Origin of the sequence: Paenibacillus sp. PK1-4R, from assembly GCF_030369595.1 — a bacterium.
Taxonomy (GTDB): domain Bacteria; phylum Bacillota; class Bacilli; order Paenibacillales; family Paenibacillaceae; genus Paenibacillus.
The window spans coordinates 6,514,316-6,745,001 of record NZ_CP126535.1 but is presented as its reverse complement, the minus strand read 5'-3'; the positions used below and the strand labels follow the sequence as shown (position 1 = coordinate 6,745,001).

Below are 230,686 nucleotides of genomic sequence, written 5' to 3'. Positions count from 1 at the left end.
ACGGCAACACGTGCCTGTATAGGTTCAATCTTTTTCTTTTGGAGAGACAGGGTTACTTTATGTTTGAGGAGATCGATCTTGGTCAGGTTTAGCGGCGCATGATTCGTGTTCGGTGCAGCAACAGGTGCCAGGGCTTCTAGAGAGGCGGCTGCAACTTCAGCTCGTGCCGTGTTAAGAACCTGTTCGGCTTCTGAAGTATCGTTACTCTCGATCTCAACACCAAATGATTCTGCCAGCGGCTGCAATCCACCAAAGAAACCTCGTCCAATCGCACGCACTTTGAATCCGTCACGATACTTGTAGATTTCAATGAAAATAAGCGCTGTTTCCGCAGTGACCTGCGTGATCTCATAGGTAATCTGCTGGGAACCAGCTCGTACAATCGCCTGACATGCCTGAACATTGGCGAATGTGCCTTCCGCATCCAGAGTAGCCGTAAACACACATTTTTCTACAGGAGCTTGCCTTAATTGATTCGTATCCAGTACAAAAGAGGATTGCAGTTCATCTGCCTGTTGCAGAAGTACACTGTGGTGCGGATCAGCCTTCTGATTATAAAATACAAAATAGTCGTCAGATGGGACTTTTCCCTCTTCGTTCACCATAAAGCAGCTAACATCCAAGGGAGAAGGAGATGATGTACACTGAATGGTTACCTGAAGTTGGGTGGATTCGTTGATACTGATATTCTGGCCTGTGTTTAAGTGGATGAACGAATCTGTCATAATCGAATGCGCCTCTCTTCTCCAATATAATGGTTGAGAATGAACAGTAACAAGATCGATTCTGAGACAAATGTTTCCATAAGTCAATCATATATCCGGTATTCCTACGCCTGTTCTGACTCGTACTTTTCCCGATGCTCCTTCTTCATCTTCACATAGTCTGGATCCGTCTTCGCAATCTCCCATTGTGCTTTAAATATAGCCGCGGCTTCTGCCTTCACCTTGTCATTCTGATAGGGCAAGATCGAGCCATCCTCCTTCGAGTATTTGCGTCCTCCTTTGTGATTTGTATACCGTCTGGCCCGTGTATAACCCATCTGGAGAAATTTACGATCCATATCCATACCAACGAAATCTCCCTTTTTCTTATACTCCAAAAATAGCTCATAGATCTTCTCCGATGACTCTGTCGCAATCTCGGGTGTTTTGAATCGCCAGTGTGGTAGAATCTCGCCTTTGTACGGCTCTACCATCAGAACACCCTGCTCGCCCCGGCCTACGGTGTACAGCTCAGGATGTTTGCGCAGATCCAACTCATCATAATTGAGACTGTAATCAAATTTTTTCATGTATACACCCTCCTTGATAGGGATTACCCCGATTCTGAACCAACAAGCACGGTTAATGGGGAACAATAGAAGGAATTACACAGGAGGGATAGCGGTATGGGAATGTCCGGCAGATATCTTGTGGTAACGAAGGAGTTAGTTGAATCCATCAAGTCAGGTGAGATTAGTGTGCATGATTGTGCAGTGGATCTGGATATTGATAAAACGTGGCAGATGCTTCAATTCACGCTGAACGGTAACTTGTTAGAAGGGGAGCCGCCCCTGGGCTATGTGGTGCCTCTCGCAGGTGAGCAATACGTGGGAAACTATTCGGACATGGATCTATTTTTGCTTAGTAACGAGCAGGTGCTGGAAGCCTACATGGCATTGGAGCAGCTCACACCGGAGGAATTGAAGCAACGGTATAGTCTGGACCAGATGATCGCTGAAGGCGTTTACCCTGTTATGGAAGATTGGGATGCGGAAGAGACATTTCAGGAGATCGTTCAGACTGTGGATGATATCCAGGCCTTGTTTCAGGCCACGGCTGCAAGTGGGAACGGGATCATCTTTTATGTTTTCTAAGTGAGCATTGAAATTATGATGGGAATTCTATGGCCGACGTTGAGACAGGTTTGAACTGCTCCTATTCGGGTTATTGATAGACACAAGGCTCAGGTCTTGATGACATGACAATCCGGTAGAAGAGAGGGAATGCGATATGACACAGGATCAGAACGAAGAGAACAAAGCAATTCAAGAGGACGAGCCGGATCAATTCGAGACTCCCGCAACTGCGGAAGATGAAGAAACGGATGAGAAACTCGCTGAAGATCAGGAGCAAGAATAACTCCCAGCATTGCATAATGAAGCAGGATGTTTTATCGAAACATACGATATGCTGAAATATAGATAGACCAGAGGTCGGACATGTTCCGGCCTTTTGGTTTATTTTTTTGCGTATCCGTTTACAAGAATTACCTATACCTTCATAATGGAAATGAACCATATTTTTCTAAGGAGGAGTTCATATTACGAATCGGAAGTTAGTCCAATGGATGGCAGTGCCACTAGTACTTTTAATGGTTGTTCTTACAGGATGTCAGGCTGTGGGTGGAGTAGACGTTGGCAAAGCAATGGCCAATGGCGCGAGTATCAAGTCCGGTGAATCCAGACAATCCATGAATATAAACATAGAACCGGCTAAGGAATTTGCTACAGAAAAAGACCTTGAAATGATCGAACTCATTAATTCCATATCCCTGGATATTGATCAAGCCAAAATGAAAGATGCGAAGACAGCATCGATCAAAGGTACACTGAGCATGGAGGGAACGAAATTACCTTTCCACCTGTCCATGAATGAGTCCCAATTGGTCATTGATCTGGACGGAGCCCAGAAACCGCTGTACATATCTCTGGATACGCTCCAAGATGCACAGGCTCTTCCAATGGTAGATACGAAGGCTCTGGAGAAACAACTCGAGGAAATTTCCCCGAAACTGTTCTCTTTTGTCCTGAAGCATCTGTCCAATCCGAAGAACATCTCCGTAACACCGGTACAGGAATCCGTGAATGGCGAAGCGCTTAGCCTCTCCAAGCTGCATCTGGAAGTTAGTGGTGAAGAGATGCTTGCTATGGTTAAACCGTTCCTGACGAGTATCTCGAAGGATGAGCAAGGACTGAAAGAGCTGATTGGCGATCTGTACGATGTGTTCTACCCTGTACTGGAAGCTGTGAATGAGGTTGAAGGCGGGGGAGATGAAACGCTGAATTCGATCGTTCCTGAATCGAAAGATGAAGCCGTTGCGTCACTATATGCCATCATCAAAGTAGGACTGGACAGTATGCTGGTCAATTATGATCAGGAGCTGAACAACCTGTTGAATGAGACCCCTGAATTCAAAACGGTATTTGGCACAGAAACCAAACTGAAATTGGATTTTTATCTCGACAGCAAGCTGGATATTCGCAAGCAAAACTTTGAACTGAAAGTAGCGCTGCCGGCTTCCGAAGATCTTCCGGTGAACTCCGTAACCGTAAGTGGAGACAGTGAACAGTGGAATATCGGTGGCACAGTTGCAGTTGATGAAGTGGATGTATCAGGCGGCGTTATGGATCTGATGAAGGATGATATTACGCCTGGACAGATGCTGCGCAATTTTGATTCCAATTCATTGGCATACCAATTGCTGAAAGATGAAGCTGGGATCACGAGTAAAAGTGTAGTGCTCTTCCCGGATGATGAATACGCTGGGGCGATCACGGTTAAGAATACAACATTTGTTCCGCTTCGCTACGTGTCTGAAGAATTGGATGCTGAAGTGAAATGGACCAAAGGCTCGAACCAGATCGTTGTCATTGACGACATCACTGGTGATGAGATTGTCCTAACCGTAGGTTCCAAGAAGGCAACCGTTGCTGGTAAAGAAGTAACTATGGTGGAATCCGCTTATGTAGGCAAGGACGGCAAGACGTATGTGCCGTTGCGCTTTGTGGCTGAATCCCTTGGAGCTACTGTAGATAAAGAACAAGAAACAGGCTGGATTTACATTGACCGTCCTTAAGTGAGACGTTGAAGTAGTCCTTAGCATGAGAGGGGATTTCAGAGTATGCCAGATTTCTCGTAATGATCGTGAAAAGAACACCGCAAAAATTCCGTTAGACCATGAACGGGATACGTGTGTCCTTTTGACCCATTACGAGGAGCTTCGGCGTTTCTGAAATGATGAAACGGATCGGGGAGTGCCTCTATTGGAGGTGCTCCTCTTTGTTGTGTCATCCTAAATAAATCCCCAGAGGTGTTGTATATGAAAAGTCAATTGTTCATCCATTCCAACTCCGTTACGTTGCGTCCATTTACGCTTGAAGATCAGGCTGCCGTGTATGCATTAACCCAACAACCTGAAATCACAGATGTCCTGCCAGATTGGAAGATGACCGAGGAGCAGTTGCGCGAATTTTTACAATTTGTCGTTGGCAGTTACGAACAGTTCAACCCGGAAGATGTACGCATCCTGCTTGCCGTTGTACACAATAAAGATCAGCGTATCATTGGTTGGTGTGGTGTGTTTCCGAATGACATGCTGGTTCGGGCTGACCGTGAAGTGGCTTACGCCATCTCACGGGATTACCGGAATAAAGGATACATCACAGAGGCTGTGCAGGCGCTAACAGCATATGTATTTGAGCATACCTTGCTGGATCGAATCGTGGGCATTGTGAAGCCGCACAACCAGCCGTCACGCAAAGTTCTGGAGCATACGGGTTTTTGTTATATCTCTCGCAAAAAGCTAGTGGACCAGGAGAACTACGATTATTTTGAACTGCTCAAAGTAAAGTCCGAACCAGTGCAACCGAAGCAGGTACATTCTGAAATTCGCTTACGACGAGCGCAGCAAGAAGATGCTGTTGTACTTACAGAGATTTGTACTCGTGCTTTTGATCATGTCATAAAAGTCTGGGCGGATAATGAGAAGGATATCGATAACAATTTATGTCCACCTGATTATTCGTCAGTTCGAATGCATCGTTACGTGATCCGTGAATGGGATTATTATGTTGTAGAATCAGATGGATGTGTTATTGGCGGGGTGAGTGTTAACGTGCTCGGACGAAAACATGCCAGGATTGATAAGATCTATATTGATCCCGTATGCCAGGGACGTGGCGTGGGAACTCAAGTCATGAGGCTTATTGAGACTGAATTTCCGCAGATTGAAATCTGGAAGCTGGAGACCTCAGGTCGGCAGCAGGATAATCATCATTTTTACGAAAAAATGGGATATGTTTGTATCTATGCATCTGAGGATGAGTTTGGATATGAGAAGAACATGTCAATTGATCCTTTTGATCCAACATGTGACGTGGCATTATCCATGGACTCGGGTGAGTCAGTGGTTGAATATGTTCAAGCTAATCTGGACTCAGTCCGTTACAGCACCAGTAATCTGACCAATAGTCGGATTACTGACTGCAATCTGAGTGGAAGCAAATTTACCAATCTAAATATGACCAATATATTGCTAGCTGATTTACGCCTAACCGACAGCAAGGTTGAATTCTGTGCTTTGGATGGCGTTCAATTCCAGGATACACATCTTGGATCTGACCGTGTACCCATGCATTGGGCGCATTGTGATCTTGGGGGAAGTCGCTTTATCGATTGCGATCTATCTGGAGTGCAGTTGGAACAGTGTCAAGTGAACGGGATGAAGATCAATGGAGTAGAAGTAAAGAAATTACTTGCAGCCTATGAGGCTATGAAGTCCTGAGGACGAATGGCAGGGCGAATACGGAAGCATACTAATCCGGTTGAGATGCTGGTTGTAACAGATCCCCGTTAGATTAGAGCAAATGAAGAAATGGGTATTTACTTACGTATGGAGGATGTCAAAAACAGCAAAGGGAGGTCTATGGATTATGACTGAACGATTTGCGGGTAAAGTGGTCCTGATTACAGGCGGTGGCTCCGGTCTTGGACGATCAGCTGCTGTGGAAGTTGCACGTGAAGGCGCAAAACTTGCCTTGGTGGATGTAAACATGAAGGCGCTGGAAGAGACCAAACGTGTAATCTCCGATGAGGTGAAGCATGCCGAGTTTCTGTTAATCGAAGGTGACGTATCGGACGAAGAAGCTGTGAAGAAGTATGTTAGCGATACGGTCAATGAGTTTGGACGTATCGATGCATTTTTCAACAATGCAGGCATTGAAGGCAAGCAAAACCTGATCGAAAACTACGAGACGGAGATGTTCAATAAAGTTATCGATATCAACCTGAAGGGTGTATTTTTCGGGTTGAAGCACGTTCTACCTGTGATGAAAAAACAGGGAGAAGGCTACATCGTGAACGCGTCCTCTGTTGGTGGGATTCGCGCCGTGCCAAACCTGGTTGCCTACGGAGCGAGCAAACATGCCGTAGCCGGCATGACCAAAGATGCAGCGATTGAATACGCCGAGCACGGGATCAGCATTAATGCAATTGCACCCGGGGCCATTTTGACAGATATGGTCATCGGTTCGTTTAAACAGATCAATCCGAATGACTGGGAGTCAGCATCCAAAGAGTTCGTTAAGGACAACCCGGCGAAACGCTTGGGTGAACCGAAGGAAGTAGGGCGTCTCGTTGCCTTCTTGCTGTCCGGCGAAGCACCATTTATCAATGGAGCTATTATTCCAATCGATGGTGCACAGTCAGCTAAATATTGATCCCATAATCAAACCGCGTATCCATGCGACATAGACATATACTGAAGAACGCCCTTTTTCGCCAATGTGCGGATGGGGCGTTCTTTTTGGTGTGATATTCAGGATTCGGTGTAACTTATTCGCAGATTAAGTGTGCTGTAAAATCTGCGGCTTTTTGCTAAACCCGGTACTCCCGGCTGTAAAGCCCATCTGGCGATAGAATTCATGTGCGGCTTCACGTTCTGGGCGATTGCCACTGTTCAGAGACAAGGAATCCACGTTATGCGTGGCTGCCCATTGCTCAGCTTCAAGAATGAGCTGACGACCGATGCCTGAGCCCCTGAACTGGTCGTGTACAACCAATGCCAAGATACGGCAGTGTCTTCCGTTCTTTTCATATAGATAAGACGTCTGTAATCCGATCAGTCCAACTACGCGGCCTCGTGCTTCAGCAACCAGTGTAGTAAAGTTTGCGTCCGCAGAGATATGGGTATAGCGCTCTTCCATCTCGGCGTACGTGGTGGGATAACCAAGTTGGTCCATCAGAATGACCATATCTTGCAGATCGGTAGGGGAGCTATGTCTAATCGTTACATCCAGGCTCATAATGTTGTATCCTCCTTGGGTCTTTCCTTCAATGAAAGTTCAATAATGGTATCCAGCAGCTCTGCAAAAGTAATGCCTGCAGCAGCTGCACTTTTGGGCAGCAGACTGTTACGGGTAAGACCCGGCAGCGTGTTCACTTCAAGCACATACGGCATGCCTTCCCGAATCATCATATCCACGCGAGCGTAGACGCTGCATTTGAGCACCTGATAGCAGGCCAACGCCGCGGCTTCAACGCGATTGTGAAGGTCCAAAGGCAATTGCACAACCTGCTCATCGGCCCCGTGGTCATCGTATTTGGAAGCATAGTCGAAAAACTCAGCGTTCGAACGAATGGAGATCACCGGCAGCATCTTACCATCCAGAATGGCACAGGTAATCTCCTCACCTTCGATATACTGTTCAATCATGACCGTATCATCCCAGGCGAGGGCAGCCTCTACAGCAGCGGGCAGGGCGGAAGCTTCCTTCACCACTTGGGTACCGATACTGGAACCGCCTGAATTCGGTTTGACCACCACGGGGTACGTTAATTGTTGAACAGCAATAGAGGACAGTTCCTCCATATGGCTCACCCGTAGCCATTCTCCGGTAAGCACACCTGCATGCTGCATGAGTTGTTTGGACATGTCTTTATCCATGCATACACTGCTTGCAAGCACACCACAGCCTGTGTAGGGAATACCCAGAGATTCTAATGTACCCTGGACCGTACCGTCTTCGCCGTATTTGCCATGCAGGGCAAGCAGTGCCACATCGATCCCCGCTGACTTGTCGATTAGATCGCGCTTGGTGTTCAGCTCAATGGGCACAACCTCGTATTTGTCTCTATTGAGATTCGCAATCATCTCCTGTCCGGTGAGCAGTGAAATATCCCGCTCTGAAGATGTACCGCCCATAATCACGCCAACTTTCATGTGAAATCCTCCTTATCTCATTTGAGCTGCTGTCTCGCCAATGATGCGAATGCCCTTGCGTATATTCTCATCGCTGACTCTGGAGAAACCCAGACGCATCGTGTTTACGCCCTGACCATGTTCCAGATAAAAGGTATCCCCTGGTGTGAACGTTACACCTTTCACTTTACAGGCCGCCAGCAGTTCACGGGTTTTGTATTCGGACGGGAACTGCACGAACAGATGCAGACCACCCGCACCGGAAATCCGGCACATTGGCAGATGCTGCTTCAGGCAACGCACAACCAATTCATATTTTCGCTTATACTCTGTACGAGCTCGCTTCAAATATTTCTCGAAATTACCGTTGCTCAGATATTGATACAATAACGATTGGTCCAGCGTGGAGGTATGGATGCTGCGTGCCCGTTTCATACTCTCCAGATAATCAATCAGCGCCGCATCCGCAATAATCCAACCTACACGCAGACCTGGGAACAGTACTTTGGAGAAGCTGCCCAGATACACCAGTCCATTGCCTTTCCCCATGCTGGCGATCAGGGGAGATACGTGGGAACCGGAATAGCGTAATTCTTCATTGAATCCGTCCTCAATGATGGGTACCTCATACTTGTTCATCAACCGGATGATCTCTACCCGTTTTGCAGGGGACGTCACAATCCCGGTTGGATTGTGATAGGAGGGCACGAGATATGCCAGATCATATGGACTTGCCTCAAGTTCATGTTCCAGTTGTTTCAAGTCCAAGCCATCCGGCTCCATGTTCACACCGGTCAGGTGGAACTGGTGCAACTTTAGATTTTTAATCGCCGTGTGGTGCGTTGGATTCTCGCAGAGCGCTTTTCCGCTTTTTTTGCGCAACGCTCCAAGCACCAGATCGAAACCTTCCGTGAATCCGTTGGTGATCAGGATGTCCTTGCCACGGAGGTCAACACCTTTGTTCTCCATATAACGTAGTAAATAGTTCATCAGCGGTCTGTATCCCTGCGCATATCCGTAATTCAGCAGTACTTCGCCTTCAAGTGACATGCGATCCAGAAAAGCCCGTTTCACGTTGTGCAGATCAAACAGCTTTTCATCCGGTGCTATGCTGGTAAACGATATCTCGCCGCGCTCCGCTCCGGAGCCATGTTTCATCAGATCGTACTGCTCTGCCTGAATGGCATACTCGCTTACCTCTGTCGTCCAGTCCAGTTTCCAGCTTGCTGCTGCCTCAGGTGTTTCGATGGAGGCACTGACGTAATTGCCCTTGCCTTTGACTGCATAGATCAGCCCTTCATCTTCAAGCTCGGCATAAGCGAGCAGGACCGTGCTGCGACTAACCTTCATGAGTGTACTGAGTTCACGGGTCGAGGGTAGCTTTTGTTTGGCTTGCAGGCCGCCTTTGAGCATCAATCGCTTCATATAATCTTTAACTTGTATATATACAGGGCGGTCCTCCGTCAATTTCAGATCGGAATACATCCCATCACTCCCTCTACTGGTATCTTGCCATATTATAAACCCAGCAGAAAGAACCACGATACCTCTGTTTCCCTGAGCGTGTGGTTGGTTGTTCGCACAAACGCAAAAAAGCCCTGGCAGTATGCCGGGGCCTGGTGGTGAAACTTGATCCATTTTCTATAGTACTGCTGCTATAATTTCTACAGTTGTATTGCATGACTAGTCTCTCTAGGATCGATAGCTATCTGACCTTCTACGTGTGTCTATTAACTTCAGTACGACTATAATTGCAGGCTTTCTAGGTGATACTTAAAATCTACAGTGAATCATGAATCTAGGTCTTTCTAGGTTTGCTTGCTGCAAGGGTCGATTAGATGATGAATCCACAATCTATAAGCTAGGGTTCTTGCTAACTGTACTCTTGTCGTGATCACATAACAGAATTCAGCATGAAAAAGATATTCAATCATAGGGTACAATAGACGGAGGTAGATATAAAGACGTATGTCTCAGTGCCCAATTTCTTCCTCATACCCCTATAGTACCACTTTGAATCAGGGAAGTTAACCTTTTTTTTGAAATATTTGTCGTAATAGCGAAAATTGCGTGAATTGTACTTCATATAGATTGAAATGGTGTCCCTTTATAATATGTGATAGGATGTAAACCTATAGATAATGAGGAAGTGAGCCTATTGATTAATATTACTGTGCCAACACCGGATGTAACCATCACAAAGCAGGTTGATCCACAGCTTAGCCACATTTATGGATTTACTGATTTTCACCTGATTACCCGGGAACTAGGCGGGATTTTCATGTTTTACAATGCCGATGGAGAATTGTTATTTGTCGGGAAAGCACGTAAATTAAGACCACGTATCAAAAAGCATTTTGAAGACACGGTATCACCAATTAAGAATCACCGCGAAGAAGTAACGAAGATTGAAGTATGCCTGGTTGAAGATCCGGTAGATCGTGAAATTTACGAGACGTATATCATCAACACGATGCGTGCGAAATACAATGTAGATAAAGTCTTGTACAAATAAGACGCTTAAAAATCACATGAATATGCAATGTCTGGGACATATGTCCTAAGTGTTGCGCCTGGGGGTAAGGATGTAATCGAAGGATTACATCCGATCCCTTCTGGTGCCATCCCGATCTTTTCGAGGGAGTAGCTTGTAGAATTGAAACGTAGTAAGCCCAAGCTTAGTATCACAGATATACCAAATACATATGAAGAGGTGATTGTGTTGATCGGTCGTAGCGGTAACCCTACACTTAAAGACAGCACGTTTGAAAACAGAGGATATGGAGAAGATCGGTATCAGAATTACATGACGATCAACGGCACGGTGAACAAAGCGTTTATTACGCTGGTGATTCTGCTGGGCAGTGCGTTTGCAACATGGATGATGTTCTTTAACGGACAACAAGTGATGCCGCTCGCTTATGGCGGATTAATGGTTGGTTTCATTCTGGCACTTGTCATTTCATTCAAACCAGTAGCGGCACCGTATCTAGTACCCGTCTATGCCGTGGCAGAAGGGCTATTCCTAGGCGCACTCTCAGCAACCTATGAGTCACTGTATAACGGAATTACCTTGCAGGCGGCCCTATTGACCATGGCTGTATTCATCGCCCTGCTGATGGCATACAAAACTAGATTGATCAAAGCTACGGAGAACTTCAAGCTTGGGGTCGTGGCTGCAACTGGTGGTATCATGATCATGTATCTGCTGAGCTTTGTACTGAGTTTCTTCGGAATTTCGATTCCTTATCTGCATGATAACAGCTTGATCGGCATTGGTATTTCGGTCGTTATCGTGATTGTGGCTGCCCTCAATCTGGTCCTTGATTTCGACTTCATCGAGGGTGGTGCTGAACGTGGTGCGCCCAAGTACATGGAGTGGTACGGTGCATTTGGATTGATGGTAACACTGGTATGGCTGTACATTGAGATCATCCGTCTGCTTGGCAAATTGCGGAGCCGGGATTAGTTCTATTCGATACGTCAGAGACGTAAACGGAGTGTGGATTTAAAGTTAAAAAGCTAACGCGTGTTACTCACGTCGTTAGCTTTTTTGGTATATGAGGACGAGACTGCGGGGCGGTCAGTAAGACGGGTAGCTGTTGTTGACCACGATTGCTTCTGACATCTCCGTACTGGAGATCTTCCTGCCACTGACGACTGGGGCCAGAGTGTATATCACGCAAAAGACCAAAGAGAAAGAAATCATTATCATTGGTGCAGGAATGATCGGTGCAATCAAAGAATAGGTCCTGTTATCTGAATAAACACCAAAAATCCCTGACGTTTTCGCCAGGGATTTTTGGTGTTTATCTCGACATGATTGCTGGTTGGTATATCTACAATAAAAATCTAAAAGCTTATAATTGCTATGTTCATCCATGTATTGCTTTGGTTTTAAGCTGCTCGAGCAATAATCTGGTTACTTTCCAGAACTGCTTGAGCTTCAGCGTTTGAAGGACGGTAGCCTTTTTCGAGCAACTCTTTAATGTAGATTTTGTTGTAAACGAAAGAGAATACGATCCCACTAATCCAAGCTCCGAATCCTACAGTGAAAATACCAACGGCTACGGAGATCAAGAACATGATGGCAGCCCATTTCAAATCACCACGGAACAACGCAGGGAAAAATCCGAAAAATAATGTAGTCCAGCTGAAACCTACTTTCACGTTCTTGGTTACACCTGCACTGTTTTGCAAAAAGATATGCATCTGTCCACTTCCTTCTAAAATAATGAATCGGAGAGAGAATTGAGTATTAACAAGTATGTAGTATAATTCTAGTTATAAATACCTGATTATTATTACCTATTCTTCTTCCTTTTGGTCCTATAGTGCCATTAACTGGACAGGATGTTAATCTTTTTTTGAAAATTATGGTTTCCTATGAGATATATGCTCTTTTTGATTTTTGATCAATAGTAAAATAAAGGAGGGTCATTGACCTCTCCTTCATCATAATGCCAGATGTAACGAATCTCATAACTCTTAATAGAGGATTTTTAGTGATTAGTGAAACCTAACGAACCTTAGACATCTTATTTGTACAGAGTTCAGCAATAACAACGTGAAATAGAGCATATAGAGGGGATTAGCGTGTGTAGGATTCCTTAGAATACCAAAGTCGTGTATTTCTAGTTATTAAGGTGTCTCAGATTCGTTACAGCTCGATCTTAACTTAAACTCCAAGATATCCCCCAATTAGGCCCAACTAGCCGCACACTAAACCAAATCCGTGTAAAATTTTTTCAAGGTTAAAATTTCGGGCTGGCTCGGCAGCTCTCCACCAGCCGAACATGCCGCAAGCATATGTCCATCATCCAGTCGCTGACTGAGAAAGAGATATGTCCCCGCCTGTTCACAATGCCAATCTTCCCGCTCATCAGGTAGGATGGCGAAGGAGTCCAGTGGTATGGACAACCCCATACCGACAGCTTTGATATAACTTTCCTTCAGCGTCCATAGACGGTAGAAGGTTTCCAGCCGACGATTGTCAGGCTCGGCAGCCAAGAACTGGCTCTCCTTAGGAGAGAAGAAACGCTCTGCAATCTGCATGTCAATTGGAGCTATTTTTTCCACATCCACGCCCAGTTCATCTGTACTGCCAGAGATCAGAGCAATCCAATCACCTGAATGGGAGACGTTGAATTGTACATCCGAATAGTGACTGAGTGAAGGTTTGCCGTAGGAATTACGGGTAAAAGAAAGCTCAGCAGGTCTCAGTCCAGTTAACTTGCTCAAAGTCACACGAGTCAATATCTCTCCCAGCACGGAGCGATACGCGTCAGCCTGACGCACAAAACGCGAAGCCTGAGCACGTCGCTCCGCAGAGACTTGCGATAGCAATTGGTTCCAGTTCGCCTCGGGCAATACTTCTGGAACTTGGAGTACACGAATAGTTATCATCATTAATCACCTGAGTACGTATTCGGCGTGGATCAATAACTTTCCTTTATATGGAACGGACTCTCATGCTTCTTGCGCTTGTTTCCATTCCGTATGTGCAGACTGCACTCGCTGCCACATATCCTGGCATTCCAGTTCGCTGTAATTCACCAAGGGTTCATGGAATATTTCAGTTAATACGTTACGCCACTCAGTATAATTCCGGATCTCTATTTTCTGGATTCCTTCCAAATCATGTGTTCGAAGCATACATCCACGTAGTTCATGACTACGGATCTCATCCCGCTGACGAAGCAAAAATGCGTTATGCCAAGGTGATTCGACCGTTTGACTGTAGAATTCATGTTTGGGAATGAACTCCCCCAGATCGTGGACTACCTCGGGAGCATAGTCGACTCCTGCACTTGGCCCATTTGGCTCGTACTCAAGTCGCCATCCCCCACTAGCAACAGATGAAGGGATCAATTGGTATGTGAACGGAGCTGAACCATAGGTTCCATAACGAAGTGGCAGAGGTTCAAAGGGCATTCCGCCCAGACCTACATCTACAATCCAGCGTTCAACTGTCGGGTCAGCATCCGGTAGAAGCACAGATAGACCGAGATGGAATGAGTTCACACGGGGTTGTTCCCCATGAGGCTGTACTCCCCCGCGATGCCAATCAACCGTATAACCCAGCGAGCGGAGAAGAACACTAAATGCACCATTTAGATGAAAGCAGTAGCCGCTGCGTCCCTGTAATATAAGCTGAATGGAATCTTGAAGACCGATTCCCGCAGGACGACCTGCAAAAATATCGACCGTTTGCCAGGTTAAATATTGGACATGTGCTCGCTGGAGTTCAAATAAGAATTCCAGTGTAGGTTCCTTTATATCATCTATGCCGATCCGCTTCAGATAGGCCTGTATTTCAGTTGTATTCAATAGTTCAATCATTCAGATCACCTCACGTCATATAGTGGACTGCAGGCGATGGTTATAAAACTTCTGCTGCCCTGAGTTCATTGTAAAATTCAACGGGTGAAAACAACATGATCAGTTGAACCAATTGTAACGGTACAATTCACAGGAAACCTTGAAAATCATCTCAAGAGATGGACATGGTTTTGATCTCATTGAAATACAATATATGGATGAGCTATTTCTTTTTCTGGGGTATGCTAACCCTTTGGAGTGGATATAGGTTAGAATATAGATAGATAGCAGGATTAGGAGATGGAAAAATGGCTAATGATGAAGTGATTTTGACACAGGAAGGCTTGGAAAAGCTGGAGGACGAACTGAGGGATCTGAAGACGGTGAAGCGTAAGGAACTGGCTGAGCGTCTGAAACTCGCGATCAGTTACGGTGACCTGAAGGAAAATAGTGAGTATCATTCAGCCAAAGATGATCAGGCCTTTATGGAGACACGGATTTTGATTCTGGAGAAGATGTTGACAAAAGCAAGAGTCATCTCTTCAGACAATATAGACTCCAACAAAGTGAGCATTGGATCGACGGTGTTGCTTAATGACATTGAGTTCGCCGAGAAGATTGAATATAAAGTGGTTGGCCCTGCCGAGGCCGATGTTGCGGATAATAAAATTTCGTACGAGAGCCCGCTGGGCAAGGAATTGATGGGCAAAGAAGTGGGCAGCGTCATTCATGTCAATGCTCCGATGGGCGTTATCAAGTACGAGTTACTTCAAATCAAAGTGTAATTCAAAAAGAGAGGTGCTCCGCAGTCATCCAAGTGGCTGAGGGGACACCTTTTTTTGATTCTATTGGGCTTTGAACGGTTGGGAATAGGGATTTGTTGAAACTTCATACGGTTGGACTAACGGACTTTATCACATACTGTGTTTAAGGAACTTATGAGATGAAGATTTCCGTGTGTTTTATATGTAAAAAAATAACATTTCGACAAATTTCGAATTTCGAATGACCTGACAAGGTGAGTAGTATATAATTACGGGAAAACTTTAAAGTGATGGAGTAGATACGATGAATTTTAGTAAGCCTAATCTAGATCAAGACAACGCTGGCAAAGGAGAACGTTTCTCCCAAGCTGGATTTATCCTGGCGGCCATTGGTAGTTCGGTTGGTCTGGGCAACATGTGGAAATTCCCGTACATTACGGGTGAGAACGGAGGGGCTGCGTTTTTCCTGCTCTTCATCGTCTGTTTGCTGCTCATCGGTCTGCCAGTGCTCTTGGCTGAACTTGCGATTGGTCGCAGTGGCAGAGGTAGTGCAGCTACTGCTTTTATCAAAGCAGGTGGACATAAGGGCTGGCTCGCAGCCGGATTGCTGCAAGTACTGACGCCGTTTATCATCCTGTCTTTTTATGTCATTATTGCAGGCTGGACCTTGCAATATGCAATTACATCATTCAGTGGAACATTGTTCAACAATCCGGATTATGCCGGACAGTTCAATTCCTTCATAGGCGGTTATATGCCGATTGTATGGCAACTGGTTTCAGTTCTGATCACAGGCTGGATTGTTGCCAAAGGGGTATCTAACGGAATCGAGAAGTTTAACAAGGTACTGATTCCAGCGATGTTGGTACTGCTCATTATCCTGATGATTCGTGCAGTTACATTGCCGGGTGCAGGAGCTGGGGTTTCCTTCTTCCTGAATCCGGACTTCTCACAACTTACAACGGAATCCGCACTGGTGGCGCTTGGACATGCCTTCTTCTCCCTGTCACTGGGGATGGGTATTCTTGTAACCTACGGTTCGTATGTGGATAAAAATCAATCCCTCGGTGCGGCAACCGTCGCCGTTGGTGCAGGTGACCTGATCTATGCATTCATTGCGGGTCTGATCATCTTCCCAACAACATTCTCGTTTGGTATTGCACCGGACCAAGGACCGTCATTGATCTTCGTGGCACTTCCGGCGGCCTTCTCGGCAATGCCACTTGGCTTCTTGTTTGGCGGACTGTTCTTCATCCTGCTGGCTATTGCGGCATTAACGTCAGCGGTATCCTTGCTGGAAGTTCCGGTGAAATATTTCATGGAACGTTTGTCCTGGAGCCGCAGTCGTGCGGTATGGGTGATATCGCTAGCGGTCTTCATCGTGGGACTTCCTTCGGTATTGTCGCTCGGCTTGCAGCCTGAATGGACGATTGGATCGAAGAGTGTGTTCGACTGGATGGACTTTGTAGCATCCAACATCCTGCTGCCTGTAGGTGGATTGCTTGTGACGATTTTTGCCGGATACTTCTGGAAAACGGCTGCGGAAGCTTCCGGCCTGCGTTCCGGATGGTTCCGGGTGTGGCTGTTCATGCTGCGTTACGTAGCTCCGATCCTGGTTCTGCTGGTTCTACTGCACACATCCGGTATCATTCACTTCTAATGGTGAAGGCCCGATAGGGTGAAATATGGTCTGTTGTGCAGATTTACCATGGATAAAACCTCTTGGAAGAAATGCAAAAGCCCTTGTTTTCCCTCGTCAATTTTGGGACAATACGGAGTAGAGGTTTTTTGGGTAGGACCGATAAGCCATATGCTTTTTTGCGAAAAGAGGATTATACAATGAACAAATCATCCATATATGGATTAACATTAGAGCAATTACGTTCCTGGCTGCCGGAGCATGGGCAGAAGAAATCCCGTGCATCCCGGATCTGGGAATGGTTATATCAGGAGCGTGTACACGATTTTCCGGCCATGTCCGATGTCCGTCAAGAATGTCTGGATGTACTTTCCGAACATTTCACCATGAACTCTCTTAGCGAACATGTGAAGCAGGAATCGGCAGATGGTACCGTGAAGTTTTTGCTTCGGATGCAGGACGGCAACCTGATTGAGACAGTATTGATGCGGCAAAAATACGGGCTTACCGTCTGTGTGACCACACAAGTGGGCTGTAACATTGGCTGTAGCTTCTGTGCGAGCGGTCTGATCAAGAAGAGCCGAGACCTGACCGCTGGCGAGATTGTGGAACAGATTATGCATGTGCAGCGACATTTGGATGCAGCCGGTCAAGACGAGCGGGTGACCAACGTGGTGGTGATGGGGATTGGCGAACCATTCGACAACTTCCAGCACATGAGTGATTTCATCGAAGTCATCAAGGATCGTAAAGGACTGGCACTTGCCGCCAAACGGATTACTGTATCCACGAGTGGCCTTCCGGACAAAATCAAGGAATTTGCAGACAGCAGTCTGCAAGTTAACCTGGCAATCTCTCTGCATGCACCTAATAATGAACTGCGTACACACATCATGAAGATCAACCGGGCTTTCCCGATTGAGCAATTGATGGATGCAGTGGATTATTATCTGGCTACAACGAACAAACGCATCATGTTTGAGTACATTCTGTTACGTGATGTTAACGATCAACGTGAGCATGCCGCGGAGCTCGCTGAACTGTTGTCCAGTCGCAGAAGTATGGTCAGTGTGAATCTGATCCCATACAACCCGGTGGATGAGCACAGTCAGTATCAACGGAGTACAGAAGAATCGATTCTGGGTTTCTATGATACGCTCAAAAAGAACAACATCAACTCCACTGTACGTATGGAACATGGTACGGATATCGATGCTGCTTGCGGACAGCTGCGCAGTAAACAAATGAAGAACAACGCTGCCGAATCTGAGCCAGACCGTCTGGCATTGGGATAAGACACAACGCGGAGCTGGCAAGTAAAGTTAGGATACTTGGTTGCTCTAGTAGGTGCCTCTACGTGCCATTTACCGTTGTTGGGTTGCGAATGCGTTGCCTGGTCTTAATGCAAAACGCCTCTGTATATCACTGAGAAGTGATAACGGAGGCGTTTTTTGGAGTTTCATTATTTCAGTTTTTTGGTCATCAGCAGATGGGGGATGCCGTCTTCCATAAATACTTCCGAAGCGGGTGCATATCCGAGACGTTCGTAGAACCCGGAAGCTTGTACCTGTGCATGCAGCTTCGCTTTCTCAAGTCCTTCGGCAACAGCCATCTGCTCCAGCTTGTCGATCAGCACACGGCCCAGGCCGTGTTTGCGGTAATCGAGCATGACGCAGATCCGTTCCAATTTGGCGACCTGTTCCACAATGCGCAGTCTGGAGGAAGCAGCAGGTACACCGTCTACGTAGAGCAGAATGTGGCGTGCCTCCGCGTCTAATGTATCATAAGCATCGAATTCATCCGCTGCGGGTACGCCTTGTTCTTCGACAAAAATAGCAGTTCGAATGGCGAAGCAGGCATCGAGCAATTCCTGATTATTAACTTCAACAATCGTTGTATTCATGAATGTTTCTCCTTTGGACGATAGTAATCATATCCGGGCATGATAAACTGGTATATAGCATAATCATTGCAGCCGTTCCATGTGAGTATCTTGGTTAAAATTTAATCCAAGTTAACTGTAGTTATATCACTATTTATGTTGTGAATGCAACAATTTTATAAAAGGGCGTGAGCGCATTGACTGATAAAAAAGAAGTGTTGCGTGAAATTGGCATGATTGCCCGCTGTCTGGATTCGATCAGCAATGTCGAATTTCAACATCTGAACTTGTCCCGAGGCCAATATCTGTATCTTTATCGCATATGTGAGAATCCGGGCATTATTCCCAACCAGCTGGCTGAACTAATCAAAGTAGATCGAACGACAGCGGCCAGAGCGATTAGCAAACTCGAATCCGATGGATTTATTGTCAAACAGTCGGCAATAGACAATAAGAAGAACAAGTTGTTATATCCGACAGAAGCTGGCCTGAAAGCATGGGAATTCATTCGTAAAGAGGGCGAGCATTCCGACCAGGTGACGCTGGACGGCTTTACGGATGAAGATATAGAGACCGCGGTTAAGCTTCTCCGCCGAATGCGCCACAACATCGAGGTAGACTGGAAATTTGTCAAAAAGGGCGGACGGCGGTCCTACATGGATATCTTAGAATGAACAATACCTCTATCCTTGACCCCTACATCCCAGACCCTAGCCGAACCGATCTCAAGGAGCAGAGTCATTATCTCACAATAGCAAAAATACAGGAGGGAATCATGAAGAGAATGAACCGGAAAACAGTAACGTGGTTGGTCATATTGGTGGTCAGTATTGCAGCAGCGTTCATTATTTTCATGAAGGAGCGGTTCGTGATGAATGAATTATCCCCTACAGTATCCTTTGTCCAAGATCATATGACCAATCCCAATGGTTTACTTGCGTCCTATTTGCAGGATGCCACATCCGAAAAAGCGGATATCGTAGCAGGCAGAGAGGTTTTATCTGAATCACTTGGTCTTTGGATGCAATATGCTGTAGCCAAGAACGATCAGGCGTTATTTGAGCAAAGCTATGAGCTGCTGACGACCTATTTCCTCATGCCGCAAAAATATATTGCCTGGAAGCTGGATGCTGAGGGAAAATCTCACGTGACCACTAACGCGCTCGGTGATGATTTCCGAATTGTAGGTGCCTTATTAAAGGCAGCAGATCAATGGCAACAGGGAAGAGAAGCCAAACTGGCAACGGCCTCGGATATTTCCCGTACACTGACGCAGTCGGTTCAGAATAAAGGATATTATGTTGATTTTCACGATTTTGGCAACGGTTACTCCGCGGATATGTTAAGCCTGGTTTATGTGGATCTACCGTCTCTCCAATTAATGGAGAAGCATGAAATGCTGGAGCCGGGCACATATGCCAAATACGAATCCATGTTGAAGAGTATGCCGGATGACGGGATATTTTATCCGAAAACATTCAATGTGGGGACGAAAGAGTATACATATGATGACACAGTGAATCTGATTGATCAGCTGATCGTAGCGAACCATCTAACTGCGACCAGCCGCAAACCGGACAAGCTCATTGCTTTTTTGAAAAAAGAATTCAATACCCGTCATCAGCTGCCGGGACAATATAAGCGTAGTACTCGCACACCTGCGGTATCTTACCAATCTCCATCCGTATATGGACTCGCGATGCTGCTTGCGGTTCAGTCAGGTGATCCAAAATGGGCGAAACAGCTGTATAAGCATATGATCAGCATGCGTAGTCTGGACGCCAGTTATCCAGGCGGATATGTATTTAGTGGAAACACACATATGTTTGATAACCTGTTTCCTTTGCTTGGGGAGACTGAATTACAAAAGTTACTTAAAAAGTAATAAAAATGTCGTTTAATATATTCAACTATGTGTTAACATAATGTTTGTCTATTCATGTCATATATTGTTTACTCGAAATATCACTAACCAATCTACTGGAGAGAAGAAACCTATGAGGAATAAAGCACCCATCCTTCGTATTGCATGGGGATATGCGAGTTTGATTGGATTAGCCGTAATCCAGCAGCTCGTTGTCTATCTTAAGATTTATATGAATCAGAGTTATACTACACTGGATGTGGTGTTTAGCATTGTGTCGCTTGGAGCGCTGATCCTGGGTTTTGTGATACCTGTCGGGGTATCTGTCGTCGCCGGATTTATCTATCTGGTCTCTTATTTTGTATGGCTTGTTACCTACGCGGATGTAAGTGTACTTACGTTCTCTTGGTGGCTGCTCATTCCAGCCAATGTGGCTGTGGCTGCTTTTATCAAGGCAAGTCTTGTGCGCAATGCGCGTGTCATGGAGCGTCTGCAGGAGCTTCAGGAGCGTAATCCGGAGATTGATCTGGATACCTCCCTGGGCAATAAGGATGCACTTGCGGATACGCTTGTTAAGCAAAGTAATCTAGCCAGACGTTATTCGGAGCAATATGGATTCAGCATGGCGATGTTCAAGATCGAGTTTTTGCCGTTGGTACTGGAATCACTCGGTTCCGTACGTTATGCACAGTTCCTTCTTGAACTATCCACTACCATACAGAAGCAGATTCGGTTTGAGGATTATAAATTTTTTGTGGGTCGAGGACGTTTTGTGATTATCTGTCCAATGACCAATGTGGAGTACTTGCCCATCCTGACACAACGGATCAAAAAAGCCATGATGGATCTGCAAATCATCGATAAAAAGGGAAATGAGTTGCAGACGGTTATTCGATCGGGTGCACTGGTATTCCAGAAGGAACAATTCAGTAAGTATGAGGATATCGATGCTGTTATTGCGGCACTGGAACGGAACACAGAGACAGATCTCATTGGTGAATACATCTAGATGCTATGGGGGAGGAGTATTTCTGTGAATTATTTAACATGGTTTGTTCCATTATGTATTGTAGTTAGCAGTTTCTTTGCCATTACGATTCTTATATTAACCTTTGCGACTCTTCGTTTTCGAGGGAAAATTAACAGGAAATATGATCGGAGGAAATTGAATGGCTGATTTCCTGCTGTTGATGTCCATCCTCAGTATTTGGATATCCGTCACCGAGTCGATTGTCATTATGGCTGGAGCTATTCGTTTCATTAACAAACAAGAAAAAAAGGGAATTCAAATTCCTGAAAGTATGGATGATTACCCCACTGTGACTGTCATGGTGCCTGCGCATAATGAAGGGGTAGTTATCGTGTCTACCGTTGAGCATATATTGCGTCTGAACTACCCTGAGCATAAAGTTCAAGTTATTGTTATTGCAGATAATTGTACAGATAATACAGCAGAGCGCCTGAAGGAACTCAAGGCCAAGACGAGTTATGCAGATCGTGACTTTACCATTCTGGAGCGTACCGGTACAGGTGGGAAGTCGGGAGCTTTGAATGATGGCCTTGAACTGGCGTGGGGAGAATGGATATGTATCTATGACGCAGATGCGGCGCCTGAGCGGAATGCATTGATGTTTTTGACACAAAAAGCATTGGAAAACCCGGAGAAGTATGGTGCTGTATTTGGTCGAAACAAAGCTCGTAATCGGGGTCAGAATTTTCTCTCCCGTTGCATTAATCTGGAACTTGTAACGGTCCAACGTGTTCACCATACGGGGCTATGGGAGTTATTCAAACTGGGCACGATTCCTGGTACGAACTATATTATCAAGGCAGCACTGATCCGTGAGATTGGTGGATGGGACCCTGATGCGATCACGGAAGATACGGCCGTGTCGTTTGATATTCTTACTCGGGGTCAGCTTATTGCATTAGCGCCACAAGCAGAGGCTTACCAGCAGGAACCTGAGCAATTATCGGTATATATGAAACAGCGCCAGCGCTGGTCCAAGGGAAATTACCAGGTTGTTATCGACAATGTGAAGCATTTATTTGACCGTACTAGCTGGAGAATTAAACTGCATGTTCTGTACTATGCTGCAAGTTATTTCTGGTTTATGATCGCTATTATTGTATCGGATATTATTTTTGTCTCGAATCTAGTGTATCAGGTTATTGCATTATTTAATCCGAATGTCATTTCTCCCTTCCAGTTCTCAGGGGATGTTTACGTGTATCTCGTAATAGCATGGGCATTAATGTACTACATTTATGTACTACAAATTAATCTCGCACTCTCAGCAGATATTGGGCAAAGCAATACGCAGAATTTTATTGTGGCCTGCCTCTCCTATTTCACATATGCCCAGTTATTTCTGGTCATATCCGTCAAAGCATTTATCTCGCTTATTGGAGATAAGCTATTCCGGAGAGAAACCAAATGGTACAAAACGCAGCGTTTTGGCTGAGAAACATCAACTTATAAATGAAGGGCTGTTTTCTGGATTCGTTCAGAAGGCAGTCTTTTTTTTTTACTATGGAAAGATTGGTTGGCATTATGTATACTCTTTCAGGCTGTACATATTGAACGTTGCATAAAGGAAACGGAGGCGTGTGGAATGGGCTACAGGGGACCTGAGTTTTACGATAATGAGGAAAACTTTGAGAAGTACATGGAACGTCGCAAGTGGCAGGAGAACGCCAATGATACATTGGAGAAGCCGGTGATGCTGGAGTTGATTGGTGATGTTGCCGGCAAGAACATACTGGACCTTGGTTGTGGAGATGCAAGGTTCGCCGCAGAATTGCTGAGTGGGGAGCGCGAGGGTACAACTTACACGGGAGTTGAAGGTTCACTGAATATGGTGCGGGCAGCTAACGAATCGGTTAAAGGCACGAATGCACAGATTGAACAGGCATTCATGGAAGACTGGACCTATCCGGCAGGTACATACGATCTGGTTATATCCCGACTGTCTGTTCACTACATCGAGGATGTGGAGAGCCTATTCCACAAGATATATAACACGTTAAATGAAAATGGCACATTCATATTTTCGGTAGAACATCCTGTGATCACGTCCACACTGCAACCTTCCGGGACGCGAACGGATTGGGTGGTTGATCAGTATTTTGTAGAAGGATATCGTGAGCAGCAGTGGCTGGGCGGTTCTGTGAAAAAGATGCATCGTTCCATTGAATCGTACTTTATGGCATTGCAGCGGGCAGGGTTCCATGTAGAACATTTACGTGAGTCAGCACCACAACGTGCTTATTTTGTAAACGAGGAAACCTATCTGCGCAGGCAGCGTATTCCATTGTTTCTGTTTTTAAGTGCCCGGAAGTAGATAGTGATAAAGCGTATAGATAAATAGAAGGACATAACTAAGTTATACTCATAAATTAGAAAGTTCTACACAGAAAACGGTGGATAACACTAGATATAGCAGTGAAAAGCCCAAAATCTATCCACATGTGGATAAGATATTGGGCTATTACTGTTATGTTTCTACACCTATGTTACGTTTGCTGTGTATAACCCCGCAATTATGAATCCGCCGCAGCTCTGACATAGACACGATCCCCGTGCCGATCAACTTCCACAGGTGCCTCGAAGAAGTTACTCAGCACTTCGGTGTTCATCAGATTGTTAGTTAATCCGCTATGGACTATTTCACCCCGGCGAAGCAGGAGGCTGTGACTAAAGACAGGCAATATTTCCTCGGTATGATGGGTGACGTAGATGAGTGAAGGGGTGTCTGGACGCTGTGATAATTCACGAATGCTGTCCAGCAATCGCTCTCTTGAGAACAGATCCAGTCCATTGCAAGGCTCGTCCAGAATAAGTACGCGCGGATTGGCCATGAGTGCTCGGGCAATAAGAAGTTTCTGTTTCTCGCCTTGAGAACAGGTACGATATTCCCGATCCCACAGGTGCTGACAGCCCAGCGTTTGCATCAATTGTTTTGCCTGTTCCAGATCATCATCTGACAGCTTGTCATACAGGCCAATGGTGGCGTGTTTGCCACTGATCACGACATACTGTGTGCGATCCGTACCGTACAATTTCTCTTGCAGAGACGAACTGACCCAGCCGATGGATTTGCGGAGCTGCCTCAGATCCACATCACCATATTCATGGCCTAACACGGATATCTTGCCTTCGGTCGGCCAGAGATACCCGGTGATCATGTTCAGGAGTGTTGTTTTGCCGGAGCCATTCAGGCCAAGCAACGCCCAGTGTTCACCATCATTAACCTGCCAGCTCACATCGTTCAGCAGGGTAAGGGGTCCCCTTTTCCAAGTGACATGTTGTACATCAATAATCATGCGTTATTCCTTCCTTCTGTTATCCTCGATTGTCTTAGGTGTATTGTAGTCACAAAATCAGTGAGGTTTCAACGGTTATCACGCTGTTCTTGGTTGGTCCTTGCGCAGAAATACAGCACACACACCAAGCAGTGGCAAAAACGAACATAACTTGATAACAAACGCAATGCTGGTCACGTCAATTAAGGACCCCAGCACAACCGAGCCAAGTCCAGCCATGCCGAACGATAGGCCAAAAAACAATCCGGATACCGTTCCAATATGACGAGGAAGCAATTCCTGCGCATAAACAATGATGACGCTGAAGCCGGACATCAGGATGAGTCCAATCATTCCGCATAATACCATGGACAAGACGGGTCCCGCATAAGGTAGCAACAGGGAAAACGGTGCAGTGCCTGCAATGGAGAACCAGATCATCGGTTTGCGTCCGTAGCGGTCAGCGAGTGGGCCGCCGAGCAAGGTTCCGACCATACCTGCAAATTGCAAAATAAACAGACAGATCTGTGCCTGGGAGAGAGGCAAGTTATATGCATCGGCGTAATAGAAGGCGTAGTACCCGGTCATGCCTGCAATATATACGAATTTGGAGAACAGCAGCAGGATGAGGATACCCATGGTAAAAGCGATGAATCCTCTGCTCACAGGCCGAGTTACTGGCTCTGCGCCGCTTGATTTTAGAGGCTGTTGCTGACGAATGCGAGTCTCGGCAAGCTTGTCTCTGTACCAACGACTGACAAAAGACTGAATGAAGATGCCGATCAGGGCAAAGCCCATCAGCCATAGAAAACTACGCTGTCCATGTGGCAGCAGGATGAAGGCGACCAGTAATGGAGCAATAGCCTGTCCTGTGTTGCCTCCCACCTGGAAGATCGACTGCGCCATTCCACGTCCACGGCCGGCTGCCATATGAGCCACGCGTGAGGATTCGGGGTGGAGGATGGATGAGCCTATGCCAATCAATGCTGCCGCAACAAGCAGCATCCATAACTCGGAAGACAAGGCTAAGCCGAGAACACCGATCAGGGAGAATAACATACCTCCGGGAAGCAGGATCGGCATTGGCTTGCGGTCTGACATATAACCGACCAGTGGCTGAAGGACGGATGCGGTAATATTCAGGGTGAAGGCAATCCAGCCCATCTGGGCGAAACTGAGCTGCATGGTCTGCTGGAATAGCGGGAATGCAGACGGAACGACTGTCTGCATCGCATCATTTAGCAGATGGGCGAAGCTGACTCCGGCGAGTGCCCAATTGGCGGAGGAGTTGATTTGCATTTTGCTTAAAGTGGCCTGAGCCATGGGAGATCACCTCGAATTATTTTTTTCAATGATAAAAGATGGGGGCAGATCGTGTCTTTGTGAAAAGTGCTTGGAAAGTGAGCACAATTTGCTATAATGTCAGCAGGTGAGCAAACGATGGAATTAAACATGACACTAAATGGGTTGGAATTATGGAAAGCTACCGGAGGGTTTGCGAATGAGCCGCATGTACATGACGACTGGTATCAGCTAACGCTGCCGGTCAGAGGCCAATGTCATCTGGTACAGGAACGGCAGGCATACCCGCTAAAAGCAGGCATAGGGATTATTGCTCATCCCCAGACTGAGCATTATTTTGAGATAGGGTCGGATTCGGCTGTCATTGTGATCAAGTTCCGTAAACCGCCATTAGGCAGTTTCGGAGGTGCGGAGTTAAGTGGGGAACGAGCTGAGTTTAGACCTACCCAGACATTTGATCCTGCTGAGATCAGCAGTCTGTTTCGAGGCTGGAATTCCATTTTGTTAGATGATGTGCCCGAAATGCTGCAAGTGCAGGAAACAGAACTGGCGATCGAAACGTATCTAAGACGTATGTTGACGGGGCAGGAAAATGAAAAAAGGACTGTAAATCCCGGTACATTCATTGACCCTCATCTCCAACGAGTGCTGGATTACATTCACAGTGCCTATACAGGCCCAATGGATATTGATTCGATGGCGATGGTCGCGCATCAGAGCCGGTATCATTTTATGCGTTCTTTTAAGGCTCTTACGGGAACAACACCGTATCAATATTTGCTGAATTTGCGCGTAGAAGAAGCGTCCAAGAGGCTTCGCCATACAACGGATTCAGTAACCACAATCAGTTATGAACTGGGATTTTCCAGCGTCAGTCAGTTTTACAGAGCCTTTCAGCGAGTGTATGTTATGACACCGATGGAATATCGGAATCACGTGTAGATTTTAACGGGCAGTCTCGCATATGCGAGACTGTATTTTGAATGTTATAACATGACACTGATTTTTGTTGTTGCCAAACGATGGAGACTTTGCTAAGATGGGAAAAAGTTTATGTAAGCGTATACATTTAAGTTAAAATTACAACGTTGTAATTATGGTTTTGAAAATTATTACAAAGACAGAACTATGGTGTGAGGAGGACTATTTCAAGTAATTATCTCGTTAGTACGCAGAATGATATAGGTTGTTACAAAATGTGAATGAGATGAATAACAAATACGTCAGTGAAATGACAGTTCTTTTTTATTTAAAAATTCAAACGTTGTAATTATGTAGCGAAGGGGAGTGTTTCACGTTGAAAAAACGCATGTCCACGCTGTTCAGCCTGATCAGACGGGATAAGTATTTGCTACTGATGTTTTCGCCTATCTTTCTGTATTACCTCATCTTCATGTACCTTCCGATGCCTGGCGTGCTGTTGGCATTTCGCAATTTCTTGCCGGGGCAGGGCATGCTCAGCGGGGAGTGGGTGGGACTGCGCTGGTTCGAACAGTTTGTGAATTCCATTTACTTCTGGCGACTGCTGCGTAACACATTTCTGCTCGCCTTCCTGCCACTCCTGTTTGGTTTCTCCATTCCGATTTTATTCGCTGTCTGCATCGTAGAGATCAAGAACCGGACATTCAAGCGATTTGCCCAGACCGTTACGTACCTTCCTCACTTCATCTCCACTGTTGTTGTAGCCGGCATGATTATTAACTTCCTGTCACCAACAGACGGTATTGTGAACACCCTCATCGCGAGTCTTGGCATGGAAAAAGTGAACTTCATGATGGATGCCAGCTGGTTCCGCACCATCTTCACCAGTTCCGACATCTGGCAGAGCTTTGGCTTCAGCTCCATCATCTACATTGCAGCCATTATGGGGATCGACCCCGAGATGTATGATTCCGGCAAAATCGACGGCGTCAACAAATTCCAGGAGCTATGGCACCTGACCCTTCCCAGTATCAAACCAACCATTGTCATTCTTCTGCTTCTGTCGCTTGGCGGCATTATGAGTGTAGGTTTCGAGAAAGTATATCTGCTCTACAACGGAGCCACCTACGAAACGGCTGATGTCCTGTCCACCTATGTATACCGGATGGGGATTGAGGGCCAGAATTACGGCTTCGCCACAGCGGTCGGCTTGTTCAACTCCGTTATCACCTTTGTCCTTGTGTTTGCTGCCAATTCCATGACCCGCCGCCTGACCAAGATGTCACTCTGGTAAGACTATAACCCGGACCAAAGGAGATCTGTATGCAAAAATCGAGAAGTGACCGTTTGTTCTACGGATGTGTCTACCTGCTGACCATACTGGCGGTTGTTGTCACGTTGTATCCCTTTCTGTACGTCATTAGCATTTCATTCAGCTCGGTGGATGCCATCGACAAACAAAAAGTGGTATTGTGGCCCGTTGGATTTACCCTGTCAGGTTATCAAATGGTACTGCAATACAAGGAGTTATGGGTTTCGTTCTACAACACTCTCTGGTACACCGTGGTAGGCACACTGTTAAACATTGTGGCAACTTGTCTTGCCGCGTTTCCATTATCCAGACAGCAGTTTTTCTTACGTCGCAAGCTGAATTTTTTCATCGCCTTCACCATGTATTTCTCGGGTGGACTCATTCCGGTCTACATGCTGATTACATCGCTTGGGCTGTACAACACCCGCTGGGTTATGGTGCTGCCTGTGCTGGTGATTACGTTTAACGTCATGATCTGCCGCTCAGCGTTCGAAGGTATTCCGAATGAAATATTCGAAAGTGCCAGTATAGACGGGGCCAACGAGATGACGATGCTGTATCGTCTGGCGGTTCCGATCATCAAGCCAACACTGGCTGTGCTCACGCTGTACTATGCGGTATTCCACTGGAACAACTTTTTCACGGCCCTATTATATCTGGGCAAACAGGATATGCAGCCCTTACAGATGTTCCTGCGAAGAGTGCTGATCATGGCTTCGCCGGAAGTGATGCAAAAGATGGGCGGTACGATGACATCCGGTGCACTTGCGGTATCAACGCTTCAGGTCCGTTATGTATCCATTGTGGTCAGCATTCTGCCTATTGTTACGATCTACCCGTTTATCCAACGGTACTTCGTTAAGGGGATTACCCTCGGAGCCGTGAAAGGATAGCTTTTAATACTTAAGTGTCATGTCATTCAAGGGAGTTCAAAATGGTTCATACCAAGGAGGAATGATGGATGAGATTTAAAGGGGCAGGAAGAAAAAGTGTAATCGCAGCGATACTGGCAATCAGCCTGGCGGGATGTAGCGGTGGAACAGGGTCGGGAACTGATGCGGGGAGCACCCCATCCAGTTCAGAGCCAGCCTTCAATTATACCGGAGCAGGGCCGGTGACGGATCAACCGGATGCCAAGTTGTCTATTCTGGGCACCAACGCTTGGACGACTAATGTGGACTTGTCCACCGCAGCGATCGTTAAGAAAATCGAGGGCAACGCAGGTGTTACGGTGGATTGGGATCTAATTCCGCCGCAGAACTATGCGGATGCCGTAAATCCGAGGCTGGCTGCCGGTACCGGTTTGCCCGATATCGTGTACCTGCCGGATCAGGATCAATTGATGAAGTACATCAATAGTGGCCTGTTTATCCCGATTGACGAGCTGGTAGAGAAGTACGGCGTGAATCTCAAAAAAATATATGAAAAGTCCCCTTCGGTTAAAGCCAGTTTAACGACGCCAGATGGTAAAATGTATTATATTCCGCAGCAAACGCTAACCCGCAACTACATGCCGGTATTTATGGTCAATGTGCGCTGGCTTGATAAGCTGGGATTAAGCGAGCCGACCACGCTGGATGAATTTACGGCGATGCTGCGCAAGTTCAAGACAGATGACCCGAACGGCAACGGAAAAGCTGATGAGATTCCGCTGTCCATGGAAGCCAAATTTGTGTCCATGGCCTTTGGCCCGGCATTTGGACTTGATCTGTCCAATCAGTTTTATGCAGACGATCAGGGCAAGGTACATTTCAGCTACTATGAGCCGGCGTACAAGGAGTACCTGACCTATCTGAACGGACTGTACAAGGAAGGTCTGCTTGGGGTGGATTATGCGAGTACCACGAGTGATCAGGTCACATCGCGCATCTCTCAGGATGTGACGGGAGCAACGTTTAATTTTAGCTGGTACATGTCGATGGTCTACAGCCCGCTGTTCAAGGATTACAATCCGGAAGAGCCAATCATCAAAGGCATTCTGCCACTGAAAGGACCGCATGGCGATCAGTTCTACATCGGTCGTACCCCGGTTAGCGGCATCTTCGGCATCACGCGGGACAGTAAAAATCCTGAGCTGGCTTTCCGCTTCCTGGATTATGCGGTAAGTGAGGAAGCACAGACGTATTATACGTGGGGCATCAAGGATGACACGTATACGGAAGAGAACGGCGTGAAGACATTTACGGACAAAGGCAAAGACAATGAATACATTCAGAAGCTCGGCATTGGTCCGGTGAATCTGCCGAACATCCAATCGACCGATTCTGCCGATTCCGTCGTAGCCCCTTGGCATGCAAAGATGGATAAAGAACTGGAGCCGTATGTGCGCGAACCGTTCCCATTTGTCTATGCGCTGCCAGATGAAGCGAGTGTGGAAAGCATGGCGATGCCTGACATCACCACATATGTGGAAGAGATGAACTTCAAGTTTATTAGTGGTGATGCCAGTCTGGACCAGTTTGACAGTTATATTGAGACGTTGAAGAAGATGAATATAGAGCAGGTTATTGCAGGCAGACAGGCACAATATGATCGTTATAAGGCTGCACAGAAATAGAAAATTAGGGTTTCAGGCGTATGAGAGGTGTTGATTGATTTTGATAACCATTAAAGACATTGCCAAACTGGCGGGGGTGAGCTATAGCACGGTATCAAAGGCGCTGAATGATGATCCCCGAATCAAACCAGCAACAAAGCAGAAGGTGCTGGCGGTCGCGGAGAAACACCAGTATCGAAAAAATATGTTGGCGCGGCAGCTCTCCACCGGCAGGAGCAACATCATCGGTTTTGTGCTGGATGAGCTGAGCAATCCGTTATTCTCGAACATCTCCGGCCGTCTGCACACCGAGCTGAAGAAGCGGGGATATCAGATGATCCTGGTTGTGGCGGATGATGGTGTGGATGTCTTCAGCCAGCTGCGCGTGGACGGATGTATTCTGTGGGACTATGCACTGGACAATCGGGAGATGTTCTGGAAAAAGTTCGCCACACTCAACATGCCATGTTTTGTGCTGGGTACAGATGAAGCGCCGAACTCTCCTTACATCAAGATTGATCGCAAAGAAGGGCTGTTCAAAGCAGTGGAGCATCTAAAATCGCTGGGCCACAGCCGAATCGGATTCATCGGCAACTCCCAGCACGTCAAGCTGGAGGGATACCGGGAAGCGTTGCAGCGTACGGGTCTGGATTTTAACGAAGATCATGTGCTGCCTGCGTATTCCTCTTGGGAGGACGGGTATTTTGCCATACGTAATCATGTGTTTGGGCCGGAGTCGCCAACAGCTTTTATTGGACTGAACAATCTGGTCACCCGAGGGGCGCTCCGGGCTTTGCTTGAGGCAGGTTACAGTGTTCCACGCGATATCTCGTTAATCGGGTATGATGATCTGCCGGATATGCAGTATGCCGAAGTAGCCTTGACAACGATTGGCCCGTCTCTGGATGAACTGGCCGTGCAGGCAGCAGAGCTGATTGTATCGTTAATCCGTGATGAACAGGTCGACGTTCCGGTAGTTATTCAGCCCAAGCTGAACCTTCGCAATTCAACAGCAGTTAGTCATACATGTATTAGGTGAGTACAACATTCAAGGAGGAATTGCTTATGCAGGTACAGACGCAGTTATCCTGGTCTGAGCGAATTGCAGCAACAATTATCCAGCAATGTGACGGGGACGGTTATCATGCGTTCCCTTCGGGACGATGGGCATACGTGGAAGGCATGACCTTGATGGCGATGGCACGAACCGGGCAGTATTATGGCAAGCAAGAGTATGTTGATTTTATGAAAAAACATATGGACCTGTATATCCAGCCGGACGGCTCTATTGTCACCTATACTTTGGAAGAATATAATCTGGATCAGATTAATCAGGGGAAAAACCTGTTTGCATTACTGGATGGTGCTGAAGATCAGCGTTACGCAGAAGCGGCGCATCTCTTGGCAGCACAGCTCGCGGGGCAACCCCGCACGTCGGAAGGCGGCTTCTGGCACAAAAAAATCTATCCATTCCAGATGTGGCTGGACGGCCTGTATATGTCCTCTCCCTTTTTGTCCGAGTATGCGAAGACATTTCATCAACCCGAGTTATGGGATGAAGTAGCACATCAGATTTTGCTGATCGAACGCCAGACCCGTGATCCTCGGACCGGACTGCTCTATCATGGCTGGGATGAATCGAAGGAACAGGTCTGGGCAGATTCATCGACAGGGTGCTCGCCACACTTCTGGAGCCGGGCGATGGGCTGGTATGCCATGGCGATTGTGGACAGTGTGGAGCATTTCCCCGTGAATCATCCAAAGCGCGGCACCATCATCGGTATCTTCGAACGGATGTGCCATGCTTTGGTAGGCGTGCAGGAGCAGGAGAGCGGGTTATGGTTTCAGGTGCTGGATCAGGGCTTCCGCAAAGGCAACTATCTAGAAGCATCCGGGTCAAGCATGTTTGTATATGCACTTGCGAAGGGTGTGCGACTAAGGTATCTAGAGCCGCATTTCAGAGCTGCGGCGGAGAAGGGATGGCAGGGACTTTCCTCCAGATTGGTGGAGGAGACTGCTGACGGCGTTCGGTTAAACGGGATCTGTCATGGCGCAGGACTAAGCCTGGATCGGGATGGCTCGTACAACTACTATGTAAGTGAAGCGGTTGTAAGCGATTCCTTTATGGGGGTGGCCCCACTTCTGCTGGCAGCGCTGGAAATGGAGCGATTGCCATGACGCAGCAGAGATTGCCAAATACAGCATTGAAATCATCGGCTCCCTGTCTGACTGTTGCTTCAGACGGGTCAGGGGATTATGTGACGATCCAGGCTGCTGTTGATGCGCTGCCGGAGAATGGCATCGGAACCGTTCCAATTCGAGTGAAGGCTGGACTGTATCATGAGAAGCTGCATATGGAGAAGCCGGGCATCCACCTGATTGGTGAGGGGGCGGAGCAGACGATCATTACGTATGATGATCATGCACTCAAGAAGTTCCCGGACGGGTCGCCATATCATACGTTTCATTCCTATACGGCTTTCATCGGTGCTGATGATTTCACGGCAGAGGGAATTTCCTTCGTAAATGCTGCCGGGCCAGGCAAGCAAGTTGGTCAGGCGTTGGCCGTTTATGTGGATGGAGACCGTGCGGCCTTTCGCCGCTGTCGTTTGATCGGTCACCAGGATACGATCTTCACCGGCCCGCTGCCGGAGCAGCCCATGGATCGCAGTTACTTTGGCGGGCCACGCGATGGTGCTGAGCGGCGCAAACTGCGGCAGTATTTCGAGGACTGTTACATCGAAGGTGATATCGATTTTATTTTTGGCTCGGCTACGGTGGTGTTTAAAGGCTGCGAGATCTTTACGAAGAATCGCCTGACTGAAGCGGAGGCTGCAGATGGACAAGTGAACGGTTGGATTACCGCAGCCTCTACGCCGGAGGATGTGCGTTACGGCTATGTGTTTCTGGACTGTGATCTGACCAGCAATGCACCGCCGCAGTCGGTGTATCTGGGCAGACCGTGGCGTCATCATGCCAAAGTCTGTTTTCTGAACTGCTGGATCGGCGCTCATGTGAAGCGGGAGGGATGGCACAACTGGAACAAGACAGATGCAGAGCAGACCGTTCGGTATGCGGAATACAACAGCGCAGGGCCTGGTGCCGGATGTGCTGCTGATCGTGTGCCTTGGGCCAAAATACTGACCGAACAGGAAGCGGCCGAGTACACTGTACCTCTGATTCTGTCCGGCGTGGATGGATGGCAGCCTTTGGAAGGGAGAGGGGAGCAGCGGCAGTAAGATACGCCCTCTTCTCTGCGCAATATCTAACACAGGTTTTCTTTCAAGTCTCCTAAGGAGTTGAAAGAAAACCTTTTTTGTGCGCTATATTACATTTTTCGCCCCCAATAGAACTATTTTATCCCTTATCTCTTTTGCATTTTACTGATTAAATACAGGGTGAGGATCTGTAAATTCCCTGTAAAATTTGGATGGTGCCTGCAAAAAGAGAACACGAGAGGGAAGGTCCATTTTGGTAAGGGAAGGGAGTGAAGTGACACGCAGCATCAGATGGCTGAATGAGGTTGGCTCTAATCGATCACAGATCAGATGCAGGTGGACTATTAAAGCTTTTGTTTGCAAGGTGAACGTATCCTTAGTACAGGAGGGATTTTGCTTGAATCAAGCTGTTCGATTCCGCCCGGTCATTACATTTGCTTTGGCATTTCTTCTACTTATTTCGTGGTTTGCACCGAGAGCCGATGCCGCCGCCCAGTGGCAGGCAGGCACCGCATACAAGAAAGGAGACCTCGTAACATATCAAAATAAAGATTATAAGTGTATTCAGGCCCACACGGCGTTGACCGGATGGGAGCCCTCTGTTGTGCCCGCGTTGTGGAAATACGTCGGGGAAGGTTCGGGAGGGGAAACGCCAACGCCAGATACGGCACCACCTTCTGTTCCTGCGGGTCTGACTTCATCCTCCATCACGGACACCTCCGTGAGTCTTTCCTGGAATGCATCCACGGATAATGTGGGCGTAGCGGGGTATGAGGTGTACCGGAACGGCGTTCTTGTGACAAGTACTTCAACTACAACAGCTGTAGTCACTGGACTGACAGCCAGCACGACTTATGCTTTTACGGTAAAAGCCAAAGATGCCGCAGGCAATATATCCGCTGCGAGCACCTCCCTCAGTGTGACAACTTCCAATGGATCTTCCAATCCGGGGCCAACCGGCAGCAAATGGCTGATTGGCTACTGGCACAACTTCGATAATGGTTCAACGAATATCAGACTTCGTAACGTATCAACAGCCTATGACGTCATTAATGTCTCCTTTGCCGAACCGATCTCACACGGCAGCGGAACACTTGCTTTTACTCCATACAATGCAACGGTAGCCGAATTCAAATCCGATATTGCCTATCTTCAAAGTCAGGGGAAAAAAGTACTGCTTTCCATGGGGGGAGCCAACGGTACCATTGAGCTCACCGACACGACCAAGAGACAGCAATTCGAAGACTCGTTAAAATCGATCATTTCCACGTATGGTTTCAATGGTCTTGATATCGATCTGGAAGGAAGCTCCCTGTCTCTGAATGCAGGGGATACCGATTTCCGTAGTCCAACTACACCGAAAATTATTAACCTCATCCAAGGCGTGAAAGCGGTTAAGTCATACTTCGGTTCCAATTTTATCCTGACGGCTGCGCCGGAGACGGCCTATGTACAGGGTGGATATCTGAGCTACGGCGGCCCTTGGGGAGCATACTTGCCAGTCATCCATGCCTTGCGTAATGACCTGACCCTGCTTCATGTGCAGCATTATAATACGGGCTCCATGGTGGGGCTGGATGGGCGCTCTTACGCTCAAGGAACAGCTGATTTCCATGTGGCCATGGCGGAGATGCTGCTTCAAGGCTTTCATGTAGGCGGCAGCACAGGCCCATTCTTTAGTCCCTTGCGACCGGATCAGATTGCCATCGGTGTGCCGGCTTCCCAACAGGCTGCCGGAGGTGGTTATACAACGTCAGCCGATCTGCAAAAGGCACTGAATTATTTGATCAAAGGTGTGTCATACGGCGGTTCCTATACCTTGCTCCAGCCTGCGGGCTATGGGGGGATAAAAGGGATTATGACCTGGTCAATCAACTGGGACGCATATACGAATAACCAGTTTTCGAGCGCACATCGTCCGTTCCTGAACGGGCTGAGTACGCAAACGACAAAGGAGGTTGTGTATTAGATGATACATTTAAATAAACACACTGCTTTCAAGAAAACCGCAAAGTTTCTCCTGGGTCTATCCCTGCTCTTATCCGTCATTGTTCCTTCTTTTGTGCTCCAACCCGCTACGGCAGCAGCTGCAGATTCTTATAAAATTGTTGGTTACTACCCGTCCTGGGCTGCGTACGGGAGAAACTATAATGTAACGGATATCGACCCGACCAAAGTCACGCATATCAACTATGCTTTTGCCGATATTTGCTGGAACGGTATTCATGGAAATCCGGACCCTTCGGGCCCTAACCCGGTGACTTGGACATGTCAGAATGAGAAGAGCCAGACAATCAATGTACCGAATGGAACGATCGTGCTTGGCGATCCATGGATTGATACCGGCAAGACATTTGCAGGGGATACGTGGGATCAGCCCATTGCAGGCAATATCAATCAGCTTAACAAGCTGAAACAGATCAATCCCAGCCTGAAGACAATCATCTCCGTGGGAGGATGGACATGGTCCAACCGCTTTTCTGATGTAGCTGCGACTGCTGCAACGCGAGAGGTATTTGCAAATTCTGCCGTCGACTTCCTGCGGAAATACAATTTTGACGGGGTAGATCTGGACTGGGAGTATCCGGTATCAGGCGGACTTGATGGTAACAGCAAACGTCCTGAGGATAAGCAGAATTACACACTGCTTCTGAGCAAAATTCGTGAGAAGCTGGATGCTGCCGGAGCTGTGGACGGCAAGAAGTATCTGCTTACGATTGCAAGCGGTGCATCGACGACCTATGCTGCGAATACAGAGCTTGCCAATATAGCTGCCATCGTCGACTGGATTAACATTATGACATATGATTTTAACGGGGCTTGGCAAAAAGTCAGCGCGCATAACGCGCCGTTGAACTATGACCCTGCGGCTTCAGCTGCTGGGGTGCCGGATGCCAATACATTTAACGTAGCTGCCGGAGCGCAAGGGCATCTGAATGCTGGGGTACCGGCCGCCAAACTTGTGCTTGGTGTTCCATTCTACGGCCGCGGCTGGGATGGATGCGCACAGGCGGGCAATGGCCAGTATCAGACCTGCGCGGGAGGTTCTTCCGTTGGAACTTGGGAAGCAGGCTCCTTTGATTTCTATGATCTGGAGACCAATTACATTAACAAAAACGGGTACACGCGTTACTGGAATGACACGGCCAAGGTGCCATATCTCTATAATGCGACCAACAAGCGATTTATTAGCTATGACGATGCGGAGTCTATTGGATATAAAACCGCTTATATCAAAAGCAAAGGACTCGGCGGAGCGATGTTCTGGGAACTTAGCGGTGACCGGAACAAAACACTTCAAAATAAACTGAAAGCCGATCTGCCTACCGGAGGTACAGTGCCTCCAGCAGATACGACGGCGCCAAGCGTACCCGGTAATGCCCGTTCGACAGGTGTGACGGCTACCTCGGTAACGCTGGCTTGGAATGCTTCAACAGATAATGTGGGTGTTACCGGTTATAACGTCTACAATGGTGCCAATCTTGTGACCTCCGTCAACGGGACGACCGCAACAATCAGCGGACTGTCAGCGGGTACATCCTATAGCTTTACGGTAAAAGCAAAGGATGCGGCAGGCAATCTGTCTGCAGCCAGTAATGCTGTAATCGTAAGCACTGCCACTTCGCCGGGAGGTGATACGCAGGCGCCAACTGCGCCAACGAACCTCGCATCAACCGCGCAAACAACATCCAGTATAACGCTGAGCTGGGCGGCATCCACGGATAACGTGGGTGTAACGGGTTATGATGTGTACAATGGAACGACACTTGCGACATCCGTGACCGGAACAACAGCAACGATCAGTGGACTTGTAGCGGATACCTCGTATACATTTACGGTAAAAGCAAAGGATGCGGCGGGGAATGTATCTGCTGCGAGCAATGCGGTGACCGTGAAAACAACAGCAGGAACGACGAATCCGGGCGTTTCCGCCTGGCAGGCGAATACAGCCTATACTGTAGGACAGCTGGTCACGTATAGCGGCAAGACGTATAAATGTTTGCAGGCCCACACTTCCTTGCCTGGGTGGGAACCATCCAATGTCCCTGCATTGTGGCAGATTCAATAGTTAAAAAATGGATTACCACATTTTGAATTGAAACGCGCAGTGTTAGCGGCTCTTGGCTAAAGTGAAGAGAATATAACAAAAAACCACCGGCTCCTGGTCCGGTGGTTTTTCGCTATGCTATGTCAATGTCAAACAATGCAGCATACAAAAAAGGCTATCTATTAGAAATCGAAGTTGTCCGGATCAGGTCCAACGCGAACATCTTCGTTCAGGGCACTGATCTGATCCATCTCTTCATTTGAAAGTTCAAAGTCGAAGATGGAGGAGTTCTCGATAATCCGCTGTTCCTTAGTGGACTTTGGAATAGTAATGACTCCATTTTGCAGATCCCAACGCAGGATGACTTGTGCAACCGATTTGCCTTTGGCTGAAGCAATCGCCGTGAGCACCGGATTGTCCAAAAGCTGACCCTGCATCAGAGGTGACCAAGCTTCAAGCTGGATATCATGCTTCTCACAGAATGCCTTAAGCTCAACCTGAGTCAGGCGAGGGTGGTATTCTACCTGATTGACCATCGGTTTCACTTTGGCATCCTGCATCAGGTCTTCGAGATGATGAATCTGGAAGTTACTTACGCCAATGGCCTTAATGCGGCCGGCTGCGTACAGTTCCTCGATCGCTTTCCAGGCTGCTTTGTATTTGCCTGCCTTAGGCCAGTGAATCAGATACAGGTCCAGGTATTCCAGTCCCAGTTTGTTCAAGGTTGTATCAAAAGCCGCAAGAGTCTCTTCATATCCGAGGTCTGCATTCCATACTTTAGATGTAACAAACAGTTCTTCACGTTTCAGGTTGTTTTCTTGCAAAGCTTCGGCAATCGCTTGGCCAACACCGGCTTCATTGCCGTATATTGCAGCAGTATCAATGCTGCGGTAGCCATGTTTAATCGCATTTTTCACGGCTTCAATCAGTTCAGATCCTTCTTCTACCTTAAATACACCAAGTCCGAACCAAGGCATAGAAACACCGTTATGCAGAGTTACTGTGGATTGTAAATGTTGTGCGGTTTGAGCTGTTGTCATGAGATTTCCTCCTTAAATTGTGTGAAAATCAATCGTTTCAAGCTGAATTATCGTTGTTTTATCATACAAAATTAAATCATAGTAGATCAAATTGGGTTCAACGTATTATAGTATAATAAAATACAATGTGAAACCGGTTCCCCTCGAAGGCTGGAATTGATATATATAAGAGTGAGACCCATGGTCGGAATGGAAATTAGAACGAAGCTTTCTCCATTTCGACTGATGCATGTTGATCCTTGCTTTCCAGCATTTTAGCCCATGCGGTCAGGATTACAGCTACGAGAACCATCAGGGCTCCGACCCATGTCGTGTGAATCAAACCAATGGAGTCATTGATCACTCCACCCAAATAGGCACCTATAGCGATCCCTGCATTAAATGCGGCGATGTTAAAGGCTGAGGCTACATCCTTGGCCTGTGGTGCATATCGTTCAGCCAAGGTTACAACGTACATCTGAAGACCAGGCACATTCATGAAGGCGAGCAGACCCATACCCATAATGGTGAGCAGTGCTGCCAACTTAAACGGGACGGTGAAGTACATCACGCCGAGAATGATGGTCTGAATGATGAACATGTAGAAGAGCGCCTTGAGCGGGTTGCGATTGGCTGCTCTGCCGCCGATGATGTTGCCAACAGCGATGGCTATTCCGTACAACAACAGAATGAACGCTACTGTTTTCTCAGAATATCCACTGATATCATGCAACAACGGGGACAAATACGTAAAGACAACAAATGTTCCTCCGTACCCAACGGCAGTAATGGCAAAAGCAAGCAGCAAGCGTCCACCTGTAACAAGCTTCAACTGATCCCGAAATGCCGTCCGTGTTCCTCGCTTCAACGTGGATGGCACGAGTATCAGGTTTCCGATCATTGCAATAATGCCAACCACAACAATCAGGATAAAGGCAGCGCGCCAGCCCCAATGTTGACCAATGAGTGTACCGAGAGGTACACCGGTTACTGTGGCAATGGTAAGACCGGAGAACATGATCGCAATGGCACTTGCCCTACGGTTGGCAGGCACCAGATCGGCTGCAATCGTGGAGCCAATGGACATGAACACCCCGTGTGCCAGAGCGGATACTACTCGTGCAATGAGTAACATGGTGATGCCCGTCGATAGTGCAGCCATCGTGTTACCCGCAATGAAGACAATCATGATGGCAAGCAATAGCGTTTTGCGTGATATGGTAGACGTCAGTGAGGTCAGAACAGGAGCCCCAAAGGTAACGCCTAATGCATATAAAGTAACGGTCAGTCCCGCTGAAGTTACGGAAATGCCCAGGTCATCTGCAATGAGGGGCAGTAGCCCAACGCTGATAAATTCTGTGGTACCGATCGCGAAGGCACTAATGGCCAGTGCTAGCAGTGCCCACGTGCTGCGCTTTGAATCTTGTAACATTTCTTGCTCAACTCCCCCGAATGTAGATTTACGTACCGGCAAATGCTATTATGAGTTATTCGGTATAGATTGAATAGTACGTACTTTTTAGTACCCTACGTACTTTTTGGTGCCTATACAGCATGCGACGGATGTAATTCAATTCATCAGGGAGGAAGCAAGTTATGGTTAGAAAAAAATATAACATCTCGGTTGAAGCTACCTTAGAGGTGATCGGTGGCAAGTGGAAATGCGTCATTCTCTGTCATCTGACACATGGGAAAAGACGAACCAGTGATCTTAAGCGTATTATGCCCGCAATCACACAAAAAATGTTAACACAGCAACTGAGAGAGCTTGAAAACGACGGGATCGTGAATCGAATCGTATATAATCAGGTCCCTCCCAAAGTAGAATACGAATTGAGTGATTACGGGAGAAGTCTTGAACCGATTCTCAATGCGCTATGTAATTGGGGGGATCAACATATTGTGAAGGAATACGGAGACAAATCAGCAGTTCTGGAAGATAATGGACTCAATGATTTTAACTCTGACAATAGGGAGCTGGTGCAACCGTGAACTATGAGATTTTATATGATGGTGCTTTTGCGATGCTCAAGGTACATTTGCAGCGGGGAGAGCGGTTCAAGGCCGAGAGTGGTGCGATGGTATCCATGACTCCTACGGTCGAACTAAAGGGTTCAGCAGAAGGTGGGATGTTTGCCGGGTTCGGTCGGATGCTGAGCGGGGAGAAGTTTTTCTTTCAGGAACTGACGGCTGCGGGCGGGTCGGCAGAGATTCTGCTCTCACCTTCAAGCATGGGCGATGTAGAAGCTGTTGAATTGGACGGTTCCTATTCACTCTATGTGCAGAAAGACGGATTTCTGGCAGGAACCGAGGGCATTCAGGTGAATACCAAAATGCAAAATCTGAAAAAAGGTCTCTTTTCGGGAGAAGGTTTCTTCATTATTGAGATCAGTGGACGTGGAACTGTATTTCTGTCTTCCTATGGTGCCATCCATGCGATTAATCTGGCAGCAGGTGAAGAAATGATCGTGGATAACGCCCATTTGGTGGCATGGCCTCATTATGTAGATTACCGTATTGAGAAAGCTTCACAGGGCTGGTTATCCAGTGTTACAAGTGGAGAAGGACTGGTATGTCGGTTCCGGGGAGAAGGAACCATTCTTATACAGAGCCGCAATCCTCAAGGATTCGGACAATGGGTGAAGCAGTTTATCCCTGCGCGCTAATTATTTTTTTGAGAAAGAACACACAGAGTTGCAACGGATATGTTTCCAACATCGTTATATGAATAATGGATTTACTTCATTGACTGACGGGTACATATTCTGTTGCATAAGGTCGCACATCATGGAGGTATGAGATGACAAGCTCACGGTATAAAAACGCACAAGAAAGCCCGGGATATCTGTTATGGCAGGTTACAGCCATGTGGCAAAAGGAAGTACGCAGGGTGCTGGAGCCCCTCGAACTGACACAACCTCAATTTGTATTGTTGCACGCCTGTTTGTGGCTCAATGAACACGATGAGGAAGGCAAAGGAGTTACTCAGGTTCAAATTGCTCAGTTTGCCAAGGTGGATGTTAACGTGACTTCTCAGGTTCTACGTGCGCTTGAAAAAAGGGGATTAATTACCCGCGCTCGTCATCAGACAGATACGCGTGCCAATATTATCACAACAACGGAAGAAGGAACCCGATTGGCTGTGGAGGGAATTCATCTGGTCGAGGAATCGGACAAGGCATTTTTCGAAACTTTGGATGATCGTAAGGAAGAGTATATGGAGATTATGCAAGAGTTTCTTCGCCAAAAAACAGAGAGTTGATCCGTAATATATCTTTTTTTAATGTATTAAACTACAGAATGTAGTGGAATTGGAAATTTTTCTGATTGTTAATAATTATAGCACCTCTGCAAAATCCAAATAGACCCCCTGACTTCATCTTGTCGGGAGGTCTATTTGGGTTGCTCAATCGATTCGGTAGGACGCAAACGGCTCGCGGCGACGGAAAGAGTCACTGATCTGGTCCAGATCGGCCAACAGCTCATCGGGCAGTGACATGTCCAGACTAGCCAAATTATGTTCCAGCTGTTCGGTGCGTGTAGCGCCCACAATCACTGTGGATACAGCTGGACGTGTCAGTAGCCATGCGAGCGACAGCACACTCGGGGAGCATCCATATGAGGCAGCTTTAGCACTCACTTGTTCACTCAGTTGGATATTATGCTCCAGCAGGAAACGGTTGAAGGACGGATCGGTGTCTGCTCTGGAACCAGAAGGCACACTGGTCTGTCCGTTATATTTACCGGTCAGAATACCACCTGCCAGCGGGAAATACGGAATAATGCCTACACCCTGATCCAGACACATCGGTACCAGTTCCAACTCAGGCGTACGGTCTGCCAGGGAGTAGCTGGTTTGGGTGGAGATGTAGCGCACATAACCTTTCTGTTCACTGATACCTAAAGCTTTCATCAGCTCCCAAGCTGCATAGTTGGAGGCACCGATGTAACGGACTTTGCCGGAAGTGACCATATCGTCTAGCGTGCGGAGTGTCTCATCCAGCGGTGTATGCGGATCAAAAGTATGGATCTGGTACAGATCCACATAATCCGTTTGTAGGCGCCGCAGGCTATGTTCCAGCTCTTGTTGCAGGTGGTAGCGGGAGGAACCCCGCCCATGAGGACCATCATGCCGGGGTAATCCGGCCTTGGTAGCAAGCACCGCGTTTTCCCGTCGACCTGTGAGAGCCTGTCCGATGATGCGTTCCGATTCCGTGCCTGCGTAGATATTGGCGGTATCGATAAAGTTGATGCCCTGATCCATCGCTGCATGAATAATGCGGGTAGAAGCTGCTTCATCCGCGCGTTTGCCAAACGCATTGGTGCCGAGCCCCAGTGCCGACACACGCAAACCACTATTGCCCAAACGTCGATATTCCATCATTCATTGCTCCTTCTCTGTTTATTTATGTAATGCAGATTATAACGTAATCTATTGAAAACGTGTTATTAATATAGTTAAATGATTCTAAGAACCCGTTATTAAAGGAGATATGATGGAAAACAGTGCCGCACATTTAACAAGACGGAAGCCGAAGAAACCGAAGAAGAAATGGAAGAAGCCATTGATCATCACCCTAAGTGTGCTGCTTGTGTTGGGAGGACTCGGATTTATTTATCAAAAGCAACTCGTCGTGTTTGCCTTTAACATGTTCGCTTCAGCTACGGTGAAGGATGCCTTGGATGACTCCTTTGTACCAGCTGGCGATAAGGATGCCCCTGTTGTGGAACATACGGACCCATTCTCATTGTTACTGCTAGGGATAGACCAACGGGATAACGAACCAAGCCGTTCGGATACCATCATCTATTCCGTCGTGCGTCCAGAAGACAATAAAGTGCTGCTGCTGTCCATTCCACGTGATTCCTATACCGAGATTGTCGGCCGGGATGTGAAGTCAAAGATCAACTCAGCGTATGCCCATGGTGAAGCCAAGATGGCGATGGATACGGTGGAGAATCTGCTGGGGAACAAAGTAGATTTCTATGCCGCGATTAATTTTAACGGGCTCAAGGATATTGTTGATGCGGTGGGCGGTGTTGAACTGCCGATCAAAAAGAATATTGAGAACAAGCTCAAAATTCATGAGAAGCTGTTTGTTGAAGCGAATAAACCGATCTATAGCGGCGAAGAAGCGCTTGGTTATGTGCGTTACCGAGAGGATTCCGATTTCAATCGGACGATGCGTCACCGGATTTTCCTAAGTGCTTTCATGAATCGTGCACTCGAAGTCAAAAATCTGACCAAGATCCCGGACGTAATCCAGATTGCCGGATCGAATTTTACAACCAACATGACCTCGGACTTTATCGTGAAATTTGCCGAGTCCTTATATATGAAAGACAGTGTACCCACGATCAGCAATTACATGCTGAAGGGTGAGGGTGCAACGCGCAGTGGCACATGGTACTACGATCTGTCGGAGGACGATCTGCAATATGTGCGTGGCATGATCGCCAGCTGGCTGGACCCGGATGCTACCGAGATTATTGAACCGGAGTCAGCGGACCAGGCAGATACACCAGATGCAGCATAAGCATCGATTCTTGTGCAAAGCTCATATGAATATAAGTCGGGAGAAGCGGTTGCTTCCCGGCTTTTTTGCGTTTGAAATCCTACGGATGGAATATTGTACAGATATATCTAATGTTTAAACCTCTTTTTATGGCATACATATAGTAAAATATAGGGAAAAGATTAAACATCAACCAACGGAGGAAGCTCATGAAGGAGTTTAAGGAACGGCTTGGGCAGGTTCAGGAGCAGCAGAAACAGCTGGCGAAGGAGTATCACGCCTTGCTCCAGGAATACCAGTCCGATGATCTGATCGTTCAGAATGAACAGTTGCAGGAACAGTATGAAGCCCATAAGCTCAAGCTGCGCGAGCTTGAACTTCGCTCGCGCAAGATGGAAGAAGAGAATGCACGTCTTCGCATGGCGTTATCTGAACAGATGCTGGATGAGAAGCTGAATCTGATTCGGGTATCCCGAGAGAAGATGGAGACCTATTTTCAAGGGAAAACAGCGGTACATAATGATCGAATTGCATTCCATGAACATCGAACCAAATCCAATCTGAACGCGCTGTACAACCGGGCAGCAGAGGAGTTGCAAGAGGACTCCCACGAGGTGAAGGAGAGGATTGCTTACCTTGCTGCAGAGGTGAATGAGCGCATTGAATCGCACAAGCGGGCCGTACGGGAGCGAGAAGAGGCTCTGCGTGGGCACATGGAGCGTGGATATGAGCAGATGGCGGAGGAGGGCTTGAGCGAAGAGACCATTCAGCGTCGGATCAAGCAGAATCGTATGGAGATGAAGATTGGACTTAGCTGGATCAACAAAGTAGCCATTCTGCTGCTTATTCTAGGCGTTGGAGCAGCGTTCCAATACTCGTACTCGACCTGGTTTAATGACGAGATGAAGAGTGGAGCCTTTTTCCTGCTTGGTGCTCTGATGCTCGCTGGAGGAGAGTTGCTGTTTCGTCGCAAAAAGCAGACGTTTGCAATGGGGCTGCTCGGCGGCGGGATCTCCGTGTTGTTCGGGTCCATCTTCTATAGTTATTTTTTACTGCATATTATCGGGTTATATACGGGACTTGCCCTGTCTGTATTGGTATCGGCAATCTCCGTGTTGTTGTCCCTAAGGTATCAGTCGAAGACCATCTGTTCATTGGGTCTGGTAGGCGGATATCTTCCGCTATTCTCGTATATGTTCTCGTTCGGGCTTGAGGGCACTGCTGTCTATGTAGCCATGATCTATCTGCTGCTCTTAAACGGCATTATTGTGTTCATTTCGTTTGGCAAACGGTGGCCGGTGGTGCACTATATCAGTTTCCTGTTCAACACACCATCCATGCTCATCCTCTTATGGCTGTCACCAAGTGAGAAGATTGGCATGTTGTATTCCATTGTGACGTTTGCATTATATCTGGGCATTACACTGGCGTATCCGTTCAAACACCGGATGAAGTTAACCTGGTGGGATTTCGCTCTGCTCGCTATGAATACAAGCATCAGCTGTCTGATGTTATACATGTTATTTGATGTGGCAGGTTGGAATGATGCTCAGGGCTTGCTGGCGTTAATCTTCTGCGCGGTGTATCTGGGCCTCGCACGATTCGTTCAGCGCCATATGGCTCAGGAGAAACAGACGATTCTGCTCTTCTATGTCACTTCCCTGACCTTTGCCATTCTGATTATCCCGTTCCAGTTCGGGGCCAAGTGGTTATCCATGGGTTGGTTAATTGAAGGCGTTCTGCTGGTCACACTCGGACATCTGAAACGGTTCAAATCGGTGGAACGTGCCGGATGGGGCATCGTGCTTCTATGTCTATTCACTTTTGTGTACTATGACCTGCTGGCGCTATTCTTCATCGGGGAACGTTCTTACTTTATGTTAAAATACACCAGCATTACGCTGGGGACCCTGCTGATTACACTGTATTATGCCTGGGCAGTTCACAGCAACTCATCTTCCAGAGAGAGATTCAATTACAGCGCACTGGAACTGGGTTTCCTGAACGGATTCAAGTATGTGACACTTGCGAATCTGTGGTTATACGTGCTGTATGAGTCAAATGAATTGTATACCAGAGCAGTCGATGGGACGTTCCTGTTATACATGTTCTACAAGTTACTCATGTTCGCAGCGCTCACGATTGCATTGGCCTATGGACTGAGCAAGGTGAAGCTGCTGTATGATCGATACGTACAGGTGTATACCACCTTCCTGCATGCTATTGGCTGCTGTATTGCACTGGCCGTAACCTTAACCATGCCAGCGCTTCAGCCAGCGCTTCAGCCGGAGGTTCAGCAGCATACAGCGGCAGAGATTGTTGGTTTGCTGGTGCTGATTATCTTTAATGTAGGGGTATTCTTTGCAGGAAGGGATCTGCTGATTGCCGGCATCCGCGGGCAGTTCAAGAGCATTGAATGGTACCCGGTTATCGCAGGGGTATATCTGCTAGGGGTCATCACCGTATTCCTGACGATCCAGTTCCATTGGGGTGATGTGGGGCTGATGTTCAGCCTGATCTATCTGCTGCTGGCGATTCTCTATATTGCCTATGGATTCCGTAGAAAATATGTCATGATTCGGCGTCTGGGCCTGGGTCTAACGTTGTTCGCCACGGGTAAGATGGTGTTCTATGATGTAGGGATGCTTACCTCGGGCAGCAAAATCTTTGCTTATTTCAGCTTTGGCGTACTATTGCTTGGGATCTCTTACCTGTATCAGAAGGTGTCGAGCCGGATGGAGGAAATACAGTCCAGAGAGACAGCGAAGATTGGCGACGAACCGACTGTGCCGGAGGAAGAAGACTGACTTTGATTCTGAACGGCCGAAGTTGCATTTGCGGTTATATGGGGAGGGATTCTTGAAATGGGATTCGATATGAAAATCATGCTTTGGCAACTGTTATGGCTTGCTGGCCCTGTAGCTCTTATCGTGTATGCGTGGAGGAAATTCGGTGTGAGAAAGAAACGGCGTTAAGGTGAGTGTGGATGGTGGGGATGTCCATTGTCCACTTCGTTTCGCTTTGGGAAATAAGTCGTTATCTCTGTTGATCAAACGGATAGATGATCTTTTGTGTAATATAGATTTTTGGTATTAAAATGAGGCTCCGGGCTGCTGTGAACAGCAATCTGGGGCCTTATTGATTGGAGTCTATGTCTTAGCCTAAGATGACATTCGTGAAACGTTTTGCGTGGAAATCACGTTATAATAGAGTAGACTAGGGCTGGATCTTCATTTGTAACCATGAGGTTTCGGAAGCCGATGTGCCTTTCAGTGATTCTCCGCCATCATCATTCATACGGGAGAGCACGGTTAATGTCATGGACAGGGCAAAGGCGAGTAGCACGTATATGAAAATGTTTTTTTTGTTCATTAGAAGGTACCTCTCTTGTTGAATGAGCTGAAGTAGACATCCGACCGTCATGAGAAAAAAAGCACAACGTCTGGTATAGTAGAGTGAGTAGAACCAAACATAGATCGTTCCTGTATACCACTATATTGAACTATAGCGGTGCAAACAATGGAACAAATCTGATGAATTTATCATTATTGTTATGAAATGTTTATAGAGATCGAGTGATCGTTGAAGGTGGGAGAATAACATGCGGGAGACGGCAAAAATCGTCATTCGTACGCCAGGACAGGAGAGTGACGGCTCATTCGCTTATGTAAGCCAGGGTCGCTCCATTACGGTGGGACGTTATACAGGCGGTAGTGAATTGGACTTGTCTGTCTATAATCAGATGATATCGAAGCGGCATTGCCGCATTCATTATGATGTACAGCAACAGTTATGGATTGAGGATCTGGATAGCAAAAATGGAACCGAACTGAATGGGCAGCGCCTCGTTCCACATGAGAAATATCCGTTTGGTGAAGGAGACAGCCTGACGTTGGTCAACGGCCTGATCCAGCTTCGCGCTGAAGGTGATCTTGGAGAGACGAGGGAATATCGGTTGTCGGATCTGCTGGGTGAGGGTGTACGTTTACAGGATCACCTGCAAACCGTGCAGATTGGAGAAGTGGAGATTCCGCTGTCCAAGAAGGAGTATCAGCTGTTCAAGCTGCTGTATAGTCAACTGGACCATTTTGTGACCCGAGAGCAGATTGTGGCTCAGGTGTGGCCGGAGCGGAGCATGCTGGAGAGTGAAGCGGTAGGGATTGACGAGATTAACTCCTTAATCTATCGGACGAATCGTAAGTTGGGTGTACACTTTACCATTAAGTCCGTTTATAAAAAGGGTGTATATATGAAGTCTCATGTGCCTGAATGAATGAGTGATAACAAAGGGATGAGTTCATGTTTATCATTTACCTGATTCCATGGCTGATTGCCGTGGTGACATTGATCGGTGTCATATCCATCGTACTTGTCAGTTGGAAAAACGGGATTTCCCCGATGCCCACATCCGGCCGCGTCAGGCAGGTGGTCATTCAAGAGGTAAACCGCATTCCAGGGTACGGCGATGTGCTCGAAGCCGGCTCCGGATGGGGCACACTGGGAATGGATGTTGTAAGGCATTGCCCTGGTAAAAGGCTGACCGGAATTGAGAATTCTATCATTCCCTTATGGTCTTCCCAAATAATTGCCTATCTCAGTGTTCGCTTACGCCGAGCGAAGGGAAACAACCACTCTCTCAAGGGCAGACTGCGCTTCATGCGCGGGGATATCTACACCAGTTCCTATGAACATGCGGATTGTGTGATCTGTTATCTGTTTCCGGGAGCGATGACCCGACTTCTGGACAAGTTCAGTCGGGAGCTTCCGCCGGGTGCCAAGGTGATTAGTATCTGTTTTGCCCTGCCGGGCAAGGAACCGCTACGCACAATAACATGTCGAGATGCCCTACGTACCAAAGTGTATGTGTATGCTTTTTGATGAAGAAGCTTATGATTGGAGACAGGAGAAACCGGAGGAATGAGACCCTCATGTTTCTGCTTTTTTTCAATGCATGTTATAACTCACGTGGGGTGTATATAGCTATGAATAAACAAGAACAAGTGACTGATCATTTCAGAGAATTATTTAATAAACTGGTCTGGATTAACAAGTCGAAGATGGAAGCCAGTCTTCGTGGTTATAAGTCTTCCGAAGTTCATTGCATTGAATATATTGGAAAGAATATCGATCCCAATGTGACAAAGCTTGCAGAGTCGCTGTATATGACAAAGGGTGCCATAAGTAAATTGACGAAGAAACTTATCGAAAAAAAATTGATCGAAGTCTACCAGAAGCCGGAGAACAAGAAAGAAGTCTATTTCAGACTGACCGAGAAAGGGACCGTTGTATTCGGTATTCACGAGGAACTTCACCAAGAATTTCAAAAGCGGGATCAGGCTGTGTTTGAGCAGGTAACCGAAGCGCAATTGGAGGGCATGCTCAGGTTTATGGAGCAATACAGCAAACATTTGGACGCAGAGATAAAGAAACAGGGTTTGGACATTTAGATAAATGTGTGTAATGAAGGGTAACACAAAAAAGCAACTTACTCTAATCGAGGGTAGGTTGCTTTTTTATTTGAATAATTATTGTTGACAAGGAAACTAAAAAGAGTTACATTTTTTGTTGAATAGGAAACAATAATACAAAGAGGAGACACATATGACTAAAGAAAACGTCAAAACCACTGAATTACCCAAAGAGGTGCTCATTGCAGCCTGGGCTATAGCTCTTGGAGCCATTGCACCTTTGCTTGACTCTACCATGGTGAATATTGCCATAGATCAATTAACACATGATTTCAATACAACCTTGACTATTATTCAATGGGCCATTACAGGATATGTTCTCGCTCTTGCCATGGCAGTTCCCATCTCCGGTTGGCTTATGAACAAGTTTAATAGCAAGAAGATTTTCATTGGTGCTGTTATCCTATTTGGAGTGATTTCTATTTTAGTAGGTGTTAGCTGGAACATTTCGAGTTTTATCTTCTTTCGTTTACTTCAAGGGTTCAGCGCAGGGGTGATTACGACCCTCATGTTTACCCTCTTGGTGAAAACGGCAGGGAAAGATCACTTGGGAAAAGTGATGGCCATCGTAAGTACGCCTATGATCTTCGGCCCTATTCTGGGTCCAGTCCTTGGAGGATTCATCGTTCAGGTGGCATCCTGGCAATGGATTTTCTTCATTAACGTGTTCATCGTGTTGATTGCTGCGCCTGTAATGATGAAAACAATTCCTGACTTTGAACCTTTCAACAAAGAGAATAAGCTTGATCTGTTTGGCATTATTAATTTGTCTTCCATGAGCGGGGCTTTAATCTACGGGATAACGAGAGCTGCGGAACATGCTACGTTTAACAATAATGAAACGATCTTATGGGTGGGTATTGGTGTGGGTTTGGCTGTCATATATATGGCTTATAATCTCATTCGCAAGAATCAAACGGTCCTGCCCATGAGTTTGTTTACTTATAAAAGTTTTGCTGCTTCAAGCGCCGGCTTGTTTATGGCAAATATTGCTCTTATGGGTCCGATGTTAATCCTCCCGCTATTCTTTCAAAACTTTCGCCATTTTACGGCGATTGAAACAGCAGTTGCTCTTATCCCCCAAGGGGTTGGGATGCTTGTTACTCGGCCTTTACTTGGAAAAATGATTGATAAAATTGGACCCAAATATGTAGTGATCGTCAGTTTATTTCTTTCTCTCATTGGTTCAATTCCGCTTATTTTCATCTCTGATAAAACAAGTATGATCTGGATCTCCGTTATATTGTTAATTCGTGGTGCGAGTATTGGAGGGATTAGCCTGCCGTTAACAAGTGAAGCATACACTGGGCTTGATAGCACACAGCTCCCTGAAGCGAGTGTGGGCATTAATATGATTGAGAATCTTGGTTCAAGCTTTGGCTCAGCTATTATCGCGACGGTTGTTGCAACGGTTATACAAGGGTTGCAACCAACGGTCATAAATGAGTTGAAGGGGTACCATGCTGGATTTCTATTATCCAGCGTTATTCTTGTAATTATTCTAATCCCTAGTTTGTATCTTACAAATAAAAGGAACGCATGAACAGTTACTCATGTTCTTCCTGAAAAAATGAAAGCACTAGGCCCCGAATTCACTGTTATCGTGATTTCGGGACCTAGTGCTTCTTATTATACACTTAACTAAAATTATGATTATTTTGCAGAATCGGTAGTGCCTGTGCTGTCCGATGTTGTACCGGATTGCGAACGATTCCGTCCACCTCCGAATCCGCCTTGTCCACCTCCACCAGGACCGCCCATACCTGTATTGGCTGTAGTTACACCAGATTCATTCACCCAAGTCACATTACTGGTCGATTGGAATGCAACCACCTGGGTTCCGCCACTGTAGGTACCGTCTGTGTAGAGTCCATCCACCGCTTTACCTGTAGACGTACCACCGGAGTAGATCACGTAGGAGCCATCTTTTTTCAGATCCGGTGAGCTGACAACCACGGTTTGATAATCTTTTGCTGGAGCGAACGTCAGAATGTTGTTGCCTTCGCTGTCTTGTACATGTACAAGTGTTCCAGCTTTTTGCGTTGCAGGGAATGTCATCACAATGGTATTTTGCGTAGACGCATCGGATGTTCCTTGTGCCATACCAGAGCTTCCGGCAGCCACGAGGTATCCACCGCTGATTTCAAATGTACCGTCATAATCCAATGCTCCGTTACCGTTATCCGTCGGTCCGTTCACAATAACCGTTCCGCCAGTCATATTAATGGAACCATTGGAATCCAGTCCGTCACCACCTGCGTTCACAGTGAGGGAGCCGCCGTTAATGTGGAACTCGTTATTGCTTGCTGCTGCACCACCCATACCGCCCGGTCCACGTCCTTGCTGATTAGCAGTTGTACCTTGGGATGCCTGATCGGTAGTTGATGTTGTACCTGTCGTTTCGGTTACAGAGATGTTCGATGTCGTTGTTGCATCGGTTGCTGTAGTAGCGCTACCTGTACTTGCCGTTGTATTCGCAGCTGTTTCCGTCTCGCCACCTGCAGCATTTACGCCATCATCGGATGCCGTTACATCTACATCCCCATCGTTCAGGGTGATGATTGCTCCTTCAAGTCCTTCATAACTCTTCGCAATCGTGATCGTTCCGCCGTTAATCGTCAGGGCCTGATCGGCATGAATGCCGTCATCACCAGATTCAATGTTGAATGTTCCGTCGTTAACTGTCACGTTATTGTTGCTGTGCAGGGAATCATCCATGGAATCTATGGTATACTTACCGCCATTAACCGTAAGATCTGTACCTGCTTTGAGTGCTTTGGCACTTGTGGACTCGGTTGCTGTTGTTGCTGTGTCAGCATCGGCATTAGAATCCGTTGTTGCTGTTGCATTGGCAGAGCTGGATGCTGCTGCGCCGTTTGTATTAGCACCTGCATTGGTACCGCCGTTATTAGGCATCTCCGGCATATCCGCAGGAGGTTCGCCATCTGGTGGTGTACCCATATCGGTTGGTGGTGTGCCGCCTCCCCATCCACCGCCACCAAATGGACCTTCTTCTACTTTGGCTGGTGCATTGGCGCTACCGCCGCCCGTTACAATGTTGTATGTGCCGCCATCCGTAACGAGTGCGGTTTCGGCTTGAATACCGTCGTTACCGCTTTGGATATCGAAGGTACCTCCTGCGATAGCAACGTAACCTTTGGTGGTATCTGTGTCATTGGTTGATTTAATACCGTCGCCTTTGGCTTCAATGGTAATGGTGCCCGCTTGAATTGCGACCATATCTTTACCTTTGATGCCGTCATCGGCTGCTTTGACGCTGATGCTACCACTAATGATTTTCAGATCATCCTTGCTCGTAATACCTTCATTATAGTTACCTGTGACGGTCAATTGACCTGCACCATTGAATGTAAGATCCGCTTTGCTGAAGATTGCAGCATCGGGCTCGTCTGTCGTAGCATCGGCGTACACATATGTTTTACCATCGGAAACGGTATTCTTGGTTCCTTTTTCGAGCGTAATCACCGCTTTACCAGCCTTCTGAATGTAGATCGCGGCGCTGTCGTTATCATGAATGGTTGCTCCGTTTAATACGAGATGCACAGTACCCTTATCGGCAACGTTAACCACAATCTGGCCATCCGTTAGCTCACCGCTAAGTACATAAGTGCCTGCTTCGGAGATGGTTACCGAACCATTCGCTGCTTTGGCGCCCGAACCGGTCACCGTTGCAGTTGTTCCGTTCAGCTTAATCGCTGTGGAATCTGCCTCACTCCAGCTAATATTGGTATCGTCAGCATCCAGAGAGACCAGATCCGCGTATTTTACAGAAGTTTGCTCGCTGACGGATACCGTTTTGGTTGTTCCTGTCGTTGATGTTGCGGCATTGGCCGTTGTGCTTGTGGTTGCTGGTGAACTGCATGCTGCGAGTAGGCTGGTAATCATGGCGATGGACCAAAGTTTGCTGCCTGTTATCATGTTTTTCTTCATATTAGATCGTTCCCTTCGAATTAAAAATTAATATTCCGTTGTTGGACTCATGGTTAACGAGATATCCAGGTTGCCGTTCCGTGTGCGGATCGCATCGAGGAATTCCTTTTGGCTAACACTTTCGTGAATGGTTACACTGTAGACCAGCTCATACAGACTGCCGAGTTCGGTCGTTCTGATTTTTTTCAAATCAAAAGGTACATTGAATGTATGGAACACTTCATTAAGTGCTTCTTCATAGCTCAAGTTTTCAGGGATGGTGACTTTCAGCGTTTTCATCTGACTTTTCTTGCCGCCGAAGTTGAAGCGACTCAGGACAAACATCAGTACACACAGGATAATGGTGAACAGAACCGCGTATCCAAAAGCGCCTACACCACAGGCAAGACCGGAAGCCATCGTGAACAATACATAAGCAATGTCCTTTGGATCACCAGGGGCACTTCGGAATCGGATGATCGAGAAGGCACCTGCCAAGCTGAATGCTCGAGCGATGTTGCTGCCGATAAGCAGGATGATGATGGCGACAATGACGGGCAGGACAACCATCGTTAAGGTAAAGCTTTGCGAGTATGTGCTTTGGTTAGTCTTCATGTAGGTGAGGCTGATGACCAATCCCAGAATGATGGCAAGACCAATGGTAATGACTGCGTTGTTAAACGTCAGGTTGGTATCGGTTAGGGCTGAACTGAACAGTGAATCAAGCATATAGGACACGCTCTCTTTCTATAATCGTTTTATCTTGTTCTATGGATGGGTTGAAATCGGTACCTGGTACAAGGGTGCGTTCCGTCTGGTAATTCAGGTTGGTTGTTCTCGCCAGATGTCTGAACTCGTTGCCGTATTTCGAAAATCCGGTGCGATATAGACCATGCTCACAGAGCAGTTGCGACAGCCATAGCGGAACGGTTTTCTCTGCTTTCACTTCCATCAGCCATCGACCGTCCTTCACCAGCGGTTCACCGTAATCGCCTTGTTCGAGCTTCAGATCATATCTGCGGCTACGAATGTTGGTGTCAAAGGTAATGCGGAGATCGCGGCTGTTCTTGTCGAAGAGCGCTTTGCGTTCATATGCCAGATACACTTTCGGTTCCAGATCGTATACCCGAAGGAAATATTTGATCTCTTCGACAACTTGTTTGTTCATGTAATCCGCGAGCTCCGGCGCCTGTCCCGAACGGACGAATTCATAAGCTTCATCCAGCTTCAAAGCTGTTCTGCGTTTGTTCACCAGGCCAAAGACTTTCTTTTTGATCTCCAGATATACTTTTGCGTTCTCTTCAGGTATTCCATAAGCCCGTAGTCTCAGCTTCTCCTTGTATTTTGGTTTGGAGAGACTGGCGCGAATCAGCGAATCCTGTGGAGTGTCGAAGTACAGGTTGCTGATGGAGTAATACTCATGTTTCTTGTTGTAGGCATCCAGCTCCATGTATTTCAGCAGGTCGTTGTAGAAATGTGCGTACTGCTCATCCGTCAGAAGATACTTGCTCTCATATCGGTTGAATACTTCAATCGCCATGTGGGATTCATTCCTTTCGTCTGTGGGTTGTATGTTTTTTTTCATCGTGTATTGCTTCCATGTCTGTATCTTAGAGCCCCAACCTTGAATGAATCTTAAATGGTTTTACATTGCGTTAACATTTTTTTACCTTCCTATAATAGTGCGCATACACAAAATGAATTAAGATTGATTCAAGGTTTGATTGATAGAATAAGAACATATAAAACAAGTCCATTGAGAGAAATAATTCAAGCAGAGGAATGAATAGATGATGAGAATATTAATTGCGGAAGATGAGGTTCATTTGGCAGAGGCTGTATCGCAGATTTTGAAAAAAAACAACTACTCCGTGGATATGGTCCACGACGGCAGATCAGGACTCGATTATGCGCAGAGCGGTATCTACGACCTGTTACTACTCGACATCATGATGCCGGAGATGGACGGGATCACCGTCCTGAAGAAACTCCGCAGTGAAGGGAATCATACGCCTGTCATTCTGCTTACTGCCAAGGGTGAACTATCGGACAAAGTCACAGGCCTTGATTATGGTGCCGATGATTATATCGCCAAGCCTTTTGCCACAGAGGAACTGCTGGCCCGGATTCGTGCAGCTTTACGGCGGAAGGGCGAAGTGGTTCCCGAGGATGGGCTGAAGTTTGGCGACATTGAGCTGAATACAACTCAGTTGAAGCTGAGTGTTCAGGGTAAGGAGATCAAGCTGAATCTGAAGGAGAATGAACTGCTAGAGCTGTTGATTGCTCGCAAACAGGCGATTACCTCCAAAGAGCAGATTATTGAGAAGTTATGGGGATTTGATTCGGAAGTGGAGTATAACAATGTGGAGGTGTACATCTCGTTTTTGCGCAAAAAATTAACCTTCCTGAACTCGGCTGTCCGCATTAACACGATTCGGGGTGTGGGGTATGTACTTGAGGTGACGTCCTGATGTTCAAGAAACTCCGAAATCGATTCCTGATCGTGAATCTGGTGTCCATATCTATTATGATGCTGGTGGCATTTGCAACGATCTATACAATTACTTATCAGAATGTGCAGCGTGAGACAAATATGGAGCTCTACAAGGTTTCTGATTTCTATCACAGTCCTTATAATTCATCCAAGATGCCGCGCGGGGAAGGGCAGGGTTCCGGTACAGGTGGTAGTACAGGCTCAGGTTCCGGTTCAGATTCGTTGCCCTCCGATGCCATGGGTGGTGATAATGGAGGACCGGGAGGGGATCCCAACTCACCACCGGCACGTTCCGTTTCGTTTATGATTAAGACGGATGATCAGTGGAAGATTACGGATACACATTCCCGATTTGATATGGAAGATACGTTCTACACCGAGGCGCTGCAAAAGGTTGACCAGAATAAAGTTGGTGATTCGGAACGGCAGACAGGACAATTTGCGCTGGATGGAACGGATTGGGCCTATGTGGTTGATCCGAGCGGTGACGGGCATATGATCGTATTTATTGATGTGACGGCACAACAGGGCATTCTGACGAACCTGATCTATACATTTGCTGTTGTTGGATTAATTATGTTGATTGTGATCTACTTCCTGAGCCGTTATTTTGCCAATCGTTCCATTGCACCAGTCAGAGAAGCGTTTGAGAAGCAAAAACAATTCATCGGTGATGCTTCACATGAGCTGAAGACACCTCTGGCGATCATCAATACCAATGCTGACGTACTGCTTGCGAATCAGGAGGATACTATAGCAAACCAGGCGAAGTGGCTGCACTATATCAAGTCGGAAACTGAGCGCATGACCGGACTTACGAATGATCTGCTCTATCTGACTCAGATGGATGACTCGCGCTCCACGATGATTCATGCGAAGTTTAATATGAGTGATGCGGTAGAAAGTATTATTTTGCCAATGGAGGCCGTTATTTTTGAGAAAAACATCTCCCTCGATTACAACATTGAGCCGAATCTTACGGTCCATGGGAGTAGTGAGCAGATTAAACAGGTCATTCTGATCCTGCTTGATAATGCTGTGAAATATTCCGGTCCAAAAGGCGCCGTAAACGTCACCCTCCAGAAACAGAATAATGATGTCATGCTGGCCGTATCCAACACAGGTGAAGGCATTGCACCGGAACATCTGGATCGGATCTTCGATCGATTCTATCGTACGGATTCGTCAAGAGCACGCAAACATGGTGGGCATGGTCTGGGGCTGGCGATTGCTCGTTCCATTGTGGATCAGCACAAAGGAGAGTTGTACGCTCGAAGCGTGGTCGGAGAGGGGGCTACATTTTACGTGCGGTTGTCGTAGGGGCAGAGTGATGAGCGGGCTCTACACTAATCCTTCGCTCCCGCTCTATAATTGTTCTTCAGGCATAAGTTCTGCCTGTAGTGGGTTAACCTATGCTACAATGGCAACAGTATGTATGAATCAAGGAGATGAACTGAACGTGGCAGAAGCAAACGCAATTAATGAACAAGAAATGATGCAATATATTGCAGATAAAACAAAGGCAAGCCAAGCGAACATCGCTCTTGTGTTGAAGCATGAGCAAGCGTACATCAACAAGGCGCACGAAAATGCCAAAGGTAACGATGTGGATATTGACGGCGATGATCTGGCGGACTACATCCTTAGTCGCAAAGATGTGAAGCTGGATGAGTTGACCGTGGAAAGCATCCTGGATGCTGAGATGGACTACTTGATGGACAAGGGTCACGCGGGATACATCGATTAAGTTAAGCGTAGGTAAAATCTAACGAACCTGACACGACTTATTCGGGTATTTCTCGCTCGATTGGGAATGTAACGAATCTGAGACGTGTTATTCTCTGGATTTTAGGACTTTTCGATGCAATTGCAGCATTTCCGCGGAATTAGCGTGTTTGAGATTCGTTAGTTCGGGAAATAAGCGCTTTTTGCCGAAATAAGGTGCCTTAGGTTCGTTAGAGTAATCACAAGGTGCAACGAGGTGTTAAATGGCTGTTTCAAAAGTACATTTTCACAGATACAGCCTTATGCATGGCAAGTGTAGTACTATAAAAAAGACCTCAACTCCACAATACTGTGGTGTTGAGGCCTTTTTTAGATTGTAGCGACCAGGCATCCCTTCGGGAACACCTGTCGGTATAACTTTTTTAAGGATGGACTTGAAGTTCTATCGGACCGGATCTATATCGGATCATTTGTCGAGTCTCGCTATGAGTACAGCTGGATGAGTGTTGACCTATCGGACAGCCTCATTGAGCTGTACTCATCTGTTTGCATCCGTTTTGCCCTACAGTCATCCTTATTGGACATCACTGTAAGGTGAGATTTTTAGGGAATCCCTATCAATCCTACCGTTTACAGCTTCTTATTGACCCATCATACCGCCATCTACAGTGTAGAGGGAAGCTGTTACATAGGATGCTTCTTCAGACAACAGGAAGTTCATCACCGCAGCAACTTCTTCCGGTTCACCGTAACGGCCCATTGGAATGGCAGATACCGTAGCAGATTGGTAATCTTCCACGTTGCCGGAGTTAGCTTCGATCTGACGCATCATACGGGTATTGATTGTGCCTGGCAATACAGCGTTAACCCGGATATTATAAGGTGCCAGTTCATTGGCAGCGGTACGCGTGAGGCCAACTACTGCATGTTTGGACATAATATATGGAGATACGGCAGGTGCACCCATCAGACCCGCGAGGGAAGAGGTATTTAGAATCGCACCGGATTTTTGTTTTTTCATAACCGGAATGACATTTTGCAGACCCAGGAATACCCCGCGAATGTTGACGTTATATACCGTATCCAGTGCTTCAACACTCAGGTCTTCGATCAGCCCTGTTGGACCTTCAATTCCGGCGTTGTTAGCAAAATAATCGATTCGGCCAAACGCATCCAATGCTTTTTGCACATAGTTTTTCACGTCTGCTTCTTGAGATACGTTCGCTTTTACTGCGATGACGTGCTCTTTGTCGAGGTTCAGATCAGTAATCGTCTGCTGGATGGCTTCTTCATTCAGGTCGACCAGAACTAGATTGATTTTGCGCTCTGCAAGGCGGCGTGCCAATTCTTTACCAATGCCTCCGGCTGCTCCTGTAATTACGGCTGTATGTGTATACGTTGTACTCATGATATATTCGCTCCTTATTCATTATTGGCAGGTATTTCTCAAAAAAAGTTTCAACCTGTCGTCTATCTTTCCTGTCTCAATGTTAAGATATACATAGCAATGTGACAATAATCATTGACAGCGCATATGTCAGCTATCGGACAGAGGTGTAAGCGGTGTTTATTTATATTACAATAATGAACAAAGGAGGCGAGAATGTTGATCATTGAACATCCTCAGGATCGGAGAGCACGAAGAACACAGGATGCGATCATCGCTGCGGCGGTTTCTTTGATATTGGAGAAGGGAGCAGACGCTTTAACCATTCGGGATATTACGGAGCGGGCGGATTACAACCGTGGAACCTTTTATTTACATTTTCCCGGCAAACCGGAGTTGTTGCAGTTTATACTTGATGATTTCATGCAGGGAGTGGGGCGAGCTTATGCAGAACCATACGCACAGCTCAAGGAAGTGGACATGACTGTGTTGCTGCCATCCACGATGCCTGTATTCGAATATATTGAAGCCCATCAGGATATCTTTCGTGCATTAATAACAATGCATTCGGATATGGGTTCCCGGCTGTGCAATATGTTTAGAATGTATCTAACCGAAGATTTTGTATTGGTGACCGAGGATAGTGAGTGGACGATTAATTACGACATTATGTTAAGTTATCTGGTATCTGCGACGGTAGGTGTAATCATGCATTGGGCGGAGATTGGATTCAAGTATTCTGCGCATTATATGGGAGAGCAGCTTACGGCGCTGATTAACATCAAACCGACCCGTCTGCTGATTGAACCAGGGCAGAAGGGCCGGACTATTCACGAGCGTATGCTGTTGGATTGAGTCAGATTATCCGGTCATGGAGGCATTAGCGGCCTGTTGCATCTGAAGCAACTGTTCGCGGATCAGGACCGACTCGCCGATCATGATTAATGCGGGGTTATTCACTTGATGTGACAGGGCGAGGGAATGGAGTTCGGCAAGTGTGCCGGTAATAATCCGTTCCTCCGAAGTGGTTCCTCGTTCGATTAAAGCCGCAGGGGTGTGTCCGCTTTTGCCATGGTGAAGCAATTCATGTTGGATCTGGGGCAGTTGGCTAATACCCATGTAAATGACCAACGTATCTACACTATGAGCGAGTAGATCCCAGCGAACCGATGATACACTTCCGTCACTGCCGGTTCCCGTGACACATGCGAAGGATGAAGCAATCCCGCGATGGGTTAACGGAATAAGGGAGGAAGCGGATGAACCTACAGCTGAAGTGATTCCAGGAATAATCTCAAATGCAATCCCTGCTTCCGCCAGCACAAGCGCTTCTTCACCACCACGACCAAAGATAAACGGATCACCACCCTTGAGTCGTACAACTTGTTTGCCTTCCGCTGCATGGGCAGCAAGCATCCTTCCAATCATCTCCTGACTCATGGAGTGAAGGCCTGGCGCCTTGCCGCAGTAGATGCGGAGTGCTCCTTCACGAGCCTCAGCGAGCAATTGATCATTCACAAGCCGATCATACATAATGACATCTGCGGACTGAATACGTTTCAGGGCTTTTACCGTAATCAGATCCGGATCTCCAGGACCAGCGCCAACAATACTAACCAGGCCCCGGCTCATGATCGTGTTCCCAATTTCGGTGCAACATCGGAACTTGCCAATCCTGAACGACCACCCTGAATGGTTGCCAGTTTCGTCGATAGTTTCACCGGATTCCCCCAGTGGTGTGCAGCATATAGACCGAGGCCTGTAAATACAGCTCCGCCAATGAGGTTACCCAACAACACCGGGATCTGATTCCACAGCCACCAGTCAGCGAGACTGACCTGTGCACCAAGCATCATGCCTGCCGGAATGACGAACATATTTACCACAGCATGCTCAAATCCCTGAGCGAAAAATATGGTAATGGGCAGCCACATCGCTACGATTTTTCCCAGTGTGGAAGTGGACGTCATTGCCATCACTGCCCCGAGTGTGACCATCCAGTTACATAGAATGGCTTTGATGATGACCAGTACAATGCCAGCCCCGCCCAAGTGCTGATACCCCAATGTTTTGGTTTCACTGGTCTGGATCAGCGTTTGAATTAGAGGGTTGCTCATATCCGTACCCATCTTGGTAATGGTCAGGCCGTATAAGAGAGCATAGAATGCACATCCGATTAGATGTCCTGTGATCACCCAGAAATAATTTCGGAGCATATCCATCCATGTAATTCTGCGTTTCAACACTGCGAGTGGAAGCATCGCAAAGTTTCCTGTCACCAATTCGAGACCCAGCAGAATAATGATGACAAATCCTGCCGGGAATATCAGTGCACCTGCCAAACCAACGGAAGTTTGAGATACAGCGGTATATGCCAGTGTGGTTGCAAAGGCAAGGATAGCCCCCGCCAGAAAACCGCGGATCAGCATCTGTACCCGATTCATTCTGGCTTTGCTCTCACCAGCTTCGATCATCGATTGCAACACTTCTGCAGGTTTCACAAAATCCATAGCGCACGCCTCCTTGATGTCAGGGTATTCTCTAGCCTTTAACCCGCAATTGTGATGAAGATTTCTCCGCTGTTGCCGTCTACTTCTGTTTTGTAGGTATTCAAGCAGCCTTCATCCGGCTCGTGTACCTTACCGTTACGCAGATCAATCTTCCAATCATGCAAAGGACAATGAACTGCTGTCCCGCACACCATGCCTTCCGACAGCTTGCCGCCCTTGTGAGGGCAGCGATTCTCGACGGCGTGCAGACTTCCGTCGCTCAGTTTGAAGACTGCAATTTCGGTATCCTGTATCAGGAAGGTCCGTGCTCCCTTTTCATCAATATCCGCAAGGTGTCCAATCCGGAATTTGTTCATCGCTGTTCCTCCTCTTCTAGTGGGTTACCGGCTCGGCACCGGACAGTGGGGTGAAGTTTTTACGTAATTTCTCGTCTTGAATGATTTCTTTCCAAGGATCAACCGTGTGACCCAGTGTAACTTCCAGACGTTCGACCAGAGCGAGACGTACATCCCGATCCGCCAATGCCTCCTTCACATGATCCAGACCTACCCGTTCAATCCATGCCGCTGTTCTCTCATTCCATTTTGCATTCTCTCTATAATATTGCAGGTAAGAGTAAGTCCACTCTTCCACTTCCGCATCGGTCTTCACCGTACAGAGCAACTCGGCTGCACGAACCTTGACTCCCGCGTTACCGCCAACATGAATTTCCCAAGCGCCATCAATGGCGACAACACCCAGATCCTTGATGGTCGCTTCAGCACAGTTCCGCGGACATCCGGAGACAGCGAGTTTCACTTTGGCCGGAGCCACCATCTTATCGAGTTTTTTCTCCAGACGAATACCCATCTCAATGGAATCCTGTGTGCCGAATCGGCAGAATGTATTACCAACACAAGTTTTCACCGTACGAAGCGCCTTGCCATAACCAAAACCGGAAGGCATATCGAGCTCTTCCCAGATCTTCGGCAGATTCTCTTTCTGTACACCGAGCAGATCGAGTCGTTGTCCACCCGTGAATTTCACCAACGGCACATCATATTTCTCCGCGACAGTCGCAATCTTGATCAATTCCGCTGGGGAAGTGACACCACCATAGATCCGTGGAATAACGGAGTAGGTACCGTCCTTCTGGATGTTGGCGTGATAACGTTCATTGGTGAATTTGGATACACGCTCATCTGTGTATTCAGCCGGCCAGATCATACCGAGATAATAGTTGAGTGAAGGACGACACTTGGAACAACCTTCCGGCTCATCCCAACCGAGAACGTTCATAACTTCCTTCACGCTTTTGAGTCCCATTTCCTTGATCTGGGCAACAATCTCATCCCGATCATAGGAGGTGCAGCCACAGATGCCTTCTTTGGTCTGTTCGCCTACATTATCACCTGCGTAATACGTGAGCAGGTTTTCGATAATAGGCTTGCACCCACCGCAAGAAGCGGAGGCTTTGGTGCAGGATTTGATTGCACCGAGGGTGTTGCAGCCTTTGTTCAGAACGGCGTCCCCGATGGAAGATTTGGTAACACCATTACAACCACACACGATCTCGTCATCCGGCATACTCGCCATGCGTTCTGCGACAGATGGACCCGAGCCTGAACCACCAGAGGGTACACCGAGCAAAATTTCTTTCTCCCGACCACTGATGTTCTCACCACTCTTAATGAGGGAAAACAGCGATGCGCCATCCGTGGTATCCCCGAACAATACAGCTCCAATGAGCTGCCCATCCTTGATCACCATCTTTTTGTATACACCATCGACATCATCCTGAATACGAATGCTGCGAGTGTTCGCAGCGTCTTTGAATTGTCCGGCAGAGAATACGTCAACACCGGATACTTTCAGCTTGGTAGAAGTGACCGAACCTTCGTATCCTTCAGTTGTCGCGCCTGCAAGACGTTTAGCGAGTACCATACCTTGTTCATATAATGGAGCAACCAGTCCATAGGCAATACCGCGGTGTTCTGCACATTCGCCGACGGCAGAGATGCCAGGAATGCTGGTATGCATATAATCATCTACAATGACTCCACGATTCACATCGAGGCCGGTATTACGAGCCAGTTCAATCTGAGGGCGAATCCCGACAGCCATGACAACCAGATCTGCTTCAAGTACCGTTTGATCAGTGAAACGAATGGCTTTTACTCGATGTTTGCCTGTGATTTCTTCGGTATGTTTGTTCAAAAGGAACTTCATGCCTTGTTCTTCAAGCTCACGCTGGAGCATCAGGCCTGCCGGCAAATCCAGGTTCCGGTCCATCAGATGGCCGTTAATATGGATGACCGTGACGTCCATGCCCAGATTGAGCAGCCCCCGCGCTGCTTCCAGTCCTAGCAATCCGCCTCCAATGACGGCAGCTTTGCGATACTTTTGCGATGCTGCCATCATGGTCTCGCAGTCTTTAATATCGCGGAAACCGATCACGCCTTCCTTGTTAGCGCCGGGAAGAGGGAGAATGAACGCTTGTGAACCAGTTGCCATAATCAGCTCATCATAGGCTGCGCGTACACCATTTTGAGATACAACTTCCTTGCGCTTGGGATCGATCTGAACGACCGGATCACCCGGGTACACCCGAATGCCGTTATCTTCGTACCAGCTCCACTCATTGATTACGATATCTTCGATGGATGTTCCGCCAGCCAGTACAGTAGATAACATGATCCGGTTGTAGTTGGGATGCGGCTCTGCGCCGAAGACTGTAATTTCATAAGCGTGTGGAGCAAGCTTAAGGATATGTTCGATTGTGCGGATTCCCGCCATGCCATTGCCGACCAGCACCAGTTTTTTCGTTGTACTCATTATGATTAGCCCCCTTAGGTCCATTCTGCAAACTGCCTCAAAACCTTGTCTCTAAAATCGAAAAAGCCTGTTATGCCTCGGAGGACTGCGCATATACATACGCATCCCTTGCTCCGAGATTGCAAAACAGGCTTCATTGCCGTTTCAACCAGCTACGCCGTTGTAACTGTGATCGATTCAAATATGGAGTTGTTGTGGCTTAACTATAAAAGATCGATCTACCCATGTCAATATAGTTAACATAAAAAAGTATTTGAAATTTAAAGTTAATTATGTTTACATGAGTTTATTGGAATATCGAATGGACGACGACGTTTTACGCACATATCTTCATAAATTGAAGGATTTAACTGAATTTAGCATGCCTTATACAATAAATACTGTAGAAAAGGTGCCATGTGTATGGTGTCCCCCTTTTTTATACAGCATGATGAGGCATGAAAAGATCATTCTAATGTTGAAATCAAGACGTATAATCATCACTACTTGGTTTTTTGTTAGGTAATATAACACGTTTATCGCTTTGATGTATTAACGTCTTAAATGTTGTGGACTCTGACTATACGCCATAGGGAGGGATTGATCCATCATGCGATCTTTATTGGTCATCCGTGTTCAACCAACGATAGCTGCCTCATCCGATGCAATCCCTCTGACACCGGAGAGGCTGCTGGGAGCAAACGGGTACCATGTACAGGTGGCGGGCAGTGAAACGGAAGCGTTGAAGCTGGCTCGGGCAGCGGAAGCGTCCATCTTGCATCTGTCGCTGGCTGATGTGGAGTACTGGGTGAACTGCCTGGGAAAGGGGAAGTCGGATTCCCCGTTGCTCTGGTGGTGCGCGCCAGATACGGCTTCTTCCTCCGCAGAATCCTGCGAGGTCGAAACTTCATTTGATGGAATACTTACACCATCCATGACCGGGCCTGAGATCCACTGGACTCTTCACTTTGCAGCTCGGCGTTACATGGAACGCAAACAGTGGGAGCAGGAACGGAAGCAGCTGCAATCCAGGCTGGAGGATCGGAAGTGGATTGATATGGCGAAGGCCATCCTTAGTGATCTGAAGCAGATCTCCGAGGCCGAAGCTTATGACCTGTTACGCAAGAAAGCGATGGATGAACGCAAACGGATGGTCGATGTAGCCACAGCGATTGTGAAGGCCCATCAACTGCTCCAGTCTTAATTGGAAGGAGGATTCTCCATGGATATGTCTCAGATACTCCGAGAGGTCGGACGTGGGAAACGAGGCTCACGTGATCTGAATTATACAGAGGCACTGACCGTAGCAGAGAAAATCCTGAAACAGGAGGTTTCCCCTGCCCAGACGGCCGCATTTCTAATGGCTGAACGAATGAAAATGGAAAACGTTGAGGAACTGGAAGCTTTTGTTCATGCATGTCGTAACAGTGCGGAACGTTTCTCCATATTTCAGGATGGATTGGACTGCGCGGGTCCTTATGATGGACGGACGAAGTCGTTCATGGCCACGTTTTCGGTTGCATTTGTACTCGCGGCGGCCGGGTTGCCGGTGACTTTGCACGGGAGTGATCCTTTACCACCCAAGTGGGGCGTCACGTTGTCGGTTCTGTTAAAGGAAGCAGGAATAGATACGGGTAAGATGGATCGGGAAGATGCCAGAGGTGCTGCGTTGCGTTCAGGTGTCATGTACGTATCCTCCGAGGAGTGGTGTGGGCCTCTTCGCAAGCTTCGTCCGTTACGGGAAGAGCTGGGATTCCGCACAGTGCTGAACACAGCAGAGAAACTCATTGATTATAACCATTCACCGTATTTGGTGTTTGGTGTGTTTCATAATACCTTTCTGGATCGGATTGCGAAGTTGCTCACCCGGTTTAACTATCGCCGTGCTTATGTGGTACAGGGAATGGAAGGTTCTGAGGATCTGTATATTGATCGGCCAACCCGCGTATACGCCGTGGAAGACGGCGATATGAAGCTGGAATTGGTTGATCCTGCAGCCTATGAACTGGATATGCCCGTGCCGGAACTGGTCTGGACGGCTGCGAAGCAGCTTGAAGTGGCGGAAAGTGTGTTAAGCGGTGAGGGTCATATTGCTTTTGTGAATCAGGTCTTGTTAAATGGAGGTTTCCGCTTGTACGCGGCGGGGCGTGTCAATTCCATCGAAGAGGGCATATACACTTGTCAGGGGTTGCTGGAGAGTGGTGCAGCGTATCGCATCTATCAACAGTGGTGTGTCTCCATGGGTGGCGAACTGCCGGATAACAGAGCGGTGTCCATCTATCCGGCATCGTCCAGATAATGTAATGCTGGTGTTCAATCTTGTTATCGTTTAGCGTGTTTTTATTCCCAAGGATAAGTAACGGTCAGGAAGTCGGCGAATTTCTTGCTCTCTTCCCGCCGTTGTTTCCGCATGGCCGCCCGATCCGGAGCGGTCTCGTATAATTTCTTCTCTTCTTCCGTCTCCGGGATAATGCGGGGTACGATCAGTTTGCGATTATTTTCGTCCAGGGCCACAAAGGTCAGAAATGCCGTCGCCGCAATTTTCTTCTCTCCGGTCTTCAGATCCTCTCGAATCACCTTCACAAAAATCTCCATGGAACTTCGTCCTGTCCAGGACGCGAACGATTCAAGTGTAACGGAGTCTGTTGGGTTGATCGGGTACAGGAAATCGACAGAGTCGGTTGAAGCTGTTACAGTATTGACCCGACATAGCTTGGAAGCGGCGATGGATGCAATATCATCGATGTAGGACATAAGCTTGCCGCCGAATAGCGTATTATGATTGTTGACATCGGTTGGGAACACCCGTGCCGTCTTGAAACAACGTGTTTCGCGTACATATTTTTTCTCCACCTGATCCATCTCCGTTGGTTTCGGTATCTCTCTCATGTTTTTTCCTCCTGACAGTATGGCTGCTGTGACATTTCATTTCAGGTGTTGCAGGGTCTATTTCTGATCTATTATCCCTAGTATAGGTGTCGGTCAGATACATATTCAAATGAAGTTGGACTGCAAAAAAACCGCCAGGCGCGGACCGGCGCGCTGGCGGTTTACTGCTGTATATTAAGCCTTGGGTTTGAAAATGCCGGACGGTTTGCCGATCGGCAAGAACGCATAACCGAAGTGAGCATTCAGTACCGAAGCACCTGTACCATACAGGGACACAATTCCGATAGCCATTTCAGCGTATGCTGCAATAGTGTGGAAAATGTGAGGAGCTACGCCGAAAGCGTCAAAGGTCAAGCCAAGGAACAGGAAGTCAATCAGAATGAAGATGATAAGCAATACTTTATTCGCTTCAATCGCACCGATTGTCATGAACAGGGTGAATACAAGGTATCCGGCAAAAGCAAATCCGAGCTGCTTGCCATCGGCCTGTTCAGCGAGAGTGGAGCCAAATACGCCCATTTTGATCATCCAGTTGGCAGCCATGGCAAACCAGAAGAATGCGTACGCGCCAAAAGCTGTTGTGCCAAAGGTATTGTTGCGTTTGGAATCTTGAATACATGCGAATAGCTGGGCAAATGCACCCAGGAAGATCGCCCAAGGAATAGCATAGCTAAGTCCATCCGTAATGCCAAGCTTTTGGGAAGAAGCGACCAGGGTTACGATAGCCAACCCAAATAATCCCATTGCGCTGGGATCGGCGTTAACAATTTTGACTTTAGTCTGTGAATCGGTCTGCATGGTGATGATAAGCCTCCAATAATATCAAATCAGGATCCATGGCCGTCGTTGGCCGTCCTCTAAATTACATCATTTGTATCCGCCGGGTCCGGACACACACATCGCCCTATTGTACCTGAATGACCCCATTATGGAAAGGGATTTTATTACCTTTTGAACCAATAGACTTTTTGTTTTTTCAATATACACATTTACGACACAATCCGTTCTGGCCGTGAATGATGAGGCCAGACGCTAGAATCCAACTCTCGATAATACCACTAAAATTGCGTCATATCAGCCATTTTCGGATAAGCTCTTGTGTGATAAAATAATCTTTATCAAAAAATGGAGAAGAATACAAAACATCCTTGTCTCCTATGCCATATGTTAATCCAACTATAGATTGACAGGAAAAACTAAAATGGTTCACAGAATAAGGAGGTATCAGGGGTCATGGTTATGAGTTTGGATTTGAAAAATAAAATAGAGAAGGCCAGACATAACCTTCATATGCTGGTAGAGCATAACAAGGGTGGTCTTGGGCATCCCGATGTGATTCGGCAGTCTATGGCATTGGACGAATTGATTAATGAGTATAACCGAATTAGCCGAAACCATTCACGGGCCTGAACCCAAAGCGATTTTAATTTTATCCACGGAACAAATCACATAGATTGTAACGCTTGATCGTACAGACGGGCATGAATATAGCCGGTGTGGACAGCCTCAGTTGAAGAGGCGGTATCCTACCGGCGTAATATTCATGCCCGTTTGTTTTTGCATCGTATCCATCATGCATCTGTTTAATGCAGCAATCGTTTGGCTTCCAAATATAACACCTGTACGAATTTTTTCGTATTAATGCGTGTCTGGGACAAGGAAGGCTCCACATTGTTTTGCAGCTCCAGCATTTTCTTGCGAATTTCGGTGAAATCGAAAAATTTGGATGCATAATTCTCGAACTTGGGATGTGTATAATCTGTTAATCCCAGAGAAACCACATGGCTCAGCGTCTGGAAGATGGCCCTGCGAACACGTTGTTCCGATGCCTTGATCTCCTTGTTCACCTCTGCGAGAGAGGCGTCTTCTCCCAGTTTACGTATCGCTACATTCTGGAAGATGTCTTTGAGGGATGGGAACGTATAGGGGGACAGCTTATGCTCATCTGTCTCTACCTGCTCCAGATATTCCAGCATGTCCAGCAGATCCCTGCTGCCTGCTTCGCCGATCATGCCCATCTCGGATAGCAGGAAATGTCCTGCTGTCGTGATTGTTTTGTCCGGAACCGGAGCTGCGGTACGTTCGATAGAATTCAAACCGGACAATCCCTGCAATGTCCGCTGAATATCTGCGATGGATTGCTGCATCCGAAGCCTTTCGCTCACCAGCCGCAGAACAGATAGAATCTCCAACCGGTTAATCGGCTTCGTAATATAATATTCAATGCCTAGTGAATAGGCTTCTCCGATCATATTTTTCGACTCGATCTGGGAGATCATGACGATCTTACCCTCGAACCTTCCTTCAAGCGCCCGCACGGTCTGAATCCCGTCTCGTTGTGGCATCAGCAGATCAATCAGCAGGACATCCACCTTATGCAATTCCAACAGTTCCGCGTGAATATGTGCTCCGTCCTCAGCTTCCCCGGCAATATCGCCAAGGCCTTCATCCTCAATAATATCCATCAACATGGAACGAACGCCAGGATCATCATCCACGATAAAATAACGCATGTCAGTCATTCCCTTTCTCTGCGAATGGTGTGATTGATAAATCTATGGTAAAGGCGGCTAACTCCGCCATGAACTCTCGTTCCAGTGTAATCGTTCCTTTCCTTCTTGCATAGAACCTGACATGTCAGGTTCTATGACAATGTTTGGGCAATCAAAGCCCATTTTTAAAATAAATGTAGAAATTGCATGTAGGTATTTGTCGATTTTCGTAGATGCCCTTGTAGTATAAGTAACATCCCGAAGTCTGGGGCTAGTGTTGTGCAGAATGGTACAAACTTTTCACGTGACCCATCTCTGTGCTTGAAATACACCATAAAAAGGGGCATACCGATGGAGCAAACAATACAAGATATTGTCGTCATTTTCAATGATTTTCTATGGTCCAAAGTGTTAATTATACTATTGGTAGTATGTGGGATATACTTCACCACCAAGACCCGATTCATGCAATTCCGCATGATTGGAGATATGGTGAAGGTGCTTCTAGAGCCAAAAAGCAAGGAACCAGGCAAAATTTCACCTTTTCAGGCGTTCTGTATTAGTATGGCGGCCCGTGTAGGCACAGGCAATATTACCGGTATTGCACTGGCCATCGCACTGGGGGGACCCGGGGCTGTATTCTGGATGTGGGTTATTGCGATTATTGGTTCTGCCTCCAGTTTTGTGGAGAGCACGCTGGCTCAGATCTATAAAGTGAAGGATAAGGGCGGATTCCGCGGGGGTCCGGCGTATTATATGGAGCGTGGGCTAGGAAAGCGCTGGATGGGGATTTTATTTGCCATTCTCATCACACTTTCATTCGGTTTGGTCTTTAATGCAGTGCAGTCTAACACGATTACAGTTGCATTTGAGAACTCATTTGGCACGGATCGGTTAACCGTGGGTATCATTATGGCTGTGATATTTGCAGGAATTATCATGGGCGGTGTCAAACGGATTGCAAAAGCATCGGAATACATCGTTGTTGTACTGGCCGTATTGTACATTGGGGTAGCGGCTTTTGTGGTGCTGGCGAACATTACCCAGCTTCCGGCCATGATTGCATTGATCGTCAAAAATGCCTTCGGCATTGAACAGGTGGCTGGCGGAACGTTGGGCGCTGCACTGATGAACGGTGTGAAACGCGGATTGTTCTCCAATGAGGCGGGGATGGGTAGCGCCCCGAATGCTGCTGCAACGGCGGATACAACACATCCGGTGAAACAGGGACTTATTCAGGCGTTTGGCGTGCTGACAGATACGTTGGTGATATGTACAAGCACTGCCATGATTATTTTGCTATCCGGGGTATACAAGGGTTCCAATCTGGGTGGCATTGAATTAACTCAGGCTGCATTAAGTGTACATATTGGTTCATGGGCATCGGGATTCCTGGCGGTTATGGTGTTCCTGTTTGCTTTCAGTACACTAATTGGAAATTATTACTATGGAGAAACTAACATTGAGTTTATCAAATCCAACAAAGTCTGGCTGTGGGTATACCGTATTTGCGTTATCGCGATGGTGGTGTTTGGTGCGGTAGCCAAAGTGCAGCTGGTATGGGATTTGGCTGACCTGTTCATGGGGCTCATGGTGGTGGTGAACCTGATTGCAATTCTGATGCTGTCCAAGGTGACTTTCGAAGCGTTGAAGGACTACAAGAAACAAAAGGCTGAAGGACGTGATCCCGTCTTTACCCGGGACCGAATTCATATTCCGGGTGAAGTGGAATGCTGGCAGTCGGAAGAAGAAGTTATTGGAGATAAATCAATACATGTAGCCAATTAAGATTTTATCTGAATGTAGTTGGTTATATAAAATGGACACAACAAACAACAGGACTTGGATTATCCATCATGGGCAACCCAAGTCCTGTTTGTTGCATATAAAATGTATCTTTGCACTAACAAATTTCATCAAAGATATATTTTGATTAATTTTTAACGGAATAACTGATCAGTTGTTCGGACAGAGCTTTCATTCGCTCGCCTGTTTCATTAAGCTGCTCAATCACATCCGTAAAGGAGGATACAAGCGTTGCTTGTTCCTGTGAAGAGGCTGCAATCTGGGAGACTTCAACTTCCATCTGTTTGATGACCTGTTGTACATCTCTCAGACTGGTATCGATATCACTTGTAGCTTGTTTGGCATCCACAGAGAGTTTGCGTACTTCGGAAGCAACCACTCCGAAGCCGGCACCGGCTTCACCAACGCGAGCGGCTTCAATAGCGGCATTCAGGCCAAGCAAGTTGGTTTGCTCAGAGATTTCACGAATGAACCCGGCTACTTTGTTGATTTGGGAAGAGTTCTGAACAGCAAGTCTTGTGTTCTGCAAGATCTGTTCACTGGTTGCTTGCAATTCTTCGGCATGAGCGGCGACATGTTGCACCATATCAACGAGGTTACCATTGATGGTTTGATTTTCTTGTATAATGTCTTCAAGTTGGTTCTGGTTAGACTGGTCGTAAGATACACAGAAAACAGCAACAACTTTTTGGTGATCATCAAAGATCGGAATGTTCAGAATATCCAGTTCGATACCATAAACTTCCTTGGAGAGAGTAGCGAGAGTAGCTTCTCTTCCGTTTTTTAAGATGGCAAAGTTTTGATACGATTCCAAGAGTGGCATTCCTTTTTCAAAACCAAGGTCAAACTTGTCGGTGGTAACAACCTCCAATACCTTTTCGTGATCATATACAGTTAAACTAGCTGGTTCTCTAAGGATCATGCTGATATAAGGCATTACTTTAAGCAGGGCATCTACAACGTTCATGGAAGAGGACCATCCTTTCAATATTTGAATGTATTATTTTTAACGATCTATGGAATGCTCTATCTTTCATCGGATAGAAATGGATTTTCGTGAACGGCATTTTGCATGAAAGAATGAACATTTTATGATTAAATTTTAAAATATTTCCCAGTTGAACTGTTTTACTGGATATAAGTGTTAGTTGTAACTATTTTTATATCAAGATATTTGTACGGATGTATATTAATTATGGGACATATGTCCTTTTGCATACGTTATATACGACAACGGAGGGGAAGTCGGAATGAAAGAAATCATGGACTTTGGACTTGTGCGGCAACTCGCTCGTGAGAATGGGTTGGATCAGGTGCTGGACGAGCCTGCAATCGCTGAGTTGCGACTACTTGAGGCTGCGAAGGGCGAGATGATATGTGCCAAAGGTGAACGACCCGAGCGATTGTATTTTCTCGTGCAGGGCAAGCTCAAGATCTATACCACCTTGCCTAACGGGAAGTCTCTGTTGCTTCGTTTCAGTACACCACTTGCGCTTGTGGGAGATTTGGAACTGGTGAATGGCAAGGAGGCTATGAATACGGTAGAGTCTGTGAGCAAAAGCCTGCTGCTGGGTATCAGCTACCGCGCTCTCCAGAATACGTATGCAGAGAACCCTAAGTTTCTCCACTTTATGCTCGGTCAAGTTACACACAAATTGTATACCTTTTCCAACCTGTCGAGTCTGAATATGTTATATCCGGTCGAGAGCCGATTTGCCAGCTATCTGTTGTCCACAATGGGCCAGGACGAGTCTTCTTCCGAAGAGATCCAGACCTCGAAGCTCACCGAACTAGCGGATATGCTGGGCACCAGCTATAGACATCTTAATAGAGTTGTTCAAGATCTGTGTAATCGAGATATTATTCGTAAAGTGCAGCGAAAGCTAGTGATCTGTGATCTGGAACAGTTGCGTGTCATCGCAGGAGGCAATATATATGAGTGATGGCATTTTAAAATAAAGACTAAGCCTGCATATCTATGTGACATGACGCGACACAATAAAATACAATATGGCACAACAAAGAGCACCCTCCCGAATATACCAAGGGGTGCCCTTTTTACTCTGCATTTAAGTGAATTAGATATCTCCGCGTTGCTCGAACAATTGAGCGATCTCTACAATGACACGGGTGGCCTTCACCATATTGTCTACCGATACATATTCGAATTTGCCGTGGTAGTTCTCACCACCAGTAAAGATATTTGGTGTTGGCATGCCCATATAGGATAGCTGGGAACCATCTGTTCCTCCCCGGATGGGACGAATAACAGGTTCGATGTCCAGTCGGGTCATGGCTTCATGGGCAATGTCGACGATCTGGCGTACGGGTTCAATTTTCTCGCGCATGTTATAGTACTGGTCATTCAATTCAATCGTGATGCTTTTCTCTCCATACTTGGTCTTCAGTTCGTTCGCGATATTCAATAGATTTGTTTTGCGCTCTTCAAACTTCGCCCGGTCGAAATCACGGATGATGTAACTCATCTTTGTCAGCTCAACATCACCCTCCAGAGACAACAGATGATAGAATCCATCATAACCGTCCGTGAATTCAGGAGCTTCCTCCACAGGCAGGCGTCGATTCAATTCCATCGCAATTTTCAGGGAGTTCACCATCTTATCCTTCGCAGTTCCAGGATGTACATTGGTGCCTCGTACGGTAATTTTAGCGGCAGCTGCGTTAAAGCTCTCGTATTCCAGCTCACCAAGTGGTCCACCGTCGACTGTGTAAGCATATTTGGCTCCAAAAGCAGCTACATCGAACTTGTGCGGTCCACGGCCAATCTCTTCATCCGGGGTAAAAGCAACCCGAATCTTACCGTGTTTCACTTCCGGGTGTTCAATCAGATAGGCCATCGCCGTCATGATCTCGGCAATGCCTGCCTTATTATCTGCACCAAGCAACGTTGTACCATCGGTTGTGATCAGGGTGTGGCCTTTATACTCGTGCAGCTCCGGGAAATCCTTGTTGGACAGTACTACATCCAGCTCCGAGTTCAGCACAATGTCAGCACCATCATAGTTATCGATAACCTGTGGTTTGACATTTTTGCCAGTAAAGTCGGTCGCTGTATCGAGGTGAGCCAGGAAACCAATTACAGGAACATCCTTGTCGGTATTGGATGGCAGTGTAGCCATGACATAACCATTCTCATCCATCGTCACATCTTGCAGACCAATGGAGGTACATTCTTCAACGAGCAGTTTGCCCAAGGCCAGTTGGCCGGGTGTGGAAGGGCAGGTCTCACTATTTTCATCGGATTGGGTATCCATTTGAACATAAGTACTCAGTCTTTGAATTAATACATCTTTCATCTATAATCGCTCCCTAGCTTGAGTAGTATATAAGTTGAGCTACTTGTTTTACACTGATCCACTACAGGCCAGAATAACCCTCTGATCGCTGTTATCCCCAGATTTTTTGATTCACTTTACAAAGGTGAAAATCTGAGGATAGCGTATGCTTTCGATGCAGCTTTCTTTCAGAAAGCTTTTAGGCGAAGTGTATGCTTTCGAAGTAGCTTTCTTGCAGAAAGCTTTTAGCTCCGCTTCTACAGGTTATTTCTGCCCTCTCCGTTATCGTGTAACCTTTAGTCACAACTTATGTAAATTGGGTATAGTAATTAATGTGGTTCTCTACGGTTATCATATCATGTTTTGCAGTCATTTCCAGAATGGGGCTGAACCGAAATATGAGGTTTCCTAGGTATCAAAAAGGGTACTAGGTCACAAAAATGTACGTACTTGTATTTCTACAACTGAGGTTCATAATAAATGATGAAGAAAGGATGAGTCCTAGACATGCCATTTATCACTGTTAAGGTATTGGAAGGCAAGTCGGTTGAGCAGAAACGTCAGTTGATTGAACGTATGACTCAGGTGGCTTGTGAGACACTGGATGTTGATCCGAGCAAAGTCTTTATCTTCATTGAGGATTTGGAGAAGGACAATTACGGCAAGAACGGAAAACTGTTTTCGGACTTAGACAAATAAGTAAGGCTTCATATATATCATGATCATGGAACAGGAGATGTAGAATTAATGACTGAACAATTATTTTCCCCTTATCAATTCAAGAGTCTGCAATTAAATAACCGTGTCGTCATGGCACCGATGTGCCAATATTCCGTGACAGCGAAGGATGGCATTCCGAACGATTGGCATCAGGTTCACTATGTGAGCCGTGCGGTTGGAGGAACAGGACTGATTGTAATCGAGATGACCGATGTAGATCCGGATGGACGTATTACCGATAATGACTTGGGTATATGGTCAGATGAGCATGTGCCTGCCTTCACCAAACTTGTAGACGGAATTCATGCCTACGGCTCCAAAGTAGCTATTCAGATCGCACACGCCGGACGAAAAGCAGAGGATGCTCCGCAGCCGGTTGCCCCATCGGTAGTTACATTCCCGGGAGAAAAGTACAAGGAACCACGCGCGTTAAGTACCGAAGAGGTAGAAGCTATGGTGCAGAAGTTCGCAGACGGTGTTCGCCGCGCAGTACAGGCTGGAGTAGATACCATTGAACTGCACGGTGCACATGGATACCTGATCCACCAGTTCCATTCTCCGCTGATGAACCATCGTGAGGATGTATATGGGCAGGATCTGTCCCGTTTTGGCGTTGAAGTCATTCGGGCAGTGAAAAAAGAAATGCCAGCAGATATGCCGCTGATTTTGCGGATTTCGGCTGTAGAATACGCTGATGGTGGATACGACATCGACCACACGATTAATATTGCCCGTGCTTACCAAGATGCAGGTGTGGACATGTTCCATATCAGTTCAGGTGGCGAAGGTCCTTCTGGACAGCGGAAACCGGGGAACTATCCGGGGTATCAGGTACCATTTGCCCGTCGCTTCCGTGAAGAACTGAACGTTCCTGTAATCGCAGTGGGTATGCTGGAGGATGCAGCCTTGGCTCAGGCGGTGATTGGAAACGGTGATGCGGATCTGGTTGCCGTTGGCAGAGGTATGCTGCGTGATCCGTACTGGGCGAACCATGCCGCTCTGGAACTGGGTGTCAGCAAGGATCAAGCTGCCATTGCAGAGCAATATTCTCGTGGATACTAATTTGCTCTAAATTGTATGTACACTTGCCACTCCGATGACAGAATAACTTTCCGATCTGAGGATAAAGGCGAAGTGTATGCTTTCGATGTAGCTTTCTTGCAGAAAGCTTGTAGCTTCGCTTCTTCAGGCTATTTCTGTCCTCTGCGTTCTCGTGTAAATGTTTATTGCAAATCTTATGTAGTAAAAAAGGCCACAGCATGGGTTAAACCTCATGCTGTGGCCTGATTTTGGATATTGAGAAGCATATGCATCCAATTATCGATGACTACGTTCTTCGAGTTGCTTCGTATACGAATTTTTGATTGGACTGTGTAGGTGGCTGATTCGGGTTAAAGTCGGCGTATACTTTAATATCAGAGAAACCAATGTGTTCGAGAATTAGGCGTAACTCTTCGATGCCGTACCAACGCAGGGTAAGTTGTTGCAGCTCCGTAGCAACAAGAGCACCCTGATGCCATTGTTCGTAGCGAATTAGACTCACTTTGTACTGTTGAAGAAGGTTCACTTCAATGGTTGTCACTTCTACCGTGATCGTATCACCATCGGGTAATGAAACGGTTGATGTTTCTACAGAAGAGGGTTGTGTCACATCGGGTAGAAAAAGATCAAACACGAGCCTGCCGCCAGGTTCTAAATGCTGAAATAGATTACGTAATGCGTTAATCGACGCCTGTCTGTCTTGGATGAGGAGCAGAGAACCACCGGGAATGATAATTGCCTCGTATCGATATGGAAGGTCAAGCTTCTCCAGATCGGCAACAAACAGCTCAGGCATGGGCAATGCCCGCTCGGTGCAACGAGAACGGCAAGAGTCAATCATATCCATTGAATAATCAATTCCATCCACCTTCAAGCCTGCTTCAAGCAAAGGAATGAGCACTCGGCCTGATCCCGACATGGCTTCAAGGATACGTCCTTTGCAGCGCTGAAGATAATGGCGATAAAATTCAATGTCTCCTCCCAAGGAATGTCCCACAGGTTTCGTTAGATCATAAACGGCGGTGCATAATGGACCGTAATAACTGAATGACATAGTATAGGTGTCCCCCACATTTTGATATAATGAATTGCAAACGTGGAAGGGAACTCACTAAGATTATCCCTTCCGGCAACGGTTGGAATTGGAATTTTCAGAGCAGACTATCATAGGAATCACGCACCTTTTATGTAATATGTTCCAATTATAGGGTGGGGATAAAGCGGAGGTCAACTTCTATTCGGGTAGTTATACGAAATGAAATGTATAAGGAGGTGATTCGAATGGATTCATCATCAAGTTCATCAAGTGCACTGCCAGATATCCGGCAGGAACTTGTGCTCCATGCACCTGTAGAGAAGGTGTGGGAGATGGTCTCGACCGAGCAGGGACTGAAAACCTGGTTCATGCCGGGCAATCTGGAACCGGTGGAAGGTCATGAGTTTATATTGGAAGCAGGCCCCTTCGGCCAATCACCATGTCAGGTGACGGAAGTTCTTCCGCTGCACAAGCTGTCATTTCGCTGGGGTAAGGACTGGACGTTGACGTTCCAACTGAATGAAAAGCCGGAAGGTACGGATTTCACACTGATTCACAGCGGTTGGGATGCGGATAAACTGACCGAGTTTGGACAGGCCCATGCTATCGTACGCGAACGTATGGAACAGGGATGGGCCGGAATCGTTCAGAAGCTTGCCCAAGTTGTTAAATAAATCTTCATTCAATCAACCCCAGGCCATTTCGCCCGTTCATTCCGGTGAAATTCGGCCTGGGGTTTCTTGGTGTACCAGGAGCTGGCGATAACAGATAGAGATCCTTAAAATTATAAGGAAGTTGACCGATTATGAGACGGAAACTATTTCCGTGAGCACCAGAAACGTGTAACATGAATTATAGTTATAAATCGACAGAATTAGACGTCTCTCGCCATTGTGGATGGAAGGAATACATAGATGAGAAAACACTGGATTATGCTGACCATAAGTTTCATATGCATTGTCATTGTTCCGCTGGGCTGGATCGCCCAGACGTTAATTAGCGAGCGGAGTAACCCCCAGGCTACGGATGGAAAAATTGACCTGACCCAATGGGACTTTGATCGCAAGGGTGCAGCGTCTCTAAAGGGTGTCTGGGATTTCTACCCTGGGCAGTTGCTGAGTCCGGCAGATATTGAAGCAAGTGTATCCGGTCGCAAGCCTTTGCCGGCTTCGTCGGGCACTCAAGTTCCTGCCCGATGGAACAAATCTTTGGGTCAGGCCCATGGGTATGGAACCTATCATTTGCAAGTCCAGCTTACACCCCGAACGATGAAAAACGATTATGGTATACGCACGCAGAATATACGCATGGCCCACCGGGTATTTATTGATGGTAAAGAGATTGGTGGCAAAGGCCTGCCAGGAAAGACCAAGGCGACAGATATACAATTAAATCTGCCCTTTACAGGATTCACGTCCATTGAGGGCAACACGGCTGATATTATCATTCAGGTATCAAATTATAGTTACTCGTCTGGGGGCATTGTAGCGCCCATTTTGTTTGGAGACGAGCATAGTATTCTGAAAAGCCAGCAACAAGGTTGGCTCAAGGATCTGATGGCCTTATTCGGTTTTATCATGCCAGCCGCCTTTTTTCTACTTCTGTTCAGATTACGACGTACGGAGAAGGAACTTCGTTTTCTCGGATTATTCAGCCTTTCTGGTGCGGTGTACGCTCTGACACATGGGGAGAAGTTACTGGGTACGTTTGTACCGTTCCTGACCAATAATGAGATACTTCGTATTCAGCTCCTTAGTTCAGCCTTTGCCTATTACTTTTTGCTTCGGTATATGGATGCCCGTGTGCCAGGAGCAGTTCATCAGTGGTTTGTTCGTCTGGCTGTAGTGCTGATCATTACCCAGACCATTGTGGGTATTACGCTCCCTCCGACGCTTTTCTCGTCTCTTGAGCTTCCCATGTTGCTGATCTCACTTGTTGTCATGTTTTATACGCTGCGAGCCATGTTCTATTGGTTGAAAGGACGGCCGAATGACAGCCACTTTGCACTGGTGAGCATGATGAGCATACTCATGGTTGTTGTGTTGTATACGCTTGGTGCGTTCACTACCCTAGACACAGCGTTCTTTGCGCTGATTGAACTTTTATTATTTGTATTTGCCCAGATGATAGTGACCGCAATCCGCTTCGCACAATCATTCCGAGACGTGGAAGCACTATCGGAGCGTTTGCTGGCCATCGACAGTCTGAAGGACGAGTTCATGGCGAATACGTCTCATGAGTTGCGAACTCCCCTGCATGGCATCATTAATATTGCGCAATCCATGCTGGAAGGGGCGGCCGGAGCAGTCACGCCCAAGCAAGCCAAAAATCTGTCCATGATTACTTCAACCGGCAAGCGCCTTTCACTGCTGGTTAACGATATTTTGGATTTTTCCAAATTAAAAAATAGTGAGATCGAGTTGAAACGGGTACCTGTTGATCTCGAATCCGTTGCTCGTACTGTGGTTGAAGTCTCGGGTTTCACGTTTGAGGACAAGCCGGTTATATTGATTCAACAATGGCCCCAGTCGTTGCCACTTGTGGAGGCAGACGAAGATCGCCTAAGGCAAGTTCTGTACAACTTGCTGGGTAACGCCTATAAGTACACTGAGCAGGGTGAGATTCGATTGTACGCCAGTGTTGAAGGGGAGTGGGTGAAGGTATCGGTCGCTGATACAGGGGTAGGCATTGCCTTGGACAAACAGGAGGATATCTTCCAGGCGTATGAGCAGAATAACGGCACGATCGAGCGATTGAATAATGGAACCGGACTGGGTCTGAGTATTACACGGAAACTCGTTGAGCTTGGCGGTGGTGAGATCTGGGTTGAATCGGAGCCGGGGCAAGGTTCGACCTTTCATTTCACCCTGCCTGTTATGAAGTTGCCGCTGCTGAAATCTCATTCGAAACCAGCTGCCGCCCGATATGTTGCTGCACAGGGGGCAGGGGCGAAGGAGCTTGTGACAAGAGAGTCAGATGAGCAGGATGATCTTACGGAAGCGGAGCATACGATTCTGATTATAGACGATGATCCCGTCAATCGACAGGTATTGCTGAATCTGTTATCGACGGAACGATATCGCGTGCTCGCAGCGGACAGCGGGTCCACTGCATTGAAACTCCGTGAGGAGTTCCCGTCCATTGATCTTGTTATTACGGACTGGATGATGCCTAAGATGTCCGGGCTTGAGTTATGTCGCAAACTGCGCGAGCACAGTTCCTTGTCGGAGTTACCGATTCTGATGCTGACCGCCCGCGGGTTGCCCGAGGATATCAAACACGGATTCCAGGCGGGAGCCAATGACTTCCTGAGCAAACCGGTGGATGCTGGTGAATTGCGCGCCAGAGTTCGGACATTAATTGAGATGCGGAGTTCTGTGCAGGAAGCTATTCGTACCGAAATGGCCTTTTTGCAGGCCCAGATTAAGCCGCACTTTCTATATAATGCACTCAATGTCATTATTGCGACCTGTGCAGTGAATCCGGACAAAGCAACCGATCTGCTGATTGAATTGAGTCATTACCTGCGCGGAAGTTTTGACTTCCAGAACAGGGAGCAGCTTGTTCCTTTGACCAAAGAGCTGGAATTGGTGGAGTCATATGTGCATCTGGAACAGGCCAGATTTGAGGAAAGACTGGTGGTTGAGTATGAGGTGGAATCGGACGTGTATCTGTATCTGCCACCTCTCAGTATTCAGCCGCTTGTGGAGAATGCCATTCGCCACGGCGTGATGGAGCGGGCAGCCGGCGGGACAGTTCACCTTAGGGTTTTCAAAGAGAGCGAGCATGTAGTCGTACAGGTTCAAGATGATGGAGTAGGTATCCCTCCTGAGCGTATGGCTCAGGTCAAGTCTGGGCGCACCGAAGGTCCGGGGGGTGTCGGGCTGCAAAATATAAACCGTCGCCTGATGTCTCTCTATGGTCAGGGACTGGAGATTCATAGCCATGTGGGTAAAGGCACGCAGATCCGATTCCGTATCCCTGTGCAAAAGGTGGATTATTCCAATTAGTGTGCCGAGTTAAGCAATTATGGTTAACAGACTAATAAGCGGATGCCGATAAAATCGGTATTCCTATTGAATCTTTCATAGCAGGAGGCTAAAAGAACGGTGAGAGCCATTGTGATCGATGATGAGAAGCCAGCGCAGCTTCATCTGGAGCGACTACTACGAACGGACGGAAGAATTACACCCGTGCAATGTTTTTCAACAGCTCGTGATGGTCTGCATTTTCTGGCAAAGGAACGTGTAGATGTTGTATTTTTGGACATTGGAATGCCCGAGATGAATGGCCTGGAAGCGGCTGAATATATACAGCAATTGGATCAGAGTATTCGTATTATCTTTGTTACGGCATATGCGGACCATGCAGTGGAAGCATTTGAGCTGCATGCACTGGATTATGTACTGAAACCGGTAAGCTCCGCCCGATTGGCCAAAACCGTTGATCGAATCGCGGGCATAATGTCGCATCATTCCCAAGTTGCAGCCACCGCCGAGGTAAAGGGATCGGAACCCGTACCTGTGGAGTTGGATACTGAAGTTCCGGGGCTGCTCACGTTCAAACATCTGGATATCTACAGAAGTTTGGATCAGGGTGCCAAGAAACATAAGTGGCGCACAACCAAATCACAGGAATTGTTTGCTTTTTTGTTCCATCACAGGGAAGAATGGGTAAGCAAGGAGATTTTGTTGGATAAGTTATGGGGTGATGTTTCCCAGGAAAAGGGATTAACCCATCTACATACATCCGTGTACCAGATTCGAAAGCTGCTTAAGGAATGGAACATGACGGGCAAGCTGGAGTACAATATGAACCGTTATCGTCTGTTAGCAGGCAATCTGGTAAGTGATGTGGACCAATTTGAAAAATCCATGGTCTACAACGTCATCACATCAGACAATATCGATGACTTGAGGCATATGATTCCGCTTTATCGTGGCGATTATCTGGAAGAGCATGACTATCGTTGGGCACAGGCCAAAGCAAGGGAACTCAGACGCAAGTATACAGGGCTGGTTATGGATATCGCGAGATGGGACATGGAACATGGTCGTGGCAAGGAAGCGATTGAGCAATTAACGATATTGCAGGAACGGGAGCCTTATTCGGAAGAAATCTGCCGACTCATGATGGAAGTGTATGCATCCATGGATGATCAGCAAGGCATACTTCGTTTATATCATACATTTACATTGACATTAATTGAGGATCTGGGGTATCAGCCCGAGCCCGAAACAAGCAGGTTATATCAGAACCTGACGGACAAATAAACGTATGTAACGTAAGTTCAGACAGGAGGGTGAGGCATGAAGCTATTCATACACCGCAAAGACTTGCGTACGGATGATCTGGCCGCATTCGATTATTTGCGGGAAAACCAAGAAGAGAGTGTGCATGTTCTCATCTATGATGCATTCCTCCTGCGGCAAGGCCGAGAGAAGGAACACAGCGGTGTGAATTTCAGGCAGCATGCAGCGGAATTAGGCAGACGTTATCTTGAAGCCAAAAGAAAACTGCATGTTGCTTATGGCAATCCAGCTGAAGTGGTTGAATTCATCTTGAACGAATTCAAAGGTGAGATTAACGAGATTGTGGTCCATCGGGATATGACGCCATATGCAATCGAGCGGGATAGGGCCATACGCAAAGTCAGTGAGGCGCACGAGGTTTCGTTCACACAACTGACGGATCATCTGCTGGTGGATCTGAATGGATTTGCCAATTTTACAGGCAAGTCGGAGCCATATAAGGTATTTGCGGCTTTCCATCGGCGGTGGGTGGAATTCATGAATGAACATCCCAACCCTCCTTCGGCAACAACGGTTGCAGAGTTGAAGGTGAGTGATCGTCAGATTGAATGGCCGGATGCAATGCAGGTACCTCCGGAGTTGCTGGAGGGCAGTGGTTCGAATGACGAGGACCCGCATCTGCTATTGGATCAATTTTTGTCGGATCGAATTGCTGAATATGGGGATCATCGGGATGAATATGAGGCTTACGAGCCGAGTCATCTCAGTTCTTACGTGGCTGTGGGGGCTGTATCCATTCGCAAGATGTATGATGCGGCGAGTCGCACGGCAGAAGCGGGGGAATGGATCAGGCAGTTGTGCTTCCGCGACTTCTATCTGTATCGTGCAGTTTATGAGAGTCACTATTTTACATATGAAAAGGTGTACGATCTCTCGGCTCTCCATAATGATCACTTTGAACGGTGGTGCAAGGCGGAGACAGGCATTCCGATTATTGATGCAGCGATGACGGAACTGAATGAGACCGGACATATGCCAAACCGGCTGCGGATTCTCACGGCGATGTTTCTCACCAAAAACCTGCAATGTCCGTTCACCTTGGGCGAAGCCTATTTCAGGCGCAAGCTGCGTGACTATGATAACATTCAAAACCGTGGTAACTGGTTATGGTGTGCCTCGCTTGGTGAGAATGCGGCTCCGTATTTTCGCGTGAATAACCCGGTAACACAATCCGAGAAGTATGATCCGCAAGGTGATTATATTCGCAAGTGGTTGCCTGAATTGAAGGATCTGCACAGCAAGGACATTCATCAGCCGCGCAAGGATGCCATTGTTGATCTGAAGGCATCGAGACAGGCAGCTATTGACGTGTATAAACAGATTCTGGCGAGTCGTGGGAAGTAGACTCAGTCAGGGGTGTGATCATGTACCAACCCAAATTTACCATTATCATCCGGTTGATCCAATATTCATTTGGTTGGGAGCAGGATGTTCCACAGACCGCGTACTCGCGGTCTTTTTTACATATATAGACATGAAAATAGTGTGAAATGTGTTGAAAATTTAGGAATTGTTAAGAAAATGGACTATCCATCTTAAGCATTATGGCTTTTAATAGATAGAGAGCTTTATTGTATTAAGTCATATCTGACATATTGACGAACACATTAAGGAGAAACGTAAACATGAGTGAAACACTGAAAAGAGAGCGAATCCCAGAGCTGAATCTGGTGCGTGCCATGGCAATTATCGGCGTACTGTGCGTGCATTCCACGTCCTATGCGACGGTGGACATGACGGGTTCAGGCTACTACTGGCTGTACAACTTTATTAATATCTTTATGAAATATGGTACGCCAACCTTTATTTTTATGAGCAGTTTTGTACTGTTCTATAACTATTATTCCCGTCCGCTGGATAAGAAACTCGTGAGTAACTTCTACAAGAAAAGATTTGTGTATATTTTGCTTCCGTATTTCCTGTTTTCATTAATGTATTTTGTGTTGCTGCATTTCACGCATTATCAGGGCCGACCTTTCGGCGAATCGGCAGTAAGTTTTATTACGAAATTGTTTACAGGTAAGGCCTATACCCATCTGTACTTTGTGTTTATTAACATGCAATTTTATCTTTTATTCCCATTGGTGTTATGGCTGCTTAAGAAGTATCCTTCTGTGGTGAAATGGTCTGTTCCGATTGGACTATTGATTCAATGGGCATTTATCGTAAGTAATAAATATGGATTTCAGGTACCCAACAAGGGAAGCTGGGCGTTCTCATACTTCTCTTATTTCATGCTGGGTGCTTTTATCGGGGTATATTTCCCTAAAATCAAGCAATGGTTTGTCATCAGTCGGGCCAATGCAACCAAAGGACGCGTAGCTTCATGGATTCTGCTCTGGGCGGTATGGATCATTGCCGGACTTGGCCATGTGTATATCTATTACCTGCTGCGTCTGAAGATCGCAACGTATAACACACTGTGGTATGAATTCTTCTGGAATGTGCATACCTTTGCTTGTGCGCTGGTACTTATCCAGATTGCCTATCTGCTCTATCGCAAAGGGCCTTCACTCATCGTCAAGCCGCTGAATCGGCTTGGGGCATTGTCCTTTGGCATCTATCTGATTCATCCATTCTTCCTGCTGGTGTATCGGAATTATCCACCTCAAACAGGAGTATCGTGGTTAGTGCATCTGTGGTATGCCGGAGGATTCGGTGTAGCTCTAATCGCTTCGTGGATCGTCGTTGGATTGACAGCAAGGTTTGTTCCATATGCATGGGTCATCTTTGGCAATCTGCCAAAACCCAAACCACGTCTCGTCCCACAACAGAACTCGGGACAACTGGACGTTCGTTAAGATAGTTTTCCAACACAGGAATAATAAACCGTTTCTTGGTCGACCTTAGGGGAGAGCAGGGAGCGGTTTTTTGTCTATAAAGATATGTGTGATATGGGGAACGAGTGTTTCTTTTTCATGTATGAGGGGTAATCATAAGGCGGAACGATAATACATTATGGATAACAGGATTAAGGTGAATATAATGACAACATGCGAAAAATGCGGGAGACCGATGCAGGATATATTGGAATATGTGGAACACATTCTTCACGAATGCAGTGAACAGACACAGGAGTACAACTCGAAAGATTATCAGGCCTATGGCCATGAGGGTGTTCACGAGCAGATGTGATACAATAGAAAGAAACCGGATTCATACGGAACCGAGGTGACAACATGGAGACGGGTCCAGCCCCTTTCCGGCAAGGAAAGACGGAACAAGAAGCGCGACTGAGCAAAACGTGTATGTATTGCGGACAACAGCGGCCGATGTCCGAATTCCGGCGCAGAACCGGAAAGCGGGCAGGTCCCGGAGCCAGGCGTGGAGCCTGTCGCAGCTGTCGCCAACTCGGTGGACAGGCTGACCACGATGCAGGTTCAAGCGTGGGCGGGCAAACGAATGAACGGATCGGGCGTCAATGGGATGGTTTGGATACACGTGAGGTTACTGCCAGACCCTCTGCAACTGCAAGGAATGAAGCAGGTCGTACCTCTCATGTTATGGAGCAGGGAACTGCTACGTTGGCTGAGTCTGACAGAAGTCTGGTGTCTCAACCGTCAGTAGACTCGTCATCTTCGAATGACGATGAACGTGCTGACTTGGTTACTTCCTCTCCCTCTTCTTCGGGTATTCGGAAGAAGAGGAGAAGACGGAGGAAGAGCAAGCGATCAGAGAGCATAACGGGCAATGAGCTGAGAGAGACGAGTCTGGAGCAGGATGGTTTGGCAAGTGAGGTAGGACATGAGCCACAGCCAGGTGAGCGCTGGCGTGGGGTAGAAGGGCATTCGCAGGGGCATGCTGCTGCGAATGATAAGGGCACTGCACAGCGGGCTGGCGCGCGAGCAACCGCTGCAGTGCAGGCCGCCGAGCAGACCGCGGCGGCCCACCAAGCTCTGCTGCCGGCTGAGCCGCAAGGCCCGGCAGCAGAGCCCATGGCTGCGGATCAACCGACCGCAGCCAAACGCAAGCGCAAGCGGCGCCGCAAGCGTGCTGGCGCGCTCGCGCCCGGCGCAGGGCAGGCCCGCAGCGTAGCTGCTGAGGCCCATGCGCCGGCCTTGAGCGACCGTGGCGATGCCACCACGGTCGCTGCACCTACGGCGGCGGAGGCACAGCCTGCCGCCACCGGGCGCGAGCCCGGGCAAGCGCCGGGGGCTGCTGCGGAGGCAGGGCCTCCTGCGCCCGTGCGCCAGCCTGGCTCGCCAGGGTCCAAGCCGCGCCAGGCGCGCAAGGAACGTGCGCCCAAGGCGAGCGGCGAAGTCGCTGCCCGCGTTACATCCGGGCAGCGACCCTCGCATGCCAGCCGCAGTCACGGGGCTGGCACGGACGGCCGTCCTCGCCGCCAGACGCCGGCGGCCCCGGTGGCCATCGACCCGGAAGATCCGGCTTCGCTCCGGACCAACCGGCAAGGCATGGTACGGATGCGAGGCAAGACCGACAAGGGCAGACGCTGGCATCAGGAAGTGGACATGGAGCTTGCGGTCACGCTGGTCAAGGAAAAAGCCGCTGTGGTGGTCAATCGGTACACGATTCGCCGATTGTTCAGCAACAAGGATTTCAAGCGGTATATTTTAACCCGAGATCACTACACCTGTTACTTCTGTGGATCGTATGGAGATACGATTGACCATCTGCTGCCGCGTGCCAAAGGTGGACATACCACCCCGCTCAACTGTGTCTGCGCCTGTAATCTGTGCAACCAGTCCAAAGCAGCGATGGATGCCGAAGAGTTCATGCGTTCCGGTATTCCCGAATGGAATGCTGCACATCAGGCAGAACTGATTGAACTGGCAATGCAGGAAGCGCAGCTGGAAGAAGGATAAATGCCCCCGAACATGGAATCGGGGTTTTGATATGAAGAGCACACCAAGACCACAGAGGTCGAGGTGTGCTTTTTTGATTTAATTCTGATTTGGGTGGGAAGTGAGTTTGCTGTGCAATAATTTCTTCAAATTGACAACGGTGTTCATCGAAGATGTACGTTATACTGGGAGGGAGTTGCTAAAGAAGCTTCATCATCCATATGAATGATGAAATGTATAGTGAACATCAAGCCTGAGAACTTAGACTGTATAGATTGGATGGATGCAGATGACCCCGGCAGCATTGGACATTATGTCATATATTACGGAAGAAAATATTCGTTTCTGGCTGGAGAAGTTTCGCTCCCTTGGCCCGTTACCGGGAATTTTGCTTACGTTTATGAAATCATTTGTGCCGCCGCTTCCAACGCTATTAATTGTAGGCGTGAACGGTGCGGTATATGGTCTGTGGGCAGGATTTTTATATTCATGGATCGGCATGGTGCTCGGCTGTACCGTTACGTTCCTGATCGTACGGGAGATTGGGAAATCCGCTTTTGTAGAGCGATGGGCACGCAAACCTCGTGTGCAACGCAGCATGGTATGGATTCGAAGGAATGCATTCAGTTATGTTTTTCTGCTGAGTATCTTCCCGGTAGGTCCGTTCGTTATTATTAATGTGGCGGCAGGTATCGCGCGAATGCGATTGTTATCCTTCCTGCTTGCGGTGGGCTGTGGTAAAGCGATCATGATTTTCTCTGTTACGTATATCGGTTCCAATGTGGAACAATTTCTGGAGCACCCTGTACGCTGGGTAGGCGTATTACTGTTCATCGCGGTGTCCCTGTGGGCAAGCCGCAAACTGGAGCGACACTTTACCCGGTCATCGTCAGATGGAGAAGATCTACATGATCTGAATCAACCAGCTGGAAAATCGATTTCTTCATAAATAAAAGAATGATCAGTGCGCGGATATAGGATGTCAGTAATCTCGTTAGCTCGAAGGAGGACCCAGCATGAATGATAATATCTATGCATTCAGCCGAACGATAAATCGTATGAGTGAAGATGAACTTCGTTCAGTACTGCGTATGCTCTATATGAAATCAGCACAAGTGGTCAAGCGGCAGGAAGAGCAAGGCGAAAAGGTCGATTTTGCGGAAGCGGTACAGTCACTGTTTCGGAATATGGATACCCCTTTTGATCTGGGGCGTCTGGAACAACAAGCTCTTGCCGAGGTCGACAAGCCAAATGAAATTCATATCACGTTTGGAGATTCACCTCTAAGTAGTCTGAAAATGGGGATGAGTACATTACCTGATCAGGAAAAACGGAGTTTTTTCTCCATGGATGATGATTATGCTGTGGGTCCGTTAGGTGATCTAACCCATCGTGCAGCTTTGCAACGCAGGCATCTCTGGCTGACCGAACGAATGTGTCTCAATGACCGTGAGGCATATGCCTTGCATGAACTGGAATCATTATTTGAGCTCAACGCCACAATACAGTCCTTTGATTCCAAAACGTCAATTATCATATGGTATTCGAATAATGCACATGAGAAGACGGGACTGCTCTATGCCATACATCTATTGCGGAGCAGTGAGAGCCCCATATATCTTATCGAAACGAGTGGCTTATACCAGCAATTATTCAATACACCTGACGTTCAATACGATGTGCTCCACACAGGCGAGATCCTTCCGGAAAAGCTTCTGGCGATGTGGCACGTATGCTCTGAGCAAGAGCCGTTGTCCAAGCAAGAGCGCCGCCAACTGGAGCAGGATTGGCTGGAGCTTTCGGCGCAGCCTGGGCTATTACGTATGATGGAGAATGACGTGATTCGGAGTCTGCCTGAAGATGCGTTGGATGAGTACATCATGCAGAAGGTGAGTGAACTGACACCGAACTGGGAGCCAGGACAATATATACGAGCAGCTCGTATTGTGGGCGAAGTGATTGGTACGAGCAGTCAGCATATTACTGCTGCATTCGTGGAATACCGGCTGCGACAACTGGTGCTGCAAGGCCAACTTGAAATGGATGGGAAGCCACTTGCAATGAGGTATTACAGTGTTCGGCTTGCCGAGCGCTGAAAGTGACAAGGTATGAAGCGCACAGATAGAAAGTAAGCGACGAGATCGCAAAGTTTGAACTAAGACGGAAGATTTGAGCAGTTCCTTGCACAGACAGGAATATGATCACGAAGTATCTCTGTTACCAGCTGTTCAGATTTAACACTTAAATAGACTGTTCCCGATGAGTAACTCCTACTTGTCCGGGGAACAGTCTATTTTTCATCCTTGATTACTGAACCAACTTCGCTTGTGCATTGTCCAATAATATTCATCTTTATGATCATCATTGTATTAAGATTTCTTTCCATTCCAGATTTCTATTAGCGGTCCGTGCTGCCCATAGACCGGATCGGTATTCGGGATCGGAACCTCTCGGATTTCCTGAATAACCTTGGCACGATCGTCTTCTTCACCTGTGCATGTGTTGTAACTCATGCCGCCCGGATAGGCACCGGCAATACGAAAATCAGTGCTGGACTCCAGACGTTTATGCCCTGTTCCAGCGGGAAGCACGACAACGTCGCCTGTTTGAAGGTAAACTTTCTGCCCATTTTCTCCGCCTAAAATCAGTTTCACGAATCCACTCACCACAGCAAGAGCCTCATGAGCATTACTATGATAATGATGATAATTGAACACACCATTCAACCAGCTATTTCCCCATCCATTACGATTCAGCAACGATTCTGCATGAAGAGCCTCTTCAGCCCATACATTCTTATACAAAAGCACAGGCAGGGTCGGATGATTGGGAATTACACCGTCATCCTGAAAGAATAACGTCTCTATGTCCTTTTTCCGTTCATTCATCTCACATCACCTCACTATAAATTACCCTATAACCTCAAGGACGAACAAAAAACAATTGTAAAATGATACAAAATGTATCATTTTAAGGTTATACTCAGTACATAAACTCTCTTCAGGTGCACTCGTTGTATAAATCGCAAGGGGGAATCGTGTGTGAACATTGTTATTACAGGGGCTTCTGGATTTGTGGGATTTAATCTTTCACAGTATTTGGCGCAAAAGGGGCATCGAATTACCCTTCTGGATCGGGATGATTATTGTCAGAGGCTTGTTCATATCTCTCCTCTGCACGAGATGCCGTTCATCTGTTGTGACCTTGCATCAGACCGGATTCATCTGCCTCCAGGAACAGATTACATAATTCATCTGGCGGCCATGCCACACGTGGATTACTCGTATCATCAGCCAGGGGAAGTTTTCCGCAATAATACACTCAGCACACAGGCTATCCTGCAATATGCTACGGAACATCACATTCCAGTCTTGCTGGCTTCGTCCGTTGAAGTGTATGGCGGCGATTGGGGCAGAGTCTATCACGAATCAGATCCATATGCGCCCGTCTCTCCTTATTCCGCGTCCAAAGTCGCGTGTGAAATGCTTGCTCACTCTTACGCTCAATGTTACCAGCTTCCAGTCAAACTTTTTCGTTTGACCAACCTCTATGGTCCATGGCAATTACCAGACCGTATTATTCCCCGAAATTTTGGTCGGATGTTGGACGGACTGCCTCTGGATATCCAGGGATCGGCAGTGCGTGATTTCTTGTATGTAGATGATGCCCTCCGGGCCATTGAACAGATCATGTTGAAAGGCAAAGACGGACAGGTCTACAATATATCGACAGGACTTGGAACAACCATGCAGGAGATCGGGGAGATATTGAAACCAATGGATCGATCCTTAGCTGCTGTAGAGATTCGGGAGCAAGAACCAACCCAGTCCAGAGGGTCCAGTCTGGTCGTGCATTCAGGCAGATTACGGGCGGAATTGGGATGGTTACCTCAAACCACATTGGAAAAAGGATTGGAAAAAACCTTCCGTTGGTATCAGGAACACCCCGAATGGGTCAGACAGTTCAGCCGTGAATACCATACAACAAGGGAAACGCGCAGTTTCATTATCGATATGGCAAGATACGCAGTTCCAGCCGTATAAATTACACAAAAAAAGCCAGGGAAGGGTGTATTGAGTAACACCTTCCTTGGCTTTTTTGCGCCTCCGTCTCATTTTCGGATAGCTTTCGAACACGGACGGTCAGGCTATTTTAAAACAATCTATTGCACGAAATCTTCGTGCTTTCTGACTTTTGCATCAAAAGGATCTAGTGATCTCTTTTAACGTCGGCAATTTTATCCTGTACAGCACCTTTGGCTTTGTCTTTTTTACCCTCAGCCTGAAGGGATCTGTTATTGGTTGCATTACCGATCTGATCCTTCACTTCGCCTTTAGCCTTGTTTACGCCTGCTTTGATTTTATCGCTAGTTGAATTACTCATATCGAACATCTCCTTCGTTTCTGGTGTAGTCCTTATTAACCGGGATGTCTGCATTCTAAACGCATAGGGTGTGTTCCAAGTTTTGCATTCGTGACGCAAGAGGTTCATACTTGAACAAGAAATGATGTCATTTCAGGAATAAGGCTGCACCCCTAGCTGCATAATAACGACAGTGACCAATTTCGTTGCATGAAATTCATGATTTTGGAAAACAATTCCTGAATCATTAGTTGAAAAAATCCTTCCTTGTGTACATATCGCACATATGGTCATATGGGATCTTGTCTTCATACCACATGTGGTAGGATGACGGATCTGGGACAGGAGAATAATCGATTTTAATCCGACCGCAATGCTTGACAAAAAAATCGATTTTGCTACAATGTTCACAATATCTTCACAAGTGTAAAAAATTTCTTTTTCATGTTCATGTGTAAGAGGTGTAATATAAGGGTATAGAGTTCGGTTTCGGCCTGCTTGTCGTTTTGTGCGTCAACACATGTTGTCCGCAATAGATCCAAGATACAATGCATGATATGGGAGTGGCCATGAGCTACGCTCATCCTATTGTGTGAAATTTGGTACATTTAGATGTATTCGATGTATTTTGTGGTTCGGCTCTGCTTGACAGGCATCATGAAAGTCGCGGACTTCTATCCCAAAGTAAAGGAGGACTTTCTCTTATGTCACAATCGCCTACTCAACAAGAGGTGCCAGTTACAGAAGGTGCCAACGTTTCCGAGCGCCAGTCCTTGGACGTTCTGGATCAACTGATGAAGCCTGAGGTACAGGAGTCTTTAACCGTTCTGGTGGAGAACCTGCCTAAATTGGCTGAAATGGTTACTGCTATGACGAAAGCTTATGACTTTGCACAAAGTGTAGCAACAGACAAAGTTCTGATCAGCGACACAATGAGCGCAATGGGCGAGTTCGCTAAGCCTGTTGTAGACAAAGCTAAAGGTGTAGCTTCTGCTGCTATCGAAGCCAATGACCGTGCGCAAACAGAGCAAACTTCAGTTGGCTTGTTCGCTATGCTGAAAATGCTTAAAGATCCAAACGTACAACAATCGCTTCGTTTTGCTCAATCTTTCTTGAGCATCCTGAACGAGCGTCAACAACCGAAACGTTAAGACTTAGAAGAACGGAGGATGGATATGTCGAAGCAAATTTTGATCTTGGGTGGAGGATACGGTGGTCTGTTGACTGCATTGACTGCGCGTCAATACTTGTCTCCGGAAGAAGCGACAATTACTGTCGTGAACCGTTACCCTACACACCAAATTATCACGGAACTGCACCGTCTTGCAGCGGGAAGCATTGCTGAACAAGCAGTTGCTCTTCCACTCGAAAAATTGCTGCGTGGCAAAAACGTGAACTTGAAAATCGATACGGTGGATACTATCAAGCCGGACGAGAAGAAAGTTCTGATGACCAGCGGCTCCACATACTCTTACGATGCACTTGTCGTTGCTCTGGGCAGCGAAACGGCATTCTTCGGAATTCCAGGATTGCAAGAGTACAGCTTCACGCTCAAATCGGTTAGCGATGCAAACCGTATTCGTGCACACGTTGAAGCACGTCTTGATGCTTACAAACAGTCCGGCAACAAAGCAGACGCTACGTTTGTTATTGGTGGCGGCGGCTTGACAGGTATTGAGCTTGTTGGCGAATTCGCTGACCTGCTTCCTGCAGTATGCCAAGAAAAAGGCATCGACTTCAAAGAAGTATCCCTGTACACAGTTGAAGCAGGTCCTTCCATCCTGGCAGGATTCCCGCCGGAGCTGGTTGAGCGTGCTAAATCAAGTCTTGAGAAACGTGGCGTTAACTTCATCGTTGGCGTAGCGATTACCGAGATGAAAGAAAACGAAGTTCTGCTGAAAGACGGCAGCTCTATCCCTACGAACACACTCGTATGGACAGGTGGCGTACAAGGCAACGCTGTTGTTGCTAACAGCGGAATTGAAGTGGATCGTGGCCGTGCGAAAGTTACGGAAGTTCTGCAATCTACTTCTCACAAAGACGTGTTTGTTGCTGGTGACAGCGCAGTGGTCTTCCCTAGCGAAGGCGCTCGCCCTTACCCTCCAACAGCACAATTGGCTTGGCAAATGGGTGAGACTATTGGTCACAACTTGGGCGTTATGTTCAAAGGTGGCGCAATGGAATCCTTCACACCAGTATTCTCCGGTACGCTGGGAAGTCTGGGTCGTAAAGATGCTGTCGGCATGATCGGTGGCAACCAGACTCGTCTGAAAGGTCTGCCTGCAACCATGATGAAAGAAGCAAGTAACATCCGTTACCTGGCTCATATTCACGGTTTGTTCGCACTGGCTTACTAATCTTAATGCCATTCAAGGGCGCCCTTTTGGGCGTCCTTTTTGGTTGTCACCATTACAAAGAATAACAGATAATCAGATGGAAAAAAGGTGCGACAGAAGTGGTCGATGTGAGGTGGCGTATAAACCACCTAGGGTATATGGCATATTAATGGGACAACGGAAGACGTCACATTTCATAGAGGTACTGAACGGGCATGGACATGAAGCCGGCGCTTAGAAGCGCCGGCTTTCGTTTAAATTATAGGATGAGCATCTTTAAATAAAAGGAACGGGGAGCAACAACAAGCCATCCGTTCAACTGAGAGGAGAAATGACGTATGAACGTTTTAGTTATAGGAGCGAATGGACAAATCGGTAAGTTTGTGGTGGAGCAGCTGGCACAGGAAGGCAAACATAAAGTAACGGCTATGATCCGCAAACCGGAGCAGGCGGGTACACTGAAGGAACTCGGTGCAGATGTGGTGATCGGTAATCTGGAGGGTAGTGTGGAGGACTTGGCTGAGGCAATGAAGGATCATAATGCCATTGTGTTTACGGCGGGTTCTGGCGGATCTACCGGTCAGGACAAAACACTGCTTATTGATCTCGACGGTGCGGTGAAAACGATGGAAGCCGCAGAGCAACAAGGAATCTCCAGATATATTCTGGTCAGTGCGTATGGCGCAGATCAACGGGAGAAATGGTCAGAGTCCATTAAACCTTATTACGTGGCGAAACATTATGCGGATCGTGTGTTGTTTGCAAGTGATCTCAATTACACGATTATACGTCCAGGTGGTCTGAAGAATGAACCAGGCACAGGCAAGATTGCAGTTGGAACCGATCTGGAGCCAGGAAGCATCCCGCGTGAAGATGTAGCCCGCGTAATCGTGGCTTCTTTGCAGGAAGAGAAGACGTACCGGATGGCCTTTGATCTGATTGCCGGAGAGCATCCGGTTGAAGATGCCTTGGGCAAATTGTAGATGTTATTGTAAGATAACGGGAGAATGAAATGATGGGGATGAGGGGGAGCGCTGCATGAACGAAGCCGTGCTGGTCATAGAGGATGAGCCCAAAATAGCACGTCTGCTGGAACTGGAACTACAGTATGAGGGCTATCAGGTAGGCAAGGCGGGTAGTGGAACAGAAGGACTGGAGAAGTATGCAGAAGGACAGTGGGATCTGATTCTGCTGGATGTGATGTTGCCTGGTCTGAGTGGCATTGAGGTGTTGCGTCGAGTTCGGGCCAAAGACGCTACAGTTCCGATCATTATGCTCACTGCCAAAGATTCGGTAGAAGACAAAGTATCTGGTCTGGATCTCGGAGCCAATGACTACATCACCAAGCCGTTCCAGATTGAAGAGCTGCTTGCCCGAGTTCGGGCCGCATTGCGGCTTAGTGCAGTGGCGTCGGTTGTTTCTTCCGCTTCTTCGTCTACTCCGGCTGATACGGGGAATGACTCGTCTGGGCATCAGGATGAAGCTGAGGCAGGCTGGTTGACGGCTGCCGGGTTGAAACTGAATGAAGGAACGCGAGAGGTATCCCGAGATGGTGTGGCCATTGAGCTTACTCCACGTGAGTTCGACCTGCTCGTGTATCTGCTTCAGAATCAACGTCAGGTGCTCAGTCGTGACCAGATTGTGCAGGCCGTGTGGGGATACGATTATTATGGAGATACCAATGTGGTGGATGTGTACATCCGTTATGTGCGCAAAAAGGTGGATAACGGATTCACACCACCCTTAATACATACCGTAAGGGGCGTAGGATACGTCCTGAAGGAACAGTTATGAGCCTGCGCAGTAAAATCTACGGATATTCGTCTGTATTATTTGCTGTGCTGTTAATCGCGGTGAACCTGTCGGTCTACATCGTGTTTGAACGGATGTCGATTGATAACGAGGTTAATCGGGTGGAAGCGGAAGCGGAGTCTATTGTCAAAGGAGTACGTCAGTCTGCCGGCTCCATTCCGCCAGATGACTTGTTGCGGGCCTACGCGCCTGTGAACGGCATGCTTCGGATCGTTAATGAAGACGGCACCAGTTCCCCGGTGACAACAACAGCAGCTTCCGAGCAGCTGAGCAAGCTACCTTATAAGTACGAAAGTGAGAAGAAATCGGAGTATACCCAAGTTGAACAGATTGGTTATGTGTGGGTATCAGTCCCGGTCATCTGGCCTGATGGCGAGGTGGTGAATGTACAGGTCACTGAGAGCATTGCAGAGACGGAGAATCGTCTGTCTGTACTTCGGACTGTGCTTGTGGCGGTCACGATTATTGCTCTGATCCCAGCCATTATCTCCAGCCGGATTCTGGCGAATCGGATGACCAGACCGATTCAGCAGATGACACGCACGATGAGTGACATTCAGTCCAGCGGCCAATTCAAGCGTCTTCCACTGGAGGAAGGGTCGAAGGATGAACTGAAAACGATGGGACAGACGTTTAACCGGATGATGGATCTACTCGAATCCAACTTTGAACGACAAGAACGGTTTGTATCCGATGCATCTCATGAGCTCAAAACACCGCTGACCATTATTGAAAGCTATGCCAGTCTGCTACAGCGGCGAGGGAAAGAGCGGCCCGAGGTATTTGATGAAGCGGTGGAAGCGATTCTGTCCGAATCGGTTCGCATGCGAGAGATGACCGAGCAACTGTTACTGCTCGCGAAGCAGCCAGAGCAGTGGAATGTACAGTTGGAGCGTGTGGATATTACGAGACTGGCAACAGACTCCACACGTGCGTTTCGCGAAGCCTATCACCGCGAAGTCCGGTGTGAAGATCCAGGTCCAATCTGGGCGATCAGCGATGAGAGCAAGCTGAAGCAGCTGTTGTTTATTTTGCTGGATAATGCCCGGAAGTATAGTGAAGATGCAATTGAAGTCAGGCTGGAAGCCAAGGGACAAGAGTGCCGAATTCGGATCGTGGATACCGGAATTGGTATGCGGGAGGACGAGCTGGAGAAGGTATTTGACCGATTCTACCGGGTTGATCCGGCCAGAACACGCAGCTTAGGCGCAAGCGGTTCGGGTCTGGGATTGTCTCTTGCCAAAGAACTAGCAGGTGCAGTGGGAGCCCGGATTGAATTGAGTAGTACCGAGGGTGAAGGCACCGAGGCGTCGATTATTTTGCCTTTATCGGTTCAGAACAGACCGCTCTCATGAAATTCTCATTCTTCTCTTATATACTGATAAGCATCAGATCAACTGGGGATGATAAGAGAGTGCATAGGGGGAAACGTGATGACAGAGCATGAGCAGCGACCACCGGAGATGAAACGGCATGAACAAGGGAACAGTGGATGGGCGAAATCACGAAAGTCACTTTGGTGGGGTGCAGGGCTTCTCGTTGTGCTGATTGTGGCAGCTGTTGTGTGGTGGAAGCCGTGGCAATCGACGGGTGCGGTACTTACGGCAGATGCGGCAGCACAATCCGTACTGGATCAATATCCAGGTGAGATTGTGAATTCCACGTTGAAGGACGGGACGTATATCATGCAGCTCCGCTCGGAGACCGGACTGTATGACGTGCAGGTGGATGCCGTCACGGCTACCGTGAATTCCATTAAACGGCTGGAGTCCAACCCACAAGCGGAAGAAAAGACGTTATGGAGCCGCGAGCAGATCAAGACGGCGTTGTTAAAACAACAAACAGATAACCAATTGGTCTCGCTAGAACTTGTCGAGCAGCAAGGCAGTCCGGTATACACCGCGGTCGTGAAGGCGAAGGATAACAGCCGTGAAGAACTTACGATCGATCCATACACGGGAGAGACGATAGCTTCCAAAACAATAGCAGCCCCGACAACTGAACCAACCAAGGATGATCCCAAACCTCAGTTTCTGAGCGAGAAACAAGCCAAGCAGAAGGCACTTGCGGAGGTCCCGGGAGAAGTGGACGACATCGAACTGCGTGGAACCAACAGTGGGAATCCATATTATCTGGTTGAAATTGATCTGGAGGATGGCCGAGAGGCTATTGTGCAGGTGAATGCCATCTCAGGAGCGATTCGTTCCGTGACTTGGGATGAGGACGAGGATTAACCTTTTGCAAAGAACCCATTAAATATAGTTATAGTGTTAAACTGCTTTAGAGAGATGATTCCTAGTTTAGGGGTCATCTTTTTCAATTAGATGGACAATGAATACCTGTTAAATGAGCATTCTCTTCATTTTCTCATCAAATTCTAATCTAACTCTCGCTGATCTCTCATTCCTGCAGGTTATTCTATAAATGTAGACGAGAACGAAACAACAAACGAGGAGATGAATGATGATGATGAACAAACATAAACTTTGGATTGGTAGCTTGTCAGCAGCAGTATTACTTGGTGGATCAGCCGTAGCGGCTAGCGGGAATGTGAACGGACAATCGGTGCAAACTACACCAACGTCAACAACACAATCTGCAACACAGAATCAGAACAACACAGGTAAAATGCTGAATGCATCACAAGCAAAAGCGTTGGCGTTAAAAGCAGCCGATGGTAAAGTGGATGACGTGGATCTGGAGCGTAGAAACGGCCAAACGTTCTATGAAGTTGAGATCGACAGAAAAGGAACCAATGATGTTGTCGTTCGTCTGGATGCTTATACAGGCAAAATTCTTGCGGTCGTGAACGATGAAGACTACGATGACGACGATTATAAAGATAATGTGACAGGCAACACATCTAACAACTCTGCTTCCAAGCAGGTCAAATTGACGGCATCCCAAGCTTCAAACATTGCGCTGAAACAAGTTACGGGTGGTAAAGTAACCAAGGTCGAGCTGGATCATGATGATGGTCGCTATGTGTATGAGATCGAACTGAGAACCGCTCAAGGTGAAGCAGATGTAGATATCGATGCCAACACAGGTAAAGTGTTATCGTTCGACCAGGATTTTGACGACCAAGACTAAGCAATAAGGGCGAGAGTACGCCGATAAAACATCATATAAAAACCTGCCTATCAACAGCCGCACACAGCTAGAGATCGTTACATCATGGAGGGGCAGGGCAGGTATAGCAGAGGACGCTTCGGGGGAAGCGTCTTTTTGCTGTTGATGAAGAGAATGGAGTATGAAATTGTACATCTTCCGCCGGATTGTTCACTATCCGAGCAGGAACGTGGCGGATACAATCGGAATCAAGGAGGTGAATGCCCAGCCAATCTTGCCAAGAATTCTATTGCTAAAATGCATCATCGATCGGAGGCAGATGAGACATATCGATTTTATTTTATGTAAGCGCTTCACAAAAAATATGGAGGTGCATTACGATATGGCTATGAACGATGGATGGTTGAAAAAGAATACACATTCACGTCGCTTTACCCGCCGCTTAAGTTATCTGCTTGCTTTGGTTTTGGCGCTGCAATCAATAGGTATGCTGCTTGCACCCGGACCGAATGCTTCAGCTGCTCCGCTCAGTGTAACGAACGGGATACAGTTCAAGGATACCAATGGCAATGTCGTTCATGCTCATGGGGGCGGGATGATCAAGGCAAATGGGTATTATTACTGGTTTGGGGAGAATCGTAATACGAATGGAACGTTCAAGGCGGTATCGGTGTATCGTTCATCGGATCTGAAGAACTGGGAGTATCGCAATGATGTGCTCACCAGCAGCTCGGCAGCCGAGTTAAATATCTCCAACATTGAACGCCCGAAGGTCATCTATAACAGTTCGACTGGCAAATATGTGCTGTGGATGCACAAGGAGAATGGTCTGGATTATGGCGAGGCCCGAGTGGCCGTAGCTACTTCGAATACGGTTGATGGCAACTACACGTATGTGGGCAGCTATCGTCCACTTGGGTATGATTCCAGAGACATGACGGTGTACAACGATAACGGAACCGCTTATCTGATCTCCGCGACCCGAGTGAATGCAGATCTGAATATATATAAGCTGACCCCGGATTTCCTCGGTGTGGAATCCCTTGTCACAACACTGTGGCCCGGACAATATCGTGAAGCACCTGCCCTATTCAAAAAAGATGGCGTCTACTTCCTGATCACCTCGGGTGCCACTGGCTGGAATCCGAATCAGGCGAAATATGCGACAGCCTCCAGCATTACAGGCACATGGAGCGGTCTCAGTAACTTTGGAGACAGTACAACGTATGGTTCCCAATCCACCTATGTTGTTCCGGTAGAGGGTTCACAAACAACCTCCTATCTCTACATGGGTGATCGCTGGGCTGGAGCGTGGAGCGGACCTGTGCAGGATTCCAAGTATGTCTGGCTGCCACTTTCATTCCCAAGCGCAACCAGTCTGGCGATGAACTGGGCCAGCAGTATTACGATTGATACAGCAACAGGGATCGTGACCGGAGTGAATACACCGGATGTATGGGACCCGAATGCTTCATATCAGCTGATTAGTCGTAAAAGTAACAAGTTGCTTAATGTCATCGGGGGTTCTTCCGCCAACGGTGCGGATCTGGAGCAGCGAGCAGATGGGGGAACAACAAGTCAACAGTGGCAGATTACCGATGCGGGTGGCGGCTATGTCAAAATCATCAACCGTTCCAGTGGTAAGCTAATCGGTGTGGAAAATGGTGCCACGACCGATGGGGCTGTCATTGAACAGTGGAATGATGGCGGCTGGGCCAGTCAGCAATGGCAGCTCGTCCATGTAGGTGGTGGTTATTATAAACTGAAGAACCGCAGTACAGGCAAGGTCTTGGACATCTCCGGTCAATCCCTGGCAGATGGGGCTGCGGCCATCCAGTGGACGGATAATGGCGGCACGAATCAGCATTTTCAGATTGTTAAGGTGCAGTAAGACGTTTTAAATATTATAAAATAAGGTTCAACATAAAGTGGAAGCCCTTGTCTCTTACCGTAAGGTGGGACAGGGGCTTTGTGATGTGTTCACGCTTGTTACGTGATGCTCATACTCAAAGGGGATATCCAGACGATGGCTGATATCGTGACCTATTTCCGATCATTACCATCCCAATCTGTGGTAAACTAGTAGAATTGTAGAAAAAGATAGAGACAGGAGCTGGATAACGAAGTGAGTGAACAACAAGTGCTGTCAATTGAAAGCTTACGTATGAGATATAACGGACGTTATGTGCTGAATGGCATCGATCTGGAAGTGAATCGCGGTGAGATGATTGGATATATTGGTCCCAATGGGGCTGGCAAAAGTACAACGGTTAAGATTTTACTCGGGCTGGTTGAAGGATATGTAGGCACGGTGCGAATCTTTGGTAAAGATATTGCGGATGGGGATGTAGAGTATAAGCGCAGAATCGGTTATGTTCCGGAGGTCGCGGAATTGTACGAACAATTAACGCCTGCGGAGTATCTGACTTTTACGGGAGAGTTATACGGCATGTCCTATGAAGATGCGGATTACAAAGCCAAGCTATTGATGGATTGTTTTGGGCTGGAAAAATCATATCATTCCCGCATTGCATCCTTTTCTAAAGGTATGCGTCAGAAAGTGCTGTTAATCTCTGCGCTGCTGCATGACCCGGATCTGCTATTTCTGGATGAACCACTCAGCGGATTGGATGCCAATAGTGTGATGGTGGTCAAAGAGATTTTGTCACAATTGTCAGCCAAAGGCACAACGATCTTCTATTCGTCACACATCATGGATGTGGTGGAGAAGATCAGCAGTCGAATTGTACTGATCGCTGAAGGACGCGTGGTGGCAGACGGTACGTTCAAGCAGCTCCAACAGCAGTCCATGGAAGGGACGCTGGAGGAAGTATTTAATCAATTGACAGGCTTCAATGAGCACAAAGCCATTGCGGAGCGATTTGTATCGATTGTGCAGGAGGTGTACTGATATGGAGGAATCCTCCGACTTCCGCACACTCAAGATTCTGGATCGCTTTCGTCCGCTCATCGCCAGAACAGGGGCGGATTATGATGTGCTTCGCCTGATTTTGCGGGTGAAATTCCAGATGGATCAACGCAGAGTACCCACCATTTTGTCCAACAATTCAGGAAAAAAAGAGCGCAAGGAAGGGAATCAGTTTCTTCGTTCCCTGTGGTTGTATGGATTAATGGGACTGATGATGGTCCCCTTCATCGTCTGGGATACGGGGCATTTCATGCTTCAGATGGGTCTTGTGTTTGGCATCTTAATGTTTATGATCATGACGTCCATGATCTCGGATTTTTCCTCCGTACTGCTGGACATTCGGGATCGTAATATTATTATGACCAAGCCCGTTAATGGACGAACGGTGGGGATGGCCCGAGCCATCCATGCGGGCGTATATCTGCTACTGCTGACGGGTTCATTAACCGGTATACCGCTAATTGCCGCGTTGGTGACGCATGGGATCGGATTCTTTCTGATTTTCCTCGTAGAATTGATTCTAATCAATATGCTGATTCTGGTGACAACGTCTCTGATTTATCTGTTCATGATGAAGTTTCTGGATGGCGAGAAGCTGAAGGATATGATCAATATGGTACAGATCCTGCTTTCCGTGGGGATTGCAATCGGTTATCAGCTGGTGATTCGTTCGTTCAGCATTATTGACTTTGGTATGGTATTTACACCGGCTTGGTGGCAGTTGCTGCTGCCTCCGTTATGGTATGCGGCTGCCTATGAATGGTTATTCGCGGGCGGTGGGAATGTGTGGATCTATACGTTCACAGCACTTGCAGTCTTGGTTCCTGTGGTGAGTATGATCGTATATGTGAAGCTTATGCCTTCCTTTGAATTGTATTTGGAAAAAATGGCACATTCGGGTCAGTCCTCTGGACGCAGACACGGAAGATGGGATCGGTTGATCTCCAAGGTGGTCAGTCGTTCCAGAGAGGAGCAGGCTTGCTTCCGTCTGTCAGCCAGCATGATGCGTAATGAACGGGAATTCAAGCTGAAGGTGTATCCATCACTTGGTTTATCATTTGTTTTACCTTATGTATTTTGGTTTACCGAATTACAATCTTCTACCTGGGCGGAGTTTAGGCAAAGTTCGTTTGTATACACCTTTTACATTGTGCTGATGCTGGTTGTAACGGTGGTGGTCATGTTGAAATTTTCGGGACAATATAAGGCGTTCTGGACCTTTCGCGCTGCACCGATGGCGAACGATAGCGCGTTATACAAAGGCGCTCTGAAGGCGTTCCTGTACAACATGTTCCTGCCTATATTTCTGGCAAATGCCATTCTGTTCACCTGGGCATTTGGATCACGGATACTGCCGGATATTGCGATAATTTTGTTGACGGCTACGGCACTTGTCCCACTGGCAGGCAAATTGTTGCTGCGTAAGCCGCCGTTCTCCCAATCTTTCAGTATGGCGCAGCAAAGTGATGGCTGGTATGTATTTGCCGCCCTCCCTGTGCTTGCCATGTTATGGGGAGTCCATGTCTTTTTCCGTTCGGTATCGGGGGGCGTATGGATATATGGTGCGCTACTGATCGTAGCGAATGTGTTGCTGTGGACGCTGCTGTTTCGAGAGAAGAAGACAGCGAAGAAGAGGCCGGTTGCAGTTTGAGAAGTTACAGCAGAACAGAAGAATAAAAGAAAAGCGATAAGGGATTAGAAAGTAGAAGGACGAAGTGATAAGAGCCTAGAAGAGTTAAGAGTGCTAAGAAGAACTAAGAAGAGCTAAGAAGAGCTAACCTGGACATGGATGTCGGGGTTAGCTCTTTTTGTTAGGTGATGCTACCCCCAAAGAAACTTCATCCGCAGCGCTAACGAACCTGAGACAACCTATTCACGGTCAAAATCTGAAATATAAATTCTAACGAACCTCAGGAACGCTATCCTTCGGAAAGTAGTTATTTAGCTTGAAAAAGGACCAAACTAGGCACAATAGGATGTCTGAGATTCGTTAGATATTAGATCCATGCTAAAAGGGGCTTATAACGTGTATCAGGTTCGTTAAAATGGAGTGAAGCAGTGGAGGCTCTCTTTAGGTACGTCGAAATATCTAAATCGAGTGAAGCCCATAATGAGTTCCAGGTAATACTATAACTTTGAATCAATAGGGAGACGGCCGATGTGTTGGCGGTGTGAATATACTTAGGTGGCAGGGTGTTTGTATATAGAAGCTGTATCCAATTTAGTAATAAGGACTAGCAGTAACGTCGCGCCCAGCAAGCAAATATTAGGTTCAGGTATGTGGGGACACATGAGTACGCAATCACCCGCGTGAATTGTGGTAGAAGTGAGTAATCTAACGGATGGTTCTGGACTTGTTTACGGCTAGGGGTCTGCTATTGGAACGGTTCTTGATCTGTATCTTTGGGCAGAGTGGGGTGCCCTATTTCTTATAGCCTGATCGAAGGATGGATTCCGCCAGCCGATCGGCTGCATCCGCTGTGGAGATCGCAGATTGCGTAGCTTCTGCGTATACCTTGCTCAGCGTGCCTGCAATCCCCGCCACCTTTTGGCGGATCAGGTCAGGCCCCGCGCCTTCCAGCTCGTAGGCGGTGGAGATGATTCCGCCTGCGTTGAGCACATAATCAGGCGCGTACAGGATGCCGCGCGCCTGCATGCGGCCAACAACCAGCTGTCGTTCACTCAGCTGGTTGTTGGCCGCCCCGGCAACGATGGAGCAGCGCAGCTCCTCCACCGTTGCCGGGGTAAGTACGCCCCCTAGGGCACAGGGGGCGAAGACCTTGCAGTCAGCGGCGTGGATATGGGCCGGATCGGCCGAGATGGCGCCGCTGAACTGCACAAGGGCACGTTGTACACGCTCCGGTACAACGTCTGCCACAATGAGCCGTGCCCCGGCTGCATGCAGGTAACGGCACAGGGCATGCCCGACCTTGCCCAGTCCCTGGACGGCAACGGGAATGCCCTGCAAAGATGCAATGCCTTGCTGGCGCAGCGAGGTCACAATGCCGATGTGTACGCCGTAGGCGGTCATCTCGGCAGTGAAGTCATCCTGCGCCCCAAGCGAACCCGTGGTGTCCGTCACATGTGCGGTCTCCAGTCGGATCTGGTCCATGTCTGTCGCCGTGGTACCCAGATCCAGACCTGTCACGTACCGTCCGTTCAGCCGCTCCAGACAACGACCCAATGCGCGAAAGCGCTGCGCCCGCTTGGATACGTCCGTATCCAGGCTCTTATCTATACGATCAGCAACCTGATCGGCGGCGACTTCTCGTTCCGTGGCAGCGCTCTTTTGCTGCTCTACCCCTAGATCTCCAGCGACCTGCTCACCACTAACAGACCCGCAACCATCCACATCCGGTTTTGCACTCTTCGCAAAGGGTGAATCCCATATGACCACTTTCCCGCCACCATACGGCAGTCCAGAGATTGCATTTTTGTACGTCATGCCTTTGGCAAGCTTCACAGCATCCCGAACAGCTTCTTCCTCGGACGCGTACGTCCAGTAGCGGCATCCGCCGAGCGCAGGTCCAAGGACCGTGTTATGAATGGCAATGACCGCCCTCAATCCACTATCTGCATCATGGCAAAAAATGAGTTCCTCCATGCCTTCCCGCTCCATCTCCTGCCATAGCTGCATGACGGTACCCCCTTTTTTTTTTGACCCATCCATCCTGGTTCTGACCTGATATCCTGTGCCAGCGTGCTTGGCTTTATGATGATACAGCATATTCAAAGACCCCCGTTTTCGACCCTGGGACCTCCGCCGGGTTGATAATCGGTACAAACGGTTCTATAATTGCAGTTCCGGCATGCCAGAGAGCAGAAAATGCCTACGGATTTACATTCAACCGTTTAGAATGAGGGCATAACGTCCAATGATGGAGATAGAGCGAACATACAGGAAGCATAGATGAAACGAAATCGTCGAGGATATGCAGCAGAGGGCCAATTTCGTTGTGAAGGCCAGGAAAGAGGGATTACGATTGTTTAAAATATTGGTATTTATCTTTTTGATCCAGATTGTGTACGTATCGGCTTATACACTCCGGATGATTCTGACACTCAAAGGACAGAAATATATCGCCGCACTGATCAGCATGGGTGAGATTGTGATCTATGTGCTCGGTCTGAATCTGGTGTTAAACTATCTGAAACAACCGGAGGCCCTGATTGTATATGCGGTAGGTTACGGATTGGGTGTGCTGCTCGGAGCGTGGATTGAAGAAAAGATTGCGCTCGGTTATATCACCGTTAAAGTAATCTGTAATCAGCTGGATGGAAGCGTCGCGAATGCCCTGCGAGATAAAGGATATGGCGTTACTGCCTGGGTGGGTAGTGGACGTGATGGAGATCGGCTCGTGATGGAGATTCTGGCGAAACGAAAAAACCAGAAACTGCTCTATCAGACGATTCTCAGCCTGGACCCCAAAGCATTTGTCATTACCGTGGAGCCCAAACAGTTCCATGGCGGCTTCTGGACACGTTCCATCAAAAAGTAAAATCGAGCAGGTCTGCAGCAGATGCAGTCCTGCTTTTTTGGTTTCATTTTACCCGAGATCTTCTTGTTGCCACGATATATCCCTGAAACCTTACCCCCAAAGTTAACTTCGTACGATTCAAGGTTGTTTACAGTACAAACCCTTACCATACCAGCCTTTCCTAAGCACATGTGAGATAGGGATTATTGTTGTAATCGCTTTCAACATTTACATTGAGAACATGTCCTTCGTAACTTGGCATGGCAGCGATGGACGAATGTTATCATCATATATTGGGAGGAATGGAATCGATGAAAACGAAATTTCGAAGTTTATGCAGCACAGCCCTGGCTCTAACGTTGGGGTTAACTTTATTGTCCGGCCCGGCAAGTTTGCAGGCAGCGGGTAACGCAGACTACAATCTCACAGGCTTCTCTCAAGGGAACGCGGGCGGCGGCATCATTAGCGAATCAAACACAGCCACGTATAAGAAAGTGTATAATGCGAACGATCTGGCACTGGCGCTGAAAAAGAACTCCGGTGTCAAAGTTGTTGAGATCATGAACGATCTGAATCTGGGATGGAATGAAATTCCGAGCGCAGCGCAGACTTCTCCTTTTGCCAAGCATAATGATGCGCTGACACATCCCGTATTGAAACAGACCGGTGTCAGCAAACTCACGATTGACGGTTTCAATGGACTCACGATTTTCTCCGCCAATGGTTCCAAGATCAAACACGCTGCGATCAGCGTGAAACGAAGCTCAAATGTCATCATCCGCAACCTGGAATTTGATGAGTTATGGGAATGGGATGAATCAACCAAAGGTGATTACGACAAGAACGATTGGGATTACATCACCCTGGAGGAGAACAGCAACGTATGGATTGATCACTGCACATTTAATAAAGCCTATGACGGACTCATCGATTCGAAAAAAGGAACCAGCGGCGTGACCATCTCCTGGTCCCTCTTCAAAGGGGATGACGGCAGCTCGAACAGCTGGGTCACCCAGCAGATTAACGAATTGGAAGCAAACAAGGCTTCCTATCCCATGTACAACTACCTGCGCAGCAGTGCTGTAGGTCTCAGCAAAGCCGATATTATCGCCATCTCGGGACCACAAAAGAAAGGACATCTGGTCGGTTCGACCAGCCTGGAATCGGCTAATGCCAACCTGTCCATGACTCTGCACCATAACTTATACAAGGATATTCAGGACCGGATGCCACGCCTGCGTGGAGGCAACGCACATGCGTACAACATCGTAATGGATGCAACAGGGGCACGTGCCGCTAAAGCCAAAATTACAACGGCGATGGCAACAGCGATTGCGTCCAAAGGTTATAAGTTCGATATTATTGGTAACGGGGCAATCTCTACAGAGAGCGGGGCCGTCTTGGTTGAGAAATCAGTCATTAAGGATGTGCTGTACCCTGTTCGTAACAATCAGACCGATCCGGCAGACCCAACCTATACCGGCAAAATCAGAGTGACCGATACCATGTATTCTTTGGATGGAAGCTCATTCCGGGGCAGCAGTGATACGTCTGGCAGTCCACTGGCGCCAATCCCGGCCGCGGTGAAATCGTTCTCCTGGAACGGCTTCTCGACACTTCCTTACAGCTACCCCACGGATGATCCATCTACGTTGAATGCACGCCTCACGGCTTCCAATGGCGCGGGTTCGGGTAAACTGACCTGGTCCAAGGATAATTGGTTGAAGACAAGTTATTGATATCAGAGTAACCTGTTGCTTTTACGTTCTTCAAATAAGGAAAAGAGTGCTCCTGCAGCTACGATAGCCGGGAGTGCTCTTTTTATATGAATTAGCTCCATAAACAGTTTGGCGGGCCGCTTGAAAAGTGACTCCTTGTTAGGGTGGAACATCTCCAGCTACAGCATGTGTTGGTCTCCCGGGTGATCGTTATATATCGATATTCATCTTCATTATATTAGTGAGTAATTTATGACAAATTAACCATTTATACAAGTAAGCCTTGTAATTTTACTTACCGGTAAATATAATTTATTAGAATTGACCACTTATGTACCAATATACAAAAACGAGCAAGTGAATATGAGTTGAATTCGGAGAACGGATCCGGCTCTTGAAGATTGTCGAAAGGATGGTGAAGCAGCTTGGATGTATGGATATACTCCGCACTTATTCTTGTTTATTTGATACTTGTTGTTCGGATGGCCGTCTATTTAACCCAGCGGAAGCAATGGCTCGATTATTCCAGTTTTCAGCTATTCGTAGCGTTCAGCTTGGCATATGACAATGGAATTATTGCTGTAGGTAATTTGATAGGGGAGGGGGAAGTGTTAATGTTTCTCAGTAGCCTTCGATTTTGGCTGCATGCCTTTGCTACCCCTACCCTTATTCTTGTTGGCTACCATATCTTGCGCAGCTCAGGCGCCAAGTTTGCAAATAGAAGTATAACGAGTGTGGTAGCATGGCTGATAACTTTAGGTTTGGTTATCTACCAGATTGTAGGTTTTACTTTATCCGAGGTTAAAAATCTCAAGGTTATAGAAGAGTATGGAGTACTGAGATATATGGCAGAAGGTCATGGAGGTCCGCCGATGATGGTGATCATCGTGGGGATTGTACTCTTGTTTGTTAGCCTGATCGTTCTTTTCAAACATGAATGGGTATGGCTGTTTGTTGGGACTGCATTATTGTTTGTAGGACAGTTAATCTCCCTGCCAGTGGAAACCGGAACTTTAACCAATGTGTATGAGTTAATCCTCATCCTCTCGATTTGGAGAACGACTACATTTTTGAAGAATTCAACAGATCGTCGCCCTCGTTAAGCTCCGATGCATCAGAAAAGACTGGCCAGTAAGATAAAGGCCAGTCATCTGTGTTCGTTTATTTAATTGTATAATTCAGATATCCATAGTATCTGATGAGGCAGACACAGCACTCACCGAGTCACGATAGATGATATTACCTTTCACGTGTACACGGCCGAAACTGCGGTTCGGGTTGTCGACCTTTTTGAGCATCGACTGGACTGCCGTGCGCGCCATCTGTTCCACATCCACTTCAACAGTTGTCAGCTTGGGATCGGAGAGCATCGCATAGATATCATTGTCAAAACCAACAACAGAGCATTGGCCAGGCACCTGAATATCCATGGAAGTCAGTTTTTGGACGAGCAGATGAGCGACCTGATCACAGTTGCATACAAAGGCGGTTGGCAGCTGTTCCGGCAGATCAATCTCAATAAACGTACCTCGTTCATCCCGATCATTCAGAACCAGCTCTGGATTCATCGGCAACCGATGTTCCAGCAAGGATTTGTAATACCCGAGGAATCGGTCCTGGATGCTGCTCGTGGAATACAGGTTCCCCACATAAGCAATGTTACGGTGGCCCTGCTGAACCAGATAGTTCGTCAGCTCATAGGCAGCGTAGAAGTTATCGGTAACGACGGAATCGATGTCCGAATGTTCATCGTAGAAGTCGAGAAACATTTTGGGAACCTCCATCGATCGCACCAGTTCAATATACTCTTTGCTGATCTGTCCGAGCACGATGAAACCATCGACCTTGTTGTCGCTGTACAGCTTGGGCAGTGTTAATTCCTCCTCATCCTCCACATTCAGAATGTGTAGAATGCCGTAGTAGCCCTGTTCCTCCAGATGTTTGGTGATGCGTTGGAACACGCGTACATAGAACGACTGCGTAGGCCCGGTAAAACGCTCCGGGATAATTACGCCAATATTATGGGTTAAGCCTTCCTTCATGGAACGGGCAGCAGCATTATACCGATAGCCCATTTCAACAGCAAGCACTTTAATTTTTTCCTTTAATTCGCCACTCACGCCATCTTTATCATTCAATGCTTTCGAGACGGTCACACTGCTGACCCCGAGCCTGTCGGCGATATCCCGCATGGTGATATTGTTCTTCAGTATGGTCGCCTCCTTCAAGCCGGTATAGGCACAATGTGCTGTCATTATGATGAGTGCTTTCTCCGCACATAATAACAATCCATATCAGTATACATCGTTACCAACTTGGAATAAAGCCATTCTGACTGTTGTTTCGCTATTTTCAGCATATTTTAGGCTTGCTTGAAAGGCTGTTATAGCGATGTTATGTCAATTGTTTCTGTAAAAGCTTCTCATTCTGTTCAATCAGCTGACCCCGTTGGCTAGCACAGTCCAAGGAACGATATGGATCAGCCGGTGTATTGAACGTATAATCGACCAGTTTCTCCAGAGTCGTTGTTGCTACATGACAGCGGGTATCACTGGATGCGTAATAGATAAAGACTTCTTCTTTTTCATTGACCACAGCACCATTGCAGAAAATAACATTGGACACATCGCCTACCCGCTCATCGTCATAAGGGGCAATGAAGTGGCCGCCCGGCTTGGCAATAATACGCGCCGGATCATTCAGATCCGTAGCGAAGGTGTATAACACATAACGCAGGCCTGCTGCGGTATTCCGAACCCCATGAGCAATGTGAATCCAGCCGCGATCTGTCTTGAGCGGAGCAGGGCCTTGGCCGTTTTTGACCTCATAGACCGTATGATATTGCCGTTCGTCTATAATGGTCTCTTCATGAATGACAGGGTTCAAGATATCCTCACACAGACCAAAGGCGATTCCGCCGCCGCTGCCTGTTGAGATGAAACCGTCCTGTGGACGGGTGTAGAAGGCATACTTTCCATCCACGAATTCCGGGTGCAACACGACATTGCGTTGTTGAGGGGAATTCGTTGTGATGTTGGGCAACCGTTCCCAGCTTGTAAGATCACGTGTACGAACCAGTCCTGCCTGTGCAACTGCGCTGGATGTATCAAATGCAGGAGCTTCCGGGTCTTTGCGTTCCGAGCAATAGATGCCATAGATCCAGCCATCTTCATGTTGAACAAGGCGCATATCATACTGATTGGTTTCATCCGCATCGATATCATCCCAGACCAATGGTTTACCCGTGAAACGGAATCCATCGATGCCATTGTCACTCTCGGCGAGCGCAAAGATTGATTTGCGATCTAATCCTTCCGTACGAATAACCATGACGTATTTGCCATTGAAATAGATGGCTCCCGGATTCAACGTCGCATTAATGCCCAGACGCTCCATAAAATGCGGGTTCGTCGTCTCATCCAGATCGAATCTCCAATGCAGCGGTACATGATGGCGAGTGATTACCGGATATTGATACCGATCATATACGCCATTGTAGAAGGAAGAATTGATCTCATTGGGGCGACTAAGTAGCTGCTCCTGTTTCTCCAGTAACTCCTTGTATTTCGGGTGTATCATTCTGATCCCATCCTCTCGATTAGTTCAATACAGAATCTGCTATTGTGATACGGGCATTTCCACGGTCCAGCAATCTCGCTCTGATCCGGTGTACCGTTCCCATCAACCGACCAGTACCATTCCCCACCAGCGCGCTGATCAATGATGTTTTCTTTTGTATAGGTCCACAAGCGTTCCACTCTCTCCAGAAACAAGGGATCGCCTGTACGCTGATACGCGTTATAGAAACCGACCATCGCCTCAGCTTGAACCCACCAGATTCGCTTCTCATCGATATGTTCACCTTCTTGTTCATTTAACAGGGAACCATCGGCATTCACGGCTACATTGGAGATGTTATAGGCGATATCCGTTACCATCGCTGCATACTCCGGATGTTGTTCCATCCCCAGAACTTTCAGTGCTTCGTCGATCAGCCAGCTGGCTTCAATGTCATGTCCGAACGAGCGCAGATCGATGATGGATTCCCACTGTTTGTTGAAAAATACCCCGAGAAACTTGGTGTCTTGGTCATACACCCGTTCATATAGAATTCCGAGCAGGCGTTCCAGCGCCGCCTTCACTTGTTGATCTGGCCACACGCGATAGAGCGTGGTGTAGGCCTCTAACACATGGATATGCGTATTCATTGTGTAATCCGCAATAACCCCATTTTCGCTCAGCATTTCATTGGGCTGTTCCTTCCATGTGCGATCAAATTGTTCCTTATACGCAGGTAGTTCGGCATCCAGACCTTTGTCCTCGATTAGAGCAAAAAGCGTTTTCGCAAGTTCCAATGCAGAAGCATCCCCGGTAGCACGATAGTACTCACTGAGTGAATACACGCCGAATGATTGCGTATACACATGTTTGCTCGTATCCAGTGCTTCCCCTGTGTAATCTACCATCCAGTACATACCGCCATATTCGGTATCCATCACATGGTCAGCGAGAAAACGGTATGCATGTTCAGCATGCTCGCGCCATCTTTCGTTTCCGGTAATCCGATAGGCTGCTGCAAAAGACCAGAGTTGCCGTGCCGTGGCGATCCCGCCTTTGGGTGCCTGTGGATTCACCTGAAGATCATTGCCAACCCAACCGTAGAATCCACCGTGGGTTGTATCTTTAAGGTTGGACCAGAAGGGTAAAATCTGCTTCTCCCAATGCGCCTTAATTTCAGATTGGAGTTGGGGTGTTTTTGTATTCATAAGTGAGCGCTCCTTCAAAATAGTGCATCAATCTAATTAAATTAAGTTAACGGTAACTTTATTAAATAATATTAGTGCTCTGAAAAACAGATGTCAACGAAATGCATCGCAATTTTTCTTGTTAAGTTATAAATAATTTAATTGACAGGTAAGCGTTACCATAATAGAATTCATTTTGTAACCTTAACGATAACTTAATTGACTTAAGAGAGGGGTCGAAACAATTGAGAAAAAACAAAGGTTGGATGATGTTGCTGACGATGCTGCTCATCACTTCACTACTTGCTGCATGTTCATCCGGAGGTGGATCTTCGCAGGCAGGGGAGGAGATCAGTACAGATCCGGCAGATATCAAGGGTGAGATTACTGTCCTTACACAACGTACAGATATTGTTGATACCGTATTCAAAGACTACGCTGCTGAGTTCAATAAGGAATACCCGGATGTCAAAGTGAACTTTCAGGCACTGGCAGACTATGAAGGACAAGTGAAAATTCGTATGAGCACCAAAGATTACGGTGACGTATTGATGATCCCGACGAGCGTTCCGATCGCGGATATCCCGGACTTCTTCGAGCCGCTTGGCACGTACGATGAACTGAAAGACAAATACACGGCTATTGAAGAACGCATGGTGGATGGTCAGGTATACGGTATCCCTACGGTCATCACGTTCTCGGGAATTATCTATAACAAACAGGTCTTCAAAGAAGCCGGTATCAATGAAGTGCCTAAGACACCTGAACAATTCCAGGCTGCGCTTCAGTTGATCAAAGACAATACTGACGCGGTTCCGCTCTACACCAACTATGCATCCGGCTGGGCCCTCACCCAATGGGAATCGGACCTGCCAACTGTTGCAGGCAGTGTGGATTACGTTAACGTGGACCAACCGAACACAGATGAGAACTTTGTGCCTGGTCAGCCGCACTATGAACTATATAAAGTGCTCTATGATGCAGCCAAGAACGGTCTAATCGAGAAAGATCCAACAACAACCGACTGGGAAAGCTCCAAAGCGGATCTCGCCAAAGGCAAAATTGCTACGATGGCACTTGGATCTTGGGCGATCACACAGATCCAAGGCATGACGGATACTCCGGACGACATTGGTTTCTTACCTTTCCCAACCAATGCAAGTGAGGTTGTGGTTCCGCTCTCCGCAGACTATAACATCGGCATGAACGTGAACAGTGAGAACAAACCTGCTGCCAAAGCCTGGATTGACTGGTTCCTGGCGAAATCAAACTACGCGGTTGAACAGGGCGGCGGTATGGATGCAGACAAAAACGCGGAATTACCACCCATTTTGGATCAATATAAAGACGTTAAATTCTCCACGCTTACACCTGCCAAAGAAGGTCAGGAAGGTCTGGTCGACAAGATTGATAACGAAGGCGAAATCGGTCTCTGGCAGCCTGACTTCAAGAAACGCATTATCGAAGCAGGTATTGGGAACCGCAAGGAATCGTATGACGACATTATGAAAGATCTGAACGATAAGTGGGTCAAAGCAAGAGCAGAACTCACGAAATAATTGGATTAACGTAAGTGGATCAGGTGATGAATGAACTGCGGGGATATAGGAATCCATTTATGAATGGAGCATGGAGTATGTGGTATTTGAAAGCATGATACCCATGCTCTTCCCCCGGCAGTTATTCCGCAGGAATTCCATTGGACGGGAGTCTTTCGATATATAGGCGGGAGAACCGCTTGGAGGTGTGGAGAGCATGAAGTACTTAAAACTTTCGAATTGGGGCTACTCAGCGCAACGCATATTTATCATCTGTGCCTTCTCAATTATTCCGCTGGCGTTGTTGTTCACGTTTGCATACTTACCAGTCATCAACATGTTCAAATACAGTTTCACCGATTGGAACGGATATAGTAAAAGGTTCGATTATGTTGGCTTTGAGAACTACACTCGCATATTCAGTGATCCCGAATACTTCAAAGTATTTATTGTCAGCTTGTACTACTTCGTGGCTACGTTCTTACAGATGGGATTGGCGCTTTACTTTGCCACGATTCTGAGTTTCAAAGTTCGAGGCAAAAACTTCTTCAAAGGCATACTGTTTTTCCCTTATTTGCTGAATGGGGTAGCCATCGGTTTTATCTTCCTCTTTTTCTTCAAACCTGACGGTACACTCGATATGCTCATGCATGCTGTAGGGCTGGGACAATACACGCAGCTCTGGCTCGGTAATCCCAATATTATTAACGTGTCACTCGCAGGTGCATCGGTATGGAGATACATGGGCTTCAACTTTATCATTTTCCTGGGTGCAATCTCCTCCATTCCGAAGGATGTGTATGAAGCATCCGATATTGATGGTGCCAATCGCTGGCAGCAATTCCGCCACATCATCCTGCCAAGCATTACACGCATCCTGCAGCTTAACCTGATCTTGGCGATTAGCGGCGCAATTAGTGCGTTCGATATTCCATATATCATGACCGATGGTTCCAACGGCAGTATGACATTTGTAATCCAAACGGTTCACTTGGCATTTAAATATGGCAAGCTGGGACTGGCATCCGCCATGGCTGTGGTGCTGCTCTTGATCGTTATTCTCGTTACGCTTGTGCAGCGCGTCACCATGAAAGGGGAGGAATAAACGTGACACAACTCAAATACACCCTTGCGAGCGTGGTTAAATATGCTTCCCTGGTGCTTGCGGCGTTTATCGCACTGTTACCTATCGTGGTCATCCTGTTTGCATCTCTCAAAACGAATGCAGAATACGCTACCAGCAGCCCGCTTGCCCCGCCAGCCAACTGGCTGAACTTTGCGAACTATGCGAAGGCTTTTGTGGATGGCAACATGCTGGTTGGTTTCAAAAATACAATTATTATCTTGGTCATCTCCATTATAGGGGCGACCTTAACGGGTTCCATGATCGCGTATGTGCTGGATCGGTTCAAATTCAAAGGCAAGAAAATCATGGTCGCGGCATTCCTGCTCGCTACCCTGATTCCAAGTGTTACGACACAGGTCGCCACATTCCAGATCATCAACGCGCTCGACCTGTTCAACACACGCTGGGCGGCCATCGTGATGTACCTGGGTACAGATATCATCGCGGTTTATATTTTCCTGCAGTTCCTTGGCTCCATCTCAAGTGCACTGGATGAATCCGCCATGCTGGACGGCGCGTCGTACTTCACGATCTACTGGAGAATCATTCTGCCACTGCTGAAACCGGCCATTGTAACGGTCATTATCGTGAAGGGTGTGAACATCTATAACGACTTCTACACACCGTTCTTGTACATGCCAAAGACCGATCTACAGGTCATATCCACCGCCTTGTTCAAATTCAAGGGACCGTTTGGATCGCAGTGGGAAGTCATCAGCGCTGGCATCATGATCGCCATTATTCCAACCATGATCATCTTCCTGTTGTTACAGAAGTACATCTACAACGGCTTCGCGCAAGGCTCAGTTAAATAAAATCCGAAGGGAGAAATGAAAAATGTCAGTTGCCGAAACGAAAAACGTACACATTGTTGGGGATGCTTTGCCGAATATGCCATGGGAAGCCAAACCGGAGGGAACGGAAGGCCCGGTATGGAGACACTCGGCGAATCCGGTGGTTCCGCGTAACCCGGTCAAGGGTGTTGCCCGTATTTTCAACAGTGCTGTTATACCGTATGAAGGAAAATTCATTGGTGTATTCCGCGCTGAAACCGTTAATGGCCGTCCGCACCTGCACATGGGGGCGAGTGAGGACGGTCTGGAGTGGACGATTGAAGAGGAGCGTATTGCATTTGTGGATGAGAATGGCGATCCGTTTATGCCGAACTATGCGTACGATCCACGTTTGGTCAAAGTCGAAGACACGTATTACATCATCTGGTGTACAGACTTCTACGGTGCAGCACTGGGTCTGGCCAAAACAGATGACTTTAAAACATTTGTCCGCCTCGAAAATCCAATGCTGCCATTCAACCGGAATGGCGTGTTGTTCCCACGCAAAATCAACGATAACTATGTAATGTTGTCCAGACCAAGTGACAGTGGACATACGCCATTCGGGGATATTTTCCTGAGCGAAAGCCCGGATCTCGTGTATTGGGGCAAGCACCGTCATGTGATGAGCAAAGGCGGCCAGGGCTGGTGGCAATCGGTCAAAATTGGCGGCGGTCCTGCTCCGATTGAAACGTCCGAAGGCTGGCTGATGTTCTACCACGGCGTCACTGGAACCTGTAACGGTTTGGTATATAGCATGGGTGCGGTCATTCTGGATCTAGATGAACCCTCCAAAGTAAAATATCGTTCTTCTAACTTTGTACTGACACCGGAAAAATGGTACGAGGAGCAAGGCTTCGTTGATAACGTCATCTTCCCGTGTGCAACACTGCATGATGCTGATACCGGACGTATCGCCATCTATTACGGCGCAGCCGACACGTATGTGGGCGTGGCTTACACGACCATCGAAGAGATCGTGAACTATGTGATCGAGACGGACGAAGTCATTGCAGGAGATCACGAGGAAGGCAAGCTGTAATTGAAGTGAAAGTGTATATATTCGGTCATTGTATTTACATTAAGTTAACAGGAACACTGGGGAGCAATGCATATGGATTATATTAAGGGATTTACATTTGGCTGGATGAGTGGCAAGGGCGACTTCCGCAAGCCGGAAGCCAAAGAATCCTTGCGCCTGATGGCTGAACGTACAGGCAGTTCACATGTTATTTTTGCACTGGCGGCACATCAGGATCATCCGCAGGCGGTAGAGGTCAAGTATCGGGGTGAACATCTGGTAGAGGATGATGAACTAATCGACATGATTCGTTATGCCCGTACACTCGGGCTGCGTATCATTCTGAAACCAACCGTTAACTGCACCGACGGCACATGGCGTGCACACATTAACTTTTTTGATATCGATGTGCCTTGTGAGCCGAAGTGGAAGGATTGGTTCTGCAGTTACACGGCATTTCAGAAGCATTATGCAGGGATTGCAGAGCAGGAAAAGTGTGAGATGTTCATCGTAGGCTGTGAGATGGTGCAATCCGAGCGTCGGGATCAGGAATGGCGCGAGGTAATCGCTGGTGTGCGTGAAGTGTACACGGGACCGGTGTCATACAATACAGACAAATATCAGGAAGGTCATGTGAAATGGTGGGATGCTGTGGACGTCATCTCTTCCAGTGGGTATTATCCCATCGGAGATTGGGAGGCACAGCTGGATCGAATTGAGCAGGCGATTGCTCCCTACGGCAAACCTTTCTTCTTAGCAGAAGCAGGCTGTCCCAGCCGCAGTGGATCAGCCCAGGTACCAAACGATTGGGGACTGGAAGGCGAAGTGAATGCGGAGGAACAAGAGCGTTTTTATGAGGCGATGTTCCGGCATGTCAGTCAGCGTCATTGGGTACGCGGATTCGGTCTGTGGGATTGGAGCGCACATCTGCACGCGGAGAAGGATGCGCTGACCGATGACGGATATGGAGTTTACGGCAAGCCAGCGGAGCAGGTGATTCGTCGGTTCTATGAGGGCATCGCTGTAGACGTTTAAATGAGAAACAAGAAGGCGTATGAAGATGGATTTCAGTAATATATCTGCATATGTACTTTCGTGATTACCTTGCTGTGAGCAAGGAATAGCAGATTATTGTGGAACTTATTTTTGCAGTTGCAATTTATATTCAGGTCGAGAGGCTCTTCCTCCTATAGGAAGGGCTTTTTTGGCTATTTTAATAACAACACATACTATGTCGAATTTTGTTGACAAAAGGAGGGCTCCTGCCTATTCTTAATGGATGAATATGATAATCATTATCATAAAATAGAGAAAAGGGGTTCAACATCCATGTCTGTTCAACATCGCAAATCTTCGGCCCTCACGCTGGCAACTATGCTCTTGTTGTTATTCGTTATTGTGGGTTGCAGCAATACAGGAAGTGGAGATGAATCCTCATCTGCTGCTTCGGATCAAACATCTACGAAGTCGATTACGATGTCATGGCCACGTGATATCGGTACAATGAATCCGCATACGTACAATCCTTCGCAATTATTTGCCCAATCCATGCTCTATGAGCCACTGATCAGTTACCAGAAGGACGGAAAACTGGAACCTGCTCTGGCAGAATCATGGACCATTTCCGATGACGGCAAGGTATATACATTCAAGCTTCGCCAAGGTGTGAAATTCTCAGATGGTACGCCATTTAATGCTGAGATTGTGAAAAAGAACTTTGATGCTGTAATGAAAAATAAAGACACACATAGCTGGCTGGGCATTGTAGGCGTGCTCGACAAGACGGAAGTTGTGGATGACCATACTTTCCGATTGACACTCACAGAGCCGTATTATCCGGTTCTTCAGGACTTGTCTGTGGTCCGTCCGTTCCGCTTCTTGGGTGAAGCTGGATTCCCGGATGATGGAGATACCTCCCAAGGCATCAAAGAGCCAGTTGGAACAGGCCCGTGGATGCTGGCGGATTACAAGCAGGACGAATATGCTGTTTTCAAACGCAACCCGAATTATTGGGGAACAGCACCAAAGGTAGATCAGATTACGGTCAAAATCATTCCTGACGGTGAAACCCGTGTCCTTGCTTTTGAAAAAGGCGATCTCGACCTGATCTATGGTGAAGGTATGATCAGTCTGGATGCGTTCCAGGAGCTGCGTGACAATGATAAATATGTGACCCAATTGTCTGATCCGGTGGGCACACGCAGTCTGTTGCTGAACTCTTCCAATCCAAAGCTGTCCGATGTCAGAGTGCGGATGGCGCTCCAGCAAGGGTTTAACAAAAAGGCGATGGTGGAAGGCGTGACTTCCGGATTGGAAGAACCAGCCGATACCGTATTGTCCAAAAACTATCCATACACCAATGTAGACCTGGAACCGATCACGTATGACGTAGAAAAATCCAAGGCATTACTGGATGAAGCAGGTTGGAAGCTTCCGGCTGGTGGTACGGTTCGTGAGAAAGACGGTCAGCAGCTTGATTTCGAGATGATTTTTGACAAAACGGACCCGATTCAGAAAGCGATGGCTGAGACCATTCAGGCGGAATGGAGCGAACTTGGGGTTAAAGTGAACCTCACTGGGCTGGAACTGACGGTACAGATCAAACGTTTGAAGGCCAATGATTTCGACCTGTATTTCTGGTACAACTATGGCGCTCCATATGATCCACATTCCTTCATTAACGTTGTGGCGAGCCCTGGATTCGGGATTTCCGAGACCTTGAGTGCGTTGCCGATGAAAAAGGAACTGGACGATCAGGTGCATGCAGCACTGTCATCTACAGACGAGACGAAACGCCAGGAGTTATATGGCTCTATCCTGAAAACACTTCAGGAGCAATCGGCGATCGTACCGATCTCTTATATTAAGAAAACGGCTGTATATCAGAAGAAAATCTCCAACTTTATTTTCCCGGCAAACCGTGACGAAAATCCGTTTGTAGGAATCGAATTGGGCAATCAATAATTAGTAATTTCATGTAGCTTGATAAAAGGGAGGAACGTTTGGTGATCAGTTATATCGGTAAACGAATGATCGCGATCATTCCTATCGTTTTTATCGCTACACTTGTTACCTTTGCGCTTATTCATATTTCACCGGTTGATCCGGCCGAGGCTTATCTGACAGCCGCTCATATCTATCCAACACCGGAGTTGCTTGCGCAAAAACGGCATGAGTTTGGCCTGGATCAGCCTTTGTTAACCCAATATGCGCATACGATTCAGAAGATTGCCAAGCTCGACTTCGGCACCTCGTATCTCACCAATAAACCCGTATGGGATGAAGTGAAATTAAGGCTTCCCGCTACGGCTGAACTAGCCTTCTGGAGTATATTGTTATCGGCTTTGGTGAGTATTCCTTTGGGAATACTGGCGGCGGTGTACAAGAATAGCTGGATTGACATGGTCAGCCGTGCTATTTCCTATTTTGGAGCATCTATTCCGCAATTCTGGCTCGGTTACCTGCTGATCTTCTTTTTCTCGGTGAAATTGGACTGGCTACCTGTGGAGGGGCGTGGATCGTGGGAGAATCTGGTTCTGCCTACGATTACACTCTCCTTGATTCTTATTGCGGTCTACACCCGATTGTTGCGTTCCAGTGTACTGGAGCAATTGCAGGAGACATATGTACAGTACGCGAGAACACGCGGGATTCGCGAACGAGTCATTATGCTGAAACATGTCCTGAAGATCGCTATATCGCCCCTCATTACGGGGATGGGAATGAGTATGGGCAAGCTGCTCACAGGCACCATTATTGTGGAGCAGGTGTTTTCCTGGCCTGGGTTCGGACGATACTTTGTTGATGCGATATTTAACCGGGATATTCCCGTTATTCAATGTTATGTCTTCTTGGCGGCCTGCCTGTTCATCGTATGCAATCTGCTCGTTGATCTGGTGCAACTCGTTATGGACCCACGGATTTCAGCGAAAGGACGGGCAGAACATTGATAAACAAATGGCGTGCGGTATTAAAAGGACAGAGAGCCATCCAGATCTGCTCGGTGATCATATTGCTTTTCTTCGTGATCGCGTTACTAGCTCCATGGATTGCTCCTCATGACCCTGTGAAGGTGAATCTGTTACAGAAGCTGGCGAGACCATCGCTTGAGCATTGGCTGGGAACGGATCATCTGGGACGCGACAATCTCACCAGACTGATGTATGGAGCGAGGGTGTCGCTTGGATTTGCTACCCTGATCTTTCTGTCTTCTTTGCTAATAGGTGTCATTGTAGGTTCAATCTCCGGTTACCTTGGTGGCTGGGTGGACAGTCTGTTGATGCGCTTGTGTGAAGGCATTATGGCGTTTCCGAATCTGGTGCTGGTGCTGGGTATTGTGGGGATTTTTGGTCCAGGTCTGATGCAGGTGCTTCTAGCACTCATGATGGTGCAGTGGGTGTATTATGCACGTATCTGCCGGAACATGGTCGTTAGTCTGAAAGAACGGAACTTCATCGCTGCGGCGCGAATTAGCGGCTCTTCTTCGTGGACGATTATTCGCAAACATATCATCCCCAACGTGCAGCGTCCGATTGTTGTGATGGGCACGTTGGAGATGGGATGGGCGATTATGGATATATCTGCTCTGTCCTTCCTGGGACTCGGTATTCAACCACCGAATGCAGAGTGGGGAGCCATGATCCATGAAGGAACGGGATATATTCGCAGTCATCCGGAGTTGATGATCTACCCGGGGGCATTGATTCTGCTCGTAGTCATTACGTTCAACATTTTGGGAGAAGCGTTATCCGAGCGTTATGGCATTGCAAAAAGGTAGTGGTTCGGAATCGAAGGCATATGAGGGGTGAACGTAACGATGGATGATGCAGCGAAGGTACTCGAAGTTCGTGGTCTGCAAGTGAATCTTAGAACAACAGAGGGTTCAGTCCCGTTACTGGAGCCCATTGATTTTGAATTAAAAAAAGGTCGTGTCTTCGGTCTGGTTGGTGAGAGTGGCAGCGGCAAGACCGTTACATGTAACGCGTTGCTCCATATGCTTGATCCGCGCAGGATGGAAGTGTCGGGCAGCATCCGCCTGAATGGACGGGAGCTTGGCTCGTTGTCAGGTGAGGAGATGCGACGCATCCGCGGCAAGGAAATCGGATTTATTATGCAGAATCCGATGAATGCTTTTACACCCGTATATACGATTGGATCTCAATTCATTGAAACTTTGCGTACGCATACGGGAATGTCCAAGGGACAAGCGAGAGAACAGGCGATTGCTGCCTTGGCAGACATGAACCTGCCCGAGCCGGCCAAGCTAATGAAGCGATATCCATTCCAACTGAGTGGGGGCATGTTGCAGCGGGTGATGATCGCCATATCGATGTGCCTGCGACCAGCCTTGGTTATTGCTGACGAACCAACGACGGCGCTGGATGTTGTGAATCAGTTGAAGGTGCTTCAGGAATTGGATCGGCTACGTACGGAATATGGCACATCCATCTTGCTCATCTCGCATGATCTGGGCGTGATCTCACAAATGGCGGATGAAGTCGCAGTCATGCAGAAGGGACGAATTGTGGAGCAGGCAGATGTGTACCAACTGTTCGATCACCCGCAGCATGAGTATACCCGGATGTTGTTAAATGCCAGGCCTAGTATGTCTTTGGGACGATAGGACGATAGCGATTAATAAAGAGTTGAATCGTTAGTGAATGTAAGTGTAGTACTGGTGTGAGCTATGTTTGAAGCGGGTAGCGCAGGGGTGGAATGGACATGATCATGTGGAATTTCTTCTTCGGAGATTGCTTCTGCCAAGTACAAGAGAGGAGGATGACCTGATGCTTCAGGTACGGGAAGTAAGCCATAGCTATGGCAAACGCAATTGGCTGGATCGTTCGGGAGCGCGTCCTCCTGTGCTGGCAGACATCTCACTTACGATTGAAAAGGGTGTTTGTCTGGGACTGCTGGGTACGAGTGGGGCAGGTAAAAGTACTTTGGGAAAAATCATACTTGGGCTGGAGAAGCCTAGCCAGGGTCAGGTTTTGTTTCAAGGGCAGGATATCTACCGATCCAGTAAACCCGTGCTTAAGGGATTACGGCGTGATCTGCAGGTCGTGTTCCAGGACTGTTATTCGGCTGTTAATCCGCTCATGACTGCCGCGCAGATCATTGGGGAGCCGCTGGATAATTACGAGCGATTTTCGGCAAAAGAACAACTTCGTGTGATTGGACAACTGCTCGAGCAGGTGGGACTTACACCAGAGGATGCTAACAAGCTTCCGCACCAGTTCAGCGGTGGCCAATTACAGCGAGTTAATATCGCACGAGCTATCGCGCTCAAGCCAAAGTTAATCGTACTGGACGAATCGATCAGCAGCCTGGATATGGTGCACCAGACGCAAATCCTATCCTTATTGGCTGAGTTAAGAGCATCGTACGGGTTGTCGTACCTTTTTATCACGCATGATATTCGTGCCGCCATGACGATCTGTGACCGCATTGCCGTGATGGATCAGGGGAAGCTGGTCTATAGCGGTGATGCTGGGGGTTCGGTAATGCAGTCGGATCATCCGGCTGTGCAGCAGTTGGTTACAGCTATTTTGCCTGAGCATCCGTCGGGTCGTATTTCGTTTGGGTAATGCGTTGTTTGTATGGTTGTAGATGGGCAAGTCGCTAACGAACCGAATGAGCGTTAAATGGCGATTTAGCGTGGAATGCAAAATGTAACGAACCTCAGTGAAGTTATTCCGGTGCAAACCAGTGGAAAACTGCCAAAAGATACACAGATCGAGGAAATAACGCGTCTACGATTCGTTAAACCGCATACTTATCGAAAATGGCACTAATAGCGTGTTTACGGTTCGTTAGATCATAATGAATGCTAAAGGGTTGTCCCCTACGTCTTGAACAAGACGTAGGGACAACCCTTTTTTTTGTAACTGAGAATAGGCACATTTCCTGCTTTCTGATATAAGTTAAACTAAAATGACAATTGCGCCACTCGCGGATTACAGGACTACCTCTGAATTACGCTTATCCCCAGATTTTTGATTTAACTTACAAAGTGAACATCTGGAGAGAAGCGTATACTTCCGATGAGGCTTTCTTGCAGAAATCTTTTACCCCATCTTCCGCCCAAGCTGTTCGATCTTATCCAACCAATTCTTTCTCTGTTCATCTGACTTCTTCCCAACTTGATCTACGGTTGTTATCCGCACGGGTTTGATGCCGGTAAGTCCAAATGTGGAGATTTTCATCATTTTATGTGCAGGCTCACCTTGGAACCATTTGAAGTACCAGCTCGGACCATCCATCGTGGTGATCATGCGGGCGGTACGGCCTTTGAGCAACTGATCGGGGAAGGGTTTTCCTTTTTGATACTTGAAGGCGTAACCTGGCATGAAGATTCGGTCTACAAAACCTTTCAGCAGGGCAGGCGGTCCTCCCCACCATATTGGGAACACCCATACGAGATGCTCGGCCCATTTGATTGCTTCTTGGGCCTCCAGCAAATCTGGTTCAAGTGGAAGTTTATTACGATATCCTCCTTCCAGATTCATGTTGAACGCCAACTCGTTCAAGGTGATCATGCGGACGTCAGCACCAGCTTGCACCGCACCTTTGCGGTAAGCCTCGGCGATTGCGCCGTTGTAACTGGGTGAGACGGGATTGCCTTGAATAATTAATATTTTTTTCATGGAAGATGACACGTCCTGACTATTTTAGTTAATGAACACTAACCTCATGTGCAAAAAGAAAAGGTCACGTATGACCCGGTAATCCATCTGTATATCCTGATGGTATGTTGACGATTCTCTTTAGAAGTTATTCAACAAGTCCGCTTTTGATTCCAAATCATGCCTAGTGGCATCATCCGCATCGGAATATGGGATTCAGCCGAGATAAGCGGATGTTTACGAAGGTTGTTTGCTTCGGAAACAATGTAGTTGCTCACGTCGTTTTCCCTACGCTCCGCTACTCCATTTCTAGCTTCATCCCATCTCCATTGTTACTCCTGGGGTACCTGCCCCAACATCGATGCAAGACGGTGAACCGTTTCCCCCGTATAAGGTACTAACAGCTCTGGCAGTTCACCCTGCATACTGGAGACCGCCATACGTGTAATTGCACCGATCACCAGCACGGCTGTGAGCCGTGAATCCTGCTGAGGCAGCTCACCCCGCATCATTCCCTGATCGATCAGATCCATTAACGCATCCAGCGGCTGACGGTAATCCTCGCTGCTTCCGGCTTCAATGAATATTTCATGATTCTGTGAAATCAGCAGCAGCCCGTAGGGATCTTCATCATGCAGATGGAGAACCTCGGTAACCAGTTGCTTGAAGCGTTCCAGCACCGGACCTTCCTGTCGAACATACCCATCAATTAGTGCAGTATAGTCGACACAGTATTGGGTGAAGGCTTCCAGTGCAACGGCATCTTTGTTTTTAAAATGTTTGTAGATCGCCGCATCGGTTACTCCGGCGGCGTCACCGATCTCTTTGACGGATATGCCGTCAACGCCTTTGGTTGCGAACAAGCGCATCGCCGCTTGTAGGATATCTTTCTTTTTGCTGTCCACATGAGATTTGTTCTTCATGATTGTATAGTAAGTGATTACTAACCAAAATGCAACAAGCAATTTTGAAACTCTGAATTGAAACACTGAATAAGCGCTTACGAACAAAGCTTGCAGGCTTGTGAATGGCAACGTATGATGAATAGAAATCATAATTGGGAGCAGCAGCGAGAACGAAACGGATGGTGGATGCGTGAAAGAAGAGATGGATGCATACAGCTGGGTGACGCCCGAAGGAATGCTGAATGATCAATATATAACAAGCCGTGAACAGTTGTATAAAGGAATGAACGGACGATATGTGGAGCGATTCACTGTTCCTACCGGTGAAAGTTATATTTTCAAACCACTGACGAATCCTGCACAGCACGGACGGGAACGATGGATGTACGAGCGTGTAATGTCAGGCCTGCCACCGATTTATCCGCAACTCATTGCAGCGTCGGATCTTACCACTGACCCGGCACAGAGCTGGATGATCTACGAGGATCTGGGGCAACTGATGCATGATTCACAAGAAGAGACAATGCTTGGGGTAGCGGTACATATGGCAGCATGGCATGCGTTGTCTGTTACGGATTGGAGTGAGCTGCCTCGCGTGGGCCAGAAACCGTCCATTCGCACGATGTTGGATGAGTTACAAATGCACAGACTATCTACGGACGACCTGTTATCCAGACTGGATATGCAGCTGTCCGCATCGAATTGGGACAAAGTCACCAGGTTGATCCTCACGGCAGAGGAAGAACTTCCTACTGTTTTGTGTCACGGAGACCTGCATCCAGGTAACATGGCGGAGGTGGACGGCAGACTGGTCATCTTGGATTGGGAGCATGCCCATCTGAATACGCCGCTGTGGGACGTAGTTCATCTAGTGGATCTCTCGCATCCGCTGTTTCCCAGAACGGTTACGCCTGCATTGCGAGAGCGGGTTATGGATGTTTATTTGGACAAACTGGGGAGCTTGGGTGTACAGATTGAACGGGTTTCTTTTGCAGAATGGTACAACGCCTATGCTATTGTATTTTCGCTCTGGATGCTGCGTTTGATTGACGGTGACCTGAGAAGTGAGGAATGTGTGTGGCCGAAGGAACAGTTGCGTAACCAGTGGCATGAGACGGCAGCAACGCTGGAACAGTGCATGAAGCACTTGGGTGAGGAATAGAAATGAGGGGTGAGAAGCTTGCGTAAAGTCGGACTTGTTATGCGTAAAATTCAATTCACGGAAGCACAAGGGCCACGCGTATTTGCGGATCGGCTGAAGCAGATTGGTCTGGAGCTGGGTGTGGATATTGTGTTCATCTCGCCGGAGCGTCATGTCAGCGGATACGACTGGTTGCCGGGGTATGAGCATGAGAAAGGTGACCTGGTGAATTACGATATCGTGCTGGACCAGATTCATAGCCAAAATATAGAGCATGTCATCTACACCGTATCCGGGTTTACGTTTTTGAAGATGTTCCTACCAAAGAGTGTATTGTTCCCGCACAGTTTCCCCGATCCCGCACTAACGGGATATGAGATGATGAAGCCATTCTATACGATGGTGGATAAAGCGATTGTACAGACGGAGTTTTTGAAAACAGAACTTGGCCGCAATTTCGGCGTACATGACGTGAACGTCATCCCGATTGGCTTTAGTGAAGAGCTGGCGAACCGGCACTATGACCCGAGTCAGGTTGTACATAATCGGGTGCTCTGGATCGGTAGGGATGAAGCGAACCGTCGACCGGATCTGGTGTTGGAATATGCTCGGCAGAACCCGGACAAGGAAGTGTACATGGTATTCGGCGGTGTGCGCTATCGGGAAACCATGAAGAAGTACGACATTCCTGCCAACGTGAAGCTTAAGTTTGCGCTCACGCAGGATGAGATATTTACGTTGATGAATTCTGCGAAGGTGTATTGGAGCTGTTCGGCCTTTGATACGTTTGCGATGCCTCTGACGGAAGCGATGGCGATGGGCAAAATGGTCGTGAAACCGGAGCATGCCTGCTACGGTCACATTCGATCCACGCATGCCTTTGCAGGCAACGAGGATAACTGGTTTGAACTGGTGAACATGGCTGCGGCCGCGCCGCGCAGTGTGTCAGAAGACAACCGGGAGTATGCGTTTGGTGCTTTTTCGCGCACGAAGATGAAAGAAGGGTACCAAAACTTTTTCTCGGATTGGTTGAAGTAACGTAAGGTCTGTAACAAAGGGCTTAATCCATCCAGCAACAGGAGGGGAACCTTATGGAAGTATTGATCTTGTGGACATTGGGAATGTGGGCGGTGCAGCTGCTGATTGAATGGCTTATCTACCGTTTGCAAGGACGGCGAATGACGTGGGTTCAATATATATTGCCATGTGTGGCCTTGCTTGGCGGTGCCGTTGTAATCATGATCAGCATCGATATTGGCGGGTGGAACGGCATCGGATATGCCCTGCTCGGTGCATCACTGGGTGCCGCGGGAATGTTAACACTTATTACGGTGGCGATCAGGGATGTGATGCTTCGGCGACGGGGCAGGAACTAAGCGGGATAATGAAACTACTTTACAGTATGATTGAATTGGGCGAAGGGATGGTTGCGGAAACGCATTCGTCTGTGATATATTGACATTAATTATGACAAGGGAGGTGAAGACAGGTGAATCACGAGATGCTTAACAACCGTATTAGCCAGCTGCCGATTGCTATGGCTGGCATTGTTCATACTTTTCTGACCAACGGGAGAAGTCTGTCCAATTTTGAATATACGGAAGTTAACATTTGCGAGAAGATGCCTGCCTTGACCTCATTCGGACGATAAGCGATATTGCTTGAATTCTGAAGGGCCGCGGAGCTAACCTCCTGCGGCTCTTTTTGTGTTGCGGTCAGGATCTTCCATACCATAGGAGGAACCTTATTATGATGATGATTAGCGCGCAACAACTGACTCAATACCATGGAGCACATCTGGTGCTGGACGGCATTACGTTTGAAATTATGGAAGGTGACAAGGTCGCCCTGATCGGCCGCAACGGAAGCGGCAAGACCACACTTATGCGCCTGATGGCAAGACTGAACAAGCCGGATGAAGGGCAATTGATGATCAAAAAAGATACACGAATGGGTTACGTGGCCCAAGTTCCAGAAGGACTGGATGACCATACCGTTCTGGATGTGCTGAGCCTTGGATTCAAGGAGCTTATGATATGTCGCACGCAAATGAAGGAAATGGAGCAGCAGATGTCCGATCCAGCATGTGCAGCAGACCCTAATCAATTGGAGCGCCTGTTGAAACGTTATGCAGCGCTGCAAGACCAGTTTGAGCGTGAAGGTGGATACGAAATGGATGCGCGGATCGATCAGGTGGCGGACGGTCTGGATATCGCCAAGGCGCATTATGAATGGCGCTTCGGTTCCCTGTCCGGTGGGGAACAGACCCGGGTTGTGCTGGCCTCGCAGCTGATCGTAAAACCTGATCTGTTATTGCTGGATGAGCCGACAAACCATCTTGATCTGGAGCGGGTCGAGTGGCTGGAAGGATTTTTACGAGAATACCCCGGCACCATTGTCCTGATCTCACATGATCGCTATTTTCTGGATCGGGTCGTGAATCGAACACTGGAGCTGGAGGATGGAGAAGCGGAAACGTCTGCTGGCGGTTATACGGAATATATGAAAGTGAAGGAACAACGGCTGTTGCAGCAATTCGAGGAGTTCAAGGAGCAACAGAAGGTTATCAAGAAAATGAAGGAAACGATCCGCCAGTTAGAGGAGTGGGGCCGAGTTGGTGGGAATGAAAAGTTCTTCAGACGGGCGGCTTCTATGCGTAAAGCCATCGAGCGGATGGAACAGGTGAAGCGTCCTGTACTGGAGCGCCGCAATGCCGAGTTCGATGTGCGTCCTACGGATCGAACGGGTAAACGGGTAGCGGTATTGGAACAGGTCGAGAAGAGCTATGGTGAGCGTGAAATCCTGCGCGGAGTCTCGGGTCTGCTGGAATATGGGGATAAAATTGCACTCATTGGCCGCAATGGCTCCGGCAAGACGACCCTGTTCAAGCTGTTGCTTGGTGACGAGCAGCCCAATGCGGGCAAGCTGGAGTGGGGGGCGCGTGTGGATGTGGGGTATCTGGCTCAACAGGAGGAACCCACGAATCCAAAGCTGAACGTACTCGAATACTTCCGTCTGGAAGCAGGCGTGGAAGAGGGAGAGGCTCGCGGAATTCTGGCCCGATACCTGTTCTATGGAGCGGATGTATTCCGCTCTGTCGGGCAATTATCCGGCGGGGAATGGACGCGCTTGCGTCTGGCTCTACTGGTGCAGTGTAAACCCAATGTACTGCTTCTCGATGAGCCAACTAACCATCTGGATATCGCATCCAGAGAAGCGCTGGAAGAGTCGCTGGTTGATTTTGAAGGGACCGTACTTGCCATCTCACATGATCGGTACTTCGTCAATCGCCTCGCTTCCCGTGTCTGGGAACTGGAGAACGGGCAGATGACCGCTTATCTGGGAGACTATGAGGCGTATCGCGAGAAGAAGCTTGATTTGCAAGCTCGTTCGGCGGCGGCGACTCAGGCTACAGCAGGAGTGGGAATTTCTTCTCGTGGGAACGCCAAGTCAGAGATGAAGTCAGGTTTAACGTCTGCGTCCGGCGGGACTACCAGATCAGGGAAGAAACCAGAAGCAACCTCGACAATGAACGGTTCCACTGTTGCGGCTATCGATGGAAGTCGAGATCATGAAGCTTCTACTGAATCAGGTAAGGCGTTAACTCCTTCAGCAACAGCTGTATCGAATCATAGAAACGGCAGTGGCAACAAACAGTCTGCGGAGAAGCTGGAACAGACTTTGGCTCGTCTTGAGGCACAGATTCAGGTGCTGGATCAACAGCTGGAAACGGTGCAGAACAATCCGCTTGAATTGGAACAAATCTGGAATGAACGTGAGCAATTGTCCGCTGAATACAATGATCTATTGGCCCAGTGGGCTGAGTTATAAGTCTGAATGGCACAAGCATAAGATTGAACAAGCGAGGTCGGAGAATCATCTCCGGCCTTTTTGAACTGAATTACATAGCGAACGCGGAATTTGCTTGTTTTTTCAAGCTTTGTTGATCCAAGAACTGGGCGACAACCTGTTCTTATTTTTACATGTCATGGGGAATAGTGTAACTTTTTACCTCCCCATGCGTTAAATACGTTTGTATGAATTGAAACGGCTCACCTAAGAGCTCGCAAAAAGGGAGGTTATCGGTATCTATTATTCATTGACGTATCGGAGTTGGTCGGATGATCGACAGGCGGAGACGGGGGTGCTGGAACAGACTTCAGTCACACGCGATGAACTGTTCATGCGCAAACTGGTGGATGCCACCCTGGTGAAAAACAAACTCTGGGCGCATCTGTCCAATGAATGCCAGGATGGGCGGGAACATGCAGTATATGTAACGGCGTATGAGCAACAGATGCCGGATGAGTACGGTGCAGCCATTGCGGATGCTGCGCTGGCGATGTGCAAAATGTCTTCCATGTACAGCGCAGAGTATATGTTGTGGAATGGAAGTTCGTTTCAGGAGTTGGAACTCACAGCGTCATCCACCTATACGATGGAGCTTGCCGAGCAACTGCTGGACCATTACATGGTTCGCGATGGCAAGACGTATGAATTCCTGTATTCCGTGCTGGATGCGGATCGCAAGAAAGTGTTGTTTTATATGAAAGAGGTGGATCTGTAATGAGTGACCAAGAGCGGGGGCAAGCATCGAAACCCGGTTCAAAAGCAAAGCTGGTTGCTTTCTCCCTGATGCTGGCGGTACCTGCCGTGTTATCGGGTTGTGGCAGCAACAATGATGAATGTGACCCGGAGTATGATACCGGATGTGAATATGATTCCAGCAGTGGGCACTATTACTACGGTGGGTCGTCGTATCGAAGCAACAAGGACAGTAACAGCTCCTATAGCAAATCCAAGTCCAAATCAATCGGCTTCGGTAGCTTCTTCCGCAGTTCGGGAGGATAACCGGATGAGGCAAGTGGTTCAACTGCCGTTTAGTCACGAAGAGGTGTTTCAGGGTGAAGCGGGACAACAGATTCCATACCATCGAATGTACGGGAAGCAGTATTGTGTGCCTGCATTGACGGTCTATTCTCCCTCGGAGATACAAGAGCTGCGTACCGCAGCTGAGGCGGTAGACGGCATTTACTGTAAAGTGATGCGATTTATCCAGCAATATATGCCGGATTCTTTTTTGGAGCATCAGTTGGGTATCCATCCGGGGCTTATTTCGGCAGCACGTATGGAGATGGTAACTGGAGGCATTACCCGTCAGGACTGGATTATTGGAGAAGCTGGACCGAAGTGTATTGAAAATAATACGGACACCCCTACGGGTATCCCGGAGGTTGCAACACTGGAAGATATTCTGGTCGCTCTTGCTGAGGATACTACGCTAACTGGGCCATCTGCCGAGATGGATACACGTATTCGGCAGTGTTTCAGGATATGGCTGGAATTCTATGCAAACCAAGGATTGCAGGGTCCGGTGACGTTTACTTCTTTTGGCGAACATGTCGAAGATCGAACGAATACGGAATACCTGATGAGACGTTGTCAGGAAGCCGGATATGAAGTCTTCTATGCTCCACTGGATGAACTGGAGATTGTTCCGGGGGAGGCGCTTTACCATCAGGGTCGGGAGATTAACCTACTGTATCGCCTTTATCCACTGGAGTATCTGATCGATGATCGGGATGAGACGACAGGAGTGGACATTGGTGCTGCACTGCTTGATCTTGTACGTGAGGGACGGCTAGGCTTGATGAATCCCGTTCAGCATGTCCTGATGCAGAGCAAAGGCTTCATGGCGGCGATCTGGTCGCTCTACGAGCGTAACGAGCAAACCCCGGAATATTGCGGGTTTACCCTCTTTGATGAAGCAGAAATGGATGTGATTTCCCGATATCTGCTACCAACCTATTTTTCGGCTGAGCCATTCGAACTGGACGCCATACCATATGTAGCCAAAAGCTACTGGGGGCGTGAAGGTAGAGGAACTCTTTTGCTGGAGGGTGGAACGGACAATGCCTCTGGAAAGCAGGATATGGAGCATCCTCTTAACGAGGCGCTGGAATCCAATCTTGCAACTGGGGCAACAGACGAGGATGAAGAGATTGCAGCTTATTACGAAAACCAACCCAAAATCTATCAGCAGCTGGTTCCGATGGAACAGGCCGTGATCGAGACGGAAGATGGAGCGTACAGTGGCTATCTGCTTACAGGAGTGTTTGTTATCGGTGGGCGTTTGGCTGGGGTGTTACCCAGGGTTGGGGAGAAAGTAACTGGAGATATGGCCTATTATTGTGCGGCTACAGTTCGTGTACGGATGAATGATGAGGAGGAGAAGGAATGGAGAACTTGGGATTAAACCTCGTGAATGTGGCGGTGGGTGTAGGCATTCTGCTGGTTGTATTGGTATGTGGATATTTCGCTTTTAGCAAATTGACCCGGTATAACGATAGTGAGGAGATCGCCAAAGGTAACGAGGCGGCAGGCATGTATATGGGTAGCAAATTGCTGGGACTGTGTATTATTGTGGGCATGGTATCTTTCTCGACGCATTCGTGGTTGGATATGCTGCTGTGGTCGGCGTTTGGAATTATTGTGCTGTGCCTGGTCTATATTATATTTGATTTCCTGATTCCAAAAATGCGGGTATGCGACGAAATCGCACGTGGCAATATGGCAGTAGCACAACTGCTGCGTTCGATTATCATCGGCGTTTCCATCGTCATCGGTACATTTTTGATGTAAAATAAGCTTAGAGATAAACGATAATTTAGAATGAATATAGTGTTTACACGAAAACGAAGAGGACAGAAAAAATCTGGAGAAGCGAAGCGGTCGCTTTTATCATCGGATTTTTACCTTTGAAAGGGTATATAAAAAAATCTGAGGGTAACAGCGATCTTAAGATTGTTCTGTACGCAGAGTTATTAAGTGTAATGTTGTATTTTTGTTCTAAATGAATAACAAACGGTAGAAGGAGCGCGGCATCATGAGAAGAGTCATCATCGATACAGATACAGCAGGAGACGATACGATTGCGATCCTGACGGCATTGCATCACTTTCAGGTGGAAGGTATCACCATTACGGGCGGTAACGTACAATTCGACCAGGAGGTTGAAAATGCCCTGTACACGGTACAGGTTGCTGGACATGGCGGCAAGGTGCCTGTATATAAAGGTTGCGAGCGTCCGCTAATGGCCTACGGTAAAGCTCAGCACCGTACAGTGGAAGACGTGCATGGCGATGACGGCATGGGCGGCGCGCATTTCCCGAAGGCGGATCAGCGTCCCGAGAGCGGGCACGCGGTTGATTTTATCATTGAGAAGGTGCATGCACATCCGGGTGAAATTGAACTTTTGGCGATTGCCCCGCTGACCAATATTGCAATGGCGATCCAGAAAGACCCAACGATTATTCCGGAGATTGCTCACCTGTACATTATGGGCGGAACGAATAATGCGCTGGGCAATATCACACCAGCGGCGGAGTATAACTTCTACGTGGACCCGGAAGCGGCGAAAATTGTACTGCATGCGGGCATTCCAATCACGATGGTTGGCTGGGAAATGTGTACGCAATATTCAGTCATGGACGATGACGATCATGCAGAGATTGCAGCTCTCGGAACATCGGGTGCCGATTTCTTCACCGCAATCAACAAAGTGGTTATGAAGTTCAACAAGTCGGTACATAAGCTGAATGGCACTACTCATCCCGATACGTTGTTGATGGCTGTTGCGGCAGATGAATCCATCATGACCAAGTCGGGTCAATATTATGTGGATGTAGAAGCAGCAGGAGAACTGACACGCGGATACAGTGTGGTGGATATCAACGGACGTTTTGGCAAAGAGCCGAATGTACGTGTATGTGAGGCCATTGATCGACCAAAATTCAAATCCATGCTGCTGGATGTTCTCTCAGCGATTCAGTAAACGCAGGAATTTAACTGCAGGAAAAAGAAGAAAATCCGTGCCTATCCCAGGTACGGATTTTTTATTGCCCATTTTTGGAATAACTACTTCACCTGTCGTAGTAAATTGTGCTATACTTCAACTACTACGACAGATGAAGTAATGAGGAGGAGTATCTTTTGTGATCAGCAGTGACGTTATACGTGGCTACAATGATACGCTGATCCTCTACATGCTGCTCGAAGGGGAGTCGTACGGCTACGAGATTTCCAAGAACATCAGGCAGCTGACAGAGGAAAAGTACGTCATGAAGGAGACGACATTATACTCGGCCTTCACCCGATTGGAGAAGAACGGTTATATTGAATCGTTTTACCTGGATGAAAATAGTTTGGGAAAGCGTCGTACCTATTACCGGATTACGCCGCCCGGCCTCGACTATTACAGAGAAAAGTGTGAGGAATGGAAGGTTACGCAGGAGGTTGTTAATCTATTTATCAGGGAGTTGTGACGGAACATGGAGACAATTATGGTGTATCTGGAGAACATGTTTGCTGGTCTACCGAAGACCCCCGAGGTGGAGCATCTGAAGCAGGAGCTTCTTTCGGGGATGGAAGATAAGTACCTGGAGTTGAAGCGGGAAGGCAAGTCGGAGAATGAAGCCATCGGCATTGTGATCTCGGAATTTGGTAATATCGAGGAGTTAACTGCAGAACTCGGTATTCAGCCAGTCAGTGCGGAAGAGGCAGTACCTGTGCTGACGGAAGAAGAAGCCTACGCATATACCACTGCCAAAAGAAATGCCGGATTTTGGATCGGGCTGGGTGTTTTATTGTGCGCGTTGGGTGTGGCGTTTCTGATTTTCATGGATACTTTATTTGAGAACTATGCCACTTCAGCTGCAAACCGTTCGGTGGAAACGGGGGCTGTACTGGGCCTGATCGGCATGTTCGTGCTCATTGCCATTGCGGTAGGCATGTTCATTCACAGTGGCATGAAGCTTGAACGCTTCAGTCATATGGAGAAGGGCTTCCAGCTTCCTTATACACTTAAAATGAGTATTCAGCATAGTCGGGAGAGCTTCGCTCTGACTTATCGAATAGCCATCATTACGGGTGTCTGCCTGTGCATTCTGTCTCCTGTGTTTATTTTCGCAGCCTCCTCTATCAATGATAACTACGCCTCTTATGGTGTATCTGCCTTTATGGTCATGGCTGGGGTAGGAGCATTCTTGTTTGTATATTACGGGAACATTCAGGGGGCTTACACGAACTTGCTGGAGAAGCACCAGTTGACGGTAGAGAAGAAGCAAGAGGTAAAGGTTGTGAGAGCCGTGGAAGCGATTGTATGGCCGCTGGCGACAGCCATCTTCTTGTTCACAGGCTTTGTATATCAACGGTGGGATATCAATTGGGCCATATTCCCGATTACAGGCATTCTCTCCGGCAGCTTTAGCAATGTGTACCATATTATGAAAAGTAAAAATCCGTCCTGAGCATGCTGCTTTAGCTAGTAAAGCCCACTTGATCTATATTGATCAGGTGGGCTTTTTTTGCTCCACTTAATCTAGTTTTGCTGCAACAAAAACGAGCGAATTCCGGTCGTGACCAGATCATGGTCTTCTTCATCGGGCAAACCTGATACTGTAATGGTGCCGACTTGTCCCTCATTTTTCAGAATAAGCGGGAAAGCGCCACCAGCCAGAACATAGTCAGATGCAGGCAGGTTGAAATCCTGCTCAAGCGTTTGGTCCTCGTTTCTTAGGCGTAGAGCCGTATGCCAAGAACTGGAGGAGAAATGATTCACCACGTTGTTCTTGCGGCGAATCCAGTTTTCGTTGTCGGGATGAGTGCCTTCCATCGCATGCAAAAAGAGACGATGTCCTTTCAGGGTAACGTCGATGGTCACGGCTTGGGAGCGACGCTTCGCTTCTTCAACCAGATGCAGGCCAAGGTTAAGCGCCGTTTCAGAATCAAATGTGCCAAATACCAAGTCCATTTCTTCCTGCTGCATTTCCTTTAATTTTTCGATCATGGTCAGGTTCAAATTACAGGCAGCCCCTTTACATATATGATTGATGTCTACATTCGACATGAATAGGTTTAGTACCTTCCAAATGCGGACTGGACGATGTTAGTGGATGTTATAGGCGTGGTTGAAGACGGCTCATTTGGAGAGCGTACATCGGCTGTGTTAAAGTGAAGGGAACCTAATATACTCAAAACTCTTAAAGTTAAAATAAGTTATCGCTAAGTAGGCAGGAGGAGAAGCACGATGCTGTTTTATTTTGTAGCACTGCTGGTGACTTTGGTGGATCAGGGAACCAAGATTGCAGTGAGGATGTATATGGAAGTTGGCGACGTCATGAGACTGGGTGACTCGGGCATGCAGTTACAGCATTATGAGAACAGTGGCATGGCGGGCAGCATGTTTCAGGGAAATGCGCGTCTGTTCGGTGTGATTGCTGTTCTGTTCATAGCGGGCATGCTGTATTACCGGAGTAAAGGTGAGATTCGCGGTTTCTGGATGCAAGCTGGCGCGGGTTTTATGGTCGGTGGGGCTTTAGGAAATGCAATCGATCGATTTATCTATGCGCGGGTAACGGATTTCCTCGTATTTCCGTCAGGACGCGGGATCTTGAATCTCGCTGATGTCGCAATTAACATCGGTGTGGTCATGATCATCATCGGCATGTTAATTCGTGCATATCAGAGTTATCGAGCCAAGCGTTTACGCAATGCTTTGCCGAAGGTTGAGCGTTCGTAATAGGTTGGATAAAAGCGTTACAGTGGCTGAATATAAGCTTATTGAATGAGGGACATTGGATATCATCCAGTGTCCTTTTTGTTATGCCCGATTCAGGTCATGGGAAGAAATGTCTTGATTCATTTTTATCGAAACCGTTTTAGGAATAATAAAGGCTTGTATAGCCAACGCTCATAGTATGAGTATGTGGAAGGATTAACCAAATGGTTATTTCACCATCTGAATGGGTAAATCTTTACGTATAAAGCTGAGGGAGGTACAACATGAGAAGAACGCTTACCAAGGCTCTCGGGACAATGTTGCTGTGTGGAATGATGGCTGTACTTTTATCTTCCTGTACCAGTGGAGATAGCGCGAATGGCAAAGTGCAGATTGAATTTTTCCAGAACAAGCCTGAAGCCAAAACAACCTTTGATGAATTGATCAAGACGTTTAACGCGGAGCATGACGATATTCAGGTGACACAGGTGAATCCGCCCGATGCGGAGACAGTACTGAAGACGCGTGTCGTCAAAAACGATATCCCGGATATTATGGCTATGGGGGCAACGGATACGTATTCAATCCTGGCCCAGAGTGATATTTTCACCGATCTGACGGATAGTTCATTACTCCAGACGATTGATCCAAACTACATACAAATGCTCAACGATCTCACAGGTATGGACGAAGTGACAGGTATTCCTTACGCGACTAATGCAAACGGTATTATGTACAATAAAACGCTGTTTAAGGAAATGGGATTGGACGTGCCCAAGACGTGGGATGAGCTGATTGCGACCGCCCAAAAGATTAAAGATGCAGGTGAGATTCCATTTTACTTCACATACAAGGATGACTGGCAGACGAGTCTGCCCTTCAATGCACTGGCCTCTAATCTGGTCGGTATTGATTTCTACCAAGAGCGGCGCGATAACAAAGTGACGTTCAAGGAGAAGTACCGCGAGGTAGCTGAGAAACAGCTGGAAATCATGAAGTACGGTCACGGAGATAACTTTGGTAAAGCTTATTCGGACGGTAACCGTGCTTTTGCTAACGGTGAAGCTTTCATGTACATCCAGGGAACCTGGGCCATCTCGGAGATTCGCAAAGCGAACCCAAATGTAGACATTGGTTTCTTCCCATTCCCAACGGGCAACGATGCAAGCGAGATCAAGCTGGTGAACGGGATCGACTCCCTGTTTACCATTGCGGCGGACACGCCTAACCGTGAGCAGGCAGAGACGTTTATTGCGTTCCTGTTAAAGCCTGAAAATATCGGAAGATACATTGACGAACAGACGCTGTTCTCTGCCGTAGAAGATGTGAAGCAGGATGACCCTGCGGTACAGGAATTGATGCCTTATATCGAGCAGGGCAAGGTTGTTGACTTTCCCGATCACTATATTCCGGCTGCGGTGCAGCTGAATTCCATCGTACAGTCCTTTTTGCAGAATCAAAACATCGACAACTATCTAGATACACTCGACAAAGAATGGGACAAGGTTGCTAATCGGCGTTAAGCCTTGTCTGAAGGAGGATGGAGTATGAACAAACGTATCGCACCTTATTACTGGATGACGGTTCCGGCGGTAGTATTGTTCTTTGTATTTATGACACTGCCGGCCCTCCAGGGCATCTATTATTCATTTACGAATTATAACGGATTCGGGAAAGAGTATGATTTTGTTGGCTTTAAAAACTATTTCAACTTATTCCAGGATGACAATGTAGGTAACGCCTACTGGTTTACGTTCAAATTTGCGATCGTGGTGACGATCCTGACCAATATTCTGAGCCTGCTCATTGCACTCGGGCTGAATGCCAAGATTAAGTTCCGTAACTTTTTCCGCGGCATCTACTTCCTGCCCAATATTCTGAGTGTACTGATCGTGGGTTACATATTTAACTACCTGTTCTCCAACGTATTCCCGATCTGGGGACAAAATCTGGGCATCAATGCGCTATCCACCAACATTCTCGGCAGCGAGAGTCTGGCTTGGATTGGTATCGTCATTGTTGCAGTATGGCAATCGGTGGCCCTGAATACGATTCTGTATTTGGCTGGTCTGCAAACGATACCAACGACACTATACGAGGCATCCAACCTCGACGGTGCAGGCAAATGGCGTGAATTCTGGAGTATTACATTCCCGCTGATTGCACCTTTCTTCACCATTAATATGGTGCTTGCGATGAAAAACTCACTTATGGTCTTCGACCAAATCGTAGCCTTGACCAACGGTGGTCCCGGACGGGCGACGCAGTCCATCTCCCATCTGATCTACACCGGAGGATTTGAAGGCGGCGAATATGCATATCAATCTGCGAACTCGGTTATTTACTTCATCGTTATTGCGGTGATTTCAATTCTGCAAATCCGGTTCCTGCAAAGAAGGGAGATGGATCTGTAATGAGAGGCCGTACACGAATCAATTGGCTCGTTATGCTGCTCGTTGTGCTGGGTACCCTGTTTATCCTGTTCCCACTGTATATGACCGTTACGATTGCTTTGAAAAATCCGGAGCAGATGGCCCAATCGGTCTTTGCCATCCCGACAACGCTTCACTGGGAGAATTTCTCGAGGGCCATCGACATGACAAACTTCTTCCAGTCGTTCCGTAACAGTGCGATTGTTACTGCATCAACCGTACTTTTGACGTTGCTCAGTAACTCGATGGTGGCTTATGCCATTGCGCGGAATATGGAGAAACGCAAGTTTTTCAAAGGGCTGTATTATTACTTCGTCAGCGCGATGTTCATTCCGTTCCCGATCATCATGCTGCCAATTGTTAAGCTGACCGCATCCCTGGAGATGACGAATCTGGTAGGTCTGATCCTGCTGCACACGGTCTATGGTCTGGCATTCAACGTATTTGTATACGTTGGATATATCCGGTCCATTCCGGTAGCGCTGGAGGAAGCGGCTTTTGTAGATGGGGCGACAACCTGGGGCACGTTCTGGAAAATCATTTTCCCGCTCATGGCGCCAATCAGTGCCACGGTTGGTATTCTGACCTGCCTGTCCACGTACAACGACTTCTTGCTGCCACTCATTATTATCAGTGATCCGGGACAGTACACGTTGCCGCTGGTACAGTATGTATTCCAAGGACAGTTTAATACCGAGTTTAACCTTGCGTTTGCATCATACCTGCTCGCGTTGCTGCCGATGATTATCATCTACCTGTTTGCACAGAAGTGGATCATCAACGGGGTTACACAAGGGTCTGTGAAATAACTGAAGATGTACCAAAGAAAAGAATATGTGTGAAGGGATATGAACAAAGAGAGGTGGACTTTAAAAGTCCCCTCTCTTTTTTTGATCCTTGTCATTTAACGTCTGGGAACTCTTCGGGAGGATTGATTAACCTGTAAAACTATGCTATTTTTTAGTCGTTAGTTTAATCGGTAAACAAAGACTAAGAGAGAAGAAGAGTAAGGTTCATTTCTGCAAGCGCTTTAACGAGAAAAACTGAATACGTAGATAAATCCGGCATCGTTTGTACCCAGTCTTCAAGAGCACGGGCGTAAGGTGGTGGGTTCTTTTACATGCCAAAAAGAGAGGAGATTGGGGAAGTTGCACGGGAAAAAAGGACATTTTAACTCACTTCGGAATCAGATCTTCATTGGTTTTGTTATGGTGATGCTTGTTGTTCTGCTGCTCGCAGGCATATCGGCCTATGATCGGGTAGCTGCTCTGCTGAAAAGCAATGCGGAGAAACATATTCACCAAACCGCCGTCCAAGCCAGTGGCAGATTGGATGCACTCATTGCACAAGTGAATTCGCTGACCGCCCAGGTGGCGGATGATTCATACGTGCAGCGTCTGCTTAGCGATGAGAAGCAAGGCAACCCAGCTACCTTTAATCAGCGCCAAGCTCTCTTGCAGATTGCAGGTAGTTATCAGTCTTTCATCAACGGAGCGCAAAGTATGGAGATATACACTACGGGTTATAACCGTATCTTTCCGATGGATGACCGATCCCTCGATCTCAGAGTGGAGCGCAACTGGATCAACCTGGCGGATGAAGGAAAAGGCAGACTGGTATGGGCAGGCGCTGACCCTGAAGATCCGGGTGTGCTCCTGGCTATTCGGCGGATTAACCTGCTGGATCATTCTTTCGAACACGGAGGTTATGTGGTGGTGCGGATGCAGCGTAGTTTTTTTCAACTCAATGATTCGAATGGGACAGATGGTTCGCAGGACTCTATCATGCTCTTGGATGGTGCAGGCGAAGTGGTGAGTTCCGATCTGGAAATTAATCTCGATCCAAAGGCCATATTGGACAGCGGATCAGTCGTGCAGAACGGGGAGGAATCCTATATCGTCGTCAGGCAAAAATCGGAGTTAACGGGATGGACACTTGCTGTCCTGACCCCGTTGCGGGAGACAACGGAAGGTGTATCCATCCTGAGAACAGCGTTGCTCGTCTCGGGAATGATTGGTGTTGTTCTGTTCCTTATCATGTCCTTCTTCCTGTCCACCATGATTACACGTCCACTCATACGGCTGATGCGGGCCATGCGCAGTGCAGAGCCGGGAGCAATGAGACCTAATCTAATGGTTAGCTCTACGATGGAGATCAATGAACTTAACAACGTATATAACCAGATGGTCTACAGGCAGAATGAATTGACCCGTGTGGTTCATGAGAAGGAAGTCATGCAGTCCCGGGCTGAGCTGAAGGCGTTGCAGTCTCAGATTAATCCCCATTTTCTATTCAACACGCTGGAAGCGTTCTATTGGTCCCTTGAGGAAAAGGGAGACGAGGAGATGGCACGTATGGTGGTGGCGATGTCCCGATTATTTCGTTACATCATCTCCAGCTCGCAACAGGATGAATGGGTTACGATGGCCGACGAGCTGGAACACGCCGAGCGTTATCTTCAAATTATGCAGATGCGGTTGGGAGAGAGAATGCAATGGCAGATTCAGCTGAGCGATGCGGTACGTGAGGTCCACATCCCGAAACTGCTCATACAGCCCTTGGTTGAAAATGCGATTCTTCATGGGGTTGAAAGTAAACTGGGTCCGGGAACGATAAGCGTCCATGTGGATGCTTCGACCGAGAAAAATCTGGTTCGCATTGAGGTTCGGGATGATGGTCCCGGTATGGATGAATCACGGCTTCAATCTGTAATTCATGCCTTACATGGTGGCCCCGCTGTATCTAACAAGGGTACAGGCGTAGGTCTAATCAACGTACATCGGCGACTGAAGCTTTACTTTGGCAGCCAACTTGGCGAACGTTGCAAGCTTTCTATAACAAGTAAGGTTGGGGAAGGGACTGTCATTTGCTTTGAGATTCCCATGGGAACGGAGGGTGCATATGATTCATGACAAAACAATTCTTATCGTGGATGATGAGCCGCGTACAAGAGAGGGTATTCGCAAAACACTGGAGGGATGGTCGGCAGGACGAAATCACATTCAGACTGCAGAAAGTGGCGTCGAGGCTGTGGAATGGCTCAAGAAAAAGCCGGCAGATCTGTTAATAACGGATGTTCGCATGCCGGAATTCTCTGGCTTGTCTCTGATTGAAGCCATTCAACATTTTTCGAACAAGCCTGTTGTCCTGATTATGTCGGGGCATGCCGATTTTCAATACGCCCAGCAGGCCATTAAGCTGGGTGTTGTGGAGTATATGTTGAAACCGATTGATAAGGAACAATTGCTGCAGACCGTCGAAAAAGCCCTAAAGTTCAGCGAACAACAGCGACGTATTCAAACGATGCAAGAAATGGTTGACCCGAAGCTGCTGGATGTTAAGGAGCGCGGAGAACAGAGGCTCAATAGCCAGATCAGTGAAGCTTTGACCTATGTGGATGCTCATCTGGGTGAACATGTGACCATGCGTGAAATCGCTGATCTACTCCATCTCAACTCCAGTTACTTCAGCGTATTGTTCAAGGAACAGATCGGCATCAATTTTAGTGAATATCTTACCCGCAAACGGATTCAGCGCGCGAAGGAGTTGCTTGTACAGACAACGATGCCAATCTCGGAAATTGCCGAACAGGTGGGTTATCAGACGGATAAGTATTTTATCACAGTATTTAAAAGTCTTGAGGGGCTAAGTCCAAGCAAATATCGGCATTCCCTATCTGAACGAAGTAACAAATAACCTCAAAAAAGTGGAGTTTTTCCAAATTGTTCTGGTCTTATAGGTGTGATAGGCGCGTGCTACAATTTGGTTAAAGCGGTTACATTAACCGATAAAACCAAGGGGGTTGGAATAATGAGCAAAAAGACGATGGCCATTCTTCTGTCATGGACGCTGGTTCTCGCCGTAATTTTATCCGGATGTAACAGTTCAAGTTCGGATGAAGAGGGTGAAACAGGCAGCAACGGCACAGATGGGAAAGTAACCCTCAAATTTATGCACCTCTGGCCAGCAGGCAGTTCCGCACAGCAAAACAAACTGGTCAACGATATCATCAAGCAGTATCAGACGGATTATCCGAATGTAACCATTAAGCAGGAAGTGCTGGAGAATGAACAATATAAGAACAAATTGAAAATCCTGTCGGCATCCAATGAACTTCCCGATGTTGGTGTAACTTGGGCTGCTGGATTTCTGGAGCCTTATGTAAAGGGGAACCTGTTCGCACCGGTCGATGATCTGCTGAGTGACTCGCTGGGCGAGAAATTCATAGCCGGAACAACAGAAGCTTATGCCATAGACGGCAAAACATATGCGCTACCAATCGAGTTGAATATCTCCCCCATTTATTATAACAAAGCCATTTTTGCGAAATATAACTTGCAGCCGCCAGCAACGTACGATGAATTCCTGAGTGTGCTGAAGACACTGACAGAGAACGGTGAGGTTCCGATCGCACTGGGCAATAAAGACCGCTGGACCGGCTCACTCTGGTATATGTATCTGGCGAATCGGTTAGGTGGAGATGCACTGGAAAAGGCCATCAATGGCTCTGGCAAGTTTGACGATCCTGCGCTGACTCAAGCTGCTGCCGAGGTACAAAAACTGGTGGATATGAATGCTTTCAACAAAGGCTTTAACGGGTTGTCTAACGATGAGGGCAAATCCGAATTCATGAACGAAAAAGCTGCTATGTATCTGATGGGTACCTGGGAACTGCCAAACTTCACGACTAACCCGGACATCCCGCAGGAATTCAAAGACAAGATCGGATTTTTCAAATTCCCAACAATGGAAGATGGCAAGAGCGATATTAATAGCTGGGTAGGTGGTCCAGGTGTAGGGTTGTTCGTGGCCCAGAACTCCAAAGTGAAGGAAGAAGCGCAGAAGTTTGTGCAATACTTTGTGGAAAAATGGGGTGAAAGTTCGGTAACTGAAGCAGGCGTCATCCCGGCTACCAAAGTGGATACGGCGGCAGTACAGTTGCCACAGCTCTATATTGACCTGCTGAACGAATTGAATCAGGCCAGCAGCCTTACGCTCTTTGCAGATGTACAGATGAAACCGGCAGCCGCTCAGGCCCATCTCGACATGATTCAGGCGTTGTTTGGCAAAGCGGTAACACCGGAGGACTTTGTGAAGAATCATCAGGCTGCAATTGATAAAGGCAATTGACGTACACACGTTTGAACGCTTGAAGGGAGGATAATGTGATGGACAAAGTCATGTCCAACCGTCTCGTTGCTGCGTTGTACGTGCTTCCTGCACTGCTTCTGCTGCTGGTCTTGGTTTACATCCCGATCGTGCTCACCGGGTATTATGGGTTGATGCAATGGGACGGGATCGGTGCAATGACCTTTATTGGATTGGATAATTACGCCAGACTTCTTCAAGACGGAACATTCTGGCAGAGTGCGAATCATACCTTTTTACTTGCTTTGTTCTCTGCGCTGAGTCTGATCGGTTATCTGATGATTGCTTTGGTGCTGTCAGGCAAGATCAAGGGTGCCAATCTGTTCCGTAAAATATATTTGATCCCGATGCTGCTGTCTTCGGTCGCGATCGCCCAGTTATGGCTGAAGATCTATCATCCCAGCAATGGTGTGCTAAACACCTTTCTGGAAGCGATCGGCTTCAGCAATCCGCCAGCCTGGCTGGCGGAGCCATCCCTGGTGTTGTATGCACTGTTCGTGCCGATTCTATGGCAGTATGCAGGCTTCTATATTTTGATCTATTATGCGGCCCTCAAAAATATTCCGGAATCTCTGGTGGAAGCAGCCCGGATTGATGGAGCAAGCCCTTGGCAGATCGCTTTTCGAATCAAGCTGCCCCTTATTACAGAAGTCATCAAGGTGACTGTGGTACTGGCTGTGGTAGGCTCACTCAAGTATTTTGATCTCATCTACGTGATGACCGATGGCGGACCGAATGGTTCCAGCGAAGTGATGGCCTCCTATATGTATCGTCAGGCGTTCCGTAGCTTCGACTTTGGTTACAGCAGTGCTGTAGGGTTCTTCCTGCTCTTGATCTGTCTGCTTGTTACCTGGCTGCTTCGAAAAGCGACAGCATCCAAAGATACGATCCAGTATTCCTGACGCTAGTTCGTGTCTGAAAACTCGCTGAAGTGCATCTTTTACCGCCTTTTCGCCCCCTGCTGCGTCACTTTCCCTTGACGTGCCCCGGCACGCCTGCGGAAAATTTCCTTGCTTGGAACGAAAATTCGGCAAAATCTGCCACCTTCGGAGTTTCCAGACACGCCCTAGTGAAATGAAAGGAGGTCCATCCCGGTGAAGACGGATACGGCTGTAAGATTACCAACTTACCCGGGGACAAGCCGAGGTTCGGCATGGTTAAGGAGATTTGGCTATATTCTGCTGTATTTCCTCTTGTCCCTGGTAGCTTTGCTGCAAATTTTACCTTTGGTATGGTTGCTGTTATTCTCGCTTAAAAATAATCAGGAAGTATTCGACATGGCGCCTTTTTCCCTTCCTGCCACTCCGCGTTGGGAAAACTATGTCAAGGTATGGACAGAGGGAAATATCAGCTTGTACTTCTTCAACAGTGTATGGATTACGGTGGTCTCGGTGGTGATCACCGTGCTGTTCGCCAGTCTGGTGACCTTTGCCATTACACGTATGCGCTGGAAAGGTCGTTCGCTGGTGCTGGGGCTGTTCATGGTGGGTCTGATGATCCCTGTACACTCCACGTTGATCCCGCTGTTCAGCTTGTTCCTGAAGCTTCATCTCACAGATCATCCTTTGTCAGTCATCCTGTCTTATATTGCCTTTAATATGCCAATTACCATTATGATTCTACTTGGATTCTACTACGCTCTCCCCCGGGAAGTGGAAGAAGCCGCAGTGATGGATGGTTGCTCCGTGCATCGGATTTTCTTTCGGATTGTGCTGCCGATGACGTCTTCGGTCATTTCCACAACGGCGATCATTAACATGATCTATAACTGGAATGAATTCATCTTTGTTAATACGTTCATCAGTACAGATTCGTACAAAACCCTGACTGTTGGGGTACAGAACTTTATTGGTCAATACACAACGGATTGGGGAGCCATTGGTGCAACGCTGATGATTAGCATTATGCCAATCCTGATTGCTTTTCTTATCTTGAGTAACCGAATCGTGGAGGGAATTGCTGCGGGTTCTGTTAAAGGTTAAAAGGCTGAGGGTTTAAGGTCCTTCCATTACTTGCTCAAAAGCGAGTTGGGAAGGACCTTTTTTGTCTTCTAAAACCTCTGGCAGGCGTACGGAAGATGGGCTATATGAAAGCAGTGAAAATACCTATTTATGGAATTACAAAAAACTTTCAACTTTTTTCGCAAAACTACTGCATTTTCAAACCACCTGTGCTAACATACCCTAAGAATTAAAGCCCACATGGGAAAGGTGAGAAAATGACAGCAATATCCTCAACCAAAGAGTCCCTTCGTTCTGATGCCAAGGATCTGAATCTGATTCGACTTACATGGCCTATTTTCTTGGAACTCTTCTTATTTATGTTGATGGGGAGCGTGGATACGCTCATGCTCAGCTCGGTATCCGATAATGCGGTCTCCGGCGTTGGAGCAGCCAATCAGATTATTTCTATCGCTATCCTTGTATTGGAAGTCATTGGACATGGTGCTGCGATTGTAGTCGCACAATATATCGGATCCAAAAAGTTAAGTGAAGCAGCACAAGTTACGGGTAATGCGATCACACTGAATCTTATCGTAGGTCTGGTCCTGAGCGGAATCTTCCTTCTGTTCGGAGGACATTTGTTATCACTCCTGAACATTCAAGGCGAAATTTATGATTTTGCCCGTTCGTATATAAATATCGTTGGTGGCGGTATCTTCCTTCAGGCGCTCATTAATGCGCTGGCTGCGACGATTCGTACACATGGTTACACCAAAGAAACGATGTATGTTGCTGTATTTATGAACGTGATTCACGTTGTTGGTAACTATGCATTGATCTTTGGACACTTCGGCCTGCCGAAGCTTGGGGTGGAAGGGGCAGCGATCTCCACGGTGGGGAGCCGTTTTATCTGCCTTCTGATCTTCTTCTGGTTGTTGTATCGTGTGAGCGAGGTACGGGTGGATTTTGAATACTACATTAAGTTGTCCAAGAAATTCATTGGCAAAATTCTGCGGATTGGCATTCCGTCTGCGATGGAATCGATGGTATATCATTCCTGCCAGCTCGTGTTCACGCTGTATGTGACCTATCTGGGTGCAGAAGCTATGGCAACGAAGCAGTATGCGGGTAATATCTCCAGCTATATCTACTTGTTCAGCATGGCGATTGGTATGGGGACATCGATCATTGTAGGCCGGCTTGTGGGTGCGCGGCGCAAAGACGATGCGTACAAACGTGTTTTTGACAGTGTAAAATGGGCGCTTCTGGCCACGGTTGTCATTGATATATTCATCATTCTGTTCCGTGTGCCGCTGATGAGCATATTTACGGATAATCCGGAAATTATCAAGCTGGGGGCTCAAGTGATTCTACTCAGTCTTTTGCTCGAAACCGGGCGTACCTGCAATATTGTGATCATTGGTTCCCTGCGTGCGGCAGGGGATGCAAAATTCCCGGTATACATGGGGCTGATCTCCATGGTCTGCATGAGTCTGCCACTGGGGTACCTGCTCATATTCAAGCTTCATCTGGGGCTCGCGGGTGTGTGGCTTGCCATTGCGGCAGATGAGTGGACCCGCGCGGTCATTATGTTCTTCCGCTGGAAGAGCAGAGCTTGGGAGAAACATGAATTGGTGGAGCATGATGACGAAGAGGTTGGTGCACAGCCGGTACCGGCTGTCTGACGAAGAATGTTGTGCAAAGATATAAATGAACCTGCTGTAGATCAATGAAGTGGCTCTAGAGTAGCCACAGGACGGCGGTTTCCCAGAAGAGTCAATTACGGAAAGGATTCCATCCGTGATTGGCTCTTTTTTTCGTTCGGGATAGAGGCCAACCAAAGTGAAGATAGCAAAAATGATCAAAACGGCGATGACATCCTTCACGTATAGTAAGGATATGGAAGGGGGCTTTACCTCAGTTGAGCCGTTACCGTGCAATGATTCAGCAAAGTTTGTTCTATATTGAGACTCATCTGCATGAGCAGATTGGACTGGAAGAAGTGGCATCCGAGGCGTTGTTGTCGCCATATCACTACCATCGAATTTTCCGTAATGAGGTGGGCATGACCGTGGTGGATTATATCCGCAATCGCCGGATGAGTCTGGCGTCCACGACCCTCCGATCGACGGATGCGGGCATTTTGGACATCGCTCTGGCATGTGGTTTTGAGAGTCAAGAAGCCTTCACCCGTGCATTCCGCAAATTATATGGCATGCCACCAGGACGTTTTCGCAAATTGTTCGATCTGAAATTATTCGAAGGAAGAACCAGAGGAGGAGAATTACAGATGAATCAGACGTCAACAATTACAGGTTGGATGTTAACCGGGAGTCATCCGCAGAATTATGAGATGGGCATTGATCCGGCTGAAGTGCATCAGGGGAAAGCTTCAGGATATTTGAAGGCCGTTACGCCGATGGAGCCTAACGAGTTCGCAACAATGATGCAACAGTTCAGAGCGGACAAGTATGTGGGTAAGCGGATGAAGTTATCGGGATTCGTGAAGACCGAGCATGTGGATGCGTTCTGCGGATTATGGATGCGTGTGGATAATAACGTCCATGATGTACTTCAATTTGATAACATGCATGATCGGCCAATTACGGGTACGCAGCCATGGAATCAGTACAGTATTGTGCTTGATGTGCCGGAGGGCAGCGCGGTCATTTCATTCGGGGTTATTTTGAACGGCAAAGGAAAAGTGTGGGTCGACAGCTTCCGCTTCGAGGAGGTTGATCTGAACACACCACTGACACATATGGAGACAGAGTACGAGATGTCGGACGAGCCGCTGAATCTGTCATTTGAGGAGTAGATGCAGAAGGGGGCCTTAAACGGCTGACTTAAACATTAACATGATTTGGAAATCTATAGATCAAGGGCTGATCCAATTATGGGTTGGCTCTTTTTGTTGCCTTTGGGGTATAAAGAAAGTAGAGCCAAGTCCAAGCTGAGAGGATGCAGGCTTCTCATACAAATTGCAAACTCATCCATAGCTAATTCCCACGGACCTTGCTAACATAGACCCATAAACTAACTCATGACATAGATAAAGAGGATGAATCCCATGAATAAAAAAGTGCTCGTGGTAGATGACGAATCAAGTATCGTCAGTGCCATTGCTTACGCGCTGCGGCGCGAAGGATATGAAGTAGATACTGCGAGTGACGGCGAAGAGGCCTTGGTCAAGGTCGCATCGTTTCACCCACAGGTCATAATTCTGGACGTCATGATGCCAAGGCTTGATGGATACGGCGTATGCCGCAGGCTGGAGGACCGCGAGGATATCGGCATTATTTTGCTGACCGTCAAAAATGATATCGTGGACAAAATCGTTGGCCTGGAAATGGGCGCCGATGATTACATGACCAAACCATTCGAGATCCGTGAACTGCTCGCAAGGGTGAAAGCGCTCATGCGCCGTGTCGAGAAAAGCAGTCCACCACCTGACGATTCGAAGAATCAGGCCATCGTGAATGGCACACTGCGTATTCATGTTGCTCACCGCACAGTGACCGTGAATGAGGAGAAGCTGGATCTGACACCAAAAGAGTTCGACCTGCTGACCATTCTCATGTCCAATCCCGAGCGTGTGTACACACGAGACGATCTGCTGGACCGGGTCTGGGGCATGGAATATGCAGGTGGGACACGGACCGTGGACATTCACATCCAGCGTTTGCGCAAGAAAATCGGGGATACAGATCAGCAAAAATTGCAGACCGTGTACGGGATTGGTTACAAAGCTTCTGCGCCTGAAACAGGCGGGGCCATATGAGAGTCAGCATCAAGCTGAAGTTCAGTGTTTTTCTGGCAGCCTTGCTTATCCTGACCGTGGTTGTGCTTAGTTCACTGGTTCTGCGCGGTATTGAACGCAATCAGCAGTCACAGATTGAGGGTATTCTGTCCCAACAGACACGGCTGGTCAACTTGAACGTGAGACAAGCCTACTATACGGAGTCCGTTCATCTCGAACAGGACGTTTTTTTACAACAAAACGGCCGCAGGCTTGCACAGGAACTAGCCAATTCTACCGGATTGCCGATAGCGCTCTATGATATGAATGGCCAGCAAGTCGGTTCATCGATCAGCTCCGGGGAGAGTGCGATTGTTCAGGATACGCTTAACTATGCACTGCAAAATAAAATTGCCTATCATGAACAAGGGGATACCTTGCTCTATGCCGCACCACTGGACGGTCCGGATGGACAGATGGGTGCTGTATGGATGCAATATCCGGTCCAAAGCTACCATGAATTCTATACTCGCATCCTTCAATTGTTCATATGGGCCGGAATTACTGTTGTTGCGCTGAGTTTCATATTAGGTTATCTGTTCTACAATCGGTTTGCCGTTGCGATTACCCGGCTGAAGAGGTCCGCAGATTTCATTCGAGAAGGGAACTACATTACGGAGTCTCCTGTAAGGCGCAAGGATGAATTGGGAGAGCTGGGGCAGGGCATTTATTATATGAGTACATCCATTCAGCAAAATATCACAGCCATGCATGCGGAGCAGCAGAAGCTGCAACTGGCGATAGAGAAGTTGCAGGCGCTGGAACAGCAGCAGAAACAATATATCGGTAACATCAGCCATGAGTTCAAGACACCGCTGACATCGATCAAAGCTTATGTGGAGCTGCTCGACATGTATAAGGATGATCCGCAACTGCTTGATGATGCCACGAGTAACATTGGCAAAGAAACGGAGCGGCTGTACGAGATGGTCGAGAAAGTACTACATTTATCTGCTATGGAGAAGTATGACTTCGAGAACCAGGCCGAAGATGTTGAGGTCAGTGCTCTGCTGGAGGATGCCTGTGGCCGGATGCGTGGAAAAGCGGAGAAGTTCGCGCTGAATATGGAACTGGATCTTGAACCGGCGGTGATCCGCAGCGATCGGGAGAGTCTTATGCATATTTTCATCAACATGCTGGATAATGCGATCAAATATAACGTTCCGGATGGTGTGATCCGGGTGGAGAATGAACTGCGGATGCAGGAGCGTCAAGCGGTCATTCGCATCTATAACTCGGGTACGCCGATTCCGGCAGAGGCGCGGGAGAAGATTTTTGAACCCTTTTATACTGTGAACAAAGACAGGGCCAGAAAAACCGGTGGAACCGGACTGGGACTATCTCTCGTGAAGCAGTTTGTTGAAAAACAGGGCGGTACAATCACCCTGCTGTCGGATGATCCAGAAGATGGGGAAGGTGTGACGTTTCAGCTCATTTTCCCTTTGGCTGATTCAAGTTTACAAGTTCGAAACAAGTCTGAATAACTTTGGAAGTATGCCATGTGTATGCTTGGTCTTATAGAAGAGAAACCAGGGGGGACCATGATGAATTGGAAACAAGCAGCTTTGGGGACGTTTGGGGCCATTGCTCTGTTAACAACAGCAGCATGTGGGGGAACAACAGAGCCGGGGGGCAATGCACAAGGCGGGAAAACGGGCACCGATATTACAGTAAAAGATAATACCAACACGTCCGTGTACCAGAGCTTCAAGTTGGAGAAAATTGATAAATTGCCGAATATGCGCGGAATTGCATGGCTTAGTGATGATTGGATTGTATCCGACAAGGAGAACAAGTCCTTGAAACCCGTCACGGTTGAAGGCCAGGAAAGATATCCGCATAACTTATATATGTATGATCTGACGAAAGGTACAGACACGCCGCTCAAGGAAAGTGAAGCCAGTCTGGGTGCACCGCTGGTGTCACCGGATGGTCAGTACCTGTTCTACCGGGAGCCGGAGGAAAATACGGGCAAAGGCTACTTCCTGAACCTGCATAACGGGGAGACAACCCCTGCTGGTAAGGAGGATGGATTCATCCAAGAGGGCGCGTGGCTGGATAATGAACATGTTGTTTTCCCCGATATGAAGGGTGATCTGATCTCTGCAAGTGTGGACGGTACAACGAAAGTACTGGTGGAGACGGGCAATTTCAATGTGCGGAGTATCAAAGTGTCAGGCAATATGCTCTATTATATTACGGGCGAGGACGGCCAGTTGAATGCATACGAGGTGAAGACGGGTGACGTGAAACAGGTGCTGAAAAGTGTGGAGTGGGTCATTCCTTCTAATGATGGAACAAGGCTTGCGATTGTGAAAAGAACGGCGGATACCAAACGGGCGCTGGTGCTCACCGATCTGGAAGGTAATGAGAAGGCCACGCTCGCCAGAGGTACGCAGATCTTCGGCACCAGCTGGTCGGGTGATGATTCCAAGATTGCATACACCATCAATTCCGAGAATGATAATGAGAAAGGGCTGTTTGTCTCCAACACGGAGTCGGCTGAGCAGTTCCAGATCTCAGCGGATATGGATAACGCCTCTGACCCGCTCGCCTGGAGCCCGGAAGGTAATAAGATCCTTTTATCGCAGGCCATATTGGAGAATGAATCGTATCACTTTGTAACTTCGGTTATTACGATCTCCGAATAGGATGGTTGTTGCGGACAGATATGTTCCATATCTTTCATCCCTTTCTATACATTTATATTGACTAAGCTATTCCGCTTCCGATAAACTAGAATGCAGGAATAAAAGTCGAATGTCAGACAGCAGTTCGAGACGAAGTTTCGGGCGGCTGTTTCTTTTCTTTTTACAAGTAAGGGTGCAACGTAGTCGTCTTGCCGGATGATCCGGCTAACAACAACATGGAATAGGAACAGGTGATATACATGTGTAACAGCGCGTACCGCGTGCTTTTATATTATAAGTTCGTGAAGATTGAAGACCCTGAGACGTTTACACAAGAGCATCTGCAATACTGTAAGGACCTCGGTGTGAAAGGCCGTATTCTGATCGCATCCGAAGGCATTAACGGTACGGTATCCGGAACTCCTGAACAGACGGAACAGTATATGAAAGACATGCATGCCAACCCGCTGTTCAGCGACATGGTGTTTAAGATTGATGATGTGGAAGAGCATGCGTTCAAAAAAATCTTTGTTCGTCACAAAGCAGAGCTGGTTACGTTCCGCGTGGACGAAGATCTTGATCCAAATGTGATTAGTGGCAAACGCCTTTCACCGAAAGAGTTCCATGAGCATTTGCAACGTGATGACGTCATCGTTATCGATGGTCGCAATGATTATGAATACGAAATTGGTCACTTCCGCGGGGCCATCCGTCCAGATGTTGAGTCGTTCCGCGAGTTTCCGGAGTGGATTCGAGAGAACCTGGGTGACATGAAGGACAAAACCATTATTACTTATTGTACTGGCGGCATTCGCTGCGAGAAGCTGACTGGGTTCATGATCAATGAAGGATTCCAGGACGTGGCTCAATTGGACGGCGGTATTGTCACATACGGTAAAGATCCAGAAGTACAAGGGCATCTGTTTGATGGCAAGTGTTACGTATTTGACGAGCGGATCTCTGTACCGATTAACCGGACAGACGAGGATATTGTCATTGCCAGCTGTTATCACTGTGGAACGACACATGACCGATATATTAATTGTCCAACCTGCAACCTGCAGCACGTAAGCTGTGAGGATTGCGAAGAGACGCATAACCGCTTTTGCTCGGATGCTTGCCGGGAGGCAGCACCGGTACACGCATAAGCAGGAGAGCAGGTGCTGATCGTGAAGCGTGAAGAGGAACGAACGACGCGTGAACGGATTTTGTTCATGCTGAAGCAGCAAGGCACATTGACCGCGAGGGAAATGACAGCTGATTTGGGTCTGACCGGCATGGCCATTCGCCGTCATCTGACGGCACTGGAGCAGGACGGCTGGATCGAGGTTCGGGAGGCGCGGGCTACGGCTGGACGTCCGTCCTCGGTGTACCAATTGACGGTACGTGGGGACAGCTTTTTCCCGAAATCATATTCGTCCCTTACGCTGGAGCTACTTGAAGAATTGTCTGACTCAGCCGGGAGCGGTGTGGTGGATGCATTGTTCGAGAGTCGCCGGGACAAGCTGCTTCGTAGCGGATTGCCACAGATGGAGGGCCAGGATCTGGCCGGACGGGTGGAGGAACTCGCACGAATCCAGAATGCCAACGGATATATGGCGGATGCGTCCAGAGAAGAAGATGGAACCTACGTCATTACGGAAATGAATTGCCCGATTGTGCAAGTCGCGAGTGTCTACAAGCAGGCTTGCCGCTGTGAACTGGAACTGTTCCGCTCGCTACTTCAAGCTGAGGTAGAGCGTACCGAATGTTACGCCGATGGCGGCAAAAGGTGCAAGTATGAGATTCGCGAAGCGTCGGGGAATTAACTGGTTTTATACAAAGAGATTGTTTCGATTCGTCGAAATAGTCTCTTTTTTTGATAATGAATTACGTATAAACGCTATTTAGGGATGGCGATGCGTGTTATAATGGAGTTAACATCCAGTGCATGTTCGCATCCTTATATTTGCTGATACTTCAGCAGATATATCCTGTTCATTTTGCGCGTAGGAGTGAATAATGATGACAGAGTTGCTTGATCCCAAGAACGATTATGTGTTTAAACGAATCTTTGGAAGTGAAGAGAATAAGGATGTTCTTTTGGCTTTTCTGAATCATACCTTCAAAAATGCAGGTGAATCTTTACTGACCGAGATTGTGTTAATTAACCCTTATCTGGACAAGGATACACCGAGAGATAAACAGTCCATACTGGACATACGGGCCAAAACAGATCAAGGTGAGCTAAATGCAGTTGTTTAATCAGTATGATTTAGAGAAGAGGACTTTGTTCTATTGGGGTAAACAATATTCCAGACAATTACTTGAAGGACAGAGATATAGTCAACTCAAAAAATGCGTAGCGATCAACATTGTTAATTTCAAAATGCTCGCTAATGACCAGTATCACAACGTATTTCATTTAAGAGAAGACCATACTGATATTCCGTTGACGGACGTTATAGAGATTCATTTTATGGAAATACCAAAGCTGAATGATGAAAATATTCAAATAAAAGATGGATTGGTGCGTTGGCTGTTATTTCTGAAAGGAATGACTAGATCAAGCTGGGAGGCGTTAATGATGCACGAACCGGAACCGGCTTTGAAAAAAGCCATGAGTGTATTGGAGTTTCTGAGCCAGGATGAGCAAGCACGTCAACGATATATCGACCGTCAGAAATTTCTGTGGGACGAAGCTTCCATGATTGAGGGCGCACGAGAAGAGGGTCTCAAGAAAGGCATGGAGGAAGGAATTCAAAAAGGAATCGAAGAAGGGATCAAAGAGGGAATCAAAGAAGGTGAAGCTGAGAGCAAGCGGAAAATCGCAATGAATATGCTCACTTTAGGTCTTGATCAGGCTATAATTATTAAGGCTACCGGGCTAACCTCATCTGAATTAGAGGAACTGCAAAAAGAAAAGGAATAAGCACTCTGGAGCTATTCTTTGATTGATATAAGGCGACCATACCCAAAGTACATTGGGAGGGATGCCTCTTTTTTTTGAAAATTTTAAATATGAAAAATCTCATGATGAAGCACAGTACTTGTCTGGAGCGGAGATAGCTGCCGTGATTGCCCAGTTGGATCAATTACCCATGAAGCAGCAACTATGTCACGGTGATCCCAACCCGGGTAACATACTCCTTCGAGAGCGTGATACCTTTATTATTGACTGGAACAATGCTTCTACCGGAAATCCGAAAGCCGACTTGGCCGAATATATCATTATGATTCGTTGCGCAATACTGTCCCCGCATCTGCGACATGAAGCGACGGTTGCTCTTTGTGCTACCAGAGAGGCCAGCATTCGCATCTTTATGGAGGAGTATGAGAAGTTGTCCGGTATTGCCTATGCAGATATCGAACCCTGGATTGCGCCTGTTGCGGCACGCAAATTGATCGCGGAGGCCATATCGGAAGCGGAGAAAACAATGCTCGTGGACGAGATTAGAAGAAGACTTCATACTCGACTTTCATGAGTAGGACCTTATTTTGTTGTACCCATGGCGACCATCTACAGAACAATGTGGGTGCTTTTTATGTTTTATGTAATGTTTTCTATCACAACCATACGATGAAACTAAATTGGAAGCGGTTCAACCATTGACGGATATCGGGACGCCCCTTAATATTAGGGGAACAATAAAACACCAACACGGGTCATGGACTTCAGTCGCATGGGAAAAGTCTATATTTGTCTGCTTTTGTCGATCAAAGCAACAATGCGTTGAAGCGTTTGTTTTGTCCCGCCCTATCGTGTCAATGGAATCTCGATAAGGGTAACCACATTTTATAAGATGGAGAGGGGTTCTCACACATGAAAAAGAAATTTTGGATGTCACTGATGATGGTTGCTTCAATGATCGTTGCGGCAGGTTGCGGAAATAACAGCGGTACAGGCACGGAATCCGAAGGATCGGGAAGTACAACAGGTGGAGGCAGCGAGGAAAAATCATACCAGATTGCCATCTCGCAGATTGTTGAACATCCATCCCTGGATGCTACACGCGAAGGATTTATTGCAGCCCTGAAGGATGCGGGCATTGAAGAAAACAAGAACCTCAAAATCGATTACAATAACGCGCAGGGTGATTCGACGAACAACCTGTCCATTTCACAGAAAATCTCGGGTGATTCCAAAAATGATCTCGTACTCGGAATCGCAACACCATCTGCGCTGGCTCTGGCTCAACAAGTGAAGGACAAGCCATTGCTGTTTGCAGCGGTAACGGACCCGTTGGGTGCCAAACTGGTGACCGATATGGACAAGCCGGGCGGCAATGTTACAGGTGCATCCGACACGAATCCGGAGGCTATCGTACAATTGGCTGACTTTATCGCCAAAAATCTGCCGGATGTGAAAACGGTAGGTTTGGTCATTAACGAAGGTGAACCAAATGCGGTGGTTATGGCAGATAACGCAGAAAAAGCGCTCGCAACACATAATATCAAGCTGGTGAAAGCACCAGTTACGAATACATCTGAAGTAAAACAGGCAACGGATTCTCTGGTTGGCAAAGTAGATGCCTTCTACATTACACTTGATAATTCTGTCGTGAGTGCGGTTGATACGATCATCCAAACGGCGAACAGTAATAAAATTCCGTTCTTTTCCAGTGATCGGGATACCGTTGAAAAAGGAGCTTTCGCAACCGTTGGCTTCAAATATTATGACCATGGATATCAGGTTGGTGAGATGGCCGCGGACATTCTGAAAAATGGTACGAATCCTGGTGATATGAAAGTCACCGTTCCGGACAAGCTGGATCTGATCCTGAACCTGAAAGCAGCTGAAGCCCAAGGCATCACGGTTACGGATGAGATGAAAGCGGAAGTAAAAGACCAGGAAAACAACATTATTCAATAGAATCTGAGATTGATTCAATAATCTGACCGGAGTGTAAACCGGCTGTATGGATGCGAGGCGAACATGCAACGGGTTCGCCTCATTCTTTTCGATAGACAGGGAGGAAGTAGCGTGAGTATAAGCTGGAATTCAATTGAAGGAGCAATCGAGCTGGGGCTTTTATATGCACTGATGGCACTTGGTGTATATATTACGTTCCGCATACTCGATTTTCCTGACCTTACCGTAGACGGAAGTTTTACAACAGGAGGCGCAATCGCGGCGGTTATGATCTCCAATGACTTCTCTCCTTGGCTCGCCTGTTTGGCGGCAATGGCTGGCGGCATGGTGGCCGGGGCTTGTACAGGTCTGCTTCATACCAAAGGCAAAATCAACGGATTGTTATCCGGGATTTTGATGATGATCGCGCTTTACTCCATTAATATGCGTATTCTTGGCGCACCGAATAAATCCATTATGGGCATGGACAATCCATTCTCGGGTGAACATGTCATGGTACTAATTATCATCGTGGTGCTGGTGTTTAAAATCATGCTCGATCTGTTCATGAAAACAGATGTTGGACTGGCACTCCGCGCGACAGGTGATAACAAACGCATGATTCGCAGCTTTGGTGCAAATACGGATGTGACTACAATTGTAGGTGTCAGCTTATCCAATGGATTGGTTGCCCTGTCTGGTGCATTCATTGCACAGCAATCAGGTTTTGCGGACATCACGATGGGCATCGGTATGATCGTTATCGGACTGGCTTCCGTGATTATCGGTGAGGCCATTCTTGGTGCAAGAACGGTATTCTGGGCTACACTTGCAGCGATCGTTGGTTCAATCATTTACCGGATTGTGGTCGCGCTTGCCCTTCAAGTCGAATGGTTCGATACATCTGATCTGAAGTTGATCACCGCGGTGATCGTCATTATTGCCCTTGTATTCCCAACGATGCAGCGCTCCATGAAGCAGCGAAGTCTGGCTCGCAAACGAACAGAAGAGTTGATGCGATCCGGGGGCCATCAGGCGAAGGGAGGTATGTGATCATGCTGGAGATTACGCAAGTAACCAAGCTGTTCAACCCAGGCACAACGGATGAGAAGACCGCGCTGGTTGGCGTGAATCTGACGATGAATCCGGGAGATTTTGTGACGGTGATTGGCAGTAACGGAGCCGGTAAATCCACGTTGATGAACATCATTTCGGGTGTGATGAAGCCGGATATGGGCGATGTACTGATCAATGACCGCTCCATTAAAAATCTGCCGGAGCATAAACGCAGCAGCTGGATTGGCCGGGTGTTTCAGGACCCGATGGCAGGTACAGCACCACATATGTCCATTGAAGAAAATATGGCGATGGCATATAAACGTGGCAAAGGACGCGGACTGGGCTTCGGAGTTACCCGTGCCAGACGTGAGATTTTCAACACGCAACTGGAGAAGCTTGGAATCGGACTGGAGAAGCGTCTCAATGCAAAAGTGGGGCTTTTGTCTGGCGGGGAGCGGCAGGCACTTAGCCTGTTGATGGCTACGTTTACCCAGCCGCAGATTTTGCTACTGGATGAGCATACGGCAGCTCTTGACCCTTCACGTGCCGAACTGATCACGGAACTAACAGAGACACTTGTGCGTGAGATGAGACTGACTACCTTGATGGTGACGCACAATATGGAGCAGGCCATTCGTCTGGGTAACCGTCTGATCATGATGGACAAGGGCCGAATTATTCTGGATGTCAGCGAAGAGCGCAAGCGTACGTTGACTGTACCTGAGTTGCTTGGTGAATTCGAACGGATTAGCGGCAAAAAGATGGCAGATGATCGTGTCGTGCTGGGTTAAGACAAGTGAATACTTGTTGGAAGAACAGATATACGTAGCGTGATCTACAATCTAAGCCAGCTATAAGATAGACGATAAAAACCTTTTGCGTTCTCGCAAAGGGTTTTTATGGTATGTTGAACACGTTGAAGAAAATGGAATGAATCTATATTATTTTGGAATAGCGAATTATACATAGTAGGAGGACCCTGAAATGTCTTTGCAATGGAATGAAGGGACATATACGGTCACGCGGCGAACGGAATCCATTCGCCTGCTCGCCAAGGAATTTGCACTGCTGCATTTTCTGTATGAAAACAAGGAAAAAGCCTTCACCCGCAGTCAACTGCTGGATCGGGTATGGCCGCTGGAATATCCGGTTGAACGCACCGTGGACGATCATATCTATCGCCTGCGCAAGAAATTGAAACGCTGGGATGAGATCAGTCTGGACACGGTACGGGGCTATGGATACCGGCTTGCTGTGCAGAAGAACAAGTCCGCTCTACCCGCTAGCCCTTCTGCTCAGGACCCAGAAATGCAGGAAGTCATTCACGGATTACTTCGTAAATATCACTTGTTTGGGCAGGGAAATGCCATACAGACCCTGGTTCAACAGCAAGAAGCGCTTGGCATTCAGATTGTCCCGTATTATCAGTTGTATATTCATTTTATACAGGGAGATCTGGAATGGCTGATTACAACGAAAGAAATCGCTTTTGAAGAGCGCTTATACTGGTTATTGATCTTTGTTCATTCGCTAATTGAACCATCAGAAAGCTTACCTTTGTATGAGCAGGCATTGAGTTCATCTGCATTATCTGCCGATCAGCTTCGCGAACTCCGCATTCTGAACATCGTTGAAGTCTATGTAGAGGTGGGCCAGTATCAACGTGCCAAAACGCAGCTTGAAGAAACGTATCGTGTAATAGAGACTGACGAGCTCAAGAATTTCAGACTGCCTGTAGCACTTGCAGCGTTGTATGTGGAACTGTGGGGTGGCAGCGGTGAAGCTATTGAGGCCCAGATGGCAGTCCTGCGAGCGGGATTGAAGGATGCCCCGTATCTGCGAGAGATCGGACGTTTTCAGGTGATGGAGGGGTTATGGTTACTTCGGCAAGGACGAGTTCGTGAGGCAGAGTTAAGAATGGATGACGGTCTGGATGTATTGAAAATGTCGCTGAACGCACCGCTATATCTGAATGCTGCATATCAGATTCTCCTATTCCTGGGTCATCATCGAATCGAAGGCAGACTTCGGAGTAAGTATCGTCAAGTGTACGCTGAGATCGGCAAAAGTTACGGTGTTCCCTTATATGGACAACAAATTGCAGATGAAGTACGTAACTTTTTATCTCCTACCTCCCCATCCTCTGATCTTCCTCTGATATAACTCCTTTATGATTACAGCCAAGGAACATACAGACCACAAGCGGCTGTAATCAAGGGAGGAAGTACATGTATGACCGTCATTTCAAATGAACCCACATCTAATGAATCTACCGAATCACCCGCCTCATCTGCGCAATCTTCCAAAAGCTTAAGGACTAACCTCCGGTTTGTCCGCATGTTTATCGCATACTCGCTGGCTACGTTTGGAGATTGGTTCGATGCACTCGCCATCCAGGTGATGGTGGCCTACCGCTGGGGTGCTGATCCGCTGATCATTGCGCTTATTCCTGTATGTATGGCTGTCCCGGGTATACTGCTGGGCTCCTTTGCTGGTGCCCTTGCTGATCGACTGCACAAAGTGAAAATCATGATCCTGTGTGATGTGATCACCGTGGGATTAACCGTTGCTATTTTATTCGCACCAAGCCCGGCATGGTTGCTTCCGCTTCTTGCCCTGCGGGCCATGATGGGTGTTTTTCATGTTCCAGCCCAGCAGGCGTTAACCCGCCAGGTGGTGGCAGAGGAGCATCTGTTTCAGGCATCGTCCCTAAACGGTTTTGTAAGCCAGTGTTCGAAAGTGGCGGGACCACTTCTAGGTGCAGTCATTTTGGCCTTTTTCTCACCACAAATCTGTATTGTCATTAATGCCTGTACCCGCCTGTTGTCAGGTGCGGTATTGTGGCCCTTGCGGCGTTTAGTGGAAAAGTCGGAGTCCGTAGCTTCAGACGGAAGTGCTGCTAGTGAAAAGGATGGATCGGAATCCTTGTTCTCCCAATGGAAGCAAGGCTGGCATTTTATACGGAGCAGTCGCACCGTGCTGAGTACGATTTTGTTCGGCTGTTTTGGACTGATGGCCATTCTGATGATTGATTATCAGTTTACGAGCCTGTTTCGAGAGATCAAGCCAGGTAACGAATCACTGCTCGGCTGGTTGGGGTCGTCGGCAGGAGCAGGGGCAGTAGTCATCATTTTGTTATTAAATCGCTTGCCGAGAATTGGGTATGGGTGGGGACTGGGTGGAGGATATCTGTTCGTGGGTGCCGGAATTGCTGCGCTGGGGTGGATCGGCCCACAAACACCTGAAATTTGGGTTATTATCTGGGGCCTCTGCATTGGGCTGGGTAATGGGCTCTTTATGGTAACTCTGAATTATTTGTTGCAAAAAGAGACCCCTCCTGCCTATGTAGGGCGCGTCTTCGGCATTCAAAATTCACTATCCAGTGTTGTACTGGTCGTAGCTCCACTTGCAGGTGGAGCGCTCATCCGAGTTGCAGGGCCGAGCCCTACCTTTCAATATATCGGTCTCGCTACGCTGGTGATTGGTCTTGCCGGCATACTGCTGCAACGCATTTTGTGGGAGGGAAAGCAACCTCTCGTGTCTGAAGCCAAAGAGATCATTCCGCAGGAATCGGCCTGATAGCCTTTGCCCGGACATTTTTAAATATCATTACATCTACAATATAACGAACAGCCGCTTTCGGTACTCATCCGAAGGCGGCTGTTTGCACATTGCATTGTTAAGCACGATTGAGCGAATTACACTTCCCACCAAGCAAAATAAGCAGTAGAGGCCATCAGTCCACCAACCGAAAGTGATCCGCTGACAGAGAGGTTAATAGCTTGACCCGGAGGAACCACGTAACGGCCAAATTCATTGGATAGAAACGGCCCTGCTTGAAGGGGCATAGCCATCAATGGGGTCGCTCCTGAAGGCGCAGCAGCAGAGAATCGTACGATGGCTACGCTGGTATTGCTGCTGGAAAGATTGCTGTTTACCGGCGTGAGTGTGGTGGGCGATGTCAGTGTTCCATTAGCGCTCAGACTCATGGAACCGCTGAAGGATGACAACAGATTCAGTGCAACCGTGATTCCACCGGAGAGTCGTGATACGTATAGGGTTTTCCCACTCCCTGCTGGATTGGCCAATTGTACGGTGGCGATAACCGTTCCTCCCAGCAAGCCCAGTGTTGTGGAGTTGGTGGAACCCGCATTGTACAGATTGCCTGTACTGCCAGCATTATTCTCCGGAGGTGCAACAATGCCTGGAGAAATATACGTGTTTGTGTTGGACGTATAGACGGGCTGGCTTAACGGGTTGAATACATTATTGTTTGGCAATGTGTGCACCTCCTTTTATCAGGATCAAACTCAGAATTCCCACCAGAACAGATTAATGGCTGCCGTCTGATTCCCCGTGCCTACGCTAATGGATAATGTTTGTCCCGGTGGCACAATAATGGAGCCATTCAGATCCAGTGAAAAAATTCCTGCGGTGAGCGGAATACTTGCAATACTCGTGAAGGTTCCCCCCAGAGTACCAGTATTTTGCCTTGTGGTAACTACACTGGCATTGGTATTGCCCAGTAATGTATTGACGGGCACTGGTGTGCTACCAACAGTCACGGTTCCTCCTGAATAGATAACAAGAGTAGCCGCCGCTGTTGTGCCTCCTGTGAGGCTGGATATGCGTATTGTTCGGCCGCTGCCGGCCGCATTCAAGATCTGTAGAAGAAGGTTCTGGTTGGAAGGAATCGAGGTATTGTTGGTCGTCAGGGCAAAAAAGCTGCCTGCAGCAGCTGCACCGCTGTCTGGTGACGCTTCAATGCCGGGGGCTGAGAAGGTATTGGTCAGTTGAGTAAACAGGGGACGATTGGATTGGTTGAATACATTATAGTTGGTCATCTCATCCACCTCCCATAGACCAGTTCATTTGAGCAACATTCCGATTGATTCGCATTTCATTGTACTTGCAGTGTATGTGAAAAGAAGCAAAATGGATTGGGGACTGAGCCGTATATCTGGAAATAACGGCAGATGCCGTGCCCGCATATACAAACCGGGCATACGATGCGTAAGCACATTTTTTAAGGGGAAATCGAGATGAGTCGAACAGCGAAGCGAAGCAAGAAGAGAACGAAGCAACCAACTAAATATGTCAGTCGCCGCCGCTCCCGTCATTCCTGCCGCGCTAAATTGCTGAAACCCCCTTGTTCCCGGATTACTCGTCCCCGGTTCAAGCAGGGTGCTTCCTCACGCACGAAACTCCCTGGTGCTATTCATTGTTTTACAGAGCATACGTATGTCGGAGCCGAAACCAGTAGCAGCATGGATTCACTCCCGGCACAAGACACCTCATCACTCAGCATGTATACCTATGGCGTTGTGAATCGGGGAAAACATCCGGCTCTTGTACAGATCCAGATCAGCCCCAATGCCGTAGATTATGCTGTGGACAGCCAGGAGGTGGTCGCGGGAGGCCAGACCAAAGCGCTGGTACCATTGCGATTTTTGCACTATACCCGGCTTGCAATTCGATCCGTTGAACCGGATCAACCGACCCGGCTCGATGTTTACTTTCAGGCACAGCGTATGCCGTAAGGGAGTTATGATCTCACAGATTTGACCAGGGAGGAGGACGAGGCACATGCCTAACTTTACAACGTTTAATACGAATCCGGATAATCTGAGAACGTTGATTTTCGGCCAGGATAGTACAGGCACAGCCCAGCCTGTCAGAACGGATACGAGCGGGAACGTGGTTGGTATTATTTTGGACGGAACCATCAGTAATATCTCAGGTCTGACCACGGTTACAATTAACGCCGGAACCATTACCAACATTCTGAACGGAACCATCACAAGTGTACTTGGAGCGACGATCACGGCAGGTACGATCAACAGTGTGCTTGGAGCGACAGTAACAGCAGGTACATTAACGAACCTGCTGAATGGTACGATCACAAGTGTACTTGGAGCAACGATTACCGCCGGAACGATCACGAGCGTGCTCGGGGCCACGGTGACCGCAGGAACGCTGACGAACTTGCTGAATGGTACGATTACGAGTGTATTGGGAGCAACGATTACCGCCGGAACGATCACCAGTGTGCTTGGAGCAACGGTGACCGCAGGAACGCTGACGAACTTGCTGAATGGTACGATCACAAGTGTATTGGGAGCGACGATTACCGCCGGAACGATCACGAGCGTGCTCGGGGCCACGGTGACCGCAGGAACGCTGACGAACTTGCTGAATGGTACGATTACGAGTGTATTGGGAGCAACGATCACAGCCGGAACGATCACGAGTGTGCTCGGAGCAACGGTGACCGCAGGAACGCTGACGAACTTGCTGAATGGTACGATCACAAGTGTATTGGGAGCGACGATTACCGCCGGAACGATCACGAGTGTGCTCGGGGCCACGATTACAGCGGGTACCATCACAGGTATACTCGGAGCGACAATAACCGCAGGAACACTGACGAACCTGTTGAACGGAACCATTACCAGCGTACTCGGTGCAACGGTAACAGCGGGTACGTTGACGAACTTGCTGAATGGTACGATCACGAGTGTATTGGGAGCAACGATTACCGCAGGAACACTTACAAACTTATTGAACGGAACCATTACAAGCGTACTTGGCGCAACGGTAACTGCAGGAACGTTGACGAACCTGCTAAATGGTACAATTACCAGCGTGCTGGGTGCTACAATTACCGCGGGAACACTTAGCAGTGTGACGTCCATTTCACAGAAGAGTTTTCAGGAGTCCCAACTCATAAGCACCCCGACCGCAAACACCTTCACAGCGCTCCCGGCGGTTACGACCAGTGTATTTGGCACGTATTCTTTCTTTGTATATAACCGGGGGCCGGGTGTGAACCGGGTAGATGCTCTTGTTGAGATTAGCGCCAACGGAACAAACTGGTACACGGATGTGACGACAGTAACGGGCATTTTGTCCGGGTCAGTGGATGTATTGGTACCGCAGCGTTTTCTCAAATATACGCGTCTTTCCTACCGCTCCAGCCTAATCGGCGCACCAAGCACGATTGATGTGTTCTTCAATGGACAAGGCACATAACCCATTTATTTGTCATATAGGTACATGGAGTTCCTTTGGTGGACTTCATGTACTTTTTTGTATTGGAGGTGGTTGGATTTGAAGAACCGTTTACTTGGAATTCATATGATTGTGCAAAATGAAGAACATCATCTGCCCCGCTGTCTCGACAGCTTGAAGCATATCAGCACGGAATGTTTTATCACCGATACTGGCTCATCTGACCGTACACCCGAGATCGCCAGAACGTACGGAGCAACGGTGTTGCACGCCTGTTGGCAAGATGACTTTGCTCATGCACGAAATATCAGTCTGCCTCTGGCGAGCACGGAATGGGTCCTGTGTTTGGATGCCGATGAGTATGTTACGCAGGGATTGGAAGAACTGCTGAATTATTTACCTAAAGTCCATAAAAGCATTTCGAGATTACGTATTGCCATAGAGAATCGATACGGTGAAGGGGTAGAAGAGAGCGTTATCTCTCAGCCAGTGAGGCTGTTCCGTGCTCATCAGGGATATCGATATGCGGGACGCGTCCATGAGCAGTTGGTTCGTTGTATGCCAAGCAAGCTTGTCCTGGATGAGGCTGCTGATATGAATAAGAGCGAGACCTATACAGATGAACAAAGCCAATTGATCGAGACTGAACCGCTTGCTCCACTATGTCTGGTTCATGATGGATATCTGGCCTCTACGATTGCGCAAGAGCATAAGCCAAGACGTAATTTGAAACTGATTGAGCGGGAACTCGCAGATGAGCCTGCACAGCCTTTTCACCTGTACAATCTGGGAGTAACGTATTGCCAGCTTGGTCAGGTCGAAAAGGCAATTGAAGCGTTCCGTGAATCATTGCGCCTGGCAGAGTCGCTCGCGCCATATCGTTCTACTCTGGTTAGGGATTATGCAAAGACCCTTGTAGGATCGGAACATTACGACGAGGCGCATGCAATTCTGGCTGTGGAAAGACAGCGTTATCCATCCTATGCTGATCTGCATCTGTTGTATGGGGAGACGTTGGAGCAGCAAGGTTTGGAGGAACGTGCATATCAATCCTATGCACGAGCAACGAACTGCCGGGAGGGAATAGACCGTGTTGGACACAGTGATGGCAGTAGCGCGATAGGCACGTCATACGTAACAGAAGCAGGTTCAGACAGTTACAGAGCCTATACCGCCATGGCAAGACTTGCGCAGAAACGGGGATTCCTTAATGAGTCTGCACATCTGTACGGGCTGGCTCTGGACAGCATGTTCACATATGCCCCGGCATGGGCAGGGTTGGCAGATGTGCTGCAACAATCCGGTGAAACGGATGCGAACATAGCAGAAACATTGCTTGCCAGATGCCGAGGAATCAAGGAATCGGGCCGCGGTGATTCGATTCGTGGTGAAATGCCACATTCATATGCAGTGAAGAATGAGGATCATCTGGTGTATGTGATCTATGTTCTAGCAGGCTGTGGAGCATATGAACAGGCATTGAAAATACTGGATGCAGATGCGCGTACTGCTCGTATCCATGTAGCGGATCGAATACATTGGATGTTATGTGCGAATAGGGTTTCCGAAGCACTACAACTGGCAGAAGAACACTGGAGCGTAGGGTGTGTAAATGAAGTCAATCTGCCGGCTGAGCACAGAATGGATTGGGCACTGGCTTGTTGGACCAACGGATTACGATTATCCGAGGCGTTCCTCGCAACTACGCTTCCACAAGAAAAGAACGTATGGAAGGTCATGGATCGACTGCTGAATCAGTTAACCAAAGAGCCGCGAAGCATAAAACCTGCTTCACAAGAACAAAAGCTTATGCAATGGGGTCCGCAGGCAGAGATGGTAGCAGAAAAGGTTGTGCAGCAAGCCGTAAAGACAGGACAGCTTACACTTGCTGAGCAACTGCATGAGTTGCGGGCCATGATGATGCGTGACCATTGGGGAACGGCTATAACTTTACGACGGGAGTTTGCAAGTCTGCTGTATCGTCAGGGGTATACCATGGTAGCCGCGAACATCCTCATTCAGTGCATGACCGAGAGTGAACTGGATGCTGAAGGTTTATTCTGGCTAGGTGAAACGCTGTATGCCAAAGGCCACAATGATCATGCGCTGTCTCTGTTCGAGCAGGCTCTGGAGCAGAAGCCTGATATGCGGCAGGCCCGAGCTGGAGCTGCTGTATGTTACATGCGGTTGGCAATGGAGGCGATTCGGCAGGAAATGGTTCGTTCTTCATCTTCGGGTGTACTCGATGCACAATATACTGCACTGGAACAAAGGCTGGGAACGACCGAAGGCATCCCGTGGCGTACGCTTTTCCAAGCGAAGGAAAGGAGGAATCAGCTTGCGAGCGGAACGAATTTCCCTATGCATGATCGTGAAGGATGAGGAAGAGTTGCTGCCTCATTGTCTTGCCAGTGTCCAGGGAGCGGTGGACGAAATTATTGTGGTGGACACCGGTTCGTCGGACCGAAGCGCGGAGATTGCGCAGCAATATGGAGCGGTGGTTGTGGGGTTTGAGTGGTGCGAAGATTTTGCCGCAGCACGGAATGCTGGCCTGGAGCGCGCTTCCGGCGACTGGATTCTCTTTCTTGATGCGGACGAGGCGCTCGATAGGGCTGCGCGGGAGCAGATCATGAGCTGGACGACGGTCAGCGGATGTGACGGATTGTTTTTAAACATTCATAACTATACAGGTACGGGTCAGCAGGGGGTTACCGTGAATCCGGTTTTGCGTCTCTTCCGTAATGCCCCGGAGCATAGGTTCGAAGGTCGAATTCATGAGCAGATTGCGGGGGCGATTTGCCGTAGGAACCCAGAGGCTGCTTTTCATGTGACGGACATGGTCATCCATCATTATGGGTATCAGACGGCGATTGTGGAGCGCAAAGATAAAGTGAACCGTAATGTCCGCCTGCTGCAACAGGCAGTGGAGGAAGAACCGGGTCAGCCTTTCCATCACTATAATCTGGGCGTCGAGTATTTGCGTGTGGGGGAAGCAGAGAGGGCGTTGGAGACGTTTGGTGTGGCTCGGATGGGTATTGATCCTGCGGTGACCAGTTACGCGCATCTGCTGTTCAAGTATGAAGTTCGTTGTCTCCAGCATCTGAATCGCTGGCAGGAGGCATTGAATCGCATTGATGCTGCGCTTGAACTCTTTCCAGAGTACACGGATCTGATGCACCATCGCGGGGTATGTGCAGACGCATTGGGCGATGCAGATCAGGCAGAATATTCGCTCCGTGAAGCTGTTCGCATGGGGCCACCTCCGCCCATATACCATACGGAAGAAGGCATCGGCACTTATCAGACGTGGTATACGTTAGGGCGATTGCTCGAAGGAAGGGCAGATCTGGAGGGTGCGGTGGATGCTTACGTGGAAGCGGTACGTGCCAAATCGAGTCTGTTACCGCCGCTCTATCGGATATTCCGAATTATGCGAGTCTCCGGGCAGGAACATCAGATTCCAGAGCTGGTGAGGGAGCGCTTTGCGCTCAGTTCGGAAGAGGCTACACACAAAGTATTGGGCATTCTGGAGCAATCTCGTTGTTATGATGCGGCTTTGCAATTGTTATCGGTTATATCCTCACAACCTTCCGCAGAGATGAGGGAGCGTTTATCTGTGGCGGAGGCGATGCTCCAAATCCAACAGGGAAGATGGAACAAGGCGCGTCTGAAACTGGAACCTGTGCAGCGGAAAAAAGGGCTGCTCGCGATCTCGTCTGCTCAATGGCTCGAACGTTTGGAGTGGATAGAAGGCAAGGAAGTCAACGGAGATGATCCATTAACCTTGTGGTTGAAGCTTAGTTCGCAGGTGGGTGAAGGAACGAATGAGGAATCTGCTGTGCAGACAGGGAGAACGGTTGGTCTGAGAGCGACAAAGAAGAAGGATATGGACTCCAGCATGGACGTAACGGTTGCGGGAGCAGAGTATGATGGCTGGCAGGCGCTCGGACTGTTGATGGAAGGGTGTGTACAGTCAGGGAGATGGAAAGAGCTGCATAGCCTGATTCAGATGTGTCGACAGCAATTGGCGGGAGAAGGGTTATCGGTGGGAGAGAGCGTTCGAGTGGGAGAGAAGGAGAAAGAGATGGAAGGGAAAAAGGAAAAAGGGCAGATGAGTGACATTGAGTCGTTCCCCGGGGCTTCGGATACCCTGACGGGAACAAGCTGGCTGGTGAAAGGATTGGTCAGTGCTGCGGATCATCATCTGGAGGTGTTCGCTCAGCATGCAGATGGACAGAAGCACCGTTGTTGGCCTGTCGTTCAGCATATTCGGCTGGAGTTGCCGGGAGCGGACGGGTTTGAGAGCTGAGAGGGTATCAGGCAGGTCCGGGAGTTCAACTTAATTCAGCGGGCTAATGGGTGGGGCTGAACTTCGTTGGTGAGGGGTGGTGATGAATATGGGCATAGGGATTAGCTTGTGTATGATCGTGAAGGATGAAGCCGGGTCACTCCAGCGGTGCTTGAATGCAGTCAGGGATGTTGTGGATGAGATCATCATCGTGGATACTGGATCGGTGGATAATACAATCGAAATTGCCCGCCTTCATGGTGCCGTTGTAATCCGAACGGAATGGAACGGAGATTTCAGTGAAGCCCGTAATCTGTCGCTGGCCGCTGCTACGAAACCGTGGATTCTGGTGCTTGATGCGGATGAAGTATGGGCACAGACTCCGCAGATGAAGACAGAACTCATGCAGTTGTTAGCGACAAGCAGGGACGACGTATGGGGGTACTGGATACAGGTCACAAGTCTGCTGGGTGTGTCCGGTGAAGAGCGTGTGACGGATGCGGTATGTCGATTGTTCCGAAACGATCCCCGAATTGCCTTTCAGGGCAGAATTCATGAAGAGATCGCTTCATCTATCATGGCACTGGCTCCGCAAGGTGTGCTTCATTCTGGGCTTGAGGTCATTCATTACGGATATCTGGAGCAGGCGATTACCGCTAAAAATAAAGGTGCGCGGAACATGCAGTTGATTCGTTTCGCGTTGAATCAGGAGGGCGATCAACCGGAGCTGTTATATGCTCTGGCCGCCGAATGGTTTCAGCAAGCGAAGTATGATGAAACACTCCGTTTGTTACAGCCATTATTGGCACAACTTATGCCGGATTGCGGATATCACTCGGATCTGGTGCTGAAAACGGCTTACGCCTGGCGAGAGATTGGCAGCCCGGAACGGGCGCTTGCTGTGGTGGAAGCATGGGCGCCTGTGTATGAGGATTTTCCGGATTTGTTGGAGCTTGGTGCTGTACTAGAACTGGATCAAGGGAGAGAGGATGTGGCCTTGAACTGGTTAAAACAGGCTAAATCAGCTGCTTCTACAGCCAGCAGGTATACATCAGTCTCTGGTGCTGGGACCTATCGCAGCCTGACGCTGGAAGGCATGGCATATGAGCGGGCTGGCCGTTGGGCAGAGGCAGAAGCCGCGTACATAGCGGCGCTGGGCCTGCAATCCGGCAGCTCGCCTGCATGGCAGCGGCTGTTGTTGCTCGCCGCAGCCACAGGGCGGCCGCACGCCATCGCCAGCGCCGCGGCTCGGGTAAGCTTGCCGCCTGCGGCATGGCAAGCGTTGATCCCGGCCGCGCTTGCCGCGCATCGGCCGGAGTGGCTGCTGCGCCATGCGGCGGCGCTGGCTGCACCGCTGCGGGCCCAGCCGCTGGCCGCCGGGCTAGCGCTGGCCCAGCTGGGCGAGGACGCCGGGGCTCGGGCGGCTTTGCAGCCCTGGGCGGCGCATGCGCAGCACGGGCCAGAGGCGGCGCTCGCGCTGTGGGCGCTGGGCCACAAGCAGCCCGGCGGGCGCAACGCCCGAGCGGCGGCTCGCCATGCGGCAGCACTGCCCGCAGCGGCCCACGCCGCCGAGGCGTTGCTGCAGCGCGGGGCCTTGGCCCGCGGCAGCGGCAGGGCATGCAGCTGCGGCAGCCTGCCCTGCGGCGCAACGCCCGGCGGCTCGCCTCGCGGCCCGGCCGCGTCTGCGCCGGGCTGCGTGCTCGCCGCTGCGCAAGCGCTCGCCAGCGTAGGCGCCTGGGCCGCATGGCTGCGCCTGCTGCATGCCCTGCCGCCCCGCGGCGCGCTGGCGTTGCTCGCAGCGCTTCCGCCTGCGGCACGCTGCGGGCTGCTGCGCGCACCCGCGAGCGTCCGCGAAGGGCTGCTTGCGCTGTGCGGCACGCCTGATGGCGCGCAGCAGCCCCACGCGGACGAAGTGCCCGCCTCGGAGCGCACCGCTCACGCGCTCCTCGCGGGCACACTCGCGCTGCTCGCCGGGCGGCAGAACCTGGCGCGTGAATGGGCCGAATCGGCCCAACTCACTGCGCGGCAACCTGCCGCCACAGGTCGCCCGGCGAAGACAATCCCGCCGGGCCTGCACACCCTGCTGCGCCTGACAGCACCCGGCGCAGCCTCTGCCAAAGAGTACACCAACCAGTGCAACATGTTACTGGTACACCTATAATTTCCTTTAATCTTTAATCACTAATCACTGATTTCTAGTCTCTAGTCCCCAACCTCCATCCCCATATATTCCCGAACTAGCCCATCCGATTGAAATTGCAAAAGCAACGGAGCTACCGGTAATCGGAGCATTGCCCGAACCGTGTATATTTCCGTTGCTAATGGGTCGAACCCTCAAGTCCGCAATTTTCCACTCTGCTCTTAACTCAACGTAACCCAATTTGTCTCAAGCTTTGCATATCACCGCTCGAAAACAACGGATCGGCGTGCCGTACATATCAGACCAGATGGCATCGTCTGGCTCTTTCACGTTCAGCTTATCTTCAATGGTTAATCCGGTGACAGCCATGATTGTCTCCAGCAGATCAGGGCGCATCTCGGGGACATCGAAGGTAGCGATCAATTGTCCGTTTGGCTTCAGTACCCGGGCGAATTCCCGAAACGCCCGCAACATTGTGCCCGTATCCAGATGCTCCAGTACAGAGATACAGAACACCCGATCAAACTTACCCGACTCGTACGGAAGCTGGGCCAGATTAGCCTTTGCACGGTGCAATCGGACGAGAGTTGATTCCGGAAGATCCTGGGCGGCTTGCTCGCCAAAATCAGAAACGATATCCAGTCTTATCGCCTCTTCAGACAAAATACGTTCATCCCAGTCGCAGGCGTGAACCTCGCGGCAGTGTTCGGCAAGCCAGAATTTGAACGGATGGGAGATGCCGCAGGCTGCATCAAGGACAACATCGTCCGGACGTGCAAACCGCCGGGCCCATTCATATTCGTAGGGACGGCTCCACCATGCCGGATGCAGCGGGAAGACCAATGTGTCCGTTTTAGGGTCACTTTGCCGAATGTATCTTGATTCCATGAATTCCGTTGCCTTGGGCGTATCCATCATCCCCGAATTCCCTCCTTTAATCCTGTCTCTGCCAAAAAAGATTCCAACACTGTGCACCACCGGCTCCGCCACCTGGCAAGATCATAGGACAATGCAGTCTCGCGCGCATAGATTCCCAGTCGTTCTCGCTCGGCCCGATCCTGTACAAGACGTACCAGTGCAGCGGTTAGTTCCTGCTCATCAGGAGGTACCAATAGCCCGTTAAACCCATCCTGAATCAGATCATTCAATCCGCCAACATTGGAGGCAATCACCGGAAGTCCACAGCTCATTGCTTCCAGACAGGCATAGGATGTGCCTTCCGAGAACACGGTTGGAATTACGGCAATATCTGCCTGATGGTAGGCCTCCCGAATATCCCGGAAATCATACGTGCGCTGGTTAATTCGCTCCGCATGTGGATGAGTACGATGCCAGTAACGAAAGACTCTCCCTACCGTACTGCCTTCGACCAGTTCCCCGGCAAATTCAACCTCCAGATCCGGAAAGGCTCCAAGTAGTTTATCTGCTGCCAGCATCATTGGAATAATACCCCGTTCCATGCTGATGCGGCGTGGATAGATAATGCGAATTGGGCGGGGAGAGGTCACACGGGCCTCCACAGTTTTCTTTTCAACCTGCCCTTGAATCGGACCATTAACCTGATGCTCAGCATCTGCTTCTGCTAGAATATCTGTAGCCCAATCCTTTGAATATCGGTGGTTATGAGCAAACCTATACGTTTCGCCATCTGCCCCGACTTCTTCCAGTTTCGATAACTGCAAATGGAGATCTACCGTTTCTTTCCCCTCTGGTTCTTGATCGCTATCTGTATCCCCACCTCCATCTCCGTTAGCCTTACCACTGTTCGCTCCAGCACAACTCGTTCCGCCCTGGCCTTTTACAGCTTGCACCCCTGATATAACTGCACCAGCATTCTCCTCATAACTCGCCAGATCATTCTTCCATGCGACAAGCCATTCGTCTTCCTGTTCTTGCTCAAAGGTTCGCGTTGGTGGGGCAGGTGTGAAATAGGAAGTATCCACCGCATTGGGAATCAGGACAACCTGTCTTGGATCGGTATAGGTGCATGCAGCTCGGCAAAAGGTCTGGAAATGAGAATCCACGGATACAATGCGCACGAGTCCATCCAGAGCCAGTTGAATATGTTCCGCCACTTGTTGTTTGGTCTCCAGTGGAAGTCCGGGACGATCCCAGTTAATGCCGTGACAGATGCCAAGACTGCCGGGTTTGTAGGTGATGGGTTGCCACAGACAGCTGGCATAGATCACTGGGCCGCGCGCTGCTGCTGCCATCCGGTCAAAGGCTTCCGGTACATTATCCATGTCGTACGAATAACCAAATACGTCAATCTGCTCCGTCCGAGTCTGGAATGCTTCAAAATAGGACAGCTGATGAACCTCGGGAATATGCCCGAGTCCTCGGATGACACTGCACAGATCCAGAATGTAGCGTTCCAGTCCACCCCCAAATACACGACCGAATTCCCGGTTGTACCCGTCGGTGAAACTATGCGTCAGAATACTTACCACGCCCATCTCACGGTCCCTCCTTCCAGGGAATCAGCCGAGGTTCCGGATCGAGAATAGACTCGTAATGTGCAAGATTGCCCCACTCACCGCTAGGATCAATGCGCTTGTAACGCAAATATTTACGAACCCGGTCCTCCAGACTGCCTGCCCAGCCGAGATGCTGAACCTTCAGTTCCGTACTGACTCCAGGCAACACAGTGCAGGACAAGGGAAGACGGGGAACATGATGATTCTGTTGTGGATAAAAATAAGGATATCCAGGCATATACCGTACAAGTGAAGCCGTATGCCGTTTATGCAGACACCAAAGTTCATCTTCCCGGTAGTGGGTCCGGCCACCCCACATGTCGTAGAAACGAAATGCAAACCAGTCTGCATATTCCTGATTAATCAGAGTGCGTATGGCTTTCTTGGCCTCTAAGCTGTACAGCTCATCCGCATCAACTGAGAGCAACCAGTCGGGACATGTTCCCGCAGCAGCTTGCCATAAGGTGTTGCGAAGGCGCCATTCCTCGGCGAACAGTGGTTTCTCCAATACCTCCAGACGGACTACCTTCGAATAGGCTTTGCATATGTCCGGTGTTCCGTCTGTGCTGGCATCGTCTACAATGACGATCTCATCCACGAACTCACTCAGATCATGCAATACTTCTTCAAGGTATCGGCCACGTTCGTTGCGAACCTGGAGCATGGCGGTCAGCTTGTTACCTTTGTTTTTGCGAACCCGACGAATGGAGAAGGGCTCTTTGAATACACTTGTTTCCTCTTGTGTTATAGCTGCATTCTGTTCTGCCTGACCTTGTGAATCACCCCAGTGATGCACTTGGCTTCGGATGTCCTGTGTTGGTTGTGCATGATCCGGGGTGTGATCTCCATTTTCCAATGCGTCTGTATGTGTTCGATCGACTGTTTCGGTTGGCGTGTAAGTGGTTTCGGTTCGGATATCCCTGTGCACCATTGGCCCATTCAACTGTTGTCTACGCTTCTTCGGGTCCAGCATCATGGCACCTCCCCAAGCAATTGCTGTACAGCATAATCCAACAACTCCAGTTCGACAATCCGGGCGAGCGCATCTTCATCCTCCAGTGCCGTTTCGAGAAAATGTCGGACTGCCCCGTGCCGTTCCCCTCGCAGTGCCAGCGCACTGCCGGATAATTGCTGATAATCCCGGCGACTGGCATCATCCTGAATATCGACTGCATGCACCAGAGCCAGTGCCTCTTCCACACGTCCTGTCTCCTGATAAATGCGGAATTTCCAATGTCTCGCCGTTTCTCCGCCAAGTTCGTCCAGGATACGCAGGGCGTTTCCGTAATCATCGTTCATACGCAGTAGTTCCGCTCGTACAAGTTGATCTTCTCCTGCCTCAAGCCAGCGACATAACTGTTCATAATGATGCCGTTCTTGTTCATCTGCTGCACTAATTCCGTACACCCGCAGGGCGTCCTCCAACTGTCCGGCCCGGGCATGAATGGCAGACAGGAATCGATAATGGGAAACCACACAATCACTGCGACCGTTCATGACCGCGTGGGTGAAGGCCTCTTGCAGCGAATGGACGGCCCGCCGATCTTCAAGCAAGTACTCATAGGCTGCCAGCAAAAAGGATATCGTCTCATGTGGGCCTGCTTTGGCTCGGAGCTGTCGGTAGAAGTCGGCACGTACACTGCATTGAAGCAGGCTGACGCTATCCGAAGTGCCTGACAAGACCTGCCGCAGCGCATGCAGGAAGAACAGTTCGTAGTCCCGGAGAGGGACTTCGAGATCATCCTTTTGCATCGTACCCGCAGGTGCAGGGTCTTCGCCGCCCAGCCAGATAACACGTACGCCTTGGAATAACAGCTTCATATAACGTGTCTCGGAGGATGTGCCTACCAGATCGGCGATGCCGACCAGTTTGGAAATACTGCTCTCCCATAGGGGAGAAGATGATTCTTCCCCAGCAGGCTCAGGGAGCAGGGCGATACATAGCTCCGGCTCCAGCGAGGCTGTAGCCATTAGCCAGTAGGGATGGGCGACTACGGCTACGGTGCGAGGTTCCAGCAATAGCTGCTCGGCTTCAGGGAGGGAGATGACGGTAATGACCGGAGGTACATCTTCTGTTTGCGTCAGGCTGCTGACATAGTAGACCTCTCCCTCGATCGACAGCAGTGCAGCAATATCGGGATAGGGAAAGGATGACCAGCCACCTTTGCGAGGGAAGAGAACATATCGGACAGGGGGCTGTGTTGTGCTGGCCTTATCCAGGCTGGCTTCGGTGTCTTCACCTGGCAGTGGTGCAGGTTTTTCCATGAAAAGTTCACCTCACCTTGACTGTAATATGGAGCGTCATTCGCTCTGCATGTACTGCATGCTTTCACTTCATATGTAAAGCCCTCACGGTACTTCGCATGATATGCCTGAGACTAACATATGGGCATTCCGTCCCAAACATGAGTATCTTCCATGAATAGATGAAGTTGGCAAGCTATGATAATAGGCTGAATTTTATCTTTTGTGTGACCAGGATCACTTTTTTTTGCTCTAGAGACGAAGATTGTGATAATTCTCACATGTATAAAATAGGTAATCTGGCACAATACGTTCATCAACGTATTTGGCGGACAGACAGCGAAGGTGCAGCTTCAATGCCAGATACGCATACTGCGAAGTGAACAGAAAGAAGGGGTAACGGTATGGATCCGATTATGTTATCGCGTATCCAATATGCACTTACAACGATTTTCCATTTCTTTTTTGTCCCGCTATCCATCGGTCTTGTACTGTTGGTTGCAATCATGGAGACGTTGTACGTTGTTAAGGGTAAGGAGATCTACAAAACGATGGCCAAGTTCTGGGGCAAGCTGTTCCTGATTAACTTTGCCGTCGGGGTTGTCACAGGTATTCTGCAAGAATTCCAGTTTGGCATGAACTGGTCCGAGTACTCTCGGTTTGTGGGAGACGTGTTTGGTGCGCCACTGGCTATTGAAGCGCTACTAGCGTTTTTTATGGAGTCTACATTTATTGGGTTGTGGATATTCGGATGGGATCGTTTGTCCAAAAAAGTGCATCTGGCCTGCATCTGGCTGGTGTTTGTCGGCACATTCCTGTCCGCGCTGTGGATTCTGGCAGCCAATTCATTTATGCAACATCCTGTCGGGTTTGAGATTAACAACGGCCGAGCCGAGATGAATGATTTCTTTGCACTCATCACAAATGGTCAGCTTCTCGTCGAGTTCCCACATACAATCTTTGGGGCATTGATGACAGGGGCTTTCGTCGTAACCGGGATTAGTGCCTACAAATTGATGAAAAAGCAAGATGTGGAGATCTTCCGCAAATCGTTTAATATTGCGATCATTATCGCTCTTGTTTCTTCATTCGGCGTCGCATTCTCGGGTCACTTCCAGGCGCAATATCTGGTGGAGACACAGCCGATGAAGATGGCAGCCAGTGAGGGCACATGGACAACGACAGAAGATCCGGCGCCATGGACGGTGGTCGCTTTTATCGATCCGGATAAACAGGAGAGTACGGGTGAGATCAAAATCCCTGGATTGCTCAGTTACCTGTCCTACAGCAAGTTCTCCGGTAGTGTCAAAGGCATGAAGGAGCTTCAAGCGGAGTATGAACAGACGTATGGACCGGGGGACTATATCCCGCCAGTACGGACAACGTTCTGGAGTTTCCGTATCATGATTGCAGCGGGGGGTTTGATGATTGCACTGGCGCTATACGGTACGTTCCTAGCCATGCGTAAGAAGCTGGAGGTCGCTGGGAAGTGGTTTATGCGTCTGATGGTATTTGCCATATCCTTGCCGTTTATCGCCAATACATCAGGTTGGATTATGACCGAGGTTGGAAGACAGCCATGGACGGTATTTGGTTATATGACCACCGAAGCCGGAGTCTCACCGAATGTATCCGCAGGAATGATCCTGTTCTCGACCATTGCGTTCACAGCTGCGTATACGGTTCTCGGTATCGTGATGGTATACCTGTTCGTACGTGAGATCAAGGCAGGGCCGTTTGCGGTCGAGAAGCCAGAAGATCACGATGAATCGGCCGATCCGTTCGGCGTGGATGGAGGTTATTCCGTTGTCACTAAGTGAGTTGTGGTTTTTGCTGATTGCCGTATTGTTTGTTGGTTTTTTCTTTTTGGAAGGATTTGATTTTGGTGTGGGGATGTCTACAGGCATTATTGCCAAAACAGACCGTGAACGCCGGACCCTGATTAACTCGATCGGTCCGTTCTGGGATGGTAATGAAGTATGGCTGATTACGGCGGGGGGCGCGATGTTTGCTGCCTTCCCGCACTGGTATGCGACGTTGTTCAGTGGTTTTTACCTGCCACTTGTGGTGGTGTTACTCGCCTTGATTGGCCGCGGAGTTGCTTTCGAATTCCGCAGTAAAATGAAACAGCAGCGCTGGCGCAAAACGTGGGACATCATCATTGTTGTCTCCAGTGCGCTCTTGCCGTTCCTGTTCGGCGTGGTCTTTGCCACGTTGATGAAAGGTCTGCCCATTGATGGGGAGATGCAGTTGCGTGCAGGATTCCTCGATATTGTTAATCCGTACACCGTGATTGGTGGCTTGAGTGTAACCCTGCTGTGTCTGGTTCATGGATTGCTGTTTGCATCACTACGAACAGTAGGTGATCTCAGAGAGCGTGCCTTGAAGACAGCGCAAAAATTGATGCTGCCGCTGGCTGCACTGCTCGCCGTTTACGCGTTAATGACGTATTTCATGACCGATGTATTCGCCGTACGCGGCTGGGCTCTTTGGATCATGGTTGTACTTGGCGCAGTTTCGCTTGCACTTGCGGCATACTTTGTTCGTCAGAAGCGTGAAGGTTGGGCTTTTGGAATGACTGGGGGAGTTATTGCAATTGCCTTTGCCTCGGTCTTTATCGGACTTTTCCCAAGAGTGATGGTGAGTTCCTTTGGGGCGGCATATGACCTGACTGTATACAACGCCGCATCCGGCGCTTATTCATTGAAAGTAATGACAATTGTAGCTTGCACATTGCTGCCGTTTGTTCTTGGTTATCAGATCTGGAGTTATTATATCTTCCGCAAACGTCTGAACGAGCAGCACCACCTGGAGTACTGATATGGGACGGGGGCTGATGAAGCTGCCGGGCATCCGGCCTGTACTGGCGCTGGCATCAGCGCTGGTACTGTTGCAGGCGATGACGATCATGATGCAAGCCAAATGGCTGGCACAGGCCATCACGGCATTGTTTGAAGGTTCATCCGTAACGGAGCAGTACCCAGTACTGCTGCTGTTCCTGGCTGCTTTTGCCGCCCGCTACGCCTTATCCTTCTGGTTACAACTCGTGACCTCACGATATGCGGAGAGGACAGGGACTGATCTGCGCAGACAGATGGTGGAGCAGTGGTTCAGGCTCGGGCCGCGTTATGCCAAGACGGAAGGCACAGGCCATATGGTTACACTGGCACGTGAGGGAACAGCACAATACAAGACGTATCTCGAACTATTCATTCCTCGTATGCTGGGCATAGGATTCACACCTATCGTCATTTTGCTGTATGTGTTCAAGCTGGATCTGATGTCCGGGGTTATTCTGATGCTGACTCTCCCAATCCTGATCGTGTTCATGATTCTGATTGGCCTCGCTGCGCAGCGGAAGATAGACGGACAATTCCGATCCTACAAAGCACTCGCTAACCATTTTGTCGATACCTTGCGAGGTCTGGAAACACTGAAAACACTGGGACAAAGCAGAACACACGAAGGGTCCATTTTGCGGGTCAGTCAGCGGTATCGGAAGGCAACGATGTCCACCCTGCGCATGGCTTTTCTTTCTTCGTTTGCACTCGACTTCTTCACCATGCTGTCCGTTGCTTCCGTGGCAGTTGGTCTGGGATTACGTCTGACGGAGGGGCATATGCTGCTTGGCCCTGCGCTGACGGTACTCATTCTCGCTCCCGAATATTTCCTGCCTGTACGTATGCTCGGCGCTGATTACCATGCCACATTGGACGGTAAGGAAGCCGGAGCGGCTATCAACCAAGTGATTGAACGGGGGAAAGCTGCTGAACAGAAACAAAAAGAAGCCTATGCAAATGTTGTTGCACATCCGGTTACGGCAGAGGATGAGGCTGGATCTACACCATCATTATATTTGGGTAAAAGGAAAGCCAGCACTTCGACCATACGTGTCGTGTTGAACGATAAAATGGCTGCGGGGCATCTTGCTCCTGATCCTGCTTCTGTTTCTACTATTCCTGAGCTTGTTTCTTCCGCTTCCTCAGTGTTCTCCTGGAATGAGAATAGCAGATTGGCTCTAACGGATGTACAGGTACGGCATGATGATGAAGGTCCTTATTCGCTAAAAGATGTCACATTTCAGATCACGGGTCTTGGCAAAATCGGTATTATTGGCGCCAGCGGAGCAGGTAAATCCACGTTGATTGATGTATTGGCTGGATTTCAGCTTCCTACTTCAGGCCAAGTATTAGCCAACGGACAGCCTGTGACACAGGATATGCTTGAATCCTGGCGAAGACAGACGGCAGCTATCCCGCAGCATCCGTATATTTTCAGTGGAAGCCTGGCCGATAACGTTCGTTTCTATATGCCGGAGGCTTCGGATGCGGAAGTGGCCAAGGCCATTAGCGCAGCTGGATTAACCAAGCTACTGTCTTCATTATCCGGTGGACTACATGAACTTATTGGGGCTGGTGGCAGACAGCTAAGTGGTGGGCAGGAGCAACGGGTGGCGCTGGCAAGAGCTTTGCTTAGTCAACGGAACATCCTGCTGCTTGATGAACCGACAGCTCATCTGGATGTAGAGACAGAGTATGAACTGAAACAGACGATGCTGCCGCTGTTTGATGGCAAACTTGTATTTTTGGCTACCCATCGTCTGCACTGGATGCCGCATATGGATCGAATTATAGTCATGGATGGCGGCACGGTGGCAGAGACAGGAACACATCAGGAACTGCTCGCAAGGCAAGGTGTATATTATCAGATGATTCAGGCCCAGATGGAGGCGATATAAAATGAAGTCCGGATATGAGCATATGGAGACCGTCCGTAACGGAAAAGAAAAAAATAGCTGGATTGCTCCGTATGTGGCACAGTACCGCTGGAGATTCCTTGCAGTCATTGCGCTAGGCACTTGTGCTGCCTTGTGTGCGGTATTGTTGCTGTTTACCTCCGGATTTCTGATCTCCAAGTCTGCGCTGCGTCCTGAAAATATTTTGATGGTGTATGTACCTATTGTTGGGGTACGTGCATTTGGGATATTCCGCGCCGTGTTTCGATATATCGAACGATTGGCAGGACATGATGCCGTACTGCGTGTGTTGGCTGATCAACGGGTGAAGCTATATCGCATTCTGGAGCCACAGGCCCTGTTCCTGCGCTCTCGTATGCAGACAGGAGATGTACTCGGAGCACTTGCCGATGATGTGGAGCGGTTGCAAGATATCTATCTGCGTACCGTGTTTCCTGCCGTTACCGCGCTTGTGATGTACGGTGCAGCTGTGAGTGCTTTTGGCAGTGTAGATCTGGGATTTGCGGTGTGGATGGGCTTGTATATGTTATTTCTCGTTGCCGCGCTACCTGCGATCTCTCTGAAAGTGACGTGGAAATGGCGTGTGCGGCTGAAAAAGGAAAACAGCAGGTTGTATACCCGTCTAACTGACGGTGTGCTTGGACTGGGAGATTGGCTTGCAAGTGGACGAGCCGCAGAGTTTGTTCAGCAACAGGAAGAGGCAGAAGAACAGGTCGACGCAGTTCGTCGCAAGTTGAGGCGTTGGATACGTTGGCGTGATCTGATGGCTCAGTGCGTCATTGGCCTGATGGTAGTATCGGTTACGTTATGGGCTGGAAACGCCGCTTCTGTCGGACAATTACCTTCCGTAATGATTGCTGCTTTTGTGCTGGTGTTATTTCCGCTCACGGAATCACTTCTGCCAGTAGGGGATGCTGTGGAGCATCTTCCACAGTACCGGGAATCACTGGACCGCTTGAAACAGCTGGAAGGGAAAGGGTATCTTCCGGGGCAGAATGGAGCGGATGATGTTGGCGGAACGGGCGACTCGATCTCTGCAGTAAAAAACGGCAACGTGATGGTTAGACAGACATCGGAGTCCTTGCCAACTGCTAGTGATATCCCTGACAGACGAATTCGTCTTCGCATTCCGCCCAAACTCAGAGCAGACATCGAGATCAATCACGTTAGTTACCGCTATGCATCTGATGATACTTATGCCGTACAGGATGTATCCCTTCATCTGCCACAAGGCAAACGTCTGGCTATTCTTGGACGAAGCGGCGGCGGCAAATCAACCTTGTTGAAGCTGATTCAGGGGGCTTTACGTCCATCTGGGGGGAAAGTTCTGATCAATAATATGCCTGTGCAAACCTTGGGTGAGAGTGTCACTGATGTCATTGCGGTGCTGAATCAAAGCCCACACCTGTTCGACACCACAGTAGCCAATAATTTGCGGATTGGACGTCCGCATGCAACAGATGAGCAGATTCGTCAGGTGGCCGCCCAAGTAGGTTTATCCGGTCTGATCGAATCCTTGCCGCAGGGATATGATACGCCGATGCTGGAGACAGGTCTGCGTTTCTCCGGTGGGGAAAGGCAACGAATTGCACTGGCCCGGGTACTGCTCCGGGAGACACCTGTTATTATATTGGATGAACCAACCGTTGGGCTTGATCCTGTGACTGAACGCGAGTTGATGCGAACCATTCTGGATAGCTTGCAAGGCAAAACGATGATCTGGGTCACCCATCACCTGATTGGTGCGGAACAGATGGACGAACTTATTTTTATGGAAAATGGAAAGATTGCCATGCAGGGTTCTCACGAACAATTGCTGGCTGGGGAAGAGCGATACCGCCGTCTCATTGAACTTGATCGGCCGGGATGGACAGGTCGGCAACAACAAGAACAACCGTTGCCACCCGTAGCTTCCAGATAAGTGTGAGAGTCTGTGAGCGCCTGCGGTTCCAGACGTGTGGATTTTGCATACCAGTCCAGATGGTCGAACTGAACTGATATACATGAATTATCAATTTAGCGAATGACACCGAATGAGTGCGTAATGAGCACTTAACCATATAAGCATAAAAAAGAGACGAGCCAAGAAATCTTGGACTCGTCTCTTTTTACATTCCGATATGACCGCTTTTGTTGCGGATACTTACATCTCTACCAGCATCAATATAATGGAAGACAGACACAGGCAGGTACTAACCAGATAGAGGACAGCAACAACCTGTTTGTGATTCAATCCGGCACGCAGCAGTCGATAGTGCGCTTGACTCGCGTCGGCCTGATAGATTGCTTTACCTTGAATGAAACGTTTGATAACGACAAAGATGTTGTCGAAGATCGGTACACCCAGCGCCAAAATCGGAATGAAGATGGACAACATGGTTGCTTGTTTGAATGCACCATCCAGAGCGATAACCGCCAAAATGAAGCCAAGGAACGTTGCGCCTGCATCACCCATGAACACTTTGGCAGGAGCTTTGTTGTACTTCAGATAACCAATCGTCACACCGACCAGAATGATCGACATGAGTGCGGAATCAGTTTGACCTTTGGCAAGCGCCACAATGAACAGTGTGATCGCCGAGATAGCTGATAATCCGCCAGCCAGTCCGTCCATGCCGTCCGAGAAGTTGATGACTGTTGTCACCCCAAAGATCCAGAGGATCGTGAGAATGAATTGCAGCCAGATTGGAAGCATGACATATTCCGCGTTGAAGGGATTCACGAATCCAGTGAACGCAATGCCAGAAGCAAACACGAGTACTGCCGCAGAGACTTGTACGAGCATTTTGGGCAGAGCAGGAAAATCTTTGCCTTTTGTTTTGTACCAGTCGTCGACGGTACCAATCGTTAGCAAAAGCATACCACCAGCGACCAGAGCCGCTGTTTCCCATGTGATTTCTTTGGTCAGAGCAATGTATGTCAGGAAAAATCCAGTAAATATCGCGTAACTCGCCGTGAGCGGGATCGGTTGCCTGTGCAGCTTACGCTCCACATCTTCCCGGGGCTTGTCCACAAAATCGAGCCGGTGAGCCAATCGACCAAGCGGCGGAATAAGCAGAACCACGACAGCAAAAGACACTATAAAAGCCAGTATGTATACCATAAACTCGCTTGTTTCACTCCCATCTACCAATTTCCCCTTATTATACGAGTTAAACAGGAAATCTGTCGATGTCATTATTGTAACCAGACGTACGCAAAGGTGAGCAAAAGTTCAGGTTTTATCACATTTGAGGAAGATAGGAGCCAAAATAATGTTTTACGGCTTCTGCATGATATCCATCATCACCTTGCCAGGTTGCTGCAAAGACAAAATCGCTGGAACCACCTTTGCGTTTTCTCGGTTTATCTCCAGGAACCAATATGCCGGCTGCAGCCCAAATTTCCAGCAGGGCATCTCGCTCCTGTTTGCTGGAAGGGAAGAGATCCTTCCACTTCTTCTCCAGTGAACGTGCACTGTCCTTGGGATCTTCCGTCTGAGCAGCTTCAAGCAGGTTTACCAGGATTGCTTGGTCTTCCTGGGTTACTTCATAGTTTGCATCGTTGTCCTGAAGCAGTAATTCCAGATCCATCAGGCAATAGATAAGCCAGCCATGACGCACGCCGCCCCACTTGATCCGTTCAAAATTAAGGACGTTTAAGTCGACGTTGGAATATTCCTTGTCTGACTGCAAACGCAGGAAGTTACAATCCCCACAGGCACTGGTGTTAGGGTGAAGGGCAGGGCGTTCCGCATAGGTATGCAAAGGCATATTCGATGTTAAAGCCCAGCTGGATAATGCGCTACGCAGGTAGACTTTTTTGGTGGACAGACTATGTAAAAAGGCCGACATGACCCGCTCCTTGAGCGAGTCATCCTGATGCATGTCGTATAGGCGCTGGACTATCTCGTCATGCGTGATCGTGAGTGGATCGAACATAACACCTTTGCTTTTGGCATATTCAAATTCCTCCCCGGAGAAGGGTAGAGAGGTTGTTTTCCAGCCCCCACCTCCCCAGAAGGTGCTCAGCAATATCTTTGCCGCTTTTTTGTCCATATGGTTAGCCTCCTTTATGGGAATTGCGATCATGATGAAAGTAGTTCTTCAATCTCAAACCTGCTTACTTTAATGTACGTATTCCTCGGTTGTATTCAGAATCATGTCGACGAGGCCTGGAAAACGTGTGTTTAGCTCTTCCTTTCGTAGGGAATAAAAGTGCTGTTTACCTTCAATGCGCGGCTGGATCACGCCAGCTTCACGTAAAATTTTGATGTGATGGGACAACGTGGATTTGGAAATATGGTCAACTTCGAAGGCGGAGCAGTTTTTCTCGCCAGAACTGGCCAGACAGTGTGCAATTTTCATGCGGATCGGATCGCCCAATGCATTGCAGACCGTGGTCAGCTTCAATTCCGAAGCCATAGGTATCGTTGGAGTTCTCATATCTATGACGTTAGCATATTCGGCTGTACCTTTCAATGTTTGAAAAAAATCGAACTATAGAAGTTGAACTGTAACTATTACACTTGTTTACTCCGATTGCAGTACCATCTTTCGATCGCTCTTATCCCCAGATTTTCTTTATTCCCTTGGTCCAAGGGAAAAATCCGGTGATAAATGCGCACGCTTCGCTTCTTCAGATTGGTTCTGCACTCTCCGTGTTAGTGTAAAAGTCGGTCTCAACTTATATATTTCTTGCAGGCAGTATAAGAAGTATGTTACATTTCTTTTCAATTAGTTCGAAAATATTCGAACTGAAAGATTGGAAAACGGCTTTTTATTCTAGGAGGAATATGAATGAGTACTACAAATACAACTACACTGTTGAACAACTATTTCCGTTTATTTGATGCTTCACGTACAGACGAGCGCGCCATGCAGGATTTATTGTCCCTGTTTACACCTGACGCAGAGATTGTGCTTAACGGCACTAGTCGAACAGGATTCGATGGTTTCATGAAAGCTTTCTACGAATACAATAAGGATGTAAAACATATGTGGGACGCGTGGGTGCAACAGCCTGACGGCAGCTACCAGACCAACTGGGCGGTGTGCGGACAAGCGGCAGACGGAACGGTATACGCCAAAGCAGGCATTGATATCGCGCGTGTAAATGATGCGGGGCAGATTGTGTATCTGGAGAATGTACAGGCCGATCAGAATGCATTCAGCAAGTATAATCAGTAATAGCGCAGTGTAAATAAGTAATAATGCAATGGTTAGGAAATGAAGCTCTACAGTCTATCAAGCTGTGGGGCTTTTTTTGGTGGAATATTTAGGTGATTTGAAAGGCGCTGAGAACGAGGGCTTCATCACTCTGGTAGCACAGTTTCTACAGGTAGATCGGTACACAAAAACTGTACATGAAAAAGACCGTCCCGCATGTTTTAAACATGGCGGGACGGTCCTTATGAACGTGCATAAGATGTACTCGCTAGAGCCGCAGGTTATTCTGAGCCAGACGCAGCTTAGCAGGGGGGGGCAACTACATGGTGGTGACGATGGTCGGTCAATTCTAACGAACCAGAGACGCGCTATTGGCCAAAAATCTGCATAAGTCAGATTCTAACGAATCGCTGAGACGCTATTTTCCGGTTATTCTAACTTTGGGGCAGTTTTCCGCGGCTAAAATCCGATATAAGGTGTCTCAGGTTCGTTAGATTTTGAAAACATGTTATAAACATCATATAAGACGTCTACGATTCGTTAGACCATTCCATGTTCAACGTTTTGACCCTCCACCGTGTAAATTTCCAACCCTCAAAAGCTCAAAAGCTCAGAGCCTAAACCGTCCCATCCTCCGTCATCCTGTATGCCATCCCACGTTTTCCCTACCCCTGCATCGTCTTATTTTGAAAAGCAGCGATATCCGCATACTCTTCTTCGAATTTGCGGGAGATGCGGATAAAGATCGGCAGCAGTTCACGATAGACACGGACACTGTCCGGGTCTGGTTGGTGCCGGTGCGTCGATCCGATCATGCCGGAGACGGCACTCAGGGAATCAATGCGGCCAAGGGCGTACAAGCCCAGTACGGCTGCGCCGAGGCAGGAGCTTTCGATACTTTCGGGAATGATGACATCCTGATCGAAAATATCGGCCATCATCTGCCGCCATAGCTCAGAGCGGGCGAAGCCGCCTGTCGCCTGGATTTTTTTCGGACGACCGATCTTTTCTTCAATCGCGAGCATGACCGTGTAGAGGTTAAACAATACACCTTCGAGCGCAGCGCGAATCATATGTTCCTTCTTATGATGCAGCGTCAGTCCGAAGAACGAACCACGTGCATTGGGATTCCAGAGCGGGGCCCGCTCACCCGTCATGTACGGATGGAACAAAAGGCCTTCCGAACCCGGAGGTACATTTTCGGCGACACGAGTGAGCACTTCATATGGATCGATGCCAAGTCGTTTCGCCGTCTCCACCTCGGAAGCCGCAAACTCGTCCCGAATCCAGCGGAAAATAACACCGCCGTTGTTCACCGGTCCGCCAATGACCCAGGCATCCTCCGTGAGTGCATAACAGAAGAAGCGTCCTTTTGGATCGGTCACCGGTTTATCTACGACTGTACGAATCGCTCCACTGGTACCAATGGTCACGGCCACGACGCCTGGATCAATGGCGTTCACGCCCAGATTGGAGAGCACGCCATCACTGGCTCCAATGACAAACGGTGTAGTGACCGCAATGCCCATCTCCTTGGCGTACTCCGGGTGCAATCCCTGTTTCAGCACATGTGTGGTCGGTACTAATCGGGACAAATGTTCCGAGGTAATACCCGCCACATGCAGCGCTTCTGCATCCCAGTCGAGTTTTTCCAGATTCATGAGTCCGGTGGCTGAGGCCATCGAGTGGTCGATGACGTATTCAGAGAATAATTTATAGAAGACATATTCTTTCATGGATATGAATTTGTGCGTCTGTTGGAACAGTTCCGGTTGATCCCGAGTGAGCCACATGATCTTGGTGAGTGGGGACATCGGATGAATCGGCGTACCTGTTCTCAGATAGATTTCGTGACCATTCATCTCGGATTTGAGTACTTCGGTCCACTCGGCACTGCGATTATCTGCCCATGTCATGGCCCGCATCAGCGGTGTGCCGTGTTGATCGACAGGCAGAATGCTGTGCATGGCCGAACTGAAGGATACAAACAGGATGTCCTCTGGCTTCACTCCCGCTTTGGAAGTGGCCTGTTTAACCGATGTAATGACTGCTTTGAAAATATCTTCCGCATCCTGCTCCGCAATCGCAGGTGTGGGGGTGTGCAGCGGATAATCGGCACTGCCTTGTGCCACAATGGTTCCGTTCTGTTCGAACAAGACGGCCTTGGTGGAGGTCGTGCCGATATCTACGCCGATCATATAGGGTGAAGAAGCCATTTTGTCATCCCTCTTTCTTGAATATATAAGTGAATGAATGCTGTTAAACGTTAACACTTCGGGTGCAGAAAGCCTTCCGATCGCCGTTATTCCCAAATTTCTTTGATCCCCTCTTCAAAGGGAGAAATTTGGTTATAAATGCGAACATTCCATTTCTTCAGGCCCTTTCTGTCCCCTTTGTGCACGTGGCGCTATTCATCCAACTTATATGGCATCTGTTATTTCATCTATAGATAAGAATATCAGACTTGAGGGATGGATCAAAATGCAGAACCCTAGTCCTTCACAGCTCCTGCGGCAATATCCGAGATAAACTGGCGGCTGATGAACAGGAACATAACGATGAGCGGAATGACGGCAAGCAACGTACCTGCGATGACCATCGCATAGTCTGTGTTATACAGCCCGTTTAATTGAGACAATGCAATCTGCAACGTGTATTTGCGTTCATCCGTCAGGACGATCAACGGCCACAGATAATCATTCCATACGCCGATAAAGGTGAACGCGCCGAGGAAAGCAAAGGCAGGTCGCAGAATTGGCAGCGCCACGTTCCAATAAAGTCGGAAGAAATTACAGCCGTCGATGCGGCCTGCATCCAGCAGATCGTTCGGAATCGACTCCGTGGCATACTGACGAATCCAGAAGATACCGAAGGCGTTCACCATGCCCGGAATAATGAGGGCTTTGAAGGAACCAACCCAACCGAACGTGGCCATGAGTACGAAGGAAGGCACCAGCGACAGCTGGGAAGGCACCATCATGGTAGCAAGCAGCAAGATGAAGAGCCACTTTTTGCCGGGAAATTCGAACTTCGCAAACGCAAACCCCGCCAGTGAGTCAAAAAACAGTACAAGAATAGTCACAAGGCCCGACACAAACAGCGTATTCAGAAAGGCGCCCCAGAAATCAATCTGCTGCAATACGCGCGTAATATTATTCCACAGTTCACCCCCGAACCAGAGCTGAGGTGGGAACTTGTAGATATCGGACGTTGTCCGGGTGGACATTACAATCAGCCAATAGAACGGGAACATGGATATGAGCATGCCCCCGATAAGACCGGTATACAACACCAGCGATTTGAGGTGTTTGGTCGCCATGTGCGCTCCCCCTTATCACATCAGGATGATTTGCCTTGAACAAGCTTCCAGTTCACAATCGAGAACAGGGCGATAATGAGGAACATACCCCAGCCAACAGCAGCGCCATATCCGAAGTAATTGTTAATGAAGGACTCACGGTAGAGGTAGAGTACAATTGTCATGCCTGCTGCACCAGCGCCGCCATCATTACCTACCAATACTTGAGGCTCGGTGAACAGCTGCATACCGCCAATCGTTGATGTAATGACCGTGAACAGGATCACAGGACGCAGCATCGGAATTGTAATTCGGAAAAAGGACTGTATCGCTGATGCGCCGTCAATCTTTGCCGCTTCGTATAATGTCTGCGGGATACTCTGAAGTCCGGCCAGGTAGATGACGGCGTTATATCCGGTCCAGCGCCAGACCACCATGGAGGAGATTGCGACTTTAATGCCCCATGGTGCATTAAGCCACTCCACAACCGGTAGCCCGACCGACTGCAACAGATAATTGAGAAAGCCATAATTGTTGGCAAATAAGGCACCGAAGATAATGGCTACCGCTACGATGGACGTGACGTTTGGCAGGAAATAACCGACCCGAAACAGGGTACGGAACTTCACAAATGGTGCATGCAGCAAAAAGGCAATAATCAGGGCGAAGAAGAGCATTGGAATCGTCGAATAGATCCAGATCATGAACGTGTTGCCCACGGCTTGCCAGAACTCGGCATCGGTCAGCATGTATTTGAAGTTGTTGAACCCGTTGTACGTCATGACACCGATGCCATCCCATTTATGAAAAGCCAGATAGAGTGAGAACCCAATCGGGAACAGCCCAAATACTGCAAACAGAATATAAAACGGCGATATCGCAACATAGAGTGCACGATGCTCCCACATTCTCGCCCATAGTGACTTCTGCCGATCCAGATCAGGTCTTGCATGTCCGGGATCGGGAGTAAGACGAGGTTCAGTTACAGCCATATGAATTCCTCCTTTGCGGATAACGAAACCACACGTTCTTCAGGTTAACGCTGCAATTCCCGCTCGACGCGGTGTACCGTATCTGTCCAGACTTGCTGTGGATCGGCATTTTGCTTCGCGACATCATTCAGCCGCCGGGTGATAATGTTGTGTACGGATGGGTATCGTTCGCCAAAGAAAGCATCCGGCACCTCCTGTGCCGATTCGGCAAATACAGGCCCTGTCGCCTGTCCACCGAAGAAAGGTTCTTTTTCTTTCATGGCAGGATCATCAAACACACCTGGTGCAGAAGGGAAAAGGTTCAATGTCTGATATTGCTCCAGTTGATTTTCGGGACTTTGCAGCCAGCGAACCAGTTCAAAGGCTTCCTGAGGATGTTCACTCGACTTCAGGATGGACAGGAATGATCCTCCGTTATTGCCATCTCCCCCTGGTGCCCGAGCGACACGCCACTTCCCGGATGTATCCGGAGCGGCTTCCTGAAGAACTTGTTTCATCCAGACAGCACCTACGAAAGAGGCGATTTCACCATTATTCATCGCGGCGTTCCAGCCTGGAGTCCAGCCATCTGCATTGGCAAGCAGTCCCTTTTCTTTAAAAGCAACGGCCGTATCCCAGCTCTTGCCCACAGTAGGGGAATCCATGCCGATAAAGGACCCGTCCGGCCGGAAGTAACGCTCAGCAGACTGCGATATGACTTGGTTGTAAACGGTTGCAATATTGTCGGTTAGAAAAACCTTGCCTCCGAATTTCTCCTTGAGCTGTTCTCCGGCAGCAGCATATGCATCCCAGCTGTTGATCTGGCGTGTAACGTCTTCGGGATCAGATGGCAATCCGGCCTCTTTGAACAGATCTTCTCGGTAGAAGAGGGCTGTTGGTCCCGTATCCATCGGGAAACCAATCATCTGTCCGCTTGGCGTAACGCCTTGCTTCCATTTCCACGGCAGATATTGGTCTTCAATATCTCCTGCACCGAGATCATACAGATTATAGAAACGGTCCTCACTGGGGAAAAGCTCCATGATCCAGTCGTTCAATGCGACAATGTCTGGTTCACCTGAGCGTGCAGCGAGTGTTGTTTTGAGCTTTGCTTTGAAATCACCGCCGATTTTCTGAGCTGTCAGTTCGATATTGGGGAATTTTTCCTTAGCCCTGGCAAGCAACTTATCATCGATGGACCGATTCCAGTACCATAATGTAAGCGCTACCTTTTTGTTGTTCGCTGAATCGTCCTGTCCGGGCCAGATGGAGCATCCGCTTATGAGCAGGACGCAGACCATCAGTATGGCTGTCCAGCATGTTCTTTTCCGGCGGATCATGTGTATTACCCCCTCATCGTTAAGTTCGAGGCATGAAGTGCTTTGGACTACAACATTAGTGTATGAGCAGTTTATAAACTCATACCCAATATTCCTAAAATGAAACACATATTTGTGTCCGTTGCGTAACATAATTTTAGTAGTTACTTTAAAAATAAAAGTTACTTGACACTTTATAATTTTTATTCTAAACTAACTTACATAAAGTAACTAATGATGATGAGAATAATATAGATACGTACTATATAACATCCAAGTGATCCAATTTCACGCTGGATGCGAATCAATCAACATACAAGTTGGCCTAAACAGGAGGAACGACAATGATCAATTCACATATTATTCAACTGCTTGCCCCCAAAATTCAGACTTTTCCGAGTGGAAAAGAGTTCATATACCTGGTGGGACCAATCAAGCTTCCGGTTAACCTCGATGGGGAGACCAAGACATTCCAGTGGTACAGCTGGATGAAATCGGACAAAGCGATGGAGAGCGGCGAGTTAATCGAATCTCTTGCTGCTGCTGAACTGGCAGAGCGTCAACAATCCAGTGTTCTGGTGTATGGTGACTTTGCTGAAGCGCAGGAAGCGCTGATCCGGATGCATAGCATCTGTCATACAGGCGACATCTTTGGCAGCAAACGCTGTGATTGCGGCTTCCAATTGGAGCAATCCATGAAAATGATCGCCGCTCACGGAGCGGGTGCACTGTTCTATCTTGCGAACCATGAGGGACGTGGCATTGGTCTGTTCAGCAAAGCCATGGCGTACATTTTGCAAGAAGAAGGTCTGGATACGGTAGATGCAAACTTGCAGCTTGGATTCACAGACGATGCTCGTAATTATGACGATGCGATTGCTGTGTTGCGTGCACTTCGCACAGCACCGGTTACCTTGATCACCAACAATCCACGGAAGCTGGCTGCCTTGCAGGAAGCGGGATTAAATGTGGGCGGACGTGTTCCGCTGTGGGGAGATCGTTCTGCTTTTAACGAGAAGTATCTGCAAACGAAAGTGAATCGTTCCGGTCACTTGGCGGAAAGTGATGGCTGGGCTGGAGCAGAGACGTTGCTTCCGCATGCGCAGGCTTAATTATTTAATAGACGTAATTGATTAGTTGATTAGTCGTTGTAGTACTCTCCGTTATGGAGAAGTACAGCAGCGGCTTTTTGGTATGGAGAACAGGGTAGCGATCAGGTTTTCCTGATTCATGGAATGGCTTGCCGTTCCCACAGTGTGGATTATACAATATAGTCATCTGATGAATGCGGGAGGAACCAAGGTGCCATTTGAGGGACAACGTATATTGCCGGCTGCAAAGAGCATGAAGCAGTTTGAAGCGATGATTGAAGGCCCTTATACCTATGGGGTGATGCTGGAAACCCATATTGCACAGCTTCAGAGTGTAATGGACGAGGCGCGGCGGTATGACAAGAAGATACTTTTGCATGCAGATTTGGTTCAGGGTTTAAAAAACGATGAGTATGCGGCAGAGTATCTGTGTCAGCACATTCGCCCGGCAGGACTGATCTCTACGCGAGCGAGTGTCATTCAGAAGGCAAAGCAGAAAGGCATTACAGCGATTCAACGTATTTTTCTACTGGATACCCATGCGCTGGAGAAAAGTTATCTGTTGCTGGCCAAAACCCAACCGGATTATATTGAAGTATTACCTGGCGTCATTCCGCATATTATTGCGGAAGTATCTGTGCGTACAGGGATACCCATTATTGCGGGGGGATTGATCCGTTCACCGGAAGAGGTCGAACTTGCGCTTGGCGTCGGGGCTACGGCAGTGACCACATCCAATGCAGATCTGATTCGACACTTTGAGAAATCGCTTACACCGTAAAAAGAACCCACAACAGGAGGTTGGCTGTATGGAAAAATATATATTGGCTCTGGATCAGGGAACAACAAGCTCCCGAGCTATTCTGTTTAACCGTGGCGGAGAGATCGTGCACATTGCACAGCAGGAATTCCCTCAATATTTCCCCAAACCGGGCTGGGTAGAGCAGAATGCCAACGAAATCTGGAGTTCCATTCTTGCCGTGATGGCTTCATGTCTGGCAGAGAGCGGAATCAAACCGGTCCAGATTGCCGGAATTGGAATTACCAATCAGCGGGAGACGGTTGTGGTATGGGACAAAGAAACAGGCAGACCCATCTATAATGCAGTGGTATGGCAATCCAGACAGACCGCAGATATCTGTGAAGAATTGAAGACGCAGGGTCTCGGGGACCTTTTCCGCCGTAAAACAGGATTATTAATCGATCCCTACTTCTCGGGAACAAAGATTAAGTGGATTCTGGATCATGTCCCTGGTGCCCGGGAGCGGGCAGAGAAGGGTGAAGTGCTGTTTGGCACGATTGATAGCTGGCTGATCTGGAAACTGAGCGGGGGGACACATGTCACGGATATATCCAATGCCTCACGTACCCTAATCTATAACATCTATGATCTGCAATGGGATGACGAATTGTTGGATATCCTCGACATTCCTAAGGCGATGCTGCCAGAGGTGGGAGGTTCATCCGAGGTGTATGCACACACAACAGACTATCATTTCTTCGGGCATCGGATTCCGATTGCGGGAGCGGCAGGAGATCAACAGGCAGCGATGTTTGGTCAGGGCTGTTACACCAAGGGCAGTATGAAAAATACATATGGTACCGGTTGTTTTATGCTTATGAATACGGGCGAGAACCCGGTACAATCCAATCATGGACTGATTACAACGATTGCCTGGGGGATGAATGGCAAGGTTGAATATGCGCTCGAAGGCAGCATTTTTGTTGCAGGTTCAGCGGTTCAGTGGCTGCGTGACGGATTAAGGATGCTTCGCTCTTCAAAAGATAGCGAGGATTACGCCTCACGTGTGCCTTCGACAGACGGCGTTTATATGGTACCTGCATTTGTGGGACTGGGCAGTCCGTATTGGGATAGTGAGGTTAAGGGTGCGGTGTTTGGCTTGACCCGAGGCACGACGAAGGAACACTTTATCCGTGCTACGCTTGAGGCGTTGGCGTATCAGACCAAAGATGTACTGGAGGCAATGGAATCCGACTCGGGTATTCCCGTACATGCTCTGCGTGTGGATGGAGGAGCGGCGGCCAATGATTTTCTCATGCAGTTCCAGAGTGATATTCTGGGCATTCCTGTCGAACGCCCAACGGTGAATGAAACAACTGCATTGGGTGCGGCTTATCTGGCAGGATTGGCGGTTGGATATTGGACGAGTGCGGATGAATTGACCGATCATGAAAATACGGAGCGTGTCTTCCAGCCTGTTATGGCTGAGCAACAACGAATAGAACTGTATGCAGGCTGGAAGCGTGCAGTGAACGCAGCAATGGCTTTTAAATAAGCATTTTGCATAAATCACCTGAGCGTCTTCAAATCAGCAAGAAATAGATCGAAATGATTTTGTTCGTCTATACACTGGTTGGATCAGGATGCTTCTTCCTGTCCAACTTTTGTACCCGTGAGCGGAATGGTTCGAATTATGAAAAATGCTAAATAAGAGGAATGAAATGAATATTTCTTGGGTGGGTATTTGTACTTTTTAACTAAACATATGTTATAAATGATATTTACTGGTGGAAAATGATGCATGATTTACAGGGTTATTCTTCCTGGAGAAGGTAAAATATATATCCACTATAAGGAAAAAAACAAGGTTAGTGGATTCATTTGAAATTCCATCCTTTGGCAGAACAACTTTTTGAATTTTTTTTGAATAATGTGTCATTTCAGGACTTCACGCCGTCAAAAATCTGTGATAGGATAAAGGCACAAGTTAAAAAATGATGTCTGGAGATCGGGAGGGACCACGTGCCGCTCAGCAATTGCTGAGCGAATGACGTGGTCCTTTTTTTGTTTTTTTTACGGAAAAATTGAGAAAATCAATAGGAGGTTCAAGAATGACAGAAACGTTCTCGTCAGCACACCGGACCGAATATTTGCAAAACATGGCGAATGTACATTTTGACGTATTAATTATTGGTGGTGGGATTACAGGCGCAGGGATTGCATTGGACGCGGCTTCCCGTGGATTGAAGACAGCGCTTGTAGAAATGCAGGATTTCGCAGCAGGTACATCCAGTCGATCGACCAAACTTGTCCATGGCGGATTGCGTTATTTGAAGCAATATGAAGTGAAGATGGTTGCTGAGGTAGGACGGGAGCGGGCTGTAGTCTACGAGAATGGGCCACATGTGACCACGCCAGAACCGATGTTGCTACCGATCTATACGGCAGGTACGTTCGGCCGCTTCAGCACGTCCATTGGACTGATGGTGTATGATCGGCTCGCCGGGGTGAAGCGCAGTGAACGGCGCCAAATGTTGAATGCTGGAGCGGTGTCAGATAGTGAACCTTTACTACGCAAGCAGGGACTGTTAGGTGGTGGGCTCTATGTGGAGTACCGGACAGACGATGCCAGGCTCACCATTGAAGTCATGAAAGAAGCTGTCAAACGTGGGGTACAGGCAGTGAACTACGTTAAGGCGAAAGGTTTCCTGAAGGAGAATGGCAAGATTACAGGTATTGAAGCTATTGATCAGATCGATGGGCAGACCTATACGCTAAAAGCAAGCAAGGTGATCAACGCTTCCGGTCCATGGGTGGACGGTCTGCGGGAATTGGATGGTTCGCGCCAGGGGAAAACGCTACAGATGACCAAAGGCATCCATTTGGTCTTTGATGGTAAACGATTCCCGCTAAGACAGGCGGTTTATTTTGATACACCAGATGGTCGAATGGTGTTTGCTGTCCCGCGTGATGGCAAAACCTATGTGGGGACAACCGACACCGTATATCAGGACGATCCTGCACACCCCCAAATTTCCGACTCCGACCGTGATTATGTCATTAATGCAGTCAATGGCATGTTTCCAGATGTACGGATTGGTACCGAGGATGTGGAATCCGGATGGGCGGGTGTACGTCCACTAATCCATGAGGAAGGCAAGAATCCTTCCGAAATTTCACGTAAAGATGAAGTCTGGGTATCCCAATCCAATCTGATTACGATTGCCGGGGGCAAATTAACCGGATACCGTAAAATGGCCGAGATGGTCGTTGATCTGGTCGCACGCCAGATGGAGCAGGAGAGCGGGCATTCCATAGGCCCTTGTGTAACGAAGAAGATGCCCATCTCCGGCGGTGATGTAGGGGGATCGGCTGGATTTGTATCGTATGCGGAACGCAAGATCAAGGATGGTGTTGCCTTGGGACTTGCTCGACCTGCTGCGGAGCGACTGGTCCGCACGTATGGTTCCAATGTGGAGGCACTATATGAGCGAATGCCCGATCCACGCACCAAGTCCGAGCTTCATGGCATGCCACAGGAGCTACTGTTGATGTTAAGTTACGCGATTGATGAAGAGATGGCTGTAACCCCGTCTGATTTTTTGGTACGAAGAACAGGTGATTTATTCTTCCGTATTGATGAAGTTCGTCGCTATAAAGCAGCGGTTATCTCGTATATGGCAGGTCGTTTGAACTGGTCTGAAGAGGAAGAGGTTAAACATACACAGGAACTGGATCAGCTGTTGCTGGAAGCATCCGGCAAAATCTGAGGCAGGATTTCAAGATCGAGAGTCGAATGGAACATGTAAGCGTGTAACATAGAGAGGGGATTGCATCCATGACATTACAGATCGGAATCATTGGAACAGGCTGGTTCAGTAAGGTACACGCGGATATTCTCGCACGGATGGAAGGTGTTCGTGTTGCGAGTGTCTGTGGAACATCGCTCGAAAAGGCAGAGGCTATGGCCTCCGTTTATGATGCTGTTGGTTACGGGGAACTTGAACATATGCTGGATGGTGAGAAGCTGGATGCGGTGTATATCTGTGTGCCTCCGATGTCTCACGGATCGATTGAGTCCGAATTAATCCGCCGTGGTATTCCATTCCTGGTGGAGAAACCTTTGAGCACCGGAATGGATGTTCCGCGTCAGGTGTTGGATCAGGTGCAAAAGAGCGGATTGTTAACCTCTGTAGGATACCATTTCCGTTATCAGGAGGCCGCGCAGGTCCTGCAGCAGTCGATGAAAGAACAGACGGTCGGCATGGCACTTGGCCGCTGGATGGGCGGAATGCCAGGGGTCGCCTGGTGGCGGCGTCAGGACGGTTCAGGAGGACAATTCGTAGAGCAAACTACACATATTGTAGACTTGCTTCGGTATTGTGCAGGAGAAGTTACGGAGGTATATGCTGTAGCAGCTCAGCGAAGCATGCATGAGAAGCATGAGCATGTGACCGTTGCTGATGTGGCGAATGTGACGCTCAAGCTGGAAAGTGGAGCGATTGCCAGTATCGCCAATACATGTCTGTTGCCAGACGGAGAGGGGGGCGCTGGGCTCCAGTTCTACACGGATGCAGGTGTGTGGGATTGGACGCCAGAACGTTTGCTTCTGCCAAGTGCCGCAAAACATGCGATGGCAGGTCTGGAGATTCCGGCAGGACATAATCCATACGAGCGTGAGAATGAAGCGTTCATTCATGCCCTGCGTACGGGAGACCGTTCACGAATTCTGTCCGATTATGCGGATGCCTGCCGTACACAGGAGATTACTACGGCGGCGCTGGCATCGGCAGATTCCGGTCTGCCTGTACAGCTTCAGCCTTCAAAGCATCTCTCTCATTAAAAGGTTGAAGGTAATATAAATATGCCTGAATCAGGGAATGATCCGCAGATCAGCCTGATTCAGGCGTATTTGTGTTGAGTAGAGATTATTAAGTAGCAATTCAACTACTCGGATTTCTGCTGTTTCAACCAGTCGGATGACCAACTGTAGATCTGATCAATGACAGGTTCAATGGCTCTGCCTTTCGGTGTCAATTCATACTCTACACGGGGAGGTATCTCGGGAAACATGTGTCGGGTTACGATACCTTCCGTCTCCATTTCCTTCAATCGCTCCGATAAAAGTCGTCCACTGATCGCCATCTCTGCTTCAAGCTCCGTAAACCGCTTGGGTCCGGACAACAGTTGGTACATGATTAACAGTACCCACTTCTTGCCTATGATATCTATGGCTTGAGTGATCATACAGGGACTTGGTGCTTTTACTTTTTTCAGCTTCAACGTATTCACCTCGATTCATGGTTATTTTTTCGCAGGTTGTATATGAAAGGACATGGTTTCTGCCGCTTTAAGAATATAGGACATCCATATAAATGAGGGTTACTACAAAATATACTGTAACATACCTTTTGTATGTATTATACATCATACAGCGAAAAATTACTTGAAGAAATTATATTATTATTATATACTAACTTCATAAAAGTAAGTTGGTGATAAATAATACGTATAATATGAACGCGTACTATTCTGAAAATTGAACTCGGCTGAACGGTTGAAAACAGAGTGACCTTTGGGAACTTTTACATAGATTCTTTTTTTACAATGTGCAGCACAAATAATCATTACATAGTAGGAACATATAATTTGTACAGGAGGATCTACATATGAACAAAATTTTGGGTTATATTTTTCTAGTTATTCTTGCAGGTGTGTTTGTCATGACAGGGTTTAACAAGATTAGTGGGGCAGACATGATGATTCAGACATTCGAAAGTTTCTCTTATCCGACATGGACCATGTATCTGCTGGGCGCTGCGGAGTTACTTAGTGCAGTAGGATTGCTGATTCCACGGACTCGCATCCTGGCTTCTGGCATACTGACATTCATTCTGATTGGGGCCGTGGGAAGTCATCTGATCTATGCACAATACGCTGCTGTTCCGTTCCCGGCTGTGTTGTTGGTAGCTAACATTATTGTCCTGGTGGTAGGCATGCGCAGATTGGAAGCGGAAGAAGAAGGCCAGATGGACGCGATTCAGGCGTAAAGGAAAGATAAATAGAAGATTTGAAACGATATCATGAGATGGCCGCTGCAGATGAGCATAGGTCATCTTTTTTATGATTGAATGGGATTTAATATAAAAAAAAGAAGAACCCACGAAAAACAACGGGTTCTCTTGCAGCGGGACTTCCTGGATTGGAAGGTCTTCTGACTATAAATGATCAAATGCCATTTTGATTATAGTAACTTTTTTAATTGAGAGACGCGTCCTTGGCTGATGCCAAGCTTTTCCGCAATTTGCTGTTGAGCCAAACCGGGATTCTGTTCAACAATTTCTTTCATCTGTTGCAGCATGCGTGCCGTCTTCGGCCGCAGATCCGGGTATTCTTGGTTGTCAGCTGTGGTCCCTTCTTCCCTAGCGGGAGATGAGACTGAGGCGGATTTGGAAGCAGGACGCTCCACGGGTGCAGGAGCCTGTTTGTTCTGAGGTACGAACCAGTCGGGAGAGTCATCCGGGTGTTTTAATTGAATTGCACAAGTCCGGCAGATGAATTGTTCTTTGAAATACATTTCCGTATCTACATCACCGCAAAAAATACATAATGTTGATTTGTACTTTCGTAAAATCAACTCTTTCCCTTCAATGAAAAACTCAAGCGGATCGCCGATATGGATTTCCATCGTATCCCGCATTTCTTTGGGAAGGACAATTCGTCCAAGACGGTCCAGAGATCTCTTCATTCCGGTTCTTTTCATCGCATCTCCTCCGCAATATTCACAATTAAAACCTGTCCTTATTGTAAGGAAGAAAGGGCTTTAATACAACAATAATATTTCAAAAAAGTGGAATAATTCCATCTATTATGGGAAAATAAGTTTGGAAAGGATGGGGGCGACGGCTAAAGTGAATAATGCAGCGAGCACCATGGAGATGCTGGAAATGGTACCAGTCAGGGAACTTAGTTCAAATGCCTTGGATGTCCCTGTGCCATGGGCACCGGTTCCAAACAGTGTGCCTCGTGCAATCTCCCCATCGATGCGCAGCATTTTGACGATCGAAGGTCCCATAATCACTCCGAGCAGACCAGTCATAATAACAAAAACAGCTGTCACTGCGGGTATGCCACCGATGGTAGCCGAAACGTTCATGGCAATTGGGGTGGTAATCGATCTTGGGATCAGACTATGAATGAGACCGGAATCCAGACGCAACCATTTGGCGAGCAGGGCAGAAGAAAGTACGGCAACGACCGAGCCGGTCATGACACTGAAGACAATCTCGGAAATATGTTTTTTGAGTACATGGAAAAAGGTGTAAAGCGGTACGGCAAAAGCCACGGTGGCCGGTTGAAGAAGCAGACTCAGCCATTTGCCGCCACTGCTATACGTGGTATAATCCGTTCCCGTTGCGAGCAATATGCCAACGACAAGCAGCGGCGTAATGAGCAATGGTGACAGATATACTTTTGGCAGATTACGATACATTCGTTTGGCGACCCCATAGATACCGACGGTTAACAAGAGGCAGAGAAATCCAATCATCCGGTGTGACGCTCCTTTCGTTTGGCAATTCGTGTAGCAACCAGGCCTGTGCAGGACATGACCAGGAATGTGCTAAGTAATACGATGAATAAAATCTGCAGTCCGTCATGCTCCAGCATGGGCATATAGTTCATAATGCCAACGGCTGACGGGATAAAAAATAACAATAGTTCACCGAGCAGCCAGGCAGCTCCAACTTCAATCCAGCGCAGCTTCACGACACGAGTCTGAAGCAGAATGAATAACACAACCATACCGAGTATTGAACCCGGTACAGGAAGATGGAGAGTACGGGCCAGCAGGTCCATGAGCAGTGAAAAAACCATTAAGAGCGCAACCTGTGCAATACCAAGGCCCCATTTTTTCACTTCAATCCCTCCTTGTATAATCAACGTAATCGTTTGAGTTATTATGAAAATGAATGGAAACGTTGTTTGATATCACAAATTTTACATGGCATTCTTTCATGAGTAAAATGCATATTAAGAATGTTTACTATTCCATTTATCTATGAGAGGTGGGAATCAACCTATGGATATCCGCCATTTGCAATATTTTCTGGAAGTTGCCCGGCAGCAGAGCTTCACAAAAGCCGCCGAAGTACTGTATATCACCCAGCCTACGATCAGCAAGACGGTCAAGAGTCTTGAAGAGGAATTGGGTATCACGTTGTTGGACCGTTATGGGAAAAAGGTGGAACTAACCGATGCGGGCCATGTGTTTTTTCGGCAGGCACTTGAGATTGAAAAATCATTCCGCAGTCTGTCGTCCGAATTGGACGATCTGATGAACTTGAAGAAAGGTCATCTGCGGATTGGCTTGCCGCCAATGGTGGGGTCCAGCTTTTTCCCTATGATCATTGGCGAATTTCACAAAGCCTACCCGCAGGTGACCATTCAGCTGTTTGAGGATGGTGCCAAAAAAGTGGAGGCCGATGTGATCAGTGGTGCACTGGATATTGGCGTTGCCGTACTGCCAACCGTGGATGAGCTGTTGGATCATTTTGTGTTTGTGAAAGAGAAGCTGAACCTGCTTGTACACCCCTCACATCCACTTGCGGGGAAAGAAGCGGTTGCGCTGCACGAACTGGAAAACGACGCCTTTGTGCTGTTTCGGGAAGATTTTGCATTGCATGACCGGATTATTGTGGCTTGTCAACATGCCGGGTTCCAGCCCCGTGTGGTATATGAAAGCTCCCAGTGGGATCTGCTCAGCGCGATGGTTGCCGCCAATCTGGGTGTAGCTTTACTACCTGAGACGATCTGTCGTGAGGTGGACCATATGCGCGTGCGCATTATACCGGTGGTGGAACCGGTGATTCCATGGCAGCTCGGTATGATCTGGCGGAAGGACCGCTATCTTTCATTTGCCACGAGAGAGTGGATTGGATTCACACAGTCGATGCTGGGTGAGTAAGGGGGCGATCGGAAGGTTATTCTGTCATTGTAGTGCCTAGTGTAAATACTCTTTTGTTGACCCCGGATCGTTGTTACAATGGAAGGATAATAATGGTGGAGGTGTACGAACATGAAACTGCGGGTATCCGCTGTACAATACCAATTGCACACAATCAGCTCGTTTGAGCAGTTCGCCGCTCAGGCTGAGCATTACATACGGACAGCGAATGAATACGGAACCGAATTTGTGCTGTTCCCTGAATTTTTCACAACGCAATTAATGTCCATTGGAGACGAACAAGGCAATGCACTGACAATTGAGGATTTGCCAAACTTTACGGAGAAATATGAACAACTGTTCACGTCACTTGCTGCCAAATATGGTATGCACGTCATCGGGGGAACCCACGTCATTCGCCGTGAAGGGAAGCTGTATAATACAGCCCACATGTTCTACCCGGATGGTCGCATCGCGCGCCAGGACAAAATTCACATTACACCAACCGAAGTACAGGAATGGAATATGGCTCCCGGAGATGGACTTGAGGTGTTCGACACGGATAAAGGCCGTATTGCCATGCTGACCTGTTATGATATTGAGTTCCCGGAAATTGTGCGGATGGCTAAAGCCAAAGGCGCTGACGTGATTTTCTGTCCTTCCTGTACGGACGATCGTCACGGATTCTACCGTGTGCGTTATACGAGTCATGCCCGCGCGGTGGAGAATCAGGTGTATGTTGTGTTAACCGGAACAGTGGGTAACCTGCCGACCGTTGACTTCATGCGTGCCAACTATGGACAGGCTGCAATTATTACGCCAAATGATATTCCGTTCCCGCCACGTGGCATTCTGGCCGAGGGTGAGATTAACAACGATATGATCGTGACCGCCGATCTGGATCTGGATTTGCTGTATGAGGTGCGCGAACGTGGATCGGTAACGACCTGGCGTGACCGCCGTACCGATCTGTATACCGATTGGGAGTAAACAGCAACTTTTATAGTCGAACGGAACATAGCAGGAATTCATTTGTCAGTGGAAAGGGGCGATCCGGCAAGATGTATACAAAAGAAATGTTGATCACCGACCCGGAGCAAAGTGGCAAAAGGGTAAAGGCAGTCGTTCGCAATTATGTTGCAGCCGACTTTGAGGAACTCATTCGCATTCAGGCGGAGAGTTTCCCTCCTCCTTATCCGGAAGAGCTGCTCTGGAGTCACGAGCAGCTCACCAGTCATGTGAAGCATTACCCGGAGGGTGCCATCTGTATTGAAGTGGGTGGAGAATTGGCTGGCTCAATGACCTCGCTGCGGATGCAGTGGGACCCTGCACATCCAGCAAGTCATACCTGGGCCGAAGTAACGGATGACGGCTATATTCGTAACCACCAGCCGGATGGCAACACGCTGTATATTGTCGATCTCTGTGTTCGTCCAAAGTACCGCAAATGGGGACTGGCTCAGCTTATGATGCAGGCGATGTACCACCTTGTCATCGCTCAGGGGATGGATCGGTTACTAGGTGCTGGTAGAATGCCCGGTTATCATCTGGTTGCAGACCAACTGTCTGCGCAGGAATATCTGGATCAGGTAGCAGCGGGAGAGAGACGTGACCCGGTGATATCGTTCCTGCTTCGCTGTGGCCGCATGCCGGTTGGTGTGACCGCAGACTATCTGGACGATGAGGAATCCTGCAACTATGCTGCCCTGATGGAGTGGCGGAGTCCGTTCAGATAAAGAAATGTTAAACGAAATACATCATCAATCGAGGGGGTATTTATTCATGGAATTCACGCGTATTACATCTATTAAAGATCCATTGTTTGCCCAAATGCACAAGCTGATGCAGGAGATTTTCCCGCGGGAAGAAGTGCTGGACTTTCCCCTGTGGGAAGAACCGCTGGAAGATCCGAGTATTCGGGTGTTCGTGGCTGTGCATGAGGGACAGGTTGTTGGAGCGACAGAGTACCGTTATTACGAGGATTGGAACGTAGCCATGACGGACTTCACGATTATTGGGCGCGAAGGACTGGGGATCGGCAGTTTCCTGGCGAATCACCGCAAGCGTGATCTGCAGAAGCTGGCTGCGGCAAACGGGAAAGAATTGTTCGGTATGTTTGCCGAAATCTATAACCCTTATCTGAGTCAGGATCACGAGTTTGGCGGTATCAAGCCGATGGACCCGTATGTACGTCGCGAAGTATTGTCCCATCTGGGATACCAGCGTCTGGACTTCCCATATGTTCATCCATCTTGGCAAGGTGACGGTGAAGCAGTTGGCGGATTGGATCTGTGCTTCATGCCAGGTGATGAGTCGCTTGGTGAACTACCAGCAAGCCTGGTGGCTGATTTCCTGAATCGATATTATGCGGTGTTACCGAACAAACCGCAAGAATGGCTTGCCATGGTGGATCAATTGACTGCTCGCAAGTCGGTTGCGTTACTGCCGTTGTAAACGGGAGCAGGGCTGTCACAGAGGATGACGTTGTAATGTCCTAAGCCACAATAAAACCAAGAAAAGACCCGTTAATCAGACCGTGATTCGTTCTGTTTAATGGGCTTTTTCGGCTTCAATAAGGATATTGGATGTAGATATAAAATGATTGCTAAGCTTGTGGTTGGAGCAAAGCAAGAAGCGAGCCCTAACGAATCTGAGGCGCCTTATTCAGGGATTTGAAGCACCCGAAGAAATCTAAGGAACCTGAGACACGCTATATCCGAATAAACAGCAGTTTGCAGCGTTTTATTCGGATATAGCGTGTCTGATGTTCTTTACAATGTATAAAGAGGACCTAAAGGTCGAATAAGACGTCCTGAGTTCCTTAGAAAATCGTCTACCCATTCGCCAGGATAGTAACCGTATACTCTACGATTAATTTTTATTTTGCGTCCTTTCGATCCGGTAGCTGGCTCAAATAACTGTTGGACAAGTGTGCAAGATCCAATGCCCGATCATATTGTTCCTTCGTGATAAACCGTGAAGAAGACTGCCCACTGTTATTGGGTGTGGCTATAGCTGGAGATTTCTCATCTCCCGAAATCTTCGGCGTCTCTTCTGACGGAACATTCAACTGCTGTTGCACGGCATCCTGTCTGCCCGCATCAGCTAGGGAATAATGCGTTCCATCCCCGTATCCTTTCGCCGGAATGAAGAGAGAAGCATCGTTTAGCACCGACCCGGAAGGAAGGTAATAACGTTCGGGTAGCAGGTTTCCGCCTTCACGCAGTAAATCCTGTCCGAAGTGTAATTGGTCCTTCAGCGATACCCCGGTGAGTCCCGCAATCGTTGGCAGAATGTCCACCTGACCTCCGATCTGTTCCAGTTGTACACCCGGGGTAACGCCCGGGGCCGAGATAATGAGTGGAATATTAATCATATCTGCTGATGTGTATTCCCGACCATACAACTCTTTCATAAGGACTTTGTCATCCCGATCCAGTGAATAGATGGGAAGTCCCAGGTGATCCCCGTACAAGACAAACAAGCTATTTTCCCATAATCCCCGTTCTTTCAATCCAGCAATCAACTGTCTAACCGCCTGATCGGCATAATGCTGTGATATCAGATAATCACCGGGCAACGTATCCTTGTAACGCTCTGGCAGCGTCAGCTTCACCTTGTTTTTAGGCAAAGTGTACGGATGGTGGGCAGACATGGAGATGATATGGGCATAGAAGGGATCACCCGAAGACTGTATGGATTCCAGCTTATCCAGTGTTTTGGAATATAGTACTTCATCCGAGGCCGAAAAGGCGATAGTGTCCTGTGTGCCGAAATAATCAATATCATAATACTGGTCGAATCCAAGTGCCTTGTATAACTGATCCCTATTCCAGAAACGAACATCATTTGTATGGAATGTAGCTGTCTGATATCCGTTTGCTGACATCAACTTGGGTAGACTTGGCAGAGCTTTATCCGCATATACAGTTGTTGCTGCCCCGTTCGGCGGGGTGTAGAACGATGTGTTCACAACAAATTCTGCATCCGATGTATTTCCCTGTCCGACTTGCTGATAAAAGTTCGGAAAATACAGGCTCTGTCTAGCCAATTGATTCAGATTAGGCGTAATCTCCTGTCCATCTACCTCTAATCCAATCAGGAAGTTCTGAAACGATTCCAACTGGAGCATAATCACATTGCGTCCGCTCGCGGCACCCTGCTCCACAATCGCAGGAAGTTCGGTCGTTTGCTTCAGTTGGTCGATGTCAGCCTGATCGATGTGAGTGATGGGCACAGGTTTATCAGGTCGATCCAGGATGGTATATGCCTCGTAACCGAGGATGCCCATCTGTTCTGCTTGTGTAAGCTCACTCATGCTGGCTCGATTGGGATAGATGTTGAGCATGCACAGGATCATGGACAGGGTCAGAATGACCGAGGCAACCCGTCTTCTGGCACGTCGTTCAAGCGGAATGCGGTTCGGACGTTCTGTACTCCCGAGTTTGATCCGACGACGAATGAGTATCCCCCCAATGATTAGAACATCTGCAAAAATAAACAAGTAATAGGGATCAAGCAATGAAAACATGCTGCTCTTGACCGATGTCACCTGATTTACCTGTGCCAACGCGTGATAGTTAACGATTACACCATAGTATTTGTAGTACATGATGGCTGCAAAGAAAATCCCTGAGAGCAGCAAATTCATGGCAAGGTATATCCACATCCGCCGCTTGGCAGCAAACCACTCAATCAGACAGAAGCCGATCCAGATGAGCGGCAATTCAGTCAGCAGTGGTTTCCAGACAGGGATGTCATCGAAGATAACGATCCAGGCCAGTGAACTTTTGATCATCATGATAATGGTAAAGAATATAAACGGTCCGCTTAGAAATCGGGTGAGTGAACTGCGTGACAAGGTACCGCCTTCCCTTCCGAAGTTTCATTTAACAATTATTATCCTATCTCAGCATAGCTCTGTCAAAAATGAAAGGTTTCAATAATTGACGGTAAAAAAACCTCTTCTACGCAGGAAGAGGTTTGAAAAAACATGGGTTACCGCGATAAAAGCCAGATGCGACCCAATTCGTTATTCTATAGTGTACGTTGTGACGTAAGAAGGTCTGGGGAACATGGTAGGCTTCTGTGCAGTCAGCCCTTCGCTTGTACTGCGGTTACGGTGAGCGTGACTATATGCTTGGGATTCCTGCCAGCCTTTGAAGTGTTCCTCGGACTGCCAGAGTGTAAGTACGACATATGTGTCATCCTTCAGAGGACGAAGCACACGAATACCGACAAAGCCAGGCTCGTCTTCTACCTTGCGGGCACGGTTCTTAAACCGTTCTTCAAAATCGTTACGACCATCCTCTGTGACAGGGATATTGTTCAAGACAGCGTAACCACCGCCAGCCCAGGAGCCTGCGGCATCAAAAGCTTCATATGCGGCTACTTTATCATCAGACTCGATATTCATCAGGCGTTCTGCGGATTCAATTGCCAGACGCACATGCTCTTCACTTCGCAAAGTTAGATGCGGGTATGCAGCAAGTGCATCCGGAATCGTTGAAGGAACCAAATAGATATACATAGAAGCTGCCTCCTCATTAAGTACATTCTATTTCAAGATAGCATATGGAAATCAGCGAGTCCAATCGGTTCACATGTATCGGACAGGTGGGCTAATTCCGAGCAGTGTAGTATAGGTTTGCCGCAATAGAAGATAAACAATGAATGACAAACACTGCGGTAATAATGAAAAAGGAAAGTGATATCCCGTCTAGTATAACTACGAGGATCCAAGCCAGAGCAAGACTGATAGTGGTCGCATTCCAGGAGAAGGCTTTTGCTCTCGTGATACAATAGAGGTACCGCTCATCCAGTCCGTTTTGCTTTCTTGCAATCAATCTTGTGAAAAAAATAATGAGTATTGCAAATAACAAACCAGCTACAATTCCACCGATCCCGATCATCCGATTCAGTGATTCAGAACTCAATATTCTCATCTCCTTCAAAAATAAATAATTCCTCGATCTGACAGCCAAATAATTGGGCAAGCTTGTGAGCAAGCACAAGAGAAGGTTTGTACTTTCCGGATTCCAACGATATGATGGTCTGCCTGGAGACCTTTAGCCGTTGAGACAGTTCTTCCTGTGTGATGTGCATATGTATTCGTTTGTCTCTGATTAGATTTTGCAAGTATATCCTCCCATAAGTAAAGTTCGCTTTACGTAAAGTTAACTTTACTTATGCGACGATGTGATGTCAATAACTCTTTATAATATTTTCCACTTCTTCGAGGTGGTGCTGTGTCCAAAAGCATATTTCATGATAAAGTATAATCACTACAAACAGAACGGGTGATCGTATGACAACAACAATTCGGATATCGGTTAGACCTTTGGTGGAGTATGTGTACCGCAGTGGCAGCATACGTCCAGGATTCCGGACCAATGCCTCGATGCAGGAAGGGACTCGAATTCATCAAAGGGTACAGAAGGAGTACACCGAAGAGGATCTAAAAGAAATTGTGCTCGAAGCTGAGATCCAACATGGGGATCTGACCTATGTGGTGGAGGGGCGATGTGACGGTTTAATTCGTCTGGACGGTCAGTTGACGGTGGATGAGATCAAATCAACTGCGGGCAATCTGGATGATCTGGGAGAGGGTCTTCCCGTGCACTGGGCACAGGCCATGATGTATGCCTATATGTACGCCGTTCAGCAAGATGAACCACGCATGCAAGTGCAGTTGACGTATGTGCATTCGGTGACCCATGAAGAAAGACGGTTTCGCCGAATGGCAGATCGACAGGAACTGGAGCGGTTTGCTGCAGAAGTGATTGCCGGTTATGCGCCATATGCTGAGATGATCGCTACGTATGAAGAAAAGCGTGATATCAGTGTGCGAGAGCTGCCGTTTCCTTTTCGCAAATACAGAGAGGGGCAGCGAAAGCTGGCAGGAGCTGTATACAAGACGATCCGTGAGGGTCAGGGATTGATGGCCAAAGCACCAACAGGCATCGGTAAAACGATGTCCGTTCTGTTTCCCACGGTCAAAGCGATTGGTGAAGGCGAAGCAAGCCGATTGTTCTATCTGACCGCGAGGACGACGACACGGGTGGCGGCAGAAGAAGCTTTTGCCCGGATGCAATCGGAAGGATTGAAGATGCATGTGATCAGTCTGACCGCGAAGGACAAGATTTGTTTTAAGGAAGAGGAAGCTTGTGATACGGGGCAGTGCGGCATGTGTGAAGGATATTATGACCGTATTAACGGGGCCGTGCTGGACATGCTGGAACATGAGACGTTGATGACACGTCCAGTCATCGAGCAGTATGCGCGCAAACATCGGGTGTGTCCGTTTGAGTTTTCTCTGGATGCGGCGTATGCAGCCGATGCGGTGATCTGCGATTATAACTATATTTTTGATCCAAGGATCTCTCTGAAAAGAATGTTGGAAGAGCAGAAACGCAAGACGGTGTTACTGGTGGACGAGGCTCATAATCTGGTCGATCGTGGCCGAATGATGTTTTCCGCCGAGCTGGAGAAGGCAGTGTTCCTGGATGTGAAAAGAGAGTTCCAGTCGCTGGATAGCAGTGTGCCTGCTGCCAAAGCCATTGTTGACTACACGGGGGCCATTGATAAGTATCTGATTACCCTTCGGAAAAACGGTGGAGAAGAAGGAAAGATCATCCAGCAGGAAGCGCCGGAGGAACTGATTGAACGGCTGGAGCCTTTTGTCATGGTCGCGGAGCAATGTCTTGTGGAAGGTGGTTCGGGGAATGCCGAGACGGATCAGTTGCTGTTGGATGCCTACTTCACGGCACAGAATTTCCTGCGCATTGCCAAGCTGTATGATGAACGTTTTATTACGTATGCAGAGTGTGTTCGAAGTGAAGTGAGAGTGAAGTTATTTTGTCTCGACCCTTCGGTACTGCTTCGTCAGACGGCCAAAGGATTCCGCTCCCTCATTCATTTCTCGGCCACATTGTCACCCCTTCGCTATTATCGGGATATGCTGGGTGCAGAGGAAGAGGATTATACATTGCAGATTCCATCGCCGTTTCAGCGCGAACAATTGGATGTGAGACTCCTGCCCTTATCCGTGCGTTATAAGGACAGGGAACAGTCCCGGCGCCCCATTGCGGAGATGCTGCAACAGCTGGTAAGTGAATGGCCGCGCAGCAATCTAATGGTGTTCTTCCCTTCCTATCCTTATATGCGCGAGATATATGAAACCTATGCACAGCTTCCAAGTGAAGCGGATACGGTCATACAAAAGCAAGGCATGAACGAGCTGGAACGGGAGCAGTTTCTGGATGGTTTCCAACCCAATCCTGAACGAACACGCTTGGTATTTGCCGTCATGGGTGGCGTATTCTCAGAGGGTGTCGATCTGCCGGGAGACCGCTTGAATGGCGTGGTTGTGGTAGGTGCGGGGCTGCCGCAGATTGGTCTGGAGAACAACGTATTACGTGATTACTATGATCGGACAGGACGCAACGGATTCAATTATGCCTATATTTTCCCGGGTATGAATAAGGTGCTGCAGGCAGGTGGACGGCTGATTCGGACGGAGGAAGATAGGGGTGTGTTGGTGCTGGTCGACGATCGTTTTATCCAAGAACCGTATCGTTCCCTACTGCCAGAGGAGTGGCGGGACTATAAACGAATTTGAATATGATGCATCTTCACAGCAATTTGAATGATATCAGGCAAATGCTGAACCAAGAAGTTTAACATTTTTCTCAGATTTCTTTCCTTTATATGATTGAAGGGTAGGGTGAAAGGGTTATAACTTGGTTAGCAACGAACGAACAACGGCGATTACCCTATCCGTTCCGCGGTCCGCTTCGAAAGCAATCAAGGAGGTCGGTTATAATGAAGAGAAATCATACCATGATGCAGTTTTTTGAATGGCACCTGGCTGCAGACGGAGATCATTGGAAGCGACTGGCTGAAATGGCCCCGGAACTGAAAGCCAAAGGTATTGACTCGGTATGGGTACCACCCGTAACCAAGGCAGTGTCAGCAGAAGATACAGGTTATGGTGTATATGATCTGTATGATCTGGGCGAATTTGATCAAAAGGGTACCGTACGGACCAAATATGGCACCAAGCAGGAACTGGTGGAGGCCATTGCTGAGTGTCAGAAGAACGGCATTGCCGTCTATGTGGATCTGGTTATGAATCACAAGGCCGGAGCAGATGAGACGGAAGTGTTCAAAGTGATCGAGGTTGATCCCAATGATCGAACGAAGGAAATTTCTGAGCCGTTCGAAATTGAGGGCTGGACCAAGTTCACATTCCCGGGTCGCGGAGATCAATACTCCTCCTTTAAGTGGAGTTCTGAACATTTCAACGGTACAGACTTTGACGCCAAGGGAGAACGAACAGGTGTATTCCGCATCGCAGGAGAGAATAAAAAATGGAATGAGAATGTCGATGATGAGTTTGGCAACTATGACTATCTGATGTTCGCCAATATAGATTATAACCACCCGGATGTTCGGCGCGAGATGATCGATTGGGGGAAATGGCTGATCGATACCCTTCAGTGCGGTGGGTTCCGGCTGGATGCGATTAAGCATATCAACCACGAATTCATCAAGGAGTTCGCAGCAGAGATGATCCGCAAACGCGGTCAGGATTTCTACATCGTAGGTGAGTTCTGGAATTCAAACCTGGATGCATGTCGTGAATTCCTTGATACGGTAGACTATCAGATCGACCTGTTTGATGTGTCTCTTCACTACAAGTTGCATGAGGCTTCGCTTGCAGGCAGAGACTTTGATCTCTCCAAAATTTTTGATGACACCCTGGTGCAGACACATCCTACCCATGCGGTAACTTTTGTAGATAACCATGACTCACAACCTCATGAAGCGTTGGAATCATGGATTGGAGATTGGTTTAAGCCGAGCGCTTATGCCTTGACGCTATTACGTCGTGATGGTTATCCGGTTGTATTTTACGGCGATTATTACGGCATTGGTGGACCTGAACCTGTGGATGGCAAAAAGGAGATTCTGGACATTCTGCTGTCTGCCCGCTGCAACAAGGCATATGGAGAGCAGGAAGATTACTTCGATCACGCGAATACGATTGGCTGGGTGCGTCGCGGCGTAGAGGAAATCGAAGGCTCCGGTTGTGCAGTGGTCATCTCCAACGGGGATGACGGTGAGAAGAGAATGTTTATCGGAGAGCATCGTGCTGGTGAAGTCTGGGTGGATCTGACGAACAGCTGTGATGATCAGATTACCATTGAGGAAGACGGCTGGGCCACCTTCCATGTGTGCGGTGGAGGCGTCTCGGTATGGGCCCTTCCTGAACAGAATGAGGACTGTGCTGACGCTGAGTAACGGCATAGTGCTAGGCAGGATAAGAAACGTACACCGCCCGTATAAAAACAGTATATAGATCGTTGAATCACCTGAACAGGAGAGCATGCATGCCTGTGTTCAGGTGGTTTTTTTCATTTTTCTAGGTACAACTAAAACTCCATCCTAACGAACTGAGCGCACCTTATTTGCACTGAATTAGCGTTATTGGAATTCTAACGAATCTCAGTAACCTTATTACTCTCAAAAACGATTGAAATAGTGCCAATTGGAGCAACATCACTAGATTAACGCGTTTGAGATTCGTTAGAATACTGGTAACTCGGATTTCAGCCGAATAAGGCCTCTCAGATTCGTTAGCTTAACGTGGGTTAAGGCTCGCCGCCATAGGCAAACGAATCACTGCTACAAGTAAAAACATGAAATGAGAAAGGAATCAGCTTAGATTTAACAGCAGGATAAGGTTATTACTCTTCAAAATACTGATTCATCGTATCCCACATTCGATTGAACTCACTTCGTTCCATTGAAAATGCTCCAGGCTTCTCAGGTTTATGATGAGAAGTTGGCTCAAAGTTTAAGTATTCACGGTGTGTAGTACACTCATAGTTTTTGCTGTTAATAAGGAATTCAATTCTATCCTTAAAGGGTCTTTCCAGTAATTTAACCACCATGATGTCTCCACTACTGGTGCTTCTTGCAGGAGAATATATCAGAAAGTAACCTTGTTCAAATCGATACTCCATAGCATTTACCTCCATTAGGATACAGAACGATTACGATACGAATCCATCACTTATCTAATACCCTCCGTTTACCTACTCCAGTTCAAATGATTCCAACGTGCCAACCATCCGCAGATCATGCATGCGGTTGAATTGTTCCCGTTTGTCCGCATCGGCGTATTCATCATGATAATGCATTAGTACGGTTTTCTGTCTCACTTCGGCGGGTAACTGCTCCAGATCCTTCAATGAGGTATGGGATTTGATCACCAGATCGTGCATATGACATTCATGGAAAATCAGCTGCACATCAGCGGCAACTTGCTCCACCCGTTCCTGGTCGAGTGTACTGTCTGCACTGTAATAGAAGTAAGGCTTGGCAAGTAGCCCATTGCTGACCATACCGGGAACATGTTTTGTCCGAAAGGTCTCAAACGTCACGCCGCCCAGTTCAAATGTGCCTCCATCTGGCAGGGGAACGACATCATAGTAATCGCTCATGGTACGTTCACCATCTGTTGTGTAGCGCATGCCTGGGGATAGAATGTTCCAGAGCGGATCTACCAATTGTTCGTGGATGAACAGACGGGGTTTGCGGTCACCCACGATCTGTGCGTAATAACCAAGCATCTGTACACCATTAATATGATCTTCATGCAGATGCGTAATAAAAACATTGTGGATATCGGTCATGGCGAATCCATATTCCTTGAGTGCTTTGGCATTTGATTCCGGGAAATCAATGACCAGATGCGTGTCACCGAATTCAGCCAACATACTATTGTGGTGCTGCTCCACGCTAAACATATCTCCTGTGCCGAGAAAAGTAATTTTCAATTCATTTCATCTCCTTGTGTGATCTTCAGATAAGCATCCTTGCGTTAAATCCAGTATACCTTGCTCCCGAATATATGCCTAAATCAACCTTTTTTGATAACGCTATCATTTTATATTGAACTTTGATGGCAAACAGTGTAGCGTAAAGATGGGAAGTGAACCCATATGAACGTAAACTCACCTAAAGGGAGCGTGCGAGGCGAATGAAATCTTTTCTGGATGAACAATTTTTGCTGCACAATGAAACGGCGATCAAGTTATATGAGGATTATGCCAAAGACATGCCGATTATTGATTATCATTGCCACCTCAGTCCTCAGGAGATCTACGAGAACAAAACCTTTGGCAATCTTACAGAGGCTTGGTTATACGGTGATCACTATAAGTGGCGGCTCATGCGCGCAAACGGAATTGAAGAGCAATATGTGACCGGCGGCGAGGGAGTAACCGATTACGATCGTTTCCTGGCTTACGCCAAAACGGTCCCCATGATGATTGGTAATCCGTTGTACGCCTGGTCTCATCTGGAATTACAGCGATATTTCGGCGTCTACGAAGTACTGAATGAGACAAGCGCACCAACCATCTGGGACAAAGTAAATGCCAAACTGAACAGTGACGGATTCGGTGCACGTGATCTAATTACCAAATCCAATGTCACTGTTGTGTGCACAACCGATGATCCAACGGATTCTCTGGAGTATCATCTGAAGATTCAGGAAATCGAAGGCTTTGACACGGCGGTATTGCCTTCTTTCCGCCCGGATAAAGGCTTGGAATTGAACCGGGATACCTTCGTGGAATGGGTAGGCAAGCTGTCGCAGGCATCTGGCACTGCGATTTCAGATTATGAATCCTTCCTTGCTGCGTTGGAGTCCCGAGTGGAATTCTTCCATTCCGTCGGCGGCAGAGTCTCTGACCATGCACTGGATTATGTTCCATACGGCGTGGCTACACGCGAAGAGGCTGGTGCCATCTTTGCAAAGGCACTTGCAGGTCAGAAGGTAACTCGTGAGGAAGAGGACAAGTACAAGACAGTGACGCTGACGTTCCTTGGCAAACTGTATGCAGAGCGAGGCTGGGTGATGCAGTTCCACATTAATGCAGCCCGTAACAACAATACGCGGATGTTTGCCAAGCTTGGGCCGGATACCGGTTATGATGCCGTGAATGATACGCCACTGTCATCGGCAATGATTGGATTGCTCGACGCGTTGGAGCAGCAACAAGCGCTGCCCAAAACGATTTTGTATTCTCTGAATCCAAGGGACAACGAGGTGCTCGCGGCGATCATCGGCAGCTTCCAGGGCGGGGGCATTCCGGGCAAAATCCAGCTTGGTGCAGCCTGGTGGTTCAATGATACAAAGGATGGCATGCTTGCTCAGATGAAAGCACTGGCGAATGTTGGTCTGCTCAGCCGATTTGTCGGCATGCTGACCGATTCACGCAGCTTCCTGTCCTACACCCGGCATGAGTATTTCCGTCGTCTGGTCTGCAACCTCATCGGTGAATGGGCCGAACAAGGGGAGGCACCGCAGGATCTGGAGCTGCTTGGTCAGATCGTGCAGGGCATCGCCTACAACAATGCAAAAGAATATTTCCCGTTTGCCTCAGTGCTTAAAACAGTCTCTGCTTCACAGTCCTGATGATTAACAAGCGCATCTAATCATGCAGGTTATACAATAGAAAGATTCTCTAGTTTCTACTTTTCAATCGCAATCCAAAATGCTCCCATTCCTACTCCGGGTCATCATCCACCGGAGTAGGGAATGGGAGCTTCTTTGTAAGTTGAATTTATGGAATGGCACATAATAAGTATAGCGGCCTCCAATGAATGCCAAATGACAAAACCCACAATCAAGCGCGTATAGGCTCTTGGTTATGGGTTTATATTGGTTATTTTTAGATGTTTGACATTGGCTTCTTACGATAATATACTTAGTACACCTAATTAATTGTGCATCTATTTAATTGTACTGCTATTTAATAGATGTCCTATGATGTTGGATGTCTATGGAATGATAAAGGAAGAAGGAGGGACCCATTATGACTGGTATAGATCCGGTCGCTCAGAAGCTTTTGTACTCCATTATGCAGTTTAATAAAGGCAAATGGAGGCAACATAAACCTCATGGGCGCAATCACAATGAAATTATGGTGCTGGGTTGTTTACTCCACGGGATGCATCCGGGAGAACAATTGAACTGGCAGGACAATCCGCCTGATTTCAATGACACGATCCAATCCAATCATCCTGGAATGAAAGTCTCGGAAATCAGCGCATTGTTACGAGTGAAGTCACCAACCATTACACCTGTTATTCGTGGCCTTGAAGATGAGGGGCTGGTCAAACGGACGATGGACCCGGAGGATCGCCGTGCTGTCCGCATCACGATCACTGAAGCAGGTCGTGAAATTATTCGGGCTGCTCACCAAGAGCGTATGGAAATATTCAATAAGTTAGTTGAGCATTTGGGTGAGCAAGACAGTACTCAGCTGGCTGAGTTGTTGACAAAGGTATACACCTTTTTTGATACATTAACTTCCTTGCAAAAGGATGATTCGACAAGAGGAGATGATACGCCATGATGAAACTGTTTAGCATGCTGAAGCCATACCGAATTCCGATTATTTTCATTCTGGTTTTGGTACTGTTTCAGTCGCTTGCTGAATTGTACCTGCCTACGTTAATGGCAGATATTGTGAATGACGGCATCATTAAAGGGGATATCCCGTATATCTGGCAGATTGGTGGATGGATGTTGGTCATCGCGATTGGCGGAACAGCGTGTTCGGTGATTGCCAGTTATCTCTCATCTCGAACAGCGGGTGGATTTGCCAAACAACTGCGGAGCAGAGTATTTCGCCATGTGGAGAACTTCTCTCTCCAAGAGTTCGATAAGATGGGGACTGCTTCACTGATTACGCGTACAACGAATGACATCACGCAGGTACAGAATGTACTTACGATGATGCTGCGAATGATGATTATGGCTCCGCTCATGTGTATCGGGGGTATCTTTATGGCGGTATCTCAGGACGCCAAATTGTCTACGATTTTCCTGGTCGTGCTTCCGGTACTGGGTGGAGCTATTGCGCTGATTGGTGCCAAGGGTTTACCTTTGTTCAAAACCATTCAGAAAAAGCTGGACCGTCTCAACCTGGTGCTGCGTGAGCAGTTAACAGGGATTCGGGTTGTTCGTTCCTTTAACCGTGGGGAGCATGAGAAAGTGCGCTTTAACGGTGCCAATACAGAACTGAGAGATTCATCGATCAAAGTTAATGTGCTCATGGCAACCATCATGCCTGTGATGATGCTGGTTATGAACTTTTCAATGATTGCCATCCTTTATTTTGGGGGAATGCGGATCGACAGTGGCAATATGAACATCGGTGCATTGATTGCCTTTATCCAATATGCAATGCAAATCATGTTCTCACTGATTATGGTTTCCATGATCTTTGTCATGATTCCAAGAGCTTCAGCATCGGCAGAACGGATCAACGAAGTGCTTGATATGCAGCCGGATCTTAGCAATCCCGAGCAGCCTCTTGGCATGAAATCCATGCAGGGTATGATTGAGTTTGACAATGTAACTTTTCGTTATCCGGGCGCTGAGAATCCAGCTTTGTCCGATATCTCCTTCACAGCTCGCTCAGGTGAGACAACAGCCATTATCGGTGGTACGGGTTCTGGAAAATCGACATTGCTCAGCCTTATTCCACGATTTTATGATGTGACCGAAGGCAGTGTTCGGGTAAATGGTACGGATGTGCGTGAAATTCGGCAGGAAGATCTGCGTGCCAAAATTGGCTTTGTACCACAAAAGGCAGTCCTCTTTACGGGTACGATTACAGAGAATATCCGTCACGGGAAAGACGATGCCACAATGGATGAAGTTGTTCATGCGGCTCGAACGGCTCAGGCTGAGAATTTCATTACCGAGATGAAAGAGGGATATGACAGCCTGATCGCACAAGGTGGTAACAACGTGTCTGGTGGACAAAAGCAACGTCTGTCCATTGCTCGCGCACTTGTTCGCCGTCCGGAAGTTTATATCTTTGATGACAGTTTCTCTGCTCTCGATTTCAAAACCGATGCTAAACTTCGTGCTGCGCTGAAGTCCGAAACGACAGAAGCGGCTGTGTTGATTGTTGCGCAACGCGTAAGCACAGTAATGGATGCCGATCGTATTCTGGTTATGGATGAGGGCCGAATTGTCGGTTCAGGAACACATAAAGAGCTGTTGGAGCACAATGAAGTGTATCGCGAGATTGTATCCTCCCAGCTGACAGAGGAGGAGATCGCATGAGTGAACGTACAGAACGCAAGTCGCATCGTCCCCCTGGTGGGCCGGGTCCAGGTCCCGGAATGGGCATGCGACCTCCCGCTGAGAAAGCAAAAGATTTCAAAGGCACACTGCGTCGTTTGATTCGTTATCTCCAGCCCCATAGTTCTCGTCTGTTAGGTGTGCTGGTCGCAGCCATTTTGAGTACCGTATTCAGCATCATCAGTCCAAAAGTTATGGCAGAAGGAACGGATATTCTCAGTAAAGGCGCCATTGCCATCCTTCAGGGTGTGCAGGGAGCCGGGATTGATTTTCCTGCATTAATGAAAGTATTATATCTGCTTGGCGGACTGTATCTGTTCAGTGCTGCATTTATGTATGTTCAGCAATATCTGATGGCCGGTGTGGCCCAGCGTGTTGTGTATGACATGCGTGAGCAGATCAGTGCGAAGGTTGGACGTCTTCCATTGAAATATTTTGACTCCCGCACAACTGGGGAGACACTTAGCCGTGCCACGAATGACGTGGACAATATCAGTAATACACTTCAGCAAAGTTTGGCACAGTTCATTACGTCCATCGTCACGATTGTCGGCGTAATTATCATGATGCTGACGATTAGTCCATGGATGACGCTGATCACGATTTTGACGCTGCCACTCAGTGTGGTTGTTGTCATGCTGGTCGCATCCCGTTCGCAAAAACACTTTGCGGGTCAACAGAAATCCCTTGGGGAACTGAATGGTCATGTCGAAGAGATGTACACGGGACACAAGGTTGTCAAAGCATTTGGACGTGAAGAACAATCCGTACAGCAATTTGAGAAGGTCAATGAAGAACTGTATGAATCCGGCTGGAAAGCCCAGTTTATCTCCGGTATTATTATGCCGCTCATGAGTTTTGTTGGTAACCTGGGTTATGTGCTGATCTGTGTGGTTGGTGGGATTTTCGTTACACGCGGATCGATCTCTATCGGGGATATTCTGGCCTTCACACAGTACTCCCGTCAATTCACACAACCGATTAACCAGATTGCAAATATCTCCAATATCATTCAATCAACGATTGCTTCGGCAGAACGTGTATTCGAGTTGTTGGATGAAGAGGAAGAAGTTCCGGAGTCCAAACAACCCGTGCAATTACAGCAGCCTAAAGGTGCGGTTGCATTCCAAGGTGTTAACTTTGGATATAAAGAAAATGAACTGCTCATTCATAACATGAATATTGATGTAAAACCGGGACAGACGGTAGCCATTGTTGGACCAACGGGAGCCGGTAAAACAACTCTGATCAACCTGTTAATGCGTTTCTACGAGTTACAGGATGGTCGGATTACGATTGACGGTGCCGACATTAAGGACATGGAGCGTGGCAAGCTGCGCAGTCTGTTCGGCATGGTGCTTCAGGATACCTGGTTGTTCAACGGAACGATTCGGGACAACATCGCGTATGGTCGAGAAGGTTCTACGGAAGAGGATGTCATCAAGGCAGCCGTTGCGGCACATGCGGATCACTTTATCCGTACACTGCCTGATGGTTATGATACGGTGCTGAATGAAGAGGCGTCGAACATCTCTCAAGGGCAGAAACAGTTGCTGACCATTGCAAGAGCGATTCTGGCGAACCCGGCCATCCTCATTCTGGATGAAGCGACAAGTAGCGTGGATACACGGACCGAAGTATTTATCCAGAAAGCGATGAATGATCTGATGAAGGATCGCACAAGCTTTGTCATTGCACACCGTTTGTCCACCATTCGCGGCGCCGATCTGATCCTGGTTATGGATCATGGTAATGTGATTGAACAGGGCAATCATGATGAATTGATGGCAAGTCAGGGCTTCTACGCGGATCTGTACAATAGTCAGTTTGCGGAGCAACAACCGCAGGCGATCTGATTACAGATGTAATTAAAAAGAATAGCCGGGAGCACCCTAGTAGGGTTCCCGGCTATTTGTCGTATCTCCAGAGGATTGACGCTGAGATATGAAGTATTTATTTACTGATCCTTAGAATCCTTCGCAGGTTCATCTGCTCCGTTGCTAGAGATTGACTTCGATTCTACTTTCACGTCGTCGCTGTTCACTTCCTCCAGTGCAGACGGAGCGGGTTCACCCGGGATCAATTCGCGCTGCTCAATCATGCGTTTGACGACTTCATAACAGTCATCCACATGTTTGTTACCCACATAGCGCATGGCTGTGAAGCTGAGTGCGGCAGCCAGTCCCTGTCCTGCAAAGGGAACAAATTTGGCGACCGATTTGGTGGCTACGCGTACGCCGACTCTTTTCAGAACCTGTACCACCAATTCCTTGGTGATCATACGACCGATGACTTTGCTTCCGATGGACATGACGAATCCATAGATCATGGATTTGGTCTCGGGGTCCATGCCGTCCAGCTGTTTTTGTGATAATCCGAATTTATTGTTAATGGCAGGCAACAGCTGCATCAGCATCCCCACATCAGCCAGTACGTCTGTACCGGGCAGCGGAACGAGTGTTGTACCGGCAGATGCGGTAGCTCTTTTGCGAACCATGGTACGGCATTCCTTGCGAACTTGCTCCAATTGTTCCAACGTTGCCGGAATCATAGGGAATCCCTCCATTCGTATATGGTATAGATATAACCGTTTTGACTCGATTTGAATGGGTTCTCACCAGCAAAATTTGCAGCCTTATGACATTAAGGTGCGGAGAAACCCTCTTTCTCATGCATACATCTGGTTAAAAAAGGAAATGGTTTATGGATAAACGGGCCATCTAGCTATTACGAAATGAATGACGATTAGGATGCATATCCGGTTGGGGAACCTATTTGAAATCATGATGAGTACTTAGCGCAAGGCTTGTTTACGGCTTCGACCTTTGTGGGTAAAGGTTAACAAGCATTGGAATGGAGGAAGAGAAGGATGGAGTTTAACAAAGCGTTGTTAATTCATCATCATCATTCAGGCAAGGCCAATCGTGAGAATACAGTGGGACTTGTGGCTGGTGTGCTGGCTCCCGCTGTCCATGAACTCGTCATTGTGCGTACGGATGAACCGGGTGAAGGAGAGAAGTTGTGTCGTGAGCGCGGGGAGCAATTCGATGTGGTGTTTATCCTGGGTGGGGATGGCACGGTGCATGAATGCGTGAATGGACTGGCCGATCTGCAACATCCTCCGTTGATTGGTATATTGCCTGGAGGCACGTGTAATGACTTTGCGCGTTCGCTCGGTATTTCACCGGATGCAGAAACAGCGGCACAAGAAATGCTGGCAGGTCGGGTGGTATCCATTGATGTTGGACGAGCTAATGATCGGGTGTTCACGAACTTTTTTGGTATTGGCTTGATCAGTGATGCATCGCAGAATATTAACGAGAATTTGAAAGGCGCGCTGGGTAAGCTCAGTTACTTTATCAGCACCTTACAGACAATTAGTCATACAGAGCCGTTTCGATACCAACTGGAGGCGGATGGGAAAGAGATGGAAGGCGAAGCTGTGATGATCTATGCAGCCAACGGCCGTTTTCTGGGAACCAATGCATTACCCTTTGCACCGGATGCGTTGCAGGATGGCGAACTGGACGTGCCCATTATTCATGAGACAGGCATTCCGCTGCTGCGAGAGATTCTGTCGCACAAGCCGGAGGGAGATTGGCAACCTCAGAGTGAGAGTATTTCATACTTCAAGGCATCTACACTAAAAGTGAAGACGGATGTCCCGATGTCAGCTGACACGGACGGCGAATTGTATATGAAGACCCCCGCCGAGCTTTCGGTGCTGACGGGTCATCTGAAGTTTCTAACCGGGGAGGGTTATTAGATCCCCCGGTTTTTTAGGTTGATTTTAGCTGATCGGAAACTTAAACATTCCCTACCTGATCTTTCATATGACGTTGCCTAAACTCATCCTCCAGCATGCTCATCTGAATGGCATCATGGTATTGATGATTGTAGAACAAGACATCTCGCTTCACACCCTCGCGCTGGAATCCAAGTTTCTCATACGTGCGAATGGCTCGCTCGTTAAAGGCGTACACCTCAAGCTCGATTCGATGCAGGTTACAGATGCCGAAGCCGTAGTCCAGCATAAGCAGCAAAGCCTCACTACCGTAGCCTTTTCCTTGATGCTCCGCCTGATCGATGGCAACCCGAATATGTGCACTGCGATTCTTGGCATGCATGTCCATCAGGACGACATCTCCGATGATCTGGTCATTTTCCTGTAAAGCAATAAGTAGCATGAGTCTGGTGTCATCTTGTGCAGCGCTCTCAACATAACGTTCAACCTGAGCGCGTGTAAAACTGTTCTGTGTTCCTGTCAGCCTACGCATCTCGGCGTCAAACAGACCGGGGAAATAAGCATCCACATCTGTAATCTCGAAAGGACGCAGATATATGCGCGACGTTTCTAGCAGACGGGGGATACGTGGGGATTGTTTTGGTGGTGACATAGTTGTTTCCTCCTATGGGTTCAAGGCTAGTGTTATTCATGTTATGTATCGTATTAATCAACGGAAAATAGATAATTAACAACACTTTACCATATTTTCTCATGCTTGTAGCTATAATGGTCGATATAAGTATTGTCGTGCTTGCTAAGTCGAAGAGAAACCTAGTTTGAAGATTCGTATTACTCTGCTCGAATTACATATTTTGATTTGCTGTACTGTATACATAGCTGCGTTGTAGTAAACCAGACATTCATAGTCTTAAAGAGACGTATCAGTTTACCTTAGCAGGCCGATAGATTCTATAAGAATAGAAATGGGGATTTAACGAAATGCGAAAGTTAGAGAATTGTTTGAAGTGGTTTACTGTTTTTTTAATTTTGGCTACACCGCTGTTTACTTCATCTGGACAGGTCTCAGCAGCGAAAAAAGAGATCTATATCACTCTTTCTGGAGAAAAACACAGATATGTAGGAGAAGTCAAAAATGGTGTTCCTAATGGTAAAGGAATATCCTACTTTCCAAATGGGAAGAAGAGCTTTGAAGGTAAGTTTTTAGCGGGGAGGCCTCATGAAGGAAAAAGGTATAACTCTGATGGGAAGCTGTACTCGGATATCTCTAATGGACAGGGAAAGATCTATTACCCAAATGGAAAGTTTAATTATGTTGGTAAGGTGGATAAGGAAACATGGCTTCCCTCAGGTAAAGGTACCGAGTACGACATAAATGGAACGGTTAAATATAAGGGCGATTTTTTGAATGGTTCGTTTCATGGTCAAGGTAAGTGGTATACAGAATATGGTGAAATGTTCTATCAGGGTACGTTTAAGAATGGTTTGCCACAGGGACAAGGTAAAGCATATCAATATGGAGAAATTGCCTATGTTGGTGCATTTGATAAAGGAGTACCCACGTATTCTGGCAAAATTAAATTGTACGAAGATGGTGTAATCATCTATGATGGGCAGGCTAAAAATGGAGCTATTACCGGCAAAGGTAAAGGGTACTTAAACGGTAAGTTAGTCTATGTGGGCATGTTTAAAAACGGAAGACCAACGGGTGAAGGTAAATTCTATACGGAGAATAGTAGTGATGGCCCTAATATATCTATTTATATCACTGTCGATTAAGTACCAGGTAAGTAATTACAGGATCAATTCAAAACTTTCAGGAGCAGAGTCCTAAAATCATGATTAGATTTTAACAAATAAACCATCGGTAGGTGTGTTCATTGCATCGCCCGATGGTTTTTTGGCATAACTGCTTTTGAGATACAGCTATATATTTTAGTTCCGCTTAACCGCTCCATCCAGAAACAGGGCCACCAGTTCCCGTGCGAGTTCCTCAATGCTGCCGTCATTCATGTTGCGTACATCTTCGCGGTTCGCGAGCATCAGCAGTGACGTAAATGCATGGGCAAGCAGCATGGGGTTTCCGACCCGCAAGTAACCATTGTCCATCTCCTTCTGAAAATGGGTGGCTAGCACTTCAAATATGCGAACCTCCGCTTCTCGAATCTGGGCGAGTTGCTCCGTGTCCAGATGTTTCTCGGCTTCTCGCATCATGGTCTCCGTTTCAATATGGGAGTGTTGCATCTTTGCTTCAGCAACCTTAACCAGCCTTTCTTGCAATGAGCCGGGTTCTTCCAGACGGAGCGAAGTCTGCTGCATGCCCATCGCCATCATGCGGGTAATGGCAACAGTGAACAGATCGGCTTTGCTGGTGAAGTGATAATAGATTGATGCTTTGGTTACATTGCATAATGAAGCAATCTGCTGGAGAGAAACGGGTTCATACCCGTATTCCATAAACAGACGTGAAGCGGTCATCAATATGTTGGATTGCACAGATGCTTGATCCACACCTGTTTTGGGTCTACCCGGTGAACGGGGAATGTTTGTTTTTTTGCTCATAAGTACATACCTCTTTACGTATTTAATTGCTTGTTAGAAGTGTTCACAAAATTAGGCATTGCAAAATTAACCTTCCGGTATATATAATTAACTCGATTATACTATGACCCGTGGTTCATTACTACACCATCATATATATTAGGGCTTCATAGAAACAGAATAGGGAGATGAAGAGACAATGCAGGAAGGTTCGGGTTACGGCCGCTGGGTTGCCGGCAAACGAAGCAAATGGATTACACTGTTGGTATGGATCATTATCGCTGTTGTGCTTGGCATGGTATGGCCTGCTGTAGGTGATCGTGAAACCAATAACGCGCAGGATCTGAGTGAATCCAAACCATCGGTTCAGGCAGCTGCACTTGCCGAGAAGGAATTCCCTGGTGGTGAAGGACTGCCCGCGCTGATCGTATGGCGTCAAGCCGGCGGTCTGACGGATGAGCAGATTCAGAACATTCAGGCATTAACGGAGCGACTGGATCAAGATCCGGTAGAACAACAACAGTCCGTTGTGCCACTCTATCAATTACCACCACAGGCATTGAAAGGCCAGCTTTCGGAAGACGGAAGTACTTTGGTTATGCCACTTTTCTTCAATGAAGGTGCCGATTCGGAACAATTGAAGGAAGGTATTGAAGCACTTGAGCAAAAGACACAAGACATCTTCGGGGCAAACCCGTTCGATGTAGCTATAGACGATACCAATACATTGGTTGCCCGTGTGACAGGGCCGGTAGGGATATCCATTGACGCAAGCGGACTGTTCTCTTCCGCCGATGTATCCTTGCTGATCGCTACGGTTGTACTGGTATTAGTCCTGCTGTTGTTGATCTATCGCTCGCCGGTACTGGCGATTATCCCGATCATTGCCGTTGGATTCGCATATATGGTGACAAGCCCCATTCTCGGATTCATGGCGGATCAGGGCTGGATTACGGTGGATGCACAGTCGATCTCGATCATGACCGTATTGTTATTTGGAGCAGGAACGGATTACTGTCTGTTCATGATCTCCAGATACCGCCAAATTCTCTATCATGAGCCGGACAAAAAGAAAGCCATCTTCCAGGCAATCACCGGATCTTCCGGCGCTATTGCCATGAGTGGATTCACGGTCGTTGCAGCACTACTCGTGTTGTTGCTGGCTGAATACGGTGCATATCATCGCTTTGCCGTACCTTTCAGTCTGTCCATATTTATCATGTTTATTGCAAGTCTGACGCTGGTTCCGGCACTTCTCGCAATCTTCGGCCGGGGTTCATTCTACCCGTTCGTACCGCGTACCCATGAGATGGAAGTCGAACGTGCGAAGAAAAAAGGTAAACCGGCTCCTGCCCCGCGCAAAGTGAAGGAAAGCTGGATTGGCCGTGTTGTAGTAACAAAGCCATGGACCGTTCTTGCAATTACGTTGGTATTGCTGGGAGGACTGGCGGCATTCTCTACTCAGGTTAAATTTACGTATGATCTGTTGTCTTCCTTCCCGGAGGATGTGCCTTCCCGCGAAGGTTTCACGGTCATTGGCGAACAATTCTCCCAAGGTGAGCTGGCTCCAGTGAAAGTGATCGTTGATGCCGAAGGCAAAGAAACTGATCTGAAGCAGCGTCTCGAATCGCTGGATTACATTAGCAAAGTAGGCGATGCCCAGCAGGGTGCAGAGAATGCCAACATTACCGCCTTTGATGTGGAATTTAATCTGAATCCATATTCCATGGAGGCTATGCAGCATATTCCTGATCTGCGGGCTACTGCGGAACAGGCGCTTCAAGACGCTGGTGTAGCTAATGTGGACAGTCAGGTCTGGATCGATGGTCAGACGGCTGAACAGTATGACATTGAAGTGGCTGGAGAACGGGATGCCAAGATCATTATCCCAGTGGTCATCGGTATGATTACATTGTTATTACTATTATATCTGCGTTCAGTTGTAGCTACGGCGTATCTGATTGCAACGGTTGTTCTGTCGTATTTCTCTGCACTGGGTCTGGGTTGGATCATCATTCACTACGGACTTGGCGCAGATGCAATTCAGGGAGCGATTCCGCTGTATTCCTTCGTATTCCTCGTGGCACTGGGTGAAGACTACAACATCTTCATGATCTCTAGCATCTGGCAGAAACGCAAAACGATGCCGCTTCGTCAAGCGATTAGAGAAGGTGTTGGCGAGACAAGCTCTGTTATTACATCTGCAGGTCTGATTTTGGCAGGAACGTTTGCGGTACTTGCTACATTACCAATTCAGGTGTTGGTGCAGTTTGGTATTATCACAGCTGTTGGTGTGATGTTGGATACCTTCCTGGTTCGTCCGTTCATGGTGCCGGCTATCACCGCATTGCTGGGCAAATGGGCTTTCTGGCCAGGCAAGTATGTTCCAATTGCAGAGAAGAATGAGGAGAAACAGAACCAGTCCATGTAATGCATGGATTGGGTGAGATGGACGGCGGGGCTTCAAGCCTGCTGTCCATTTCTTTATTTTCCGAACGATGATGACCTCAACTCGTTGTCCTCCTGAGATGGAATGGTGGAACTGTAAAATATCCGCAGGATGAGACGTAATCCTGGCTTTCTTTGTATGGGGAAGGTTTACGTAACCAAGTGTTTTGGGACATAATAGAGGAAGCGTCGGCTTAGGGCAGACGGAAGAATTAACAACAATGGGACAACCAGGGGAAGGATGAAAGCAAGCATGACGAACCAACTTAATGTGTATTTCAACCATGACGGCGGCGTAGATGACCTCGTATCGCTGTTCATGCTTCTGCAAATGGACAATGTACATGTAACCGGCGTATCGGTTATTCCGGCAGACGGATATCTGGAGCCAGCAACAGATGCCAGCCGTAAAATCATCGATCGTTTCGGTACATATTCCGTAGAGGTATCCAAATCCAACTCCAGAGGGAAAAATCCATTTCCTGCGGCGTGGAGACTGCATTCCTTCTATGTAGATGCACTTCCAGTACTGAATGAATCCGGCAAAATGGAAGCACCACTCTCTGCTGTTCCAGCACACCAGCATCTGATCGAGAAAGTGCGCAATACCGAAGGCAAAACGTTGCTCCTGTTCACAGGCCCACTGACTGACCTTGCGCGTGCACTCGACGAAGCACCAGACATTGAAGAGAAAATCGACAAGCTGGTATGGATGGGCGGTACATTTGAGCGTGGTAACGTAGAAGAACCTGAGCATGATGGCACAGCTGAATGGAACGTATTCTGGGACCCGGAAGCGGCTTACCGTGTATGGCAAAGTGGCATCCAGATCGATCTGGTTGCACTGGAAAGCACAAACAAAGTACCTCTGACTCCAGCCGTTCGTAACCGCTGGGCAGCGGAGCGTCGCTTCGAAGGCGTTGACTTCTTGGGTAACTGTTACGCAGGTTGTCCGCCACTGGTGTATAGTGAGACAAATTCCACCTACTATCTGTG

General features: G+C 48.0%; 206 protein-coding genes and 1 pseudogene (2 of these 207 cut by a window edge). 143 read left to right on the top strand and 64 right to left on the bottom strand.

What is annotated here, in order from left to right:
* Positions 1 to 725 carry the 5' portion of a VWA domain-containing protein gene (locus QNO02_RS29320; RefSeq protein WP_289390683.1) on the bottom strand. Its footprint begins 583 nt before the window's first position, so only the first 725 of its 1,308 coding nucleotides appear in the window; the start codon lies at positions 723 to 725; its stop codon lies beyond the left edge, outside the window.
* Between the two features lie 104 nt (positions 726 to 829).
* Positions 830 to 1,294, bottom strand: a complete 465-nt coding sequence (locus QNO02_RS29315) for a DUF4385 domain-containing protein (protein ID WP_289390682.1) — start codon at positions 1,292 to 1,294, stop codon at positions 830 to 832.
* 96 nt (positions 1,295 to 1,390) lie between these two features.
* Here QNO02_RS29315 and QNO02_RS29310 point away from each other — a divergent pair, with 96 nt between their 5' ends.
* The 5 genes from QNO02_RS29310 to QNO02_RS29290 all read left to right on the top strand — a co-directional run bounded on the left by QNO02_RS29310 (position 1,391) and on the right by QNO02_RS29290 (position 6,481).
* On the top strand, positions 1,391 to 1,858 hold the full coding sequence (locus QNO02_RS29310) for a YfbM family protein (protein WP_289390681.1): 468 nt from the start codon (positions 1,391 to 1,393) through the stop codon (positions 1,856 to 1,858).
* Positions 1,859 to 1,994: 136 nt separating this feature from the next.
* A complete protein-coding gene (locus tag QNO02_RS29305; RefSeq protein WP_017691584.1) occupies positions 1,995 to 2,123 on the top strand; it encodes a hypothetical protein in 129 nt (42 codons plus the stop codon).
* A 208-nt stretch (positions 2,124 to 2,331) separates the two neighbouring features.
* Positions 2,332 to 3,840 carry a copper amine oxidase N-terminal domain-containing protein gene (locus QNO02_RS29300; protein WP_249913069.1) on the top strand — a complete coding sequence of 503 codons (1,509 nt, stop codon included), beginning with the start codon at positions 2,332 to 2,334 and terminating at the stop codon, positions 3,838 to 3,840.
* Between the two features lie 243 nt (positions 3,841 to 4,083).
* A complete protein-coding gene (locus QNO02_RS29295; RefSeq protein ID WP_289390680.1) occupies positions 4,084 to 5,547 on the top strand; it encodes a GNAT family N-acetyltransferase in 1,464 nt (487 codons plus the stop codon).
* Positions 5,548 to 5,695: 148 nt separating this feature from the next.
* Positions 5,696 to 6,481, top strand: coding sequence for a glucose 1-dehydrogenase (locus QNO02_RS29290; RefSeq protein ID WP_091035595.1), 786 nt, complete (start codon positions 5,696 to 5,698; stop codon positions 6,479 to 6,481).
* Between the two features lie 126 nt (positions 6,482 to 6,607).
* On the opposite strand, the gene QNO02_RS29285 is transcribed toward QNO02_RS29290, so the two are convergent.
* Genes QNO02_RS29285 through pdxR form a run of 3 tightly spaced genes read right to left on the bottom strand, consistent with a single transcriptional unit; the run spans position 6,608 to position 9,447 of the window.
* Positions 6,608 to 7,066: a GNAT family N-acetyltransferase gene (locus QNO02_RS29285; protein ID WP_017691587.1), complete on the bottom strand. Its 459-nt coding sequence runs from the start codon at positions 7,064 to 7,066 to the stop codon at positions 6,608 to 6,610.
* On the bottom strand, positions 7,063 to 7,983 hold the full coding sequence (locus QNO02_RS29280; protein ID WP_289390679.1) for a D-alanine--D-alanine ligase: 921 nt from the start codon (positions 7,981 to 7,983) through the stop codon (positions 7,063 to 7,065). The genes QNO02_RS29285 and QNO02_RS29280 overlap by 4 nt, the downstream gene beginning before the upstream one ends.
* Before the next feature lie 12 nt (positions 7,984 to 7,995).
* A complete protein-coding gene (gene pdxR / locus QNO02_RS29275; protein ID WP_249913064.1) occupies positions 7,996 to 9,447 on the bottom strand; it encodes a MocR-like pyridoxine biosynthesis transcription factor PdxR in 1,452 nt (483 codons plus the stop codon).
* Between the two features lie 673 nt (positions 9,448 to 10,120).
* Here pdxR and QNO02_RS29270 point away from each other — a divergent pair.
* The 3 genes from QNO02_RS29270 to QNO02_RS29260 all read left to right on the top strand — a co-directional run bounded on the left by QNO02_RS29270 (position 10,121) and on the right by QNO02_RS29260 (position 11,711).
* Entirely contained in the window at positions 10,121 to 10,477 is a 357-nt protein-coding gene (locus QNO02_RS29270) for a nucleotide excision repair endonuclease (protein WP_091035603.1), read from the top strand.
* A gap of 207 nt (positions 10,478 to 10,684) precedes the next feature.
* Positions 10,685 to 11,431 carry a Bax inhibitor-1/YccA family protein gene (locus QNO02_RS29265; protein WP_289392924.1) on the top strand — a complete coding sequence of 249 codons (747 nt, stop codon included), beginning with the start codon at positions 10,685 to 10,687 and terminating at the stop codon, positions 11,429 to 11,431.
* 133 nt (positions 11,432 to 11,564) lie between these two features.
* On the top strand, positions 11,565 to 11,711 hold the full coding sequence (locus tag QNO02_RS29260) for a hypothetical protein (protein ID WP_289390678.1): 147 nt from the start codon (positions 11,565 to 11,567) through the stop codon (positions 11,709 to 11,711).
* Positions 11,712 to 11,859: 148 nt separating this feature from the next.
* Here QNO02_RS29260 and QNO02_RS29255 read toward each other — a convergent pair whose 3' ends face one another.
* From QNO02_RS29255 to QNO02_RS29245, 3 genes are all read right to left on the bottom strand, one after another.
* Positions 11,860 to 12,174, bottom strand: coding sequence for a hypothetical protein (locus tag QNO02_RS29255; protein ID WP_074092762.1), 315 nt, complete (start codon positions 12,172 to 12,174; stop codon positions 11,860 to 11,862).
* A gap of 510 nt (positions 12,175 to 12,684) precedes the next feature.
* Complete coding sequence (locus QNO02_RS29250; RefSeq protein ID WP_289390677.1) at positions 12,685 to 13,371, bottom strand: 4'-phosphopantetheinyl transferase family protein; 687 nt, start codon at positions 13,369 to 13,371, stop codon at positions 12,685 to 12,687.
* A gap of 60 nt (positions 13,372 to 13,431) precedes the next feature.
* Complete coding sequence (locus tag QNO02_RS29245; RefSeq protein WP_289390676.1) at positions 13,432 to 14,304, bottom strand: arylamine N-acetyltransferase family protein; 873 nt, start codon at positions 14,302 to 14,304, stop codon at positions 13,432 to 13,434.
* A 287-nt stretch (positions 14,305 to 14,591) separates the two neighbouring features.
* Between QNO02_RS29245 and greA the strand changes: the two genes are divergently transcribed.
* The 3 genes from greA to rlmN all read left to right on the top strand — a co-directional run bounded on the left by greA (position 14,592) and on the right by rlmN (position 17,981).
* On the top strand, positions 14,592 to 15,068 hold the full coding sequence (greA, locus tag QNO02_RS29240; protein ID WP_062836673.1) for a transcription elongation factor GreA: 477 nt from the start codon (positions 14,592 to 14,594) through the stop codon (positions 15,066 to 15,068).
* 283 nt (positions 15,069 to 15,351) lie between these two features.
* On the top strand, positions 15,352 to 16,707 hold the full coding sequence (locus QNO02_RS29235; protein ID WP_091035609.1) for a sodium-dependent transporter: 1,356 nt from the start codon (positions 15,352 to 15,354) through the stop codon (positions 16,705 to 16,707).
* A gap of 179 nt (positions 16,708 to 16,886) precedes the next feature.
* Positions 16,887 to 17,981: a dual-specificity RNA methyltransferase RlmN gene (rlmN, locus tag QNO02_RS29230; RefSeq protein ID WP_076329217.1), complete on the top strand. Its 1,095-nt coding sequence runs from the start codon at positions 16,887 to 16,889 to the stop codon at positions 17,979 to 17,981.
* Positions 17,982 to 18,148: 167 nt separating this feature from the next.
* Here the strand turns inward: rlmN and QNO02_RS29225 are convergent, their stop codons facing one another.
* Positions 18,149 to 18,589: a GNAT family N-acetyltransferase gene (locus QNO02_RS29225; protein WP_221820041.1), complete on the bottom strand. Its 441-nt coding sequence runs from the start codon at positions 18,587 to 18,589 to the stop codon at positions 18,149 to 18,151.
* 212 nt (positions 18,590 to 18,801) lie between these two features.
* On the opposite strand from QNO02_RS29225, the gene QNO02_RS29220 reads away from it, so the two are divergent.
* The 5 genes from QNO02_RS29220 (at position 18,802) to QNO02_RS29200 (ending at position 23,776) form a co-directional block, all read left to right on the top strand.
* Positions 18,802 to 19,242, top strand: a complete 441-nt coding sequence (locus tag QNO02_RS29220; RefSeq protein ID WP_133386437.1) for a MarR family winged helix-turn-helix transcriptional regulator — start codon at positions 18,802 to 18,804, stop codon at positions 19,240 to 19,242.
* 101 nt (positions 19,243 to 19,343) lie between these two features.
* On the top strand, positions 19,344 to 20,453 hold the full coding sequence (locus QNO02_RS29215) for a glycosyl hydrolase family 8 (RefSeq protein ID WP_074092757.1): 1,110 nt from the start codon (positions 19,344 to 19,346) through the stop codon (positions 20,451 to 20,453).
* Positions 20,454 to 20,565: 112 nt separating this feature from the next.
* Positions 20,566 to 21,441: a diguanylate cyclase domain-containing protein gene (locus QNO02_RS29210; protein ID WP_289390675.1), complete on the top strand. Its 876-nt coding sequence runs from the start codon at positions 20,566 to 20,568 to the stop codon at positions 21,439 to 21,441.
* Between the two features lie 160 nt (positions 21,442 to 21,601).
* Entirely contained in the window at positions 21,602 to 22,897 is a 1,296-nt protein-coding gene (locus tag QNO02_RS29205; RefSeq protein WP_036612238.1) for a glycosyltransferase family 2 protein, read from the top strand.
* A gap of 150 nt (positions 22,898 to 23,047) precedes the next feature.
* Positions 23,048 to 23,776: a class I SAM-dependent DNA methyltransferase gene (locus QNO02_RS29200; protein ID WP_289390674.1), complete on the top strand. Its 729-nt coding sequence runs from the start codon at positions 23,048 to 23,050 to the stop codon at positions 23,774 to 23,776.
* A gap of 199 nt (positions 23,777 to 23,975) precedes the next feature.
* On the opposite strand, the gene QNO02_RS29195 is transcribed toward QNO02_RS29200, so the two are convergent.
* Together QNO02_RS29195 and QNO02_RS29190 are read right to left on the bottom strand one after the other, a co-directional pair.
* Positions 23,976 to 24,758, bottom strand: coding sequence for an ABC transporter ATP-binding protein (locus QNO02_RS29195; protein WP_091035624.1), 783 nt, complete (start codon positions 24,756 to 24,758; stop codon positions 23,976 to 23,978).
* Positions 24,759 to 24,836: 78 nt separating this feature from the next.
* Positions 24,837 to 26,060, bottom strand: coding sequence for an MFS transporter (locus QNO02_RS29190; RefSeq protein WP_133386298.1), 1,224 nt, complete (start codon positions 26,058 to 26,060; stop codon positions 24,837 to 24,839).
* A gap of 117 nt (positions 26,061 to 26,177) precedes the next feature.
* Between QNO02_RS29190 and QNO02_RS29185 the strand changes: the two genes are divergently transcribed.
* From QNO02_RS29185 to QNO02_RS29145, 9 genes are all read left to right on the top strand, one after another.
* Positions 26,178 to 26,981 (top strand): AraC family transcriptional regulator, encoded by an 804-nt coding sequence (locus tag QNO02_RS29185; protein ID WP_176872896.1) that lies wholly within the window; start codon positions 26,178 to 26,180, stop codon positions 26,979 to 26,981.
* A 355-nt stretch (positions 26,982 to 27,336) separates the two neighbouring features.
* Positions 27,337 to 28,254 (top strand): ABC transporter permease, encoded by a 918-nt coding sequence (locus QNO02_RS29180; protein WP_240768206.1) that lies wholly within the window; start codon positions 27,337 to 27,339, stop codon positions 28,252 to 28,254.
* A gap of 29 nt (positions 28,255 to 28,283) precedes the next feature.
* Positions 28,284 to 29,165: a carbohydrate ABC transporter permease gene (locus tag QNO02_RS29175; RefSeq protein WP_091035631.1), complete on the top strand. Its 882-nt coding sequence runs from the start codon at positions 28,284 to 28,286 to the stop codon at positions 29,163 to 29,165.
* A gap of 68 nt (positions 29,166 to 29,233) precedes the next feature.
* Positions 29,234 to 30,829 (top strand): extracellular solute-binding protein, encoded by a 1,596-nt coding sequence (locus tag QNO02_RS29170; RefSeq protein ID WP_249913058.1) that lies wholly within the window; start codon positions 29,234 to 29,236, stop codon positions 30,827 to 30,829.
* 40 nt (positions 30,830 to 30,869) lie between these two features.
* Entirely contained in the window at positions 30,870 to 31,847 is a 978-nt protein-coding gene (locus QNO02_RS29165) for a LacI family DNA-binding transcriptional regulator (RefSeq protein WP_165980320.1), read from the top strand.
* A gap of 26 nt (positions 31,848 to 31,873) precedes the next feature.
* Positions 31,874 to 32,986: a glycoside hydrolase family 88/105 protein gene (locus QNO02_RS29160; protein ID WP_289390673.1), complete on the top strand. Its 1,113-nt coding sequence runs from the start codon at positions 31,874 to 31,876 to the stop codon at positions 32,984 to 32,986.
* Positions 32,983 to 34,047 carry a pectinesterase family protein gene (locus QNO02_RS29155; protein ID WP_289390672.1) on the top strand — a complete coding sequence of 355 codons (1,065 nt, stop codon included), beginning with the start codon at positions 32,983 to 32,985 and terminating at the stop codon, positions 34,045 to 34,047. Before QNO02_RS29160 ends, QNO02_RS29155 begins: the two co-directional genes overlap by 4 nt.
* 376 nt (positions 34,048 to 34,423) lie before the next feature.
* Positions 34,424 to 35,995 carry a chitinase gene (locus tag QNO02_RS29150; RefSeq protein WP_502921845.1) on the top strand — a complete coding sequence of 524 codons (1,572 nt, stop codon included), beginning with the start codon at positions 34,424 to 34,426 and terminating at the stop codon, positions 35,993 to 35,995.
* On the top strand, positions 35,996 to 38,095 hold the full coding sequence (locus QNO02_RS29145) for a glycosyl hydrolase family 18 protein (RefSeq protein WP_289390671.1): 2,100 nt from the start codon (positions 35,996 to 35,998) through the stop codon (positions 38,093 to 38,095).
* Between the two features lie 161 nt (positions 38,096 to 38,256).
* On the opposite strand, the gene QNO02_RS29140 is transcribed toward QNO02_RS29145, so the two are convergent.
* Entirely contained in the window at positions 38,257 to 39,114 is an 858-nt protein-coding gene (locus tag QNO02_RS29140; protein ID WP_289390670.1) for an aldo/keto reductase, read from the bottom strand.
* Positions 39,115 to 39,310: 196 nt separating this feature from the next.
* Positions 39,311 to 40,525, bottom strand: a complete 1,215-nt coding sequence (locus QNO02_RS29135) for an MFS transporter (RefSeq protein ID WP_289390669.1) — start codon at positions 40,523 to 40,525, stop codon at positions 39,311 to 39,313.
* A 164-nt stretch (positions 40,526 to 40,689) separates the two neighbouring features.
* Here QNO02_RS29135 and QNO02_RS29130 point away from each other — a divergent pair, with 164 nt between their 5' ends.
* The 3 genes from QNO02_RS29130 to QNO02_RS29120 all read left to right on the top strand — a co-directional run bounded on the left by QNO02_RS29130 (position 40,690) and on the right by QNO02_RS29120 (position 42,355).
* Positions 40,690 to 41,085: a winged helix-turn-helix transcriptional regulator gene (locus tag QNO02_RS29130; protein WP_017691613.1), complete on the top strand. Its 396-nt coding sequence runs from the start codon at positions 40,690 to 40,692 to the stop codon at positions 41,083 to 41,085.
* A complete protein-coding gene (locus QNO02_RS29125; RefSeq protein ID WP_017691614.1) occupies positions 41,082 to 41,759 on the top strand; it encodes a TIGR00266 family protein in 678 nt (225 codons plus the stop codon). The genes QNO02_RS29130 and QNO02_RS29125 overlap by 4 nt, the downstream gene beginning before the upstream one ends.
* Before the next feature lie 134 nt (positions 41,760 to 41,893).
* A complete protein-coding gene (locus QNO02_RS29120) occupies positions 41,894 to 42,355 on the top strand; it encodes a MarR family winged helix-turn-helix transcriptional regulator (protein WP_091035655.1) in 462 nt (153 codons plus the stop codon).
* Positions 42,356 to 42,499: 144 nt separating this feature from the next.
* Here the strand turns inward: QNO02_RS29120 and QNO02_RS29115 are convergent, their stop codons facing one another.
* Complete coding sequence (locus tag QNO02_RS29115) at positions 42,500 to 43,474, bottom strand: aldo/keto reductase (protein ID WP_062836693.1); 975 nt, start codon at positions 43,472 to 43,474, stop codon at positions 42,500 to 42,502.
* A 112-nt stretch (positions 43,475 to 43,586) separates the two neighbouring features.
* Here QNO02_RS29115 and QNO02_RS29110 point away from each other — a divergent pair, with 112 nt between their 5' ends.
* The gene (locus QNO02_RS29110) at positions 43,587 to 44,630 is read left to right on the top strand and encodes an LCP family protein (RefSeq protein ID WP_353959094.1); all 1,044 of its coding nucleotides are present in this window, start codon (positions 43,587 to 43,589) and stop codon (positions 44,628 to 44,630) included.
* Positions 44,631 to 44,818: 188 nt separating this feature from the next.
* Entirely contained in the window at positions 44,819 to 47,416 is a 2,598-nt protein-coding gene (locus tag QNO02_RS29105) for a DUF2339 domain-containing protein (protein WP_289390668.1), read from the top strand.
* 409 nt (positions 47,417 to 47,825) lie between these two features.
* Here the strand turns inward: QNO02_RS29105 and QNO02_RS29100 are convergent, their stop codons facing one another.
* A complete protein-coding gene (locus QNO02_RS29100; RefSeq protein WP_165980318.1) occupies positions 47,826 to 47,981 on the bottom strand; it encodes a hypothetical protein in 156 nt (51 codons plus the stop codon).
* 229 nt (positions 47,982 to 48,210) lie between these two features.
* On the opposite strand from QNO02_RS29100, the gene QNO02_RS29095 reads away from it, so the two are divergent.
* The 4 genes from QNO02_RS29095 to QNO02_RS29080 all read left to right on the top strand — a co-directional run bounded on the left by QNO02_RS29095 (position 48,211) and on the right by QNO02_RS29080 (position 51,620).
* A complete protein-coding gene (locus QNO02_RS29095; protein ID WP_289390667.1) occupies positions 48,211 to 48,882 on the top strand; it encodes an FHA domain-containing protein in 672 nt (223 codons plus the stop codon).
* A 26-nt stretch (positions 48,883 to 48,908) separates the two neighbouring features.
* Positions 48,909 to 49,487, top strand: coding sequence for a class I SAM-dependent methyltransferase (locus tag QNO02_RS29090; protein WP_289390666.1), 579 nt, complete (start codon positions 48,909 to 48,911; stop codon positions 49,485 to 49,487).
* Between the two features lie 104 nt (positions 49,488 to 49,591).
* Positions 49,592 to 50,056, top strand: a complete 465-nt coding sequence (locus QNO02_RS29085; RefSeq protein ID WP_289390665.1) for a MarR family transcriptional regulator — start codon at positions 49,592 to 49,594, stop codon at positions 50,054 to 50,056.
* Between the two features lie 154 nt (positions 50,057 to 50,210).
* Positions 50,211 to 51,620 carry an MDR family MFS transporter gene (locus QNO02_RS29080; RefSeq protein ID WP_289390664.1) on the top strand — a complete coding sequence of 470 codons (1,410 nt, stop codon included), beginning with the start codon at positions 50,211 to 50,213 and terminating at the stop codon, positions 51,618 to 51,620.
* Positions 51,621 to 51,730: 110 nt separating this feature from the next.
* Here the strand turns inward: QNO02_RS29080 and QNO02_RS29075 are convergent, their stop codons facing one another.
* The 3 genes from QNO02_RS29075 to QNO02_RS29065 are packed head-to-tail and all read right to left on the bottom strand — an operon-like array spanning position 51,731 to position 55,547.
* Positions 51,731 to 54,028 (bottom strand): carbohydrate-binding domain-containing protein, encoded by a 2,298-nt coding sequence (locus tag QNO02_RS29075; protein ID WP_289390663.1) that lies wholly within the window; start codon positions 54,026 to 54,028, stop codon positions 51,731 to 51,733.
* Between the two features lie 27 nt (positions 54,029 to 54,055).
* Positions 54,056 to 54,736, bottom strand: coding sequence for a DUF4956 domain-containing protein (locus QNO02_RS29070; protein ID WP_289390662.1), 681 nt, complete (start codon positions 54,734 to 54,736; stop codon positions 54,056 to 54,058).
* Positions 54,729 to 55,547 carry a polyphosphate polymerase domain-containing protein gene (locus QNO02_RS29065; RefSeq protein WP_249913769.1) on the bottom strand — a complete coding sequence of 273 codons (819 nt, stop codon included), beginning with the start codon at positions 55,545 to 55,547 and terminating at the stop codon, positions 54,729 to 54,731. The genes QNO02_RS29070 and QNO02_RS29065 overlap by 8 nt, the downstream gene beginning before the upstream one ends.
* A 253-nt stretch (positions 55,548 to 55,800) precedes the next feature.
* Between QNO02_RS29065 and QNO02_RS29060 the strand changes: the two genes are divergently transcribed.
* The 3 genes from QNO02_RS29060 to QNO02_RS29050 all read left to right on the top strand — a co-directional run bounded on the left by QNO02_RS29060 (position 55,801) and on the right by QNO02_RS29050 (position 58,248).
* Positions 55,801 to 56,478, top strand: coding sequence for a response regulator transcription factor (locus QNO02_RS29060; RefSeq protein WP_036612327.1), 678 nt, complete (start codon positions 55,801 to 55,803; stop codon positions 56,476 to 56,478).
* Entirely contained in the window at positions 56,478 to 57,821 is a 1,344-nt protein-coding gene (locus tag QNO02_RS29055) for a sensor histidine kinase (protein WP_289390661.1), read from the top strand. Before QNO02_RS29060 ends, QNO02_RS29055 begins: the two co-directional genes overlap by 1 nt.
* 172 nt (positions 57,822 to 57,993) lie before the next feature.
* Positions 57,994 to 58,248, top strand: a complete 255-nt coding sequence (locus QNO02_RS29050; RefSeq protein WP_253442921.1) for a hypothetical protein — start codon at positions 57,994 to 57,996, stop codon at positions 58,246 to 58,248.
* A gap of 618 nt (positions 58,249 to 58,866) precedes the next feature.
* Here the strand turns inward: QNO02_RS29050 and QNO02_RS29045 are convergent.
* Positions 58,867 to 59,634: an SDR family NAD(P)-dependent oxidoreductase gene (locus QNO02_RS29045; RefSeq protein WP_091012476.1), complete on the bottom strand. Its 768-nt coding sequence runs from the start codon at positions 59,632 to 59,634 to the stop codon at positions 58,867 to 58,869.
* Between the two features lie 195 nt (positions 59,635 to 59,829).
* Here QNO02_RS29045 and QNO02_RS29040 point away from each other — a divergent pair, with 195 nt between their 5' ends.
* Positions 59,830 to 60,468, top strand: coding sequence for a TetR/AcrR family transcriptional regulator (locus tag QNO02_RS29040; RefSeq protein ID WP_091035675.1), 639 nt, complete (start codon positions 59,830 to 59,832; stop codon positions 60,466 to 60,468).
* A 6-nt stretch (positions 60,469 to 60,474) separates the two neighbouring features.
* Here QNO02_RS29040 and cobA read toward each other — a convergent pair whose 3' ends face one another.
* The 4 genes from cobA to nirB are packed head-to-tail and all read right to left on the bottom strand — an operon-like array spanning position 60,475 to position 64,937.
* On the bottom strand, positions 60,475 to 61,245 hold the full coding sequence (gene cobA / locus QNO02_RS29035; protein WP_289390660.1) for a uroporphyrinogen-III C-methyltransferase: 771 nt from the start codon (positions 61,243 to 61,245) through the stop codon (positions 60,475 to 60,477).
* The gene (locus QNO02_RS29030; protein WP_289390659.1) at positions 61,242 to 62,123 is read right to left on the bottom strand and encodes a formate/nitrite transporter family protein; all 882 of its coding nucleotides are present in this window, start codon (positions 62,121 to 62,123) and stop codon (positions 61,242 to 61,244) included. Before QNO02_RS29030 ends, cobA begins: the two co-directional genes overlap by 4 nt.
* A 38-nt stretch (positions 62,124 to 62,161) precedes the next feature.
* Positions 62,162 to 62,479 carry a nitrite reductase small subunit NirD gene (nirD, locus tag QNO02_RS29025; protein WP_036612155.1) on the bottom strand — a complete coding sequence of 106 codons (318 nt, stop codon included), beginning with the start codon at positions 62,477 to 62,479 and terminating at the stop codon, positions 62,162 to 62,164.
* Between the two features lie 16 nt (positions 62,480 to 62,495).
* The gene (nirB, locus tag QNO02_RS29020; protein WP_289390658.1) at positions 62,496 to 64,937 is read right to left on the bottom strand and encodes a nitrite reductase large subunit NirB; all 2,442 of its coding nucleotides are present in this window, start codon (positions 64,935 to 64,937) and stop codon (positions 62,496 to 62,498) included.
* A gap of 589 nt (positions 64,938 to 65,526) precedes the next feature.
* On the opposite strand from nirB, the gene QNO02_RS29015 reads away from it, so the two are divergent.
* Both QNO02_RS29015 and QNO02_RS29010 read left to right on the top strand, forming a co-directional pair.
* Positions 65,527 to 66,120, top strand: coding sequence for an ANTAR domain-containing response regulator (locus QNO02_RS29015; RefSeq protein WP_091035686.1), 594 nt, complete (start codon positions 65,527 to 65,529; stop codon positions 66,118 to 66,120).
* An 18-nt stretch (positions 66,121 to 66,138) separates the two neighbouring features.
* The gene (locus QNO02_RS29010; RefSeq protein WP_289390657.1) at positions 66,139 to 67,215 is read left to right on the top strand and encodes an anthranilate phosphoribosyltransferase; all 1,077 of its coding nucleotides are present in this window, start codon (positions 66,139 to 66,141) and stop codon (positions 67,213 to 67,215) included.
* A gap of 41 nt (positions 67,216 to 67,256) precedes the next feature.
* On the opposite strand, the gene QNO02_RS29005 is transcribed toward QNO02_RS29010, so the two are convergent.
* Entirely contained in the window at positions 67,257 to 67,769 is a 513-nt protein-coding gene (locus tag QNO02_RS29005; protein WP_026081401.1) for an acyl-CoA thioesterase, read from the bottom strand.
* Positions 67,770 to 67,979: 210 nt separating this feature from the next.
* Positions 67,980 to 68,603 (bottom strand): acetate uptake transporter, encoded by a 624-nt coding sequence (locus QNO02_RS29000; RefSeq protein ID WP_091012490.1) that lies wholly within the window; start codon positions 68,601 to 68,603, stop codon positions 67,980 to 67,982.
* 435 nt (positions 68,604 to 69,038) lie between these two features.
* On the opposite strand from QNO02_RS29000, the gene QNO02_RS28995 reads away from it, so the two are divergent.
* The gene (locus QNO02_RS28995) at positions 69,039 to 69,215 is read left to right on the top strand and encodes an aspartyl-phosphate phosphatase Spo0E family protein (protein ID WP_017691636.1); all 177 of its coding nucleotides are present in this window, start codon (positions 69,039 to 69,041) and stop codon (positions 69,213 to 69,215) included.
* A 173-nt stretch (positions 69,216 to 69,388) separates the two neighbouring features.
* On the opposite strand, the gene QNO02_RS28990 is transcribed toward QNO02_RS28995, so the two are convergent.
* Complete coding sequence (locus QNO02_RS28990; RefSeq protein WP_249913770.1) at positions 69,389 to 70,318, bottom strand: response regulator; 930 nt, start codon at positions 70,316 to 70,318, stop codon at positions 69,389 to 69,391.
* Between the two features lie 330 nt (positions 70,319 to 70,648).
* Here QNO02_RS28990 and QNO02_RS28985 point away from each other — a divergent pair, with 330 nt between their 5' ends.
* Positions 70,649 to 72,085 (top strand): alanine/glycine:cation symporter family protein, encoded by a 1,437-nt coding sequence (locus QNO02_RS28985; RefSeq protein ID WP_289390656.1) that lies wholly within the window; start codon positions 70,649 to 70,651, stop codon positions 72,083 to 72,085.
* Between the two features lie 145 nt (positions 72,086 to 72,230).
* Here the strand turns inward: QNO02_RS28985 and QNO02_RS30445 are convergent, their stop codons facing one another.
* Positions 72,231 to 72,689, bottom strand: coding sequence for a methyl-accepting chemotaxis protein (locus QNO02_RS30445; protein ID WP_223200021.1), 459 nt, complete (start codon positions 72,687 to 72,689; stop codon positions 72,231 to 72,233).
* A gap of 664 nt (positions 72,690 to 73,353) precedes the next feature.
* On the opposite strand from QNO02_RS30445, the gene QNO02_RS28975 reads away from it, so the two are divergent.
* Positions 73,354 to 74,046: a Crp/Fnr family transcriptional regulator gene (locus QNO02_RS28975; protein WP_289390655.1), complete on the top strand. Its 693-nt coding sequence runs from the start codon at positions 73,354 to 73,356 to the stop codon at positions 74,044 to 74,046.
* A gap of 135 nt (positions 74,047 to 74,181) precedes the next feature.
* Here the strand turns inward: QNO02_RS28975 and pepT are convergent, their stop codons facing one another.
* On the bottom strand, positions 74,182 to 75,420 hold the full coding sequence (gene pepT / locus QNO02_RS28970) for a peptidase T (RefSeq protein WP_289390654.1): 1,239 nt from the start codon (positions 75,418 to 75,420) through the stop codon (positions 74,182 to 74,184).
* Between the two features lie 486 nt (positions 75,421 to 75,906).
* Here pepT and QNO02_RS28965 point away from each other — a divergent pair, with 486 nt between their 5' ends.
* Positions 75,907 to 76,098 (top strand): tautomerase family protein, encoded by a 192-nt coding sequence (locus QNO02_RS28965; RefSeq protein ID WP_017691642.1) that lies wholly within the window; start codon positions 75,907 to 75,909, stop codon positions 76,096 to 76,098.
* Positions 76,099 to 76,146: 48 nt separating this feature from the next.
* On the top strand, positions 76,147 to 77,181 hold the full coding sequence (locus QNO02_RS28960) for an NADH:flavin oxidoreductase/NADH oxidase (protein WP_017691643.1): 1,035 nt from the start codon (positions 76,147 to 76,149) through the stop codon (positions 77,179 to 77,181).
* Positions 77,182 to 77,446: 265 nt separating this feature from the next.
* On the opposite strand, the gene QNO02_RS28955 is transcribed toward QNO02_RS28960, so the two are convergent.
* Positions 77,447 to 78,214, bottom strand: coding sequence for a class I SAM-dependent methyltransferase (locus QNO02_RS28955; protein WP_289390653.1), 768 nt, complete (start codon positions 78,212 to 78,214; stop codon positions 77,447 to 77,449).
* Positions 78,215 to 78,441: 227 nt separating this feature from the next.
* Here QNO02_RS28955 and QNO02_RS28950 point away from each other — a divergent pair, with 227 nt between their 5' ends.
* The 8 genes from QNO02_RS28950 (at position 78,442) to QNO02_RS28915 (ending at position 90,406) form a co-directional block, all read left to right on the top strand.
* Positions 78,442 to 78,870, top strand: coding sequence for an SRPBCC family protein (locus tag QNO02_RS28950; RefSeq protein ID WP_289390652.1), 429 nt, complete (start codon positions 78,442 to 78,444; stop codon positions 78,868 to 78,870).
* 240 nt (positions 78,871 to 79,110) lie between these two features.
* Entirely contained in the window at positions 79,111 to 82,206 is a 3,096-nt protein-coding gene (locus tag QNO02_RS28945) for an ATP-binding protein (RefSeq protein ID WP_289390651.1), read from the top strand.
* A gap of 99 nt (positions 82,207 to 82,305) precedes the next feature.
* Complete coding sequence (locus QNO02_RS28940; protein ID WP_133386261.1) at positions 82,306 to 83,469, top strand: response regulator; 1,164 nt, start codon at positions 82,306 to 82,308, stop codon at positions 83,467 to 83,469.
* 36 nt (positions 83,470 to 83,505) lie between these two features.
* Positions 83,506 to 84,852, top strand: coding sequence for a cryptochrome/photolyase family protein (locus QNO02_RS28935; protein WP_289390650.1), 1,347 nt, complete (start codon positions 83,506 to 83,508; stop codon positions 84,850 to 84,852).
* 281 nt (positions 84,853 to 85,133) lie between these two features.
* Complete coding sequence (locus tag QNO02_RS28930; protein ID WP_091035717.1) at positions 85,134 to 86,309, top strand: acyltransferase; 1,176 nt, start codon at positions 85,134 to 85,136, stop codon at positions 86,307 to 86,309.
* 378 nt (positions 86,310 to 86,687) lie between these two features.
* Positions 86,688 to 88,331 carry an HNH endonuclease gene (locus tag QNO02_RS30440; protein WP_502921844.1) on the top strand — a complete coding sequence of 548 codons (1,644 nt, stop codon included), beginning with the start codon at positions 86,688 to 86,690 and terminating at the stop codon, positions 88,329 to 88,331.
* A 268-nt stretch (positions 88,332 to 88,599) separates the two neighbouring features.
* Entirely contained in the window at positions 88,600 to 89,259 is a 660-nt protein-coding gene (locus QNO02_RS28920; RefSeq protein WP_289390649.1) for a TVP38/TMEM64 family protein, read from the top strand.
* 67 nt (positions 89,260 to 89,326) lie between these two features.
* Entirely contained in the window at positions 89,327 to 90,406 is a 1,080-nt protein-coding gene (locus tag QNO02_RS28915; protein WP_289390648.1) for a DUF1835 domain-containing protein, read from the top strand.
* A 273-nt stretch (positions 90,407 to 90,679) separates the two neighbouring features.
* Here the strand turns inward: QNO02_RS28915 and QNO02_RS28910 are convergent, their stop codons facing one another.
* Complete coding sequence (locus tag QNO02_RS28910) at positions 90,680 to 91,198, bottom strand: cupin domain-containing protein (protein ID WP_289390647.1); 519 nt, start codon at positions 91,196 to 91,198, stop codon at positions 90,680 to 90,682.
* Between the two features lie 153 nt (positions 91,199 to 91,351).
* Here QNO02_RS28910 and QNO02_RS28905 point away from each other — a divergent pair, with 153 nt between their 5' ends.
* The gene (locus QNO02_RS28905; RefSeq protein ID WP_289390646.1) at positions 91,352 to 92,353 is read left to right on the top strand and encodes an NAD-dependent epimerase/dehydratase family protein; all 1,002 of its coding nucleotides are present in this window, start codon (positions 91,352 to 91,354) and stop codon (positions 92,351 to 92,353) included.
* 166 nt (positions 92,354 to 92,519) lie between these two features.
* Here QNO02_RS28905 and QNO02_RS28900 read toward each other — a convergent pair whose 3' ends face one another.
* Positions 92,520 to 92,693: a CsbD family protein gene (locus tag QNO02_RS28900; protein WP_017691655.1), complete on the bottom strand. Its 174-nt coding sequence runs from the start codon at positions 92,691 to 92,693 to the stop codon at positions 92,520 to 92,522.
* Between the two features lie 683 nt (positions 92,694 to 93,376).
* Between QNO02_RS28900 and QNO02_RS28895 the strand changes: the two genes are divergently transcribed.
* From QNO02_RS28895 to QNO02_RS28845, 11 genes are all read left to right on the top strand, one after another.
* Entirely contained in the window at positions 93,377 to 93,823 is a 447-nt protein-coding gene (locus QNO02_RS28895) for a DUF1641 domain-containing protein (RefSeq protein ID WP_017691658.1), read from the top strand.
* A 24-nt stretch (positions 93,824 to 93,847) separates the two neighbouring features.
* Positions 93,848 to 95,029 (top strand): NAD(P)/FAD-dependent oxidoreductase, encoded by a 1,182-nt coding sequence (locus QNO02_RS28890; RefSeq protein WP_036606574.1) that lies wholly within the window; start codon positions 93,848 to 93,850, stop codon positions 95,027 to 95,029.
* A 317-nt stretch (positions 95,030 to 95,346) separates the two neighbouring features.
* Positions 95,347 to 95,991 carry an SDR family oxidoreductase gene (locus tag QNO02_RS28885; RefSeq protein WP_289390645.1) on the top strand — a complete coding sequence of 215 codons (645 nt, stop codon included), beginning with the start codon at positions 95,347 to 95,349 and terminating at the stop codon, positions 95,989 to 95,991.
* Between the two features lie 55 nt (positions 95,992 to 96,046).
* Entirely contained in the window at positions 96,047 to 96,802 is a 756-nt protein-coding gene (locus tag QNO02_RS28880) for a response regulator transcription factor (protein WP_127550367.1), read from the top strand.
* The gene (locus QNO02_RS28875) at positions 96,799 to 98,175 is read left to right on the top strand and encodes a sensor histidine kinase (RefSeq protein ID WP_289390644.1); all 1,377 of its coding nucleotides are present in this window, start codon (positions 96,799 to 96,801) and stop codon (positions 98,173 to 98,175) included. The genes QNO02_RS28880 and QNO02_RS28875 overlap by 4 nt, the downstream gene beginning before the upstream one ends.
* A 78-nt stretch (positions 98,176 to 98,253) precedes the next feature.
* Positions 98,254 to 99,054: a PepSY domain-containing protein gene (locus QNO02_RS28870; protein ID WP_289390643.1), complete on the top strand. Its 801-nt coding sequence runs from the start codon at positions 98,254 to 98,256 to the stop codon at positions 99,052 to 99,054.
* A gap of 226 nt (positions 99,055 to 99,280) precedes the next feature.
* Entirely contained in the window at positions 99,281 to 99,913 is a 633-nt protein-coding gene (locus QNO02_RS28865; protein WP_289390642.1) for a PepSY domain-containing protein, read from the top strand.
* Between the two features lie 135 nt (positions 99,914 to 100,048).
* On the top strand, positions 100,049 to 100,240 hold the full coding sequence (locus tag QNO02_RS28860; protein WP_091035743.1) for a hypothetical protein: 192 nt from the start codon (positions 100,049 to 100,051) through the stop codon (positions 100,238 to 100,240).
* Between the two features lie 34 nt (positions 100,241 to 100,274).
* Positions 100,275 to 101,783 carry an RICIN domain-containing protein gene (locus QNO02_RS28855; RefSeq protein WP_289390641.1) on the top strand — a complete coding sequence of 503 codons (1,509 nt, stop codon included), beginning with the start codon at positions 100,275 to 100,277 and terminating at the stop codon, positions 101,781 to 101,783.
* A 234-nt stretch (positions 101,784 to 102,017) separates the two neighbouring features.
* Positions 102,018 to 102,803, top strand: coding sequence for an ABC transporter ATP-binding protein (locus QNO02_RS28850; protein WP_047840868.1), 786 nt, complete (start codon positions 102,018 to 102,020; stop codon positions 102,801 to 102,803).
* Position 102,804: 1 nt separating this feature from the next.
* Positions 102,805 to 104,472: a hypothetical protein gene (locus QNO02_RS28845; protein WP_289390640.1), complete on the top strand. Its 1,668-nt coding sequence runs from the start codon at positions 102,805 to 102,807 to the stop codon at positions 104,470 to 104,472.
* A gap of 771 nt (positions 104,473 to 105,243) precedes the next feature.
* Here QNO02_RS28845 and QNO02_RS28840 read toward each other — a convergent pair.
* Positions 105,244 to 106,458 (bottom strand): Leu/Phe/Val dehydrogenase, encoded by a 1,215-nt coding sequence (locus QNO02_RS28840; protein WP_289390639.1) that lies wholly within the window; start codon positions 106,456 to 106,458, stop codon positions 105,244 to 105,246.
* 346 nt (positions 106,459 to 106,804) lie between these two features.
* Here QNO02_RS28840 and QNO02_RS28835 point away from each other — a divergent pair, with 346 nt between their 5' ends.
* The 3 genes from QNO02_RS28835 to QNO02_RS28825 all read left to right on the top strand — a co-directional run bounded on the left by QNO02_RS28835 (position 106,805) and on the right by QNO02_RS28825 (position 110,120).
* The gene (locus tag QNO02_RS28835) at positions 106,805 to 107,320 is read left to right on the top strand and encodes a DUF2179 domain-containing protein (protein WP_036671622.1); all 516 of its coding nucleotides are present in this window, start codon (positions 106,805 to 106,807) and stop codon (positions 107,318 to 107,320) included.
* Between the two features lie 290 nt (positions 107,321 to 107,610).
* Complete coding sequence (locus QNO02_RS28830) at positions 107,611 to 109,038, top strand: pectate lyase family protein (RefSeq protein ID WP_289390638.1); 1,428 nt, start codon at positions 107,611 to 107,613, stop codon at positions 109,036 to 109,038.
* A 404-nt stretch (positions 109,039 to 109,442) separates the two neighbouring features.
* A complete protein-coding gene (locus QNO02_RS28825) occupies positions 109,443 to 110,120 on the top strand; it encodes a hypothetical protein (RefSeq protein ID WP_289390637.1) in 678 nt (225 codons plus the stop codon).
* A gap of 75 nt (positions 110,121 to 110,195) precedes the next feature.
* On the opposite strand, the gene QNO02_RS28820 is transcribed toward QNO02_RS28825, so the two are convergent.
* From QNO02_RS28820 to QNO02_RS28810, 3 genes are all read right to left on the bottom strand, one after another.
* Complete coding sequence (locus QNO02_RS28820) at positions 110,196 to 111,272, bottom strand: substrate-binding domain-containing protein (RefSeq protein ID WP_091035759.1); 1,077 nt, start codon at positions 111,270 to 111,272, stop codon at positions 110,196 to 110,198.
* Positions 111,273 to 111,411: 139 nt separating this feature from the next.
* Entirely contained in the window at positions 111,412 to 112,596 is a 1,185-nt protein-coding gene (locus tag QNO02_RS28815; RefSeq protein WP_133386249.1) for a glycoside hydrolase family 130 protein, read from the bottom strand.
* Entirely contained in the window at positions 112,593 to 113,783 is a 1,191-nt protein-coding gene (locus QNO02_RS28810; RefSeq protein WP_289390636.1) for an AGE family epimerase/isomerase, read from the bottom strand. The genes QNO02_RS28815 and QNO02_RS28810 overlap by 4 nt, the downstream gene beginning before the upstream one ends.
* A gap of 224 nt (positions 113,784 to 114,007) precedes the next feature.
* On the opposite strand from QNO02_RS28810, the gene QNO02_RS28805 reads away from it, so the two are divergent.
* From QNO02_RS28805 to nikE, 10 genes are all read left to right on the top strand, one after another.
* Positions 114,008 to 115,321, top strand: coding sequence for an ABC transporter substrate-binding protein (locus QNO02_RS28805; RefSeq protein ID WP_289390635.1), 1,314 nt, complete (start codon positions 114,008 to 114,010; stop codon positions 115,319 to 115,321).
* A 196-nt stretch (positions 115,322 to 115,517) separates the two neighbouring features.
* Positions 115,518 to 116,405: a carbohydrate ABC transporter permease gene (locus QNO02_RS28800; protein ID WP_017691677.1), complete on the top strand. Its 888-nt coding sequence runs from the start codon at positions 115,518 to 115,520 to the stop codon at positions 116,403 to 116,405.
* A 2-nt stretch (positions 116,406 to 116,407) separates the two neighbouring features.
* Positions 116,408 to 117,241: a carbohydrate ABC transporter permease gene (locus QNO02_RS28795; protein ID WP_133386247.1), complete on the top strand. Its 834-nt coding sequence runs from the start codon at positions 116,408 to 116,410 to the stop codon at positions 117,239 to 117,241.
* Positions 117,242 to 117,263: 22 nt separating this feature from the next.
* Entirely contained in the window at positions 117,264 to 118,301 is a 1,038-nt protein-coding gene (locus tag QNO02_RS28790; protein ID WP_289390634.1) for a glycoside hydrolase family 130 protein, read from the top strand.
* Between the two features lie 72 nt (positions 118,302 to 118,373).
* Positions 118,374 to 119,315, top strand: a complete 942-nt coding sequence (locus tag QNO02_RS28785; protein WP_445259499.1) for a glycoside hydrolase family 113 — start codon at positions 118,374 to 118,376, stop codon at positions 119,313 to 119,315.
* Between the two features lie 294 nt (positions 119,316 to 119,609).
* A complete protein-coding gene (nikA, locus tag QNO02_RS28780) occupies positions 119,610 to 121,244 on the top strand; it encodes a nickel ABC transporter substrate-binding protein (protein WP_289390632.1) in 1,635 nt (544 codons plus the stop codon).
* A 41-nt stretch (positions 121,245 to 121,285) separates the two neighbouring features.
* Complete coding sequence (gene nikB / locus QNO02_RS28775; RefSeq protein ID WP_289390631.1) at positions 121,286 to 122,230, top strand: nickel ABC transporter permease subunit NikB; 945 nt, start codon at positions 121,286 to 121,288, stop codon at positions 122,228 to 122,230.
* Positions 122,227 to 123,057, top strand: coding sequence for a nickel ABC transporter permease subunit NikC (gene nikC / locus QNO02_RS28770; RefSeq protein WP_289390630.1), 831 nt, complete (start codon positions 122,227 to 122,229; stop codon positions 123,055 to 123,057). The genes nikB and nikC overlap by 4 nt, the downstream gene beginning before the upstream one ends.
* A 39-nt stretch (positions 123,058 to 123,096) precedes the next feature.
* The gene (gene nikD / locus QNO02_RS28765; protein ID WP_289390629.1) at positions 123,097 to 123,903 is read left to right on the top strand and encodes a nickel import ATP-binding protein NikD; all 807 of its coding nucleotides are present in this window, start codon (positions 123,097 to 123,099) and stop codon (positions 123,901 to 123,903) included.
* Positions 123,904 to 124,066: 163 nt separating this feature from the next.
* Positions 124,067 to 124,867 carry a nickel import ATP-binding protein NikE gene (gene nikE / locus QNO02_RS28760; RefSeq protein WP_289390628.1) on the top strand — a complete coding sequence of 267 codons (801 nt, stop codon included), beginning with the start codon at positions 124,067 to 124,069 and terminating at the stop codon, positions 124,865 to 124,867.
* A gap of 480 nt (positions 124,868 to 125,347) precedes the next feature.
* Here nikE and QNO02_RS28755 read toward each other — a convergent pair whose 3' ends face one another.
* Together QNO02_RS28755 and QNO02_RS28750 are read right to left on the bottom strand one after the other, a co-directional pair.
* Positions 125,348 to 125,926 carry an NAD(P)H-dependent oxidoreductase gene (locus tag QNO02_RS28755; RefSeq protein ID WP_133386242.1) on the bottom strand — a complete coding sequence of 193 codons (579 nt, stop codon included), beginning with the start codon at positions 125,924 to 125,926 and terminating at the stop codon, positions 125,348 to 125,350.
* A 311-nt stretch (positions 125,927 to 126,237) separates the two neighbouring features.
* Complete coding sequence (locus QNO02_RS28750; protein WP_036671691.1) at positions 126,238 to 126,828, bottom strand: TetR/AcrR family transcriptional regulator; 591 nt, start codon at positions 126,826 to 126,828, stop codon at positions 126,238 to 126,240.
* 172 nt (positions 126,829 to 127,000) lie between these two features.
* On the opposite strand from QNO02_RS28750, the gene QNO02_RS28745 reads away from it, so the two are divergent.
* From QNO02_RS28745 to QNO02_RS28690, 12 genes are all read left to right on the top strand, one after another.
* Positions 127,001 to 127,972, top strand: a complete 972-nt coding sequence (locus tag QNO02_RS28745) for a phosphotransferase family protein (protein ID WP_289390627.1) — start codon at positions 127,001 to 127,003, stop codon at positions 127,970 to 127,972.
* Between the two features lie 18 nt (positions 127,973 to 127,990).
* Positions 127,991 to 128,989 (top strand): glycosyltransferase, encoded by a 999-nt coding sequence (locus QNO02_RS28740; RefSeq protein ID WP_133386239.1) that lies wholly within the window; start codon positions 127,991 to 127,993, stop codon positions 128,987 to 128,989.
* Positions 128,990 to 129,042: 53 nt separating this feature from the next.
* Entirely contained in the window at positions 129,043 to 129,327 is a 285-nt protein-coding gene (locus QNO02_RS28735; protein ID WP_076333795.1) for a YesK family protein, read from the top strand.
* Positions 129,328 to 129,440: 113 nt separating this feature from the next.
* Positions 129,441 to 129,602, top strand: coding sequence for a hypothetical protein (locus tag QNO02_RS28730; protein WP_017691697.1), 162 nt, complete (start codon positions 129,441 to 129,443; stop codon positions 129,600 to 129,602).
* Positions 129,603 to 129,700: 98 nt separating this feature from the next.
* Positions 129,701 to 131,782 carry a ribosomal protection-like ABC-F family protein gene (gene abc-f, locus QNO02_RS28725; protein ID WP_289390626.1) on the top strand — a complete coding sequence of 694 codons (2,082 nt, stop codon included), beginning with the start codon at positions 129,701 to 129,703 and terminating at the stop codon, positions 131,780 to 131,782.
* A gap of 313 nt (positions 131,783 to 132,095) precedes the next feature.
* Positions 132,096 to 132,518 (top strand): hypothetical protein, encoded by a 423-nt coding sequence (locus QNO02_RS28720; protein WP_289390625.1) that lies wholly within the window; start codon positions 132,096 to 132,098, stop codon positions 132,516 to 132,518.
* Positions 132,518 to 132,802, top strand: a complete 285-nt coding sequence (locus QNO02_RS28715; protein ID WP_289390624.1) for a hypothetical protein — start codon at positions 132,518 to 132,520, stop codon at positions 132,800 to 132,802. The genes QNO02_RS28720 and QNO02_RS28715 overlap by 1 nt, the downstream gene beginning before the upstream one ends.
* Before the next feature lie 4 nt (positions 132,803 to 132,806).
* Positions 132,807 to 134,207: a glutathionylspermidine synthase family protein gene (locus QNO02_RS28710; protein WP_289390623.1), complete on the top strand. Its 1,401-nt coding sequence runs from the start codon at positions 132,807 to 132,809 to the stop codon at positions 134,205 to 134,207.
* A complete protein-coding gene (locus tag QNO02_RS28705; protein ID WP_017691702.1) occupies positions 134,189 to 134,593 on the top strand; it encodes a DUF350 domain-containing protein in 405 nt (134 codons plus the stop codon). The genes QNO02_RS28710 and QNO02_RS28705 overlap by 19 nt, the downstream gene beginning before the upstream one ends.
* 244 nt (positions 134,594 to 134,837) lie before the next feature.
* Positions 134,838 to 135,785 carry a nucleoside hydrolase gene (locus QNO02_RS28700; protein ID WP_289390622.1) on the top strand — a complete coding sequence of 316 codons (948 nt, stop codon included), beginning with the start codon at positions 134,838 to 134,840 and terminating at the stop codon, positions 135,783 to 135,785.
* Positions 135,786 to 135,945: 160 nt separating this feature from the next.
* A complete protein-coding gene (locus QNO02_RS28695) occupies positions 135,946 to 136,275 on the top strand; it encodes a PadR family transcriptional regulator (protein WP_017691704.1) in 330 nt (109 codons plus the stop codon).
* Between the two features lie 6 nt (positions 136,276 to 136,281).
* Complete coding sequence (locus tag QNO02_RS28690; protein WP_289390621.1) at positions 136,282 to 137,259, top strand: permease prefix domain 1-containing protein; 978 nt, start codon at positions 136,282 to 136,284, stop codon at positions 137,257 to 137,259.
* 71 nt (positions 137,260 to 137,330) lie between these two features.
* Here the strand turns inward: QNO02_RS28690 and QNO02_RS28685 are convergent, their stop codons facing one another.
* Positions 137,331 to 137,810 (bottom strand): heme-degrading domain-containing protein, encoded by a 480-nt coding sequence (locus QNO02_RS28685; protein WP_289390620.1) that lies wholly within the window; start codon positions 137,808 to 137,810, stop codon positions 137,331 to 137,333.
* A gap of 228 nt (positions 137,811 to 138,038) precedes the next feature.
* On the opposite strand from QNO02_RS28685, the gene lspA reads away from it, so the two are divergent.
* The 23 genes and pseudogenes from lspA to QNO02_RS28570 all read left to right on the top strand — a co-directional run bounded on the left by lspA (position 138,039) and on the right by QNO02_RS28570 (position 163,930).
* Positions 138,039 to 138,530 (top strand): signal peptidase II, encoded by a 492-nt coding sequence (gene lspA, locus QNO02_RS28680; protein ID WP_133386230.1) that lies wholly within the window; start codon positions 138,039 to 138,041, stop codon positions 138,528 to 138,530.
* Between the two features lie 311 nt (positions 138,531 to 138,841).
* A complete protein-coding gene (locus QNO02_RS28675; protein WP_430982057.1) occupies positions 138,842 to 140,032 on the top strand; it encodes an ABC transporter substrate-binding protein in 1,191 nt (396 codons plus the stop codon).
* Between the two features lie 24 nt (positions 140,033 to 140,056).
* On the top strand, positions 140,057 to 140,923 hold the full coding sequence (locus QNO02_RS28670) for a carbohydrate ABC transporter permease (RefSeq protein WP_036606633.1): 867 nt from the start codon (positions 140,057 to 140,059) through the stop codon (positions 140,921 to 140,923).
* On the top strand, positions 140,923 to 141,750 hold the full coding sequence (locus QNO02_RS28665) for a carbohydrate ABC transporter permease (RefSeq protein WP_249913754.1): 828 nt from the start codon (positions 140,923 to 140,925) through the stop codon (positions 141,748 to 141,750). The genes QNO02_RS28670 and QNO02_RS28665 overlap by 1 nt, the downstream gene beginning before the upstream one ends.
* Before the next feature lie 339 nt (positions 141,751 to 142,089).
* Complete coding sequence (locus QNO02_RS28660; protein ID WP_289390619.1) at positions 142,090 to 143,853, top strand: cache domain-containing sensor histidine kinase; 1,764 nt, start codon at positions 142,090 to 142,092, stop codon at positions 143,851 to 143,853.
* On the top strand, positions 143,843 to 144,637 hold the full coding sequence (locus QNO02_RS28655) for a response regulator transcription factor (protein ID WP_074092689.1): 795 nt from the start codon (positions 143,843 to 143,845) through the stop codon (positions 144,635 to 144,637). Before QNO02_RS28660 ends, QNO02_RS28655 begins: the two co-directional genes overlap by 11 nt.
* 114 nt (positions 144,638 to 144,751) lie before the next feature.
* Positions 144,752 to 146,071 carry an extracellular solute-binding protein gene (locus QNO02_RS28650; protein WP_289390618.1) on the top strand — a complete coding sequence of 440 codons (1,320 nt, stop codon included), beginning with the start codon at positions 144,752 to 144,754 and terminating at the stop codon, positions 146,069 to 146,071.
* A gap of 38 nt (positions 146,072 to 146,109) precedes the next feature.
* Positions 146,110 to 146,991: a carbohydrate ABC transporter permease gene (locus QNO02_RS28645; RefSeq protein WP_289390617.1), complete on the top strand. Its 882-nt coding sequence runs from the start codon at positions 146,110 to 146,112 to the stop codon at positions 146,989 to 146,991.
* A gap of 192 nt (positions 146,992 to 147,183) precedes the next feature.
* A complete protein-coding gene (locus QNO02_RS28640) occupies positions 147,184 to 148,071 on the top strand; it encodes a carbohydrate ABC transporter permease (RefSeq protein WP_289390616.1) in 888 nt (295 codons plus the stop codon).
* Between the two features lie 236 nt (positions 148,072 to 148,307).
* A complete protein-coding gene (locus QNO02_RS28635) occupies positions 148,308 to 149,717 on the top strand; it encodes an MATE family efflux transporter (RefSeq protein WP_289390615.1) in 1,410 nt (469 codons plus the stop codon).
* A 236-nt stretch (positions 149,718 to 149,953) separates the two neighbouring features.
* Positions 149,954 to 150,850 carry a helix-turn-helix transcriptional regulator gene (locus tag QNO02_RS28630; RefSeq protein WP_084650287.1) on the top strand — a complete coding sequence of 299 codons (897 nt, stop codon included), beginning with the start codon at positions 149,954 to 149,956 and terminating at the stop codon, positions 150,848 to 150,850.
* Between the two features lie 252 nt (positions 150,851 to 151,102).
* Entirely contained in the window at positions 151,103 to 151,813 is a 711-nt protein-coding gene (locus QNO02_RS28625; protein WP_289390614.1) for a response regulator transcription factor, read from the top strand.
* Positions 151,810 to 153,315, top strand: coding sequence for a sensor histidine kinase (locus QNO02_RS28620; protein ID WP_289390613.1), 1,506 nt, complete (start codon positions 151,810 to 151,812; stop codon positions 153,313 to 153,315). Before QNO02_RS28625 ends, QNO02_RS28620 begins: the two co-directional genes overlap by 4 nt.
* Positions 153,316 to 153,372: 57 nt before the next feature.
* Positions 153,373 to 154,482: a TolB family protein gene (locus tag QNO02_RS28615; protein ID WP_289390612.1), complete on the top strand. Its 1,110-nt coding sequence runs from the start codon at positions 153,373 to 153,375 to the stop codon at positions 154,480 to 154,482.
* A gap of 239 nt (positions 154,483 to 154,721) precedes the next feature.
* On the top strand, positions 154,722 to 155,609 hold the full coding sequence (gene trhO / locus QNO02_RS28610) for an oxygen-dependent tRNA uridine(34) hydroxylase TrhO (RefSeq protein WP_062836769.1): 888 nt from the start codon (positions 154,722 to 154,724) through the stop codon (positions 155,607 to 155,609).
* 12 nt (positions 155,610 to 155,621) lie between these two features.
* Complete coding sequence (locus QNO02_RS28605) at positions 155,622 to 156,269, top strand: helix-turn-helix transcriptional regulator (protein WP_084174359.1); 648 nt, start codon at positions 155,622 to 155,624, stop codon at positions 156,267 to 156,269.
* Positions 156,270 to 156,465: 196 nt separating this feature from the next.
* Positions 156,466 to 157,372 (top strand): annotated as a pseudogene (locus tag QNO02_RS28600) (Rpn family recombination-promoting nuclease/putative transposase).
* Positions 157,373 to 157,433: 61 nt separating this feature from the next.
* The gene (locus QNO02_RS28595; protein ID WP_289390611.1) at positions 157,434 to 157,925 is read left to right on the top strand and encodes a phosphotransferase; all 492 of its coding nucleotides are present in this window, start codon (positions 157,434 to 157,436) and stop codon (positions 157,923 to 157,925) included.
* Positions 157,926 to 158,263: 338 nt separating this feature from the next.
* Positions 158,264 to 159,313, top strand: coding sequence for an ABC transporter substrate-binding protein (locus QNO02_RS28590; protein ID WP_133386212.1), 1,050 nt, complete (start codon positions 158,264 to 158,266; stop codon positions 159,311 to 159,313).
* 171 nt (positions 159,314 to 159,484) lie between these two features.
* Entirely contained in the window at positions 159,485 to 160,345 is an 861-nt protein-coding gene (locus QNO02_RS28585; RefSeq protein ID WP_051154091.1) for an ABC transporter permease, read from the top strand.
* A gap of 2 nt (positions 160,346 to 160,347) precedes the next feature.
* Positions 160,348 to 161,142, top strand: a complete 795-nt coding sequence (locus tag QNO02_RS28580) for an ABC transporter ATP-binding protein (RefSeq protein ID WP_100528246.1) — start codon at positions 160,348 to 160,350, stop codon at positions 161,140 to 161,142.
* Between the two features lie 193 nt (positions 161,143 to 161,335).
* Complete coding sequence (locus tag QNO02_RS28575; protein ID WP_289390610.1) at positions 161,336 to 162,514, top strand: winged helix-turn-helix domain-containing protein; 1,179 nt, start codon at positions 161,336 to 161,338, stop codon at positions 162,512 to 162,514.
* 69 nt (positions 162,515 to 162,583) lie between these two features.
* Positions 162,584 to 163,930 (top strand): MFS transporter, encoded by a 1,347-nt coding sequence (locus tag QNO02_RS28570; RefSeq protein ID WP_289390609.1) that lies wholly within the window; start codon positions 162,584 to 162,586, stop codon positions 163,928 to 163,930.
* A 119-nt stretch (positions 163,931 to 164,049) separates the two neighbouring features.
* On the opposite strand, the gene QNO02_RS28565 is transcribed toward QNO02_RS28570, so the two are convergent.
* Together QNO02_RS28565 and QNO02_RS28560 are read right to left on the bottom strand one after the other, a co-directional pair.
* A complete protein-coding gene (locus QNO02_RS28565) occupies positions 164,050 to 164,631 on the bottom strand; it encodes a hypothetical protein (RefSeq protein ID WP_133386209.1) in 582 nt (193 codons plus the stop codon).
* Positions 164,632 to 164,661: 30 nt separating this feature from the next.
* A complete protein-coding gene (locus QNO02_RS28560) occupies positions 164,662 to 165,195 on the bottom strand; it encodes a hypothetical protein (protein ID WP_249913767.1) in 534 nt (177 codons plus the stop codon).
* 198 nt (positions 165,196 to 165,393) lie between these two features.
* On the opposite strand from QNO02_RS28560, the gene QNO02_RS28555 reads away from it, so the two are divergent.
* The 5 genes from QNO02_RS28555 to QNO02_RS28535 all read left to right on the top strand — a co-directional run bounded on the left by QNO02_RS28555 (position 165,394) and on the right by QNO02_RS28535 (position 173,811).
* A complete protein-coding gene (locus tag QNO02_RS28555) occupies positions 165,394 to 165,891 on the top strand; it encodes a DUF6385 domain-containing protein (protein ID WP_133386207.1) in 498 nt (165 codons plus the stop codon).
* Positions 165,892 to 165,937: 46 nt separating this feature from the next.
* Complete coding sequence (locus QNO02_RS28550) at positions 165,938 to 167,383, top strand: DUF6385 domain-containing protein (RefSeq protein WP_289390608.1); 1,446 nt, start codon at positions 165,938 to 165,940, stop codon at positions 167,381 to 167,383.
* Positions 167,384 to 167,461: 78 nt separating this feature from the next.
* Entirely contained in the window at positions 167,462 to 169,744 is a 2,283-nt protein-coding gene (locus tag QNO02_RS28545) for a glycosyltransferase (RefSeq protein ID WP_289390607.1), read from the top strand.
* Positions 169,701 to 171,671, top strand: a complete 1,971-nt coding sequence (locus tag QNO02_RS28540; RefSeq protein WP_289390606.1) for a glycosyltransferase — start codon at positions 169,701 to 169,703, stop codon at positions 171,669 to 171,671. Before QNO02_RS28545 ends, QNO02_RS28540 begins: the two co-directional genes overlap by 44 nt.
* A gap of 112 nt (positions 171,672 to 171,783) precedes the next feature.
* Positions 171,784 to 173,811, top strand: coding sequence for a glycosyltransferase family 2 protein (locus tag QNO02_RS28535; protein ID WP_289390605.1), 2,028 nt, complete (start codon positions 171,784 to 171,786; stop codon positions 173,809 to 173,811).
* 225 nt (positions 173,812 to 174,036) lie between these two features.
* Here QNO02_RS28535 and QNO02_RS28530 read toward each other — a convergent pair whose 3' ends face one another.
* The 4 genes from QNO02_RS28530 to QNO02_RS28515 are packed head-to-tail and all read right to left on the bottom strand — an operon-like array spanning position 174,037 to position 178,532.
* Entirely contained in the window at positions 174,037 to 174,708 is a 672-nt protein-coding gene (locus QNO02_RS28530; protein ID WP_289390604.1) for a class I SAM-dependent methyltransferase, read from the bottom strand.
* Positions 174,705 to 176,246: a glycosyltransferase family 4 protein gene (locus QNO02_RS28525; RefSeq protein WP_289390603.1), complete on the bottom strand. Its 1,542-nt coding sequence runs from the start codon at positions 176,244 to 176,246 to the stop codon at positions 174,705 to 174,707. The genes QNO02_RS28530 and QNO02_RS28525 overlap by 4 nt, the downstream gene beginning before the upstream one ends.
* 1 nt (position 176,247) lies before the next feature.
* Positions 176,248 to 177,243, bottom strand: coding sequence for a glycosyltransferase (locus tag QNO02_RS28520; RefSeq protein WP_289390602.1), 996 nt, complete (start codon positions 177,241 to 177,243; stop codon positions 176,248 to 176,250).
* On the bottom strand, positions 177,240 to 178,532 hold the full coding sequence (locus QNO02_RS28515; protein ID WP_289390601.1) for a tetratricopeptide repeat protein: 1,293 nt from the start codon (positions 178,530 to 178,532) through the stop codon (positions 177,240 to 177,242). Before QNO02_RS28515 ends, QNO02_RS28520 begins: the two co-directional genes overlap by 4 nt.
* A gap of 383 nt (positions 178,533 to 178,915) precedes the next feature.
* Between QNO02_RS28515 and QNO02_RS28510 the strand changes: the two genes are divergently transcribed.
* The 4 genes from QNO02_RS28510 to cydC are packed head-to-tail and all read left to right on the top strand — an operon-like array spanning position 178,916 to position 185,188.
* The gene (locus QNO02_RS28510) at positions 178,916 to 180,331 is read left to right on the top strand and encodes a cytochrome ubiquinol oxidase subunit I (protein WP_047840834.1); all 1,416 of its coding nucleotides are present in this window, start codon (positions 178,916 to 178,918) and stop codon (positions 180,329 to 180,331) included.
* Positions 180,276 to 181,331 carry a cytochrome d ubiquinol oxidase subunit II gene (gene cydB, locus QNO02_RS28505; RefSeq protein WP_240768199.1) on the top strand — a complete coding sequence of 352 codons (1,056 nt, stop codon included), beginning with the start codon at positions 180,276 to 180,278 and terminating at the stop codon, positions 181,329 to 181,331. Before QNO02_RS28510 ends, cydB begins: the two co-directional genes overlap by 56 nt.
* A 1-nt stretch (position 181,332) precedes the next feature.
* Positions 181,333 to 183,249 (top strand): thiol reductant ABC exporter subunit CydD, encoded by a 1,917-nt coding sequence (gene cydD, locus QNO02_RS28500; protein WP_289390600.1) that lies wholly within the window; start codon positions 181,333 to 181,335, stop codon positions 183,247 to 183,249.
* Position 183,250: 1 nt separating this feature from the next.
* Positions 183,251 to 185,188 (top strand): thiol reductant ABC exporter subunit CydC, encoded by a 1,938-nt coding sequence (gene cydC, locus QNO02_RS28495; protein ID WP_289390599.1) that lies wholly within the window; start codon positions 183,251 to 183,253, stop codon positions 185,186 to 185,188.
* Between the two features lie 222 nt (positions 185,189 to 185,410).
* On the opposite strand, the gene QNO02_RS28490 is transcribed toward cydC, so the two are convergent.
* The 3 genes from QNO02_RS28490 to QNO02_RS28480 form a co-directional block, all read right to left on the bottom strand.
* The gene (locus QNO02_RS28490) at positions 185,411 to 186,370 is read right to left on the bottom strand and encodes an MraY family glycosyltransferase (protein WP_062836785.1); all 960 of its coding nucleotides are present in this window, start codon (positions 186,368 to 186,370) and stop codon (positions 185,411 to 185,413) included.
* Between the two features lie 121 nt (positions 186,371 to 186,491).
* On the bottom strand, positions 186,492 to 187,304 hold the full coding sequence (locus QNO02_RS28485; protein WP_289390598.1) for a hypothetical protein: 813 nt from the start codon (positions 187,302 to 187,304) through the stop codon (positions 186,492 to 186,494).
* Between the two features lie 69 nt (positions 187,305 to 187,373).
* Positions 187,374 to 187,691 (bottom strand): ArsR/SmtB family transcription factor, encoded by a 318-nt coding sequence (locus tag QNO02_RS28480; protein ID WP_289390597.1) that lies wholly within the window; start codon positions 187,689 to 187,691, stop codon positions 187,374 to 187,376.
* 354 nt (positions 187,692 to 188,045) lie between these two features.
* Between QNO02_RS28480 and QNO02_RS28475 the strand changes: the two genes are divergently transcribed.
* Positions 188,046 to 188,435 (top strand): nuclear transport factor 2 family protein, encoded by a 390-nt coding sequence (locus QNO02_RS28475; protein ID WP_091035905.1) that lies wholly within the window; start codon positions 188,046 to 188,048, stop codon positions 188,433 to 188,435.
* Between the two features lie 644 nt (positions 188,436 to 189,079).
* Here QNO02_RS28475 and gntK read toward each other — a convergent pair.
* From gntK to QNO02_RS28455, 4 genes are all read right to left on the bottom strand, one after another.
* A complete protein-coding gene (gene gntK, locus QNO02_RS28470) occupies positions 189,080 to 190,630 on the bottom strand; it encodes a gluconokinase (protein WP_289390596.1) in 1,551 nt (516 codons plus the stop codon).
* A gap of 275 nt (positions 190,631 to 190,905) precedes the next feature.
* Entirely contained in the window at positions 190,906 to 191,733 is an 828-nt protein-coding gene (locus QNO02_RS28465; RefSeq protein ID WP_036612996.1) for a carbohydrate ABC transporter permease, read from the bottom strand.
* 20 nt (positions 191,734 to 191,753) lie between these two features.
* Positions 191,754 to 192,620 carry a carbohydrate ABC transporter permease gene (locus QNO02_RS28460; protein WP_091013252.1) on the bottom strand — a complete coding sequence of 289 codons (867 nt, stop codon included), beginning with the start codon at positions 192,618 to 192,620 and terminating at the stop codon, positions 191,754 to 191,756.
* Between the two features lie 128 nt (positions 192,621 to 192,748).
* Positions 192,749 to 194,023, bottom strand: a complete 1,275-nt coding sequence (locus QNO02_RS28455) for an ABC transporter substrate-binding protein (RefSeq protein WP_133386196.1) — start codon at positions 194,021 to 194,023, stop codon at positions 192,749 to 192,751.
* Between the two features lie 323 nt (positions 194,024 to 194,346).
* Between QNO02_RS28455 and QNO02_RS28450 the strand changes: the two genes are divergently transcribed.
* The 5 genes from QNO02_RS28450 to QNO02_RS28430 all read left to right on the top strand — a co-directional run bounded on the left by QNO02_RS28450 (position 194,347) and on the right by QNO02_RS28430 (position 200,678).
* On the top strand, positions 194,347 to 195,114 hold the full coding sequence (locus QNO02_RS28450; RefSeq protein ID WP_091035917.1) for a GTP cyclohydrolase II: 768 nt from the start codon (positions 194,347 to 194,349) through the stop codon (positions 195,112 to 195,114).
* Between the two features lie 190 nt (positions 195,115 to 195,304).
* Complete coding sequence (locus tag QNO02_RS28445; protein ID WP_026081418.1) at positions 195,305 to 195,874, top strand: glycerol-3-phosphate responsive antiterminator; 570 nt, start codon at positions 195,305 to 195,307, stop codon at positions 195,872 to 195,874.
* 28 nt (positions 195,875 to 195,902) lie between these two features.
* A complete protein-coding gene (gene glpK, locus QNO02_RS28440) occupies positions 195,903 to 197,390 on the top strand; it encodes a glycerol kinase GlpK (protein WP_289390595.1) in 1,488 nt (495 codons plus the stop codon).
* Between the two features lie 556 nt (positions 197,391 to 197,946).
* Positions 197,947 to 199,605, top strand: coding sequence for a glycerol-3-phosphate dehydrogenase/oxidase (locus QNO02_RS28435; RefSeq protein ID WP_289390594.1), 1,659 nt, complete (start codon positions 197,947 to 197,949; stop codon positions 199,603 to 199,605).
* 68 nt (positions 199,606 to 199,673) lie between these two features.
* Positions 199,674 to 200,678: a Gfo/Idh/MocA family protein gene (locus tag QNO02_RS28430; RefSeq protein ID WP_047840822.1), complete on the top strand. Its 1,005-nt coding sequence runs from the start codon at positions 199,674 to 199,676 to the stop codon at positions 200,676 to 200,678.
* Between the two features lie 104 nt (positions 200,679 to 200,782).
* Here QNO02_RS28430 and QNO02_RS28425 read toward each other — a convergent pair whose 3' ends face one another.
* Positions 200,783 to 201,082 carry a winged helix-turn-helix transcriptional regulator gene (locus tag QNO02_RS28425; protein WP_026081419.1) on the bottom strand — a complete coding sequence of 100 codons (300 nt, stop codon included), beginning with the start codon at positions 201,080 to 201,082 and terminating at the stop codon, positions 200,783 to 200,785.
* 422 nt (positions 201,083 to 201,504) lie between these two features.
* On the opposite strand from QNO02_RS28425, the gene QNO02_RS28420 reads away from it, so the two are divergent.
* On the top strand, positions 201,505 to 201,885 hold the full coding sequence (locus QNO02_RS28420) for a DoxX family protein (RefSeq protein WP_091035924.1): 381 nt from the start codon (positions 201,505 to 201,507) through the stop codon (positions 201,883 to 201,885).
* Between the two features lie 194 nt (positions 201,886 to 202,079).
* On the opposite strand, the gene QNO02_RS28415 is transcribed toward QNO02_RS28420, so the two are convergent.
* The 3 genes from QNO02_RS28415 to QNO02_RS28405 all read right to left on the bottom strand — a co-directional run bounded on the left by QNO02_RS28415 (position 202,080) and on the right by QNO02_RS28405 (position 203,752).
* On the bottom strand, positions 202,080 to 202,598 hold the full coding sequence (locus tag QNO02_RS28415; protein WP_076209663.1) for an AbrB/MazE/SpoVT family DNA-binding domain-containing protein: 519 nt from the start codon (positions 202,596 to 202,598) through the stop codon (positions 202,080 to 202,082).
* A gap of 105 nt (positions 202,599 to 202,703) precedes the next feature.
* On the bottom strand, positions 202,704 to 203,384 hold the full coding sequence (locus tag QNO02_RS28410; protein ID WP_091035927.1) for an LrgB family protein: 681 nt from the start codon (positions 203,382 to 203,384) through the stop codon (positions 202,704 to 202,706).
* Positions 203,381 to 203,752 (bottom strand): CidA/LrgA family protein, encoded by a 372-nt coding sequence (locus QNO02_RS28405; RefSeq protein ID WP_017691758.1) that lies wholly within the window; start codon positions 203,750 to 203,752, stop codon positions 203,381 to 203,383. Before QNO02_RS28405 ends, QNO02_RS28410 begins: the two co-directional genes overlap by 4 nt.
* A gap of 163 nt (positions 203,753 to 203,915) precedes the next feature.
* Here QNO02_RS28405 and cidR point away from each other — a divergent pair, with 163 nt between their 5' ends.
* The 4 genes from cidR to QNO02_RS28385 all read left to right on the top strand — a co-directional run bounded on the left by cidR (position 203,916) and on the right by QNO02_RS28385 (position 207,233).
* Positions 203,916 to 204,800 carry a cidABC operon transcriptional activator CidR gene (gene cidR, locus QNO02_RS28400; RefSeq protein WP_074092657.1) on the top strand — a complete coding sequence of 295 codons (885 nt, stop codon included), beginning with the start codon at positions 203,916 to 203,918 and terminating at the stop codon, positions 204,798 to 204,800.
* Positions 204,801 to 204,911: 111 nt separating this feature from the next.
* Positions 204,912 to 205,769 (top strand): carbon-nitrogen hydrolase family protein, encoded by an 858-nt coding sequence (locus tag QNO02_RS28395; RefSeq protein ID WP_289390593.1) that lies wholly within the window; start codon positions 204,912 to 204,914, stop codon positions 205,767 to 205,769.
* 71 nt (positions 205,770 to 205,840) lie between these two features.
* Positions 205,841 to 206,515, top strand: a complete 675-nt coding sequence (locus tag QNO02_RS28390; RefSeq protein WP_289390592.1) for a GNAT family N-acetyltransferase — start codon at positions 205,841 to 205,843, stop codon at positions 206,513 to 206,515.
* A gap of 46 nt (positions 206,516 to 206,561) precedes the next feature.
* Positions 206,562 to 207,233: a GNAT family N-acetyltransferase gene (locus QNO02_RS28385; protein ID WP_289390591.1), complete on the top strand. Its 672-nt coding sequence runs from the start codon at positions 206,562 to 206,564 to the stop codon at positions 207,231 to 207,233.
* Between the two features lie 424 nt (positions 207,234 to 207,657).
* On the opposite strand, the gene QNO02_RS28380 is transcribed toward QNO02_RS28385, so the two are convergent.
* The 4 genes from QNO02_RS28380 to QNO02_RS28365 form a co-directional block, all read right to left on the bottom strand.
* Positions 207,658 to 209,640, bottom strand: coding sequence for an LTA synthase family protein (locus QNO02_RS28380; protein ID WP_289390590.1), 1,983 nt, complete (start codon positions 209,638 to 209,640; stop codon positions 207,658 to 207,660).
* Between the two features lie 171 nt (positions 209,641 to 209,811).
* Positions 209,812 to 210,309 (bottom strand): antibiotic biosynthesis monooxygenase family protein, encoded by a 498-nt coding sequence (locus QNO02_RS28375; RefSeq protein ID WP_249912765.1) that lies wholly within the window; start codon positions 210,307 to 210,309, stop codon positions 209,812 to 209,814.
* 91 nt (positions 210,310 to 210,400) lie between these two features.
* Entirely contained in the window at positions 210,401 to 210,715 is a 315-nt protein-coding gene (locus QNO02_RS28370) for a hypothetical protein (protein ID WP_249912764.1), read from the bottom strand.
* Positions 210,705 to 210,917, bottom strand: coding sequence for a helix-turn-helix transcriptional regulator (locus tag QNO02_RS28365; RefSeq protein ID WP_036612923.1), 213 nt, complete (start codon positions 210,915 to 210,917; stop codon positions 210,705 to 210,707). The genes QNO02_RS28370 and QNO02_RS28365 overlap by 11 nt, the downstream gene beginning before the upstream one ends.
* Before the next feature lie 169 nt (positions 210,918 to 211,086).
* Here QNO02_RS28365 and QNO02_RS28360 point away from each other — a divergent pair, with 169 nt between their 5' ends.
* Positions 211,087 to 213,399 carry an ATP-dependent DNA helicase gene (locus tag QNO02_RS28360; protein ID WP_289390589.1) on the top strand — a complete coding sequence of 771 codons (2,313 nt, stop codon included), beginning with the start codon at positions 211,087 to 211,089 and terminating at the stop codon, positions 213,397 to 213,399.
* 203 nt (positions 213,400 to 213,602) lie between these two features.
* Complete coding sequence (locus tag QNO02_RS28355) at positions 213,603 to 215,084, top strand: alpha-amylase (RefSeq protein WP_289390588.1); 1,482 nt, start codon at positions 213,603 to 213,605, stop codon at positions 215,082 to 215,084.
* Positions 215,085 to 215,530: 446 nt separating this feature from the next.
* On the opposite strand, the gene QNO02_RS28350 is transcribed toward QNO02_RS28355, so the two are convergent.
* Entirely contained in the window at positions 215,531 to 215,809 is a 279-nt protein-coding gene (locus QNO02_RS28350) for a hypothetical protein (RefSeq protein ID WP_289390587.1), read from the bottom strand.
* Between the two features lie 72 nt (positions 215,810 to 215,881).
* Positions 215,882 to 216,625, bottom strand: coding sequence for an MBL fold metallo-hydrolase (locus tag QNO02_RS28345; protein ID WP_289390586.1), 744 nt, complete (start codon positions 216,623 to 216,625; stop codon positions 215,882 to 215,884).
* A 203-nt stretch (positions 216,626 to 216,828) separates the two neighbouring features.
* On the opposite strand from QNO02_RS28345, the gene uxaC reads away from it, so the two are divergent.
* From uxaC to QNO02_RS28325, 4 genes are all read left to right on the top strand, one after another.
* On the top strand, positions 216,829 to 218,271 hold the full coding sequence (gene uxaC / locus QNO02_RS28340) for a glucuronate isomerase (protein ID WP_249912759.1): 1,443 nt from the start codon (positions 216,829 to 216,831) through the stop codon (positions 218,269 to 218,271).
* Positions 218,272 to 218,671: 400 nt separating this feature from the next.
* The gene (locus QNO02_RS28335) at positions 218,672 to 219,214 is read left to right on the top strand and encodes a MarR family winged helix-turn-helix transcriptional regulator (protein ID WP_091035952.1); all 543 of its coding nucleotides are present in this window, start codon (positions 218,672 to 218,674) and stop codon (positions 219,212 to 219,214) included.
* Positions 219,211 to 220,938 carry an ABC transporter ATP-binding protein gene (locus tag QNO02_RS28330; RefSeq protein WP_289390585.1) on the top strand — a complete coding sequence of 576 codons (1,728 nt, stop codon included), beginning with the start codon at positions 219,211 to 219,213 and terminating at the stop codon, positions 220,936 to 220,938. The genes QNO02_RS28335 and QNO02_RS28330 overlap by 4 nt, the downstream gene beginning before the upstream one ends.
* Complete coding sequence (locus QNO02_RS28325) at positions 220,935 to 222,812, top strand: ABC transporter ATP-binding protein (protein ID WP_289390584.1); 1,878 nt, start codon at positions 220,935 to 220,937, stop codon at positions 222,810 to 222,812. Before QNO02_RS28330 ends, QNO02_RS28325 begins: the two co-directional genes overlap by 4 nt.
* Before the next feature lie 101 nt (positions 222,813 to 222,913).
* Here QNO02_RS28325 and QNO02_RS28320 read toward each other — a convergent pair whose 3' ends face one another.
* A complete protein-coding gene (locus QNO02_RS28320; protein WP_289390583.1) occupies positions 222,914 to 223,507 on the bottom strand; it encodes a hypothetical protein in 594 nt (197 codons plus the stop codon).
* Positions 223,508 to 223,825: 318 nt separating this feature from the next.
* On the opposite strand from QNO02_RS28320, the gene QNO02_RS28315 reads away from it, so the two are divergent.
* On the top strand, positions 223,826 to 224,722 hold the full coding sequence (locus tag QNO02_RS28315; protein ID WP_289390582.1) for a diacylglycerol/lipid kinase family protein: 897 nt from the start codon (positions 223,826 to 223,828) through the stop codon (positions 224,720 to 224,722).
* A gap of 40 nt (positions 224,723 to 224,762) precedes the next feature.
* On the opposite strand, the gene QNO02_RS28310 is transcribed toward QNO02_RS28315, so the two are convergent.
* Complete coding sequence (locus QNO02_RS28310) at positions 224,763 to 225,353, bottom strand: GNAT family N-acetyltransferase (protein WP_289390581.1); 591 nt, start codon at positions 225,351 to 225,353, stop codon at positions 224,763 to 224,765.
* Positions 225,354 to 225,682: 329 nt separating this feature from the next.
* Here QNO02_RS28310 and QNO02_RS28305 point away from each other — a divergent pair, with 329 nt between their 5' ends.
* The gene (locus QNO02_RS28305) at positions 225,683 to 226,480 is read left to right on the top strand and encodes an MORN repeat-containing protein (protein ID WP_091035967.1); all 798 of its coding nucleotides are present in this window, start codon (positions 225,683 to 225,685) and stop codon (positions 226,478 to 226,480) included.
* 156 nt (positions 226,481 to 226,636) lie between these two features.
* Here the strand turns inward: QNO02_RS28305 and QNO02_RS28300 are convergent, their stop codons facing one another.
* Complete coding sequence (locus tag QNO02_RS28300) at positions 226,637 to 227,263, bottom strand: TetR/AcrR family transcriptional regulator (protein ID WP_091035970.1); 627 nt, start codon at positions 227,261 to 227,263, stop codon at positions 226,637 to 226,639.
* Positions 227,264 to 227,441: 178 nt separating this feature from the next.
* Between QNO02_RS28300 and QNO02_RS28295 the strand changes: the two genes are divergently transcribed.
* Positions 227,442 to 229,673 (top strand): MMPL family transporter, encoded by a 2,232-nt coding sequence (locus QNO02_RS28295; RefSeq protein WP_091035971.1) that lies wholly within the window; start codon positions 227,442 to 227,444, stop codon positions 229,671 to 229,673.
* A 270-nt stretch (positions 229,674 to 229,943) separates the two neighbouring features.
* Positions 229,944 to 230,686: the 5' portion of a nucleoside hydrolase gene (locus tag QNO02_RS28290; RefSeq protein WP_017691781.1), read on the top strand. 211 nt of this gene lie beyond the right edge of the window; 743 of the gene's 954 nt are visible here — the first part of the coding sequence; its start codon is at positions 229,944 to 229,946; its stop codon lies beyond the right edge, outside the window.

Bases quoted from the DNA above. Each gene is read 5' to 3' on its own strand.
- QNO02_RS28840 (WP_289390639.1), bottom strand. From the start codon at position 106,458: ATGCAGCTATGGCAGGAGATGGAGCGGGAAGGCATGGAGGAACTCATT.
- nikE (WP_289390628.1), top strand. From the start codon at position 124,067: ATGCTTCAGGTACGGGAAGTAAGCCATAGCTATGGCAAACGCAATTGG.
- QNO02_RS29160 (WP_289390673.1), top strand. From the start codon at position 31,874: ATGCAGGTACAGACGCAGTTATCCTGGTCTGAGCGAATTGCAGCAACA.
- abc-f (WP_289390626.1), top strand. From the start codon at position 129,701: ATGATGATGATTAGCGCGCAACAACTGACTCAATACCATGGAGCACAT.
- uxaC (WP_249912759.1), top strand. From the start codon at position 216,829: ATGAAATCTTTTCTGGATGAACAATTTTTGCTGCACAATGAAACGGCG.
- QNO02_RS28570 (WP_289390609.1), top strand. From the start codon at position 162,584: ATGACCGTCATTTCAAATGAACCCACATCTAATGAATCTACCGAATCA.
- QNO02_RS28305 (WP_091035967.1), top strand. From the start codon at position 225,683: ATGCGAAAGTTAGAGAATTGTTTGAAGTGGTTTACTGTTTTTTTAATT.
- QNO02_RS28945 (WP_289390651.1), top strand. From the start codon at position 79,111: ATGAGAAAACACTGGATTATGCTGACCATAAGTTTCATATGCATTGTC.
- QNO02_RS28415 (WP_076209663.1), bottom strand. From the start codon at position 202,598: ATGAAAAGAACCGGAATGAAGAGATCTCTGGACCGTCTTGGACGAATT.
- QNO02_RS29205 (WP_036612238.1), top strand. From the start codon at position 21,602: ATGGCTGATTTCCTGCTGTTGATGTCCATCCTCAGTATTTGGATATCC.
- QNO02_RS28665 (WP_249913754.1), top strand. From the start codon at position 140,923: ATGAGAGGCCGTACACGAATCAATTGGCTCGTTATGCTGCTCGTTGTG.
- QNO02_RS29040 (WP_091035675.1), top strand. From the start codon at position 59,830: ATGTTGATCATTGAACATCCTCAGGATCGGAGAGCACGAAGAACACAG.
- QNO02_RS28510 (WP_047840834.1), top strand. From the start codon at position 178,916: ATGGATCCGATTATGTTATCGCGTATCCAATATGCACTTACAACGATT.
- QNO02_RS28930 (WP_091035717.1), top strand. From the start codon at position 85,134: ATGAGTGAAACACTGAAAAGAGAGCGAATCCCAGAGCTGAATCTGGTG.
- QNO02_RS28430 (WP_047840822.1), top strand. From the start codon at position 199,674: ATGACATTACAGATCGGAATCATTGGAACAGGCTGGTTCAGTAAGGTA.
- QNO02_RS28845 (WP_289390640.1), top strand. From the start codon at position 102,805: ATGGAGGAATCCTCCGACTTCCGCACACTCAAGATTCTGGATCGCTTT.
- QNO02_RS28955 (WP_289390653.1), bottom strand. From the start codon at position 78,214: ATGTCATTCAGTTATTACGGTCCATTATGCACCGCCGTTTATGATCTA.
- QNO02_RS30445 (WP_223200021.1), bottom strand. From the start codon at position 72,689: ATGGTGCAACATGTCGCCGCTCATGCCGAAGAATTGCAAGCAACCAGT.
- QNO02_RS28515 (WP_289390601.1), bottom strand. From the start codon at position 178,532: ATGGAAAAACCTGCACCACTGCCAGGTGAAGACACCGAAGCCAGCCTG.
- QNO02_RS29185 (WP_176872896.1), top strand. From the start codon at position 26,178: ATGGAATTAAACATGACACTAAATGGGTTGGAATTATGGAAAGCTACC.
- QNO02_RS28910 (WP_289390647.1), bottom strand. From the start codon at position 91,198: ATGAATGAACGGAAAAAGGACATAGAGACGTTATTCTTTCAGGATGAC.
- QNO02_RS29305 (WP_017691584.1), top strand. From the start codon at position 1,995: ATGACACAGGATCAGAACGAAGAGAACAAAGCAATTCAAGAGGACGAG.
- QNO02_RS28755 (WP_133386242.1), bottom strand. From the start codon at position 125,926: ATGAAAAAAATATTAATTATTCAAGGCAATCCCGTCTCACCCAGTTAC.
- QNO02_RS28420 (WP_091035924.1), top strand. From the start codon at position 201,505: ATGAACAAAATTTTGGGTTATATTTTTCTAGTTATTCTTGCAGGTGTG.
- QNO02_RS28450 (WP_091035917.1), top strand. From the start codon at position 194,347: ATGATCAATTCACATATTATTCAACTGCTTGCCCCCAAAATTCAGACT.
- QNO02_RS28875 (WP_289390644.1), top strand. From the start codon at position 96,799: ATGAGCCTGCGCAGTAAAATCTACGGATATTCGTCTGTATTATTTGCT.
- QNO02_RS29300 (WP_249913069.1), top strand. From the start codon at position 2,332: ATGGCAGTGCCACTAGTACTTTTAATGGTTGTTCTTACAGGATGTCAG.
- QNO02_RS28650 (WP_289390618.1), top strand. From the start codon at position 144,752: ATGAGCAAAAAGACGATGGCCATTCTTCTGTCATGGACGCTGGTTCTC.
- QNO02_RS28535 (WP_289390605.1), top strand. From the start codon at position 171,784: ATGATCGTGAAGGATGAAGCCGGGTCACTCCAGCGGTGCTTGAATGCA.
- QNO02_RS29155 (WP_289390672.1), top strand. From the start codon at position 32,983: ATGACGCAGCAGAGATTGCCAAATACAGCATTGAAATCATCGGCTCCC.
- QNO02_RS29120 (WP_091035655.1), top strand. From the start codon at position 41,894: ATGACAAGCTCACGGTATAAAAACGCACAAGAAAGCCCGGGATATCTG.
- QNO02_RS30440 (WP_502921844.1), top strand. From the start codon at position 86,688: ATGGAGACGGGTCCAGCCCCTTTCCGGCAAGGAAAGACGGAACAAGAA.
- QNO02_RS29090 (WP_289390666.1), top strand. From the start codon at position 48,909: ATGTTTATCATTTACCTGATTCCATGGCTGATTGCCGTGGTGACATTG.
- QNO02_RS28425 (WP_026081419.1), bottom strand. From the start codon at position 201,082: ATGATCACTCAAGCCATAGATATCATAGGCAAGAAGTGGGTACTGTTA.
- QNO02_RS29250 (WP_289390677.1), bottom strand. From the start codon at position 13,371: ATGATGATAACTATTCGTGTACTCCAAGTTCCAGAAGTATTGCCCGAG.
- QNO02_RS29175 (WP_091035631.1), top strand. From the start codon at position 28,284: ATGCAAAAATCGAGAAGTGACCGTTTGTTCTACGGATGTGTCTACCTG.
- QNO02_RS28530 (WP_289390604.1), bottom strand. From the start codon at position 174,708: ATGATGGATACGCCCAAGGCAACGGAATTCATGGAATCAAGATACATT.
- QNO02_RS29000 (WP_091012490.1), bottom strand. From the start codon at position 68,603: ATGCAGACCGATTCACAGACTAAAGTCAAAATTGTTAACGCCGATCCC.
- QNO02_RS29030 (WP_289390659.1), bottom strand. From the start codon at position 62,123: ATGGATTTTGTGAAACCTGCAGAAGTGTTGCAATCGATGATCGAAGCT.
- QNO02_RS29050 (WP_253442921.1), top strand. From the start codon at position 57,994: ATGATGCAATATATTGCAGATAAAACAAAGGCAAGCCAAGCGAACATC.
- QNO02_RS29200 (WP_289390674.1), top strand. From the start codon at position 23,048: ATGGGCTACAGGGGACCTGAGTTTTACGATAATGAGGAAAACTTTGAG.
- QNO02_RS29315 (WP_289390682.1), bottom strand. From the start codon at position 1,294: ATGAAAAAATTTGATTACAGTCTCAATTATGATGAGTTGGATCTGCGC.
- QNO02_RS28675 (WP_430982057.1), top strand. From the start codon at position 138,842: ATGATGGCTGTACTTTTATCTTCCTGTACCAGTGGAGATAGCGCGAAT.
- QNO02_RS29235 (WP_091035609.1), top strand. From the start codon at position 15,352: ATGAATTTTAGTAAGCCTAATCTAGATCAAGACAACGCTGGCAAAGGA.
- QNO02_RS29105 (WP_289390668.1), top strand. From the start codon at position 44,819: ATGAAGGAGTTTAAGGAACGGCTTGGGCAGGTTCAGGAGCAGCAGAAA.
- QNO02_RS28830 (WP_289390638.1), top strand. From the start codon at position 107,611: ATGAAAACGAAATTTCGAAGTTTATGCAGCACAGCCCTGGCTCTAACG.
- QNO02_RS28990 (WP_249913770.1), bottom strand. From the start codon at position 70,318: ATGCGTTATTTTATCGTGGATGATGATCCTGGCGTTCGTTCCATGTTG.
- QNO02_RS28855 (WP_289390641.1), top strand. From the start codon at position 100,275: ATGGCTATGAACGATGGATGGTTGAAAAAGAATACACATTCACGTCGC.
- QNO02_RS28985 (WP_289390656.1), top strand. From the start codon at position 70,649: ATGGAGCAAACAATACAAGATATTGTCGTCATTTTCAATGATTTTCTA.
- QNO02_RS28295 (WP_091035971.1), top strand. From the start codon at position 227,442: ATGCAGGAAGGTTCGGGTTACGGCCGCTGGGTTGCCGGCAAACGAAGC.
- cydD (WP_289390600.1), top strand. From the start codon at position 181,333: ATGGGACGGGGGCTGATGAAGCTGCCGGGCATCCGGCCTGTACTGGCG.
- QNO02_RS28385 (WP_289390591.1), top strand. From the start codon at position 206,562: ATGGAATTCACGCGTATTACATCTATTAAAGATCCATTGTTTGCCCAA.
- nikA (WP_289390632.1), top strand. From the start codon at position 119,610: ATGTCTGTTCAACATCGCAAATCTTCGGCCCTCACGCTGGCAACTATG.
- QNO02_RS28790 (WP_289390634.1), top strand. From the start codon at position 117,264: ATGTCAGTTGCCGAAACGAAAAACGTACACATTGTTGGGGATGCTTTG.
- pdxR (WP_249913064.1), bottom strand. From the start codon at position 9,447: ATGTATTCCGATCTGAAATTGACGGAGGACCGCCCTGTATATATACAA.
- QNO02_RS28625 (WP_289390614.1), top strand. From the start codon at position 151,103: ATGAATAAAAAAGTGCTCGTGGTAGATGACGAATCAAGTATCGTCAGT.
- QNO02_RS28555 (WP_133386207.1), top strand. From the start codon at position 165,394: ATGAGTCGAACAGCGAAGCGAAGCAAGAAGAGAACGAAGCAACCAACT.
- QNO02_RS29310 (WP_289390681.1), top strand. From the start codon at position 1,391: ATGGGAATGTCCGGCAGATATCTTGTGGTAACGAAGGAGTTAGTTGAA.
- nikD (WP_289390629.1), top strand. From the start codon at position 123,097: ATGGATGATGCAGCGAAGGTACTCGAAGTTCGTGGTCTGCAAGTGAAT.
- QNO02_RS29065 (WP_249913769.1), bottom strand. From the start codon at position 55,547: ATGGCGATTGAAGTATTCAACCGATATGAGAGCAAGTATCTTCTGACG.
- QNO02_RS28865 (WP_289390642.1), top strand. From the start codon at position 99,281: ATGATGATGATGAACAAACATAAACTTTGGATTGGTAGCTTGTCAGCA.
- QNO02_RS28700 (WP_289390622.1), top strand. From the start codon at position 134,838: ATGAGAAGAGTCATCATCGATACAGATACAGCAGGAGACGATACGATT.
- QNO02_RS29170 (WP_249913058.1), top strand. From the start codon at position 29,234: ATGAGATTTAAAGGGGCAGGAAGAAAAAGTGTAATCGCAGCGATACTG.
- QNO02_RS29285 (WP_017691587.1), bottom strand. From the start codon at position 7,066: ATGAGCCTGGATGTAACGATTAGACATAGCTCCCCTACCGATCTGCAA.
- QNO02_RS28880 (WP_127550367.1), top strand. From the start codon at position 96,047: ATGAACGAAGCCGTGCTGGTCATAGAGGATGAGCCCAAAATAGCACGT.
- QNO02_RS29255 (WP_074092762.1), bottom strand. From the start codon at position 12,174: ATGCATATCTTTTTGCAAAACAGTGCAGGTGTAACCAAGAACGTGAAA.
- QNO02_RS29075 (WP_289390663.1), bottom strand. From the start codon at position 54,028: ATGAAGAAAAACATGATAACAGGCAGCAAACTTTGGTCCATCGCCATG.
- QNO02_RS28435 (WP_289390594.1), top strand. From the start codon at position 197,947: ATGACAGAAACGTTCTCGTCAGCACACCGGACCGAATATTTGCAAAAC.
- gntK (WP_289390596.1), bottom strand. From the start codon at position 190,630: ATGGCTTCTTCACCCTATATGATCGGCGTAGATATCGGCACGACCTCC.
- QNO02_RS28355 (WP_289390588.1), top strand. From the start codon at position 213,603: ATGAAGAGAAATCATACCATGATGCAGTTTTTTGAATGGCACCTGGCT.
- QNO02_RS29245 (WP_289390676.1), bottom strand. From the start codon at position 14,304: ATGATTGAACTATTGAATACAACTGAAATACAGGCCTATCTGAAGCGG.
- QNO02_RS28715 (WP_289390624.1), top strand. From the start codon at position 132,518: ATGAGTGACCAAGAGCGGGGGCAAGCATCGAAACCCGGTTCAAAAGCA.
- QNO02_RS29095 (WP_289390667.1), top strand. From the start codon at position 48,211: ATGCGGGAGACGGCAAAAATCGTCATTCGTACGCCAGGACAGGAGAGT.
- QNO02_RS28655 (WP_074092689.1), top strand. From the start codon at position 143,843: ATGATTCATGACAAAACAATTCTTATCGTGGATGATGAGCCGCGTACA.
- QNO02_RS28890 (WP_036606574.1), top strand. From the start codon at position 93,848: ATGTCGAAGCAAATTTTGATCTTGGGTGGAGGATACGGTGGTCTGTTG.
- QNO02_RS28560 (WP_249913767.1), bottom strand. From the start codon at position 165,195: ATGACCAACTATAATGTATTCAACCAATCCAATCGTCCCCTGTTTACT.
- QNO02_RS29220 (WP_133386437.1), top strand. From the start codon at position 18,802: ATGATTGCCCGCTGTCTGGATTCGATCAGCAATGTCGAATTTCAACAT.
- QNO02_RS29085 (WP_289390665.1), top strand. From the start codon at position 49,592: ATGAATAAACAAGAACAAGTGACTGATCATTTCAGAGAATTATTTAAT.
- QNO02_RS28915 (WP_289390648.1), top strand. From the start codon at position 89,327: ATGAATGATAATATCTATGCATTCAGCCGAACGATAAATCGTATGAGT.
- QNO02_RS28965 (WP_017691642.1), top strand. From the start codon at position 75,907: ATGCCATTTATCACTGTTAAGGTATTGGAAGGCAAGTCGGTTGAGCAG.
- QNO02_RS29130 (WP_017691613.1), top strand. From the start codon at position 40,690: ATGGTTAGAAAAAAATATAACATCTCGGTTGAAGCTACCTTAGAGGTG.
- QNO02_RS28460 (WP_091013252.1), bottom strand. From the start codon at position 192,620: ATGTGGGAGCATCGTGCACTCTATGTTGCGATATCGCCGTTTTATATT.
- QNO02_RS28580 (WP_100528246.1), top strand. From the start codon at position 160,348: ATGCTGGAGATTACGCAAGTAACCAAGCTGTTCAACCCAGGCACAACG.
- QNO02_RS29290 (WP_091035595.1), top strand. From the start codon at position 5,696: ATGACTGAACGATTTGCGGGTAAAGTGGTCCTGATTACAGGCGGTGGC.
- QNO02_RS28645 (WP_289390617.1), top strand. From the start codon at position 146,110: ATGGACAAAGTCATGTCCAACCGTCTCGTTGCTGCGTTGTACGTGCTT.
- QNO02_RS28525 (WP_289390603.1), bottom strand. From the start codon at position 176,246: ATGGGCGTGGTAAGTATTCTGACGCATAGTTTCACCGACGGGTACAAC.
- QNO02_RS28975 (WP_289390655.1), top strand. From the start codon at position 73,354: ATGAAAGAAATCATGGACTTTGGACTTGTGCGGCAACTCGCTCGTGAG.
- QNO02_RS28870 (WP_289390643.1), top strand. From the start codon at position 98,254: ATGACAGAGCATGAGCAGCGACCACCGGAGATGAAACGGCATGAACAA.
- QNO02_RS28810 (WP_289390636.1), bottom strand. From the start codon at position 113,783: ATGAATACAAAAACACCCCAACTCCAATCTGAAATTAAGGCGCATTGG.
- QNO02_RS28325 (WP_289390584.1), top strand. From the start codon at position 220,935: ATGAGTGAACGTACAGAACGCAAGTCGCATCGTCCCCCTGGTGGGCCG.
- QNO02_RS28960 (WP_017691643.1), top strand. From the start codon at position 76,147: ATGACTGAACAATTATTTTCCCCTTATCAATTCAAGAGTCTGCAATTA.
- QNO02_RS28395 (WP_289390593.1), top strand. From the start codon at position 204,912: ATGAAACTGCGGGTATCCGCTGTACAATACCAATTGCACACAATCAGC.
- QNO02_RS28710 (WP_289390623.1), top strand. From the start codon at position 132,807: ATGAGGCAAGTGGTTCAACTGCCGTTTAGTCACGAAGAGGTGTTTCAG.
- QNO02_RS28895 (WP_017691658.1), top strand. From the start codon at position 93,377: ATGTCACAATCGCCTACTCAACAAGAGGTGCCAGTTACAGAAGGTGCC.
- pepT (WP_289390654.1), bottom strand. From the start codon at position 75,420: ATGAAAGATGTATTAATTCAAAGACTGAGTACTTATGTTCAAATGGAT.
- cydC (WP_289390599.1), top strand. From the start codon at position 183,251: ATGAAGTCCGGATATGAGCATATGGAGACCGTCCGTAACGGAAAAGAA.
- QNO02_RS28390 (WP_289390592.1), top strand. From the start codon at position 205,841: ATGTATACAAAAGAAATGTTGATCACCGACCCGGAGCAAAGTGGCAAA.
- QNO02_RS28690 (WP_289390621.1), top strand. From the start codon at position 136,282: ATGGAGACAATTATGGTGTATCTGGAGAACATGTTTGCTGGTCTACCG.
- QNO02_RS29135 (WP_289390669.1), bottom strand. From the start codon at position 40,525: ATGTTACAAGATTCAAAGCGCAGCACGTGGGCACTGCTAGCACTGGCC.
- rlmN (WP_076329217.1), top strand. From the start codon at position 16,887: ATGAACAAATCATCCATATATGGATTAACATTAGAGCAATTACGTTCC.
- QNO02_RS28520 (WP_289390602.1), bottom strand. From the start codon at position 177,243: ATGATGCTGGACCCGAAGAAGCGTAGACAACAGTTGAATGGGCCAATG.
- QNO02_RS29070 (WP_289390662.1), bottom strand. From the start codon at position 54,736: ATGCTTGATTCACTGTTCAGTTCAGCCCTAACCGATACCAACCTGACG.
- QNO02_RS29100 (WP_165980318.1), bottom strand. From the start codon at position 47,981: ATGAACAAAAAAAACATTTTCATATACGTGCTACTCGCCTTTGCCCTG.
- QNO02_RS28490 (WP_062836785.1), bottom strand. From the start codon at position 186,370: ATGGTATACATACTGGCTTTTATAGTGTCTTTTGCTGTCGTGGTTCTG.
- QNO02_RS28575 (WP_289390610.1), top strand. From the start codon at position 161,336: ATGTCTTTGCAATGGAATGAAGGGACATATACGGTCACGCGGCGAACG.
- QNO02_RS29295 (WP_289390680.1), top strand. From the start codon at position 4,084: ATGAAAAGTCAATTGTTCATCCATTCCAACTCCGTTACGTTGCGTCCA.
- QNO02_RS28480 (WP_289390597.1), bottom strand. From the start codon at position 187,691: ATGAGAACTCCAACGATACCTATGGCTTCGGAATTGAAGCTGACCACG.
- QNO02_RS29225 (WP_221820041.1), bottom strand. From the start codon at position 18,589: ATGAATACAACGATTGTTGAAGTTAATAATCAGGAATTGCTCGATGCC.
- glpK (WP_289390595.1), top strand. From the start codon at position 195,903: ATGGAAAAATATATATTGGCTCTGGATCAGGGAACAACAAGCTCCCGA.
- QNO02_RS28550 (WP_289390608.1), top strand. From the start codon at position 165,938: ATGCCTAACTTTACAACGTTTAATACGAATCCGGATAATCTGAGAACG.
- lspA (WP_133386230.1), top strand. From the start codon at position 138,039: ATGCTGTTTTATTTTGTAGCACTGCTGGTGACTTTGGTGGATCAGGGA.
- QNO02_RS29115 (WP_062836693.1), bottom strand. From the start codon at position 43,474: ATGGAATATCGACGTTTGGGCAATAGTGGTTTGCGTGTGTCGGCACTG.
- QNO02_RS28590 (WP_133386212.1), top strand. From the start codon at position 158,264: ATGAAAAAGAAATTTTGGATGTCACTGATGATGGTTGCTTCAATGATC.
- cydB (WP_240768199.1), top strand. From the start codon at position 180,276: ATGAATCGGCCGATCCGTTCGGCGTGGATGGAGGTTATTCCGTTGTCA.
- QNO02_RS28920 (WP_289390649.1), top strand. From the start codon at position 88,600: ATGACCCCGGCAGCATTGGACATTATGTCATATATTACGGAAGAAAAT.
- QNO02_RS29045 (WP_091012476.1), bottom strand. From the start codon at position 59,634: ATGAGTACAACGTATACACATACAGCCGTAATTACAGGAGCAGCCGGA.
- QNO02_RS28735 (WP_076333795.1), top strand. From the start codon at position 129,043: ATGGAAGTATTGATCTTGTGGACATTGGGAATGTGGGCGGTGCAGCTG.
- QNO02_RS29215 (WP_074092757.1), top strand. From the start codon at position 19,344: ATGAAGAGAATGAACCGGAAAACAGTAACGTGGTTGGTCATATTGGTG.
- cidR (WP_074092657.1), top strand. From the start codon at position 203,916: ATGGATATCCGCCATTTGCAATATTTTCTGGAAGTTGCCCGGCAGCAG.
- QNO02_RS29195 (WP_091035624.1), bottom strand. From the start codon at position 24,758: ATGATTATTGATGTACAACATGTCACTTGGAAAAGGGGACCCCTTACC.
- QNO02_RS28310 (WP_289390581.1), bottom strand. From the start codon at position 225,353: ATGTCACCACCAAAACAATCCCCACGTATCCCCCGTCTGCTAGAAACG.
- QNO02_RS29080 (WP_289390664.1), top strand. From the start codon at position 50,211: ATGACTAAAGAAAACGTCAAAACCACTGAATTACCCAAAGAGGTGCTC.
- cobA (WP_289390660.1), bottom strand. From the start codon at position 61,245: ATGAGCCGGGGCCTGGTTAGTATTGTTGGCGCTGGTCCTGGAGATCCG.
- QNO02_RS29010 (WP_289390657.1), top strand. From the start codon at position 66,139: ATGGATATGTCTCAGATACTCCGAGAGGTCGGACGTGGGAAACGAGGC.
- QNO02_RS28475 (WP_091035905.1), top strand. From the start codon at position 188,046: ATGAGTACTACAAATACAACTACACTGTTGAACAACTATTTCCGTTTA.
- greA (WP_062836673.1), top strand. From the start codon at position 14,592: ATGGCTAATGATGAAGTGATTTTGACACAGGAAGGCTTGGAAAAGCTG.
- QNO02_RS28455 (WP_133386196.1), bottom strand. From the start codon at position 194,023: ATGATCCGCCGGAAAAGAACATGCTGGACAGCCATACTGATGGTCTGC.
- QNO02_RS28785 (WP_445259499.1), top strand. From the start codon at position 118,374: ATGGATTATATTAAGGGATTTACATTTGGCTGGATGAGTGGCAAGGGC.
- QNO02_RS29210 (WP_289390675.1), top strand. From the start codon at position 20,566: ATGAGGAATAAAGCACCCATCCTTCGTATTGCATGGGGATATGCGAGT.
- QNO02_RS28885 (WP_289390645.1), top strand. From the start codon at position 95,347: ATGAACGTTTTAGTTATAGGAGCGAATGGACAAATCGGTAAGTTTGTG.
- QNO02_RS29280 (WP_289390679.1), bottom strand. From the start codon at position 7,983: ATGAAAGTTGGCGTGATTATGGGCGGTACATCTTCAGAGCGGGATATT.
- nirB (WP_289390658.1), bottom strand. From the start codon at position 64,937: ATGAGTACAACGAAAAAACTGGTGCTGGTCGGCAATGGCATGGCGGGA.
- QNO02_RS28995 (WP_017691636.1), top strand. From the start codon at position 69,039: ATGGTTATGAGTTTGGATTTGAAAAATAAAATAGAGAAGGCCAGACAT.
- QNO02_RS28330 (WP_289390585.1), top strand. From the start codon at position 219,211: ATGATGAAACTGTTTAGCATGCTGAAGCCATACCGAATTCCGATTATT.
- QNO02_RS28375 (WP_249912765.1), bottom strand. From the start codon at position 210,309: ATGTATATCTATTTGGTTCCTTCAACGATTCCGGATGCACTTGCTGCA.
- QNO02_RS29140 (WP_289390670.1), bottom strand. From the start codon at position 39,114: ATGACAACAGCTCAAACCGCACAACATTTACAATCCACAGTAACTCTG.
- QNO02_RS29015 (WP_091035686.1), top strand. From the start codon at position 65,527: ATGCGATCTTTATTGGTCATCCGTGTTCAACCAACGATAGCTGCCTCA.
- QNO02_RS28950 (WP_289390652.1), top strand. From the start codon at position 78,442: ATGGATTCATCATCAAGTTCATCAAGTGCACTGCCAGATATCCGGCAG.
- QNO02_RS28900 (WP_017691655.1), bottom strand. From the start codon at position 92,693: ATGAGTAATTCAACTAGCGATAAAATCAAAGCAGGCGTAAACAAGGCT.
- QNO02_RS28705 (WP_017691702.1), top strand. From the start codon at position 134,189: ATGGAGAACTTGGGATTAAACCTCGTGAATGTGGCGGTGGGTGTAGGC.
- QNO02_RS28820 (WP_091035759.1), bottom strand. From the start codon at position 111,272: ATGACAGCACATTGTGCCTATACCGGCTTGAAGGAGGCGACCATACTG.
- QNO02_RS28585 (WP_051154091.1), top strand. From the start codon at position 159,485: ATGGCACTTGGTGTATATATTACGTTCCGCATACTCGATTTTCCTGAC.
- trhO (WP_062836769.1), top strand. From the start codon at position 154,722: ATGTGTAACAGCGCGTACCGCGTGCTTTTATATTATAAGTTCGTGAAG.
- QNO02_RS28410 (WP_091035927.1), bottom strand. From the start codon at position 203,384: ATGATTGGATTTCTCTGCCTCTTGTTAACCGTCGGTATCTATGGGGTC.
- QNO02_RS28935 (WP_289390650.1), top strand. From the start codon at position 83,506: ATGAAGCTATTCATACACCGCAAAGACTTGCGTACGGATGATCTGGCC.
- QNO02_RS28750 (WP_036671691.1), bottom strand. From the start codon at position 126,828: ATGAAGAACAAATCTCATGTGGACAGCAAAAAGAAAGATATCCTACAA.
- QNO02_RS28300 (WP_091035970.1), bottom strand. From the start codon at position 227,263: ATGAGCAAAAAAACAAACATTCCCCGTTCACCGGGTAGACCCAAAACA.
- QNO02_RS28670 (WP_036606633.1), top strand. From the start codon at position 140,057: ATGAACAAACGTATCGCACCTTATTACTGGATGACGGTTCCGGCGGTA.
- nirD (WP_036612155.1), bottom strand. From the start codon at position 62,479: ATGAACAAATTCCGGATTGGACACCTTGCGGATATTGATGAAAAGGGA.
- QNO02_RS29145 (WP_289390671.1), top strand. From the start codon at position 35,996: ATGATACATTTAAATAAACACACTGCTTTCAAGAAAACCGCAAAGTTT.
- QNO02_RS28620 (WP_289390613.1), top strand. From the start codon at position 151,810: ATGAGAGTCAGCATCAAGCTGAAGTTCAGTGTTTTTCTGGCAGCCTTG.
- QNO02_RS29110 (WP_353959094.1), top strand. From the start codon at position 43,587: ATGATGGAAAACAGTGCCGCACATTTAACAAGACGGAAGCCGAAGAAA.
- QNO02_RS28485 (WP_289390598.1), bottom strand. From the start codon at position 187,304: ATGGACAAAAAAGCGGCAAAGATATTGCTGAGCACCTTCTGGGGAGGT.
- QNO02_RS28315 (WP_289390582.1), top strand. From the start codon at position 223,826: ATGGAGTTTAACAAAGCGTTGTTAATTCATCATCATCATTCAGGCAAG.
- QNO02_RS28635 (WP_289390615.1), top strand. From the start codon at position 148,308: ATGACAGCAATATCCTCAACCAAAGAGTCCCTTCGTTCTGATGCCAAG.
- QNO02_RS28465 (WP_036612996.1), bottom strand. From the start codon at position 191,733: ATGGCGACCAAACACCTCAAATCGCTGGTGTTGTATACCGGTCTTATC.
- QNO02_RS28350 (WP_289390587.1), bottom strand. From the start codon at position 215,809: ATGGAGTATCGATTTGAACAAGGTTACTTTCTGATATATTCTCCTGCA.
- QNO02_RS28615 (WP_289390612.1), top strand. From the start codon at position 153,373: ATGATGAATTGGAAACAAGCAGCTTTGGGGACGTTTGGGGCCATTGCT.
- QNO02_RS28800 (WP_017691677.1), top strand. From the start codon at position 115,518: ATGAAGTACTTAAAACTTTCGAATTGGGGCTACTCAGCGCAACGCATA.
- QNO02_RS29190 (WP_133386298.1), bottom strand. From the start codon at position 26,060: ATGGCTCAGGCCACTTTAAGCAAAATGCAAATCAACTCCTCCGCCAAT.
- QNO02_RS28335 (WP_091035952.1), top strand. From the start codon at position 218,672: ATGACTGGTATAGATCCGGTCGCTCAGAAGCTTTTGTACTCCATTATG.
- QNO02_RS28595 (WP_289390611.1), top strand. From the start codon at position 157,434: ATGCCTCTTTTTTTTGAAAATTTTAAATATGAAAAATCTCATGATGAA.
- QNO02_RS28360 (WP_289390589.1), top strand. From the start codon at position 211,087: ATGACAACAACAATTCGGATATCGGTTAGACCTTTGGTGGAGTATGTG.
- QNO02_RS28320 (WP_289390583.1), bottom strand. From the start codon at position 223,507: ATGATTCCGGCAACGTTGGAACAATTGGAGCAAGTTCGCAAGGAATGC.
- QNO02_RS29055 (WP_289390661.1), top strand. From the start codon at position 56,478: ATGTTCAAGAAACTCCGAAATCGATTCCTGATCGTGAATCTGGTGTCC.
- QNO02_RS28815 (WP_133386249.1), bottom strand. From the start codon at position 112,596: ATGATACACCCGAAATACAAGGAGTTACTGGAGAAACAGGAGCAGCTA.
- QNO02_RS29060 (WP_036612327.1), top strand. From the start codon at position 55,801: ATGAGAATATTAATTGCGGAAGATGAGGTTCATTTGGCAGAGGCTGTA.